Annotated in this window: 211 protein-coding genes and 8 tRNA genes (2 of these 219 cut by a window edge); 95 read left to right on the top strand and 124 right to left on the bottom strand. The window is 37.3% G+C overall.

Annotation, left to right across the window (positions count from 1 at the left end; all coding sequences use genetic code 11):
• Positions 1-150: the 5' end (the start) of a DUF502 domain-containing protein gene (locus EA772_RS13245; RefSeq protein WP_010602196.1), read on the bottom strand. Its footprint begins 441 nt before the window's first position; only the first 150 of its 591 coding nucleotides appear in the window; the start codon lies at positions 148-150; the stop codon falls past the left edge of the window.
• Between the two features lie 116 nt (positions 151-266).
• Entirely contained in the window at positions 267-2,726 is a 2,460-nt protein-coding gene (locus EA772_RS13240; RefSeq protein ID WP_124913628.1) for a bifunctional UDP-N-acetylmuramoyl-tripeptide:D-alanyl-D-alanine ligase/alanine racemase, read from the bottom strand.
• 62 nt (positions 2,727-2,788) lie between these two features.
• Here EA772_RS13240 and EA772_RS13235 point away from each other — a divergent pair, with 62 nt between their 5' ends.
• The 3 genes from EA772_RS13235 to EA772_RS13225 all read left to right on the top strand — a co-directional run bounded on the left by EA772_RS13235 (position 2,789) and on the right by EA772_RS13225 (position 3,599).
• Positions 2,789-3,277 (top strand): regulatory protein RecX, encoded by a 489-nt coding sequence (locus tag EA772_RS13235; protein ID WP_124913627.1) that lies wholly within the window; start codon positions 2,789-2,791, stop codon positions 3,275-3,277.
• A 94-nt stretch (positions 3,278-3,371) separates the two neighbouring features.
• Positions 3,372-3,447: transfer RNA gene (locus tag EA772_RS13230), tRNA-Gly, on the top strand.
• A 68-nt stretch (positions 3,448-3,515) separates the two neighbouring features.
• Positions 3,516-3,599, top strand: a tRNA-Leu gene (locus tag EA772_RS13225).
• Positions 3,600-3,728: 129 nt separating this feature from the next.
• Here the strand turns inward: EA772_RS13225 and EA772_RS13220 are convergent.
• Positions 3,729-6,170 (bottom strand): carboxypeptidase regulatory-like domain-containing protein, encoded by a 2,442-nt coding sequence (locus EA772_RS13220; protein WP_124913626.1) that lies wholly within the window; start codon positions 6,168-6,170, stop codon positions 3,729-3,731.
• Positions 6,171-6,471: 301 nt separating this feature from the next.
• Between EA772_RS13220 and EA772_RS13215 the strand changes: the two genes are divergently transcribed.
• Positions 6,472-6,544 (top strand) — tRNA-Gly (locus EA772_RS13215).
• Between the two features lie 72 nt (positions 6,545-6,616).
• A tRNA-Leu gene (locus tag EA772_RS13210) sits at positions 6,617-6,700 on the top strand.
• A 128-nt stretch (positions 6,701-6,828) separates the two neighbouring features.
• On the opposite strand, the gene EA772_RS13205 is transcribed toward EA772_RS13210, so the two are convergent.
• The 4 genes from EA772_RS13205 to EA772_RS13190 all read right to left on the bottom strand — a co-directional run bounded on the left by EA772_RS13205 (position 6,829) and on the right by EA772_RS13190 (position 10,569).
• Positions 6,829-7,077, bottom strand: a complete 249-nt coding sequence (locus tag EA772_RS13205) for a hypothetical protein (RefSeq protein ID WP_010600795.1) — start codon at positions 7,075-7,077, stop codon at positions 6,829-6,831.
• 241 nt (positions 7,078-7,318) lie between these two features.
• Positions 7,319-7,504 (bottom strand): twin-arginine translocase TatA/TatE family subunit, encoded by a 186-nt coding sequence (tatA, locus tag EA772_RS13200; protein ID WP_124913625.1) that lies wholly within the window; start codon positions 7,502-7,504, stop codon positions 7,319-7,321.
• Between the two features lie 96 nt (positions 7,505-7,600).
• A complete protein-coding gene (locus EA772_RS13195) occupies positions 7,601-7,969 on the bottom strand; it encodes a PleD family two-component system response regulator (protein WP_010600797.1) in 369 nt (122 codons plus the stop codon).
• Positions 7,970-8,121: 152 nt separating this feature from the next.
• On the bottom strand, positions 8,122-10,569 hold the full coding sequence (locus tag EA772_RS13190; RefSeq protein ID WP_124913624.1) for a glutaminase family protein: 2,448 nt from the start codon (positions 10,567-10,569) through the stop codon (positions 8,122-8,124).
• A gap of 181 nt (positions 10,570-10,750) precedes the next feature.
• On the opposite strand from EA772_RS13190, the gene EA772_RS13185 reads away from it, so the two are divergent.
• From EA772_RS13185 to EA772_RS13175, 3 genes are all read left to right on the top strand, one after another.
• A complete protein-coding gene (locus EA772_RS13185) occupies positions 10,751-11,170 on the top strand; it encodes an SRPBCC family protein (RefSeq protein ID WP_010600799.1) in 420 nt (139 codons plus the stop codon).
• Between the two features lie 148 nt (positions 11,171-11,318).
• Entirely contained in the window at positions 11,319-12,056 is a 738-nt protein-coding gene (locus EA772_RS13180) for a TlpA disulfide reductase family protein (RefSeq protein WP_168187543.1), read from the top strand.
• A gap of 142 nt (positions 12,057-12,198) precedes the next feature.
• Positions 12,199-13,062 carry a dienelactone hydrolase family protein gene (locus EA772_RS13175; protein ID WP_124913622.1) on the top strand — a complete coding sequence of 288 codons (864 nt, stop codon included), beginning with the start codon at positions 12,199-12,201 and terminating at the stop codon, positions 13,060-13,062.
• Positions 13,063-13,066: 4 nt separating this feature from the next.
• Here the strand turns inward: EA772_RS13175 and EA772_RS13170 are convergent, their stop codons facing one another.
• The 12 genes from EA772_RS13170 to EA772_RS13115 all read right to left on the bottom strand — a co-directional run bounded on the left by EA772_RS13170 (position 13,067) and on the right by EA772_RS13115 (position 21,503).
• Positions 13,067-14,029 (bottom strand): hypothetical protein, encoded by a 963-nt coding sequence (locus EA772_RS13170; protein WP_124913621.1) that lies wholly within the window; start codon positions 14,027-14,029, stop codon positions 13,067-13,069.
• Between the two features lie 8 nt (positions 14,030-14,037).
• The gene (locus EA772_RS13165) at positions 14,038-15,138 is read right to left on the bottom strand and encodes a toxic anion resistance protein (RefSeq protein ID WP_116170017.1); all 1,101 of its coding nucleotides are present in this window, start codon (positions 15,136-15,138) and stop codon (positions 14,038-14,040) included.
• 21 nt (positions 15,139-15,159) lie between these two features.
• Positions 15,160-15,774: a TerD family protein gene (locus tag EA772_RS13160; protein ID WP_124913620.1), complete on the bottom strand. Its 615-nt coding sequence runs from the start codon at positions 15,772-15,774 to the stop codon at positions 15,160-15,162.
• A gap of 4 nt (positions 15,775-15,778) precedes the next feature.
• Complete coding sequence (locus EA772_RS13155; protein ID WP_010600804.1) at positions 15,779-16,333, bottom strand: TerD family protein; 555 nt, start codon at positions 16,331-16,333, stop codon at positions 15,779-15,781.
• Between the two features lie 3 nt (positions 16,334-16,336).
• Positions 16,337-17,173 carry a phosphoribosyltransferase family protein gene (locus EA772_RS13150; RefSeq protein ID WP_010600805.1) on the bottom strand — a complete coding sequence of 279 codons (837 nt, stop codon included), beginning with the start codon at positions 17,171-17,173 and terminating at the stop codon, positions 16,337-16,339.
• Positions 17,170-17,865, bottom strand: coding sequence for an HAD family hydrolase (locus EA772_RS13145; RefSeq protein WP_116170014.1), 696 nt, complete (start codon positions 17,863-17,865; stop codon positions 17,170-17,172). The genes EA772_RS13150 and EA772_RS13145 overlap by 4 nt, the downstream gene beginning before the upstream one ends.
• A gap of 210 nt (positions 17,866-18,075) precedes the next feature.
• The gene (locus EA772_RS13140; RefSeq protein WP_246833928.1) at positions 18,076-19,092 is read right to left on the bottom strand and encodes a YCF48-related protein; all 1,017 of its coding nucleotides are present in this window, start codon (positions 19,090-19,092) and stop codon (positions 18,076-18,078) included.
• An 81-nt stretch (positions 19,093-19,173) separates the two neighbouring features.
• Positions 19,174-19,605, bottom strand: coding sequence for a DUF2147 domain-containing protein (locus tag EA772_RS13135; RefSeq protein WP_124913619.1), 432 nt, complete (start codon positions 19,603-19,605; stop codon positions 19,174-19,176).
• 102 nt (positions 19,606-19,707) lie between these two features.
• Positions 19,708-20,088, bottom strand: coding sequence for a DoxX family membrane protein (locus EA772_RS13130; RefSeq protein ID WP_010600809.1), 381 nt, complete (start codon positions 20,086-20,088; stop codon positions 19,708-19,710).
• 28 nt (positions 20,089-20,116) lie between these two features.
• Positions 20,117-20,509, bottom strand: coding sequence for a DUF1801 domain-containing protein (locus EA772_RS13125; RefSeq protein ID WP_124913618.1), 393 nt, complete (start codon positions 20,507-20,509; stop codon positions 20,117-20,119).
• A 2-nt stretch (positions 20,510-20,511) separates the two neighbouring features.
• Complete coding sequence (locus tag EA772_RS13120) at positions 20,512-20,916, bottom strand: hypothetical protein (protein WP_124913617.1); 405 nt, start codon at positions 20,914-20,916, stop codon at positions 20,512-20,514.
• 92 nt (positions 20,917-21,008) lie between these two features.
• Positions 21,009-21,503: a DinB family protein gene (locus EA772_RS13115; protein WP_124913616.1), complete on the bottom strand. Its 495-nt coding sequence runs from the start codon at positions 21,501-21,503 to the stop codon at positions 21,009-21,011.
• A gap of 247 nt (positions 21,504-21,750) precedes the next feature.
• On the opposite strand from EA772_RS13115, the gene EA772_RS13110 reads away from it, so the two are divergent.
• Positions 21,751-22,398 (top strand): Crp/Fnr family transcriptional regulator, encoded by a 648-nt coding sequence (locus EA772_RS13110; protein ID WP_124913615.1) that lies wholly within the window; start codon positions 21,751-21,753, stop codon positions 22,396-22,398.
• A gap of 43 nt (positions 22,399-22,441) precedes the next feature.
• Here EA772_RS13110 and EA772_RS13105 read toward each other — a convergent pair whose 3' ends face one another.
• Genes EA772_RS13105 through EA772_RS13095 form a run of 3 tightly spaced genes read right to left on the bottom strand, consistent with a single transcriptional unit; the run spans position 22,442 to position 24,960 of the window.
• The gene (locus tag EA772_RS13105; protein WP_124913614.1) at positions 22,442-23,443 is read right to left on the bottom strand and encodes an NADP-dependent oxidoreductase; all 1,002 of its coding nucleotides are present in this window, start codon (positions 23,441-23,443) and stop codon (positions 22,442-22,444) included.
• Between the two features lie 8 nt (positions 23,444-23,451).
• Positions 23,452-24,219 (bottom strand): SDR family oxidoreductase, encoded by a 768-nt coding sequence (locus tag EA772_RS13100; protein WP_124913613.1) that lies wholly within the window; start codon positions 24,217-24,219, stop codon positions 23,452-23,454.
• 12 nt (positions 24,220-24,231) lie between these two features.
• Positions 24,232-24,960 carry an SDR family oxidoreductase gene (locus EA772_RS13095; protein WP_124913612.1) on the bottom strand — a complete coding sequence of 243 codons (729 nt, stop codon included), beginning with the start codon at positions 24,958-24,960 and terminating at the stop codon, positions 24,232-24,234.
• A gap of 103 nt (positions 24,961-25,063) precedes the next feature.
• On the opposite strand from EA772_RS13095, the gene EA772_RS13090 reads away from it, so the two are divergent.
• Positions 25,064-25,477, top strand: coding sequence for a helix-turn-helix domain-containing protein (locus EA772_RS13090; RefSeq protein WP_124913611.1), 414 nt, complete (start codon positions 25,064-25,066; stop codon positions 25,475-25,477).
• Between the two features lie 107 nt (positions 25,478-25,584).
• Here EA772_RS13090 and EA772_RS13085 read toward each other — a convergent pair.
• From EA772_RS13085 to EA772_RS13065, 5 genes are all read right to left on the bottom strand, one after another.
• Positions 25,585-25,668: transfer RNA gene (locus EA772_RS13085), tRNA-Leu, on the bottom strand.
• A gap of 47 nt (positions 25,669-25,715) precedes the next feature.
• A complete protein-coding gene (locus EA772_RS13080) occupies positions 25,716-26,480 on the bottom strand; it encodes an MBL fold metallo-hydrolase (protein ID WP_124913610.1) in 765 nt (254 codons plus the stop codon).
• Positions 26,481-26,529: 49 nt separating this feature from the next.
• Complete coding sequence (locus EA772_RS13075) at positions 26,530-26,802, bottom strand: hypothetical protein (RefSeq protein ID WP_124913609.1); 273 nt, start codon at positions 26,800-26,802, stop codon at positions 26,530-26,532.
• 260 nt (positions 26,803-27,062) lie between these two features.
• Positions 27,063-27,713 carry an outer membrane lipoprotein carrier protein LolA gene (locus EA772_RS13070; protein ID WP_010600820.1) on the bottom strand — a complete coding sequence of 217 codons (651 nt, stop codon included), beginning with the start codon at positions 27,711-27,713 and terminating at the stop codon, positions 27,063-27,065.
• Positions 27,714-27,771: 58 nt separating this feature from the next.
• Positions 27,772-30,378, bottom strand: coding sequence for a DNA translocase FtsK (locus tag EA772_RS13065; protein ID WP_124913608.1), 2,607 nt, complete (start codon positions 30,376-30,378; stop codon positions 27,772-27,774).
• Positions 30,379-30,803: 425 nt separating this feature from the next.
• Between EA772_RS13065 and EA772_RS13060 the strand changes: the two genes are divergently transcribed.
• Positions 30,804-31,457 carry an ankyrin repeat domain-containing protein gene (locus tag EA772_RS13060; RefSeq protein ID WP_124913607.1) on the top strand — a complete coding sequence of 218 codons (654 nt, stop codon included), beginning with the start codon at positions 30,804-30,806 and terminating at the stop codon, positions 31,455-31,457.
• Between the two features lie 116 nt (positions 31,458-31,573).
• On the opposite strand, the gene EA772_RS13055 is transcribed toward EA772_RS13060, so the two are convergent.
• The 6 genes from EA772_RS13055 to pyrF all read right to left on the bottom strand — a co-directional run bounded on the left by EA772_RS13055 (position 31,574) and on the right by pyrF (position 35,486).
• Positions 31,574-31,792 carry a PspC domain-containing protein gene (locus EA772_RS13055; RefSeq protein ID WP_010601800.1) on the bottom strand — a complete coding sequence of 73 codons (219 nt, stop codon included), beginning with the start codon at positions 31,790-31,792 and terminating at the stop codon, positions 31,574-31,576.
• A gap of 112 nt (positions 31,793-31,904) precedes the next feature.
• A complete protein-coding gene (locus tag EA772_RS13050) occupies positions 31,905-32,120 on the bottom strand; it encodes a hypothetical protein (RefSeq protein WP_116170001.1) in 216 nt (71 codons plus the stop codon).
• Between the two features lie 49 nt (positions 32,121-32,169).
• Positions 32,170-33,453, bottom strand: coding sequence for a DUF2851 family protein (locus EA772_RS13045; protein ID WP_124913606.1), 1,284 nt, complete (start codon positions 33,451-33,453; stop codon positions 32,170-32,172).
• A gap of 108 nt (positions 33,454-33,561) precedes the next feature.
• Entirely contained in the window at positions 33,562-33,807 is a 246-nt protein-coding gene (locus EA772_RS22300; RefSeq protein ID WP_246834100.1) for a DMT family transporter, read from the bottom strand.
• A 20-nt stretch (positions 33,808-33,827) separates the two neighbouring features.
• Entirely contained in the window at positions 33,828-34,463 is a 636-nt protein-coding gene (locus EA772_RS13040) for a DMT family transporter (RefSeq protein ID WP_246833927.1), read from the bottom strand.
• Positions 34,464-34,655: 192 nt separating this feature from the next.
• Entirely contained in the window at positions 34,656-35,486 is an 831-nt protein-coding gene (gene pyrF / locus EA772_RS13035; protein ID WP_124913605.1) for an orotidine-5'-phosphate decarboxylase, read from the bottom strand.
• A 421-nt stretch (positions 35,487-35,907) separates the two neighbouring features.
• Between pyrF and rho the strand changes: the two genes are divergently transcribed.
• Together rho and pssA are read left to right on the top strand one after the other, a co-directional pair.
• Complete coding sequence (rho, locus tag EA772_RS13030; RefSeq protein WP_124913604.1) at positions 35,908-37,629, top strand: transcription termination factor Rho; 1,722 nt, start codon at positions 35,908-35,910, stop codon at positions 37,627-37,629.
• Between the two features lie 131 nt (positions 37,630-37,760).
• Positions 37,761-38,444 (top strand): CDP-diacylglycerol--serine O-phosphatidyltransferase, encoded by a 684-nt coding sequence (gene pssA / locus EA772_RS13025; RefSeq protein ID WP_124913603.1) that lies wholly within the window; start codon positions 37,761-37,763, stop codon positions 38,442-38,444.
• A 139-nt stretch (positions 38,445-38,583) separates the two neighbouring features.
• On the opposite strand, the gene EA772_RS13020 is transcribed toward pssA, so the two are convergent.
• Both EA772_RS13020 and folK read right to left on the bottom strand, forming a co-directional pair.
• Complete coding sequence (locus tag EA772_RS13020) at positions 38,584-38,958, bottom strand: Hpt domain-containing protein (protein ID WP_124913602.1); 375 nt, start codon at positions 38,956-38,958, stop codon at positions 38,584-38,586.
• Positions 38,959-38,975: 17 nt separating this feature from the next.
• Positions 38,976-39,482 carry a 2-amino-4-hydroxy-6-hydroxymethyldihydropteridine diphosphokinase gene (gene folK / locus EA772_RS13015; protein WP_124913601.1) on the bottom strand — a complete coding sequence of 169 codons (507 nt, stop codon included), beginning with the start codon at positions 39,480-39,482 and terminating at the stop codon, positions 38,976-38,978.
• A gap of 38 nt (positions 39,483-39,520) precedes the next feature.
• Here folK and sppA point away from each other — a divergent pair, with 38 nt between their 5' ends.
• Positions 39,521-41,287, top strand: coding sequence for a signal peptide peptidase SppA (sppA, locus tag EA772_RS13010; protein WP_124913600.1), 1,767 nt, complete (start codon positions 39,521-39,523; stop codon positions 41,285-41,287).
• 84 nt (positions 41,288-41,371) lie between these two features.
• Here the strand turns inward: sppA and EA772_RS13005 are convergent, their stop codons facing one another.
• The gene (locus tag EA772_RS13005; protein WP_124913599.1) at positions 41,372-41,998 is read right to left on the bottom strand and encodes a hypothetical protein; all 627 of its coding nucleotides are present in this window, start codon (positions 41,996-41,998) and stop codon (positions 41,372-41,374) included.
• An 87-nt stretch (positions 41,999-42,085) separates the two neighbouring features.
• Between EA772_RS13005 and EA772_RS13000 the strand changes: the two genes are divergently transcribed.
• The 6 genes from EA772_RS13000 (at position 42,086) to murA (ending at position 48,595) form a co-directional block, all read left to right on the top strand.
• On the top strand, positions 42,086-43,768 hold the full coding sequence (locus EA772_RS13000; RefSeq protein ID WP_124913598.1) for a helix-hairpin-helix domain-containing protein: 1,683 nt from the start codon (positions 42,086-42,088) through the stop codon (positions 43,766-43,768).
• A gap of 128 nt (positions 43,769-43,896) precedes the next feature.
• Positions 43,897-44,499: a DUF4254 domain-containing protein gene (locus EA772_RS12995; protein ID WP_124913597.1), complete on the top strand. Its 603-nt coding sequence runs from the start codon at positions 43,897-43,899 to the stop codon at positions 44,497-44,499.
• A gap of 27 nt (positions 44,500-44,526) precedes the next feature.
• Positions 44,527-45,555 carry a glycosyltransferase family 9 protein gene (locus tag EA772_RS12990; RefSeq protein WP_124913596.1) on the top strand — a complete coding sequence of 343 codons (1,029 nt, stop codon included), beginning with the start codon at positions 44,527-44,529 and terminating at the stop codon, positions 45,553-45,555.
• Positions 45,548-46,045: a histidine phosphatase family protein gene (locus tag EA772_RS12985; RefSeq protein WP_116169989.1), complete on the top strand. Its 498-nt coding sequence runs from the start codon at positions 45,548-45,550 to the stop codon at positions 46,043-46,045. The genes EA772_RS12990 and EA772_RS12985 overlap by 8 nt, the downstream gene beginning before the upstream one ends.
• A gap of 458 nt (positions 46,046-46,503) precedes the next feature.
• Positions 46,504-47,190, top strand: coding sequence for a DUF4290 domain-containing protein (locus tag EA772_RS12980; protein WP_010601813.1), 687 nt, complete (start codon positions 46,504-46,506; stop codon positions 47,188-47,190).
• Between the two features lie 79 nt (positions 47,191-47,269).
• Positions 47,270-48,595, top strand: a complete 1,326-nt coding sequence (gene murA / locus EA772_RS12975; RefSeq protein WP_116169987.1) for a UDP-N-acetylglucosamine 1-carboxyvinyltransferase — start codon at positions 47,270-47,272, stop codon at positions 48,593-48,595.
• A gap of 300 nt (positions 48,596-48,895) precedes the next feature.
• Here murA and EA772_RS12970 read toward each other — a convergent pair whose 3' ends face one another.
• The 7 genes from EA772_RS12970 to EA772_RS12940 all read right to left on the bottom strand — a co-directional run bounded on the left by EA772_RS12970 (position 48,896) and on the right by EA772_RS12940 (position 55,554).
• A complete protein-coding gene (locus EA772_RS12970) occupies positions 48,896-50,257 on the bottom strand; it encodes a pyridoxal-phosphate dependent enzyme (RefSeq protein ID WP_124913595.1) in 1,362 nt (453 codons plus the stop codon).
• Between the two features lie 387 nt (positions 50,258-50,644).
• Positions 50,645-51,739 carry a DNA-processing protein DprA gene (dprA, locus tag EA772_RS12965; RefSeq protein ID WP_124913594.1) on the bottom strand — a complete coding sequence of 365 codons (1,095 nt, stop codon included), beginning with the start codon at positions 51,737-51,739 and terminating at the stop codon, positions 50,645-50,647.
• 54 nt (positions 51,740-51,793) lie between these two features.
• Positions 51,794-52,060 carry a hypothetical protein gene (locus EA772_RS12960; RefSeq protein WP_010603279.1) on the bottom strand — a complete coding sequence of 89 codons (267 nt, stop codon included), beginning with the start codon at positions 52,058-52,060 and terminating at the stop codon, positions 51,794-51,796.
• A gap of 130 nt (positions 52,061-52,190) precedes the next feature.
• Positions 52,191-53,690 (bottom strand): S41 family peptidase, encoded by a 1,500-nt coding sequence (locus EA772_RS12955; RefSeq protein ID WP_168187542.1) that lies wholly within the window; start codon positions 53,688-53,690, stop codon positions 52,191-52,193.
• Positions 53,691-53,710: 20 nt separating this feature from the next.
• Positions 53,711-54,319: an HAD hydrolase-like protein gene (locus EA772_RS12950; protein WP_116169983.1), complete on the bottom strand. Its 609-nt coding sequence runs from the start codon at positions 54,317-54,319 to the stop codon at positions 53,711-53,713.
• A gap of 2 nt (positions 54,320-54,321) precedes the next feature.
• Positions 54,322-54,801, bottom strand: coding sequence for a hypothetical protein (locus EA772_RS12945; protein WP_124913592.1), 480 nt, complete (start codon positions 54,799-54,801; stop codon positions 54,322-54,324).
• A 102-nt stretch (positions 54,802-54,903) separates the two neighbouring features.
• Positions 54,904-55,554, bottom strand: coding sequence for an ABC transporter ATP-binding protein (locus EA772_RS12940; protein ID WP_116169981.1), 651 nt, complete (start codon positions 55,552-55,554; stop codon positions 54,904-54,906).
• Between the two features lie 260 nt (positions 55,555-55,814).
• Here EA772_RS12940 and EA772_RS12935 point away from each other — a divergent pair, with 260 nt between their 5' ends.
• The 6 genes from EA772_RS12935 to sucC all read left to right on the top strand — a co-directional run bounded on the left by EA772_RS12935 (position 55,815) and on the right by sucC (position 61,149).
• Positions 55,815-56,450: a hypothetical protein gene (locus tag EA772_RS12935; RefSeq protein WP_168187541.1), complete on the top strand. Its 636-nt coding sequence runs from the start codon at positions 55,815-55,817 to the stop codon at positions 56,448-56,450.
• Between the two features lie 2 nt (positions 56,451-56,452).
• On the top strand, positions 56,453-56,749 hold the full coding sequence (locus EA772_RS12930) for a transcriptional regulator (RefSeq protein ID WP_116169979.1): 297 nt from the start codon (positions 56,453-56,455) through the stop codon (positions 56,747-56,749).
• A gap of 75 nt (positions 56,750-56,824) precedes the next feature.
• Positions 56,825-58,408: a DUF4173 domain-containing protein gene (locus tag EA772_RS12925; RefSeq protein ID WP_124913590.1), complete on the top strand. Its 1,584-nt coding sequence runs from the start codon at positions 56,825-56,827 to the stop codon at positions 58,406-58,408.
• Between the two features lie 123 nt (positions 58,409-58,531).
• Complete coding sequence (locus EA772_RS12920) at positions 58,532-59,308, top strand: ferritin-like domain-containing protein (RefSeq protein WP_124913589.1); 777 nt, start codon at positions 58,532-58,534, stop codon at positions 59,306-59,308.
• Positions 59,309-59,363: 55 nt separating this feature from the next.
• On the top strand, positions 59,364-59,672 hold the full coding sequence (locus tag EA772_RS12915) for a hypothetical protein (RefSeq protein ID WP_124913588.1): 309 nt from the start codon (positions 59,364-59,366) through the stop codon (positions 59,670-59,672).
• Positions 59,673-59,949: 277 nt separating this feature from the next.
• Complete coding sequence (sucC, locus tag EA772_RS12910; protein WP_010601362.1) at positions 59,950-61,149, top strand: ADP-forming succinate--CoA ligase subunit beta; 1,200 nt, start codon at positions 59,950-59,952, stop codon at positions 61,147-61,149.
• Between the two features lie 413 nt (positions 61,150-61,562).
• On the opposite strand, the gene EA772_RS12905 is transcribed toward sucC, so the two are convergent.
• Genes EA772_RS12905 through EA772_RS12895 form a run of 3 tightly spaced genes read right to left on the bottom strand, consistent with a single transcriptional unit; the run spans position 61,563 to position 62,302 of the window.
• A complete protein-coding gene (locus tag EA772_RS12905; RefSeq protein WP_124913587.1) occupies positions 61,563-61,772 on the bottom strand; it encodes a helix-turn-helix transcriptional regulator in 210 nt (69 codons plus the stop codon).
• Positions 61,773-61,792: 20 nt separating this feature from the next.
• The gene (locus EA772_RS12900; RefSeq protein WP_124913586.1) at positions 61,793-62,077 is read right to left on the bottom strand and encodes a DUF2975 domain-containing protein; all 285 of its coding nucleotides are present in this window, start codon (positions 62,075-62,077) and stop codon (positions 61,793-61,795) included.
• A 12-nt stretch (positions 62,078-62,089) separates the two neighbouring features.
• Entirely contained in the window at positions 62,090-62,302 is a 213-nt protein-coding gene (locus EA772_RS12895) for a hypothetical protein (protein WP_124913585.1), read from the bottom strand.
• 447 nt (positions 62,303-62,749) lie between these two features.
• On the opposite strand from EA772_RS12895, the gene EA772_RS12890 reads away from it, so the two are divergent.
• Positions 62,750-63,610 (top strand): RNA polymerase sigma factor RpoD/SigA, encoded by an 861-nt coding sequence (locus EA772_RS12890; protein WP_010601359.1) that lies wholly within the window; start codon positions 62,750-62,752, stop codon positions 63,608-63,610.
• 402 nt (positions 63,611-64,012) lie between these two features.
• Positions 64,013-64,672, top strand: a complete 660-nt coding sequence (locus tag EA772_RS12885; RefSeq protein WP_124913584.1) for an ATP-binding cassette domain-containing protein — start codon at positions 64,013-64,015, stop codon at positions 64,670-64,672.
• Between the two features lie 60 nt (positions 64,673-64,732).
• On the opposite strand, the gene EA772_RS12880 is transcribed toward EA772_RS12885, so the two are convergent.
• The 8 genes from EA772_RS12880 to EA772_RS12845 form a co-directional block, all read right to left on the bottom strand.
• Entirely contained in the window at positions 64,733-65,596 is an 864-nt protein-coding gene (locus EA772_RS12880; protein WP_010601357.1) for an AMP nucleosidase, read from the bottom strand.
• Between the two features lie 95 nt (positions 65,597-65,691).
• Positions 65,692-66,960, bottom strand: a complete 1,269-nt coding sequence (gene clpX / locus EA772_RS12875) for an ATP-dependent Clp protease ATP-binding subunit ClpX (protein ID WP_370878396.1) — start codon at positions 66,958-66,960, stop codon at positions 65,692-65,694.
• Positions 66,914-67,621, bottom strand: coding sequence for an ATP-dependent Clp endopeptidase proteolytic subunit ClpP (gene clpP, locus EA772_RS12870; RefSeq protein ID WP_010601355.1), 708 nt, complete (start codon positions 67,619-67,621; stop codon positions 66,914-66,916). Before clpP ends, clpX begins: the two co-directional genes overlap by 47 nt.
• Positions 67,622-67,775: 154 nt before the next feature.
• The gene (locus EA772_RS12865) at positions 67,776-68,132 is read right to left on the bottom strand and encodes a four helix bundle protein (RefSeq protein ID WP_124913583.1); all 357 of its coding nucleotides are present in this window, start codon (positions 68,130-68,132) and stop codon (positions 67,776-67,778) included.
• A gap of 73 nt (positions 68,133-68,205) precedes the next feature.
• A complete protein-coding gene (tig, locus tag EA772_RS12860; protein WP_124913582.1) occupies positions 68,206-69,555 on the bottom strand; it encodes a trigger factor in 1,350 nt (449 codons plus the stop codon).
• Positions 69,556-69,626: 71 nt separating this feature from the next.
• A tRNA-Leu gene (locus tag EA772_RS12855) sits at positions 69,627-69,708 on the bottom strand.
• Between the two features lie 288 nt (positions 69,709-69,996).
• Positions 69,997-70,302, bottom strand: coding sequence for a hypothetical protein (locus EA772_RS12850; RefSeq protein ID WP_124913581.1), 306 nt, complete (start codon positions 70,300-70,302; stop codon positions 69,997-69,999).
• 136 nt (positions 70,303-70,438) lie between these two features.
• Positions 70,439-71,236, bottom strand: coding sequence for a helical backbone metal receptor (locus EA772_RS12845; RefSeq protein WP_116169968.1), 798 nt, complete (start codon positions 71,234-71,236; stop codon positions 70,439-70,441).
• 133 nt (positions 71,237-71,369) lie between these two features.
• On the opposite strand from EA772_RS12845, the gene EA772_RS12840 reads away from it, so the two are divergent.
• A complete protein-coding gene (locus EA772_RS12840; protein WP_246833926.1) occupies positions 71,370-72,458 on the top strand; it encodes a major royal jelly family protein in 1,089 nt (362 codons plus the stop codon).
• On the opposite strand, the gene EA772_RS12835 is transcribed toward EA772_RS12840, so the two are convergent.
• The 9 genes from EA772_RS12835 to EA772_RS12795 form a co-directional block, all read right to left on the bottom strand.
• Positions 72,445-73,140 (bottom strand): ABC transporter ATP-binding protein, encoded by a 696-nt coding sequence (locus tag EA772_RS12835; protein WP_124913580.1) that lies wholly within the window; start codon positions 73,138-73,140, stop codon positions 72,445-72,447. The genes EA772_RS12840 and EA772_RS12835 overlap by 14 nt on opposite strands.
• A gap of 51 nt (positions 73,141-73,191) precedes the next feature.
• Entirely contained in the window at positions 73,192-75,615 is a 2,424-nt protein-coding gene (locus tag EA772_RS12830; protein WP_124913579.1) for an ABC transporter permease, read from the bottom strand.
• Positions 75,616-75,693: 78 nt separating this feature from the next.
• Positions 75,694-78,093 (bottom strand): ABC transporter permease, encoded by a 2,400-nt coding sequence (locus EA772_RS12825; protein ID WP_124913578.1) that lies wholly within the window; start codon positions 78,091-78,093, stop codon positions 75,694-75,696.
• Positions 78,094-78,159: 66 nt separating this feature from the next.
• The gene (locus tag EA772_RS12820) at positions 78,160-80,538 is read right to left on the bottom strand and encodes an ABC transporter permease (protein WP_124913577.1); all 2,379 of its coding nucleotides are present in this window, start codon (positions 80,536-80,538) and stop codon (positions 78,160-78,162) included.
• 67 nt (positions 80,539-80,605) lie between these two features.
• Positions 80,606-82,981, bottom strand: coding sequence for an FtsX-like permease family protein (locus tag EA772_RS12815; RefSeq protein ID WP_124913576.1), 2,376 nt, complete (start codon positions 82,979-82,981; stop codon positions 80,606-80,608).
• Positions 82,982-83,048: 67 nt separating this feature from the next.
• Positions 83,049-85,418 (bottom strand): ABC transporter permease, encoded by a 2,370-nt coding sequence (locus EA772_RS12810; RefSeq protein ID WP_124913575.1) that lies wholly within the window; start codon positions 85,416-85,418, stop codon positions 83,049-83,051.
• A 206-nt stretch (positions 85,419-85,624) separates the two neighbouring features.
• Complete coding sequence (locus EA772_RS12805) at positions 85,625-86,323, bottom strand: ABC transporter ATP-binding protein (RefSeq protein WP_010602884.1); 699 nt, start codon at positions 86,321-86,323, stop codon at positions 85,625-85,627.
• An 8-nt stretch (positions 86,324-86,331) separates the two neighbouring features.
• Complete coding sequence (locus EA772_RS12800; RefSeq protein WP_124913574.1) at positions 86,332-86,724, bottom strand: hypothetical protein; 393 nt, start codon at positions 86,722-86,724, stop codon at positions 86,332-86,334.
• Positions 86,725-86,729: 5 nt separating this feature from the next.
• Positions 86,730-88,001, bottom strand: coding sequence for an efflux RND transporter periplasmic adaptor subunit (locus tag EA772_RS12795; RefSeq protein ID WP_124913573.1), 1,272 nt, complete (start codon positions 87,999-88,001; stop codon positions 86,730-86,732).
• A gap of 168 nt (positions 88,002-88,169) precedes the next feature.
• Here EA772_RS12795 and EA772_RS12790 point away from each other — a divergent pair, with 168 nt between their 5' ends.
• From EA772_RS12790 to EA772_RS12780, 3 genes are all read left to right on the top strand, one after another.
• Complete coding sequence (locus EA772_RS12790; protein WP_246833925.1) at positions 88,170-89,762, top strand: sigma-54 dependent transcriptional regulator; 1,593 nt, start codon at positions 88,170-88,172, stop codon at positions 89,760-89,762.
• 124 nt (positions 89,763-89,886) lie between these two features.
• A complete protein-coding gene (locus EA772_RS12785) occupies positions 89,887-91,188 on the top strand; it encodes a PAS domain-containing sensor histidine kinase (protein ID WP_246833924.1) in 1,302 nt (433 codons plus the stop codon).
• A gap of 183 nt (positions 91,189-91,371) precedes the next feature.
• Positions 91,372-93,561, top strand: a complete 2,190-nt coding sequence (locus EA772_RS12780) for a bifunctional alpha,alpha-trehalose-phosphate synthase (UDP-forming)/trehalose-phosphatase (RefSeq protein ID WP_168187540.1) — start codon at positions 91,372-91,374, stop codon at positions 93,559-93,561.
• 250 nt (positions 93,562-93,811) lie between these two features.
• On the opposite strand, the gene EA772_RS12775 is transcribed toward EA772_RS12780, so the two are convergent.
• The 13 genes from EA772_RS12775 to EA772_RS12715 all read right to left on the bottom strand — a co-directional run bounded on the left by EA772_RS12775 (position 93,812) and on the right by EA772_RS12715 (position 111,374).
• Complete coding sequence (locus EA772_RS12775) at positions 93,812-95,596, bottom strand: glycoside hydrolase family 15 protein (protein ID WP_010602491.1); 1,785 nt, start codon at positions 95,594-95,596, stop codon at positions 93,812-93,814.
• Between the two features lie 460 nt (positions 95,597-96,056).
• Positions 96,057-97,325, bottom strand: coding sequence for a glucose-1-phosphate adenylyltransferase (locus EA772_RS12770; RefSeq protein WP_124913570.1), 1,269 nt, complete (start codon positions 97,323-97,325; stop codon positions 96,057-96,059).
• Positions 97,326-97,331: 6 nt separating this feature from the next.
• The gene (locus tag EA772_RS12765) at positions 97,332-98,744 is read right to left on the bottom strand and encodes a glycogen synthase (protein ID WP_116169956.1); all 1,413 of its coding nucleotides are present in this window, start codon (positions 98,742-98,744) and stop codon (positions 97,332-97,334) included.
• 377 nt (positions 98,745-99,121) lie between these two features.
• Entirely contained in the window at positions 99,122-99,913 is a 792-nt protein-coding gene (gene cobA, locus EA772_RS12760) for a uroporphyrinogen-III C-methyltransferase (RefSeq protein ID WP_124913569.1), read from the bottom strand.
• A gap of 1,200 nt (positions 99,914-101,113) precedes the next feature.
• Positions 101,114-101,578 carry a hypothetical protein gene (locus tag EA772_RS12755; RefSeq protein ID WP_124913568.1) on the bottom strand — a complete coding sequence of 155 codons (465 nt, stop codon included), beginning with the start codon at positions 101,576-101,578 and terminating at the stop codon, positions 101,114-101,116.
• An 80-nt stretch (positions 101,579-101,658) separates the two neighbouring features.
• The gene (locus tag EA772_RS12750; RefSeq protein ID WP_124913567.1) at positions 101,659-102,669 is read right to left on the bottom strand and encodes a bestrophin family protein; all 1,011 of its coding nucleotides are present in this window, start codon (positions 102,667-102,669) and stop codon (positions 101,659-101,661) included.
• A 367-nt stretch (positions 102,670-103,036) separates the two neighbouring features.
• Positions 103,037-104,287: a sulfate adenylyltransferase subunit 1 gene (locus EA772_RS12745; protein ID WP_116169952.1), complete on the bottom strand. Its 1,251-nt coding sequence runs from the start codon at positions 104,285-104,287 to the stop codon at positions 103,037-103,039.
• Between the two features lie 143 nt (positions 104,288-104,430).
• On the bottom strand, positions 104,431-105,336 hold the full coding sequence (gene cysD / locus EA772_RS12740) for a sulfate adenylyltransferase subunit CysD (protein ID WP_116169951.1): 906 nt from the start codon (positions 105,334-105,336) through the stop codon (positions 104,431-104,433).
• A 194-nt stretch (positions 105,337-105,530) separates the two neighbouring features.
• Positions 105,531-106,235: a phosphoadenylyl-sulfate reductase gene (locus EA772_RS12735; protein ID WP_124913566.1), complete on the bottom strand. Its 705-nt coding sequence runs from the start codon at positions 106,233-106,235 to the stop codon at positions 105,531-105,533.
• 2 nt (positions 106,236-106,237) lie between these two features.
• Complete coding sequence (locus tag EA772_RS12730; RefSeq protein ID WP_124913565.1) at positions 106,238-107,749, bottom strand: TSUP family transporter; 1,512 nt, start codon at positions 107,747-107,749, stop codon at positions 106,238-106,240.
• Positions 107,733-108,503 (bottom strand): uroporphyrinogen-III C-methyltransferase, encoded by a 771-nt coding sequence (gene cobA, locus EA772_RS12725; protein WP_124913564.1) that lies wholly within the window; start codon positions 108,501-108,503, stop codon positions 107,733-107,735. Before cobA (EA772_RS12725) ends, EA772_RS12730 begins: the two co-directional genes overlap by 17 nt.
• Before the next feature lie 81 nt (positions 108,504-108,584).
• Positions 108,585-110,681 (bottom strand): HEPN domain-containing protein, encoded by a 2,097-nt coding sequence (locus tag EA772_RS12720; protein WP_124913563.1) that lies wholly within the window; start codon positions 110,679-110,681, stop codon positions 108,585-108,587.
• Positions 110,682-110,927: 246 nt separating this feature from the next.
• On the bottom strand, positions 110,928-111,374 hold the full coding sequence (locus tag EA772_RS12715) for an Rrf2 family transcriptional regulator (RefSeq protein ID WP_010599447.1): 447 nt from the start codon (positions 111,372-111,374) through the stop codon (positions 110,928-110,930).
• Between the two features lie 115 nt (positions 111,375-111,489).
• On the opposite strand from EA772_RS12715, the gene EA772_RS12710 reads away from it, so the two are divergent.
• The 5 genes from EA772_RS12710 (at position 111,490) to EA772_RS12690 (ending at position 118,950) form a co-directional block, all read left to right on the top strand.
• On the top strand, positions 111,490-113,256 hold the full coding sequence (locus tag EA772_RS12710; protein WP_124913562.1) for an ATP-binding protein: 1,767 nt from the start codon (positions 111,490-111,492) through the stop codon (positions 113,254-113,256).
• 100 nt (positions 113,257-113,356) lie between these two features.
• Positions 113,357-114,580 (top strand): metallophosphoesterase, encoded by a 1,224-nt coding sequence (locus EA772_RS12705; RefSeq protein WP_168187539.1) that lies wholly within the window; start codon positions 113,357-113,359, stop codon positions 114,578-114,580.
• Positions 114,581-114,655: 75 nt separating this feature from the next.
• The gene (locus tag EA772_RS12700; RefSeq protein WP_124913561.1) at positions 114,656-115,282 is read left to right on the top strand and encodes a M23 family metallopeptidase; all 627 of its coding nucleotides are present in this window, start codon (positions 114,656-114,658) and stop codon (positions 115,280-115,282) included.
• Between the two features lie 646 nt (positions 115,283-115,928).
• Entirely contained in the window at positions 115,929-117,515 is a 1,587-nt protein-coding gene (locus tag EA772_RS12695; RefSeq protein WP_124913560.1) for a membrane dipeptidase, read from the top strand.
• Positions 117,516-117,750: 235 nt separating this feature from the next.
• Positions 117,751-118,950, top strand: a complete 1,200-nt coding sequence (locus EA772_RS12690) for a GAF domain-containing sensor histidine kinase (protein WP_124913559.1) — start codon at positions 117,751-117,753, stop codon at positions 118,948-118,950.
• A 45-nt stretch (positions 118,951-118,995) separates the two neighbouring features.
• Here EA772_RS12690 and EA772_RS12685 read toward each other — a convergent pair whose 3' ends face one another.
• From EA772_RS12685 to EA772_RS12670, 4 genes are all read right to left on the bottom strand, one after another.
• Positions 118,996-122,841, bottom strand: a complete 3,846-nt coding sequence (locus EA772_RS12685; protein ID WP_124913558.1) for a TIM-barrel domain-containing protein — start codon at positions 122,839-122,841, stop codon at positions 118,996-118,998.
• Between the two features lie 157 nt (positions 122,842-122,998).
• Positions 122,999-124,870: a RagB/SusD family nutrient uptake outer membrane protein gene (locus tag EA772_RS12680; RefSeq protein WP_124913557.1), complete on the bottom strand. Its 1,872-nt coding sequence runs from the start codon at positions 124,868-124,870 to the stop codon at positions 122,999-123,001.
• Positions 124,871-124,887: 17 nt separating this feature from the next.
• On the bottom strand, positions 124,888-128,028 hold the full coding sequence (locus EA772_RS12675) for a TonB-dependent receptor (protein ID WP_124913556.1): 3,141 nt from the start codon (positions 128,026-128,028) through the stop codon (positions 124,888-124,890).
• A 250-nt stretch (positions 128,029-128,278) separates the two neighbouring features.
• Positions 128,279-129,763: a PLP-dependent aminotransferase family protein gene (locus EA772_RS12670; RefSeq protein WP_124913555.1), complete on the bottom strand. Its 1,485-nt coding sequence runs from the start codon at positions 129,761-129,763 to the stop codon at positions 128,279-128,281.
• Between the two features lie 63 nt (positions 129,764-129,826).
• On the opposite strand from EA772_RS12670, the gene EA772_RS12665 reads away from it, so the two are divergent.
• The 4 genes from EA772_RS12665 (at position 129,827) to EA772_RS12650 (ending at position 133,613) form a co-directional block, all read left to right on the top strand.
• Positions 129,827-131,692 carry a TonB-dependent siderophore receptor gene (locus EA772_RS12665; protein ID WP_124913554.1) on the top strand — a complete coding sequence of 622 codons (1,866 nt, stop codon included), beginning with the start codon at positions 129,827-129,829 and terminating at the stop codon, positions 131,690-131,692.
• A 42-nt stretch (positions 131,693-131,734) separates the two neighbouring features.
• Positions 131,735-132,532, top strand: a complete 798-nt coding sequence (gene map / locus EA772_RS12660) for a type I methionyl aminopeptidase (protein WP_124913553.1) — start codon at positions 131,735-131,737, stop codon at positions 132,530-132,532.
• A 228-nt stretch (positions 132,533-132,760) separates the two neighbouring features.
• A complete protein-coding gene (locus EA772_RS12655; RefSeq protein ID WP_124913552.1) occupies positions 132,761-133,138 on the top strand; it encodes a VOC family protein in 378 nt (125 codons plus the stop codon).
• 34 nt (positions 133,139-133,172) lie between these two features.
• A complete protein-coding gene (locus EA772_RS12650; protein WP_124913551.1) occupies positions 133,173-133,613 on the top strand; it encodes a VOC family protein in 441 nt (146 codons plus the stop codon).
• Positions 133,614-133,844: 231 nt separating this feature from the next.
• Here EA772_RS12650 and EA772_RS12645 read toward each other — a convergent pair whose 3' ends face one another.
• Positions 133,845-135,098, bottom strand: coding sequence for an NAD(P)/FAD-dependent oxidoreductase (locus tag EA772_RS12645; RefSeq protein ID WP_124913550.1), 1,254 nt, complete (start codon positions 135,096-135,098; stop codon positions 133,845-133,847).
• A 305-nt stretch (positions 135,099-135,403) separates the two neighbouring features.
• Here EA772_RS12645 and EA772_RS12640 point away from each other — a divergent pair, with 305 nt between their 5' ends.
• The 4 genes from EA772_RS12640 to EA772_RS12630 all read left to right on the top strand — a co-directional run bounded on the left by EA772_RS12640 (position 135,404) and on the right by EA772_RS12630 (position 136,880).
• The gene (locus tag EA772_RS12640) at positions 135,404-135,586 is read left to right on the top strand and encodes a hypothetical protein (RefSeq protein ID WP_010599434.1); all 183 of its coding nucleotides are present in this window, start codon (positions 135,404-135,406) and stop codon (positions 135,584-135,586) included.
• A gap of 82 nt (positions 135,587-135,668) precedes the next feature.
• Entirely contained in the window at positions 135,669-135,914 is a 246-nt protein-coding gene (locus tag EA772_RS12635; protein ID WP_124913549.1) for a DUF3253 domain-containing protein, read from the top strand.
• Between the two features lie 110 nt (positions 135,915-136,024).
• Positions 136,025-136,189, top strand: coding sequence for a hypothetical protein (locus EA772_RS22080; protein WP_168187538.1), 165 nt, complete (start codon positions 136,025-136,027; stop codon positions 136,187-136,189).
• A 1-nt stretch (position 136,190) separates the two neighbouring features.
• A complete protein-coding gene (locus EA772_RS12630; protein WP_124913548.1) occupies positions 136,191-136,880 on the top strand; it encodes a type 1 glutamine amidotransferase domain-containing protein in 690 nt (229 codons plus the stop codon).
• A 272-nt stretch (positions 136,881-137,152) separates the two neighbouring features.
• On the opposite strand, the gene EA772_RS12625 is transcribed toward EA772_RS12630, so the two are convergent.
• The gene (locus EA772_RS12625; protein WP_116169931.1) at positions 137,153-138,046 is read right to left on the bottom strand and encodes an AraC family transcriptional regulator; all 894 of its coding nucleotides are present in this window, start codon (positions 138,044-138,046) and stop codon (positions 137,153-137,155) included.
• Positions 138,047-138,204: 158 nt separating this feature from the next.
• On the opposite strand from EA772_RS12625, the gene EA772_RS12620 reads away from it, so the two are divergent.
• From EA772_RS12620 to EA772_RS12590, 7 genes are all read left to right on the top strand, one after another.
• Positions 138,205-138,660, top strand: a complete 456-nt coding sequence (locus EA772_RS12620) for a cupin domain-containing protein (protein ID WP_010599430.1) — start codon at positions 138,205-138,207, stop codon at positions 138,658-138,660.
• A gap of 19 nt (positions 138,661-138,679) precedes the next feature.
• On the top strand, positions 138,680-139,144 hold the full coding sequence (locus tag EA772_RS12615) for a nuclear transport factor 2 family protein (protein WP_124913547.1): 465 nt from the start codon (positions 138,680-138,682) through the stop codon (positions 139,142-139,144).
• 10 nt (positions 139,145-139,154) lie between these two features.
• Complete coding sequence (locus EA772_RS12610; protein ID WP_124913546.1) at positions 139,155-140,228, top strand: alpha/beta fold hydrolase; 1,074 nt, start codon at positions 139,155-139,157, stop codon at positions 140,226-140,228.
• Positions 140,225-140,956 carry a carboxymuconolactone decarboxylase family protein gene (locus EA772_RS12605; protein WP_124913545.1) on the top strand — a complete coding sequence of 244 codons (732 nt, stop codon included), beginning with the start codon at positions 140,225-140,227 and terminating at the stop codon, positions 140,954-140,956. The genes EA772_RS12610 and EA772_RS12605 overlap by 4 nt, the downstream gene beginning before the upstream one ends.
• Positions 140,957-140,977: 21 nt before the next feature.
• Positions 140,978-141,448, top strand: coding sequence for a cupin domain-containing protein (locus tag EA772_RS12600; protein ID WP_124913544.1), 471 nt, complete (start codon positions 140,978-140,980; stop codon positions 141,446-141,448).
• Positions 141,449-141,635: 187 nt separating this feature from the next.
• Complete coding sequence (locus EA772_RS12595) at positions 141,636-141,941, top strand: DUF3817 domain-containing protein (protein WP_124913543.1); 306 nt, start codon at positions 141,636-141,638, stop codon at positions 141,939-141,941.
• Positions 141,942-142,021: 80 nt separating this feature from the next.
• A tRNA-Leu gene (locus EA772_RS12590) sits at positions 142,022-142,101 on the top strand.
• A 211-nt stretch (positions 142,102-142,312) separates the two neighbouring features.
• Here EA772_RS12590 and hscB read toward each other — a convergent pair.
• The 26 genes from hscB to EA772_RS12455 all read right to left on the bottom strand — a co-directional run bounded on the left by hscB (position 142,313) and on the right by EA772_RS12455 (position 169,046).
• The gene (gene hscB, locus EA772_RS12585; RefSeq protein ID WP_124913542.1) at positions 142,313-142,849 is read right to left on the bottom strand and encodes a Fe-S protein assembly co-chaperone HscB; all 537 of its coding nucleotides are present in this window, start codon (positions 142,847-142,849) and stop codon (positions 142,313-142,315) included.
• A gap of 82 nt (positions 142,850-142,931) precedes the next feature.
• Positions 142,932-144,320, bottom strand: coding sequence for an RIP metalloprotease RseP (gene rseP / locus EA772_RS12580; protein ID WP_124913541.1), 1,389 nt, complete (start codon positions 144,318-144,320; stop codon positions 142,932-142,934).
• Between the two features lie 29 nt (positions 144,321-144,349).
• The gene (locus tag EA772_RS12575) at positions 144,350-145,537 is read right to left on the bottom strand and encodes a 1-deoxy-D-xylulose-5-phosphate reductoisomerase (RefSeq protein ID WP_246833923.1); all 1,188 of its coding nucleotides are present in this window, start codon (positions 145,535-145,537) and stop codon (positions 144,350-144,352) included.
• Between the two features lie 192 nt (positions 145,538-145,729).
• The gene (locus EA772_RS12570; RefSeq protein WP_124913540.1) at positions 145,730-147,232 is read right to left on the bottom strand and encodes a GH3 auxin-responsive promoter family protein; all 1,503 of its coding nucleotides are present in this window, start codon (positions 147,230-147,232) and stop codon (positions 145,730-145,732) included.
• 46 nt (positions 147,233-147,278) lie between these two features.
• Entirely contained in the window at positions 147,279-148,067 is a 789-nt protein-coding gene (locus EA772_RS12565) for a hypothetical protein (RefSeq protein WP_124913539.1), read from the bottom strand.
• A gap of 99 nt (positions 148,068-148,166) precedes the next feature.
• Positions 148,167-149,144, bottom strand: a complete 978-nt coding sequence (locus EA772_RS12560) for a glycosyltransferase family 2 protein (RefSeq protein ID WP_010601218.1) — start codon at positions 149,142-149,144, stop codon at positions 148,167-148,169.
• Positions 149,145-149,217: 73 nt separating this feature from the next.
• The gene (locus tag EA772_RS12555; protein ID WP_124913538.1) at positions 149,218-150,168 is read right to left on the bottom strand and encodes a glycosyltransferase family 2 protein; all 951 of its coding nucleotides are present in this window, start codon (positions 150,166-150,168) and stop codon (positions 149,218-149,220) included.
• Between the two features lie 132 nt (positions 150,169-150,300).
• On the bottom strand, positions 150,301-150,870 hold the full coding sequence (locus EA772_RS12550) for a DUF4199 domain-containing protein (RefSeq protein WP_116169920.1): 570 nt from the start codon (positions 150,868-150,870) through the stop codon (positions 150,301-150,303).
• A 10-nt stretch (positions 150,871-150,880) separates the two neighbouring features.
• Entirely contained in the window at positions 150,881-151,549 is a 669-nt protein-coding gene (locus EA772_RS12545) for a hypothetical protein (RefSeq protein ID WP_124913537.1), read from the bottom strand.
• A gap of 121 nt (positions 151,550-151,670) precedes the next feature.
• Complete coding sequence (locus tag EA772_RS12540) at positions 151,671-152,927, bottom strand: dihydroorotase (protein WP_124913536.1); 1,257 nt, start codon at positions 152,925-152,927, stop codon at positions 151,671-151,673.
• Positions 152,924-154,963, bottom strand: a complete 2,040-nt coding sequence (locus EA772_RS12535) for a BatA and WFA domain-containing protein (RefSeq protein ID WP_124913535.1) — start codon at positions 154,961-154,963, stop codon at positions 152,924-152,926. The genes EA772_RS12540 and EA772_RS12535 overlap by 4 nt, the downstream gene beginning before the upstream one ends.
• 60 nt (positions 154,964-155,023) lie before the next feature.
• Positions 155,024-155,428: a hypothetical protein gene (locus tag EA772_RS12530; protein WP_124913534.1), complete on the bottom strand. Its 405-nt coding sequence runs from the start codon at positions 155,426-155,428 to the stop codon at positions 155,024-155,026.
• 103 nt (positions 155,429-155,531) lie between these two features.
• A complete protein-coding gene (locus EA772_RS12525) occupies positions 155,532-156,536 on the bottom strand; it encodes a hypothetical protein (RefSeq protein ID WP_124913533.1) in 1,005 nt (334 codons plus the stop codon).
• A gap of 16 nt (positions 156,537-156,552) precedes the next feature.
• Entirely contained in the window at positions 156,553-158,061 is a 1,509-nt protein-coding gene (locus EA772_RS12520; protein WP_116169914.1) for a helix-hairpin-helix domain-containing protein, read from the bottom strand.
• 9 nt (positions 158,062-158,070) lie between these two features.
• Positions 158,071-159,486: a PP2C family serine/threonine-protein phosphatase gene (locus tag EA772_RS12515; protein ID WP_124913532.1), complete on the bottom strand. Its 1,416-nt coding sequence runs from the start codon at positions 159,484-159,486 to the stop codon at positions 158,071-158,073.
• A gap of 2 nt (positions 159,487-159,488) precedes the next feature.
• Complete coding sequence (locus EA772_RS12510; RefSeq protein WP_124913531.1) at positions 159,489-160,541, bottom strand: TerY-C metal binding domain-containing protein; 1,053 nt, start codon at positions 160,539-160,541, stop codon at positions 159,489-159,491.
• A 252-nt stretch (positions 160,542-160,793) separates the two neighbouring features.
• Positions 160,794-161,282, bottom strand: a complete 489-nt coding sequence (locus EA772_RS12500; RefSeq protein WP_124913530.1) for a hypothetical protein — start codon at positions 161,280-161,282, stop codon at positions 160,794-160,796.
• Positions 161,283-161,918 (bottom strand): VWA domain-containing protein, encoded by a 636-nt coding sequence (locus EA772_RS12495; protein WP_010601231.1) that lies wholly within the window; start codon positions 161,916-161,918, stop codon positions 161,283-161,285.
• A gap of 9 nt (positions 161,919-161,927) precedes the next feature.
• Positions 161,928-162,566: a VWA domain-containing protein gene (locus tag EA772_RS12490; RefSeq protein ID WP_124913529.1), complete on the bottom strand. Its 639-nt coding sequence runs from the start codon at positions 162,564-162,566 to the stop codon at positions 161,928-161,930.
• 3 nt (positions 162,567-162,569) lie between these two features.
• Positions 162,570-162,998 carry a hypothetical protein gene (locus EA772_RS12485; RefSeq protein WP_124913528.1) on the bottom strand — a complete coding sequence of 143 codons (429 nt, stop codon included), beginning with the start codon at positions 162,996-162,998 and terminating at the stop codon, positions 162,570-162,572.
• A complete protein-coding gene (locus EA772_RS12480; RefSeq protein ID WP_124913527.1) occupies positions 162,998-163,657 on the bottom strand; it encodes a TerD family protein in 660 nt (219 codons plus the stop codon). The genes EA772_RS12485 and EA772_RS12480 overlap by 1 nt, the downstream gene beginning before the upstream one ends.
• Positions 163,658-163,671: 14 nt before the next feature.
• Positions 163,672-164,223 (bottom strand): TerD family protein, encoded by a 552-nt coding sequence (locus EA772_RS12475; protein ID WP_124913526.1) that lies wholly within the window; start codon positions 164,221-164,223, stop codon positions 163,672-163,674.
• Between the two features lie 53 nt (positions 164,224-164,276).
• On the bottom strand, positions 164,277-164,942 hold the full coding sequence (locus EA772_RS12470; protein WP_124913525.1) for a TerD family protein: 666 nt from the start codon (positions 164,940-164,942) through the stop codon (positions 164,277-164,279).
• Between the two features lie 15 nt (positions 164,943-164,957).
• Positions 164,958-165,533, bottom strand: a complete 576-nt coding sequence (locus EA772_RS12465; RefSeq protein ID WP_010601237.1) for a TerD family protein — start codon at positions 165,531-165,533, stop codon at positions 164,958-164,960.
• 287 nt (positions 165,534-165,820) lie between these two features.
• The gene (locus EA772_RS12460) at positions 165,821-167,374 is read right to left on the bottom strand and encodes a L,D-transpeptidase family protein (protein ID WP_124913524.1); all 1,554 of its coding nucleotides are present in this window, start codon (positions 167,372-167,374) and stop codon (positions 165,821-165,823) included.
• Positions 167,375-167,480: 106 nt separating this feature from the next.
• Positions 167,481-169,046 carry a L,D-transpeptidase family protein gene (locus EA772_RS12455; RefSeq protein ID WP_246833922.1) on the bottom strand — a complete coding sequence of 522 codons (1,566 nt, stop codon included), beginning with the start codon at positions 169,044-169,046 and terminating at the stop codon, positions 167,481-167,483.
• 274 nt (positions 169,047-169,320) lie between these two features.
• Here EA772_RS12455 and hisG point away from each other — a divergent pair, with 274 nt between their 5' ends.
• The 10 genes from hisG (at position 169,321) to EA772_RS12405 (ending at position 178,345) form a co-directional block, all read left to right on the top strand.
• Positions 169,321-170,172: an ATP phosphoribosyltransferase gene (gene hisG / locus EA772_RS12450; RefSeq protein WP_124913522.1), complete on the top strand. Its 852-nt coding sequence runs from the start codon at positions 169,321-169,323 to the stop codon at positions 170,170-170,172.
• A gap of 59 nt (positions 170,173-170,231) precedes the next feature.
• Complete coding sequence (gene hisD, locus EA772_RS12445) at positions 170,232-171,518, top strand: histidinol dehydrogenase (protein ID WP_124913521.1); 1,287 nt, start codon at positions 170,232-170,234, stop codon at positions 171,516-171,518.
• Positions 171,519-171,608: 90 nt separating this feature from the next.
• Entirely contained in the window at positions 171,609-172,649 is a 1,041-nt protein-coding gene (gene hisC / locus EA772_RS12440; protein WP_124913520.1) for a histidinol-phosphate transaminase, read from the top strand.
• Positions 172,650-172,652: 3 nt separating this feature from the next.
• Entirely contained in the window at positions 172,653-173,786 is a 1,134-nt protein-coding gene (gene hisB / locus EA772_RS12435) for a bifunctional histidinol-phosphatase/imidazoleglycerol-phosphate dehydratase HisB (protein WP_124913519.1), read from the top strand.
• Between the two features lie 186 nt (positions 173,787-173,972).
• Complete coding sequence (gene hisH / locus EA772_RS12430; RefSeq protein ID WP_124913518.1) at positions 173,973-174,584, top strand: imidazole glycerol phosphate synthase subunit HisH; 612 nt, start codon at positions 173,973-173,975, stop codon at positions 174,582-174,584.
• A gap of 35 nt (positions 174,585-174,619) precedes the next feature.
• Positions 174,620-175,369, top strand: coding sequence for a 1-(5-phosphoribosyl)-5-[(5-phosphoribosylamino)methylideneamino]imidazole-4-carboxamide isomerase (hisA, locus tag EA772_RS12425; RefSeq protein WP_116169900.1), 750 nt, complete (start codon positions 174,620-174,622; stop codon positions 175,367-175,369).
• A gap of 84 nt (positions 175,370-175,453) precedes the next feature.
• Positions 175,454-176,209: an imidazole glycerol phosphate synthase subunit HisF gene (gene hisF, locus EA772_RS12420; RefSeq protein ID WP_124913517.1), complete on the top strand. Its 756-nt coding sequence runs from the start codon at positions 175,454-175,456 to the stop codon at positions 176,207-176,209.
• A gap of 112 nt (positions 176,210-176,321) precedes the next feature.
• Positions 176,322-176,909, top strand: coding sequence for a bifunctional phosphoribosyl-AMP cyclohydrolase/phosphoribosyl-ATP diphosphatase HisIE (hisIE, locus tag EA772_RS12415; protein ID WP_124913516.1), 588 nt, complete (start codon positions 176,322-176,324; stop codon positions 176,907-176,909).
• Between the two features lie 9 nt (positions 176,910-176,918).
• On the top strand, positions 176,919-177,440 hold the full coding sequence (locus EA772_RS12410; RefSeq protein ID WP_124913515.1) for a hypothetical protein: 522 nt from the start codon (positions 176,919-176,921) through the stop codon (positions 177,438-177,440).
• A 5-nt stretch (positions 177,441-177,445) separates the two neighbouring features.
• Positions 177,446-178,345: a WD40 repeat domain-containing protein gene (locus EA772_RS12405; protein WP_124913514.1), complete on the top strand. Its 900-nt coding sequence runs from the start codon at positions 177,446-177,448 to the stop codon at positions 178,343-178,345.
• Positions 178,346-178,596: 251 nt separating this feature from the next.
• On the opposite strand, the gene EA772_RS12400 is transcribed toward EA772_RS12405, so the two are convergent.
• Positions 178,597-184,455, bottom strand: coding sequence for an alpha-2-macroglobulin family protein (locus tag EA772_RS12400; RefSeq protein ID WP_124913513.1), 5,859 nt, complete (start codon positions 184,453-184,455; stop codon positions 178,597-178,599).
• Between the two features lie 355 nt (positions 184,456-184,810).
• On the bottom strand, positions 184,811-185,596 hold the full coding sequence (locus tag EA772_RS12395) for a C40 family peptidase (protein ID WP_124913512.1): 786 nt from the start codon (positions 185,594-185,596) through the stop codon (positions 184,811-184,813).
• 109 nt (positions 185,597-185,705) lie between these two features.
• On the opposite strand from EA772_RS12395, the gene EA772_RS12390 reads away from it, so the two are divergent.
• Positions 185,706-186,155 (top strand): universal stress protein, encoded by a 450-nt coding sequence (locus tag EA772_RS12390; RefSeq protein ID WP_010601640.1) that lies wholly within the window; start codon positions 185,706-185,708, stop codon positions 186,153-186,155.
• A gap of 16 nt (positions 186,156-186,171) precedes the next feature.
• Entirely contained in the window at positions 186,172-187,425 is a 1,254-nt protein-coding gene (locus EA772_RS12385; protein WP_124913511.1) for a serine hydrolase, read from the top strand.
• Between the two features lie 70 nt (positions 187,426-187,495).
• On the opposite strand, the gene EA772_RS12380 is transcribed toward EA772_RS12385, so the two are convergent.
• Positions 187,496-187,846: a 4Fe-4S dicluster domain-containing protein gene (locus EA772_RS12380; protein WP_010601642.1), complete on the bottom strand. Its 351-nt coding sequence runs from the start codon at positions 187,844-187,846 to the stop codon at positions 187,496-187,498.
• A 78-nt stretch (positions 187,847-187,924) separates the two neighbouring features.
• Here EA772_RS12380 and EA772_RS12375 point away from each other — a divergent pair, with 78 nt between their 5' ends.
• The 5 genes from EA772_RS12375 (at position 187,925) to dnaJ (ending at position 191,985) form a co-directional block, all read left to right on the top strand.
• Positions 187,925-188,941 (top strand): acyl-CoA reductase, encoded by a 1,017-nt coding sequence (locus EA772_RS12375; protein WP_124913510.1) that lies wholly within the window; start codon positions 187,925-187,927, stop codon positions 188,939-188,941.
• A 90-nt stretch (positions 188,942-189,031) separates the two neighbouring features.
• Positions 189,032-189,235, top strand: a complete 204-nt coding sequence (locus EA772_RS12370) for a hypothetical protein (protein WP_010601644.1) — start codon at positions 189,032-189,034, stop codon at positions 189,233-189,235.
• Position 189,236: 1 nt separating this feature from the next.
• A complete protein-coding gene (locus EA772_RS12365; protein ID WP_010601645.1) occupies positions 189,237-189,920 on the top strand; it encodes a cell division ATP-binding protein FtsE in 684 nt (227 codons plus the stop codon).
• Between the two features lie 227 nt (positions 189,921-190,147).
• Positions 190,148-190,729 carry a nucleotide exchange factor GrpE gene (locus EA772_RS12360; protein WP_116169892.1) on the top strand — a complete coding sequence of 194 codons (582 nt, stop codon included), beginning with the start codon at positions 190,148-190,150 and terminating at the stop codon, positions 190,727-190,729.
• A gap of 89 nt (positions 190,730-190,818) precedes the next feature.
• Positions 190,819-191,985 carry a molecular chaperone DnaJ gene (gene dnaJ, locus EA772_RS12355; protein WP_124913509.1) on the top strand — a complete coding sequence of 389 codons (1,167 nt, stop codon included), beginning with the start codon at positions 190,819-190,821 and terminating at the stop codon, positions 191,983-191,985.
• 68 nt (positions 191,986-192,053) lie between these two features.
• On the opposite strand, the gene EA772_RS12350 is transcribed toward dnaJ, so the two are convergent.
• Entirely contained in the window at positions 192,054-193,004 is a 951-nt protein-coding gene (locus EA772_RS12350; RefSeq protein WP_124913508.1) for a DUF3829 domain-containing protein, read from the bottom strand.
• 215 nt (positions 193,005-193,219) lie between these two features.
• Here EA772_RS12350 and EA772_RS12345 point away from each other — a divergent pair, with 215 nt between their 5' ends.
• The gene (locus EA772_RS12345) at positions 193,220-193,792 is read left to right on the top strand and encodes a 2'-5' RNA ligase family protein (RefSeq protein WP_168187537.1); all 573 of its coding nucleotides are present in this window, start codon (positions 193,220-193,222) and stop codon (positions 193,790-193,792) included.
• A 1-nt stretch (position 193,793) separates the two neighbouring features.
• Here EA772_RS12345 and EA772_RS12340 read toward each other — a convergent pair whose 3' ends face one another.
• On the bottom strand, positions 193,794-196,208 hold the full coding sequence (locus EA772_RS12340; protein WP_124913506.1) for a BamA/TamA family outer membrane protein: 2,415 nt from the start codon (positions 196,206-196,208) through the stop codon (positions 193,794-193,796).
• Between EA772_RS12340 and EA772_RS12335 the strand changes: the two genes are divergently transcribed.
• The 3 genes from EA772_RS12335 to EA772_RS12325 all read left to right on the top strand — a co-directional run bounded on the left by EA772_RS12335 (position 196,199) and on the right by EA772_RS12325 (position 197,293).
• Entirely contained in the window at positions 196,199-196,945 is a 747-nt protein-coding gene (locus EA772_RS12335) for an RNA methyltransferase (RefSeq protein WP_124913505.1), read from the top strand. The genes EA772_RS12340 and EA772_RS12335 overlap by 10 nt on opposite strands.
• Before the next feature lie 69 nt (positions 196,946-197,014).
• A tRNA-Cys gene (locus EA772_RS12330) sits at positions 197,015-197,088 on the top strand.
• 34 nt (positions 197,089-197,122) lie between these two features.
• Complete coding sequence (locus tag EA772_RS12325) at positions 197,123-197,293, top strand: hypothetical protein (RefSeq protein ID WP_010602219.1); 171 nt, start codon at positions 197,123-197,125, stop codon at positions 197,291-197,293.
• A 374-nt stretch (positions 197,294-197,667) separates the two neighbouring features.
• Here the strand turns inward: EA772_RS12325 and EA772_RS12320 are convergent, their stop codons facing one another.
• Entirely contained in the window at positions 197,668-198,198 is a 531-nt protein-coding gene (locus tag EA772_RS12320; protein WP_168187536.1) for a tyrosine-type recombinase/integrase, read from the bottom strand.
• A gap of 510 nt (positions 198,199-198,708) precedes the next feature.
• Here EA772_RS12320 and EA772_RS12315 point away from each other — a divergent pair.
• From EA772_RS12315 to EA772_RS12300, 4 genes are all read left to right on the top strand, one after another.
• Positions 198,709-199,368 (top strand): Imm19 family immunity protein, encoded by a 660-nt coding sequence (locus tag EA772_RS12315; protein WP_124913503.1) that lies wholly within the window; start codon positions 198,709-198,711, stop codon positions 199,366-199,368.
• A 195-nt stretch (positions 199,369-199,563) separates the two neighbouring features.
• Entirely contained in the window at positions 199,564-200,394 is an 831-nt protein-coding gene (locus EA772_RS12310) for an ankyrin repeat domain-containing protein (protein ID WP_124913502.1), read from the top strand.
• 226 nt (positions 200,395-200,620) lie between these two features.
• Entirely contained in the window at positions 200,621-200,818 is a 198-nt protein-coding gene (locus EA772_RS12305; protein ID WP_210405028.1) for a hypothetical protein, read from the top strand.
• A 447-nt stretch (positions 200,819-201,265) separates the two neighbouring features.
• A complete protein-coding gene (locus tag EA772_RS12300; RefSeq protein WP_124913500.1) occupies positions 201,266-201,655 on the top strand; it encodes a DUF1398 domain-containing protein in 390 nt (129 codons plus the stop codon).
• Positions 201,656-201,695: 40 nt separating this feature from the next.
• Here EA772_RS12300 and EA772_RS12295 read toward each other — a convergent pair whose 3' ends face one another.
• From EA772_RS12295 to EA772_RS22250, 5 genes are all read right to left on the bottom strand, one after another.
• The gene (locus EA772_RS12295) at positions 201,696-202,727 is read right to left on the bottom strand and encodes a quinone-dependent dihydroorotate dehydrogenase (RefSeq protein ID WP_010602213.1); all 1,032 of its coding nucleotides are present in this window, start codon (positions 202,725-202,727) and stop codon (positions 201,696-201,698) included.
• 166 nt (positions 202,728-202,893) lie between these two features.
• Positions 202,894-203,544 (bottom strand): NAD(P)-dependent oxidoreductase, encoded by a 651-nt coding sequence (locus EA772_RS12290; protein WP_124913499.1) that lies wholly within the window; start codon positions 203,542-203,544, stop codon positions 202,894-202,896.
• A 71-nt stretch (positions 203,545-203,615) separates the two neighbouring features.
• Positions 203,616-204,026, bottom strand: coding sequence for an Rrf2 family transcriptional regulator (locus tag EA772_RS12285; RefSeq protein WP_124913498.1), 411 nt, complete (start codon positions 204,024-204,026; stop codon positions 203,616-203,618).
• A gap of 131 nt (positions 204,027-204,157) precedes the next feature.
• Positions 204,158-204,745: a GDP-mannose pyrophosphatase NudK gene (gene nudK, locus EA772_RS12280; RefSeq protein ID WP_116169881.1), complete on the bottom strand. Its 588-nt coding sequence runs from the start codon at positions 204,743-204,745 to the stop codon at positions 204,158-204,160.
• A gap of 104 nt (positions 204,746-204,849) precedes the next feature.
• Positions 204,850-205,059, bottom strand: coding sequence for a hypothetical protein (locus EA772_RS22250; protein WP_210405027.1), 210 nt, complete (start codon positions 205,057-205,059; stop codon positions 204,850-204,852).
• Between the two features lie 88 nt (positions 205,060-205,147).
• On the opposite strand from EA772_RS22250, the gene EA772_RS12275 reads away from it, so the two are divergent.
• From EA772_RS12275 to EA772_RS12250, 6 genes are all read left to right on the top strand, one after another.
• A complete protein-coding gene (locus tag EA772_RS12275) occupies positions 205,148-207,055 on the top strand; it encodes an ABC-F family ATP-binding cassette domain-containing protein (RefSeq protein ID WP_124915031.1) in 1,908 nt (635 codons plus the stop codon).
• 236 nt (positions 207,056-207,291) lie between these two features.
• Positions 207,292-208,566, top strand: coding sequence for a DUF5103 domain-containing protein (locus EA772_RS12270; RefSeq protein ID WP_124913497.1), 1,275 nt, complete (start codon positions 207,292-207,294; stop codon positions 208,564-208,566).
• 124 nt (positions 208,567-208,690) lie between these two features.
• Positions 208,691-209,656: an SUMF1/EgtB/PvdO family nonheme iron enzyme gene (locus EA772_RS12265; protein ID WP_124913496.1), complete on the top strand. Its 966-nt coding sequence runs from the start codon at positions 208,691-208,693 to the stop codon at positions 209,654-209,656.
• Between the two features lie 29 nt (positions 209,657-209,685).
• Complete coding sequence (locus EA772_RS12260) at positions 209,686-211,005, top strand: Gfo/Idh/MocA family oxidoreductase (protein ID WP_124913495.1); 1,320 nt, start codon at positions 209,686-209,688, stop codon at positions 211,003-211,005.
• 6 nt (positions 211,006-211,011) lie between these two features.
• Positions 211,012-212,007 carry an FAD:protein FMN transferase gene (locus EA772_RS12255; protein ID WP_124913494.1) on the top strand — a complete coding sequence of 332 codons (996 nt, stop codon included), beginning with the start codon at positions 211,012-211,014 and terminating at the stop codon, positions 212,005-212,007.
• A gap of 27 nt (positions 212,008-212,034) precedes the next feature.
• The gene (locus EA772_RS12250; protein ID WP_124913493.1) at positions 212,035-212,961 is read left to right on the top strand and encodes a hydroxypyruvate isomerase family protein; all 927 of its coding nucleotides are present in this window, start codon (positions 212,035-212,037) and stop codon (positions 212,959-212,961) included.
• 103 nt (positions 212,962-213,064) lie between these two features.
• Here EA772_RS12250 and EA772_RS12245 read toward each other — a convergent pair whose 3' ends face one another.
• The gene (locus EA772_RS12245) at positions 213,065-214,555 is read right to left on the bottom strand and encodes an alpha-amylase (protein ID WP_168187535.1); all 1,491 of its coding nucleotides are present in this window, start codon (positions 214,553-214,555) and stop codon (positions 213,065-213,067) included.
• Positions 214,556-215,001: 446 nt separating this feature from the next.
• A complete protein-coding gene (locus EA772_RS12240) occupies positions 215,002-216,969 on the bottom strand; it encodes a heavy metal translocating P-type ATPase (RefSeq protein ID WP_168187534.1) in 1,968 nt (655 codons plus the stop codon).
• A 522-nt stretch (positions 216,970-217,491) separates the two neighbouring features.
• On the opposite strand from EA772_RS12240, the gene EA772_RS12235 reads away from it, so the two are divergent.
• Positions 217,492-219,528, top strand: a complete 2,037-nt coding sequence (locus tag EA772_RS12235; RefSeq protein ID WP_010602502.1) for a M13 family metallopeptidase — start codon at positions 217,492-217,494, stop codon at positions 219,526-219,528.
• 208 nt (positions 219,529-219,736) lie between these two features.
• Positions 219,737-220,513: a DUF2625 family protein gene (locus EA772_RS12230; RefSeq protein WP_010602503.1), complete on the top strand. Its 777-nt coding sequence runs from the start codon at positions 219,737-219,739 to the stop codon at positions 220,511-220,513.
• A gap of 35 nt (positions 220,514-220,548) precedes the next feature.
• Here EA772_RS12230 and EA772_RS12225 read toward each other — a convergent pair whose 3' ends face one another.
• Positions 220,549-220,887: an MmcQ/YjbR family DNA-binding protein gene (locus tag EA772_RS12225; RefSeq protein ID WP_010602504.1), complete on the bottom strand. Its 339-nt coding sequence runs from the start codon at positions 220,885-220,887 to the stop codon at positions 220,549-220,551.
• A 160-nt stretch (positions 220,888-221,047) separates the two neighbouring features.
• Between EA772_RS12225 and mnmD the strand changes: the two genes are divergently transcribed.
• The 7 genes from mnmD to EA772_RS12190 all read left to right on the top strand — a co-directional run bounded on the left by mnmD (position 221,048) and on the right by EA772_RS12190 (position 226,140).
• Positions 221,048-221,716, top strand: a complete 669-nt coding sequence (mnmD, locus tag EA772_RS12220) for a tRNA (5-methylaminomethyl-2-thiouridine)(34)-methyltransferase MnmD (RefSeq protein WP_124913491.1) — start codon at positions 221,048-221,050, stop codon at positions 221,714-221,716.
• A gap of 273 nt (positions 221,717-221,989) precedes the next feature.
• Positions 221,990-222,937 carry an aldo/keto reductase gene (locus EA772_RS12215; protein WP_124913490.1) on the top strand — a complete coding sequence of 316 codons (948 nt, stop codon included), beginning with the start codon at positions 221,990-221,992 and terminating at the stop codon, positions 222,935-222,937.
• A gap of 78 nt (positions 222,938-223,015) precedes the next feature.
• Positions 223,016-224,125, top strand: coding sequence for an AI-2E family transporter (locus EA772_RS12210; RefSeq protein ID WP_116169869.1), 1,110 nt, complete (start codon positions 223,016-223,018; stop codon positions 224,123-224,125).
• A 3-nt stretch (positions 224,126-224,128) separates the two neighbouring features.
• Positions 224,129-224,425 (top strand): hypothetical protein, encoded by a 297-nt coding sequence (locus EA772_RS12205; protein WP_010602874.1) that lies wholly within the window; start codon positions 224,129-224,131, stop codon positions 224,423-224,425.
• Positions 224,426-224,463: 38 nt separating this feature from the next.
• Positions 224,464-224,913 carry a hypothetical protein gene (locus EA772_RS12200; protein WP_124913489.1) on the top strand — a complete coding sequence of 150 codons (450 nt, stop codon included), beginning with the start codon at positions 224,464-224,466 and terminating at the stop codon, positions 224,911-224,913.
• 10 nt (positions 224,914-224,923) lie between these two features.
• Positions 224,924-225,730, top strand: coding sequence for a nucleoside triphosphate pyrophosphohydrolase (gene mazG, locus EA772_RS12195; RefSeq protein WP_124913488.1), 807 nt, complete (start codon positions 224,924-224,926; stop codon positions 225,728-225,730).
• Between the two features lie 2 nt (positions 225,731-225,732).
• Positions 225,733-226,140, top strand: a complete 408-nt coding sequence (locus tag EA772_RS12190) for a hypothetical protein (protein WP_124913487.1) — start codon at positions 225,733-225,735, stop codon at positions 226,138-226,140.
• On the opposite strand, the gene EA772_RS12185 is transcribed toward EA772_RS12190, so the two are convergent.
• Entirely contained in the window at positions 226,137-226,508 is a 372-nt protein-coding gene (locus EA772_RS12185; RefSeq protein ID WP_124913486.1) for a YchJ family protein, read from the bottom strand. The two genes, EA772_RS12190 and EA772_RS12185, sit on opposite strands and share 4 nt — an antisense overlap.
• A 79-nt stretch (positions 226,509-226,587) precedes the next feature.
• Here EA772_RS12185 and truA point away from each other — a divergent pair, with 79 nt between their 5' ends.
• Together truA and EA772_RS12175 are read left to right on the top strand one after the other, a co-directional pair.
• Positions 226,588-227,394, top strand: coding sequence for a tRNA pseudouridine(38-40) synthase TruA (truA, locus tag EA772_RS12180; RefSeq protein ID WP_039843013.1), 807 nt, complete (start codon positions 226,588-226,590; stop codon positions 227,392-227,394).
• Positions 227,395-227,436: 42 nt separating this feature from the next.
• Positions 227,437-227,853, top strand: coding sequence for a hypothetical protein (locus EA772_RS12175; RefSeq protein ID WP_124913485.1), 417 nt, complete (start codon positions 227,437-227,439; stop codon positions 227,851-227,853).
• Positions 227,854-227,932: 79 nt separating this feature from the next.
• Here the strand turns inward: EA772_RS12175 and gyrB are convergent, their stop codons facing one another.
• A complete protein-coding gene (gene gyrB / locus EA772_RS12170) occupies positions 227,933-229,891 on the bottom strand; it encodes a DNA topoisomerase (ATP-hydrolyzing) subunit B (protein ID WP_124913484.1) in 1,959 nt (652 codons plus the stop codon).
• Positions 229,892-230,622: 731 nt separating this feature from the next.
• Here gyrB and EA772_RS12165 point away from each other — a divergent pair.
• Positions 230,623-230,686: the beginning of an OmpH family outer membrane protein gene (locus tag EA772_RS12165; protein ID WP_124913483.1), read on the top strand. 536 nt of this gene lie beyond the right edge of the window; only the first 64 of its 600 coding nucleotides appear in the window; it begins with the start codon at positions 230,623-230,625; its stop codon lies beyond the right edge, outside the window.

Genomic DNA, 230,686 nt, shown 5'->3' with positions numbered 1-230,686 from the left:
CGGGTTTACGCCTAAAATATTATTTATGTTCAACCAGCTATCTACTGTAGTAACTGCCCAAACAACAATGAAAATACTCACTGCAATGGGTACAACAATTAATAAACCTTTAATCAGATAGTTTAAAATAGCTTTCCCGACTTTATTCATGCTGCAAACTTAGCTAAAATTCGGCAAATCGGTTGATTGTTAAATTGCGTAATCATTCAAAATATCGATTTAAAAGCATCTTAAACATTTCAGCGATATCACAACTGATTACTGTATTATTCATAAAAATAAACCCGCTTTACCCGCTGAGAGATATTGGTAAGTATTTCGTATGGAATGGTGCCAACGTCTTCGGCGAGTTGCATGATGGTATGATCCTGATTAAATACAATTGCCTCATCACCTGGCTTTACATCAATGCCGGTAATATCAAGCATAGTCATATCCATACAAATGGAACCAATTGTAGGCACGAGCTGACCATTGATCAACATTTTCCCGACACCATTTCCAAATGCCCGGTTATAGCCATCCGCATAACCAATTTTTACGGTTGCGATTTTCCCGCCGTAAGGCATTACGCCTCTCCTGCTATACCCTACTGTTTCGCCTGCTTTTAAATTCTTTACTTGCGTCACGGTAGTTTTGAGTGTCATTACGGTTTGTAGTCCGCGGTTGTTAGTTAACGCGGCATCAAAGCCGTACAAACCTATGCCCAAACGCACCATATCCATTTGGTTGTTAGGCCAGCGACTGATGCCCGAAGTGTTCGCAATATGTAGCAATGGCTTGTAGCCCAAAGCAGCAATTAACTGACTGGCGATAAGACTAAATTTTTCAATCTGTTGTTGAGTAAATCCATCGTGTTCAGCTTCTCCACTGGCAACAAGATGCGAAAAGATGCTTTTCACATTTAACCGCTGAGAATCGCTCAATAACAATAATAGTTTTTCTATTTCATCAGAATCAAAGCCGAGCCTGTGCATACCACTATCAATCTTGATATGAATCGGGTAATCGAATTCGTAATCTGACAATGCATTTAAAAAACTATTTAAAATTTCCAGGCTGTAAATTTCGGGTTCTAAACGATATTTGATAAGGGCTTCGAAAGCAGATTCTTCTGGGCTCATAACCATAATGGGCAACGTAATCCCGGCTTTCCGCAAAGCGATACCTTCATCTGCGTAAGCAACTGCCAAATAATCAACTTTATGAAATTGCAACAAATTTGCAATTTCGAAGCTACCACTACCGTAGGAAAACGCTTTTACCATAGCCATAATTTTAACACCCGGCTTTATTTTCGAGCGATAAAACTGCAAATTACCTACCATCGCATTCAAATCGATCTCCAAGACAGTATCGTGAATTTTCTGGGTAAGAAGTTTGCTTATCCTTCCAAAATCGAAACGCCGGGCACCTTTAACCAATACCGTTTCATGGCTAAATTGTAAACCTGGAAAAGCATCTACAAAAGCGTTTGTATTATCAAAAAATTGCGTTTCAAACTTGAAAAGTTCGCCATATTTAGAAATATGCGGTCCAATACCAATTAACCTAGAAACTTTTTTCTGCGCCAATAAATCCGCAATTTCAGTATATAAATCCAAGTCATCCCGGCCGGTTTCAAACAATTCAGAAAGAATTACCGTTTTCTTTGGATGCTGATTTTGTTGATTTAAAAAGTCCAGCGCTATCGCCAGTGAGGAAATATCTGCGCTATAGGAATCATCGATAATAGAACATTGGTTAATACCGTTCTTCAGTTCCAAGCGCATACTTACGTGACTCAGTTTTTCTAAACGTTGGTCAGCCTGTTCAGGCGAATATCCCAAAGCAAGCAAAGTTGCCCAGCATATCATACCATTTTCTATGGATGCTTTATCTTTAAAAGGCAGCATGCATTCTATCTCGCGGTCTTGGTAGATGGCTTGCAGATAACAATTTCCCTCAATTGGTTCAACAGCAATAATGCGCAAATCTGCAGCTTGAGAAGTACTCCAGCTAAAATGTTTTTTTCCTGGCAAATCTTTAAAACTGATGTCTGACACATATTCAGGAGAATAAATCAATAGATCAGCAGCTTTGAATAATTTAAGTTTTTCTACTAATTTTTCTTTTTTAGAATTGAAACCTTCAGCATGTGCTTCGCGGATATTGGTCAAAATCCCAATTTCAGGTCTGATTATATCCGCCAATGTTTCCATTTCATCAACGGCAGAAATTCCAGCTTCGAAAATACCAAGGTCATGATCTACATCAATCTGCCATACAGAAAGCGGCACACCAATTTGTGAATTGAAACTTTTGGGACTTCGAACAATATTATAATCTGCAGCCAGAAGCTGATACAACCATTCCTTCACAATCGTTTTCCCATTGCTTCCCGTAATGCCGATGGTTTTTAAATTAAAATGGTTTCTATGAGCAGTGGCCAGTTTTTGTAATGCCTCCAAAACATCATTTACAATTATGAAATTGCAATCTGGATATTCGCTGAGATATTTTTCTTCGGTAATGACGAAATTTCTGATGCCTCTATGATAAGCATCAGGAATAAACTCATGTCCGTTTCGATGCGAAGCTAAAGCAAAAAACAACGAATTTTCCGGCACTAAAACCGATCGGCTATCAATTACCAGATACTGTATAAAGGCTTGTTCATCAATTAATTTAGCATCGGCATTTAAAATTTCGGCAATTCTGGAAATGGTATAAATCGGTTTTAGCATTTTAATTATATTCAGAAAAATACGTTAATCGTGTTTACTTTTACGAAGTTCAATAAATAATTATGAAAAGCGGTAAACAAGAAGCAGCAATATTAGATAAAAAACAGGCATTAGCCAAAGCTGAAAGCTTTTGTGTTTACCAGGAGCGTTCGCAAAAGGAAGTTCGGTATAAATTGGTTGAGTGGGGAATCAGAGGCGATGAACTCGAAGAAATTTTGTCTGAACTTATTGTTGATAATTTTTTGAATGAAGAGCGTTTTGCAAAACAGTATGCCTCCGGTAAGTTCAACATCAAAAAGTGGGGTCGTGTTAAAATTAAACAGGGCTTAAAACTAAAAGGTATACCCGACAGACTTCTGCAAAAAGCGCTATATAGTATAGATGAAGATGATTATCTGAATACCCTAACTGCATTGGCTGAAAAGAAAGCAGAATTTCTACATGAATCAAACCCTTTGAAAAGAAAAATGAAGTTGATGAGCTACCTCCAGGGGCGTGGATTTGAAAATGAATTAATTTTAGTGGTACTGAAAGCCAGCAATTTAAATTAAATATTAAACTTTTAATAAAAAATCCCTTGACAGAAATAGAAATCTGTCTATATTTGCATCACCAAAACGAAACAGCATATCGGTTTTGTTTCATGCGAAAGTAGCTCAGTTGGTAGAGCACGACCTTGCCAAGGTCGGGGTCGCGAGTTCGAATCTCGTCTTTCGCTCCAAATGCCTTCCGGACGGAAGGCATTTATTTTAAGACATTAATCACTTCCTTTTTTAGGGTTTGACTAATGCTCGGGTGGTGGAACTGGTAGACACGCAGGACTTAAAATCCTGTGCTTTCAAAGGCGTGCGGGTTCGATTCCCGCCCCGAGTACAATAAACAAATCGAAACTAAAGCCATCTTAACCGATGGCTTTTTTGTTTGATTCAAATTCGGCTATGGACACATCAGCATATCTCGCGGTAATTAAGCTTCGCGGATCTTGAATAAGGACGATATAAATTATTCCACGGTAAAAAAAGCTACTTCCCGGGTAATCTGCCCATTCACGCCTATCCCTTCCAATGTAACCTGGTATTTCCCTTTTTCATCAGAAGTAAAGAAATCTATTTCCGCTATTCCATCTTTTCCAGTGATGATATTGGGGTTCCAGTATAAGGGATTGCGACGATCTGGTATTGAATTGTTTGTGTTATTTAGATAATCTGGCGCAGAGAAGTTTTTTGGAGCAGAAAATCCCATGATCCTTTTTTTGATGATACCCGTAGTTTGCTCAGGATTCCGGTTAAAATTTGGATTATGGTGATTGGAGGTCAGAAATATAATACCGTTCTTGACGTGTTGACCATAAACATTCACTTCGCTGGGATCCGCCCCATGCGGTTGATGTACTGAATTTGCCATATTTTTCGCTATAAGTCCACCCCTAACTATTTGCACCCCTGTTAACGATCTGGGATCTACAAAAGATAAATCCTCAATGTTTAACCCGTTAAGTAAAAGTAGCAACTGCCCTCCACCAGGACTCACAACTTTATTATTAATTACCGTTACTCCTATTAGTCTGCTTCTTAAGTAATCAATCAAATTTATAATCTTATGAAGTTCTTCCGCTTCAATGGTATAATCAGGCGGTGGAGCAGCAAATGGATACGCTGAACCAGGAATTACTGGTCGGCGTTTTGCCGCAATTTCTACAGTTTTTAATTCATTTATCTTTTCTTTTTTACGGCCTGGTGAAATCATTGTATCCTGACCTTTTACCTGCGTCGGATTGATTCCAGAAGAATCTGGAACAATGTGCTCATCTACTGTGTTTTTTGAAGGACATGTCGCATCATCCAATAGGATCTTCACATTTTTTTCTGCACCAATGTTGATTACTCTGATTACCACATCGGCACTATCTAAAATCGCGAAATTTTGAAACAAAAACCTGCCCTGATCGTCAGCTATTGTATCAATGAGGATCATATCCTTGACAGAAAATAGGTTTACTTTTGCTCCGGCCATAGGCTCACCATTCGTTTTCATGACCTTTCCGCCTATTGACAAAGTTTTTTCCGGCGTCAGTTGAGGTAAATTTTGGTTCCCTGTTAGCCCGCCCTGCAAAGTGGACATGCTTGATTGCTGGCTAAGCAACTTCATATCCAGTTCTGCTCTTCCGGTATCACTTAGCGGATCAAAATTTAAAAAATTACGATCATCAAACTGATCGGTATTCGAAGCTAAAATAAGGCTTGACCATATCGTCGGCCTGTTTTGATTTTCGCCCGTTTGCTCGCCTACTTTAGCCACGGCGATGGAATAGCCTCCGGAGACGCCTGTGCCCGTAGCATCGGTGATTTTAAGATTTATTTTAACCTGTGCTCTGCTGGCATATTGGTTTGGTGTTAACGACAACGAGTTTTTGGATGGCTTCACCTCTGGTAAAAAGAATGATCGGCTGGCAAGCAACTTGTTGTATTTTGAAAATAGCAAAACCTCATTTAAGCCTACTGGAAAAGATGCTGTAGGAACTTTTACTATTGCCGTGTTAGATGATGATATTGGTACAGCTACTGCGTTTAATATACTTCCTTTGGAATAAAAAACTAACTGAGCCTCAGGTTCACTTACTACAGACCTGGAAACTCTGACCAATAATGTATCTTGAAAAATAGAATTTACGGACAGTACATAACCACTGTCGCTAACTTTTGGTAAGGAAAAATGTTTTTGCACATTAAATTGCTCCACTATGGCGGTATATTTAGCTCCACTTCTAGGTGAGATTGCAAACATTCCCATTCCTGATTTTCCTGTGTTAAACTCAGCAACTCTTTTATTCTGGTCATCCACAATATAGCCGCTTAAAACCAGTGGACGACCGTGTAAACCTGCAGTGCTAACTACAAACTTCGAGCGCAAACCAGCAACAAACGTTCCGCCTTCCGGATAAAATAGCACATTCGCTACTTCACTGCTGCCCGGCAAAACCTTAACATCTTTTCCAATATTTAAGTTGAATGCATAATTTTTCGCTGAATCATCCGCCATGAGTCGCGTATAGACATTGAATTTGTATGCTCCTTCCTTAAACATTTGATTTGATAAATATAGCTGACCATTTGCCATTCCGGCGTTTACAGGATGAAGTTTCTTCTGGATAATTCCATCACCATTGATGATTTCAACATGAACAACACCACTTAAGGCTGATAGCTGATGGTTAAAGCTATTTACTACATATATTTTATACCAAACAGTGTCACCTAGATTGTAACTTACCTTGTCGAAATGGACATGTACACGCTCTTGAGGATGATGTTGAATGTACTCATCAAAAGTTGAGCTTAAATCTGCAGCACTAATCTTAAGTATATCAGTACTTTCAATTTTCTGAGCAAATACCGTTTCAACGATTAAGAAAATAAGCAGGAATAAGCTTAGGAGTTTATTCATTTTTTTAGTTTAACATGCAGTTTGCGAGAAATCAAAAAAAGGCGATGAAGGCGTTCATCAAATAATAAGGTGATTATCATTTGAGAAATTATAGAATCGCTAAGTTTCGATGATTTACAAGGACAAAGGCTTCATGAGATAGAATGTTAATTTCATCCAATATAATATTTATTTAGGTAGGCTACAAATTGATGAAATCTACAGCCAGCACGCTATCATTTTTTTTAAAATATTTTTGATAGTGAAATTTATATTTCTATATTTGCAACCCCAAAGGGAATACAGCGATTGTATTAAAAATGCGAAAGTAGCTCAGTTGGTAGAGCACGACCTTGCCAAGGTCGGGGTCGCGAGTTCGAATCTCGTCTTTCGCTCTAAATGCCTTTCCTACCGGAAGGCATTTATTTTAAAACATTAATCACCTCGATTTATCGGGTCTGACTAATGCTCGGGTGGTGGAACTGGTAGACACGCAGGACTTAAAATCCTGTGCTTTCAAAGGCGTGCGGGTTCGATTCCCGCCCCGAGTACAATAAACAAATCGAAACTAAAGCCATCTTAACCGATGGCTTTTTTTTTGTCTTGAAATTTAAGAAACAATCCTACAATCTTTATAACAAAAAAGGCCTTCAAATTTTGAAGACCTTAATAAGTTGTGTTATATAATCTGATAATTTACATTAACCCGTTTTGGATAATTACTTTCCGCCTCATTGAGAGAGATAAAAGAGGCCTGATCATGAACCTCGTTTTTTAAGGCATGCTCATAATGAAATTGAAAAGTTTCCTGATAGTTTTCTGGTAAGTTTTTTGTCGCTTCGATTAAAAGATTTCGGTCATTTAAATTCTCTGGCAATAAAGTGATGTCGCAATTTCCTTCACTTATTTCTTTAACTAGATATTTCATTTGTTTTTTAACATTCGGTTCTTGTGTTAAGTTGTTTTCAAGAACAGTCCAAAAATAGCTTTAGTGACTATTTTCTATGTAATCTAAAAGTTAATTTTACAACCAAATTTCTCAACAAGATGATGGTCAATACGTTAAATAATATCTAGTTATGATAAATTGATAATAAAAAAAGCTTCAGATGGTGGTCTGAAGCTTTTATGTTTTTCGGTAAATGTGTGTAATTCTAGGTAAATATCTTTTAAACTTCCTTTTGTACCTTTTGTTCATCAGTACCTTCTTGTCCGTTCTTAAATTCTTTAATCCCTTTTCCAAGGCCTTTCATCAATTCCGGAATTTTTTTTCCGCCAAATAATAAAAGGATGGCAATGCCTAAAATGATCATTTCTGGCCCGCCTAAAATGGCTGTGATGGTTGTGTTTAACATTTCTTCAGGTTTATATTTAGGTTATCCGCTAGCGAATACATCATTATATACGATTGATATATATCGCCGGTTTTTATTAATTAAAATAAATTCAGTTTAAGATGGCAAATTCAATTGATGATCTACCCGCTTGAGTAAATCATAGATATCAAAAGGCTTTGAAATAAAACCTTGCGCATTGCAACTTCTGTTTATTTCACCAATTTTTGCATGTGCACTCATCATTAGCACAGGAATGTTTTTGGTAGTTTCTGAGGTTTTCAAGCCACTACAAATATCTATTCCACTGCCATCAGGCAGCATCACATCCAGTAAAAATAAGTCGGGTGTAAGGTTTTTTGCATTTAAGTTAAAATCTTCAATACTTGAAAATCCCATTACATCATAATTTTCTTCTCTTAAAAGCAGAATAATTACATCCCTAATTCCCTCGTCGTCTTCTAGCACACACACACTTTTTCCCATCTCGTTAATTTTATTCTAATCCGTTCCCAATTCAATTATTTAAAAACCAATTAATTAACCCCCGATAAATTAAATTGTTTTGTTTATTTAGCATCTATTAAAATAAGATAAGAAAAAGGCAGGCGCTCAACATCAAGACCTTACTGAATACATCATTTTTTCCCTTTGAGTTTATCTTCAAACATTTTAATGAAAAAGCCACCAATAACACTTCTGGCCGTAAAATTTTGTCTTCTCGCATCTTTCGTTTCGTGCCAGTCGCTCAAGGGAACGCGATCTGGCGTTTCTACTGCATAAGTATAAACTGGTTCAATAAGGGTTTCAAAATCCTTCCTTTCGGATGCCAGCGCAGCGGTCCATGTAATCCAATCAGATTTTGTATAGGTTTTTCTGCTATCTAAAGGCAATCCGTATTTGGTTTGTTTGGTTAGATAAAACTTGATTTCCTTATCGTATACCGATTGAGGAAATAATTCCAAACCCAATACCTTATCCCAAACAAGGTTATATTTTTGGCTCCAGGTATTTTTATCATTAAACGTTAATGCATAATGATCTCCGGCATCTGCCAGAGTCATCCATTTTTTCGCCATTTCCTTGGCCATTGCAGTGTATTTTGCAGCGGCTACCCTGTCTCCGATTTTTTCAGCCAACATGCCATAGCCACCTAAAGCCACAATTGCTTTCACAGAGAGATTAGCGTTCCTGGCCAGGTGCCCAGCGAAATCGTCTGTTGACAACTGATTCGCAGGATCAAGACCTTCTTTACTTAAATATTCTGCCCAGATAGTTAAGGTTTTCCAATGTTTTTTGGCGTAGGATGCATTCCCTTCAGTTTTTGCAATTGCAGCCATTAAAATCAACATATTTCCCGATTCTTCAATGGGCATATCTTCACCATAGGTTTGACCATTAGCCAAGGGGTAGGTACCTAAATCATGAGCTGAATAAGGTTTAGTCCATTTTCCGCTTTCACTAAAATAAAATATCCCGTTCATCATACCTTTAACTAAATCCGGATTGTAGATTAAAAACAATGGTGCAGATGGGTATGTGATATCAACTGTGCCAATAGAACCGTTGCTAAAATTCTCTTTCGATAAGAATAACAATTCCCCTTCCGGACTTTTCACTAATTTGTGTGCAGAAACAGCTTGCCTGTAAGCCAATATACACAACTTGGCGTATTTCTCCCCTCCGCTTTTAACAGCATCAGCATATAACTTTCGGTCAAATGCAGCAGCTCTTTCCATTACGCTAGCATACTGTTTGCTAGCTAACTGCAGTTGATTTTCAATGGTTTCTTTACCACTACTATTCCACCATGGCCTTAAATTAGTTTTAAAATATTGTAAAGAATAAATATCATCGTATCCAAGTAACACATAATTTTCCTGCGTGGCAGTACCAACCTTACCTAACGGGATAATAGTATTTAACACCAGCTGCTCTCCTGTCATCGTTGTTTGTTGAATTGACTTTCCGGTCAAAAAACCTGTTAGCGCCTCACCTGCTGTAGAAATGCTTTGAACACTTTTATAAGCGGAAGGTGCAGCAACATACATATATCCCCAATCAATTCTCACATCATCACCAGCTCGCTTAAGTAACGGTTGTTCTGTAGTTCCAGCTTTTAGTATAGAGAGCTGTTCTGCTGCATATTTTCGAGCTTCAACAGGTTGGAAAGGCGTATGTGTTGCGATATTTGTTGATGCGCCGTAATATAGTTTTACATCATGCTGTTTCCCATCGTTTGATTTAACTTTTGTAGCAATATAAGATACCGGACGTGAAAGCAAATCAAGGTCATCCATTAAAAGCGGCGAAGTGAAGGTTAGTGTTAAATCAACTGATCCGCAAACAAATGTGTAAATGGTTTGCAGGGCATTAAACGATAACGTTTTTTGCCTGGCTTCTGCAATTTTTACAGCTGCAGCACCAGTGGGTTCTTGTACCAAACCGAAATCAAGAAATGAAGGTCCACCCGTATTTTTGGCATAAACAGCCAGTACATTTTTGCCTGTTCTTAAAAGCTTTTTATCTAATTCGATGTAAACAAATTTTCCTTCCAGTTTTGGCACATTGTAAACCTCCTTGCCATTTAAATAAGCAATGGCGTTATCATCATGCCTGATTTTTAAAAAGATGGCATTATTGCTTATCTTGTTGATGTCAAAACTCCTTCTGGCCCAGATTTCATCCTTTTTCCATAAAGTTTTCACTTGCGATTGCTCGCTTCCTGCAGGTCCTAATCCTGTTTTCCAATCGCTACCTTTGAAATCGATATCCGTCCAATTTGTAACAGGTTTATTTTCGGTATAGCTAATTTCCATGGGTTTTTCATCAGCAGTTGGCAGAATGGATTGATAAACCTTCTCCGATTGCCCTAAGAAACTGTAAACCGTTCCATCAACACTGATTAATCCGGTTAGCGATTGATTGGCTCCTGTCCAGTGTTTTGTAGTGCTTTTATGTAATGAATCTGATGACGACCAGATGCTAAAATATGGGTCGTGAGTAATTAAAGGATAAGCAGGTGCAGTTCGCTGGGCAAAAACAGCAGTATAGCCGATTAGTAACAGCACAAAAATTGTTCTCATATTATATTTGGTAAAACGTTTAACTAACCTCCAAAGTAAGGAATCAATTGAGAAATATCGATTTGTTTTCGATTTGTTACGCAACACCCTTCGGCGAAACGCAATGCAAATTTGTCGCATATGCCCTTGCACAAATGCAAAACGTTCTACTAATTTTATATCATTAATTAATCTTAAAAAAATGGAAACGAAAACACCAATTACAGTTGAAGCGACAATAAATGAACCAGTGGAAAAGGTTTGGCAATACTGGGCAGCGCCTGAGCACATTACGAAATGGACATTTGCTTCAAGCGACTGGCATGCTCCCTATGCAGAAAATGACTTGCAAACTGGCGGGAAATTTAAAACCAGAATGGAAGCTAAAGATGGAAGTTTTGGATTCGATTTCGAAGGCACTTATAGTGAGGTGAAGACTCATGAACTCATTGCATACGGATTGGAAGACGGCAGACAGGTAAAAATCACGTTTGAAGAAGTAGGTGGAAAAACTAAACTAACAGAAACCTTCGATCCGGAAAATCAAAATCCATTGGAGATGCAGAAAAGCGGATGGCAGTCGATCTTAGATAATTTTAAAAAATACACTGAAGAAAATTAGTACACACGCGCTTCCAGAAACGGAAGCGCTTTCCATTTATTTTTAGCGTGTCGTTGCTACTCATTTTCCAACTTACATTTAAACACATCATCATCGAATACTGGCGGATGCCATTAGTTCAAATAATTAAATGTATTTTGTTGGCGCTATGAAAACTACTTTAACACTCTTCATCTTGGGATTTTTCACCTCACTTGCGCAGGCACAGCAAGGTAAACCAGCTGCTGCTACGCTGATTAAAAATGAAATTGGACGAAGCACTTTAGACACTAATGAAATTGTTTTTGATGAATCGGGCAAAGCCTTACGCTATTATCAGTATCAAAAGCTTTTAAATTCTGGAAATTATACGATAAGTAGAAACTTGAATGATCCTGGTGCACAAAAAATTGTTAAGAAAATTTCTGCCGATGAGAAAGAAAGAATGTATGGCTTAATTAAAAATTTAATGGTGATCAAAAGTCCGCTACTACAAGAAAACATGAAGTTAGACTTAAAACCATTTGAAAATTTTTTCCCTGAAGAACAATTGAGAGATAAAGTTATTTTGATGGTATTCTGGAATGTAGATTGTCCGCCATGCACAGAAAGTTTTAGCGACCTGGATGATATGGCTAAAGAACTGGATTCACCAAAGGATTTATTGATCCTGGCCATTACATCAAATGCTAAAAAGGTTGCTTCGGCTAAGCTCAAAGAAAAGCCGCTAATCTATGGTCAGGTAATTTCTGATGCAAGAAAAATGATTACAGGTTATGAACTTAATTCCTTTCCATCCTATGTAGTGGCAGATAAAAACGGTATCATCAGATTTGCAATAAGTGGAATGTCGCAAATTACCATTCCAGGCGTAAAAAGGGCTATTGTAGCATCATTGGCAAAATAATTTGAAAAGGAAAGTATTTCCTTGATTCGACATTTTGCTTTGTTCTCGTTTTTCTTAGCTAAAAAACTTGTATTGTAATTTTAAATAAAAAGCAGAAATCTCACATTGCTTGTTTATCTTGTATTTCAAAAAATCAAAACCTATGGATCAGAAAATTATCAATCTTTACGATGAATATACCCACAGCCAGTTAAGCAGAAAAGATTTCATGAAGAAACTTGCTGTGATTGCTGGTAGCACCGCACTGGCCATGACTATTTTGCCAATGCTAGAGAATAATTATGCTGCGGCTGCTGATTTCACCAGCGATGATATCGACGTAGAAAATATAACCTACCCAGGTGTTGATGGCGACATGAAAGCTGTTTTGGCAAAACCTAAAGGCAAGAAGAAGCTGGGTAGCGTACTGGTTATTCACGAAAACCGTGGATTAAACCCGCATATAATTGATGTAACCAAACGAATGGCTGCAGAAGGCTTCATTGCTTTAGGTGTTGATGCGCTTTCTCCTTTAGGTGGAACACCAGCTGATGAAGATAAAGGACGTGAGTTAATTGGCAAGCTCGATCCGGAGAAAAACCTGCAAAACTATTTGAAAGGATTGGAATATCTACGCAACAGAAAAGATGGTAATGGCAAAGTAGGTTGCGTTGGTTTTTGCTGGGGAGGTGGAATGGCAAATAAACTTGCCGTAAACGATCCAAATTTACAGGCTGCCGTAGCATATTATGGCGCACAGGCTAATGTTGCTGACGTATCTAAGATCAAAGCGAGTTTACTGTTACATTATGGCGGTTTGGATGAACGTATAAACGCTGGTATTCCAGCTTACGAACAAGCTTTAAAAGAGAACAAAGTTGATTATAAAATTTATATCTACGACGGCGTAAACCACGCTTTTAACAATAACACCTCACCTACCAGATATAATGAGGCTGCAGCAAAACTGGCCTGGCAACGAACAATCGATTTATTTAAAAGGAAACTTTCAATTTTAACCAGATAAATCCTTAAAACAAATCTGTTTTGAGCATATCTTTTAAAATATTAGATTGGACATCAAAATTGTTTAGATGATTTAGAAAGCTGATATCGGATATTTTCTGATAACTGCTTTCTAACAAATCCTGCACCTCTTTAGACATTGCCGTTTTTAAAACAGCAGCATTACCTTTAAGTTTATCGTTTTTAAATTCGAGTTCCTGAACAATGCGTTCCCGCTCAGAAAGATTATTTGTGGTGTCCAGATCTTTAAATTGTGATAAATCGCAAAATAAAAATAAGTTTCTGGCCGGAAAGAAAAGGAAATAGTTTTGGCTATCCAGAAATTTATAAACCTCAATAATCATCTCTCCGGATTTTAGGCCAAGGTAAAATTCGGTTCTAAAATCATACTTACATAACCGGCCCATCAGCTTTTTTTCAATGGTTGCGTAGGCATTTGAGTAAATATTTTTCCCCTGGAAATCTATCAACTTGGCTAATTGATCGGCTGTTAAATCGAAGTAATAATCGTTGGCGTATTTAGCACTAAATACATTAATATTTTTGGAAAAAGGAAAATCGGTACTTAAATCCGAAAGGTTGTTATACAGCCTCCTGAGTGATTGGTTTACCTTCAGCGATTGTTTTTGTTTATCCTGAACAAAACCTTGTTGACCATTAAGCGTTCCGGCCATTTTATCAATGAGTGCCTCATTCAAGTTGATTTCATCATAGATTAAAGCAACGTTTTTTTCATTGCTTTTTTTGATTTTTCGGAGCAAAGCGATGACGCTATCGGTAAACTGCAAATGGAACAAATCGAGTTTTTCAATCTCCAAATCTTCATTATTCGAAAATAACTGATGGATAACCTGAGTTCTCAAGAATATTTTATAGATAATCTCATCATCAAAAAACACAGAGAGCAACTGTAAACGGTTGATCTCTGCGTTTGATTTTTTTAAAATATTTGAACGGTATTCATCCATAGTTTAGCTTAACTCACCCGCGTCACATTCTTTTTCAACTCGGCTTCTAATGTTTTCAATTCACCATCAAGCACTTTTCTACTTTGTGCACCAGCTTCATGAATTTGTTTTACTTCATTCAACGTTTCTATCAATGAAGAGGTCGTCATTTTTAACGTCTCCAAAGAAACAACAGTTTTTTCGTTTTCTTTAGCAACATCGATACTATTTTGCTTCAGCATTTCTGCATTTTTCTGCAAAATGGTATTGGTTGTATCAGAAATTTTCTTTTGCATTTCTACATTGGCTTTCTGCCTTTGCAATGCCACCGCAATGGTTAACTGATTTTTCCAAACCGGAATCGTAGTTGATACGATTGATTGCGCTTTTTCTGCAATTGACGTATTATTATTTTGAACCACCCTGATTTGAGCCAATGATTGCAGCATGATAAAACGGACAATTTTCATATCAGCCAGTCGCTTATCCAGCCGGCTTGTAAAGTCACGCAAATCAGCAATTTCATAATCCTGGTAATCAGCTGGTCGCCCTTCCATCTCTGCCAGTTTAATTTGCAGTTCGTTAAATTTCAGCTGACCGGAAATAATTAAATCCTCCATCTGATGGATATAACTTACATTGCTATCAAACATGGTTTGCAAAGCAGAATTATCCTTTATCGAATTCAATCGTCCTGCTTTAATTTTATTGGTAATCTTATCGATGTTATTTACTACCACATCGTATTTCTGAAATAGTTTCTTCACATCCACCACCAGATTTTTCAAGAACGGAATGCGGGAAATGAAACTTTTGAAGCCACTTTGCTCTAATTCCGAAACATCGATATAGTTCAATTCAGTAAGCAATTCATTAATCAAACCGCCAACTTCACCGCTGTTGTAAGTTCTTACAGAGGCCAGGAAATCGTTACTGTATTTCTCCATTGAATTTTGGGCCTCGCTTCCATAATTCAAAATGGAATTGACATCAGATGGCTCTAAAGATTTGGCGATCTCGCGATATTTTGCCGTTTCCTCAGTTGTAATCGCCTCCAGGTTTACGTTGCCGTCTTTATCCAGTTTTACTGGCGTTAGGCTTGGCAGGGCAGCATTTGGGTTGGTTTCCATAGTTTAATGTTAAGCTTTCAACTATAAATAATTTTGCGTTACGGTTTTAACCGTCTCTTCTAACTTTTTATCTCGTGTTGGTTCTCCAATAGCGTTAAATTTCCACTCTCCGTTTTTCTTATAAAAAACACCCATCACCATCGATACCGATCCTTTAAACGCGGCATCATTGGCAATATCATAAGTAGCGAAAACTTCATTTACACGTTTGCTTGTTCCTTCGTAAATGCGGATAGATGCAAATGGAATGGTACCAAAATCATGACCTCTGAAACTGTTTAATACAAATGCAACATAGTTAACGCTGGCGTCTAACTGAGATAAATCCAAGGTAATCACCTCATTATCCAGGCCATCATCACCGCCCACATCACCGGTTAAGTCATCTCCACTGTGCTTAACCGAACCGTTTTTAGATTTCAGGTTACCAAAATACACAACCTCTAAAAGCTGTTTATTATCATTATATAAAGCGCAGCTGGCATCTAAATCTACCGCTTCTTTCGATGAACCGAAACCGAACAAGCCCTTTTTTTCAATAGCGCCCCAGTTAATGCCTACACAAACGTTTTGAAGCTTGTTGCCATTTGTTTTTTCTAAGCTTATCCGCTGTCCTTTTTGAAGATTGATTGCCATAATATTATTGATATTTATTTAAATAATCCTGTAAACCACCCTTCATGCCCATTCCAACTGCTTCGAATTTCCATTTTCCTTCGCGTTTGTAAATCCTGCCAAATTCAACAGCAGTTTCGATAGAAAAGTCTTCCTCTAACTCATATTTTAAAATTACCTCATTGGTTGTTGCATCAAATATGCGGACGAATGAATTTCTCACCTGTCCAAAATTTTGCCTTCTGCTTTCCGCTTCGTGAATGGTAACTACAACGCAAATCTCATTTACCTTAGCATCAATTTTTGTTAAATCAACCTTAATTTGTTCATCGTCGCCATCACCATCTCCAGTTAAATTATCTCCGGTATGTTCAACTGCCCCATCAGGAGAAACCAGATTGTTGTAGAATACAAAATTTTCGTCAGAAACCAGTTTTTTCTGATCATTCAAAATAAAAATTGAAGCATCTAAATCAAATGCGGCACCGGTTGTTGAACTATTGGTATCCCAACCTAAACCTATTGTAAATTTAGGAGCATCAATATTTTCTCTTTGCCCCTTTTGCAAATTAATAGCCATATTTTAAATTAATTTATAATTGTTATTTTTAATATAATCTTTTATTTGATGTAAATTCTTCGCGTAAGCATCGATTAAGTGATAGCCATTTCCCAGCGATAAATCGTAAAGTTCGTTGATAAAATCATTTGACCTGCGTTCCAGAAAAATTTTAAAACTTTCTGCATCGGTATTAAGGATATACTTCACTATTCTGGTATTGAAGCAAAAATCGCCCCCGTCAATAATTTCCTCCAGATCGAAAATTGACTTCACCTGGTGGTAATTTAGAAAATTCTCTACGTTTGGATGAATGTTTTTATTAACCAGTTCGGCAAAGTACAACATATGCATCTCGTTTGAAAGTCCATATGCTTTCGCCATTTTCAAAATCATTCGTTCATGGCTTCCTGTGATTTTGATATCATCTAAAAACAACAGCGTTTTCCCAACCAGGAAATCTTTATCAATATGAAATGAATCATTGCCGATTAAGCTTAAGCGCTCTTCGGCACTTAACTCGCCGTAATCTTCTTTGTAGGTTACCGTTCTATGCACCTTAGTTTCCTGCACCTGCAAACCGCCATTTTCTACCAACCAACGGTTCAGTTGAGAAACAAAATAATTTTTCATCGCAAAGGTTGCGGTAGGAATAAAACTGTAAGGGCTTGAAATAACAACAATTTGATTGGTAATCAGGTTATTGGCCAGGTAGTATTTAATGAAGCCATCGGCAAGGTCTTTCCCAAAACACTTCGCGATTAAATTATCGCCAAATTTAAATCTACTGTAGTGATCTGGGTTGAAGCCAAAATCTGTGGTATTATCGATTTTATGGAGAGCGTATGTGTAAGGTATCATGAAAGTAATGTTAAGATAGATTTATTGTTGGAATTGATGAGCATGCTGTTTATTCCTATTGCCTGAGCGCCACCAACGTCAGCATGCGGATTATCTCCAACGTGAATAATATTATTTAAATTAATTTCGGGATGTTTTTTCTTGTCGATTGTATTTAACATCAATTCAAAAAATTCGGGATTTGGCTTCGACAATCTCACTTCATCCGAGTATAATTGAAAATCAATAAACTGATCGATTTGTAAATGCCGGAGCACCTGCTTTAAAGTTTCGCCTTTGATGAAACCTGTATTGCTTAAAATATTTGTTGAGCTTAAACCATTCTCTTTAATCTGAGAAAGCACCGGAATACATTGATCACAGTACAACAATGGCATATGTTCAAAAAGTAAATTTTCCATTTCCTGGTACAACTGTGTCAAATCTAATTCCTGAAACTGAAAGTTATAATCATTGATGATGCTAATCACCATCAGATACATTTCATCAGCATCAACATTCTTCCCTGTTTTTTCATTGATGGCATTAACCATTAAATCAACCTGCCGGAAAATAAGCGCTACCTCTTCAATACTTTTATTTTTAGTATTAAATTTTTCATAGAAGTAACTTGTTCTTTCTTGCTTAAATCTTGGGTTTGATTTAATTAATGTTAACCAAAGATCGAATGAATAATGTTTGTAAAAAGCCATTGCACTTATTTCCTGATCTGCGTTATAAAATTCTAATATTACAAAATTGATTGTAGAATGAGAAATATTTGAATGTAAGTTTTACGACAGATAAGGTTGTAATTAAAAAAATGAATTAAATATCAAAACAACCTCTGCATCAAAAAGCTGAACAGATTGTTCCATTATTTAGAATTAAAAAAAGTATGTTCGTTACAGCTTAACACAAATTTAATTTAGGTTTAATTGATAAATGGCTCCCTTTTCGCCCGCAAGAATAACTGAATTGCCTTTTTTTGCTTTTTGTACAGCATTGAAACTTTTATCGGAAATATGTCTCCAGTTTTGGCCGCCATCAGTTGATATGTCAGTGCCCGACGTTCCTGTGGCAACAAGTATATTTTCGCTAACATAGGTTACACCTGAACGGTAGCCTAAAACTGGCGTAATTGGTTTTGCCCAGGTTTTACCGCCATCTTTAGTTAATAAAACATTGTTGGTATTGATTTTATCCTGAACATAATTGCCACCTACAACCACTCCGGTTTTTGCATTAAAAAAATCCATCGAAAACGGCCCGGTGGTTTCCTGCCCTTGCCAAATCGGACATTTAAAAACATTCCAGCTTTGGCCATAATCGGCAGAATAGTAGATATTAGAAACCATGCCGCCTGTAGAAATCCAGACTTTTCCACCCGGAAAGGTTTTGATGGTTGTTCCGCTGGCTGCAAACCCGGCCTCTCCCTTGGCCAGAGGTAGCTTTAAGTTTGAAGAAATATCCATCCAGCTTTTGCCTGCATCAACAGTTTTAAGCAACTGCATTTTATCATTTATCGGATCACCGAATATAATGCCCCTGGTTTTATCCCAAAAACCCAGTCCATCAAGAAAAATGGCTGAGTCGACATTTTTATAATGCGCTGTCCAGGTTTCACCACCATCGTTGGTTTTTAAAATATAAGCCGGCGATCCCGCATTTACGATAATGGCTTTCTTATCATCAAAGGCTTCAATATCCCTGAAATCAAGTTTCTCATAGCCTTTTGGATTAATCCACTGCCAGGTGCTGCCGCCATCAACCGACTTACCCACCGTTCCACCGCTCCCACTTACCCATATAATCTGATCCGTTACTACATTCAAACCCCGCAAACTTGTTTTTGCACCCTCATTAAGCGGTTTGAAAGAATATGTTTGCGCAACGCAAAAAAAAGGTACCATTAAAAGGCACCATAGTATTTTTTTCATTAGTGTTTATTGCTAGAGGTAAAAGGATGGCTTAATCTTCACTCAGTTTTTTAAGATTAAGCATCACGCTGCTTTATTTTACTATTTAACCCTTCTGAATGTTTCTGAACGGCCAAGTAATGAAATACCAACATATCCGCGAACATTTAGCACATCATTACCTTTCAAGGTCATATTACAGCTGTAATTCTTACCACTTTTCGGATCATAAATTGTTCCGTCAGTCCATTTTCCATCTTCATAAACAAAATCTTTCAGGATTTCCAGATTGAGAAGTGGTCTTTTTTGCAAGGCCTCATTCGGATTTTTAGCATCTAACTTTGGTTTCCCGTTTAAGTTAGGTTCCTTCATCCATGCCAGTTTACCAAAATACTTATCACCTTTTTTGTAAATCTCAATTTGTCCTTCGCCAGATGGATTTAGCCACTTACCGATAATGGCATCCTTACTTTGTGCAATGGCTGAAAACGAAACAGCTACAAATAGCAGCATCAGGGATGGGATCTTTCTCATATTTTTTATTTCTAGTTAGTTTTTAAAGATAGTTAATCATCTTTTATAGTGAAACAATAAATAAAGCAAAAAAGTATGAGAAAGTTTTAAAATCGAGAAAAATTACCTGGAGATAATGGGTAGGTATTTTTGACGATAGGCATAAAACAGGAAAAGATTAAAAATCAACATTACGGCAACCAGTGGCAATTCTTTTGGGCCGAGAAATGCGTGGTACAAGAAAATATTTAACGTCACCGGAAAAATGATGATGGCTGCAAGTGGTGCCGTTCTACCAATTAAAAGCATTAAACCTGCAATTAATTCTGTTACTTTAATCAATGGAAACAAATATTTAGTTACCATAATACCTGTCATAAAAGTAGTTTGGTCGGCAGTCATTTTAGGCATCTCCCCCATCTGAATATTAAAAAGAACAGGTACAGAAGCAAAAATGTACATGCCCCCTAATAATACACGGATAATAATGATTGCAATTTTCATATTTATAAGTTTTAGTTTCTTTACTATTTTAATTTGTTTCCCCCTCTATTAATTCAATCCATTTATTGATAAATTGTTCCAATGCTGGCTTTTTGCCTTCAATGTCATCAAGGTTATAAAAACGAGCTTCTCTCCTATCTTTCCATTCGCCTTGCAAAATAGATGGCTCATGTAACATGTTGCCATCATAAAAAATGAAGATTATTTGAACGTAACCTTTAGCACGAAGATTAAAAGCGGCCATATCTTTTTGATAAAAAAAACTTGGCGCATTCCATTTTATCCTTTCTTCCAATTTACTGTTAGCATCGATAATGATGGAGCGTAGAAGCGCTATTTCTGTTTTATGAGGATGCACCAGCTGACTCATATAATGATCAACTTCTGCATTCCCGCTTAGCTTTGTCTTTTTCACAGCCATGATTATTTAATTAATTCAATTTTCATCCATGGCTGCCATTCATTATTAACAAAACGTTCCCAAACGCCCTTGATGCGGCTACCCTTAAAATTTCCCTGAAATCTTTCGTTATCACCAAATATGAGGATGATATCATCCATAATTTTCATTGATGAAATGGTAATTGAGCCATCGTTTCCAAATGATTGCGTTCTAAAAATATCATCCATATCATCATAATGAATAATGTCGAGAGCACTGACTTTCTGATCATCGATTTGTACACTCACCTTATGCATCAAGAAAAATTCACCTTCTACCCATTCATAAATATCCGTACCCTCAACCAAATTTCCATCTACGGTGTTACCCGATGTACGCCAGTGACCAATAAATGGTTCTAATAGCTTCAGTTTTTCGTTCCTCATTACTGAGATGTTTTACTACTAATTTATCAAAAAATATCATTAATGTGCACTTAAAACACATGTAGCTTGTGCTAAGGCATTTTTTATAAGTGCTACATATAGCTCATGCCAGGATAACCTAGCAATCGTCGCCATAATGCAATTTGCCCGATACAATTTGCTTCCCGATAACTGGTAAAACTAAGCATATCAAAAAGTGTCATCTCCATACCCGGCATTTCGATCTGCTCGTTCAGTTTTTCTTCAGAGGCATTGATTAATGCATCATATAACAAGGGCGAAATTTTCTCCCAATCTGCTTTAAATTCTGCTAATGTGGGATAATTGGCGTCATCTATAATTCCTTGATTATCTTTGAACAACTCACCTGTTGATGATTTTTCGTTGATACCGAAAGATTTCGCTAAGAAATAACGGCCAGAAATCACACTACCTGTAATCCATGCGATATGGTTTGCCTTGGTGTTTAAACGCGTTTGTGCATCTTTTTCTTCTATTCCCTCTAATGCCCTTAACAAAAAATCTGTTTGCATTTCATAAAGAACCAATATTCCAGATAATTTGCTGCTGCTAGATTGTGCTTTCATAACAATAGGTTTTATTAAATAAAGATATTCGATTCTCGATACAAAACCGATTGCTGTTGAAGTCAATATTAGGGGGGATTTAAGACAATTGCGAACAGCAGAAAAAATGTTTGTCTAAAATTTCTAGCATATCTGTCAGGACGATTTTAATACAACACAGAAAGAATTCCAAGGAAGGATAAATAAGTATGATTCATGCTTTTATGTGTTGCATTATCGCTTTCCAATTGCGAAATTTGCGCCATAAATGAACTTAGAAAACGAATTTGGAGAGCGGAAGTGGGACGAGTTTGGTGGAATTTCTCCACTAATAGCTTTGTTTAAGTCATATCATCCCTTAAATCCCGAGATTGAAAAAATCATCAACGAACAAACATTTCCTGTCAGATTTGATAAAAATAAACATATTGCCTCGCCGTTAAAGCGCAACAGATATATTTATTTGATTCTTCAGGGATCAGTACATGGTTACATTAAAATGGGAACTGAAAAGGTAACCACCTGGATTGCCATTGAAAATGAACTTGCAGGAACCATACGCAATTTATGGACCGAGGAAGCATCAGAAGAATATATTGAATCGATAGACCCGGTGTTGGCGATAGCGATACCCCATGCGATGTCTCGACAGCTTTATCAACAATTCCCCATCGCAAACTATGTGGGACGGAAAATGACCGAGATATATTTTAAGAGTGCTTCAGAAAGAGCTTTTATAAGCAGATTGCCAACAGCTAAAAAGCGTTATGAGCGATATTTAATTACCTATTCCTACTTAGTCGACCGAGTCCCATTAAAATATATTGCCTCGTTTTTAAACATGCGATTAGAAACACTGAGCCGAATCAGGGCTACGATAGCTAAAGAAACTGAGAAAATGCTCACTGAACGTTAATAAAAATGGCTTGCATTGAACAGGCAAGCCATTTTTATGTTCTTTATTTCACTTTCACCACAACTTTTCCTTTGGCTCGTCCGCTCTCAACATAAGCCAAGGCTTCGTTGATTTGTTCAAAAGGAAAAACTTTGTCAACGATCGGTTTGATGGTACCAGACTCAATTAGTGCGGTAATTTTATTTAACTGCTCGCCCTCTGCCCTCATAAATAAAAAAGTATAGTTAACATTGTGCTTTTTTGCTTTCTTCCGGATTCCGCTGCTGATCAGTGAAAGAATGATTTTGACAAACCACGGCACGCCTGCCTCTTTTGCAAAAGCTGGTGTTGGCGGACCAGAAATGGAAACTGCCTTTCCTCCAGGCTTTAGGATACGGATTGATTTTTCAAGTGTTTTCGTGTCCTGACTATTCAAAACAACATCATAGTCTTTTAATATATCTTCAAAATTCTGTGTTTTATAATCAATCAGAACATCTGAACCCAGTTGCTTTAGCATGGTGAAACTTTTTTCACTTGCAGTGGTTGCAACTGTAGCACCCAAGTATTTTGCCAATTGTATCGCAATAGTTCCCACACCACCAGAACCTGCCTGAATGAAAACCTTTTGCCCTTTATAGAGGTTCGCTTTCTCCACCAACGCCTGCCAAGCGGTCAATGCCACCAATGGAATAGATGCAGCTTCCTCCATAGTCAAGTTTTTGGGTTTAAAGGCCACATCATTTTCGTCAATGGCAATAAATTCTGCAAATGTACCGATGTGAAAATCAGCAGGACGTGAATAAACTTCATCCCCAACCCTAAATTTTCTTACATTTTTACCGACCTTCATTACCACACCTGCAACATCATGGCCCAACACCAGCGGAAGCTTATAGGGTAAAATCTGCTTAAATTCCCCTGATTTTATTTTAGCGTCCAACAGGTTTAAGCCCGCTGCATGAACTTCTATCAACACCTCATTATCTTTAACCTGTGGAACAGATACATCGTTAAGGTGTAAGGTTTCTTTTTTTCCGTATTTATTAATGGTATATGCTTTCATCCTGATGGTTATGATTTTATTGCTGCTACTGATTTCTTTGGATTGATTAATCCAAATGCCAATTTAGGGAAAAGTCGGTTGAACAAATAGATCAACTTTGTATCGCCAACACGGATGGTATATTGGTCTTTCTCCAATCCCCTTATCAGTGCCTTCACCAATTTTTCCGGACTAATTTTTTTATCATGGCGGTCTGCAACCATTTCCGTATCTACTAATGGTGGCAACAGTTCGAAAACCTTTATGTTAGTCTTCAAGATTTGTAAATGTCTTCTTAAAGATTTGGTATAGAAGGCCAATGCAGATTTTGATGCCGAATAGGTCGCTTCTAACATTGATGGCACAATACTTAAGATGGAAGTGGTATTGATGATTGCCGCATCTTTTCTTGATTTGAGCATTTCGATAAAAAGATTGTTCAGGCGGATAACGCCAAGGTAATTGACCTCCATTTCATAAATAGCACCTTTGACATGCTTGTCGTTTGCTACACCTAAGTTGGCAGGAGGAATACCAACACCGGCATTATTGTACAGTATATCAATTCCGCCAAGTTCTTTAACCTTGTCAAAAAGCAATTGGGCATCTGCTTCATTACCTGCATCACTTTTTATAGCGATTAAACTAGGGTACAGTTTCTTTGCGGCATTCAATTTGTCCTGATTTCTGCCTGTAACAATAACCTTTACGCCAATTTCCAAAAATTGCTTTGCCGCTTCCAGTCCTATACCCGAACCACCGCCTGTAATCAGGATTGTTTTTCCTTTTAAATCCATTACCTGCTGAAATTAGTGAGGAACATTTTCTGTAATTGGAACAACTAATTCGTGGATTTTCCTGGTGTCGCCAACCGGAATCTCAAATTGATTTCTTTCTAACGCCACAAACAATTCATCTGCCACCTGGGATGCTGGAATTCCATTTGCCCCACCGATTTCTGCAGAAAATTCGGTATTTACCAACGGTGGATATAGTTCATATACGTTGAGCTTTTTATTTTCTGAAAAAGTATCTCTCAGGCCTTGTGTATAGCTGTGTAATGCCGCTTTACTCGCAGAATAAGTAGGTAAATATTTATTCGACCTAAATACTGCTATAGAGGAAACGTTTACAATAGCCGCATCTTCTTGTTGTAAAAGCAACGGCAAAGTCAGGGCTGTAAAATCAATAACACTGATGTAATTGGTATTGATCTCCTCGAAAGCTTTTTCTGCGGAGTTATTATTTACATCACTTAAATCATTCATAAAAGCTGCACCAGCATTATTGATGATAATATTTAATTTCGGGTGCTTAGTTTTTAATTCTTCAGCAATTTTTAACCTATCTGCCTTCACGGATAAATCGCCCTGTATGGCAACAGCATTATTAAGTTCTTTCAATGCCTTGCGAAGTCGCTCTTCGCTGCGTCCGTTGATGATGATCTTGTTGCCTGATGCGCTCATTTTTTTAGCTATGGCTAGCCCTATTCCGGCGCTTCCACCACTGATGAATACTGTATTTCCTGTTGTTTTCATTGCAACTGTAATTTAAATTTTATAAATTTGCTTGCGTTTTGCAAGTACAAACATACAAACAACTTTTAATTTGCAAGTGTTTTTTTTTAAAAAAAATTAGTTTATGGTAAATGTTAAAAAAAGATCTGATTGCCCTATTAGCAATTCATTGGATATTTGGGGAGACAAATGGTCATTGCTTATTATTAGAGACCTCATGTTTGCTAAACAATGTACGTATGGCGGTTTCCTAAAATCGGATGAAAAAATAGCGACCAATATTCTAGCTTCCAGATTGCTAACCCTCGAAACAAATGGAATAATCACGAAGCATGACCACCCCGATAGCAAAGCCAAAGTTTTATATAAACTAACCCCAAAAGGCGTTGACTTACTTCCCCTAATGATGGAAATCAACTTATGGGCTGATAAATATTTTACACTTACAGAAGAAAGAAAAGCAATGCTCGAAGAATTAAAAAAAGACAAGGAAGCATTTATTAGAACCCAAACAGTTGCGCTATTAAACAATAGCTAGGTAACGCTTTTCATCCATTAGTTTTAAGAACCTAAACTAAGAATATTGGAAACTCAAACCGAATTGACATAAAAAAACCGGACTTTGATTTTGTCAAAGCCCGGTTGTACTCGAGAGGAGATTCGAACTCCCACACCCGTACGGGCGCCAGCCCCTCAAGCTGGTGCGTCTACCAATTTCGCCACCCGAGTAAGTGGAGTGCAAATATAATTTAATTTTGGATTTAGCGAACAGTGATTTACAATTCTATTTTCAGCCCATCGTAAGCCAAGCGAATATTTGAAGGTAAATCGTTCTCAACCACATCATGTAATCCTAAATTATGACTGATGTGTGTAAGATAAGTAGTTTCTGCACCAACCTTTTCAGCAAATGTGACAGCCTCGTCTAGCGTAAAATGTGAAATATGCGGTTCTTTCTGCAAGGCGTTGATTACGAGTATTTTTGTGCCTTTAATTTTATCAAAACTTGCTTCAGGAATGGTCTTTGCATCAGTAATGTAGGTAAAGTCACCTATTCTGTATCCGGTTATTGGCAATAAATGATGCATCACTTCCAACGGGATTATTTCTGTTTCACCTATTTTAAAATTTTCTCCGTTATTAACCGTATGAAGTTTAATCTGTGGCAATCCGTGGTATTTAGTTTCAGCAAAAATGTAATAAAATTCTCTCTTCAACGCTGTTTGAACCCGTTCTGTGGCGTAAACATCTATTACCTTACCTAACAGATAATTAAATGGGCGTATATCATCTAAACCGGCAATATGATCTTTATGTTCATGAGTAAACAATACCGCATCTAAATCTTCAACTTTTTCACGCAGCAATTGGTAACGAAAATCCGGACCACTGTCTACAACGATGGTTTTATCGTTGGTTTCTATCAAAACGGAGGTTCTTAGCCTGTTATTTTTCTTATCATTTGATTGACAAACTTCGCATTTACAAGCGATTACTGGAACCCCTTGCGATGTACCTGTGCCCAAAAAAGTTACGATCATTTTAAATAACTTTCCTTTCTATCTGTGCGGTCTGCTGTTTGTATCTGTATCAAAATAACGCTGTTTGCTGTAAAGAATGAAAAAATTGTCTCTGCTTCTCATCTAGTAAATTTTCATCTGGACGGGTTTGCTTCACCAAAGTTACCAAGGCTGCAATTCTCGCTTCCAAATTGGAAAATTTATTTACCACTACGATTTTATTATGTTCTAACAAACAAGAACCGGTTTTAAAATTTCCTTTCTCGTAACGAACTTTAAAACCCATTGCGAAAAGCAACTGCTCCAGTTTTTCTAAAGTATGATTTGTTAGCGGCAATGACATTGGAACAAACTTAGAGAAATCTAAGCAGCATTCAAATTATCTTTTACCATATCAGAAATTTTGAGGTTTACAATTAATCGATATATGATTTATTTCAAATACCTAGAAGATTCTGAATTAACAGATCTGTTTACGTTATAATGGAACGCTTTATATAAATTCAACATCTTGCGTGTATTCCGTGTTTGTTAGCGAAATCTTTAAATAAAAAAGGTTCAGCTGTTTCCAACTGAACCTTCAATACCGCAAGGCGGATAAAACTATCTTAAATCTACTACTTCAACACCTGGATATTTCTTGGCATCAAAAGCAAATGTAGTTTCCGGAACATTTACATTTGGTGAAAAAGTTTTCACATTGTAAGTGTATTTATTTCCATTTTTATCGAACAGTACAACATTAGCAATTTGCTTAGCAGCTTTATCGATGCTTAAACGAACTTTAAAGATTGATTTTTTGGTATCAACCGGAGTTAGGTCGATCATCTGATAAGTTTTAGAACCAACTTTCTCGTCGCCTGTGTAAATGTACTTGAAACCTTTTTCGTACACGGTGAAAATTTTCGCCGGATTTATGGCATCACTATTTGGATCAATGCTACTTACCTGAACTTCTTTATCTTTTTTAAGGTAAGTCCATTGGCTTTTACCATCGCTAAACAATTCCTGGTTAGTCATTGCAACTTTATATTTATTGGAGTTGGCTTTAACATACAGCGTACCTTGCTGCGTTTCTTTAACCTTCGCTTTTGGGTTATCTAAAGTAAAAGTAAAATCGGTTTTTACGATATTATACGATTTGTATTTTTTGCTTACCTCCGCTAAAATTGCCTTAGCTTTCGCGTCAGTTTGAGCATAAGTTGATGTTGTAAAAGCAACTACAACCATTAATGCTGAAATTAATTTCTTCATCTTGTGTATTTAAATTTTCTTTGAAACGTTTGAGTAAATTTTAAACCATTGGTTTAATCTACCCCTTGTCGTCCATGCTATTCAAGAATTGTTCCAAAGAATATTCATCAGGGTATAAAACTTCACGGGCTTTGCTCCCTTCAAACGGCCCTACAATACCCGCAGCTTCTAATTGATCGATAATTCTTCCCGCACGGTTATAACCTAACTTTAGTTTACGTTGAATTAATGATGTTGAACCTTGCTGATGCATTACGATAAGCCTCGCAGCATCTTCAAAAAACTTATCACGTTCATTTGGATCAAAATCGGCTTTACTGCCCTCGCCGGCTTCGTCGATGTACTCTGGCAACTGATATGCATCAGCATAGCCGCGTTGATTACCGATAAATTCAGAAATTCGATCTACCTCTGGTGTATCAACAAAAGCACACTGTAGCCTGATTAAGTCGCTACCTGTAGATAAAAGCATATCTCCACGACCAATCAGCTGGTCGGCACCGCCGCTATCTAAAATTGTTCTTGAATCGATTTTAGATAAAACCCTAAATGCTAACCTCGCCGGGAAATTGGCTTTAATTGTACCCGTAATAATGTTTACCGAAGGACGTTGCGTGGCCAAAACCAAATGGATACCGATAGCACGTGCTAACTGAGCTAAACGGGCAATCGGGGCCTCAACTTCTTTACCCGCAGTCATCATTAAATCGGCAAACTCATCTACCACCAATACAATAAATGGTAAAAATCTATGCCCGTTATTTGGGTTAAGCTTACGCTTGATAAATTTATCGTTATACTCTTTTAGATTTCTAACCTGCGCATCTTTCAATAAATCGTAACGCTGATCCATTTCGATACATAAAGAGTTTAATGTATTTACTACTTTCTTTGTATCGGTAATAATGGCATCCGCCTCACCAGGAAGCTTTGCCAAAAAGTGACGCTCAATCCGGTTAAATAAAGTTAACTCTACTTTTTTTGGATCGACCAAAACAAACTTCAACTGGGCGGGATGTTTCTTGAACAGCAGCGAAACCAGAATAGAGTTGATACCCACCGATTTACCTTGACCGGTAGCACCGGCAACGAGTAAGTGAGGCATTTTCGCCAAATCGGCAATAAATACCTCGTTGCTAATTGTTTTACCCAAAGCAATCGGCAAATCCATCGTATTGGAAGTCCACTTTTCAGTATTTAGAATGCTGCGCATGGGTACCATTTCCGGATGTTGGTTTGGTACCTCGATACCAATGGTTCCCTTACCAGGCATTGGTGCAATGATACGTATTCCTAAAGCCGCTAATGAAAGGGCAATATCATCTTCCAAGTTTTTAATCTTCGAAATCCTTACTCCAGGAGCAGGAATAATTTCATATAAAGTTACTGTTGGACCAATGGTAGCCTTAATCTTATCAATTTCGATATTATAATGATTCAGCGTTTCTACAATTTTATTTTTATTGGCTTCTAACTCTTCGGCGTTAACTGAAATCTTATTGGTACCGTAGTTTTCCAGCAAATCAACAGTTGGATATTTGTACCCTGATAAATCCAGTTTTTCATCATAGTTACCAAACTGTTCTACCAAATCATCAGATTTTTTCTCCTCCTCAGTCTTCTCAATAGTAAAAGCTGGTTCTTTTTCTTCTTCTTCAACAGCTGGCTCTACCGTTAAAGGCATAGCTGATGCAGCTGCTGCAGAGGTAGTTAAATGTAAGTTAGTGGTTAGGGGCGACAATGTTACCGGCGTAACAACTTCTTCCTCCGGCGCCTTTTCTTCATAACGGTTTGGCTGTATGACTACATTTTGCTGCTTTCTTTCTTGATTAAGAACTGGTTTTTCGCGTACCGGGAATTCAATCGGTTCAGCAACTTGTTCAACCTCCCTGTTCTGCGCAAATTTCTCGCGAACTTCGTTCACATAGTCAGGTGTTTCGTTATCCAGATAAACCTCCTTTTCCTTACGTTCGGGAAATTTAAAATCGATGTTATACGCGATGATTAAGATTGTTAAACCCGCAAAAGCGATTAAACCTGCAACACCCGCAGCGCCAATTTGTGCTGCAAGCAATTTGTTACTCCAATAGCCAAATTCACCTTCAACATAATGTGGCGATTCTGACCAAAAACTGTGGGCAAAGCCCAAGGTTAACGAAATAAACAACAGAAAGAAAAAGCTGTATCCTAAGGTTTTTGAAATTGATAGAATTTTAACCTTGAACAATAGCCTGTAACCAATAATAAAAAATGCCAGAACGAATAAAAACGAGGCAATGCCGAACCATTCGTAAATAAACTGGTGAGACAATAACGCTCCAAACTTGCCAAGCCAGTTTTGCACTACAGGAATGACAACACCCGAATCCTTTAGTTCTTCAGCAGTTTTGAAAAGGTTTCCCCAACCTCCATTTGCATCAATTACATAGCTTTGATCATCCTGCCAGGTAAATAAATAAGAAGTAAAAGCAATTAAAAAGTAAAGTGAAAGTATTACAAAAAATAAGCCTACAATTTTAATTGCACGTCCATCCTGCAAGTCGAAGCTAGGTAGATATTCTCTTTTTTCTTTTGGCTGGCGACCAGATGATGGCCTGCCTGATGCATTTTCAGCACCTTTATCTCTGAATGTATTGGTTTTAAACTGGTTTCCCCTTACCGCCATTTTCTGTACTAGTATTAATAATGAACAAATATAAAATATATAGTTGTATCTATTGAGTTTTTATAAACCGCTTTAAATAAAATTATTTAATACCTATTAAACCTTAACCAGCAAATATTGTCTATTACTATACAACACACAAGTTGTACGTTTTGTCAAATGAAACGGATTTTGTTTTAGGTTTTAGTCCCGTTTTACCTGGAGAGGTTAAACGGGATTTTTTTTCCGATAATCTAACGCTCACATTGAATTGAGCTATTCGCTATGATCTTTCGAAGCTTACAAATTCTCCGTACACTAAAATCAAAACATTCATCGAATGGGCTCCGCACATTTTTTAATGACTCCAGAATATTTCAGTAAAATTTCTAATCACTATTAATTTTTTGTTAATTTAAATCGATAAATTGAAATAAATCAAACATATGAGTATAGCGCAACTCGAAGAGCAGATTGAATCAGGAAATTTAGCGGCTGTAAAAGAACTTTTATTGGAAAACCCGATGTTGGCTAATATTAGTACTTCGCATAATATCTCACCCTTGCTTCTGGCGTGTTATTATAAGAAACAAGATATCGCTAACGTAATTGTAGAATTCACAGATAATTTAACATTGTTTGAAGCCTGTGCGGTTGGTAAGTTTGATGCTGCAACATTGTTAATTTTTCAACACCCAAATAGTATCAATGAATTCTCTGAAGATGGCTTTACCCCATTGGGCCTAGCCTGTTATTTCGGACACGAAGACCTTGCGAAATTTTTAATGTTGAAAGGAGCTGATGTCAATTTAGCATCTAAAAATGGATTTAACGTTTTCCCGATACATTCTGCAGTTGCCGCAAACAATATTAATATTACAAAAATGCTTCTGGATGCAGGCGCTTACCCAAACGTTTGTCAGAAAGCAGGTTTGGCACCTTTACACACCGCAGCACAGCTGGGAAACATCGAACTCATTATTCTGCTCTTAGAACATGGCGCAGAGGTTGGATTACGGATGGAAGGCGGTAAATTACCTGCAGATTTAGCTGCAGAAAAAGGCTTTAATGAAATTGCTGAAATTTTGAGAGAAGATTAATCCATATCCCTTTACAGGGGAAATAAAAGCATGTTTATGTTCGAAGTATGATGTTAATTTCTTTCAAACAAACATCTACAGGGCGACAGCACGAAGCTCACTTTAGGGATGGGGATTTACTCCCAAATCCTCAATCTCATTTTTTTCATGTACGTTCTGATATCCAAAACTACTGCTGCCAGAAAGTAAAATAGTATTGGAAAACCAACGGCCAAAAAAGAAGAATAAATAAAAAACAAACGAACTTTCGCTGTACTCATATTTAGTTTATTGGCCAAATAGGTAGAAACACCAAAACTCTGTTGTTCGAAATAGGTGATAATTCTCTGGAACATTTTTAGCTTGTTTAAATATTACCGCAATACAAATAAAAAAAGCGCAATGATGAGGTGTTATATAAATCTAATTTAGTAAAAATATTTCGTTAAATGATCAACTGAAGTTGCCTTAGTCTAGAATCAGTTTTTCGAAATCTTGCCTGTTTTCATGTTTGATAAATAAAGTTTGTTGTTCTTCCAAACCTGAATATTTTTTCTTGAGTTCATTTTTGAATTTCTCAATGTCAACCCCTTCATTTAAAATCACAGTTAATGCATCGGCATTGCCTCTTACTTCGATAATTTTATCGCGATAAAGTTCTTTAAGTTCATGTGGGAATTCCATATTGACTAAACCGATTAAAAGATAGAAAGTTTGATAAATTTTATAGGTTTTAGGCCTGTTTTAAAATCTTTATTCCAATACCACAAAAAAGGCATTTCTTTTGGTCGCAATAATGTTTTTTTAGCTGGAGAATTCCTTGTGATGCGAAGGCATTATCCATCACCACACCCGCTGAAGTAAATTTATCGGTAATTGCATTTTGTTCAGTTGGCAGGCTTTCTAACAGTTTTACCGCCCGACTAATATAAAGCTGAGTTCCAGTATGCTTGCCATAAGCAAATAAAAACAACGCTACCGTATTTAATAATATGTTATTTGCTGAGGTTTTGCCAATTTGAATACCTACCCCATCGGCTGGCTTTTTGAAATGATAATGGGTTTTCCAGTAATGATGAACCGGCAAATCATTTAATAATAACTGAAGTTCTACCACGTTGCTTATTTCCATCATTTTTGAAAAAAGATGATTTGCCTTTATAATTAACGCCGCAAACTGAGCGAGGCGAACGGTTGGGAAATTTTGTGGCCGCATTCGCATAAATTTCCAGATCGAAACTTCCAGAGGTTTGATAGCATATTTCTTCTGCAAAAATTGAAATTCTTTTTTTAAGCTGGCGGGATAATTGTCGTCAAACTGATCGTTTAGAAAACCAGCCGAGCCAAAAACCAGTGCTTCAATTTGTAGTGGATTATTTTTGTGCCTGCCATAAATTTGTTGCGGAACAGTTTTCGCAAGCAGCTCAAACGGTAATGCGTTTACTTTGAAACCGAAATTGCGAGCCATAAAACGGTAAAACGTTTCATCCCAATTGCCATTTAATTCATTTAGTGTGGCAATTACCAATTCGGTTTTTTGCTCAAACCGTTCAATAAGCGTTCTGGATAAAAATGAATCAATATGGATTTGATCAACAGTTCCAATTTGTGCAATGCAAGGAAAATCCGTGAGGGTGAGAAACAGGTTTTCATATTTCTCTATTAAATCTCGAGCGATTCGATCTTTTAATACTAGAACAGGTAAAACGGAACCATCAATTCTTTTTATTTCGATATCATTTTCGAAAACTACGTGGAGAATTACGTTATCATAACTTTTATCAACTTGATGATGATGATTGAGCCAATCCGAGGATTTAATATGGATTTCCACATTTCCAGCCCAAAGTGTTTCACCAATTACAATTTTGGCGTTGTTAAAATCAGGACCTGCATTTTTATTCAGGAAACCCTGATGAAGAATTTTTAATTCTTCTCCATCGGCAGTTTTTAGTTTATGATGATCAAACGAACGGAATTGCCAAACATAATGCAGAAAATCTTCCGAAAAATTCATTACTGAAGTTAATGAATATTCTTAAAAGTTTTGCAAAATCTTTACGGGCACTCAATTATTTAGATTTGGAGCGCCTCTGAAATTGATCAAACTAGTTTCTAAGGCACGTCATACCAATTCTGCCTTTTTCTTATAATTTGTAATAAAAACCCCGGCAATAATCAGAGCTGTTGCAACAATTAAATCGACATCTACCTGTTCATTTAGGATGAGCCAGCCTAAAAATATTGCGATAACCGTATTGAAGTAAGTTAAAATTGAAACTTCAGAGGCTGAAACTTTTTTCAAGGCATAGTGATAACAAAAGTATCCCAAAACCGAACCAAATATGGCAAGATAAACCGCTGCGAGAATACTTTCTGTTTTCCATGAATCTACGTCAGCTTGCCTGAGAAAATTAAGGCCAAACCAAACTGGACAATTGCCGAAAATACAAACTGATAAAAAAGATTGAGAAAGATATATTGTGGTTTCCCACTATGTTTTTTCGAGTAAATTGTTCCAATTGTCCAGCCTGAAACTGCAATAACTAATGATAAAATTCCATTCCGATAGCCTGGCTCTAATAAATCGTTTATTCCATCCCGGAAGATAAACACTATACCCAGAAAACCAATGAACACGCCAACAAATCCTTTTAAGCTTGGCTTTTGGATGCCTAAAAACACACAGCCAATAAATACTAGCAGTGGAGATGTTGCATTAATTAAAGAAGTTAGTCCGCTGGGAATAGTTTTTTCAGCAACTGTGGTCATGCCATTTGCAACCACTACCATCAAAATAGACAGTAAGATTTGTCTTTTTAAACCTGACCATCGAATCCATTTCAATTCTTTCTGTTTGATTAGAATTATCAGTATGATCAGAGAAGCGATGGTTTGGCGTATTGCCGTGACATACCAGGCCGGGATACTTGCTACTGCAACCCGAATGCCAAGGTATGTTGTACCCCAAATAATGGCAACGCCAGATAAGGCAAGGATGAGTTTTAAATCTATTTTGGGATTCATATATTTATAGAGATTAACCGCAAAGAACGCGAAGCTTTACGCTAAGAAAATGAGATTTTTGCCACGGAAACATAGATTTACACGGAATCTTTAAATGTATTTCAAGGTTTTATAGCGTTATTATTTAACACTAAGAACTTTTCTACCTTTTCTCGTGTCTTCAGTGCTTACATGGCAATTAAAATATGATAACTAAACCAAGTCTGCTCCAACTAAAATCTGCTCCATTTCCTGCTGTAATTTTAGCGCTTCTTCCCTGGCCTTTTCTGCGAAATCCTCTCCATTGCTGGCATAAATAATTCCTCTGGATGAGTTAATTAATAATCCGCACTGCGAATTCAATCCATATTTACACACTTCATGCAAATCGCCACCTTGGGCACCAACACCAGGAACCAATAAAAAATGATTCGGAGCAAGCTTACGTACTTCCGCGAAGGCGCTGCCACGCGTAGCCCCAACAACATACATCATCTGTTCGTCTGTTGCCCATGTTTGAGAAGTTTTTAATACCTTTTCAAACAGTTTATCCTCTCCTATTTCTTGCAGTTGAAAATCAGCATGACCGGAATTTGAAGTTAATGCCAGGAGGATAACCCATTTATTTTCAAAAGTTAGAAATGGCGTTACAGAATCACTGCCCATATAAGGTGCAACGGTAACAGAATCGAAACTCATTTCTGATGATTGTTCATTAAAAAATGTTTCGGCATACATTGCAGAAGTATTCCCAATATCGCCACGTTTGGCATCGGCGATGGAGAATATCTCCTGAGGAATATATTTCCAGGTTTCAATTAAAGTTTCCCAGCCCTTTTTGCCATAACACTCGTAAAAGGCAGTGTTTGGCTTATAAGCAATACACAAATCTTTAGTGGCATCAATAATTTGTTTGTTGAATTCCAAAATCGGGTTGTCGTACTTTAATAAGTGTTGAGGAATTTTATCTAATGAAGAATCTAATCCAACACATAGAAATGAACGCTTTTTCTGTATTTGCTCGAAAAGTTGTTGCTTGGTCATATCATGGCTTATTTGCTGCAAATATGAGGTTTTTTGAGTTTTACGAACGAAGAAATAATCTTCACATTAATTATTTTTATAAACATTTTAAACTTTTTCTTGCGGATTACGTTTCAAATACATACAATTGCAACATAATTTCTCAACCGTTTATCTGAATATCCCAGAAAAATTTTATCAAGACTTGTTTTTTGTTACCATTTTTAGAAACGAATAATCGTTTTTATTCAGCTCGTAAACAATTATGAAACATTTTGAGTATATCAAATAACCAACTCATTAAAGTTTTATAGCCTTAAGAATTTATACACAATGAAACCGCCGGGCTTACGCTAACACATAAATTAGGCCTGTGCAGATTTATAGCAGGAAGCATCCGTTATAAACAAATGAAAAATTTCTTGAAACATATATATTTAGAATGTTTAGCAAAACAGAATTAAATGATAAGCTCACACCAGAATTACGTGAGCTTGCCAAATCCTATGGCATTGAAGGTGCCGAATCCTTAAGAAAAATTGACCTTGTTGAAGTTCTTTTACACCAGCAAGAAATGATAAGTGCCGCTAAAGGCGGGGCAGATCCATACAGCGAAAGTGAACCTGTTGCTGTTGCACCAGCTGCAAAAACTAAAGCAGTTAAAGCTGAAAAAACTCCAAAAGTAGCGGCATCGGCGGCAACTACTGCTACTCCGGAAAAACCAGTTAAAAAAAGAGCAAGGTTAAATAAAGATGAACCTGCAGCGCCAGTTGAAAGAAGAAGAGATGCTGTTACATTGTTTGATGAACCGCAACATCAGCAACAAAATGAAAAACAACCTGACAGAATTGTAGAGGCTGAAGATGGTGGCAGCAAACCAATTTCTGCTTTAATCGAGGAATCGGCAGAAGTTATTCCGGTAGCACCGAGACAAAAACAAGAGCAAAGAGAGAAGCAAGATAAACCACAACGCGATGATAACCGCCAGCAGAAACAACCTCAAGGCGGTAACCACCATAAAAATGAAAACAGTTATTCGAACTTAGATTTCGATAATGTGATTACAAACGAGGGTGTTTTAGAAATTATGCCCGATGGTTACGGTTTCTTGCGTTCTGCGGATTACAATTACTTAACTTCTCCTGATGATATTTATGTATCACAGTCGCAAATTAAACTTTTCGGTTTAAAAACCGGTGATACTGTGAAAGGCAGCATCCGTCCTCCGAAAGAAGGCGAAAAATATTTCCCGTTGGTTCGTGTAGAAACCATAAACGGCAGAATCCCTGCTGAGGTTCGCGACCGTGTTCCTTTTGATTATTTAACACCACTCTTCCCTACTGAAAAATTAAATCTATTTACGGATAATAGTAATTACTCTACCCGTATTATGGATTTGTTTACGCCAATTGGTAAAGGTCAACGTGGTTTAATCGTTGCACAGCCTAAAACTGGTAAAACCAATTTGCTGAAGGAAGTTGCTAACGCGATTGCAAAAAACCATCCTGAAGTTTATTTAATTATCCTTTTGATAGATGAGCGCCCGGAAGAGGTTACTGATATGGCTCGTAGTGTAAGAGCAGAAGTTATTGCCTCTACTTTCGATGAGCCTGCTGAGCGTCACGTAAAAATTGCCAATATCGTGTTAGAAAAATCTAAACGTTTGGTAGAAAGCGGACATGATGTAGTTATTCTTTTAGATTCAATTACACGTTTAGCAAGAGCATACAATACTACTGCTCCAGCATCAGGTAAAATATTATCGGGTGGTGTTGATGCAAATGCATTACACAAACCAAAACGTTTCTTCGGTGCTGCCCGTAACATTGAAAACGGTGGATCACTAACAATTTTAGCTACGGCTTTAACTGATACCGGATCTAAAATGGATGAGGTAATTTTCGAAGAATTTAAAGGTACCGGTAACATGGAGTTACAGTTAGACCGTAAATTATCGAACAAACGAATCTTCCCGGCTATCGATATTACTGCTTCGAGTACCCGTAGAGATGACCTATTATTAGATAGAGATATTTTACAACGTGTTTGGATTTTACGTAACCACCTGGCAGATATGAATAGTCAGGAAGCAATGGAGTTCGTACAGGCACAAATTAAAGGCACAAAGAGCAACGAAGAATTTTTAATTTCGATGAATAGCTAGTATAGGCCTAAAGGTAAAAGATGTAAGGCTTAAGGTTTCCTGATTGGATGCTTTAAGCCTTATGTTTTTTAAAGGTTTTATATACATTTGCACTTAAACCTTATACCTTAAAAACACACACCTTAAACCTTATGAAAAGGCATATTCCCAATGCGATTACCTGTGCAAACCTATTTTCTGGTTGTATTGGAATCGTTTTTGCATTTAAAGGCGATTTACAAACAGCAGCGTATTTCGTTATTCTTTCTGGTATATTCGATTTCTTTGATGGAATGGTTGCCCGCTTGTTGAACGTAAAATCAGCAATCGGAAAAGATTTAGACTCACTGGCAGATATGGTAAGTTTTGGTTTCTTACCTGGAGTAATCATGTTTCAGCTATTAAAAGCAAGCGATTATTCGTCAGAATATTTGCCTTATCTGGGCTTTTTCATCACGGTATTTTCTGCATTGAGGTTAGCGAAATTTAATAACGATGAGCGACAAACGGAAGATTTTATCGGACTGAATACCCCGATGAATACTTTGTTTATTTGTTCTTTACCATTCATCGCAGATGATTACCCACAGATAATTGGTTCCACTATCCTACTCATTGCCATCACTGCTATAACAAGTTTTCTATTGGTAAGTGAAATTAAAATCTTTTCTTTAAAATTCAGCGACTTGAGTTGGGCAAAGAATAAAATTAAGTTTATCTTTTTGATTTTATCGGCAATTTTAATTGCTGCTTTGCAATTCGCTGCGATTCCATTTGTATTGGTGCTTTATATTGCTCTGTCGTTCTTACATTTCAGAAGTTTTAATAATCGCTAGGTTCAAGATCTAAAGTGATAGCTCTATTCCTGAGTTGATTAGGCCGTCTCAATGTTTGAAACAATTATTTCTTCTATGTAATAACGCTTAAATGAAAAGGTAGCTTAAACTTTTATCAAAAGCTTGTTCCCAAATAATTTTATAAAGTAGATTGAAGATTTCTTCTGGCAACATCGAGTTGGGCATAAATTTCTACCAGTAGCGATTTTAATCGTTCCACATCTGCTGGTATTTGCTCAACTGAAATTTGATTTCTAGCATTATTTTCAATTGACTGAACAAAATCTTTCACATCATTTCTGCCTACATAACTAAAGGTAGGCTTAATTTTGTGCGCACAATGGCCAACCCTATCCCAGTCCTTCTTGGATAGCGCATCTTCTAACTCAGCGAGATAGAATGGAGTTTGTTCTATAAATGTGTCAAAAACTTCGATCATAAACTCAGGATTATGACCAACCATTTCAGTTAGGTATGATAAATCTAGGGGATGATTATCATAATTAGTTTGCATATTTCAAATCTAGCTATTTACAATTTGTTAACCTCTAAATCATCTGTAATATTTTTAAAAATTTCAGAAATAGTTTTCCCCAAAACAGGATGAATTACCTCAGCTGCAATTTCCACCAAAGGAGCCATCACAAATTTCCTGAATTGCATTTGCGGGTGTGGCACCTGAAGTTTATTCTCAATATCAATCACAGCATTATCAAAAAGAATTAAATCGATATCGATCAGCCGTTCTCCCCACTTATCTTTTCTCACTCTCCCTAACTTCTTTTCAATATCCAATGCTTTATCTAACACTTCGATGGCAGAAAAATTTGTTTTTACCGCCAAAGCCTGATTTAAAAATGCAGGCTGATCGGTTTTGCCCCAAGCCGCAGTTTCATATATAGCGGAAACAGCGTTTATTTCGCCAATATTTTCAGTTATCAATTTTATTGCCTGATGCAAGTTTGCTTTTCTATCTCCTAAATTTCCACCGAGTAACAAATAAGCAGTTCTGTACTCTAAAGCCGTATTAAGCATCATGTATTTTTATATCTTTACGGCACAAAATTAACATTTAAATGAAAGAATTTTTTAAGTATCTATTTGCCTCAATGTTAGGGTTTTTCCTTTCAATGGTCATTATTTTCATTATTTTCTTTGTGATCATTGTGGGGGCTATTTCATCTATTGATAGCGATAAAACTGTAACCGTATCAAACAACTCAGTTCTATTTCTAAATTTAGATCAGCCCATAACTGAACGTACGCCTAAAAACCCATTCGGAAACTTGCCAATAGTTGGTGGTGATGAAAAAGATGGTATCGGGTTAAATGATCTTCTAAAATCTATCCAGAGGGCAAAAACTGATGATAACATTAAATGTATTTATTTAAACGTAAGCAGTCCGAATGCTGGTTTTGCTACTATGCGTGAGGTTAGAAATGCACTTATCGATTTTAAAAAATCACATAAAAAGATTATTGCCTATAGCGAAGTTTACACGCAGGGGGCTTATTACCTGGCTTCATCTGCAGATAAAATTTATCTAAACCCAGAAGGTGCTTTAGAATTTAAAGGTTTCAGCTCAGAGCTCACTTTCTTTAAAGGAACGCTGGAAAAAGTTGGGGTAGAAATGCAGGTTATTCGTGTTGGAAACTACAAAAGTGCTGTTGAGCCATTTATTTTAGACAAAATGAGTGATTACAACCGCAAGCAGGTGACGGCCTACGTAGGCGGTTTATATAATACTTTTTTAACAGATATTGCAAAAAGCAGAGACATCCATAAAGACAGTTTATACAAAATTGCCGACGATTTTAGAGTTCGACAACCACAAGACGCCGTAAACTTCAAAATGGTTGATGCACTAAAATATAAAGATCAGATTTTAGAAGAACTTAAAGGCTTATCAGGAAGAACCAAAGATGAAAATGTACGAACGGTATCGATTAATGATTATGCTAAAAATAACAAAGATTCAGGTTCTGGCAAAGATAAGGTTGCTGTAATTTATGCCAATGGCGAAATTAGCGGCGGTGAAGGCAATGATAACCAGATTGGTTCAGAACGTATTTCAAGAGCAATCCGTAAAGCCCGCCTGGATGATGACATTAAAGCAGTGGTGATCCGCGTAAATTCACCGGGTGGTAGTGCATTGGCATCAGACGTGATTTGGAGAGAAATTGTTCTTACTAAAAAAGAAAAACCAGTAATTGCTTCATTTGGCGATGTTGCTGCATCAGGTGGTTACTACATCGGTTGTGCTGCTGATAGTATTTTCGTACAGCCTAATACCATTACAGGATCAATTGGGGTGTTTGGCATTATCCCCAACTTCCAAAATTTGATGACCAATAAACTTGGAATTACTTTCGATGGGGTGAAAACTGGCAAATATGCTGATATCATGGCAACTAACCGACCAATGACTGAAGGTGAAAGATTTATCATTCAAAATGAATTAAATAGAATTTATAGTGGTTTTGTTAGTCGTGTGGCAGATGGAAGAAAGAAAAGCAAGGCCTATATTGATAGCATTGGCGGAGGCCACGTTTGGATTGGAACAGATGCAGTTCAAATTGGTTTAGCCGATAGAATTGGAAGTTTTAATGATGCGATTAAAGCTGCAGCTAAAAAAGCGAAAATAAAAGATTATAAAGTGGTGGAATATCCAGATGTTGTTGACCCGTTAAAATCGCTAATGGATGAAAGCACCGATAGAATCAAAACCTATTATACTAAACAAGAATTAGGTGAAAATTATTTCCTGTATCAACAAATGAAAAAGGTTATTGCAAGTTCTGGTATTCAAGCCAGGATGCCTTTTGAAGCGGTAATAAAATAAAATCAAGTGTCACATTTGAGCTTGTCGAAATGCATTCAAATAGCTTGTACTTCGATAGGCTCAGTCTGACAAAATTCATTTTCCCTATTCTATTAATTTCCACTCCGGGTGAAGGGTTAAATAAGTTCCATTAACCGATTGATTCACCGGATGAACGGTTATAGAAATGCTCTTTCCTTTCAAAAACTCAAAACCAATTCCATCTTGCCTGGAATCATAAATGGTTACGGTATCTTTATTTTGGTTTAAATAAGATGAAACCAGTTCCATCGCAGGGAATTTTGATTTCGCATCTGCTTCAGGGCCTCCGGTAGTAATACCATTCTGGGTTTTAAATTGAGCTGATGTGATGCGAATTTGCTTTACCTCTTTTACCATCATGCTTGTGTCCCGGTATGAAGAATATACCGCCAGCTCATTTTTTTGTCCATCGGTAGAATCTTTGCTATACCAAATTCCCCATGCCTTCCCCATAGCAGCATCACCCGCATCAGGTCGGCCAAGTTTCTTCCCAACTTCTGTCATGTTTTCTCCTAGTAATATCTCCCCTATTGATTTGCCCGGGACAACCAGAAAAGCAGCGTCTACATCGCTTTGCTTTCCAGATGTAATATACTCTGTGGAATCTTGTTGGTGGGCGGAATGTTCAGCAGATTGGCAGGCCGTTAAACCAATGATAAAACTTAAGAAGATGATTTTTCGAGATTTCATTTCAATAAAACAACACTACAATTATTTCTGTTTGAAAAAATAGTTCTCCCCGATGATTTAAGTCATTATTTTCTAATTTTACACCCTATGGAAAATAAAACCATCGCCCGGACTTTACGCCTGTTATCGCAATTAATGGAATTGCATGAGGAAAATCCTTTCAAAATTAAATCAGTAGCTAACGCCTATTTTAAAGTTGATAAATTGCCTTTCGCTTTAAAAGATAAACCAGTTGATGAGATTGATCAAGTTGATGGAATTGGTAAGAGTTTAGCGGCTAAAATTATTGAACTATTAGAAACCGGTGAACTCCAGGAACTCAATACTATTCTTCAGCAAACACCTGAAGGCGTAGTTGAGATGCTTGGAATCAAAGGAATTGGACCGAAAAAGATATTAATCATCTGGCGAACCCTTGGTATTGAAACTATTGGAGAACTTTATTACGCCTGTAATGAAAACCGTTTAATCGAAGCCAAAGGCTTTGGTTTAAAAACACAGGAGGAAATTAAAAACGCCATTGAATTTAAACTGGCTGCCAACGGGAGATTCTTATTTGCACAGGTTGAAGCTTTTGCAAAAAACCTGCAGGCACAAATTTCCGAATGGCTGATTGATGTAGATAATCATTCCCTACTGGGCGTTGCAGGACAATTTCGTCGTTCCTGTGAAATTATCGATGAGTTAGAATTTGTTATCGGCGCTGAGCATGTTGAAGAGGTGCAGAAAAATTTGGAATCATTTGAGCCACTTTCATTAATCGCCGGAGAAGATGCTTTTATCACAACAACAGAAACTGGATTAAGAATCAAAATCTTTGTCGTTGATAAAACTGATTTTTATTTAGAGTGGTTTAAATTAACAGGGAATCCCGAACATGTAGCAAAAGTATTGGAATTAGCCGGTGATGGTCCCTTTTCTAATGAAGAGGAAATATACCGCAAAGCTGGATTGGCGTTCATCGAACCCGAACTTCGTGAAGATTTTGATGAAATTGAATTGGCAAAAGAAAATAAATTGCCTGCGTTGATTACTTATGATGATTTAAAAGGCAGTTTACACAACCACTCTACCTGGAGCGATGGCGTTCATACGTTGGAACAAATGGCAGTTTACTGTAAAGATGTTTTGAATTTACAGTATTTAGGTATTTGCGACCACTCTAAAACTGCCGTTTATGCCAAAGGATTGAATGAACAACGCGTTTTTGGCCAACACCAGGAAATTGACGAGCTGAATAAAAAACTGGCTCCATTTAAAATATTTAAGGGAATTGAAAGCGACATTTTAAGCGATGGTTCTTTAGATTACAGTGATGATGTACTTAAAACTTTCGATTTTGTGGTCGCTTCGGTTCATAGCAATTTACGAATGGATGAGGCAAAAGCCACATCCCGTTTACTTAAGGCCATTGAAAATCCTTACACCACCATTTTGGGGCATCCAACGGGGCGCTTGTTGTTAAGCCGGGCGGGTTATCAAATCGATTATAAAAAAATTATCGATGCTTGTGCAGCAAACAACGTAGTAATTGAAATTAATGCAAATCCTTTACGTTTAGATTTGGATTGGCGTTGGCACCGCTACGCGTTAGAAAAAGGCGTTTTGCTTTCCGTAAATCCTGATGCACATAGAACTAAAGGCTTTCATGATATGAAATACGGTATTTTGGTTGCCCGCAAAGGTGGCTTAAGCGCTGATAAATGTTTAAATGCATTTTCGTTGGAAGAGATCGCTACGTTTTTCGATAATAAAAAGTTTAGGGTTTAGGGTTTAGGGTTTAGGGTTTAGGGTAAAACAATCCGAAATTTAAATCTGCAAGCCAAAGGAAAACTTCTGTAATCCATTAATCTGTGTAATCAACCGTGATGGAAAAAATCTTTTAATATCTTTGCCCCATGATAAGTGAAATTGCAAACCGCATATTTAGCCAAGTAATTGCTGATTACCACAAATTCGATAACATTGACCATCCCGTTGAAAACCCTTATGACACGGAAAGCTTAGAACACCTTTTTTATATCAAAAATTGGATAGATACCGCTCAATGGCACATGGAAGATGTGGTTCGCAACCCGCAAATAGACCCGGTTGAAGGATTAAGCTGGAAGAGGAGAATTGATGCCCAAAATCAGGTTCGTACCGATATGGTGGAGTTTATTGATGGTTATTTCTTAAATCTTTATCAGAGCATTTCGGCTTTGCCTGATGCAAAAATTAATACGGAAAGTCCGGCATGGGCAATAGACAGGCTTTCGATTTTGGCTTTAAAAATTTACCACATGCAGGAGGAAGCGGAACGTGAAAGTGCATCGCCAGAACATCGTGAACAATGCCAAACCAAACTCAATATTTTATTATCGCAACGCGATGATTTATCAACCAGTATTGATGAACTATTGGCTGATATTGAAGCGGGCAAAAAATACATGAAAGTGTACAAGCAAATGAAAATGTACAACGACCCGAGCTTAAATCCGGTTTTGTATAATAAAGCTTAAAAAGCAGAAAGCCGAAAGCTAAAAGCCATGTCAACAACCCACAAAATTATAGTTTTACGTTTTTCGGCCATGGGCGATGTGGCAATGGTAGCTTCTGTTCTAAAAGAGTTTTCTCAGCAAAATCCATCTGCGGAGATTATTATGGTTAGTCGCGAAGCTTTTAAACCATTTTTTGATGGGATTGAAAATCTCATATTCCATGCGATTCAGCCTAAAACTTCACATAAAGGCATTGATGGCCTATATAAGCTTTACCAGGAGTTACGAAAATATAAACCTACGGCAATTGCCGATTTGCATGATAATTTGCGAAGCAGAGCGATTTCAACTTTTTTCCGGCTTACTGGATTTAAAATTAAGCGAATTAATAAAGGCAGAGCAGAAAAAAATGCGTTAATACGTACTAAAAATAAAATATTTAAACCACTGCGACATACCGTAGAGCGTTATGCTGATGTATTCCGGGAACTGGGTTTTGATGTTACTTTGAGCCATAAGCTTACTAAAGCTCCACAAGCAATACCGCAAAAAGCGAAAAACTTATTTCAAAACAACAATAAAAAAGTTGGCATCTCCCCTTTTGCCCAACATATTTATAAGGTTTATCCATTAGAAAAAATGGAGAAAGTGATTTCTTCTTTGAGCCAAGAAGGTTACGAACTTTTTATTTTCGGTGGAGGAAAATCTGAACAAGCAACGGCTGAAAAGTGGGCCTACACTTATCCAATTACACATAATTTAATTGGTAATTTTAGCCTTACGGAAGAACTTTCAATAATTTCTAACCTCGACCTAATGCTGAGCATGGATTCGTCAGGTATGCATATGGCCTCATTAGTTGGCGTTCCTGTAGTTTCGGTATGGGGCCCAACACATCCTTATGCTGGTTTCTTAGGTTATGGACAATCAGAAAATGATTGCATTCAAATAAAACACCCCGCCCGGCCAAATTCGATTTATGGAAACAAACCCTGCTTGTGTGGTGTTGAGAGTTGTATGGATTTAATTAATCCTGAAACGATTGTAAATAAAATTAAAGAAAAACTAAATGGCTAAGCAATTACTTTTGGTTCGTCACGGAAAATCGGACTGGGGAAATTTAGATTTGAAAGATTTTGACAGACCTTTAAATAAACGTGGCAAAGAAAATGCACCTGAAATGGCTGAACGTTTGGTACAACGGGGTTTTAAGTTTGATTTAATCGTAAGTAGTCCGGCGAAAAGAGCAAAATCTACCGCCAAATTCTTTGCTGAAGCGTACCAGGTTGATGATATACAATACGAAGAATCTATTTATGAGGCCAATACCACTGCCCTTTTGAAAGTTATAAATGGTTTGGATGATAGTGCGGAAACTGTAATTATGTTTGGGCACAACCCAGGTTTTACCGATTTGGCTAATGAACTAAGCGATGCAGATATTTACAATATTCCAACGGCGGGAATGGTGTTAATGTCATTTCCTTTTGATTCGTGGAAAATGGTAAGCAGAGGTACAGGAGAATTGGTTTTCTTTGATTATCCGAAGAATAGTGATGAGATTTAGTTTTTGCCAAGGGAATACGGAAAATCGAAAAGTCGTCATTGCGAGGCTTCTTCAGCCGTGGCAATCTCCTTGTGGGATGGGTGTTAGTAAATACCCTTACATTTAAACCTTTAAATTGCACTTTTGCAGACTGCTTCAAATGGTAAAAGTAAAGTCCTAATGAACAAAACTTATCTAAAAGCAGCATACTTTGTTAAATAAACCTGATTGCAATGGAAAGCCCCAATTTTTCATTGGGCTTGCAATGTAAAGCAGGACTGAAATTTCAAAAGAACTACTGAAGGTTCATTTCCAAAATAAAATCCAGAATCGTAACCTTAAATCGCAAATTTAATTATCTTTGAACTATAAATAACGAAAGTCCGGCAATAGACATTTCGGTGAATTCATAACCTCATCTCCCATGGTTATTTCATAATTCGTATCGCCGGAAGATTTATCCATTAAATTATCTGTACATGAATTTTGATTATAATACTACGCGTAGCCATTTGATTTTATCGGAATATGGCCGCAACGTTCAGAATATGGTGAAGTATATTTGCGAATTACCCACTATTGAAGAACGCAATAAATATGCCCAGGCGGTTATAGACCTAATGGGATTTTTGCAACCGCATTTACGCGATGTTGCCGATTTTAAACATAAACTTTGGGACCATTTGCATATCATTTCTGGCTATCAGATTGATGTGGAAAGTCCATATCCGAAGCCTTTGCCAGAGAATGCCTTTAAAAAACCAGAGCCACTTCCCTATCCTCAACAGCGAATTACCTACAAACATTATGGTAAAACGGTTGAGAATTTGATTGAGAAAGCCATGCGTGAGGATAATCCTGAACATAAAAAAGCAATGGTTCAGGGCATCGCAAACTTTATGAAAATGGCTTATGTAACCTGGAATAAGGATAATGTAAGTGATGATACCATCATTAAAGATTTGAAATACCTTTCTGGCGGATTGTTATCTCTTGATGAAGGCGTAAATCTGGCCAAAGTGGAATTCAGAGCTCAAAATCCTCGTCAAAACAATAATAACAATAACCGGGGTAGAACAAATAATAACAACAATAACGGTAAGGGCCGTCAGAATAACAATAATAATAACCGCGGACGCAACAATAATAATAAACCTAAATATTAATAACTTTTAATTGTCATGTTGAGCCTGTCGAAACACTGTCTTCGATAAACTCAGACTGACACTTAACTTAAAAAGATATATGAACGCATTTGAAATAACAGGCGGAATTAAATTAAAAGGCGAAATTACACCTCAGGGCGCCAAAAACGAGGCTTTACAGATTCTATCAGCTGTTTTGCTTACCGAAGAAAAAGTTACCATTAGCAACATTCCGGATATTAAGGATGTAAATAAGCTGATTGAACTATTAGGTGACTTGGGCGTTGCTGTTGAACGCATTAATAAAGATACTTACACGTTTGAGGCTAAAAATATCGATTTAAATTTCTTTGAATCAGAAACTTTTAAAGCCAAAGGTGGCGGCTTACGCGGTTCAATCATGATAGTTGGTCCGTTGTTGGCTCGTTTTGGTAAAGCGGCAATTCCAAAACCTGGGGGCGATAAAATTGGTCGCAGAAGGTTAGATACACACTTTATCGGATTCGAAAAGTTAGGTGCAAAATTTGTTTACGATAGCAAAAAAGCATTCTTTAATGTTGATGCAACAAACTTACAAGGTGCTTATATTTTACTAGATGAGGCATCGGTAACGGGAACGGCGAACATCGTAATGGCTGCTGTTTTGGCAAAAGGAACAACAACCATTTATAACGCTGCTTGCGAACCTTATCTACAGCAACTTTGCAAAATGCTAAACCGCATGGGCGCAAAAATTTCCGGTATCGGTTCGAATTTATTAACCATTGAGGGGGTTAAAGTTTTAGGTGGAACAGAACACAGAATGTTGCCTGATATGATTGAAATTGGCTCGTTCATTGGTATGGCAGCTATGACGGAATCAGAAATCACCATTAAAAATGTTTGTTACGATGAACTTGGTGTAATTCCAGAAGTTTTCAAGAAATTGGGGATTAAGTTGGAGCGCAGAGGCGATGACATTTACGTACCATCTCAAAAGCATTATGAGATTGACACATTTATTGATGGTTCGATTTTAACCATTGCCGATTCTCCGTGGCCAGGTTTTACACCTGATTTATTAAGCATCGTTCTGGTTGTGGCTACTCAGGCAAAAGGAAACGTTTTAATTCACCAGAAAATGTTCGAGAGTCGTTTATTCTTCGTGGATAAATTGATTGATATGGGCGCTCAAATTATTCTTTGCGACCCACACCGTGCTACGGTTAATGGTATCGACAAAAAATACAAACTTCGTGGAATCAGCATGACTTCTCCTGATATTAGAGCTGGAGTTTCGTTGTTAATTGCAGCTTTATCTGCTGAGGGAAAATCAACCATTTACAACATCGAACAGATTGAACGTGGCTACCAGGATATCGATACGCGTTTACGTGCCCTTGGTGCGCAAATTAAGCGTGTGAACGCTGATGCGCCGAGCCATTAAAGGTTGAAGGCGGAAGGTTTAAGGCTTAAGGTTTGAAGACCAAAGCGAAAATAGCATAATGCAAAAAACGCCCGAGTAAATTTTACTAGGGCGTTTTTTTATGGCTTCTCGCCACTGTCCCGACTTTTCGGGAAAGCAATTTCTTATTAGCGGTCGCTATTTGAGTACCAAAAGCATTAGGATTGCTTCGTACCTCGCAATGACGACCGGCTTAGGAAGGATTAGATGACGACGAGACTCTCCTATTTTCTATTCTCTATTTCCCTTCATCCATCTCCCCTCTCACATCTTCCATTCTTCCTACCCCGATATCGCGTTTATAATATCGTATTGCGTGATAATTTCAATTTTACCAGATTCATCCTCAACCAATACAGCAGAGTTTTCTTTGTTAATTAATGATGAAATTTTATCAATCGATGTATTTAAATCAACGAAAGGAAAAGTCGCAGTCATGATTTCTGAAATCGGAGCTGATTTTAATCCCGGGTTTTCAAGCAAAGCCGATAAAATGTCACTCTCTGCTATTTTACCAACAATCATACCTTGTTGCGTTACCGGAATTTGAGAAATGTTCATCGATTTGATGGTGTTAATGGCTTCCAAAACAGTTTTAGTTGCATCAAGTGTTACAATTTCTGTTGCCTCTTTCTTTGCCAAGATTGATTTCGCTGTTAATTTTTCATCCTGCAAAAATCCACGTTCACGCAACCAATCTTCGTTATACATTTTACCCATGTAACGACTTCCATGGTCATGAAAAATAACCACGACCACATCTTCTGGCTTCAGTTTATCTTTCAACTGAATTAAACCACCAATTGCAGCTCCAGCCGAATTACCCACAAAAATACCTTCTTTACGGGCGATATCGCGAGTCATTAAGGCCGCATCTTTATCTGTAACTTTCTCAAATAAGTCAATCACATCAAAGTTTACATTGGCAGGTAAGAAATCTTCACCTATCCCTTCAGTGATGTATGGATAAATTTCATCTTTATCGAAAATGCCGGTTTCCTTATATTTTTTAAAAACCGAACCATAAGTATCAATGCCCCAAACCTGAATATTTGGATTTTTCTCTTTCAAGTATTTACCTGTTCCGGATATTGTACCACCAGTGCCTACGCCAACAACCAAATGGGTAATTTTTCCTTCAGTTTGTTCCCAAATTTCAGGACCAGTTTGCTCGTAGTGAGCGGCCGTATTCGCTAAATTATCGTATTGATTTGGTTTCCATGAGTTAGGAACTTCACGCTCTAAACGAGACGAAACCGAGTAATACGAACGCGGGTCTTCAGGTTCAACATTTGTCGGACAAACAATTACCTCTGCTCCAAAAGCACGCAAAGCATCAACCTTTTCTTTAGATTGTTTATCAGTTGTGGTAAAAATACATTTGTAGCCTTTTATAATAGCAGCCATGGCCAAACCCATCCCAGTATTTCCTGATGTACCTTCTATAATCGTTCCGCCTGGCTTCAGTTTACCACTTTTTTCGGCGGCTTCAATCATTTTCACCGCCATACGGTCTTTAATCGAGTTGCCCGGATTTGTTGTTTCTATTTTAGCCAGAATTGTACCTGGAACGTTCTTCGTAATTGTATTAAGTTTTACCAGCGGCGTATTGCCAATGGTTTCGAGAATATTATTATACCACATGCTACAAAATTAAGCAAAGGCATTAAGTATTTTACAAACTATATTTTATTTGAAACATAATTTCGAATAAAATAAAAAAATAAAATTTTATTGCATAATCTATAAATATCATAGGCATTATAGATTGATTATTGGGCGAAACGCAATTATCATTTTATCAGTTTGAAAAATCTGCACACCACACAAATGGCAAATTTTTTTTTTGAAAATCAAAGCTTCGGTTTTCATAGGTGCTTCAGTCCCGTTATCACCTATAGTCCTCATTTCGCTGCGCTTCATTGCGGGCTATTTGGCTCTACCGGGTTTATTATGAATGGTTGAATTTTCCATCGCAGAATAGCGCTACGCAAACCACAGTTATTCAAACCAGCAGCGGTGCCAATATCTTTAAGCCAACTTGTAAACTTTACCTGGCATGGAAATGATAATACCTTGCATTTCAAGCGTAAGTAAAATAATGGCAAGTTTACTTTGTTGTATATTTACATTTATGGCCAACTCATCTATCGAAAGCTGACTGCTTTGCAACGCATCAACAACCTTTTGCTCATTCGCAGTTAAATTAAGGTGCAGCGTTGTTTGGGTTTTTATCTTCTTATTTTTTATCTCATCATCCCAACCAAGATAATAAATTAAGTCATTGGCATTATTAATCAGTCCTGCCCTATTGGTTTTTATTAAGAAGTTGCAACCCTCAGAAAAAACATCATTTGTTCTCCCTGGGAATGCATAAACATCCTTATTGTACGAATTTGCAATTTCTGCAGTAATTAATGCTCCGCCTTTAATTGATGCTTCAACAACAATAGTTGCATCTGCAATACCGGCAATTATTCGGTTGCGTTGAGGAAAGTTCTGTCTATCAGGATTCGTTTTAGTTGGAAATTCTGAAAGCAGACCGCCGTTAAGCACCATTTTTTGAGCTACGGGTTTATGAATCTGAGGATACAATCTATCCAGACCATGACCTAAAACACCCACTGTAGCAATATTGCTTGAAACACATTCCTTATGCGTAGTTACATCTATTCCATAAGCTAAACCGCTAACAATTAAAACATCATAAGCGGATAAAACTTCGCAAAGTTGTTTACAAAGATTTCTACCGTATTCCGTTGCATTTCTGGTACCTACAACACTAATAATTCTTTGATGATTTAAATCTGCCTGGCCTTTGAAATATAATAAGATAGGTGCATCAAAACAGTTTTTTAATCTTTTTGGATAGTTTTCATCAGAAAAGAACAAAACATCAATACCATGTTTCTCTACAAATTTGAGTTCTTCTTCTGCCCTTTTCAAAGCATCAGTATTTAAAAGGGTTTCAACAGTTTTTTCACCAATTCCGGGGATTTGAAGCAGCTGCCTCTTAGTCGCAGAAAAAACTGCCTCTGCACTGCCGCAATAAGCCAACAAATTTTTTGCATTTACCGGGCCAATGGATTTTATGAAAGTTAAAGCAATTTTATGAAGCGTACTCATGACTTTTAGGTAAAGGTTAATAAATGCGGGATGATTTATTTCCTTAAAAAGCGCCTAAAAATCGATATCTATCAAACTTTTAATGGGAATATGAATGTTATTTTTAAGTTGAATATATTTCTCTGTCACTGCCCAAACGGTGGTATCTACACGTTTCGGACCAATTGTAGTATTAAAAGTAATCACTGCCTTTGATTTAAACTCGTTCCCGAGCCTTTGTGCTTCATTAAGTTTAGTTTTTAATTCAACAGTTTGGTCTTCTTGTGCATTGATGATGTTTAAATAGCCTAAATGTTCCTTTTCTACAATCTCTATTGGCATAGTTTCTCTTTAACGATTAATGATATAACAAGCTTATCAAAATTTTAGAAAAAAAACAACCCTAAAAGATGATTTTATTGAATAATTAAGATAAAAAAAAGCTCCGATGGAAATCGGAGCTTGATATAATTTATTGTTTAAGCTTTAATTTTCGGGTTTCAATCATCCCTTTAAACTCATGGTCTAATTGTTCATTATTGCTATCGATTACTTGTCTCGATACACCCGAAGTGCTACTTAATGCATTATCTTTCAAATACGAAGTGAAAGCACCAGTGGCAGAATAATTTAATGCTTGTGCTAATAACTTTTCAGAGGTATCGCCAAAATCTTTTGTTAAATCGTCGACTACGTCTTTATCCACAGTTAATCCATCAAAATAATCACCAAAATCAGCTTGGTTTTTAGTTTGAAATTGAGGAATGTACAAATCTTTTTTATCGATCCGGATAGAGAAGAAACCTACTGGCTTGCCATATGTTTTTCTACCAATTAACTTCACATCCATCACAGGTTTTAAGTTATTGATCAACAGCTCACTGGCAGAAGCGGTACCACCTGCTACCAGAAAATAAACTCGTGTTAATCCATTTAAGCTTCCACGTTTGGCGAAAACCTCCTGATTACCCGCAGCAGCTGTTGGCTTATACGAATAATCAAAAAATGAATACAATCTGGTTACGCCATCATTTCCCTTAGCATAAAACTTTTGGTTTTGAAGAATGGTTGCTTGGGCATCCTGCATTGTTTTTGTCCAATAAGTGGTATACATCACCTTTCCATTCTGTGAAGATGGAGCGATTAAATTTGTGAAAGCTTCTGCTGTAGCAACTGAGCCACCACCATTGTAACGTAAATCAACAATTAATTCTGTAACCCCGTCAGTGCTAAATTTGGAAAATGCCGCATCAAGTAATGGAACAGAATTGGTAGTAAAACTGTTAAAAACAATATAACCTACTTTTTTCGCCCCAACAGTATAACTATTCGAATACAAAATTGGGTTGATGTTGTAACTTCCTCTGTTGATGACTAGATCTTGCGAAGTTCCATCTGGCTTAACTACGGTTAATGATATGCTTGGGTTGCTACCAAAAATACCATCATTTAAATTATCAATATCGCTCTGACTGGTTCTTAATGTAGTTCTGCCATTCACGCGTGTGATTTGGTATCCTCTTCTCAAACCTGCTAATCCTGCAGGAGAGGTAGCATAAACCGACTTTACGCGTAATAAATTAGAAGCATCATAATTTGCAGAGAAACCATAATCGCCACTTACCCCACCCAACTGACCAGCAACAGTACCATCATCAATGAAAGAATACTTGTCTTTTCCACCAGTACTTGGTAAAGCTGCTAAAGCTGCCAGCACCTGATTATCGCTTGAATATTTTCTCGGATTAAAGGTATCGTAATCCGGCATACCTACATTCCAGAAATAAGTTTGCTTTGCATACAGGAATATGGAATCCCTGGTCAAGTAATCGCGGTTGGCTGTTGGTGTTTGAAGTGTATTTTTCTCAGCAACCGGGATACTATTGTCTGCATCTGGCTCAGCGCTATTTTTTTTACAAGAAGCTAAAAACCCGCTTACACTAATCATCAAGAACACAATGCTCTTGCTCACGTTAACTTTTTTAAACATATTTATTTGTAAATTTCTAGTGACACAATATACGGCAAATTAATTAATTTGGATTGTTGTGCATCAAAATTATTTGCACCAACAACTAACGCATCCTTTGTAGATAAATTGTTGTCATTTAATATGTTCTGAAAAATTTCTGACTTCTGCTGTTTAAGTTCATCAGCGAAGAATACAGTTAGGTATTGCTCCAGCCCATTCCATTCTGTTTGCTTAATTTTATTAAGTTGTTGTTCAGGATTGCCGGCAGTAACAATAAATATCTTTTTCCGGTCTACAACCAATCCTTGCATAAATTCGAGCATGTTTTTGAACAGTAAAAGCTTTAACGGCAAACGGGCATTAAGGTGTAGCAAATCGAAGTTATGTTGATACTTCAAATCGATATCGAAAGCTGCAGCTGTTTTTTCAAACAAATTCCCAGGTCCGTTTTGCTCAAATTCATTTTTCATAAACCCAAGTATTGCCTGAGCATTTTTCAGTTCACTATACTCTATAAATTGCGCAAAAAGATAATAAACCTGAAGCAGGTAATCCTTTTCAGGGTACAGCACATCGTCTAATTCGAAAATCACGGCTTGCTTATCCGCCACAAGTTGGTAGGCATCCATAGCTAAATTGTAAATAATTTTAAATCGTCACTCGGCTCATTGTAGCCAAAAACACCATTCAGCTCCTCTTCCTGTTTGATAAAGATTTCACCACCACTGGCAAAAATGCACTCGCCTTTAATGAAAACTGCAAAATTTTTGAAACTACTCAGCTCTACCCGCAGATATTTCGATATGGCTTCTGCTGGTGGAGTTAATACTTCAATATTATATTCGCTAAACAAAACTGCTGCTTTAGCCAATGGATCAACTTCATATTGATGAAGTGGGACTATACAATCAATGGCTTCCGTGATACAGAAATTCAGTAATATATGTGCAATACTATCCTGATTTAGCGCACCAAGAGATGTAAAGGCATAATTTTCTGTCAAGATTCCTGGCACTTCGCCATAATCAGCTAAAAGTACAAAGTGAGTTGGAAAAGCCTTTAATAATTTTAAAGCTTTGGCGTTATTTCCTCCTGTAATGAGTATTTTCAATGTTTAAATGTTGTAATATGAAACGCTACTATTTTTTGGTTGTTGAATTGCTAAATTGACTTCGCCAACGCTTTGATAAATGCGTTAAGCGACACCTGGAAGTTATACAATCAATCCATCCTTCATCGTCACTACCCGATCACTGGTTTTAGCCAAATGCTCATTATGCGTAACGATAACAAAAGTTTGCTGAAAGTTATCGCGAAGGGTAACAAAAAGCTGGTGTAATGCTGAAGCGTTCTCAGAATCTAAATTCCCTGAAGGTTCGTCTGCCAGGATGATAGACGGGTTGTTAATCAGCGCTCTGGCAATAGCCACCCTTTGCTGCTCGCCGCCCGATAATTGATTAGGTTTGTGATGAGCCCTGTCTTTCAACCCGAAAAGATCAAGTAACTCCAAACCCCTTATTTCAGCCTGCTTTTTATTTGTTTTAGCAATAAAAGCTGGAATACAAATATTTTCCAAAGCGCTAAATTCAGGTAATAAATGATGAAATTGAAAAACGAAGCCAATATTTTGATTTCGGAATGCACTTAACAATTCTCCACTAAGCTTGCTGATTATTGTTCCTTTCAGCTCTACCTCACCCTCATCCGGTTTATCAAGTGTTCCTAAAATATGCAACAAGGTACTTTTGCCTGCTCCCGAAGGCCCAATAATGCTGACGATTTCTCCCTTCTGCACCTCGAAATTTACACCCTTTAATATTTGTAAATTTCCATAAGATTTTCTGATTCCAGTGGCTTTAAGCATGGGGGTAAAATTAGTTAAAAGTTTAAGATAAAAGGTAAAAGACTATAGCAAAATGCTTAAAGCTGAAAGCTAACTTGCGGAATTACACATTATATCTTATCGGCTTGAAAGAATAGACGAAAACAGGAACAAAAAATACGTCAATCTTTGCGATCCCTCTCGCTGCAATCATCCTGATGGAAAAATCTACAAATCATTTTCACAAAAAATTTGCAGTTACCAAATTCTTATTTAACTTTGAAAAACAAAGCACTTTCAAAATGAGTAATTCAGAGGAACAACTAAATGCGTTAAAAGACATCAGACAGATGATGGATAGGTCTTCGAGGTTCATATCTTTAAGCGGCTTATCAGGTGTTTTCGCAGGTGTTATTGCCCTTATGGGTGCTTATTTCGCAAATGATGAAATAGAAAAATTCATAGCCAAAAGAGGCTACAGTTATGGTGTAGAAGGCGAAATGGACTTAGAATATAACCTGATTAAGCTAGGGGTTTTTGTATTGATTATTGCCCTGGCAGGTGGAATTTTGTTTACCTACAGAAAAAGTCAGCGAAATAATCTTCCTATCTGGGATAAAACTTCAAAATCATTGTTGGTTAACTTAGCTATTCCATTGGTAGCAGGCGGATTATTTATTATTGCATTGCTGATGAACCACGCACATACTTACGCCATCATCGCTCCTTCTTGTTTAATTTTCTATGGTTTATCATTAATAAATGCAAGCAAATATACCTTCAGCGATATCCGATATTTAGGCTTCCTAGAAGTTATTTTAGGTTTGGTTTGCATGTTTTTTGCGGGATATGGATTAATATTCTGGGCATTTGGATTTGGCATCCTTCACATTATTTATGGATTAGTGATGTATTTTAAATATGAGCGAGGTCAATAGAAATGAAGAACCCAATTGCAGATCTTAATAAAATTTTCGACAGCCGCATTCGACTGGGTGTAATGTCTATGCTCGTAGTGAATGATGAAATTAGTTTCAATGATTTGAAGCAAATGCTGGAATTAACTGATGGAAATTTGGCATCACACCTGAATACGCTGGAGCAAGCTGAATTTATTAAAGTGTACAAAGGGTTCATTGGGCGCAAAACCAGCACCACCTACTCGATTACGCCATTAGGAAAACAGGCATTTAAAGCGCATTTGGATGCACTGGAAAAAATGATAAACAAATTGTAAATATTTTTTTTAAAAATTCACTTTGAAAATCAAAGCACTTTCAAAATAACTTATGAATTTCAAATTATAACAAAAATGAAAACGAACGCCAACTATCTCCTACTCTCAACCTTAATCGGAGGGATAATCTTCAATTTGATCTTCTGGGCAGAGAGACTTGCAATTAACCTATTGATCTATAGTCTTTTTGTAGTTACGGTAACTTTTTTTAACAAAGAAGTTATTAAATCTGCAAAATTTAAATGGTATGCTTTAGGGCACCTGGCAGCTGCCATTCTTGTAGTGATCAATAATTCCAACTTATCGCTTGCGAGTTATTATATCAGTTTACTTTTGTTTGTTGGATTTTCTCACTATCAGCGTATTCGGTCGGTCTGGGTAGCCATCATGGCAACAACTCTTCAAGTATTTGCCATACCGGCCACTATGTTCAAGCGTTTATCCGAACTTGAAATTGGAAATTTTAAAATCAGACCTGTACTCAGACCATTGAAATACATTATTTTTCCAATAATTATCGTCTTTATTTTTATCGGCATTTACAGCGGCGCCAACAAAATTTTCGAAAAATATGCTGCTGAACTTGGAGATCACATTGCAAATGTATTAACACAGTTTTTTGGCTTTTTATTTAATGATTTAAGCCTGGAACGCTTTATCCATTTCTGCCTGGGTTTAGCCTTAACTGGTGGATTATTAATCACTTTCTACGAGCACGTTTTTGAAAAAATAGAAGCGAGCTTGAGCGATGACTTGCTTCGTAAAAAAAATAAAAATCGACTCAAATCGATTTGGAGCGAGATTACTCATGCATTTATAGGACGAGTGATCTCTAAAAAAATGGCTTTAAAAACTGAATACGTTATCGCCATAATTTCATTTGTTGGATTAAATTTTCTGTTGCTTTTATTAAATGGAATTGATATCTGGTGGCTGTGGCTGGGAAAAGGAAAAAACTTTGCAGAAACCAATTACTCGGCAGAATTACATGACGGAACAAATGCATTGATTTTCAGTATAGTGCTAGCCATGGCCATTATTGTCTATTTCTTCCGTGGAAACCTGAATTTTTACTCAAAAAGCAAAACGCTTAAAACACTAGCTGTTATCTGGATGATACAGAATTGTGTTTTGGTTATCTCAGTTTTAATCCGCGATGCACACTACATAGAAGTTTACGGTTTAACCTATAAACGAATAGGTGTAATTGTTTTCGCCCTGCTTTGTATTATCGGTTTAACTACTGTTTATATCAAAGTAGCCAAACATAAAACCTTCTTTTACCTGCTCAGAGTTAACGGCAACATCTGGTACATCCTATTATTGGCTTCTGCAACAATTAACTGGGATGTTACCATTGTAAAATACAATTTAACTCATAAAGGGCTTATCGCTTTCGATGCTGATTATTTGCTATCGCTTTCTGACAAAACTTTACCAGTTATCCACCAGAACAGAGAAGAGTTGAATATGAGCGCAAGCAGTTATGGCAGCCTTGTGCCTAAGGGCGAAATTTTGGTCAGCTCTACTGATGAACAACTTCAAAAAAGACTCGATCAAAGAATTGCTTTTTTTAAAGAACGCTATGAAAAGGTTAGCTGGCTTTCGTGGAATTTGCAGGATTGGAATACGGCAAAATACTTTGGAATTAAGAAATGAAAAGGAACTATAACCTCACAGCCATGATTTTCGCCATTGCAGCATTGGCATGGTTTGCTTTATGCAACATGATAAATCGAATTTTCGAAAACAGATTAATGAACCACTTATAAAATGAAGATTATGCAAACCCATTCATCTCTTTACTGGAAAAAATATTTTACCAGAAATGCGTCTGTAAAACGAATAGACTGGCAATTAAAGCCACAGCTCACTAAGTTTGAAAAAGGCGAGATCATCAAGTCTCTACAAGCCTGGCAATTAGGTGAAACTTCGGAAGGTGAAAACTTACTACAGGCCGCAAAAAAATATGCACTAAAAACAAATGACAACGAATACCCGGAGGCGGTAAAATTATTTATAAAAGAAGAACAGAAACATGGAAATAATCTGGGAAAATACCTCGATTTAATTGATGAGCCCAGAATTACTAAAGACTGGGGTGATACCATGTTCCGGAAAATCAGATATTATAATACCAACATGGAACTGTGGACCATTGCTGTGATCACCGTAGAAAGTGCAGCACAAATTTTCTACCAGGCATTGAAAGATGCGTCGAATTGTACTTTATTAAAACAGATCTGTACAGATATTTTGATTGACGAAGCTGCTCACATTACGTTCCAAAAGGAAAGGTTGTATATTATTTTCAGTGGAAAAAATTCTATCTCGAAATTTATCGCCTACCATGCTTATACCTGTTTTTTCATTTGCACAAGCTTAGTGATCTGGTTTGCTCATCAAAAACTGTTCAAGGCAGGTAGACTTAACTTTTTTAAATATTTCCAGAAGATGATGAGAAAACTTGACAAAGTTGCCGGCACTGCAGTTTTATATCACACCGAAAACAAAACATCTTCAGTTTATGATTCATCTAAAATCGTCCAATCAATATAATCCTGCCAGGCTGTAAATATCAATTTTATTCATAACTTAATTTATTCAAAACATCATGAAAACTGAACAAACATTAATTACTTCAAAACAGAGAATTACAATCATTTTAGCCGTAATTGTAGCCATTTTATGCGTTCCATTAATTGCGATGCAATTTACCAACGAAGTCAAATGGACCACGGAAGATTTTGTAGCGGCTGGCATTTTGCTGCTGAGCACAGGCTTAGCCATCGAGCTGGTCATCAGAAATATAAAAACAGGCACCTCAAGAACAATAACATTGATTATTATATTAATCGCTTTGTTTTTAATCTGGGCAGAAATGGCCGTAGGCATCTTTGGATCACCAATTGCAGGAAGTTAACTGTTACCATAACTGCAGGAGCAGGCTTTGCCAAGAACCATCTCCATTTCTAAAATAAACCTGATAAAAGTGGAAATCCTTTTGATTTGTTTTTCAGGAGTTGACAAGTTTCTTTCCAATTGGCGATTAATTTGTCAACGCTACAAATCAAAAGATTGCGGCGTTAGCGGGGCTGCCTGAACCGATTCACATAAAACGTTCATTTTCTCGAAAAAATCGGAAATTGCTATTTGTTTAAAGGGTTTGAAATTGTAGCTTTGGGCAAATTTTGTAGCAAATGAATATTCACGAATACCAGGGTAAACAAATATTAAAAAGTTTCGGTGTTAACGTTCAAGAAGGAATCGTTGCCGATACGCCTGAGCAAGCTGTTGAGGCTGCTAAGCAATTAAAAATCGATTACAATTCTGACTGGGTTGTAATTAAAGCGCAAATCCACGCTGGTGGTCGCGGTAAAGGTGGTGGTGTTAAACTAGCCAAAAACCTTGATGAAGTGAAACAACGTGCTACCGATATTATTGGTATGCAATTGGTTACACCTCAAACCGGTCCGGAAGGAAAATTAGTGAACAAAATTTTAGTTGCTCAGGATGTTTATTATCCAGGTGCTTCTGAAACTAAAGAATTCTATATTTCTGTATTGTTAGATCGTGCGGCTGGCCGTAATATTATTATGTACAGTACTGAAGGTGGTATGGATATCGAGGAAGTTGCTGAGCATACACCACATTTAATTTTTAAAGAAGAAATTGATCCAAAAGTTGGTTTACAAGGTTTTCAGGCTCGTAAAATTGCGTTCAACTTAGGTGTGAGCGGCAATGCTTTTAAAGAGATGGTTAAGTTTGTAACTGCGTTATACAAAGCTTACGAAGCAACTGATTCTTCAATGTTTGAAATCAATCCGGTATTGAAAACATCAGATGATAAAGTTATTGCGGTTGATGCTAAAGTTAATTTAGATGAAAACGGTTTATTCCGTCACGCAGATTATGCAGCGATGCGTGATGTTACGGAAGAAGATCCGATGGAAGTTGAAGCAAGTGCAAGTAACCTAAACTTCGTTAACCTTGATGGTAACGTAGGTTGTATGGTTAATGGTGCTGGTTTAGCGATGGCAACTATGGATATCATCAAATTAGCTGGTGGTGAGCCTGCTAACTTCTTGGACGTGGGTGGAACTGCAAACGCTCAAACAGTAAAAGCGGCTTTCAATATTATTTTGAAAGACCCAAATGTTAAAGCTATTTTAATTAACATTTTCGGTGGTATTGTTCGTTGCGACCGTGTTGCGCAGGGTGTTATCGATGCTTATAAAGAAATCGGTGATATTCCGGTGCCAATTATCTGCCGTTTACAAGGCACAAACGCTGAAGAGGCTAAGAAATTAATTGATGAGTCTGGCCTTCAGGTTTATTCTGCAATCGCTTTAAAAGAAGCTGCTGATTTAGTAACTAAAGTTTTGGCTGAACAAGCATAATAAGTTTAAAGCAGAAAGACTAAAGCTTAAAGCGGCAGTCATAAAATATAGAAACCTTTCAGTGCAAGCTGAAAGGTTTTTTCGTTTTGTGAAATGCCGTCATTGCGAGGTACGAGGCAATCTTATTACACTTAATTGTAGATGCTTTAGGATTGTTTCGTACCTCGCAATGACGGGATGGTTAGCCTAAGCAAAAAATAAATCAAAATCATATAATTAGAAAAGCAGGTTCCTATTATCTTCGGTTATGAAAGTCCTGCTATTCGTTTCAATCTTTTTGAATCCGCTGTCATCTGGTTTATTACTGCAGATGCTTCAAACCTTAACATGAAAGCACATTTTACGGCTCGTGATACTCAAAAAGTATTTTCACTACGATCAGGTTTAGATTGGTTAAATTGTTTCTTCTTCGGTTACGTTTCCGGGCGAAACTCCAGAATATCGCCGGGCTGGCATTCTAAAACTTTACAAATGGCCTCTAAGGTTTCCAGCCGGACGGCCTTCGCTTTGCCTGTTTTTAATATAGACAAATTAGACATCGTAATACCCACCCGTTCACTCAACTCTGTGAGCGACATTTTGCGACGGGCAAGCATTACGTCTAAATTTATTATGATTGGCATGCGGTAGTATCGGGATAAATTTAAATTGTTAAATCGTTTTCTTGTTTAAGTTCAATTCCTTTTTTAAATACCAGTGCTATAGCTAACAATGTTAAACCGAATACAAACAACCAAAAATTAAAATCTACATTTCGTAAAGTATCAATTTTTAAAGCATCATGCTTAACATAAAACTTAATTAAATTATAAAAATAAACCAAAAATGATGTTATAATAGAGTTTATACCCATCCACAAAAGCCTTGAATAATTTTTAACATTAAAAACATCATCACTCTTTGCTGAATTAATAAATGCATATAGCATTGCAATAATTCTTTATCCTAAGTAAGCACTAACTAACATCAATATTCCCGACAAAAGCTCTAGAAAAGCATTAGGGTTTAAATTATTATTAGATTTTTCATTGGTAACACCTTGCCATCCATCCATAAATCCTCTGGAGGCCTCTTTTAAACTTACAAGAATTACTACCGCTAACAATAAAATGTAAGCTGCTTTGATAATGGTTATTTGATTAATTATTTTCATTTTCATATCGTTAAATCGTTTTCTTGTTTTAAATCTCTATTTCTCTTTAAGATAGCAGCGGCATAAAAAATTAGACGGGTAATAGACGTATACTTAACTTGGTGAATAAAATCATATAATTATTAGCAGACATTTGCTTTATCTTCCAAAAAAGAAATTTAATAATCGTCATATATTTTTAATAATTACCAAACAAACATAAATAATAAATTATTACAAATCAAAATATATTTATTGATTTACAATAAATAATAAACGGATTTCAATTAAATTAGAACAATATTAATAAATACAGACAAAAACTTTCTTGGAATGATTTTTGTTGTAAGTAAAACTGTAAAAAACATGTGCAAACGGCAACATTTTCAGCATTTTATCCTTTCGGATTGCTATACAATTTCGTAACTTTGCACACTTCAACAATTAAAGAGCACACAAAACGTATAAATGAGACAACTCAAGATAACGCAATCCATTACCAACCGTGAAAGTCAATCGTTAGATAAGTACCTACACGAAATTGGTAAAGTAGATTTAATAACAGCAGAGGAAGAGGTAATTTTAGCAAGAAAGATTCGTGAAGGCGATCAAGCTGCATTAGAGCGATTAACTAAAACCAACTTACGTTTCGTTGTATCTGTTGCAAAGCAATATCAAAATCAGGGTTTAACTTTAGGTGATTTAATTAACGAAGGTAACTTGGGTTTGATCAAAGCGGCAAAACGTTTTGATGAAACAAAGGGTTTCAAATTCATTTCTTACGCTGTTTGGTGGATTCGTCAGTCGATTTTGCAGGCTATTGCTGAACAAAGCCGTATTGTTCGTTTACCTTTAAACCAGGTAGGTTCATTAAGTAAAATCAGTAAAGCTTTTTCTAAGCTAGAGCAGGAATATGAGCGTGAGCCATCGCCGGAAGAATTAGCAGATATCCTAGAAACCACAGTTGACAAGATTTCTGACACACTAAGTAACTCTGGCCGTCACGTATCTATGGATGCGCCATTTGTTCAGGGTGAAGAAAATACATTATTAGATGTATTGGAAAACCACGAACCTAATACGGATAGTTCATTAATCAATGAATCATTATCAGAAGAAATTAAACGTTCTTTATCTACCTTAACGGAGAGAGAAAGAGAAATCATCGTTTTATTTTTTGGTTTAGGATCAAATCATCCACTTTCATTAGAAGAAATTGGGGAAAAATTTAACCTTACCCGCGAACGTGTGAGACAAATTAAGGATAAAGCTTTACAACGTTTACGTCATACTTCTAGAAGTAAAATCTTAAAATCTTATTTAGGATAATTATTCCATTTGGAATATTCACAATACTTAAAAGATCGACAAAATTGTCGGTCTTTTTTTGTTTAGCATGCTTCTGAGTTTTTATTTATATTTAAACATGTCTGTAGCACTATTTAAAAAATCCATGCTGGTATACAAACCTATTGTGTTTTGGAACATTTTAGTTAGTCTCATGATTGGTCTATTTTTTATAATTGATGGTTACAGAAACCCCGGGCCTTATGTTATGATCATAATCATGAAACCCATTGGATGGATATTTTCAATTATTATCGAACGCTTTTTTTTGAGCAAATATTCATACTTCTATAAAAATCAGGGATTAAGATTTCGCAGAATTTTCAGCAACATCATTATTTATGATATCGCTATGCTGTTTACCATTATCATAACATTTCTTTTATGCAGGGACTTTTTATTGACAGTGTTACCCAAAGCTTTAATCAACAAGCAATATTAAATGGCGTTTTTATAAATTGTAAAATTGGGGAAACTGTTGGCTTGTTAGGCAGAAATGGCAGTGGTAAATCAACCTTACTTAAAATAATATTTGGCAGCCTGAAAGCCGATTTCAAATTCTTAAAAATTAACGATACAATAACTGACAAAGGGTATCTTTCTCAAAACCTCTCCTATCTTCCGCAGGATAATTTTATACCTTCAAAACTTACAGTTAAAAAAGCGATTGAGATATTCTGCAATACGCATAAAAATGAATTGCTGAAAATTGAATCGATTGCAAGTAATCTTAATTATAAGTTTAGGGAACTTTCTGGCGGAAACCGAAGATTTATCGAAGCCTTAACAATCATTTATAGTGATGCTGATTTTGTGCTCTTGGACGAACCATTTTCTCAACTAGCGCCACTTATGGTTGAGGAATTAAAACGACACATCAATCGTATAAAAATACACAAAGGCTTTATTGTAACCGACCATTATTACAATTCTATAATTAACATTGCTGACAGGATAGTATTGCTACACAATGGCTGTAATTATCATATAAAAGATTCCAAGGATTTAATTCTTCATGGCTATCTACCAGAGCCGAAAGATTAAAATTTTAGGCAAAAAAAAAGACCGGCTAACCGATCTCACATAAATAACAACAACACTTACTTAAAACAATAAGTGTTTAACCGTTAATCCATTATTAATCAATTGCTTTAAAGAGTCGATACCAATTCTCAAATGTGTTTCTACATACTTTTCTGTAACCGTACTATCGCTTTCTGCAGTTTTAACACCTTCAGGAATCATCGGCTGATCTGACACTAGTAATATTGCACCAGCTGGAATTTTGTTAGCAAATGCAGTGGTAAATATTGTTGCAGTTTCCATATCAACAGCCATCGCCCTCAAGGTTTTCAGGTATTTTTTAAATTCCTTGTCATGCTCCCAAACCCTTCTGTTCGTAGTATAACAGGTTCCCGTCCAGTAATCTCTACCGTGATCGCGAATGGTAGTGGAGATCGCTTTCTGTAAAGCAAAGGCTGGCAATGCAGGAACCTCAGCAGGCAAGTAATCGTTTGATGTTCCTTCTCCCCTAATGGCTGCAATAGGCAGAATCAAATCACCTAATTGATTTTTCTTTTTCAGTCCGCCACATTTACCTAAAAACAAAACAGCTTTAGGTTTAATCGCCGTTAACAAATCCATCATAGTTGCCGCCAACGGGCTACCCATACCGAAGTTGATAATGGTAATGCCATTCGCAGTAACACTTTGCATTGGCTTATCTAAACCCATGATAGGTGCATTGTCATTCCATTCAGAAAACATGCTTACATATTTACTAAAGTTGGTTAGCAGAATATAGTCACCAAATTGATCTAACGGTCGGCCTGTATAACGAGGCAACCAGTTTTTAACTATTTCATCTTTTGATTTCAAGCCAGATTTAACCGGACTTTCTACTTCTTTTACTCGTTTTGATTTTCCTACAATCGTTTCATCTTTTTTTACGTCTTTTTCTTCATTCATATTTTAATAGCATTGAGCATAGCGCTGGGCGCATAGCGTTAACAAATATTATATTAAAAAAAATCCCCCCGCTTTCGCGAGAGGATTTGATTTTTTTATGCAGCTTGTAACTTTTTAAAGTCGGCCTTTTCAAATTTTTCTATCGCATAATCGAGATTGATGTGCAATTCCTTGACATCCGTCTGCGTAGGTGTATCAAACATCGCGTCAAGCATAATCGCTTCGCAAATCGATCTTAGACCACGAGCGCCCAACTTATATTCCATTGCTTTATCAACAATAAAATCTAAAACATCATCTTCAAAAACTAAGTTAACATCTTCGTAAGCAAAAAGCTTGATGTATTGTTTAATTAATGAGTTTTTCGGCGCCGTCAATATATTACGTAAAGATTCTTTATCCAGCGGATTTAAGTGCGACAGCACCGGAATACGACCAATCAATTCAGGAATTAATCCAAACGATTTTAAATCCTGCGGCGTGATGTATTTGTAAAGGTTTTTAAGATCTAAAACAGCTTCGTCTTTCTTCACCTTATAACCCACTGCCTGCGTACGTAAACGGTTCGCAATTTTACGTTCTATACCATCAAAAGCACCACCGCAAATGAATAAAATATTATTGGTGTTTACAGGAATCATTTTTTGGTCTGGATGTTTACGCCCGCCTTGAGGTGGAACGTTTACCACAGTACCTTCCAAAATCTTCAATAACGCTTGCTGAACGCCTTCGCCTGATACATCACGGGTAATGGACGGGTTATCGCTTTTACGGGCAACCTTATCCACTTCGTCGATATATACGATGCCACGCTCTGCAGCAGCAACATCATAATCAGCAGCTTGAAGTAAACGTGTTAAAATACTCTCCACGTCCTCTCCTACGTAACCTGCTTCAGTTAAAACTGTTGCATCGCAGATGCAGAATGGTACGTGTAATATTTTAGCAATGGTTTTAGCTAAAAGTGTTTTACCTGTTCCCGTTTCGCCAACCAACATGATGTTAGATTTTTCAATCTCAATCTCGTCTTTATCAATTTTTTGATTCAAACGTTTGTAATGGTTGTAAACTGCTACAGATAACACTTTTTTCGCATCATCCTGACCAATCACATATTGATCCAAGTGTTGTTTAATTTCTAAGGGTTTAAGCAGAGAAATTGCAGCCTGAATATTTTTTGTGTTTTTGGTACCTAATTCCTGAGCAAGCAATTGATTGGCCTGGGTTACACACTTATCACAGATAAATGCATCCATACCTTCAATTAACATTAAAGTTTCATGCTTGCCAGAATGGCAGAATGAGCAACGGGATTCTTTATTTTGTTTCGCCATCTTTTTTCGCGTTTCTCGATAAAACTTCATCAACCATACCAAATCCTTTTGCCTCATCGGCAGTCATCCAGTAATCGCGATCTGAAGCTCTCTCTACCCAGTCATAAGTTTGGCCAGAGTGCTCTGAAATAATATCGTATAATTCTTTCTTCAATTTTAACATCTCTCTCAAGTTGATCTCCATATCTGAAGCCACACCTTGTGCACCTCCTGATGGTTGGTGAATCATTACTCTTGAGTGAGGTAAAGCAGCACGTTTTCCTTTGGCACCAGCAACCAATAATACAGCACCCATTGAAGCAGCCATACCGGTACAAATTGTGGCCACATCTGGCTGAATATATTGCATGGTATCATAAATACCTAAACCAGCGTAAACAGAACCACCCGGAGAGTTAATATAAATCTGAATGTCTCTATCTGCATCGGTTGATTGTAAAAACAATAACTGTGCTTGGATGATATTTGCATTCTGATCATAAATCGCATCACCTAAAAAGATGATACGGTCCATCATTAACCTCGAGAAAACATCCATTTGCGCAACATTAAGCTGGCGCTCCTCAATAATATAAGGCGTCATGCTTTGAGGATTCATGTTCGCCTGTGCTATAAATTTATCTACGTGTAAACTGCCAATCCCTTGATGTTTAACGGCAAATTTTCTAAATTCTTGTGGATCTATGTTCATTTTAATGAGTTTTTTTAGCAGAGGGCATAGAGTTTGATGTTCCTGTCCCCATAGGTTCGTGAATAATAAAAAACCAAAATATAAATAATATTTTAATTATAGTTGGTTAGTCAAAGAGTATACCATACCAAATTTGCTGACAATATAGCACTCATTATTTCAAGCTTTTTGAAAAACTAGAAATCATCCTGGCTAAAACATCTAAATCCTCCAACAAATCTGCCAGCTCCTTGTCAGAAACCAACAACCTTTTATTCAGAACTAGAATGATATTGGCATTTTCAAATATAGATCGATGTGCGTAGTTCAAAAACCTTTTAAAGTCGAGATTAGAATTTGATCCCGATCCTTCTGCAATATTATTAGATACGCTAAGAGCAGCTCCTCGAAGCTGCTCTGCGAATCTAAACTTTTTTATTTCTTCTAATTTCTCAGAAATATCAATCAATCTATTACCTACAATAATAGCTCGCTGCCAAATTAATAGGTCTTGAAATCTAAATTTTGCCATTAAGCAAAATAAGATTTTTAATTGTTATTCAAACATGGCATTCAAAGCTTTTCCGCTCCATGCACCATGCCAATTACTTCTTATCTAATTCAACAAATTTATCGTAATCAATATCTTTTTGATCTAAAGTAACGATGGTTTTAATTTGTTCGAAAGTTTTAGCAGCTTTTACTTCTTCAAATGTGCGGTTTGCATTTTCTTTATCCTGCAAGAATTGAACTGCATATTGCGCCAATTGATCTTCTGGAAGTGGGCTTGGGCTATACATTCTAAATTGTGCATCTAATTTAGCTTTAGCAGCAGCAACAACATCCTCATATTTAATTTCGATGCTATTATCTTTAATGATTTTATTTTCGATCAAAGTCCATTTAAGGTTTTTAGCGAAATCATCATAACCTTCTGCCAATTCTTCATCAGTTAACTTTTCGTTTGTTGCTTTTAACCAACGACGTAAAAATTCATCTGGCAAATCAAAAGAATGTTTTTCTAAAAGCGCTTCGTAAATATCGTTTGATAATTTACGTTCAGCATCTTGTGTAAACATACTTTCTACTTCTTCCTGAATTTTAGTTCTGAAACCAGCCTCATCAGTTACAGTACCTTCACCAAATAATTTATCAAAAAATTCCTGGTTTAAATCTGATTCCTCTAAGCGATTTACGTTTTTAACCGTTAACTGGAAGTTAGATTTTAAATCGGCTGCATCTTCTTCAGAAATGTTTAATGCTTTAGCAATCGCCGCAGTATCTTCAAAAACTGTCTGAATATCAACAGTTACAACATCATCTTTCTTTAAACCAACCAATGATTTCAATACTTTCTTATCCTTAATTAAATCTAAACGGATAGTTGCAGTATTAGAAATTCCACCTTCGAAAACAGAGCCATCAGTACCTAACTGTACCAACTCAGCATACAAAACATCACCTTCGGCAGCAACCTCAGGGTTAGTCATTTTACCATAGCTGCGACGGATGTTTTTGATACGACTTTCTAGAGTTTCCTGATCCGCTTTAACTACATATTGAGTAAACTTATCTTTTGAAGAAATATTTACATCAAACGCAGGTGCTAAACCCAACTCGTAATCAAATTCAAATTCATCTGTATTATCCCACTTAAATTCGCGGGCATCATCCATTTGAGGAAGTGGTTGACCTAAAATTTCTAATTTTTGCTCCGTAATGTAATTAGATAAAGTATCGTTTAACAAGTTATTAACTTCTTCTACCAAGATACTTTTGCCATACATTTTCTTAATGTGAGCAGCAGGAACCATTCCTTTACGGAAACCTGGTAATTGTGCTTTTTTAGCTTGGTCTTTTATTGCCTTTTCTACTTTTGCACTATAATCAGCAGGTGCGATTTTGATTTTTACAACAGCATTTAAGTTGCCGGTTTTTTCCTGTGTAATATTCATTTCTTTCTGAATCTTGTTTTTAAAAACAAAACCGTTCCGATGTTTAAATCGAAACGGCCTTTATCTTGTTGTGCGGAAGAAGGGACTCGAACCCCCACGCCGTGAAGCGCCAGATCCTAAGTCTGGTGCGGCTACCAATTACGCCACTTCCGCAGTTAGGATGTTGTAAGGACTGCAAAGATAGAAACTAGATTGAATAATCAAAAGGTATCTATCATAATTTATTAAATATTTTCACGTAAAAAAGCTAAGTGGTTAATTTTGAACGAGAATAGTTTGTAAAAAATATTCAGAAAAGCAATTGTTGTACTATTATTTCACTCCTGTCCTGCTTTTTGCTTCAAGGCCCGATGAAAAAATCGGGCGCTTTTCGCGTCAATCAGGTTTAGCTAACCCAAAACCATGCAACTATTTATGATTATCTTCGACAGGCTTAATAACCTACTTCATCACCACTTCCGATACTTCAATCAATTCCGGTCCACCTTCTAACGGATAACCTTCCACCTTAGTGCCTCTCAAAGTAACCTGCCTGTCTACATAAGTATCTAAATTTAGACTACTGCTTCTTAAGGCGTACGGTTTTCCACCATAAGTAATGCTATGCGTGCCGTATTGAAAGGTTGTCATTCCAAGCTTTGTAATTCTTCCTTCAATTGAAACCGTTTCGCCACTGGAAGCCGACCTCATAGAACCGCAGCCAAACATCATCACGACAAATAATGATAGTAAAAGTATTTTTTTCATAATGGGTTAATCTGGTAAGTTAAACTTATTAATTATTAAACATAAATTGATTGATAAAGTTCTTGAATTGGATTATAAATGCAATACTGGGAGGATATTACAAATCGCGTATAACTAATATCCAGACTAGCTCAACTCAATAAAGTTCCTTTTGAAACTCAAAAAAATACTGAACAGCTTTCACCAATCTGCTGCCATACCAGCTAAACATTTCACCATCCACCAATTTGATCGACACATTTGGGATGGCTTTTTGTATTTCTTCAATATGTTTTTCGGCAAAAGGGTAAGGCTCAGAAGAGAGTAGAATTAACTGAGGATTTAAATATTTTAGTTTTTCAAGCGTAATTGTCGGGTAGCGCTCATGATTGATCACATTTGTCATCCCATTTGCAATTAAAACATCGTTGATGAAAGTATTTTTACCCGCCGCCATATACGGTTTCCGCCAAATGAGGTAGGCAACTTTTTTATCGATTTGATTTTGCAAGGCCAGTGTTTTCAGATCATTGAAACCAGCAGAAATTAAATGGTTCAAGTAGGCTGCTTCAGGCTCACGATCTACCAACTCCCCTATTTGAGTGATGGTTTTCATCGCATCATTTAATGTGAAAATATCGCTCATCCAAACCGGAAAGTGTTCTGCAAGTTCTTCTATATCACTTTGCGTATTTTCTTCCTTGTTACCGATAATCAAATCGGGCTTCAAATCTTTGATAAGATCGATGTTCAGCTTTTTCGTTCCGCCAACTTTTGTGCGTTCAGCAAATTTCTCTATTGGATGAATGCAAAATTTAGTTAAACCAATAATTTCATGATCTAAACCTAAATCAAATAGGAGTTCAGTTTGAGAGGGCACAATGGAGACAATCCTTTTGGGAGGAAAATTAATCAGGATTTCATTCCCCATCTGATCAGTAAAAGACTTCTGCATAAACAAAGGTAAGGATAGAACGGAGATTACATGACTAAATCTAAAGGCTTATTGAAATACTTAAGTTAATGAGATGAAACTTGCAAACATTAAATTTAAAATCAGGTTAATCTTATAATAAATTGCACCCACAATGAAAAAAATTATCCTGCTTTTAACTGTAATTATTAATATCTGCATGAAAAGTAATGCACAAGAGCTGCTTGAAGTTGCATCCTTTGAAAAAAACCAGCCCATTGGCGTAACAGTCTCCCCGGTTTCAAATCGATTATTTGTTTCATTTCCAAAACATGAACCTTATTTATACGGCTTAACTGAAATTGTAAGTGGGAAGCGGAAAGCATTTCCTGACCTGGAATGGAATAAAATCGACAGTATTAATACTCAAAACCATTTTGTAAATGTTCAGGATTTATATGCTGATCAAAATAATTTTCTTTGGGTATTGGATTCAAAACCCTCCGGTGGTTCATCAGTATTTGGAGATTCTGGTAAAAGCAAAACAGGTCAATTTAAACTTTTAAAAATTGATTTAAAGACAGATAAAGTGATTAGAATTTACGAATTCGATGATTTGCCAAAAGATAAAAGCGGTTTAAACGATCTGGTAGTTGACACTGATAAAGACCTTGCCTATCTATCAGATCCTGGTTTGAGTGCCGTAGTGGTGTTGAATTTGAAGTCAGGAAAATCGAGAATAGTGCTCGAGAAAGATCAATCGACAATTTCGCAGCCCAATTTCGTTTTGAAACTTGATGGTATCAACGTGGTAGATGACAAAGGGAAGCCTTTTAATTCTAATGTTAATGGTATTGCACTGACCAAAGACAATAAATACTTTTATTTCAGAGCAATTAACCAGACTAAACTTTACCGAATTGCTACAACATTTCTCGCAGACGATAAATTAAGCAAGGAAGAGCTCTCTAAAAAAGTAGAACTGGTGGCAGAAACCGGCGTATGCCATGGTATGATTGCCGACCAAAAAGGAAACATCTACCTGAGTTCGTCTCCAGATTATTCAATTAAATATGTTTCGCCCGATGGCAAATTGCATACTTTGGTAAGCGATAAAAGGTTAAGCTGGCCAGATTCTTTTGGAATTGGTACTGATGGTTTTCTTTACCTTAGTTGCTCACAATTAAACCGGTTACCAAAATATAATAAGGGAAATGACAGAACAGCATATCCTTACCGAGTGTATAAGGTTAAATTGCCTTAGCACTGGATAATTGCACATCATCTTTAATTACGCCATCGGCTATGTGCAAAATGCGGTTACCGTAGGTAGCGTTTTTCTCGGAATGTGTAACCTGTATAATGGTTATTCCATCTTCCTGATTCAACTTTTGAAACAATTGCATAATTTCTTCAGCCTGTGCAGATTGCAAATTACCTGTTGGCTCATCGGCCAGAATGACGCTTGGCTGGGCGGCTAAAGCCCGGGCAATTCCCACTAATTGTTGTTGTCCGCCGGAAAGCTGATTTGGAAACAAGTCTTTTTTGGCTACAATATTAAAGCGATCCAATAAATTAGCAATTCTACTTGCCCGTTCGGAGCCTCCAATCTTTTTATAAAGTAAAGGTGCTTCTATATTTTCGTAAACCGTCATTTCATCAATTAAATGATATGCCTGAAATACAAAACCAATATGGTTTCGATACAATTCAATACGTTTTCGCTCATTTAAAGTGGTTACATCTTCGCCAAGAAATTCGTAGGTACCATAAGTTGGCTCTTCCAGCATGCCTAAAATATTAAGCAACGTAGATTTTCCGGCACCAGATGGTCCCATGATTGAAACAAATTCCCCTTTTTTAATTGTTGTACTAACATGGCGCAGTACATAATTCTTAACGCCCTTGTTAGAATAGTATTTTTCTATATTTTTTAGTTCTATCATTTTAGTCAGTATCAAGTGTTTAGTATCAAGTATTAGGATATGGCTTTAGCTTTATTCATATTTCAATGCGTTCACGGGATCTGTTACGGCAGCTTTTCTCGCCTGAATGCTAACTGTTAAAACCGCAATCACTATCGAAACAAGTGTGGCAAGCAAAAAAGGGATAACCGGCATATCTATCCGGTAGGCAAAACCATCCAGCCATTTTTTGATAAGAATGTAGGCAATTGGCCAGCTGATTAAATTTGCCACAACAATCAGTATCAAAAATGATTTATTTAGCAGATTTACAATCTGGATATTTGATGCGCCAAGCACTTTTCTAACCGCGATTTCTCTTGTTCTGCGTTTTGCAACAAAGGTAGAAAGCGCAAACAGCCCTAATAATGATAATGAAACCGACACCAGGCTGAACAAGACAATCATATTTACGAACCTATTGTTATCTTCTAGGATTTTATCGAAAGCATCATTCATGCTCATATAAGTCATCGGATAATCCGGATACAACAATCTCCATTCTGCCTCTATTTTTTTAATGATTTCGCCACTGTTGGCTGCATCTAAACGAACCAGCATGTTATTAGTCGTCGACGTCCCTCCCAAATGCGTCACTTTGTAAATCGTTGGCATCACTGCCTTATCGAACCCTTCATTGTGATAATCTTTAATTACGCCAACAATTTGAAATGTATATTTCCGATCATCACGTAGTAAGTCATAAGTTTTCCCAACCGGATTTTTATCAATTAATTTCGCAGCGCTCGCATTGATAACCACACTATTGGCAGTATCCTGTTTGTAGTCCTTCGAAAACAATCGACCCTGCATCACTTGAACACCCAAAGCTTGCAGAGCATCCATCGTTACCGTAACCGAATTCACCGGAATTTTATTCTCTTTATAAGTAATTACTTCGGGCGTATTGAATACATTTCCCATCACCTGTGTGCTTGTAGCAATATATTTTACTCCAGGAACTGTCCTCAACCGCTCAGCAAATTTTTCTTCGTAATTTGATTTGATGTTAATGAGATTCCCTTTTTCAAAACCTAAATCCTTATTGCTAACATATTTTGTTTGCTGATACATTACCCCAATGGCAATGATGAAAGTTACCGAAATCACAAATTGAAAAACGACCAGTATATTCCTTAAGGCAATGCCTTTTAGCCCATTCTCATAATTGCCTTTTAAAACCGAAACGGGATTATAATTTGATAAAATCCATGATGGATAAAAACCAGCAAGAAGGGTGACTAAAACAAACAAAGTAAGCAATTGCACAATCATTATGAATAATTGAGGATTATACCAAAAGCTCAGCGAGACGTTAAAATTTTGATTAAACGCTGGTAGAACCATTTCAACCAGAACTACACAAAGAAAAAGAGATACCATACTTTGCATGGCAGATTCAAGTAAAAACTGCGTTAACAACTGACCTTTGTAGGAGCCTAAAACCTTTTTAACGCCAACTTCTTTCGCTCTTTGGACAGATTGTGCCGTTGCCAAATTCACGAAATTAATCACTGATACCAAAAGAAGGAAAATGGAAATTCCAACTATAGGCTTCAACTTATCTTTCCAACTCAACTTTAAGGTCGGATTAGCATGAACATCGGAAATTTTCAAGGCACTAAGTCCGGGGGTGTTGCCGTTCTTGTAAATATCCTTGTAATTTTTCTTTTCCTTGGCAAAGGCTGCTTTCTTGAAATTTACATATACACTTTGCAGCGTTTTATTCAAGGCCGTACTATCCACAGGACCATTCATTTTAGCATATACCTGACAAAAGTGCCTGTTACTGATGTTTTCAGGATCATGATCTTGCTCTCCGGTCCTGATGATGGCATTGAAACTAACGGATTGCGGAGTTTTAGGTTCTTTGACAACACCAGTTATGGTAAACATTTGCCCAGGATCGCTCCTCCAGATTAATAGTTTTACCGTTTTGCCTAATACTTTATCTGTACCAAATAATTTTAATGCAATGCTTTCCTTTACCACAATTGATTTTGGGGTACTTAATGCAGCCTCTGCACTTCCATGCAAAAACTGATAGTTAAAAACACTGAAAAAACTACTGTCAGCATCTTTTATCTGTTTAACTAAAATTGGATCTGCCCCATCAACTTTTACGGAATAACCTGCACTCCATTCCCAATCCTGATCTACTTTTGTTACTGCAACAGCTTGTGGAATATTTTCTCTGACCAAAGAGGCCATTCTGCTGTCGGTTGCTTCCTGCCAATGCTCTTTATTGTCTGGCGTAAAAAAATCATGTTTTTCACGGATTTGAAAAACATTTTCAAGGTCTGGAGTCCAGCTATCATAACTTTCCTCATGGTTAATGTACAAAAGCATTAACACAAAAGCAGTTAAGCCCAATGCTAAACCACCAATATTAATGGCTGCATAAACTTTGTTTTTCCAAAGGTTGCGCCAGGCGATTTTTAAATTTAATTTGAACATTTTTAGCGTTTTACGTGGTGAGTTTTAAGTTGCACGTACCAAAACCTACAACCTAAACGTATTACTTATTACTTGGATTTACTCATATTTAAGTGCATCAATTGTGTTTGCCCTAGCGGCTTTGAACGAACGTAAGCTCACAGTTATTAAAGTAATCAGCATAGAAATTACCATAGCCAACACAAAAGGCCAGATGCTCAAATCTATCCGATAGGTAAATGTTGAAAGCCACTTTGAAACAAATAAATAAGCCAAAGGCCAGGCTACTAAGTTTGCAATAAAAACCATTAGTAGAAATGAGCCATTTAACATTTTGACCAATTCGAAGGTGGAAGCACCTAAAACTTTTCTAACAGCAACCTCTTTGGTTCTTTGAGTGGCTACAAAAGAAATTAACCCAAACAAACCGATAAAGGAAATGAAAATAATAATGCCTGCAAAAACCTTGAATAAAACCCCCATCACCCTTTCTGTTTCATAATACTGACTAATATCATCATCAACAAAAGAGGCTCGGTAATAATTTTCCGGAAAGGTATTATTCCATATTCTTTCTATTTGAGGCATGATGGATTTTATTTGTTTGCTATCCATTTTCACAGCTAAATTTTGATAGTTATCTTTAATTGTGGTAATGATAATTGGTGATATGGGTTCGTGTAGGCTCAAATTATTAAAATCTTTAACCACCCCCACTAAAGTTCCTTCTTTGCCAAAAATTCTAATTTTTTTACCTAATGCGTCATTAAAATTAACCACATTTAATTTTCTTAAAGTAGTTTCATTAACCACAACTTCTTTTATGGTATCGCTTTTAGAAAATGCTTTACCGGCAACAAAAGTTAATCCGAAAGTTTTGAAGTAATTTTCATCGGCAATTTTTGTATTAGCCTGAAAATTGGCTTTTTCCGTGCCATTATATTTAAAATTAGTTTCATTATTATTGCTGGATGATGGTGGATTTCTACAAAAACTAGTCGTTAAAACACCAGGTATTTTGGAAATTCGATCTTGTAAAATTTGATATTTTATTAAGCTTAAGCTATCGTTCCGAACATTAACCAAAGCAATTGCCGAAGGGTTGAAACCTAATGGTTTCTCCCTCATATAATTCATTTGTTTCAAAACCACAAGTGTACCAATAATTAATACTACAGTGATCGAAAATTGAACCACAACTAAAACCTTTCGTAAGCTTAAACCGCCAGCATTTGCAGTAATCTTATTTTTTATGGCCAAAGCAGGACTAAAACCAGACATGACCATTGCTGGATAGAACCCTGCAAGAAAACTCACCACGATTACCAATCCAATCATAAAAACAAAAATGATTGGGTGCTGAATTATACTAAATGAAATCTCCTCCTGAAATAAACCTCTCATTCCTGGTAAGGCAACTTCGGTTAGAACACAAGCTACGAGCATTGCAAACACGCTAATGGTTAAGGTTTCGGTAAGAAATTGAAATACCAATTGCTTTCTTAAACTTCCCATCACTTTACGAACGCCAACTTCTTTGCTTCTGCTTACCGCCTGTGCAGTAGCGAGATTAATGAAGTTTATACAGGCCGTAAGCATCAAAAACGCACCAATGACACCTAAACCATAAAGTTCTTTTTTCGACATTGTTTTGCTTGAGAAATTCCCCAGGTTTTCGTTGTAATGTATATCACCCAGGGATTGAGCACTAATTTCCTGTTTAGAAATGTTATCCCTTTTAAAATATTTGTCAGAAAACTTTGGTAAAGCACCCCGAACTTCATCAATTGATACACCATCTTTTAAAAGAAAATAACATTCATCATTTGAAGATACGTTGCCCCAGTTATCGAATCTTTCATTAGGGTGTTTTCTAAAGGTTTCGTAAGAAACAACTATATTAAGTGGAAAAGAACTGTTTTGGGGCATCTCCTGTAAAATGCCCGTAACCATAAAATCATCTCGATTCTGATAATTAATAATTTTACCTACGGCCTTATTCCAGTCGCCAAAAAGTCGGGCAGCCATGTCTTTCGATAAAACCACAGAATTAGGCTGACTTAACGACTGCATGGGATTTCCTTGTAACCATTCAAAACTCATGATTTGAAAGAATTCCGGCTCTGCATAAAAAATATCTTCTAAAGTTTTAATTTTTTCCTTCCCGGCATCATCTTTTACTTTGATAATTCCACCATCTTGACAAATGGCTCCAACTTTTTCAATTTGATTTTTGAAATCATTTCGCAATGCAGCAGGTGCTGGTTTTGGCACCCCTTGAGATTCTTCAAAACCATCTGGAGAAGTCCAATTTGTTGTGATCCGAAAAATTCTATCTTCATTTTTAAAACCCTCATCAAAACTCATTTCATAACGGATAAAAATAAAAATGAGAATACAACTGGCCATCCCGATCGAAAGACCAAGAACATTAATAAAAGTATATCCCTTGTTTTTCCAAAGGTTTCGCCAGGCGATTTTTAAATTTAATTTGAACATATTAGTATCAAGTATATAGTATCAAGTAGCACGACTATCTTCGCTTTAACTTTTAATCTTTTAGCTTTATTCGTATTTCAAAGCATCAACTGGGTTTGATTTTGCCGTTTTATAAGCTTGAAAACTTACTGTGATTATAGCCATTGATAATGTAGCAATTGCTGCCACCGGCACAATCCACCAAGTAAATTCAGTGTGGAATTCAAAATTACTCAGCCATTTATTCATGGCGAAATAGCTTATTGGCACAGCGATAATGATAGCTGCAATAATCATTTTGATAAAGGAAAGTGATAACAATTGCATAAGATTGGCTACCGATGCGCCAAGTACTTTGCGTACACCAAATTCTTTAGTGCGTTGTTCTGCACTGTATGCAACCAAGCCGAATAAACCCAAACACGAAACGAAAATCGCCAATCCGCCGAAGAGATTAGAAAGTATTCCCAATGTTTTTTCAGACTTATATTTCTCCTGATATAATGAATTTATAAACTTAATTTCAGTTGGGTAAGCAGGATTAAAAGCCTTTGTAATCTTATTAATCGTTTTGATATTGCTTTGCAAGTTGTTAGCATTGTTCAATCGCATTGTAATTGTACCCGTTTGAGCAGGGTTTAGAAAAACCACCTGTGGGTTATTTGATTTATAGGGTGAATCCCAAACATAATCATCAAAAACTCCAATAATATATGCGGTAGAACCAAAAAGCATCACTTTTTTACCAATTGGATTTTTGTAGCCGAATACTTTAACGGCAGAAGCACTTACCATAAGTGCACTGGTATCTGAAGCAAAATTTTTCGAAAAATCTCTTCCCTGCAATAATTTGATTCCATTTGTTTTGATAAAATCATATGTCGTAGCCACTTGATTAAACATTACCGTATTTGCTGGCTTCGTCATTCCCTCCCACTTGATATCCATAAAATTTCGACCACGATGAGATAAACTAACGGATGATTGGTACATGGAAGTAACCGCACCAGATTTTAGTATCTCTGATTTGAATAAATCAAATTTGCCTTTTAGCGCTCCATCCTGAGGAATTTCAACTAAAGCATTTACATCAAAACCAACCGGTTTATTTTTGATGTACTGAATTTGGCGATAGATAACCAATGTGGATATAATGAGGATAATGGCAAAGCAGAACTGCCCAACAACCAACACCTGTCTTAAGCTTATATTCAAAAACCCTTTTGCGGAGATTTTCCTTTTTAAGGTTTGAATGGGGTTAAAAGCCGATAAATAAAATGCCGGATAACTTCCTGCGATTAAACCTGTGGCCATAACAATTCCTAAAATACCAATCCAGCTCGCTGTGTTGAAATAAGAAATACCTAAATTTATGTTTAATAATTGGTTAAAGGCTGGCAAACACAATTCCAACAAAGCAATGGCTACAACAACAGCAACCACAGTTAGCACCATTGATTCTGTTAAAAACTGAAAAATTAATGATGTGCGATTTGCACCGATTGTTTTCTTGATCCCAACCTCTTTGGCCCGCTTTTCTGATTTAGCCGTAGCCATATTCATAAAATTAATGCAGGCAATGAGTAAAATACCAAATGCTAAACCTATAAAGAGATAAACTTGCTCGATATCTCCTCCAACAGGTTTGCCATTTTCAAACTTCCCAAATAAATGTAGTTTGCTGGCTCGATAGAGAAAGTGTGGCTGTGATTGTGGATTTTGTGGGCTATTGGCTTTTACCAAAGTCTCAACTTTACGATTTACCAAATCAATATTTGCATCAGCATTAAGGGTAACCATGGTTACAAAACTGTAATTATTCCAATTCAGATCTTTAGCACTTTCGTCAACAATTTCGTAAAACGACCAAGGCATTAAAAAATCAAACCGGTTGGAGCTATTTTCTGGCAAATCTTTAATTACTCCAGTAATCGTTAGGTTTTCTTGATCTTGATAACGTATAGATTTATTCAAAACGTCAGTGGTTCCGAACAACGTTTTTGCTGTACTTTCTGTCAAAATAACTGAGAGTGGATTTTTGAGTGCAGTTTTTGCATCGCCTGCAACAAACTCATAATCATACATTTTAAGGATATCTGGCTCAGCAAATTTCGAATCTTTTTTATAGCTGTTTTGTCCGTTGGCAATTAAACTTTTTTTGCCATAATCCATTCGGGCCACATATTTTACTTCGGGTAAATTTTGCTTTAAAAGCGGACCAAGTGCTGTTGTTGTACCATTAAAAGTTCCGGCAATTTTATTTCCCTCGCCCGGAACATTCGTCATCGCAACAAAAACATTGGCTGAATTTTTAGCCTGCTTATCAAAATTCCATTCGTAAGAAACATACAACAACAACATTAAACAAGCCGCAAGGCCAATAGCCAAACCAATAATATTAATGAAAGAAGAGGTTTTGTTCTTCCAAAGATTCCGCAATGCGATTTTTAAGTTTAATCTAAACATATTAGTATCAAGTATTTAGTATCAGGTATCAAGGTGAATTATCGCTTTAAGCTTTCGTCTTTTAGCTTTATTCATATTTCAAAGCATCAACAGGATTAGCTTTAACTGCTCTTTTTGCCTGAATGCTTACTGTAATGATTGTTAATAGGATCGTAATTAAAGCACTGCTGATAAATGGCAGTACTGGCAAATCAATTCGGTAAGCAAAGGTTTCCAGCCACTTTTTGGTAAGAATGTAGGCAACTGGCCAGGAAATAACATTAGCCACTAGCACCATTATAAAAAATGAACTGTTAATGAGTTTGAAAATTTGAATATCACTTGCGCCTAAAATTTTACGAACCGCTATTTCTTTAATTCTACCATTCGTAATGTATTTTGCAAAGGCAAACAACCCTAATATTGCGATGAAAATGGTTAATAAAGCCGCAGCAAAAAACACAGATTGCAATTGTTCTTGCTTTTTAAAAAGTTTGCCATAAAGCTCATCTAAAAACTCGTACCTGAAATCTTCTCCATCTTTAGGATTTATTCGAGGCCATTGAGATTTCAAAGTGGCTAAAGCCGAAGCCATTTTGTTTTCTTCAATCTTCAGCATAATCTGCAGTTTCGGATTTCCACAAGGATTTTTGATTGAATAAATAGTGGGTTGAACAATGCTTTCAAATCCCTGCGCCTTAAAATCTTTAATTACGCCTACAATTTTATAATCGGTATTACAACCTCTGATTGTTTTCCCAACTGGATTTTTCATTCCATATTTGGCCACCGCACTTTCATTAATCACTGCAGAGTTTACGGTATCAGTACTAAATGATGGGGAGAAAAAACGACCTTGTTTCAGCTTAATATCCAGCGTTTCGAAGTAATCAAAATCTACATCAACAAAATCAATACTGGCTTGTATACCCTCAAAAGTGTAACCATTAGATCCATTCTCTGCACCATCTGGTACATCGGTTGCCACAGTTGCAGCTTTTATTCCATCAATTTTTAAAATGTTATCTCGAAGTGGCGCAAAATTCTCAGGTTTATTGAAATAGGTGATATTTTTGATGTAAACCACTTGATTTGCAGTAAAGCCTAAATCTTGAGTGCGCATGTATTTTAATTGCGAATTAATAATCAGTAATCCAATAATAAAAATTACGGCAATACTAAACTGAAAAACCAGTAAGCCATTTCGTAACCATGAGCTTTGTTTGCTGGTAGCAAAATTACCTTTGAGTACTAAAGCAGGCTTAAATCCTGATAGAACCAATGATGGATAGGTACCAGCGATTAAGGTTATCAAACATAAAACGAGTGGTAACTGCCAAAACAGATTGTTTTCAATTGTCCAGATCGATAGGTTAATTTGGAAAAGGTTATTGAAATACGGCAGAGCTAATTCAGCTAAAATTAGGGCAAAAATAGTTGCGGCAAAGCATTGTAGAAATATCTCTGTTAGAAATTGTGTAGTGAGCTGAAAACGATATGCACCCATCACTTTTTTAACGCCAACTTCTTTTGCTCTTTTTGTCGCTTGGGCAATGCTCAGATTTGTAAAGTTTATACAAGCAATAATGAGAATCAAAACACCCAGTACGGAAAGGGCAAGTAAAATTTTATATGGTGCATCATTACCGGCTTTAGGTCTTAGATGTAAGTTTGACAGCGGATCTAAAAATGTGGAAATACTTTTTATTTCTTCAATCGTTTTCTGGTCGGTTTCGCCTTTTAAAAGCTCTTTTCGGTATAAGTCAGTTATTTTTTGCTCCAGGTTAGCCACATCAGTTCCCGGTTTAACCTGAATGTATGTGTTATAGTTATTATAGCCATAGTTTTCGCCTTTACCCAATTCACTTGCTACGGATAAGGCATCAAAATTTATATTCGAATGCAAGTCATTTACAATCGAACCAGTTATCATTCCTGTATGACCAAGAGTACTACTTCCCATGCTTACCATTTCTGGTTTTTCATCTCTCTTATTTGGAAAAAGCGCCCTCATACTTTCTTTATTTAGATAAAAAAAGAACTCACTCTCTCCTTTTGGTTTTTGCAAACCTGTACTCGGATTTAGATTGAGGATTCTAGCCGCCTCATAATCCGAATACATAAAGCTTTTAATAAACGTTGTTCTACCCTCGTTTTTTAAAGCCAACTCAAAAGTTCCATTTTTGGTTATACCAGCCCGCACAACTTCGGGAAAGTTCTGCTTAATGGCTTTTACCAAAGGTGGAGACGTATAATTTGTCCTAAAATCAGGATAAATTCTTCCCACCACATAAATGTTTTTATAGTTAGGGTTTGATTTATCGAAACTGGTTTCATAAGTAAAATACATCACAACCAAAATAAAGGCAGCCAATGCAATAGCTAAACCACCAACATTAATTGATGTAATACCTCTATTTCTCCATAGGTTTCGTAACGCGATTTTTAAGTTAAGTTTGAACATTGTAGTATCAGGTATTTAGTATCCAGATTGGGGTTTACTTTAAACTTTTAGCTTTAATCTTTTAGCCTTATTCGTATTTCAGTGCATCAACTGGGTTGGCTTTTGCCACTTTTATGGATTGAATGCTAACCGTTAAAATGGCAATGATAACGGATAGAGAAATCGCAATCAGAAATGGCAGAACAGATATTGATATCCTATATTCAAAAGCAGACAACCATTTATTGATAATGATGTATGCTAATGGAAAAGCGATTAAGTTTGCAATAGCAACCAGCTTAATAAAATCTTTATTCAGCAGTGTTAAAATGCTTGCAGTATTTGCACCTAAAACTTTACGGATGCTGATTTCCTTTTTGCGCTGCTCTGCCATGAAAAGCGCTAAACCTAATAAACCTAAACAAGATATGAAGATTGCAAAGCCACCGAACCAGTTTGAAAGCGTTCCTAAAAGTTTTTCATTTTGGAATTTAATTTCAAATCCCTCATCTACAAATTTTCTGTTTACAGGATATTCGGGTTCTATTTGCTTAACCAATTCATCAATTTTTGAAATAGAAGTGCTAATATTTTGATTGGCATTTAGACGGACGATAATAACCTGTACATCATCCATATAACTTGGATAGAAAATCATTGGCGCAACTTTCTGATAAGCGCTTTCTACAACAAAATCTTTCACCACAGCAACATTGGTTTTTTCTGTTCCCCAATACCTGATTTTCGCTCCTATTGGATTTTTTAGCCCCATCATTTTAACCGCCGCTTCATTAAGCATAATGTTGTTGCTATCACTTTTAGATGTTGAAGAAATCTCCCTTCCAGCCACTAAGTCTGTACCTATGGTTTTAATAAAATCATCGCCAACTCCCCTATTGTTAAATAAAATCGATTCTCCTTCGGTTTTACCTTCCCAATGAACATCAGTTGTGTTGTTCCCGCTCTCGGTGATGTCTTTACTAAATGTGGTTACGTTGCTTGCTGCCCCAGATTTTAACAATTGTGTTTTAAGCAATTCCAGTTTGCTTTTTTCACCAACCTTGCCCCTCACCGCTATCTGAACCAGATTAGATTTATCATATCCGATTGGCTTGTTTTTAACATAATTAAGTTGCTGATAAATAACTGAGGTACATACAATTAAACATGCTGCAAAAACAAACTGAACCACCACTAAAACTTTTCTTATAGATACAGAAGAATCAGTTTTGATTTTTAACCCTTTTAATACTTTTATCGGTTCAAATGATGATAAATAAAGTGCCGGATAGCTTCCAGCCATAAAGCCGGTAAAAACCATTAAGCCTAAAAGCGTTGCCCAAAAAGTTAAACTTTTATAATCAATTTGTAATTCGATGTTTAGCAAATTATTAAAGTAAGGCAAGCTCACTTCAACCAAAATAAACGCCATCACACCCGAAATGATGGTTACAAAAACCGACTCGAGCAGGAACTGCCCTACCAAAGATTTTCTTGTTGAGCCTATTGCCTTGCGAATACCTACTTCCTTCGCTCGGCGCTCAGACCGGGCCGTAGATAAGTTCATGAAATTTACGCAGGCAATCAACAAAATACAGAAAGCCAATAGTAGAAATATTTTAAGTTGCTCAATTTTCCCGCCAACTGATTTCCCATTTTGAAAATCATCGTACAAGTGCCATTTGGTGTAAGGATGCAATAAAGCTTCTGCTGTATTTCCTTGCTGGTTTCGTTTGTAAATATTTTTTATGCTTGCATTTGCAACGTCAAAAAACTGGTTATCTTCCAACTGAGCCACAGTTAAACACATATTATTACCCCAATTTTTATCTTTTGCCCAAGGCTCTCTTTGAATAAAAAGCGACCATGGCATTAAACATTCAAAAATCATGGAGTTGTTGGCAGGGATGTCTTCGATTATGGCTTCAACTTTTAAAACATCTTGATTATCAAGCTTAACCGTTTTATTGATTGGCTCTTCATTACCAAACAATTTCTTTGCGAAAGATTCTGTTAAAATAATAGAATTAACATTTTTTAATGCCTCTTCCGGATTACCTTTTATAAATTTATAATCGAATATTTTAATGAAAGAACGGTCGGCAAAATTTACCCTCGAGTTGATTCTTTTTTCACCAACGGAAATTAATTTTGTAGATGGATAAGTAGTGTGTGAGGCATATTTAACTCCCGGAATTTTAGCAGCAACTTCTTCCGCCATTGCATTTGGTGTCCACGCCCAACTAAAAATTTTGCCATTTGCAGGAGCATTCTGATAAACAACATAGGTTTTATCGCTATTGGCAAAATCTTTATCAAAACTCCATTCGTAGGCTACATAAAGCAGCAATATCATGCAGCTTGCCAGTCCAATGGCCAATCCTCCAATATTAATCAGAGAGAATCCTTTATTCTTCCAAAGGTTCCGCAAAGCGATTTTTAAATTTAATTTGAACATCTTTTGAGTTTTACGTGGTAAGTTTTAAGTTATAAGCACAGCACGTAAAACCTAAAACGTATGACTTTTAACCTTTGAGCGCCTTATCCGAATCTTCCCATCCAGGAAGATTTCGGTGGCTTATCATTAAACTAAAACTATTTTTAAAGGTGAAAGGCTCAACCGTGTAGGGTCTAAGGCACTTACATATTAATCTTAAACATTTCTTATATCAATTCCTCGTTCCTGCTTTTATTTATCTTTTCAGAAATTACATGACCATCTTTCAGGTTGATAATTCTGTTTGAGAAACTGGCGTCGTGGCTCGAATGCGTAACCATTACGATGGTGGTTCCGGTTTCGTTTAATTCGCAAAGCAATTCCATTACTTCATTACCGTGCGAACTATCGAGGTTACCGGTTGGCTCATCGGCTAAAACCAACTTCGGTTTGGTAACCAAAGCCCTTGCAACCGCTACACGTTGCTGCTGACCACCAGAAAGTTGTTGTGGAAAGTGACCGCTACGGTTTACGATGTTCATTCTTTCGATGATTTCATTCACCAATTTCTTGCGTTCACCTGCTGGTATTTTATTGTAGATAAGTGGCAATTCGATGTTTTCGAAAACGGTTAACTCATCAATGAGGTTAAAATTCTGGAAAACGAAACCCATATTTCTTTTTCGGAAATTAGAACGTTCTCTATCATTTAAGGTTAAAAGTTCGGTGTCAATAAATTTGTAGCTGCCGCTTTCAGGTTTATCTAACAAACCCATTACATTCAATAAGGTCGATTTTCCACAGCCAGATGGTCCCATGATGGAAACAAATTCACCTTCTTTTACATGAAGATTAATACCGTTTAGTGCTGTAGTTTCTACTTCTTCAGTTTTGTAAACTTTTTCCAGATTTTCTATTTTAATCATGAGGCAACTTATTTGATGGTTAGTTTAACATTGTTTTTTTGTGCATTTTTCAATTCTACCTCAAAATCCTTTTCTCCAAGTTTTTTGTGATAAATTTTAAATGTATATAATCCAGGTTGTAATTGTAATTCGTTAGTTTCTGCCTTTAATGCTAAATTAAATTTGACTTTACCATCCCGTATCAATTCAACTTTTTCGAGCAAAGCTAAATCTCCGATTATTGTGAAATCAGCTTTAGCAATCTTCGCATTAGCATCTTTTCCCGATTTACTGTAAATATTCATTTCATAACTTATACCGTCCTTATTATCAATCCAGTTGGCTTCCTTTTTAAAGATGCTTTGCGCACTCGCTAAATAAGAAAAGCAAGCTAAAATCATCGTCATCAAAAATTTATTCATGTTATTTATTTATTAATTTCTACCTGATCATATTGGTTAAATTGGTCGTAAGACGATGTAATTACTTCATCACCTTTGGCTAAACCTTCTAATATTTCGTAATACAGGTAGTTTTTCCTGCCAATTTTCACATTTTTCTTAGTTGATTTACCATTGTTTACCACAAATACCCACGAACCGCCAGTACTTTGAAAAAACTGACCTTGAGCTAGTAATAATGATTTACTGTTATCAGATAAAGTTAATTTTGTTTGTAGCGATAAACCACGACGCAGACCTTCTGGGGCAGCACCTTTGAAAATCATTTCGACCTGGAATTGTCCGGCCGTTACCTCTGGAATTACCTTGCTCACGGTTAGGTTGTATGTTTTGCCATTAAATTCGCAAGTAGCGGTTTGTCCTTCTTTAACACGGTTAATGTAATATTCATCAACACCAGCCTGAAGTTTATATCCTTGCAAAACATCAATTTTTCCAATCATTTCATTTGAGTTATACGATTTACCAATCACCGGGTCGTAAGATGATAATTTACCTGAGACGGGAGCTTTAATTGTCATATTTTCGATGTTACGGCGAATCATTTCCAAGCTCTCATTCATCTGCCCCATCGATTGGTCGATTTGAGAAAGCTGCATTTTACGGCTTTGATTTTCCTGTTTAATCGCCTGACGAACGATTTTAAGTTTGCCTTGATAATATTCGTAATCCTGACTCGATTTATTAAATTCTTGCTGTGTGATCACCTTTTTTGCAAACAAAGCACTGTCGATTCTGTACTGACGGATTGCTGTACGCAGATTATTTTCAACATCTAAAACATCCTGATTTAGAATCCTTTGATTTTGCTCTAAGTCTAATCTAGATTTACGCAACTGATTAATTTGTTCGGTAGCCGCTGTTTGTTGAGAGGTATAGCCCATCATGGCGTTAGAGTTTTCTATTCTTAAAAGCGGCGTTCCTTTTACCACAGATGCACCATTTTCGGTAAAAATCTGCGCAACTGTACCTCCTTCTGATGAACTTACAATTACAGATGTTAATGGAACAACACTTGCATTAAGTAAAACTACATCTTCAAAATCGCCGTATTCTACTTTGCTGATGGTTAGTTTATCGGCATCAGCACTGTAGGTTTTTTTTAATGATAAAGTGTAGCCATAAATTACAACTGCTACAAAAGCAATTGCGCCACCTATCATTATTAATGTTTTGGTGCTAAATCTTTTCTTCTCTATCTTTTTGTCCATTGTTCGGTTGTACTGTTCGATTGCCATTATGCCAAGCTTGTGCCAAACCCGAAAAACATATTTAAAGCACTAATTATCAGATAATTAAAAGTTTTTATAATTTTAAGCTGTTCATTTTCGAACAGTTTATGTGCGAGAGCGGACAGTTTGAGTAAATTTGCCCCCCTGCCCCCTGAAGGGGGAGTTAAAAGCGAGATGGAAAAGCAAAACGAGTATACGAGTTATAAAAAGCAATATTTAAAAAACTTAATACGTCTTGATTTGAATGGTAAATTTACCCACCTGCCCCCTAAAGGGGGAGTTACGGGCGAGATGGAAAAGCAAACCGGCTATACGAGTTATAAAAAGCAATATTTAAAAAACTTAATACGTCTTGATATGAACGATAGAAAGGAAAGCTCCCCCTTAGGGGCTGGGGGTTTAAACACCACAGTTTTAATCATCGACGATGACGAGGACATTCTTTTAAGTGCTCGTTTATTTTTGAAGCAACAAGTTAAACAGGTCATTACCTGCAAATCGCCTAAAGAGATCAATGTTTTATTAAGCAAAAATGAAGTTGATATCATTCTGCTTGATATGAACTACCAAAAAGGTGCAAGCGATGGACGAGAGGGTTTATATTGGTTGGAACATATTTTATCTATTGATAAAGATTATGTTGTGATCCTCATGACGGCCTTTGGCAATGTAGAACTTGCCGTTAAAGCCATTAAAAAAGGTGCCACAGATTTTATTCTTAAACCCTGGGAAAACGAAAAATTGTTTGCTACCATCTCCGCTGCGTCAAAACTGCGTGAATCAAACAGAAAGGTAAAGAAACTGGAGAAAATTCATACATCCTTACAAAAGGATATGACGAGAGGTTTCGAACACATTGTTGGTGAGGCTGATGTAATCAGAAACTTGCAAAACACCTTATTAAAAGTTGCACCTACTGATGCCAATGTTTTAATATTAGGCGAAAATGGAACTGGAAAACAGGTTTTTGCCTACGAAATTCATGGCAACTCGCAACGCAAAAACCAGGTATTCATGCATGTCGATTTAGGTTCACTGAACGAAAATCTATTTGAAAGTGAGTTGTTTGGTTATGCTAAAGGCGCTTTCACCGATGCCAAAGAAGATAAACCCGGCCGATTTGAATTGGCTGATGGCGGCACTATCTTTTTAGATGAAATTGGAAATCTAACCTTGCCCCTCCAGGCAAAATTATTAAGTGTTTTACAGAATAGAACTGTAACACGACTCGGAGAAAGCAAAGAACGCAAAGTAAATGTTCGTTTAATAACGGCGACCAATATGCCTTTGAATGAAATGGTCTCGAAAAATACCTTTCGGCAGGATTTACTTTTCAGAATAAACACTGTTGAACTGCTATTGCCGCCGTTACGCAAACGCGGGACCGATATTTTGCTTTTGGCCAATCATTTTATGCAGGTTTTCAGTTCCAAATACCATAAGGAATTACGAAGTTTAAGCACGCAAGCAAAAAATGTATTGTTAAATTACAGCTGGCCGGGAAATGTGCGGGAGTTGCAACATGTGTTGGAGCGGGCAGTAATTATGAGCGATGGAAATGAAATTACCGAGCAAGATTTGCAATTAAGTCCACAACGTTTTGCGCAAAATAATGCTATACCTGATGAAATGGCTTTAGGCGATATGGAAAAATTGATGGTGCAAAAAGCCATAGATAAACATAAAGGCAATATTTCAAAAGCCGCAGCAGATTTGGGTTTAACCAGAGCAGCTTTGTACAGGAGAATAGAAAAATTTGGAATATAAGTTCAAAGCTGAAAGACCAAAGCTGAAAGCTTTAGACTTTTCGCTTTAAGCTTTTAGCTTAAAAGACATGTTTTATAAACGTTTCACTTTTCGTTTACTATCTAGGTTAGTCCTCATTAACTTGTTGGGTTACTTATTATTTTACCTTATTAAAAACACCCGGCTTTGGTTTACCATTATTGGCGTGGGTTTAATTTTACTAGGTGCAGTGATCTCGCTATACTTCTACATTAATGAAATCCGTTCTGATATCAAGCGTTTCATCTTAGCGGTAAAAACCCGAGACCATACGCTAAATTTTAAGAACAAAGCTACAAAAGGAAGTTTTCCAGAATTATATGAATCGTTTGGAGAAATCCTCCAGGTACACAAACAAATCCGTTTGGAACAAGAGGCCATGTTTCAATTAATTAAAACTATTTTAGAGCAGGTACCTGTGGGTGTGATTGTGGTAAACAACACAAAAACAGAACAAAATAATGAAGAAATTGCCTTTTTTAACCAGGCGGCCTCAAACCTGTTAGGTGTTCCTGCCTATAAATATTGGCATCGGTTAAAACAGCATCTTCCAAATTTTACCACCGAAGTAGAACAAATTTCATCCGGAGGAAAACGCTTCCTAGAGCTTAAAATACAAGAAAAGTTAATTCAGCTATCAACAGAAGTGATTCCACTAAATCTCTATGGAAAAAACTATACGATTATCAGTTTTCAAAACATCAAAGATGAAATCGAACAGAAAGAAACTGAAGCATGGAACAGGTTAATTGGTGTGATATCTCACGAAATTTTAAATTCCATAACACCAATAAGTTCGCTTTCTGATACAATTAATAGTATGGTCACTGATAGGGAAAATCTGGACACCGATGAAATGGAAGATTTGAAAACTGCACTGCAAACTATTAAACGCCGTTCATCAGGATTATTAGATTTTGTGAAAGACTATCGATTAATAGCAGAGTTGCCAACGCCAAACCTGGAATCGCACACCATTGGTGAAATTTTAAAACACATCAAAATACTTATGCAGCCTTTCGCTAAGGCTAAAAATACGATCTTAAATGTAGAACAAACTTCATCGAAAATTACAGTTCAATTAGATTTAAAATTGATTGAACAAGTGCTTATTAACCTGATAACAAATAGTATTTATGCAGTCGAGGAAAATGAAAACCCTTATATTTCTGTTAAATACCGTTTAGAAAATACCAAACTATACATTGATGTTACAGATAATGGAAAAGGTATAGAAAGTGATGATTTAGAGAAAATTTTCGTTCCGTTTTACACCACCCGTAAAAATGGTTCAGGTATTGGCCTAACCATCAGCCGCAATATTATGAAAATGCACCGCGGCAGCATTGAAGTGGTTTCTGCCCCAACAGAACAAACAACTTTCTCATTGGTATTTAATTATTTATAGCTGGATTGTTTAGGAACTTTTCTCCTAAAAATTCATCTTTTTAACGTAAAAGCAATCTAAATTAAGCTTCATATCTAATGGTTTGTTAAAACTTTTTGATCATTTGAATGTTTTTTTAACCCCAAAATTCAAACAAAAAAACATTTAGCCGCTTTTATTTATGTGAATACATTAGATACAAGCATGAAGACAGTTATAATATCGAATAGACTACCCGTTAAAATCATTGAAGAAAACAACGAGTATACGTTTATTCCAAGCGAAGGTGGTTTAGCTACCGGACTGGGAGACGTGTACAAAAATGGCAATTCCATTTGGATTGGCTGGCCGGGAATCGAAGTTCCCGAAGATCGACAGGAAGAGGTGATACAAAAATTAGGAGCACTTAACCTCTACCCTGTTTTCCTTACACAGGAAGAAATTAATTTATATTACGAAGGCTTTTCAAACGAAGTGCTGTGGCCAGTTTTCCATTATTTGGTTACCTATGCACATTACGAACAAAATTATTGGGATTGCTATAAATCAGTAAACGAAAAGTTTGCTAAAAGCGCCATGCAGGTGCTAAATAGAACCGATAAAATATGGATTCAAGATTATCAATTACTTTTATTGCCGGGGATTTTAAGAGAAAAGCTTCCCGGTTCAACGATAGGCTTTTTTCAGCACATCCCCTTTCCGTCTTACGAAATTTTTAGGTTAATTCCCTGGCGGGAAGAATTGCTGAATGGTTTAATTGGTGCCGATTTAATTGGTTTCCATACTTACGATGATGTTCGGCATTTTATCAGTACTGCAACCCGTTTGCTGCCAGTAAATTCATCATCAAATGTATTGAACAGCAACGAAAGGCAAATTGTTATCGAAGCATTTCCGATGGGGATCGATTTTGATAAATTTTCTTCATTGACTTCTACACAAGAAGTAATCGAAGAAATAGACCATTTCAAATATGGAAAAGACGAAATCAAAATTATTCTTTCTATTGATCGGTTGGATTACAGCAAAGGTATTTTAGAGCGGTTAAAGGCGCTTGAATTGCTTCTACAAATTCATCCGGAGTATATCGGGAAAATTGAATTATTTATGATCGTGGTTCCATCAAGAGATAATGTTCCTCAGTATAGCGAATTAAGAGACCAGATCGACCAATTTGTGGGCAATTTAAATGCCCGTTACCGTTCAATGGATTGGATTCCGGTGAATTATTTCTACCGTTCTTTTCCGATTGAGGTTTTGTCAGCGCTTTATTCATCGGCCGATATTTGTCTGGTTACCCCTATGCGAGATGGGATGAACCTGGTGAGTAAAGAATATGTGGCCAGCAGAAACGATAATGATGGCGTACTGATATTAAGTGAAATGGCCGGTGCATCGAAAGAACTCACAGACGCACTCGTTGTTAACCCAAACAATCTTGGCGATATCATGGAAGCGATCGTCACCGCATTAAAGATGCCTCTGGAAGAACAACAGCAACGCATGAAAGCCATGCGGGCAATTGTAGAAAAATTCAATGTAAAACATTGGGTTAATAATTTTATTTTAAGACTAAACGAAGTGAAAGATTCTCAAAAATCATTACAAACCAAACATGCAGTAAATTCAGTAAACGAAATTATTGCAGCTAAATATGCAACTACAACTAATCGAGTTTTATTTTTAGACTACGATGGAACATTAGTTGATTTCACCGGAAATATCGATGATGCGTCACCTGATGATGAATTATACGACTTGATTGAAAACCTGACACTGGATGCAGCAAATAAGGTGGTAATTATTAGTGGTAGAAGAAATGAAACACTAGAAAACTGGTTCGGGCATTTAAAAGTTGATCTAATTGCCGAGCATGGCGCCTGGCAAAAAACCTATGGCGATAAATGGAATTCCCTTCCACTCCTTACCGACCAATGGAAAAGCGAAATCAGAACACTTTTAGAAACTTATACCGATAGAACCCCTGGCTCATTTATTGAAGAGAAAAGTTATTCTTTAGTATGGCACTACCGCAAAGCAGAAGAAGGTTTAGGTGAGCTTCGAGCCAATGAAATTGTAAGCCACATGAAAATTTTAGCTGCTGATAAGGGTTTGCAGCTGATGCCTGGAAATAAGGTTATTGAATTTAAAAATATTGAAGTAAATAAAGGAAAAGCTGCACTGAATTGGCTGTATGACAAACATCCAGATTTTATCATGGCGCTTGGAGATGATCATACAGATGAAGATATTTTTAAAGCACTACCCGATGATGCGATTACGGTAAAGGTTGGCAATAATTTATCTGAAGCAAAATACTATCTGAATGATTTTAAGGAAGTTAGAAAACTGCTTTGGAGTTTGGTTAAAGAAGAATTTGTAGAGAGAAGTTAGGTTATTAACTCTTGGGAAGGTTGTCATTGTGAGGAAATACTCCATCACTGTGGCAACCTTTTCATTTGGAATCAGATTGCGTCTTAACTCGCAAGATGACCACTATAACACCAATTTAAAACATTTAAAGCGTGAAATCACGTCGGGGTTTGTAACTCCACAGACCTTTTGAATCAAAAAAAATCCCGCGGATTTAAGAGGATCTACGCTGATTATTTTGCGTGTATCTTCTTCATCCGCGGGTATAATATTATAAAAATACTGGTCTATCTAATTTAATCGCAATGCGATAAGCAGCATTCATTAAACCAACATGACTATATGCCTGAGGAAAATTCCCCCACTGACTGCCGGTTTTAGCATCCACGTCTTCACTAAAAAGTAATAAGTGATTGCAGTATTTGATGATATTTTCAAATTCTTCAATTGCTTCATCTACCCTGCCCACACAAGCAAGCGCTTCTACATACCAGAAAGCACAAATCAAGAAAGTGGTTTTTGGCTTACCAAAATCATCAGCATGTAAATAGCGGTAAAATAACCCATCTTCAGTTTTAAGCTCTTTTTCTAAAGCGATTAAATGATTTTTTGCCTTATCTGATGCCGGGTCTAAATAACCCATCATAATTAATTGCAAAGTACTTGCATCTAAATGTGTGCTGCCGACGGCGTTGGTATAAACTTTTCTTTCAGGATCGTAGCAAGCCTCAATGTGTGCCGCAGCTTTATCAATTAAAATATTTGCCCGCTCCTCAAAATCCTTATTTCCAATCGTTTTAGCCATTTTTAAAGCAGCATGGGCACCCGCCCACTGAAATAAGTTACTATAACAATGCATGTTCGCAATATTCCTGAACTCCCAAATACCGGCATCCTTTTCATCAATTGTTCTTTCAATTTTTGATAGAACGCTTTCAATCCATTTCACCGAATCACTACGTTCTGAAAATACAAAACGATGGTCGGTGTAGAGTGGTAACATAGAAGTTAAAACCTGTCCATAAATATCATTTTGGATGTGCTCGTAAGCCTGGTTTCCAATTCTGATTGGTTGCTCACCTTTATATCCTTCCAAATGATCTAGCGTAGTTTCAATAATTTCTCGTTCACCAGCTATACCATATAAAGGTTGATAACGTTCATCTTCAGCCTGAGAAATGTCGGATAGGTAATTGAAATATTTCTCCATCTCCTCAAAATGGCCGATGTGATTTAGAGATGTAAGCACATAGTGAGAATCTCTTAACCAGCAATAACGATAATCCCAGTTTCTTGTACTGCCTGGAGACTCAGGCAAGCTGGTTGTACTTGCAGCAATGATTGCTCCGGTATCCTCGTACTGATGTATTTTTAAAACCAGGGCAGAACGAATGACGAAAGGTTGGTAGAAACCTGCAATCGAAGAATGTTTGATCCACAATCGCCAATAAGCAACAGTTTCACGAAGGAAATTTTCTGCAGTGCTTACAATTGGTGCTTCCAGGTTTTCGCCATAAGTCATGATCAGATATTTCGACTCATTTAAAACGAAAGCCTTTTCGTCCAATATATAGGTTAAAGAAACATTGGTGCTCAACCGGATATTTTCATCGCAACCATGATAATCGATGTGGTTGCTGCCTCGACTTGCACGCATTTTATTCTTTCCATAGTCGCAAACCGGCTCACATTTAATGGTTACCCGGGGGTTTCCCTTTAACGGCTCGATTTTTCGGATAAACATCAATGGCTTGAAATATCTTTCGTATAGATGAAATCGTGGAGCAAAATCAGTTACACGATATTTTCCGTCTTCTGCCGTAATTTCTGTTCTTAGAACATTGGTGTTTTCGATGTAATATTGGGTGGAGGTATATTCACCTTGCGGCAAAATTGAAAATTCACCGCCTTTCTTTTTATCTAATAAACTTCCAAATACAAATGGACTATCGAAACGTGGCCAGCAAAGCCAAGATATATCGGTATTTTTATTAACATGTGCCATAAAAGCACAGTTTCCTATTATTCCTGTTTGATAAAGGTGCTGTTCAGCCATAAGCAATTTTGTGTGTGTTTATAACCTAACAGGTTAAAAAGGTAAATTGTTGGCAGGAATGTGAAAAAGCTTATTTTGTATAAAGACTCGAGCATTTTTGAGGAGAGCAATCTTTGTTAAATAAGCCTGATTGGAGTGGAAATATTTTTTTCAGCAACTTCGAATATGCTGTCATGCTGAGGCACGAAGCATCTGTAACCGATGACACAGATTCCTCGTTCCTCGGAATGACAGAAGTAAAAATATTGCAACGGAAAGCAGGACTGAAATCGGCAATGAAATGCTGAGCTTCCACTTCTAAAAAACTATCTCTGTCAAAAAAGGTGATTTGGCTAATAACTACTCTTTCAGTAGACGAAAAGTATAGAAGAATTTATTGCCCTGACCTTTCATAAGGAGTGGTAAAGCAAAAAAGCCAGTCTGAACGAATCAAACTGGCTTAATAAAAATATAAATGACTTTAAATCACCGTGCCACTTGGTAAAACAGCACCTTTTTTAACCACTACAATTCCATCTTTAACGGCGTAAAGCTCAAAATCGCCATCTTCAAGGTGAGCACCGCCGTTAATTTTAACATCATTGCCAATGCGACAGTTTTTATCAATGATCGCATTGTTGATATAACACCGGTCTCCAATTCCAATAAGCGAATTACCCTTCTGGTTTTCTAATTCAATTTCTTCTAATGTCTGGTATCGGTCGCTACCCATCACATAAGTATTGGTAACCACAGTATGTTTTCCGATACGGGCCCTGATACCTAAAACCGCATGTTCAATTCTACTGGCCTGAATAATACAGCCCTCTGCAATAATTGCTTTTTCTAAGGTCGTTCCTGAGATTTTGGATGGAGGTAACATCCTGGCTCTTGTAAAAATAGTGTGATTACTATCAAACATATTGAATTTCGGTATTTCATCCGTTAAGCCTAAGTTGGCCTCAAAGAATGATGAAATATTACCAATATCTGTCCAGTAACCTTCATATTGATAGCTTAATACACGACTTTCTGTAATGGCTCTTGGCAAAATCTCTTTACCGAAATCTTTTTCCTCTTCGTTTTCATTAAGAATATTAATCAGATATTCTCGATTGAAAACATAAATACCCATTGAAGCTAAGAAATTACGTCCTTCGCTTTGCATTTCTGCACCAGTATCAGAAACCCAATCCTCTAAACCTGTTTTTGGCTTTTCGATAAACGAAGTAATCATATTCTCTTCGTCAGCTTTTAAAATACCAAAATCGGTAGCATCTTTTGCCGTTACGGGGATCGTAGCAATGGTAATTTCAGCGTTAGCTTCGATATGTTTCTCAATCATATCCTTAAAGTCCATTTGGTACAGTTGATCTCCAGATAAAATTAGAATGTAATCGAACTCATGCGAAACAATGTGGTGCATACACTGGCGTACTGCATCTGCAGTACCCTGAAACCAACCGGCATTTTGAACGGTTTGTTCAGCAGCAAGAATATCAACAAAAGCCGTACTAAAATGGCTGAAGTGATAAGTGTTTTTTATGTGTTTATTAAGGGATGCCGAATTAAACTGTGTCAGCACAAACATACGGTGGATGCCAGAATTAAGGCAATTAGAAATTGGGATGTCTACCAACCGATACTTCCCTGCAATTGGAACTGCAGGTTTAGAACGTGTTTGTGTGAGCGGCGATAATCTAGACCCCTGGCCACCGCCAAGGATTACGCCTAAAACTTTGTCAGTCATGTTAAGCTATTTTAATATTTGGTATAATTCTATGTAATTCAGCGCTGCCCTATCCCACGAATGGTCGATTTTCATCATGGTTTTACGTACCGCCTTAAAAGTTTTTTTATCGTTATAAATATCTACTGCCCTATTGATCGAGTGGGTTACATCCCAAATACTGGTTTGATCATGGCACAAACCAAAACCACCATCGCCAATATCAGTCACTGTATCTCTTAATCCTCCAACCCTGCGAACTATTGGAACTGTTCCATATCGTAAAGCATAAAGTTGATTTAAACCGCAAGGCTCAACCCTAGAGGGCATTAAAAGATAATCTGCTCCGGCATACATCTGGTGCGAAACCTGTTCGTTGTAGCCAATGTAAACATTATACTTGCCGCCAAAAATATCCTTCAGCTGGTTTAACCTTCCTTCCACCCAGTTGTCGCCAGAGCCCAGCACGAGCACATTAATATTGTCGCCATGCTGCTGTAGTGCATTGTAAAATATGTCAGGTAATAAATCCGCACCCTTTTCATCAACCAGCCTTCCGATAAAAGTAAAAAGCGGCTTAGATGCGTCTAGTTGAAAAACATCACATAAAGCTTTTTTGTTTGCCAGTTTTCCAGCCTCAACCGTTTTTAAATTGTAACTTTTTGATAGCATCGGATCGGTTTCCGGATTCCAAACCTCTGTATCAATTCCATTTAAAATCCCGACAGATTTCCATCGCTCCTGCCTCAGTAAACTTTCCAGTCCACGGGCGTTGTTCATCATTTCTTCTAAATAACTTGGTGAAACTGTGGTAACTCTCCAGGCACATTTTATAGCTGAAGCCAGCGGATTGATGGCATCTTCCCAACCCAGCAACCCACCTTTCCACAAATCGAAAGCTGGCAAATAGTATAATTTATCCCATCCAAACTGACCCTGATACTGGGCGTTATGAATCGTTAAAATAGTTGGAACATTATTCAGACGCTGATATTTTAAGCAGTTTGAAGCCATAAAAGGAATCAATCCGGTATGATGGTCATGGCAATGGATTACATCAGGTTGATGTTCCCATTGTGCCATCCAATCGAGCGTAGCAATTTGAAATGCAATAAAACGTTCTGTATCATCAGCATAACCGTAAACATTTGGTCTGTCGGTTAATCCCTGAATGTGAACGATATATAAATCGAAACCGAGTTTATTGGTTTTCTCTCTTAAAATGCGGTAAGAAAAATGATGGTTTCCGTAGTTTGACCATGCATCATAAGCCACTTCGAATTCACTCTCGCGAATAAATTTAGTTTCATAGGCGGGCACAACCACTTTAGCAATGTGGCCAATTTTATTTTGGTATTTAGGTAAGGCCCCAACAACGTCTGCTAAACCTCCAACTTTAGCAACTGGGTAACACTCGGCGCTGATATGTATAATTTCCATCAAATATTTGGTGTAGATAACTTCGTTAAGTTAGTAATTGTTTTCTGATTTGAAAATAATTCAAAATTAATTTTTAGGCAGTGGTTTTCATACAAATGATCTTAATTATCCCGCCAAAACAAATAGACTGACAGACATTTTTTTGGAAGTGAATGTTCCAGTTCTTTTGGCACATGCAGCCCTGCTTTCCGTTTCTCCCGATGAAAAATCGGCATTCACTTCAATCAGGCTTATTTAACAATGGTCTGTTGAAAACCCAAACGTATTTTTTTTAAGATTCAACCTCGTCTGCAGGGAACTATTTAAGCAAAAAAAACCGCTAAGCTTTCGCCAGCGGTTTTTAACAACAAAACAAATATATGATTCTATTACCCTTATTACGCTTCGGCAAGAATTTCGTAAAAATCTCTAATCGGTTGAAATTGCGGATGTAAAGAAACTACATCTCCAAACACAAGCAAAGCAGGTGCTTCTATTTTCTTATCTTCTACTACTTCGGCAATGGTATCTACAATGCCTACCGCAATTTTTTCATCAGGCGTAGAGCCATTTTGAATCACAGCTACAGGCAATAAACCCTTATTCTCAGCCTGGAAGATTGCAGCAATTTCTTTTACTTTTTCAATGCCATTCAAAACTACAATCGTTGCTTTAGTTTTGGCAGCGATATATAAATCTTCAGAGATTTCGCCTTTAGAATTTGTACCAGTTACCGCCCAGAAGCTCTCACTTAAGTCTTTATAAATCATTGGTATTTTCTGCAAGCTTGGCGCACCCGTTGCACTTGAGATACCTGGGATAATTTCTGTTGGAATGCTATACGACTCTGCTGCATCTATTTCTTCGTAACCTTTAGCGAAGAAAAATGGGTCGCCGCTTTTTAAACGAACCACATGGCCGTAGTTTAGAGCGTAATCAATAATTAGTTTATTTACGGCATCCTGCGAAAAATCTTCATCATCCGTACGTTTGCCTACATAAACCTTCGGAATACCATCTGGTGCATGACACAGTAAAGCTTCGTTCACATTTGCATCATACAAAACAACATCAGCTGTTTTTAATGCTTTAACACCTTTTAAACTAAATAAATCCGGATCGCCAGGACCAGCACCTATTAATGTAATTTTTGGTTCAATGTTCGCTTTTTCTACTTTACTTAAAATCATGACAGAAAATATTAGCTCGTGATTATTTATTAATTATACAAATATATAAAGTCTATAGAAATAGTAGTAATTTATTTTAAAATAATTTATTAACGATAAAACCGACGTTACCAAGTATCATTCATACTTCGTCATTGCGAGGTACCACTCCTATTTTCGTTATTGCGAGGTACCACTCCCATTTACGTCATTGCGAGGCACGAAGCAATCTTATTCTTGGGTGAATTGCTAAGGGTTTTTGGATTGCTTCGTACCTCGCAATGACGACCGCCAAGAATCAAGGCGCTAAAAAATTGCGTAAAGGGTCTTAGCAGTGTTTAAAACTATTCAAAATTTTCCATTCCTATTTTCGCCATTGCGAGGCACGAAGCAATCTCAACACTTGGATCAATAGCGATGATTTTGGATTGCTTCGTACCTCGCAATGACGACCGCCTAGAATTAAGGCGCTTAAAAATTGAGTAAAAGTTCTTAGCAAGTGGTTAAACTATCCAAAATTTTCATTCCCCTTTTCGTCATTGCGAGGTACGAAGCAATCTTAATGCTTTTGTTAGGGTGAATAGCGATGGTTTTTGGATTACTTCGTACCTCGCAATGACGACCGCCTAGAATTAAGGCGCTTAAAAAATTGAGTAAAAGGTCTTAACAAGTGGTTAAAACTATTCAAAACTTTCCATTCCCATTTTTGTCATTGCGAGGCACAAAGCAATCTTATACTAGGGTGAATTGCTAGGGTTTTAGATTGCTTCGTACCTCGCAATGACGACCGCCTAGAATTAAGGCGCTTAAAAAATTGAGTAAAAGGTCTTAGCAAGTGGTTAAAACTATTCAAAACTTTCCACTCCTATTTTCGTCATTGCGAGGCACGAAGCAATCTCAATACCTGGATTAATAGCGATGATTCTTGGATTGCTTCGTACCTCGCAATGACAACCGCCTAGAATTAAGGCGCTTAAAAAATTGAGTAAAAAAGTCTTCGCGTGGCTTTAAAACTATTCAAAATTTTCTATTCCTATTTTCGCCATTGCGAGGCACGAAGCAATCTCAATACTTGGATCAATAGCGATGATTGTTGGATTGCTTCGTACCTCGCAATGACGACCGCCAAAGATTAGCGCTTATATAAAAATTAATAAAACAAAAAAAGTCTTAGCAGTATGCTAAGACTATATAACAAAATTTCTTTTTAACATCCGAACCTTACTTACAAGGCACTTCTACAAAAGTAAATTTACCTGCTTCGTAATTTATGGGTTTACCTTTAACAAAATAAGAACGCCCTAAAGTGGTTTCAATTTGAGCAACCCCCATGATCAACTTTCCATCTTTCTTTAAAAATGCCAACGGATTGGTAAATGCCTTTGTAGTATCGCTACCTGTGTTGAAACGGTAATCAACCAATAGTGTATCACCATTAAACTTACCGTTTATTTTTCCGTTATTCTGAGGTTTTTCACCGTATTTTATTAATAACGAACCAGTAACTTTACCGGAAGACATTGTTTTTAAAATCATTGCAGCACTATCCTTTTCGAAAGAGGAGGCATAACAAGTTTCATTAATCAGCGAATCGGCTTTTGCAGAATCAGCTTTTTGATCTGAAGAGCCGCAGGCAAAAACAAATGGGATCGCACTAAATAGCAGGTAAATAATTTTATTCTTCATCTTTTAATTTTTAAGATTAACACTTATCTAAATATAAAAAGATGATGAAATGTTTTTCGCATTTCCATAATAGAAATAGATCACATTAAAATATTATTTTCAGGCGTAAGGGCTGGTGGTAAATTAGTTTCATCTAACATATCCCTCATGTCAATTTCAATTGTTCTGGAAATATTGGTAATCGGAACATCGTTTGCGCTGCCTTCGAATGGATTGGTAGAACTCTCCCCTACTACATCTAAGGTGTTGAAAACCCAGGTTAATAAGATAGCGAAAGGAATATTTAGCCAAATCGAATAGCCCTCTATTAAAGTTCCGCTACCCAATTTATTAAAATCGTTTAATAAACCATAAGGCACCAGAAAAACAAAAAGATTAAGCATAATGCTCGCTATTGATGAAAAATGACGAGGATAGGGAAAGTTTTTGATTCGTTCGGCTTTGCCCTGATTATCGTAGAAAGTAGCAATGCCGGCCTGCAAGGATTGTAGCTGCAAATCAGAAAAGCTTCCTGTAGTTGCCAGTTTATTAATATGATTAGATTGCAAAGCCATGATTTGCGTTGCTTTATTTTTCTTCGTTAAGATGTAGGCCAACTCTTCCGCTGAAAGGTATTGAGCTAAAATATCTTCCAGTTTATCTGTTTTTTCTGCAGTGTGATAATTTTGGGCATATTCAATATTTCTCAAATCATTCATATTTTCCCAAACGCGATTTTCCCTCAATTGAAAACGGAGTGCAGTTAACCAGGCAAAGTGACGGTAAAATATGATCTGCACATCTTGCTGTTTGTTTTTTGACCATAAGAAATCTCTTACCATTACACCAAAAGAACGACTTACATTGATGATTCCACCATAAATTTGGCGGGCTTCCCATAACCTGGCGTAGCTGGCGTTATTTTTAAAACCAATAATAAACGAAACTGCAGTACCCAATAATGCCACCGGAACCCATGAAATGGAGAGAAACGTAAATCCACAAAAGTGATAAAGTACGGTAGGGATTACAGCAAGTATTGTTAAGCGATAAATATCGCGACGAGTCCAAAGGATAAACTCTTTTAAAGAATATTTCTTTCCGGCATGCATAAAAGTAGGTTTTATTTTGGGATATTATCTGAGGGATGGGCGAAGATAGAGAAATTTGTAAAATTCGATTGGGAGTTTCTGGAGAAACTTTAATCGCACCGTTAACCTGCGTAAAATAAACCCGGTTGAAGTGGAAATACTTTTTGTTGCAGCAACATCAATCAAAGCTATCTTATTGAGGCACGAAGCAGATGCGTCGTTTCTTTGGACGACAAAAGTTTACAAAAAGATTGAAACGAAAAACGGGGCTGTCGTAACCGATGCCCCGCTGAAATTGCTTTCCTCTAAATTTAAAATCTAGAGTTTCCATATAATATTTGGTTATGGTTCTATTGGATAATAAAAATCTCCATCACGAATCTTAATGCTATTCTACCGCTGCTCTAAACATTAAAGCACCCACTGTTAAATTTGTACGACTGTCAATCAAAATAGCTGAACCATTTGCCCGGTTATCATCATATAAATCGAAAGCCAAAGCATCGGCTGTTTTCACAATGACACGGCCAATATCATTCAGTTTGAACTCATCAGCAGCATGTTTTTCTAATGTATTGATATCAACTTTATGCAGAATCTCGCTGATTTTACATTTCGTTACTTTGCTATTATGTTGAATTAAATACATTATCGAAGTATCCAAAGCTCGGCCGTCCATCCAGCACAAATCGGCCTCAATTAATTTAGATTCCTGAGGCAAAGCTGTTGCATTAACAATCGTATCGCCACGGCTAATGTCCACATCATCTTTTAAATGAATGGTTACTGACTGACCTGCATGTGCTGCATCAGGTGCTTGGTCAAAAAATTCGATTCTCTCAATGGTAGAACTTGCGCCTGAGGGTAAAATCGTAACCTTATCATTCAGGTTAAAAGTGCCGCTTAACACCCGACCAGCATAACCACGGTAATCATGTAATTCATCTGTTTGCGGACGAATAACCCACTGAACCGGCATACGGGCCAATTGGGATTTATCGAGATTATCCGTATCAACTTTCTCCAAAAAGTGCAATAAGCTTTCTCCATCGTACCAATCCATACGATCAGAATTTTGAACAATATTATCGCCTTTTAATGCACTTACCGGAATATAATTTACATCGGCGAGCTTAAGCTGTTGCGCCAAAACTTTGTATTTATCGATAATTGACTGGTAAACAGCTTCGCTATAATCAACCATATCCATTTTATTGATACAAACCACAATATGTTTGATGCCTAATAAAGAAACCAGATATGAATGGCGAATGGTTTGTTCTACCACACCGTTTCTAGCGTCGATTAAAATGATTGCTAAATTAGCCGTTGAAGCGCCTGTAACCATGTTTCTGGTGTACTGTATATGCCCTGGCGTATCAGCGATAATGAATTTACGTTTATCGGTTTGGAAATATTTGTAAGCCACATCAATGGTAATTCCCTGCTCACGCTCTGCCCTTAAACCATCTGTTAAAATGGCTAAATCTATTGTTCCATCATCGTTTTTGCGGTTTGAGCTTTGTAAAGCTTCTAACTGGTCGGCTAAAATGGAATCTGTATCGTATAACAAACGGCCGATTAAGGTGCTTTTACCATCATCTACGCTGCCTGCTGTGAAAAATTTTAATATGTTCATGTTTTTAGTATTAAGCTATTAGTATCAAGTATCAAGACTAATAGCAGTCTACGATTTTGATACTCGTACTTAGTTTATTTAAAGGTTAAGTTTTTCAGTTTGTATCCAATCTTGATACTTGATACATACTACTTGCTACTCCTTTAAAAATATCCTCCCTTTTTCCTGTCTTCCATGGCTGCTTCAGAAACTTTATCGTCCATACGGGCGCCACGTTCTGAAATTTTTGAGGAACTGATTTCAGAAATAATATCATCAATTAAAACCGCTTCTGATTCTACCGCAGCTGTGCAAGACATATCGCCTACTGTACGGAAACGTACTTGTTTGCGAAAAACGGTATCTTCATCATCCATATTTAAAAATGGTGAGGCAGCCATTAACTGGCCATTTCTGGTAATGACTTCACGTTCGTGAGCGAAATAAATACTCGGCAATTCAATATTTTCTCTGCGGATGTAATTCCAAACGTCTAACTCCGTCCAGTTACTGATGGGAAAAACACGGACATTTTCTCCTTTGTGGATTTTGCCGTTGTAAATGTTCCAAAGTTCAGGGCGTTGGCGTTTTGGGTCCCATTGTCCAAACTCGTCGCGAACAGAGAAAATACGTTCTTTCGCTCTGGCTTTTTCTTCATCTCTACGGGCTCCGCCAATACAGGCATCAAACTGGTATTTAGCAATGGTATCTAACAAGGTAACGGTTTGTAAAGCATTTCTACTGGCATTTTTACCAGTTTGTTCTACCACCTTACCCTGGTCGATAGATTCCTGAACTGAGCCAACGATTAGTCTTTCACCAATCCTTTCAATCATTTTATCGCGATAATCTATCGTTTCCTGAAAGTTATGACCCGTATCAATATGCACTAAAGGAAATGGAAATTTTCCCGGACGAAAAGCTTTTTCTGCCAAACGAACTAAAGTAATGGAATCTTTTCCGCCAGAAAATAATAAGGCAGGTTTCTCAAATTGCCCTGCAACTTCACGTAAAATGTGAATCGCCTCGGCCTCCAGTTCATCTAAGTAATCGAAATTATATGTACTCATTTGTTAATGTTGTAAAGTTTGGCTGTTGAATGTTGGAATGCTCCTTATTCAACTTATTTGTTGTTGATGTCGTTAATGTGAATAATTAAATCCTCCCCCTGCCCCCTCCAAAGGGAGAAACCCGTCATAGCTTGTTATTCACGTTGCAAAGCTTAGTCTCATGGCTTTAATCTTTTCGCTTTAATCTTTCAGCTCTATGCTTTCTCCGTAGCATGCAAACCACATTCCTTTTTACTTTGGTCTTCCCACCACCATCTTCCGGCTCTAAAATCTTCGCCGGGTTGTACTGCTCGTGTACAAGGTGCGCAGCCGATGCTTGGAAAACCTTTATCGTGTAAGGTGTTGTAGACGATGTTATTTTCCTTGATGTAGGTTTTCACATCCGCTAAAGTCCACTCGAAAATAGGATGAAATTTTATCAATTGATTGCCCTCATCCCACTCTAAATCATGCATATCTTCACGGTTAGCGCTCTGCTCAGCCCTGATTCCCGTAACCCAAATTTCGTTGCCTGTTAATGCTCTTTTTAAGGGTTCAATTTTACGGATGTAGCAACACTCTTTTCTGTTTTCAACTGATTCATAAAAGCTGTTTGGTCCTTTGGTGTTTACCATATCCTGCAAAAGTTCATTCTTTGGGTAATAAGCGTGAATTGGCTTGTTGTAAACTTCTAACGTACGGTTCCAAACGTAATAGGTTTCAGGAAATAATCGTCCGGTTTCTAAAGTGAAAACTTTTATTGGAATATTATTCGCAAAAATTAAATGCGTTATGGCTTGGTCTTCCCAACCGAAACTGGTCGAAAAAATAATTCTATCTGCATACTTTTTTGCCAGATAGTTTAATTTATCTATTGTGTTTAATCCCTGAAGTTCTGTTTTTAACTCCTCTACGCTCATCACTAAATTAATTTTAAAATAAATAGTATCACGCTACGCAAGCTTACCAGCATGACAATAATTCCTACAGCCACCATGATGGTTTTTGCTGAAATCTTGTTTGATACTCTTGCTGCTATTGGCGATGCTATGGCGCTACCAATAATTAAACCAACCACAGCTTCCCAGTATTTACCGCCTAACATCGTAAAAAAAGTTAGGGAACTCAAAGTAGCGATGAAAAATCTGCTGATTTTTACCGTTCCAAGAGAAAATAGAGGATGACGACCGCCTGCAATTAAACTTGAAAGCACGATTGAACCCCAACCGCCACCAAAGGCCGCATCGATAAACCCGCCAACGAAGCCTAAAAACCCGATTTTCTTAATCTTTTTGTCGCCTCTTTTTCTTTTGATATTAAAGGCTTTCATTAAAATTATCCCGCCCAAAATTAAAGTATAAACGCCAACTACAGGTTTAACATAAGCACTATAATGCTCTAGCGATGATAAAATGTATGCGCCCAAAACGGCACCAATCACAGCTGGAATAATGAGTATTTTAAACAGTTTCCAGTTAACGTTTCCCATCCTGTAGTGCATCCAGCCGGCAATGCCGTTACTTAACACTTCAGAAATGTGGATGGCCATACTTGCTGAGGCTGGCGGCAAACCCATAGCCAACGAGAATGAGGCTGTAGTGACGCCATACGACATTCCGATGGCGCCATCAATTAAGGCGAACACAAATCCTGCACCCAAAAACCAATAAAATAAAGGGTCGATATTGATTAAGAAAGTTTGAAATTCTGGCTCAGTATTCCAAAGGGTAAAACCAATTGAACCGATTAACAGAATTGCAGCAGCCCAAATTAGCCACTTTATATTTCTTTCAGCGAAGCTTTTGCGTGGGTTAATTAAACTCTGTGTAACCTTGTTTAGTTTTTTAACTTTTGCCGAGAAATCGCCATTTAAGGTTTGGCGCAAGGCACTCATATTTTGTAAAGTTTCATCCAGCTCTGCTGGAATCCCCTCATTTAAAATCTGTTTTAATCGCTTTGCTATGGTTGGCGATTTACCGTTTGTAGAGATGGCAATTTTTAAATCACCTTTTTGTACAATAGAACCTAAGTAGAAATCGCATAAATCGGGTTTATCGGCTACATTGATGAGCAAACCTTTTTCATGCGTTACGGCTCTAATTTCTTCATTTAAAATATTATTATTTGTGGCCGCGAAAACGATATCAATGTTTTCCAAATCAGAAACATCGAAACTTTTCTGTTTCACTTTTATTTGTGGATAATCTGCAATAAGTGCATAAACCTCGGGTGATACCATTTCTGCTACAATCGTAATCTTAGCCTGATGACTATTATTTACAATTGCTGTTAATTTTTCAAGACCAATATTTCCTGCACCAATTAATAATGTACGCAGTTTGTTCAGCTTAATAAAAACCGGAAAAAGCTGATTTCCTTTCTCTTCTTCAGAGAAAACCGCTGCATTATAGGGTTGATTAGGCAATACTTGCATATTGTTTTACTAAGGTTTTGAACGATGGATGTAGCGAAACCACTTCGCCGAAAATTAAAAGTGCAGGTGCCTTAACATTTTCTTGTTTGGCCAAATTTTCGATGGTATCTACCACACCAACAACTAACTTTTCATCTGCTGCTGAACCATTTTGTACTACAGCTGCCGGCAAGTTATGTCTTCCTGCAGCTTTGAAAATTTCGACAATTTTAGCTAGTTTTTTTAGTCCCATTAAAACTAAAACAGTGGCATTTGATTCCGCAGCCTGATAAATATCATTAGAAACCTCACCTGAAGTAGTTGTACCCGTAATTACCCAAAAGCTTTCGCTCAACCCGCGGTGCGTAACCGGAATTTGCTGCAAACCCGGAACACCAATAGAACTCGAAATACCTGGAATTACATCAACCGGAATGCTGTAAGATGCAGCGTAATCCAACTCCTCATATCCTCTGCCAAAAACAAACGGGTCGCCGCCTTTTAAACGTACCACATGACCATAATTTAAGGCATAATCAATCATTAATTTATTGATGGTTTCTTGCGGGTATGAATGTTCTCCAGAACGTTTACCCACATAAACTTTTATGGCTTCAGCCGGAGCGTGTTCTAGTAATGCCTCATTTGTTAAAGCATCATATAATACCACATCAGCAGTTTGTAAAGCTTTTACCCCTTTTAAAGTTAATAAATCCGGGTCACCCGGACCAGCACCTAAAAGCGTAATTTTTGATTCTTTATATTGATTAACCATATCCTTTTAATTTTGAATAAGAGAATTTTGAATGAGTGATTGTTTATACTAGCGATTTCACAACTCGCAGATTCAATCAGTCTACACTTCAATAGTTCTCTCATTCCTTTTCACCTTAATTTGATTTAAAAATGCTTCAGCTTCGCTAAAATACTTCGCTGCGAATTCAGCTGTTGGTTCATTTTTGTTGATTTGTAAAACTAAATCTGAAAAATTGGTCGATAAATTAAATTCGCCTGTTTCCACATAGTGATTATCAAACTCTCTGATGACGCCAACCTGAGTACTGCTGTTGATGCCCTTATCTAAAAGCAATGATTTTGCAGCGCTAACGAAAGTGCTGTAGGTATGATAAATCGCATCAGCGTAAGCGCCTTTATCTAAATTTTGTTTAGCCCAGCCAAATTTCTCATCAGCCTCTAAAAGTAAAGTGGCGACCAAATCGATAACAACGCCAGCACATTCTCCAACCCCAATTGCGGTCACAAACTGCTCTACATGCCCCCAGTCTACAAATTCTTCCCGCTGAAGATTGGTTAAATCGGCCAGTGGTTTCAATAACTGATAAAAATGGTCCTTGCCTTTTCTATCATAATATTGATGGAAATTTTCGTCTGCTTCGTTATTGGCTTTAAAATCATTTAAAATGAAATGTAAAACACTGGTTGCTCTTTTCGATGGCACCTTAATTACGCGTTCAGCCACCCGGCCAACGCCGTTGCCAACCGTTCCACCACCAAGCATGACCTGAACAGCCGGAACAACTTTTCCTTCTGCCTTAACCGAACTGCCATGGAAACCAATTTCGGCCAAACCATGCTGCCCGCAAGAATTCATGCAGCCGCTGATTTTAATTTTGATGTTCTTCTCGTAAATAAATTCAGGGAAATCAGTGTAAATTACTTCTTCCAGCACTTCTGCCAATGTCATGGAGTTTGAAATCCCCAGGTTGCAAGTATCTGTACCCGGACAAGTCGTGATATCAGCCAAACTATCAAAACCAGCAGTGGTAAAACCAATTTTATTTAAAGCAGTGTATAGTGATGGCAATGCCTCTTTACGAACAAATTTTAATAGTAAGCCTTGATTTTGAGACACTCTGATTTCATCCGCCACATAAGGCTTAATGGCATCAACGAAAGCACGGGCTTTATCCGTTTTGATATCTCCAACCTGAACTTTCACATAAACAGCATAAAAACCTTCTTGCTTTTGCTCCACTACATTTGTTGCCGACCAATGTTTATAATGTGCTTCATTCAGAATTTCGACTGCGGCGTACTCTTGTTCCAACGGCAAAGCCGGTTGAGGAACAGCATCTCGATCAATTGCGAAAGTTTTTACTTTGTTTGCAATTCGTTCTTCAGCAACCAAGCGTAAAACTTCTTCTAAACCCAGCTTTTGAACTAAATATTTCAAACGGGCTTTATTTCTATTGCTGCGCTCTCCGTAACGGTCGAAAACACGAAGAACCGATTCTGTGAAAGGAATTAATTGGTCTTCAGGTAAAAACTCATGAACAGCACTTGCCAAAAACGGCTGTGCACCTAAACCACCGGCAAATAAAACCTTGAAGCCACGTTCGCCATTTTCATTGATTTTTGGAATAAAACCTAAATCGTGGATGTAGCTGAAAGCTGTATCCTTATCGCTCGATGAGAAAGAGATTTTAATCTTCCTGCCCATTTCCTGGCAAATCGGATTACGTAAAAAATATTTGAAAACCGCATGTGCATAAGGAGAAACATCAAAAGGTTCGTCTTTATCAATTCCCGAATTTGGCGATGCGGTAACATTTCTAACCGTATTTCCGCAAGCCTCACGAAGCGTGATATCATCTTGTTCGAGTTTCGCCCAAAGCTCCGGTGTTTTATCTAAACTCACGTAGTGCAATTGAATATCCTGACGCGTGGTTAAGTGTAAATTTCCACTGCCATACTCATCAGCGATATCAGCAATACGCAATAGCTGCTTAAAAGTTACTTTCCCAAACGGCAGCTTAATGCGAATCATCTGTACGCCTGGCTGCCTTTGTCCGTAAACACCGCGGGCTAAGCGTAAGCTTCTAAACTTTTCATCATGGATGGTTCCATCGCGAAAAGCCTTGATTTTATTCTCTAAATCTATGATGTCCTGCTCGACAATAGGATTTTCGAGTTCTGTTCTGAAACTTTGCATAGTGTGTTGTTAGCTTTATTCAAAAAATGCCTCTCTTATACTGAGAAGCATCTTCATATTTTATACTTAATAAATTATTCGTATAGCCTCTGTTACAATGTTTTACAACAACAGCGCATCATTTTGAATGATATCGAATTCAGTATAAAATTAATGTTCATCTGTCAAATATATAAAGTATATAGGAATAGTCGTAATTTTTCTTAAAAAAATTGCTTATCCTTTGAGAAATAAGCAAATAAATCTTTAAATATTGTCTATACCAAGCTTTAAGGTATCTTCTCTTCCGATTACGTCAGCAATGCTGGTTTCACTTAAAACCTTAAGTGTAGCATCTCTTACATCGATAAATGCACTTCTAATGCCGCAGGTTTTTTCATCTACGCATTCATCGCATTTATGATAGAAATTCAAACTGGCACACGGAACCATCGCAATTGGACCATCGGTTACCCTCATCACCTGAACTAAAAGAATTTCTTCAGGTTTCTTGTTTAAACTGTAACCGCCGCCAGCACCTTTTTTACTATACAAAAAGCCGGCGTTGCGTAAATCTAGCAGGATTTGTTCTAAAAACTTTTTAGGGATATGCTCCTCCTCAGCAATCTTTGAGATTTGCATAGGTGGTTTTTCTACATTTTTGCCAAGTGCAACTAGTGCTTTTATGGCGTATTTAGTCTTTTTTGATAGCATATTTGTACAAAGCTAATAAAAGAAAGTAAAATATGAAACATCGGGTATTGATCCAATAAACCATTTATCATCATTTACCAAAAAAGTTTATCTTTGCGCACATACATTATAGTTAATGCTGAAAAACATTGATTTTTTAAACATCAGAGATCGCAAAATAAGCATTGAATCTAAATTGTTTGCTGTATTGTGTTTATGTCTTATTATCGTTTCGATAATCAGTATCATCTCAAATTTTATTATTGGATTATCCTGGACAGTAAATCTTTCCATCACGTTTAATCTTATTATCCATTTTTCATTTTACTACTACGCGTTAAAAGATAGGGTTTCAGAAAGCGGCCGCTTCTGGTATTTTATGTTTAACTGTGCTACCATGTTCCCCGCCTGGTTCTTAAACGGTGGATCGCTGGGTTCTACACCGGTATTCTTAATATTTTACCTCAGCGTGGGCATTCTTTCATTGTCGAAAAGATATACAGGTTGGTTTATTTTGATATTTTCTGCGACAGCAATGCTTTGTCTGGTTTTCGAAAATATTTTTCCTTCGCTAATTACACCCTACCCTAATGAAGCAACAAGAAGTTTCGATTTAATCTGTGCGTTTTTCAATATCTCATTTATGATGATTCTGATGCTTGTTTTTTATAGAAAAGTGGCAGAGTTTGATCAGTTTTTGCTTCTAAAAAACAAAGAACGATTAGAAGCTTCCCAACAAAATTTAATTCTCGCCAAAGAAGCGGCTGAGTCAGCAACAATTGCCAAGTCAACTTTTTTGACCAACATGAGCCATGAGATCAGAACGCCACTTAATGGGATCATTGGCGCTTCCGAACTTTTAAAATTAACCAAACTGGATGACGAACAATCGGAGCTGCTTAATACATTGCAGGCCAGTAATAGCATCATGATTGATATTGTGAATGATTTGCTTGACATTTCGAAAATTGAAGCCAATAAAATGGAAATCCATAACCATCCCTTTAACTTTCGAAATTGTATAAAGGACGCAGAAAATATCATCAGGCCACTATTCAATAGCAAAAACGTACAATTATTAATCGAAGTAGCCAAAGATGTACCTGATATCGTTATCGCTGATGAAATTCGATACAAACAAATCATCATCAACCTGCTTAGCAATGCGATAAAGTTCACAGAGGTTGGCTACGTGAGGTTGAACGTCATATTTTCTTCAGAAAGTAACACGCTGATTTCATCTATTAAAGATACAGGAATAGGAATTGATCAGGAAGACATGGAAAAGCTTTTTCGACCATTTTCTCAGATTAATCCATCGCTTACCAGAAAATTTGGTGGAGCTGGCTTAGGCCTGGCCATTTGCAGAAAACTTGCAGAAATGATGGGTGGCAATATTTCAGCGGTCAGCGAACCTCGCATGGGTTCAGAATTTACGTTCAAAGCCTTGATTGAGCAACATTACAACAATAAAATATCAAAACCGCATCATCCAAAAACGAATAACAATTCGTTGCCTATTGCGGGCATACACATTCTTATTGCGGAAGACAACATTTTTAACCAGATGATTACCTCAAAAATGCTTGAAAAAGCTGGCTATAAATTTAGTATTGCCAGTGATGGTATTCAGGCCTTAGAGATGGCGAAAGATGTTCACTACAACATTGTTTTGATGGATATGCAAATGCCACACATGGATGGCGTAGCCGCAACAATTGAAATTTTAGAACTTTACAAAAACAAAGATATTACCCCACCGGTAATAATTGGGTGCAGCGCCAATGCTATGCAGGAAGATAAATACAAATGCCTGAATGCTGGAATGAAAGATTTCCTACCTAAACCATTTACTCTAGATGATATTCGTTCCGTAATGATTAAATGGACAAAAGTTGATTAGTAACTTAATCAAACTATCGTAAAAATATTTTAACGGATTAGTTTTGATCGAATTAATCGTAGTTTAAAATCTATTTTTACGGCCATTTAGCTTATTATTTATGAAAAGAAAGATTAACATCTTCCCTATACTCGTCATTATTTTAGTTTTTTTTGCCCTGAATGCCTACGTGCTTTCGGGTTTTGGCACCTTTAGCCCGTCTGCTTCTTTCGCTCCGTTTTTTTGGGTATTTGTAATATCATTAACAGTAGCGCTGTTTTTTGCAATTAGCCAGATGCGGGCGCACGGCATGAGTAAATTTTTTCAAATCATTACACATGTATTTTTAATTATGCTCACTGCCGAGGTGGTTTTCGCATTTTTTCTGCTCATTGGCGATGTATTTGGCTTTTTATTATCGATACCTTCCAGCTTCGAACCGCAAGGTTATCAGGCTTTAGGCAGAAATGTTTACTGGGTAGATTTTGCCTTCATCATGTTTTGCTTAACCGTGGTGTTATTTATCTTCGGAATAATAAGAGGTAAATACGCCTACAGAGTTATCAAACACACTTTATATTTCGATGACTTGCCTAAAAGTTTCGACGGTTTTACTATCACTCAAATTTCTGATGTGCATGCAGGAAGCTTTACCAAGCCCAAACAAGTTCAGAAGGGAATAGATCTTATTAATGCACAAAAAAGCGATTTATTTGTCTTTACCGGAGATCTGGTTAATAATGCCGCATCTGAAATTGTTCCCTACATTGGCCACTTTTCTCAAATTAAAGCACCTTTCGGTCAGTTTTCAGTTTTAGGAAATCACGATTATGGCGACTACGTGAAATGGCCATCAGAAACTGATAAAACAAATAATTTGCAGCAGTTAAAAGCTCACCATGCAGCACTTGGATTTAGACTTTTACTTGATGAACATGTTGAATTGACCAAAGATGGAGAGAAAATAATCCTCGCTGGAATTGAAAACTGGGGACTTGGGTTTGGGGAACGTGGAGATTTGCAAAAGGCATTGGCAGGTACCTCGGCAACAGATTTTAAAGTATTACTGTCTCACGATCCTTCTCACTGGGAAGCACAGGTAAAGAATAATCCTTCTAAAATTCAACTGGCTTTGGCTGGGCACACCCATGGCATGCAATTTGGCATTGAAGCTTTTGGCATAAAATGGAGTCCGGTTAAATACCGCTACAAGCATTGGGCGGGAATTAAATCTGAAAATGGTCGATATCTAAATGTAAACAGAGGTTTTGGTTTCATTGGCTTTTCGGGCAGAGTTGGTATCTGGCCAGAAATTACGGTGATAGAATTGAAAAGAAAAGTTTAATTACCACAGCTGTAACTAAAAGTATAGTAGATAATTTAATCGATAAATGGTATCTTGTTCTGAAATTATGACCAGATGAAATTTGTTTTACTTCTTCTATGCTCATTATCAGTTTTAGAGGCACCAAGCATTGAAAAGGACCGGGATCGTTGGAAACCTTATTATTCGGATGTTGCACCACAGAAAACTGCCGATAAATGGTTTCTTCCATTTGATGTAGCTGACCGCATCAACACACGAAATATCAGCATCATTAGTATTTTTGGCGATCATAGAGATAGCTACTACAAGGGTCATATCCATACCGCTATAGATATTAACCCTGTAAAACCAAAGGCTAAATTAATACCAGTTTATGCGATGGCGAATGGAGTGGTTTGTTCGGTTCACCTGGGCGAAAATCAAAAAACGGTTGTTGTTCGTCATACTATGAAAGACGGCAAAACTATGTTTACCAGTTACAAACACTTAAAAGAAGTTTATGTAAGTAATGGAAAACAAGTTGACCAGAACACCAAACTGGCCCGTTTATTTACTAAAGAAGAAAGCAAGATATATGGGGGCGATTATCATCATCTCCATCTGGAAATCAGGAAAAAATTTGATGATTATGGCTGTGCCAGTTGGTTAACCTTTAACAATGCTCAGCTCAATGAACGATTTTATAATCCTCAGGATTTTCTAAAACAAAATATCAAATGAATTAATGAGTTGGTAACATTTACATCAACTTAAAACCTTTTACACACAAAAAATTTATAATGGAAATTGCTACAGGCATAAACCTAATCAACCAATTTCCATGTTTTACTCAGAATTTGCGGGTAAATGAAATAGATATATATTCGTTTAAGAAGCGTTAATTTAGAATCGGGGAATAACCTAAGGGTTAGTCCCTGTTCTTGTTTTGGCCCTTTTTTGTCCTCCGTTTGCTTATCACCTTGCCAGCTGGGGATAATCATTTACCGTAACAGCTATAAATATTTTTGTTTCATAAGATTGGCCGAGGTTCACATTTTATTGGTACAATTTATACAGTTGTGGCGCATAAATCGCTGATTAAAGTAAAATGTAAAAACTACTCAATTAATCTTGAGACATCAAAAACAGATAGATTCGATTTTCCGCGAAGGGAACACGCATAAACATTTACAGGAGTGTTATTATTTAGACAGACAAATAAAATCAGACATAAATACTTAAAAACCAGTATTGTAATAAAATTTATTTGTAGATAAATTAGTGCGTTTTTTAAAATCCTTGAGGGGAAAATAACATTTTCGGAACGAACTAATGAAATGGAATAAGGATTAACCGATGGTTTAATTATTGACGGATTGATTTAATTATGGCCTTTTTTGATCTACACAGCCACCCAGGATTGAAAACATTGTTTCTTCCTCAAAATGGAAATCAGCTTTCAGCATGGCGAACACTTTCTCCAAAAGATGGAATACTCGGCAATATTTTAGAATCTCAGGCATCACTTAAATTATTGTTTGAGAAAGGGAATATCAATTTGATTTGTTTAACGCTCCATCCGCCTGAAATTGGAATGATAGATCAGGTACTCCTAAAAATTGCTGCAAAATTTTTGTTTCCAACGCTAATTAACGCTGATCGCCTGAGAGAGATGTACACATTAACTGCTTCCTATCAGGAAACTTTTCATCAGGAATTTTTGAATATTACTGCTGCCCCACGAGCGGAGGATGACATCAACCCAACTAAAAAATTAAAATTGCTAACAAGCATACACGATTATAACCCAGAAGATTTCGATACCCTTCACATTGTTTTAAACATAGAAGGCGGACATACGTTTTATGATTTAAATAACCGCGTAAAGGATATTGAAAAAGTAATAGATAATTTCAATGCGTTTGTTGCAAAAGGATATAAAATCTTATACTTTACTCCTACTCATTTAACACCAAATGAATTTATCACCCATGCTTATGGCAATAAAATTTTAACCAAGGGGCCGCTTCTGCCAAAAGGAATTGGGTTTAGCCCTTATGGAAAAAGAATAGTTGAAAATGCCTATCAGAACGGCGTACTCATTGATATTAAACACATGAGTTTGGTATCAAGAAGGATTTTCTATCAACTCCGAAAAAGAGGTTACCTTCTCCGGAAACCTATTATTGCAAGCCACGTTGGTTTAGTTGGTAACTCATGGAATTTCTTTAACCAGGATGTCATCAACCCAATAAAAAAAAGCTATGGATATAAAGTTCACTGGCTAAAAAATGCCGGTATTTTTGACGATACATATTTTTACCCTCTTTCTATTAATTTATACAATGAAGATGTGAGAGAGATTTTGGAAAGCGATGGATTGATCGGCCTATCACTTGATGTTAGGATTTTAGGTGGGAAAGATAAACCCGGCAGCATACAGAAAGATTTCTACAGCCACGAAGAATTTGAACTGTTAATGTCGGAAAATGCTGATCAGCAAATTGAACTGCTCTGCAAAAATTTGCAAGAAGGCATAATTAACAATGGAGATACTAAAATCAATGCCAATAATCCCGAGCCAGAAGACCTTGAAGATTTGAAAGAAGGAGAAGATGAATTAAATGATATCATTTCGCAAAGAACAACTGATGGTCCTTTTAGAAAAAACTATAATTACCATTTGCGCTTAATTGTCAACCACTTGCTCAGAATATATCAAATTACCGAATGGGAAGACATGCAGATGCCATGGAATAATATATGTATTGGTTCTGACTTCGATGGACTGGTCGAAGCCATTGACTGCTGTAGAAATGTTACAGAGTTTGATAGTTTCGCACTGGCACTGACTAAAGCGCTGGATACCGGTGCCAAACAAAAACAAATTGATTTAGGCTTAAGCACTGAGAAAATTGTAGCCAAGCTGATGTACGAAAACGCCGTAAACTTTATGCAGAAAAACCTGACCTAACAAACTTGAGAAACTCTTACTTTCTCAATAGCTTAAAACTGATAGGCAGCAACTAATTTCCTTTTCGATAGGTAGTTATAAACCCGCTTCATAAAAAGCTGTGATTGATCTACCGTCTCTGTTAGATGCATTTCTAAAACTTTAAGGGGTTCTTTTGTGAATTTAAGAAAGTTTGGCTAAAACAAATCTTCGGTTATTTAGTTTACCTTTAAGCGCAATAATTTTAAAGCACTCTATGATCATCTATCCCTTGCCACCAAACGAAAATGAACGACTTTCTGCATTGGGGGCTTACAACATTTTAGGTAGTGGAAAAGATTGTGACTTTGATGATCTAACGCGTTTGGCAGCTGAAATTTGCCAAACACCTATTGCTTTAGTCACAATTTTAGGGGAAGATACGCAATGGTTCAAATCTGGCTTCGGTACTGATATTAAACAGACGGCGAGAGAAGTTGCCTTTTGTTCGCATTCAATTGCCGGCAATGGCGATATTATGATTGTAAATAATGCAACGCAAGATCATCGCTTTGTTGAAAACCCATTGGTTACCGGCCACCCGGATATTGTTTTTTATGCCGGCGTTCCTTTAATAAACCCCGAAGGCTATGCCCTGGGCACCTTATGTGTAATTGATCATGAAGAAAAAGGATTAAGTGAAAGCCAGATCAATGCACTTAAAATTTTGGCCCGACAAGCACAGCATCAGCTGGAGTTGCGAAGAAAAGTCAGCGAATTGGAAAAAGTTAATACAGCCCTAAGTGAATCAAATCTGTTTATTGAAAAGTTTGCACAACGGGTAGCACACGATATTAAAAATCCGCTGGCGAGCATTATTCTTTCTGCTGAATCATTACGTAAGCGCTTTGATGCCGAAGGAGATGAAAAAGCTGTGAGATTGATTCAGATTGCTTTACGCTCTGCCAAAAACCTTGTTAATTATGTGGATGATATGCTTGATTATTCAAAAGCACCATCAACATTACTCGAAAAACAAGAAACAATTGATTTCAGGTTATTGCTCGAAAATTTAATCCCGATGCTGAACGTACCAAAAGATTTTAACATCAGCATGCCTGAACGGATCAACATTCATACATCGAAAATTGCGATTGAACAAATTATGTTGAATTTGCTCACCAACGCCATTCGCTACAATGATAAAGATAAACCGGAAATTCAGGTTTCCTGTGCTTTAGCTGAAGACCAATATGTACTTCAGGTGAAAGATAATGGCAGAGGCATCTCTGAAGAGAATCTTGAAAAGATATTTTTCGAAGGTTTTACAGTGCAGGAGCACGATCGGTTTAACCGCAAAGGAAACGGTTTGGGTTTAGATGCTGTAAGCAGCTTAGTTGGTAAAATGAGAGGAAGCATTAAGGTAGATTCTGTACTGAAGCAAGGTACAACCGTTTCCATTTGCCTTCCCAAATAAGTGATATAAAAGCGCCTTCACTTACTAATGAAGACGCTTTCTTTACTACATCTTCATTGATGAAAGCGATTGATCAACCAATATTCCTTTATTCATTTTTACACTGAAGGTAACCCTCCGTTTGGCCTTAAATTTAACTACAAATAAATCTTCATTACCTTTTAACGTGGCTTTGTTTCCAATATTTACAAACGTTGGATAAAGTACTTTACTGCCATCTGCATGCAAACGATCATAAGTTAGGTTTTCCATTGATTTTGTAGCGATCGTATCAACACCCACATATTCATAATCTTTGCTATCGTATGGCAAAGCAAAGCTCAAAGCATTTACATCTTTTAAGCCAATGCCCTTTACTTTAATTTCTACGATCTCATCCTTTTGAAAAACTGATTTCGACACATTTAAAACAACTTTTCCATCTAATTCAGCTTTCGCAGATATCCTTACGCCACCATCGAGCTGCGTCGCAACATTCGAAATATCAAAGGCATCAATTAATCCATTTTTATTAATATCACCCTTGCTGATGTAACCTTCGAAATCAGCATCACCTTTTCTCAATCCTGTATAATTGCTGTATGATGTAAGGTCATTACGATCGATGATTTTATCATTATTAATATCGCCGGCGATTGAAGCCTCACTTCCAGGAACCCTGAAAATGTACAATTCCCGTCCGGAGCCAAAACCTCCCGCTCCTTTTTCCACTGCGATTTTCAGATAACGGGCTGCCGGATTTCCGTTGAAGGAGATAATTTTCGGGTCACCATTGTTTTTCCAGTCAAAGTCGTTAACCTTTGTCCAGGCGGTTTTATCTTCGCTATAAAACACGCTGCCTTTCATTAATGTTCCGTTTCCTCCACCCTGACGCGGTAAATAGCTTAAACGATCCAACTTGTTCACGCCTTTTAAATCTATAATCATTTCGAAAGGATCTGATTTTACACCCCATTTCGTATGCCAGATATTTGATTCATCGAAATCAAAAAGTTTTGAAATCCCCTCTCCACCCTGATTTTCAGCAGTGGTTTTTGCATTGATACCTTTGATTGCGTATTGCAAGGGATTGGCAGCAGTGGTAACATCCAATTCCGTCCATTTCGAAACCCCATCTTTATTCACAGCCCTTAATTTGAGTAAGTATTTTGTTTCCGGAATCAAACCCTCGAACAAAAGCGTGGTATCTTTTACCGTAGAATAGAGCATTTCCTGGAAAAGAATTTCATAATAATCAGCATTCTGAACTTTATCCCATCCTGGTTTAAAGCTAAATGCTGTCCGAGAACTCTCATTAACTTTGAAATTTTGTGGAGCATTAAGCGATCCTTTTGAAACCAGAAGCTGATCACTCGACTCAGATTTAAATCCTTTAATCTCCAGAACAATATCATTCTTTAGAATATTTGTGGCAGCAAGTTTCACTAATACCAGTGGATTTTTTATGATTTGAACTTTTTCAAAATCTGATCCCTTACTACTAAACTGATTTAGATTTGGCTTCTCTTCATAAAAAAACACATTTTCGTTTTTAAGAAATTCTTCTTTGGATAATACCTCGGTTAATTTTATTTTGCTTTTCCCAACTTTTACAGCTATACGGCTTGGCTTTGCCGTTACATTAACACGCACTTCAGTTGTTTTATCGGCAACAAAACCATCGAAATTACCCTTCGTGACATTGATATGGATCAGGTTTACCGCATTGTTTACATCAGATTCAATTAGGGTAGTTGCCGCTTTTCCTGATTGATAAGCCTCGGTTGTTCCATCATCATCATATTCTAAAAAGGAGCTTTTTTCAAACGGATAAACTTCGTAGATACGGGTATTGCTTTTGATTTGCTTGACATTGTTATTCGCCGCAGTTACTGGAATAATGGAACCTGCCTTCACAAAAACGGGCAATTTCCACAATGGTGCATCGAAATTGTTAATCACACGGTCTCCCAGATATTGATTGCCGGAAAAATAGTCAATCCAGATTCCTTTTGGCAGATAAATCCCATTTCTGATGTCATTACCATCTTTATCCATTTTAGTTTCCTGATAAATCGGCGCAACTAAAAAGCTCGGGCCATACATAAACTGATACTGGGAAGCAGTACCATGCGTATAGGCATTAGGATCGGCCAAAAACATTGCCCTGATGATTGGGAGTCCATCCACTGCTTCTCTGGCAATACTATAACTGTAAGGCAAAAGTGATGATTTCAGCTTCAGATAATTTCGGTTGATGGAAGTAACTGGCTCGCCTAAAGCCTGCGGATACTTCTCATTTGAACCCCATCCATCCATGTTTAGCTGCATGGGTGTAAATGTTTTCCATTGAAAATCGCGGGTATTTACTGGTAGATTTTTGCCTCCGAAAATTCCGTCCATATCTGAAGTGATATTGGGCTGACCAGAAAGGCCCGACCCAATATAAGTTGGAATGTGAAAACGAATATATTCCCATAAGCCACCGGTTTGGTCGCCCGACCAGATGGTGGCATAACGCTGTGTTCCTGCCCAGCCATCAAGCGAAATAATAAATGGCCGATCATTGTTCCCGTAGTAAGGCATTGTTCTCGCTACATCGGCTACGCCATTTAAGCCGAAAGAATAGCCTGCGCCTACCCAGGCGACATCAGTTTTCAAAACCCTAACACCTGCATCTCTTACCTCACGAACAATATCGCGTTGCAACAATGGACTAATCCCTTCTTTCGGGTGTAAATCAGACTGTGTCCAGAGACCAATTTCTACGCCCTTGTTTCGGGCATAATCGCCTAAATCTTTTAAATTCTGGACATTCCCCTCCAAACTTTGTGTTTGTCCGTAACCTGCACCATAGCCATCGTTAGGTAAAATCCAACCGAATGGCATATCATGTTTCTCATATCGATCAATAACTGCCCGGGCAGAAAACTGGTAATTATTTTTTTCTCCATTTAGCGATTCGCGAATACCGCCATTAGCTTTCTGACTTTCTTTATATCTTTTACCATCTTCAAACAAAATTCCTTTTTCATCTTCTTTCCAGAAATCACGGTTATAAGCGTTAAGATGTCCTTCATAGAAACCAAACTTTGGAATCAATACCGGATTTCCGGTAAGTTGATAATAATCATTCAAAAGTTCCTTTGCTCCAGCATCAACCATGATAAATAGATCTAAATAGCTCGTTTCGTGAGCAAGATGCACCACGCCTTTTTCTTTTAAACCAAAATCATATCTCCCTTTTGAAAAGGTATACCACATGATTCCGTAACCTTTTGTAGACCAATAAAATGGCGTTGGAGAAGCTACGCCGCCATCTGTCCAGCTGTTCTGATTTTCAATTGAAATCGCTTTTCCTTTATGGGAGAACCGACCATTTTGAACACCTCCACCATAGAAAAATTCGCCGGTATCTTCTTTCAAAGCAATGCTTGCTGAATTTTTATCGAGTATAATTGGTGAGCTTTGTTCAAGCACCACGGCTTTATTTTCTAAGTTCAAAATCTTAATCAAACTGCTTTTTTTATCAATTTGAACTTCAATTTTTGAGGTTTTGATATTAATTGTGCCATTCTCGTCTTGAAGCGAAAGTTTAGCAATACGCTTCCTTGGATTTTCGACCAGTATCTCAGCGGCAGGCTTTGCTTCAGGACTGCGGATAAAACCACCATCTTCATCCTGGAATACCCTGAAAATATTTTCACCGTAGAAATCAATGGTTAATCGTTGTTTGTTAGATAGCTGCAGTTCAATAGTGGTTCCGTTAATTTGTTTAACAGTAAGCACCTCTCCGGCCAAATGATCCATCATTAACGTCTGAAGCGTTACACCTGCAGCGGCTTCATTTGATTGGAAAACGAAAAATAAGATTGCGGCAATTAAAATGGCCTTAAAGAATTTTAGTTTCATAAACAGAATAAACTTATCATAAAAGTAATGCTCTGGATCATAAAAGCAGACACCTATTTTTGCGCAAACGGTTGACTATGGAAATTTGTTACAAAATAAAAGCCGTAGCAATCTCAATCGCTACGGCTTAATCTGGTACTTAACCTAAATAAATTAACTAATAACCATTATTCCCAAATTCATCAGCATTGGTAATGGCATCCAAAAAGTATTGTGGAATTGGCCTAACGGTATGTTTTTTTGGATCAAAGTTTGGCGCAATGATTGGATTAGTTTGCTGAAAATATGCAGTTGATAAATTTCCTGTTCTTTTCAAATCAATCCAACGGGTATGCTCACCAGCCAGTTCGCGACCTCGCTCCTTTAAAATATAAGCAACGTTCATTTCAGCTGGTGTAGCCAACATTTCGTTCTCACGGCTGGTGATGGCAGCACGTTTACGGATTACGTTGACATAGTTTGATGCTTTCAGAAGATCGTTGTTCGCCAGGATGGCTGCTTCAGCTGCAATTAAGTAAACCTCGCCTAAGCGGATAATTGGAATATCGCCTAACCAGTTCTGATTAGATTGCGCATACATCTTACCTGAGAATTTTTTAAACGCCGGGAATATATTTATTAAACTCGGCTCATTCGGAAACGATGCTGGCAACTTATAGTTATTTGTTGCCGGATCGAAAAGATCATTAGGATCGGCAACCAGCGCCGGAATTTTTCTCTTATCAGCAGTGGGAATAGTCCAGTTCGGTGTAAAAACTGAAAGACCTACATCGTTGGCCATGTTTTTCTCCTCCTCAAAAGTACCGCCTGAAGCCAGAAAATAATCGGGTCCGGTGTAAGCCTGCCTGGTACTCAAAATGGTTTTACCAACAATAGATGGATCTTTTTGATAAGCCGTGGCCAGTGCAGCAGTAATTACTTTATCGGCACTTGCATAAAACTTGTATGTGAACGTATTTGCAAACCTGGTATCCGGTGTATTTTCCCTAGGATCGAAAATATTTGTTAACAGGTATTTTGTCGGCTTATATTGTTTTGAATTTGATCGGCCGTAAAGCACAGTAGTTTCAATTGTTCCCCATTCTGCACCCCTACCGCCTAAATCAGGTAAATAGTATTGGCGGGTACGACCTCTGTTGAATCCTTCAGGATTTAAACCAGAAACATCAATTGCCTGTAGGAAAAGGAATTCGGTGTTACTTTTATTGTTTTTCAAATCAAACGCTTTGGCAAAGCCAGAACGCGTAGCATCGCTGAGGTACAATGCTGCATTATATTTTGCAGGGTTGTTTATCAATTCTTCAGCTGTTGTTAAGGCTAATTGCGCATATTGCTCCTTTTCGCCTAAACGTGTGCGCTGCAAATATACTTTTGCCAGCATCGCATAGGCAGCCTTTCTAGCAATACGCCCTCTTAAAGCACCCTGGGTAATTGGCAATTTCTCGCAGGCAAACTTCAAATCAGAGATGATTACATCGTAAATCTCCTTTTCAGTACTTCTTTTTGGCTGGATGTTATTTCCCTCAGTTGCAGCTGATTTTGTAGTGAGGTAAACTGGACCAAACTGCTCTACCAGATTGAAATAAGCCCAGGCTCTCCAGAAATAAGCTTCAGCAACTTTTGCATCAATATCGGCTTGTGAGCTATAACCTTTAACTTTTGAACTAAATTCAATGGCTGTATTTGCAAGGCCGATGGCCGAGTAACAACCACCCCAAACAGTTTTAAGCGTACCTAAATTTGTATTTAAGGTATTATCATAAGTGGTGATACCGATATCAGAACCAGCATAGTTGATCCATAAGTCTGTACCCATTTCTGATGGACCAATAAAATCTACCTTCCCGTAGAAGAAATAATTATCAACGTAAATGGTATTGATTAATCCTTCCCATCCAGATTTGTTGGTATAGGCAGTCTCTAAAGTAGTCGCTCCAGGATTTACTTCATCAAGGTATTTTTTGCATGAAGTGGTGCTAAGCGAAAATACAACGATTAAGCCTAACGAATATTTATATAATGTTTTCATTTCCTTTTTATTTAAAATTAAAATGAGGCGTTTAATCCAAAAACCATTTGTCTGTATAATGGAAAACTGTCGTTTCCAGCTGTTTCAGGATCAATATTTTTAAGTAAATCGCTTTTAGCAAATACGAAGCTATTGTAAGCAGTGCCGTAGAATCTAATGCGGCTAAATCCAGCTTTGCTGCTAATTTTTCCAGGCAAGGTGTATCCCAGGGTAATGTTTTTTACCTTGAAATACGATCCATCTACAATTGATAAAGCACTGATGAAGGTGTTACTTAAACTCGTTCCGGTAGTTGGTCTTGGAAAATCGTTCGTAGGGTTTGAGGGTGTCCAGTAATTGTAAGTTTCAGGTTGTGCAACTGTATTCCAATAACCCAATAATTGTGCATTAATGGTTTGTCCGTAACGCATGGTCATAAATACGGTTAAGTCAAATCCTTTGTAAGCAAAAGTATTTTGTAAGCCCAAACTAAAATCTGGGGTGTTATGCCCAAGAATCATTCGATCAGAAGCTGAGTAAGGGTGTACACCATTATCGCTAACACCAGAAGCATCTGTTCTAGGTACTGTTGCTAATTTAATGTCACCAGGTTTGGCACCATATTTAGCTGCTTCAGTCTCTTCTCCTAACTGCCAGATCCCTAATTTTTTATACCCATAAATTACCGTTTGAGGCAGTTGACTTCCAACAAAAAGGTTATTGGTAATTAATGCGGTAGTGGCAACTGAATTGCCTAAATCAAGTTTGGTTAGTTCTTCTGTGGCTCTGGTAAAAGTAAATGCTGAATTCCACCTGAAATCTTTGGTATCAATATTTCGGCTATTGATGGTTAACTCAATACCTTGATTTTTTGTTTCTCCGATATTGGCATAGATAAAATATTGATTTTTCGCATCATAACCGCCATCTGTTGGTGGAAGATTTCTGGGATATAAAACCCCTTTTGATTTGGTGTGGAAATATTCTCCGGCAAAATCAACCCTTCCGTTAAACAAAGTAAAATCTAAGCCCAGGTTGAAATTGTAAGAACGTTCCCAGGTTAAGGCTTCGTTGCCTAAAGCACGATTGGTTGAATATAGCGGTAATGCTGTTGAACCGCCTAAGGTAAGCGGAAAATCTCCTGATCTGGAAGCCACCAAAGTACTGTTATTGTAAGCAGGGATGTTTGGATTTCCGGCCACACCATAACCTGCTCTCAACTTAAGATTGGTTACGTAAGCTTTGCTAAACTCCATAAATTTCTCATCACTGATGCGCCATGCAGCAGAAACAGATGGAAAAGTCGACCATTTATCGATCAGCTGAGAAACGCCATCCCAACGGTTTGAAGCCTGAAAGAGGTATTTGCCTTTGTAGCTGTAGTTAATTCTTCCGGCAAACGACATTCTATTTTGTTGCGTGTAACCCGTTGCCTTGGTGGTAGATAACGTAGCGGCAGCCAGATTATAGAATTCGTAATCATCAAATTCCAGTCCGGTACCAAAAATGAAAGAACGTTCTCCTCTTCTATCTTCGAACGAGGTAATTCCGGTTACAGTAAATTGATGGTCGTTGGCAAGCGTTAAGTTATAGTTGATGACGTTTTCCCACAAATAGTTGTAAGCGATATTGTTTTCGTAACTGGCCTCTTTTGCGGTCCTGCCTTCTGAAAGAATGTTATATGATCGCTCGTTCGCGAAAGTACCCTGTCGGTTAGCAGAAAGAGTTAAACCAAGGTTTGAACGAATAGAAAGATTTTTAACAGGCGTAAATTCTACATAAGGGTTTACGGCCAGGAAAAGGCTTTTCGTATTGTTGATGAACACACCGTCAGCATAATTGGCTATCGGACTTACTGCTGAAACACCTGTAAGTGGCAATGCATTTACTGACCCATCCGCATTGTAAGCAGCACCTAAGGGATAAACTCCGAATGCTTTATTGATACGGCTATTGGTTTGATCACCATTTCTCAGGTTTACAGTAGTTTGCAATCCGGCTTTAAAATATTTGTTAAAATTAACGTCAACACCACCACGAACATTATAGAATTTGGATTCATCACCCTGATAAATACCTTTTTCCTGAATGTAACCCAAAGACATGTAGCCTTGAACTTTTTCTGAACCCCCTCGAATTGAAATGTGGTGGTTTTGTTGTGACCCATTGCGTAAGGTTTCATCTACCCAGTCGATCCACTGATTATTATTGATGGCAGTAATTCCGGCAGCGGGTACGCCTGCATCAGTTAAGCTGGCAGGGTAACGGTTGTTGGCGGTAAAGTAACGCTCATTAACATAAGTTAACCAGGCATCACCCATCAACGCTTTTGGAAACTCTGCCCGGCCGTTAGTACCATAATAAGTATCCACATCAACCTGAACCTTTCCGGCTTTTGCCTTTTTGGTGGTAATCATAATTACCCCATTGGCACCTGCCACACCATAAATTGCGGTAGATGATGCATCTTTTAACACGTCAATGGTCTCAATATCATTTGGATTTAAGCTGTTGATATTTCCAATAATCCCATCAATCACATATAAAGGATTTTGTGAAGCGCCAGGAATTGAACCGACGGTAATTGAGCGGTTACCCCTTAATAAAACGTTCGGCGATTGACCAGATTGGCCGCTTGTACGCTGAATATCCAAACCGGCTACCCGGCCCTGTAATGCCTCCATTGGGCTACTTACCGGATTTAAAGTGATGTCTTCGCTTTTCACACTCGAAACAGCACCAGTTAAATCCTTCTTCTTCACGGTGCCATAACCTACCACCACTACATCATCAAGGTTGGCGATGTCTTCATTCATTACTATTTTAACCTCACTTTTTCCATTAACAGGAAATTCGGCTGATTTAAAACCAACCAAACTCAAAACCAACGTTTCATTACCGGTTTCAAGATTAAGGGTAAAATTTCCGTTTGCATCTGTAGCTACTGCTGCACCACCACCTTTAACTTTAACAACCACACCAGGAAGTGGACCGCCTTTCGAATCTACTACGGTTCCTTTTACCGGAAATACCTTTGTTCGTTTAATTTTCGACAAGGAAGTGGTTAGTTTTGGCGATTCCACAGCGAGAGATAAGAACGGTAGCAATGCTATCCCTCCTGCTAAGCCGAGAACTCCAAATGTCTTGAACAGACGATTGTCATGTAAATTTTTGCTCATGATTTATAATATTGGTTAGGTTTGGTTAAAAAACTTTAAAAAAACTATAACCGTTGAAAGTACAGTTATAATTTCAATCCAAAAAAAACGCATCACTTTTTTTACAAATGAAAATCGTATTCTCTGGTAAAGTTATTGACCAAACAAATCTAACTTCGGAAGGAATGTAAAGACTATATAATCTTTACAATAAGATATAGGATATTATCATAATAATAACATCCAAAATACTGATAATAAAACAATTGACTTAAGTTAGCCGCAATAAGTCATCTAATGAATCCGACAAAACGGATAGAGCTTTTTCCATTTCTTTTAAATCCATACTCCCAAAACCTAAACGACTGGCAGTTAAATTTTTATCTTGATATAATATCGTTTTAGGTAGTAACAATCCATTCTCCATGCATTTCTTACGCAGTTTGATTAAGTTAAATTGCCCAAGCCAATGCACCCATACGGCTAATCCGCGGTGCGGAATGTGAAAGTTTATCTTACCCCTAAATTTTTCGTCCAGTAGTTTTACAAAGTAATCCCGTCGTTCTTTATAATTTTTCTTATTTTTTTTTGATAGGCGGTGCACCTCTCCTTCCTGAATCCAATCGGCAAGCACTTGTTCCTTAATTACATCTACGCCCGAAGATAAAATACGCTGATGTTTTTCCAGTTCTTCAATAAAATTTGCTGGCGCTGAAACAAAACCATAACCAAAACCTGATGGCAGGGATTTTGCAAACGAACCAATATAAACCACTACATCGTTTGAATCAATTGCTGCTAATGGAAGTATCGTATTGTTATCAAAATGAAAATCAAAATCATAGTCATCTTCAACAATGATAAATCCGAAATGGCGGGCCATTTCCAGTAGCTCAATTCGTCGTTTCGCACTTAGCGCAATTGTGGTAGGATAATGAAAAACAGAAGTAAGGTAAAGTAGCCTGATGGTGTTTGATTCGCATATTTTTCTGAGCCGGACAGTATCAATACCATCCTGATCAACAGGAACTGAGATAATTTCAGCACCGCTATCCAAAATATTCATATTGGATTGGTAGTAACCTGGCGAGGCAATCACCACTTTATCGCCAGCAGAAATCAATAACTTTAGTACCAGATATAAGCCAATTTCATGATTGGTTGTGGTTAGTAAATTTGCTTCGGCAATCTTCAGTCCCCTGGTTACATTTAAATAGTTGGAAAATTGCTTTTTAAAATTCTGACGGGTTAGTTGCTGCACCTGCCCCCATACCTTCTTGTTTTTGTTCCGCTTAAGTTTAGATACATACAAACTGGCCAGCACGTCGGTATGTACCAGCCTTGCATCTGGTAAGCCATCGTTAAATTGAAGCGGCAGTTCGCTTACTTCAATCGGATCCTCAAGAATTGTAGATCGTTTGAAATTAAAATGGCTAGCAGTTGAAGCTCGAGATGCAGCTCCAATTTCCTTTTGATGCGCTTGCTTTTGACTAGACAAAATAAAAGTGCCTTTACTCGGCGAAATAGCAATAAAGCCTTGTGATTCTAAATCTTGAAAAGCTTTAATCAGCGTATTCCGGTTCACCACCAAAAGTTTACAGAGAATTCGGGTACCTGGAAGCTTTGTGCCTTCGGGTAACAAACCGAGTTGTATGGATTTAATAAATTCAAATACAATTTGTAGATATATTGGTGTTGAGGCACTTGAATCAAGTTGAATAAAACTTTTGAAGGGAATTTGAACCGGACTATCCATTATATTTAAACTGGTATACTTTAGTGGTACGGCAAGATACTACTTTTGCAAAAAAATTAACAAGTGAGAAAATTTTATTTTGCCATGATGATGTTTTTGAGCGCTAATTTATATGCGCAGCAGAAACAAGATACAGTAATTAAGATCAATGATGTGGTGATCACCGAAAACGGTTTCAAAACACCAATCTCCAAACAAAACAGAAATGTTTACATCATTGATAGGGAAATGATCGCCAAATTGCCTGCCCGCAGCATTCAGGAATTATTGCAATATGCAAACGGGGTTGATTTAAGGCAAAGAGGCCCGTTTGGCGCACAGGCCGACATTAGTATTGATGGTGGAAGTTTTGAGCAAACCGTGGTACTGTTAAACGGAACCAAAATAATCGATAGCCAGACAGCACACAATATGTTAAACCTCCCGATTCCGATTGAAGCGATTGAAAGAATCGAAGTGGTACGCGGGCCGGCAGCAAGAATATATGGTATTAATAGTTTAACAGGCGCCATCAATATCATCACCAAAAGACCAGCTAAATCAGGTGTACTGGTTGATGCACATACAGGCTCCAACTTTGAAAAAGATACAGAAGGAACAGGAAAAACCTTTTATAATGGTGGTGTTCAGTTAGGCGGAGTGCTTGCCAAAGAAAAACAGCAACATTCGCTTTTTGGTTCGCATGATCAGAGCAATGGTTATCGCTTCAACACACAGTTTGAAAACACCAAATTGCTTTATCAGGGAAATTTTCAGTTTGATGATTTGAACGAGCTAAATGCTTCTTTTGGTTATACCAAAAACGAATTCGGAGCCAATGGATTTTACGCCGCTCCGGGAGACAAAAATTCTATTGAAACTGTACAAACTACCTTGGCTGCTATTCAATCCAAACATATTTTATCAAATCGCTGGACATTGTTGCCACGTTTAAGTTACCGATATAATTTTGATAACTACCGTTACTTTGGCAACGTAAATCCGAATGCCGGTGTAAGCAAACATAGTACAAATTCATTAGCGGCCGAAGTAACCAGCACTTATAAAACCAACGATGGTGAATTAGGCTTTGGTGCCGAAATTAGAAGTGAAGACATCAATTCATCAAATATTGGCAATCATCGCCGTGAAAACGCTGGTTTCTATGCTCAATACCGCACAAGTTTTTTTGAGAAATTAAATGTAAATGCTGGCGCCTACCTCAATTACAACTCTTCATATAAATGGCAAATTTATCCGGGTATCGATGCCAGTTATGCGCTTACAGATGAATTTAAGTTGATCGGTAGCCTCGGAACCAGCCAGCGTATTCCTTCATTTACCGATTTGTACCTCAACCAACGCCCCGGGAATATTGGCAACCCTGATGTGAAGCCAGAAAATGCTTTCCAAAGTGAAATTGGCTTAAAGTTTATGCAACGACAACTAACATTCAACACCAGCTTTTTTTATAGAAGCATTGACAACTTTATTGATTGGACCAGACTGGTGGCCACCGAACCTTTCCAGGCAAACAACGTAGGTTCGATGATTACCCCGGGAATAAATTTCCGTTCAAACTATGGCGTTGATATCAATGATTACGCGAAGTTCAATATTAATTTAGCTTACTCCTACCTCGATTCGAGATTTAAAAACATGACGCAGGTATTGGCGTCAAAGTATCAGCTTTCTGCGTTGAAACACCAGGTGACCAATACCCTTGATTTTAAATATCACAATTTTTCTGTGTTACTGGCAACCCGGTTTAACCAGCGTATGACCAGTAAATCTTACTGGATCAATGATTTTAGATTAAGCCAGGCTATCGATAAATTCACTATTTATTTAGATGCACAAAATATTTTCGATACGCAATATTTCGAAATCGGTGCCATTCCGCTTCCTTCGCGTTGGTTTAGTTTGGGTGTAAAATTTGTAACGCTTTAAATGCACTAAGCAATTAAAAAACTAATTCGTAATTTTGCGGCAATGATTTTCTACAAAACTGACGAACAAGTGGAACTGATGCGAATCAGTGCACTTTTGGTAAGCGAAACCCTATCTGAAATCGCTAAAATATTACGCCCAGGTTTGGCCACCATTGAAATTGACAAACTTGCCAATGAATTTATTTTAGATCATGGCGCCGTGCCATCTTTCTACAATTATAGTGGTTTCCCTCATCATATCATTACCTCAGTAAACGATGTAGTGGTTCACGGTTTTCCTGGTAAAGAAATATTGAAAGATGGCGATATCATTTCTGTGGATGTGGGTGTGATTAAAAATGAATACCATGGCGACCATGCTTATACATTTATCATCGGCGAAGCAAGCAAAGAAATTGTTGATTTGGTTAGAACTACTAAAGAATCGCTTTTTGTGGGCATAAACGAAGCGGTGGTTGGAAAAAGACTAGGCGATATCGGTTTTGCCATTCAAAATCATAATGAAAAGCAAGGTTATGGCGTGGTACGTGATTTTGTTGGTCATGGCTTGGGTAAAAGCATGCACGAAGATCCGCAAGTGCCTAACTATGGAAAAAGAGGTTCTGGTTTGATGCTTAAAGAAAACCTGGTTTTAGCCATCGAACCAATGATTAATATGGGTAAAAAAGATGTTTATATCGAAAAAGATGGATGGACGGTAAGAACTAAGGATGGCAAACCTTCTGTTCATTTTGAACATGATGTCTGTGTGAAGAAGGGCAAAGCATTAATTTTATCTGATTATACACCCATTGAGGCCGCAGAAAAAAGCAATCCAAATCTGAAATCAGATTACTAGAATTATAAAAGATAACTGTTAAATCGAAGCGCTAACCCAGATAGGTTGGCGCTTTTGTTTTTGATTCACTTGCGTTTATTCACATTGTAGTTTTAGCATCAATAATTCTAAACCTGGAATCTGCTGGCGCTTACTTGTGCTAACCCTTGCTTGCTCATTCAAACAAAAATTGGAATACAAACACTAATTTGTTAATTTGGCTTTGAAACCAAATCCTGAAAACTATTTATGAGTAATTTAAATTTAGGCGCATTTTGCATGAGCCTTACAGTGAAAGACATCCACGCTTCCAAAGCATTTTACGAAAAACTGGGCTTTGTTGAAACTGGGGGCAACATCAATCAGAACTGGATTGTGTTAAGAAATGAGGATAAGGTAATCGGCCTTTTTCAGGGTATGTTCGATAAAAATATGCTCACGTTTAATCCTGGCTGGGATCAGCAGGCACAGCCCACAGCAGAATTTACAGATGTTCGTGAGATCGCCAAGCAACTCAAGGCTAATGGTCTGGAACTAAATGAAACCCCTAAAGGTGAAAGTGGACCAGCTTATATTACCTTAACTGATCCGGATGGAAACCCAGTATTAATCGATCAACACCGTTAGACTTAACTGAAACTTAAATTAACAACAAACAATAATGGCAACAACAAACACTTACTTAAATTTCAATGGAAATTGTGAGGAAGCATTCAATTTCTATAAATCGGTATTCGGAGGGGAATTCACTTACATTGGTCGCTTTGGTGATGTACCTGAAAGTGATGACTATAAAGTTCCGGAAGGCGACAAAAATAAAGTAATGCATGTTTCACTACCTACTGGCGCTTCAGTGTTAATGGGCAGCGACAATAGCGAACAATATGAATCATCATTTGTAAAAGGCAATAATTTTTCGGTTTCTATTGATGCTGAAAGTAAAGATGAAGCAGATAAACTATTTAGTGGCCTTTCAGCCGGAGGACAGGTAACCATGCCTCTGGCCGATACCTTCTGGGGTGCATACTTTGGCATGTTCACAGATAAATTCGGTATCAATTGGATGGTAAATTACGATGATCCCGCTAAAATGCAACACTAGAATTTGACACGTAGAGAGGCTGTGAATTCATTGACAGCCTCTCAACTTAAAGTAGAAACGTTTTCTGGTTTAATGAAACCATCATTGTAATTATTTCAACGCAAACGTTTGATCTCGTGATAGATTTGCCTTTTACGATCAGTTGAATAGCTAACCTTAAGGCGTAGTTAGTAAAATTTCAACTATCTTCTCGTGATGATCTATTACAAGTAGCACATTCATAAAAAAAAATTAATCTTTCTTATCCGGTCGGATGATCAATCTCAATGTTGGATCATTTGTGATAAAACTCCAAAGCCAGTTAAATGCTAATTTTGCCTTATTTCTGAAGCCCGCAATCGGGATAATGTGAATAAATAACCAAACCAGCCAGGCAAAAAAACCTTTAAAAAAGCCTTTCGGCAAATCGACAACGGCCTTAAATTTTGCAATAATAGCCATAGAACCTTTATCGTTATATTTAAAAGGCTCCATCATTTTGCCTAGAGCTACATTAATTAGGTTTTCGCCCAACAAATCACCTTGTTGAATTGCAACCTGCGCCAGTTGAGGATGTCCATTTGCAAACTTTACATCGCTAAGCTGCAAACACTGATCGCCAATGGCATACACATCATCTAGTCCGTTCACTTTATTATGAGCATCTACTAAAATCCTTCGCCCCTTTCCAACAGCATCTTTTGGAACCCCTTCTACTGCCCTTGCCATTACACCCGAAGCCCATATTAAAGTTGCTGCTTCAATTTTTGATCCGTCAGACAATGAAACTTCTTTTCCATCATAACCCTGAACCAGCCGATCCAGCAATATCTCTACACCTAAATTTTTCAATACTTTAATCGCTTCATTCTGGCTTTTTTGGCTCATCGGTGCAAGCAGCGTTTTCAAACCATCTACCAGGTAAATTTTACCCAATCTGAAATTAGCTTCCGGATAATCTTTGGTTAAAATATTTCTACCCATTTCGGCCATCATGCCGGCAAGCTCTACGCCTGTCGGTCCACCACCAGCGATTACAATATTTGAAAGTCTTGTTTTCTCTGCCGCACTTTCAGCACGAACAGCTTTTTCCAGTTGAAGCAGGATGTGGTTACGCATTTCTACAGCATCCTCTATGCTCTTCATCGGCAAGGCATTTTTACTAATCTCCTCATTACCAAAGTAATTGGTTTCAGCACCCATAGCCAATACCAATACATCATAATCCAGCGAACCACTGCTCGTCACAATTTTTTTCTGCTCCGGAAGAAGTTCCTGAAATTCTCCCATAAAAAAACGTATCCCTTTTTCCTGAAATAACTTTCGAAAAGGATAGCTGATATTGGATGGTTCGATAAATGCAGTAGCCACCTGATAAAGTAATGGCGGAAAAAAATGGTAATTATGCTGATCAACCAGGGTAACCTGATGGGATGATGATTTGGAAAGTTTTTTAGCAATGTTGAGGCCTGCAAATCCGCCTCCTATAATCACAACTTTTTTCATTTTATCTACTATTGATGAGTCTGGAAGATCTAAAATTCTTCTTACTGTTTGTTCAGTACATTATCAACCCCTTCCACAAGAGAATGTTTTATCGGTCGACTTATTAATTACAATTCAGACATCGAAATTACTTTTCAAGCAAAAAAATGTTTGAATGATTAAAGTTTAGTGCGAAAGAACAGTGGTCATCATCCTAACGTACAGAAATAGTAACAGGTTTATAAATTTTTCGATAGATGTCTCCAACTTCTATCGCAATCAGTTTTATTTCAATTAACTGGCTTGTCTTTTGCTAAACGTTTGCTATGAAAGTATTAATTGAAGCAACCATCGAAAATTTTAACGATTTGATCACCGCAATCGAATCCAATTCAAACCTGGCCGACGTGAAAAATCAGCTGGAAACTGCAATAGCCATGCAGGATCATGATCCCTCAAAAGAAGTTCCTAAGGAAGGTGACCATCCAATCATTGACCGTTTCGAATAATTGAACAACTGTTTTTGCATTAATCAACAAAAGCTGAATCGTTTCCTGTACGATACTAACATTGAATTCCCTGTTCAACTATATGCAGAACAATACCGCTATCACCGCAAAAATCCTTTCAGTCGCTACCCAACGTGGTACTGAAAAGACGACTTGTCCTTCTGAAATTGCCAGGATGCTGTTCCCTGAAAACTGGCGTGCTCACATGGGAGAAGTTGTAGAGGCATCTATTGGCTTGCATCATCAGGGAAAGGTGCTGATCACCCAAAAAGGATTACCCGTCGACGTCAATCACATCAAGGGGCCCATTCGCATTAAAATCGTTTGAGATAAAACAATAGCTTTTATTGGTTTACTTTAATATCTGATCCAAATCTCAGGCGTAATTACATCGAACCTTTATCATTATCTGATGTTGTGTGTTAAATGATATACACCATGAAAGATCCAAAAGACAAAGAACAAAAAGATCAGGCAGATTCGAAAGAACAGGAGAAAACTTCGACCCAGGAGAATTATGCTGATAATAATGCCAATCATTGGGATCCGCATCAGTCGGTAGATGAGGAAGGCAATGAACTAAGTGCTGATGATGTAAAATAATATGGCGGATAAAAATATTTTAATGGTACTAACTTCTCATAGTGAGATGGAAAATACCGATAGCAAAACCGGAGTATGGCTAGGTGAGTTTACCGACCCCTATTATGAGTTTATTGATGCAGGTTATACCGTTACCCTTAGTAGCCCTAAAGGTGGCAGGCCACCGGTCGACCCCATGAGTGAACTTACGGAACATATTACAGGTGCCAACCGCAGGTTTGGCGACGACGAAATAGCCAAACATGCATTTTCGCACACTATTCCGCTCAACCAGCTTGCAGCTGAGGTTTATGATGCCGTTTTTTATCCGGGTGGACATGGCCCAATCTGGGATCTCGCAAAAGATAACAACAGCGGACTTTTGATTCTGGAGTTTCTGGATTCAGGCAAGCCTGTTGCTTTGGTTTGTCATGGACCTGCTGCCTTAATCAGTGTAGAAAATCAACGTCAGGGGTGGTTACAGAACAAACGTATTGCTGCTTTTAGCAATACTGAAGAAACTTTGGTGGGCCGTAGCGGAAATGTACCTTATTTATTGCAAACCAAATTAGAGGAACTGGGCGCTGAAGTAAAAACAGCATTGGTTCCTTTTCTTTCACATATTGAAGTTGATGGTTTGCTGGTTACCGGACAAAATCCTCTATCAGCTGGCCCGGCAGCGAAGGCACTAATACAATTGTTGCAAGCTTAAGCTTTCAGTAAACTTAAACGATGAGCAAAGCCGTCTGCTGTTTGTGCGGGGCTCGACAATTATACTGAACATTTACTACGCAAGTATATGCTAAATATACTTGCCAGCTATTCAAAACCCTCACCGCATCATTGTGGTGAGGGTTTTGAATGACGACGCTGCTACTAAAGTTGGAAAATAATGGTCTATCGCTCAAATTAAGGGGCATTCAATCTGACTTGACTGATGAATCACATAAAACAGTAATGGGAATATCAGATGCACTTAAGTTACTAGTTTATACTTCTATATTCTTTTGGAGTATGCCCTACCCGTTTTTTAAAAAGCCTGATGAAATGTTGTGGATATTTAAATCCCAGTTCATAGGCAATCTCGCTAACGGTTTTGCTATGATCGAAGATTTTCTTTTTGGCTACATCGATAATTTTGTTTTGGATATACTCTTGTGCAGATTTACCGGTTTCCTTTTTAATCAAGTCTCCAAAGTAATTCGCTGAAAGATGCATTTCATCAGCGCAATAGGCAACTGAGGGCAATCCAATGGTATAAGGCTTCTCTGAGGTAAAATAGCCATTTAAAAAATTCTCAAAGCGTTCTAAAATCCCCTTATTAAGATCATCTCTGGTGATAAACTGCCTGTCGTAGAAACGATCGCAATAGTTCAGGAACAATTCAACGTTTGAGGTAATCAGCTTTTTACTGTGCTTATCAATCGGTCGTTTTAGCTCATATTCTATTTTATCAAAACAATCCATGATAATTTTTCGCTCCTGATCTGATAAATGCAAGGCTTCGTTTACGGCATAAGAAAAGAAATGATAATCGTCTATATTTCTCGCCAACGACGTACCATTTAGCAAATCGGGATGAAAAACAAGCGCCGTTCCCTGAGGCTGATAATACTCATCTTTATGGTCGCCAATTACCTGCCCAGGTGCTAAAAATATCAATGTACCTTGTTCATAATCATAGTTATTTAAACCATATCTTAGATCACCACATTTAATTTGCTTTAAAAAAATTGTGTAAAAATCATATTGCAACCGCCTGAATTGACGGGGGGCTGCATTTTCAAGATGTACAACACTAATTAGAGGATGTAAAGTCTCCTGATTATTAAAATCATTGTACTCACTTATTTTCTTGAAGTTTACAATTTGTTCCATGTGCTCGTTTCTTACTCAAAAATAAACAATCGGACTCCACTTTTTTCATATCTATCATCCAATCAGTAATATTGGTTATAAATACAGGAATCCATCTACCCTCATCATGGTTAGGTATGCTGAAATTTGGAACATCACTAACATTATATAATAAATTTATGAAAAATGTATTTTATCTGTTTCTTTTAATGATGTTGGCCAAAAGTGGCCTGGCTCAGGAAACTCCGATATTCCCACGAGGAGAAATTTCAAAAACGAACAATCATACCGGCGATGTATGGCTTACCGAACTGAATAAAGCGGATAGTGTAATTGATTGTGCTTTGGCAACTGCAACCTTTGCGCCGGGAGCAAAGCTGGATTGGCACATCCACCCGGCCGGACAGATTTTAATAATTACGGAAGGAACAGGATACTACCAGGAAAAAGGAAAAGCTATTCAGGTGGTGCACAAAGGAGATATAATCAAATGTGTTCCAGGCGTACCGCATTGGCATGGAGCTTCGCCTAAAAGCATCTTTAGTTACATTGCTGCAAGTACAAACGGCGCAAAAAATAAAACCGTTTGGCTACAAAGGGTAAGCGATGCAGAATACAACAATTTAAAACAATAATCACCTAACACCTAAACTCATGAAAACTTTAATTTTTGGATTACTACTCATCGGCTTAACTCAAATATCAACAGCGCAAACGCAAAGCCAACCGATTAAAACGCCTACAACGACAGAACAGGAAATCTTAAATCTTTCAAAAGAGAAATGGGTTTGGATGGCTGACAAAAATGTAACTGCTTTAGAAAAACTATTTGACGAACAATCGGTATTTGTGCACATGGGTGGAAGCTGGGGAAAAGACCGCGAAATAAGTGTAATTAAAGGTGGAGGCATCTGGTACAAAAAAGCAGAAGTACATGAGGCTTCTGTAAAAATAATCGAAAACACCGCGATACTTTTGAATAGAATTACCTTACTTGCAGTGGTTGGCGGCAATGAGGTTACCAATCCGTTCATTGTAACCGAAGTTTATGTTAAAAAAGGTGGGAGCTGGAAAATGGGTTCACTTTCCTTCACCAAGATTAACCAGCCTGCAAGATAGCTGATCAATTATGAAAAAACCATTTAAAATTTATTTTAGCTCAATTTGCTTGCTGATCATGGGTTATACCTCATCGTATGCCCAGAAGAAATTTAATCAAAAACCACTGGTAATTGTTGATCAGGGTGCCTTTTCTTCCGGTGGTTCGGTTATAAAAAGTGATGGTGTATTTGATGCACTTAAACCGTGGAACGTACCGCAAGGCGGACAAACCCGACATGGTGATCATGCCGACGTGTTCTACCAGATTCCTCAAAGAGCAAAAAAAAATGCAATGGTTTTTCTTCACGGTTATGGGCAAAGCAGGCGAAGCTGGCAAACTACTGCCGATGGAAGAGAAGGATTTTCTGATTTATTTTTAAGAAAGGGCTATAGTACCTACCTCGTTGATCAGCCTGGACGCGGTGCCGCGGGCCAGACCACAAAACCCGCACAAGTTACAGCCGTTCCTGACGATCAAACCTGGTACACGCAGTTTCGCATTGGTCTTTATCCGGCATTTAATGCTGGAATTCAATTCCCTAAAGATAGTTTATCAATGGATAAATTTTTTCGTATGATGACTCCGAATACTGGCAGTGTAGATGAATCAATGGTGGTAAATGCAATGTCATCAGTTTTTGATCAGTCTGGAGACGGGATTTTGTTCACGCATTCTGCAGGTGGTGCTCCCGGCTGGAAAACGGCAATCAAAAATGAACATGTAAAGGCGATTGTTGCAATTGAGCCGGGTGGATTTGCCTTTCCTGAAGGTGAAGTACCCGAAGGAAATAGAGGTGGCAAAGGATTGCCGCTAAACGAGTTTATGAAGTTGACCAAAATCCCTATTGTAGTTTATTTTGGTGATTTCATCCCCAAAGAGAATACCAATGCAGCGTCATTAAATTTTTGGCGAGGAGTTCTGGCTACCGGACGACAATGGGCTAAAGTTGTCAACGCACACGGCGGCGATGTAACTATTGTCCATTTACCCGAAATTGGAATTAAAGGCAATACCCACTTTATTATGTCTGATTTAAACAACAAGGAAATAGCGGAGGTAATTGCAAAATGGTTGCACGACAAAAAACTTGATCAAAAATGAAAAAATTAATCATCGTAATATTTTTTTTAATGGGTTTTATGGGCTTTAGCCCTGCAAAGGAGAAACCGTTAAGCAAAACATTAACCATCAAGCAACAAAAACTTATTATCATCTCAGCGTTGACAGCAAAGGGAGATTTGATACCTCTTAAAAAACAACTTGCCGCCGGGCTTCAGGCCGGATTAACTGTAAATGAAATTAAGGAAACACTTGTTCACCTTTATGCCTATTGTGGATTTCCGAGAAGCATCCGCGGATTGCAAACTTTTATGGTGGTGCTTGACGAGCGCAAAAAACAAGGTATCAAAGAGAACCTGGGCAAACAGGCTACTCCTATTCATGATGATAGGAGTAAATTTGAAAGAGGTAAATCAGTATTGGAGACACTTACGGGTGCATCGCAAGACGGGCCAAAAGCCGGATACGCTGCTTTTTCCCCTGAAATTGAAATCTTTCTTAAAGAACATCTCTTCGCTGATATTTTTGAAAGAGATATACTGAGTTTTGCAGACCGGGAATTGATCACCGTATCCGTTTTAAGCAGTATTGGAGGTGTGGAACCTATGCTAAATTCGCATTTCGGAATCTGTTTAAATCTGGGGATCACTCCCGAGCAGTTGCGTCAGTTTATTACCATCATTGGAAATGAAATAGGCAGAAAAGACGCAGAGAAAGCTAATGTTGTTTTAACGGCGATCTTGAACAGCAAAAAGCAAATACCTAACTAATAACAATTGCTTCATATTATCATGATTAAAAATAATCTAAAAAACCTGGCAGTTTTACTATTCATGTTTACAGCAGCCTGTAAAGAGGGTGAACAAACAAAATATACGAGTAATTTACTTTTCCCTCAGGGAGATAAAAATACCAATAGCAATTTTAAAGGCGATGTTTGGGTGAAATCTCTGGTAGATCCGGATAGTTTAAATGAAAACGCAGTAGGCAATGTAACTTTTGCCGCCGGAGCGAGGAGCAACTGGCATACGCATCCTGCGGGGCAAATTTTACTTGTAACTGAGGGTGTTGGCTATTACCAGGAAAAGGGAAAAGCTAAAATAGTATTGCGCAAAGGAGATAGCATAAAGTGCCCGCCAAATCTGGCGCATTGGCACGGAGCCAGTCCGGATACATCATTTGTCCAAATTGCCATCACTGGTAGACAGCACGGGCCAACAAAATGGCTGGAGCCGGTATCGGATGCGGATTACAGGAATTAATACTGTTCATCCTGCTCAAAAAAGATTTCGCTAACGTAGTTATCCAGCTCATCAAAAAGAAAATAAATAGCGCATGATTAATTGGGGATTATTGAAATCTACTGATGCAACACCCAATTGTAAAATCATTTTTTAGTTTTTGAAGGCTATTCGTTTTCTATTACTTTCGGAAAAAAAAATCAGATACATGAGTTCACTAGCTATATTCCGCAAAGTTGCAGTTGCAGAAGGAGTTTCTTATTTGCTGCTTCTCTTTGTAGCCATGCCTTTAAAATATTTTGCCGATATGCCATTATATGTGAAATATACGGGTTGGTCGCATGGTTTACTATTTGTGCTATATGCTGCAACTCTGGTATTGGCATGGCAGGAACAAAAATGGAAATTTGGCAAAGCGGTATTGATTTTCTTAGCCTCACTTTTACCTTTTGCACCCTTCATTGTCGATAAAAAATTGAAGGATGAGCGTCCTGAAAATGCAAAATCCATATAATAAATGGGTTACGAATTATTTTAAAATAATTTTGTGATTTTGCCAAGTGTTACATACATTTGCAACCCCGTCCAACAGATGCCCGGATGGCGGAATTGGTAGACGCGCTGGTCTCAAACACCTGTGGGAAACCGTGCCGGTTCGACTCCGGCTCCGGGTACGAAGCCTCATTACGTAAGTAGTGAGGCTTTTTTTATTCCTTTCTCCATTACTTTCGTACTTATACCCGATGAAGATGGTATCACAATAGTTCGCCTAATTCTTATGGCATCCCTATCCGAGTTCTATTGCATCTCCAAGGCATGATGATTGCATTTTAAGGCATATTTTAAAACACGATCATGCAACTGCGGCTACGCTGCGAATTTTAGCTAAGCTTTTGGCAAACGTTCTCTGATTCGGGCAATATATTTTTGGCGATAGAACAGATCTTTGATAACAGGAAATAATTCTTCCGATGCATCTGGATGTTGATCATGCTGCAATTGTAAATCCCTTAGTTCATCTTCGAGCTGTTTTTCAATCGCATCAACCTCATTTTTTACCTGAGCTAATTTTTGCGCATCGGGTTCAAATTCCAAATCCATCAAAGCCTCGTTTACATCCATCATCTCCATTAAAAATGATTGCGGCAATTGGTAACCTTCATCTGTTGCAACAATACCTTTTAGCTCCAGTACATATTTTAAGCGCTTGTTTGCGTTGCTTAAGGTTTGGTAAGCCTTATTGTTAAGTGTAGACAAGTGTAAAACCTCCTCCTGCTTCTCTTCACTTTCATTGGCATAAAAATCAGGATGAAACTTTTTGCTCAAGGCATAAAATTTTGCTTTAATAGCATTTTGATCTGGATTGAACTGAACCGGTAATTCGTAAAACTCGAAATAGTTTGCTTGTTTCTCTTCACTCATGAGGGATATCAATTAAAAAGCCGCAGCTGCAAAGATTGAAATAGCCAATCTATACAGCTGCGGCAATATTATAAATTTGGTTTTACTTACCGAAAGATTTTAAAATATCATTACCAAAAGCAAACACCATCAGGCAAATCAAGATCACAAAACCTACAATTTGAGCCTTCTCCAGCACTTTTTCGCTTACCGGCTTACGTTGCACCATTTCGATTAATAGAAACACTACGTGGCCTCCATCTAAGCCTGGAATTGGCAACAAGTTCATAAAAGCCAGTGCCATTGAGATTAATCCGGTCAAAGTCCAGAATTTAACCCAGTCGAATGTCGATCCATAAACTTTTGCAATACCTATCGGGCTACTGATGTTACGGGCACTTAGCTTTCCTGTTATCATTTTACCGATGCCCTTAGCATTATCTAAAAACGTGCTCCAGGCCATCGTTGCACCAATTGGCAACGATTCTGCAAAACCAAATTCAACATGAGCGGTCTCCGGCATTTTAAAATTAGGGGCAATTCCAATCGTTCCTTCCTTGCCTACCAGCACATCAAAATTAATTTCCTTTCCTTTACGCAGTGCATTAATGGTAATTTGCCTGTTTTTATTTTGCGATACTTCTTCTTTAAACTGATCGAAGAAAGTAACCGGTTTTCCATTTACAGCCAAAATGCTATCCCCTGGTTTTATTCCTGCAGCATAGGCTGGATAAACAGGTTTAACATACGGTCTTCCAAATATTTTATCAAAGAATGATTGCTGATCAGTCTTTTCATCGGGCGCCAAAACAGTGGCTACACTGGCCATCCGGTAACGCGGAGCAATGAAATTTTCCTTATCATTTTTTGATAGTTTGTTTAAGATCGTATCCGGAACCGAAATATAAAGCGTTTGGTTCCCTCTTAAAATGGTTAGTTGGGCACCATCAAACAAAACCTTACTTGAAATGGCATCCTCAAATTTGATTAACTTACTTCCATTAATGGCTAAAATACGATCTCCGTTTTTAAGTCCGATCTCTTTACCAATATTACCTACGGAGATTCCATCAGTTAATTTTCCATTTACAGTATAATTCTGACCATATTTAAATGTAAGCATCCAGAAAATAATGATACCTACAATTACGTTGACGATAATACCGCCAAGCATAACAATTAAACGCTGCCAGGCTGGTTTTGAACGAAATTCCCAGGGTTGTGCCGGTTGTGCCATTTGCTCGGTATCCATACTTTCATCAATCATCCCGGCAATTTTAACGTAACCACCCAGCGGCAGCCATCCCACACCATATTCAACATCTCCTTTTTTAAAACTAAATAGTTTAAATCCCCAGGCATCAAAGAATAAATAAAACTTCTCTACTTTAATCCCAAATGCCCTGGCTGCCAAGAAATGCCCTAATTCGTGTAATATTACCAATAAAGACAATCCGAGCAACAGCTGCCCCGCCATAATCAATCCATTCATATGCTATTCTAAAATTTTTATGTTAGATGTTAAACTTTACTTTTTGTTACTAATTCGCCGGCTAAGATACGGCTATGTTTGTCAGTTTCTAAATAATCGGTCAATTGTGGTTTTTCAATGAAACTGATTTCTTCCATGCACTGCTCGATCACGTCGCTCATTTGCAGGAAACCAATCTTATCTTTCAGAAAAGCTTCCACCACTACTTCATTCGCTGCATTTAAAATGCAAGGCATGTTTCCACCTTTCCTCAATGATTGAAAAGCAAGATCCAAATTTTTAAAGGTATCCAGATCTGCTTGTTGAAAGCTGAAAGTTGGATAGTCCAGGAAATTAAAACGTTTGAAATCGTTTTTTAGCCTATCGGGATAATTTAAGGCATATTGAATAGGCAATTTCATATCCGGAACGCCCATTTGTGCTTTCATCGATCCATCGGTAAACTGAACAATGGAATGAATAATTGATTGTGGATGAACAATGACATCAATTTGGTCTACATTGAGATCAAACAGCCACTTTGCTTCAATCACCTCTAAACCTTTATTCATCAGCGAGGCTGAATCAATGGTGATTTTAGCGCCCATCACCCAGTTGGGATGCTTCAAAGCCTGCTCTTTTTTTACAGAAGCAAGAAAACTTTTATCCTTTGATAAAAAAGGCCCGCCAGAAGCCGTAAGGTAAATTTTTTCAATCTCGTTCTGTTCCTCTCCTACCAGACATTGAAATATGGCAGAATGCTCAGAATCTACCGGAAGAATTTTAACCTGATGTTGCCTGGCCAGTTCGGTAATATATTCTCCGGCAACTACCAAAGTTTCTTTATTGGCTAAAGCGATGTTCTTGCCCGCTTTGATGGCGGCAATAGTTGGCTTTAATCCAACTGAGCCCATTAACGCAGTAAGCACAATATCACTTTGCGGATAAGCGGCGACCTCCGTTAATGCGGCTTCTCCAGCCAACACCTGGATATCGAAAGATGACAAAGCATCTTTCACATATCGATATTGAGTTTCATCACAAATTACCACTGTTTCAGGTTTAAATTCCTTTGCCTGTTGAATAAGCAACTCTGAATTTTTTAGCGCAGATAAAACAGAAACCTTAAAAATTGCAGGATTATCCCGAACCACTTCAAGGGCTTGCGTACCAATGCTTCCTGTGGAACCTAATATGGTGATGTTTTTAGGTAATTGTTGTATTGTTGTATTGTTCAATTGTTTTTTTTCATTTGTTAAAGACTATCGCCTATATTAGATTGCTGTCATGTTCAGCAATGATGCATCCCGGCCTATCACAGGCTGATTTTTTAGCGACTGCAGATACTTTGTTTCTCAACATGACATCGACAGTTGAAGTCGCCGCAAATCGCAAATCCTTAATTGATGCGCCTACATTAATTTAAAAATTTACGCAACAATAAAGCGCTCTAGCCCATCTGCCAATTTCCTGTCGTTACTCAACCTCGGCACTTTATTTTGTCCACCCAGTTTTCCTTCACTCTTCATATAATTCACAAAGGCATCTTTCTGCAAGGTACGAATAACTAAAGGCTGCAAGATATTTCCCTCAATCAGGTCAAAGTAGTAAATATTTTTCTTTTGCAAAGCCTGATCTACCTTTTTGCTAAACGCGGCTAGATCTTTTGGTGCTGAATAAAATTCTACAAACCACTCATGATAAGGAAGTTCCCCATCCTGAGGATTGACTTGCGGCGCAACGGTAAACTCCGTAATTTCTACATTTTCTTGATTCGCTACCGATAATAAAGCATGCTCTACTTCCTCACCAATAACGTGTTCGCCGAAAGCCGAAATAAAGTGTTTAATTCGGCCTGTCACTACGATCTTATATGGACTTTTAGAGACAAATTTAATGGTATCGCCAATGCTGTAACCCCATAAACCTGCATTGGTATTTAAAATTAGTGCATAATTCGTATCTAATTCAATCTCGCCAAGCGATAGTCGTGTTGCATTTTCATTGTAATACTCATCTGCTGGAATAAATTCGTAAAAAATACCGGCGTCAGCCAAAAGCAATAGACCTTTATTTTTTTGACTATCTTGATAAGCGATAAATCCTTCTGATGCCGGATAAGTTTCGATAGCGTCGATTCTCTTACCAATGCTTTGTTCAATTTTTGCCCTGTACGGCTCAAAATTTACGCCTCCGTAAATAAAAAGGCTAAAATTTCTAAATATTTCAGAGATCTTCTTCCCGCCGGTCTTTTCAGAAAGTTTATCAAAATACATTTGCACCCATGGTGGAATACCCGATATCAAGGTCATATCCTCATTGATGGTTTCCTCCACAATAGCATCAACTTTCTGCTCCCAATCTTCAATAATATTTGTCTCATAAGACGGCAGCCTGTTTTTCTGCAGATAAGCCGGAACATGATGTGCAACTATACCCGATAAACGGCCAACGTTAATGCCATTTTTTACGCTTAACACCGGGCTGCCTTGCAGAAAGATCATCTTTCCATTTACAAAATCGGCTTTGCCCGTTTCATTGATATAAGTTAAAATAGCATTTCGGGCAGCTTTAATGTGCTCCGGCATAGATTCTTTAGAAAGTGGAATATATTTTACGCCAGAAGTGGTTCCCGAAGTTTTAGCAAAATAAAGTGGTTTGCCTGTCCATAGTACATTGGCTTCACCAGCTACCACGCGGTCTACATAAGGCTTTAATCCTTCATAATCCTGAATCGGAACATGTTTTCTGAAATCATCGTAGTTTTTAATTTCCGAAAACTGATGATCTTTCCCGAATGCAGTTTGTTGAGCAGTACGAACGAGATTAGTAAGTATTCTATGTTGAGCATTAACAGCATTGTTCTTCCATTTATTGATGTTCCAAACCGCGAATGCTGCAAAAGGTTTACTTAACCATGCTTTTAATCCCATATTAAATGATTGAATTTTGGATGATTAAATGATAGAATGCTTTCCGCTAGACGATATTATGAAGAATATCTGGATGCTCATCTCCCTTATACTCGCCTGCAATTTTACGATAAGCTACCGTTAAAGCTACGCTTGATAAGGGCACAATAATAAACGAGCTCAAAATATTTACAATGAAAGCCACAAACGGCCAATGTAAGAGATTGAATAATAAATAGATTAAATACCCGCCTCCAAGCACCAATAGTAACAATAAAATCTTGGTAAAGTTTCCTTTTGTTATCGCAAGGCTTAATTTAATTGATTCAAACGGAGCAGAATTTCTATCGATAATAAAAAACGGAAAAAAAGAAATGCGCAACCAGGTAATAAATATTGCTATAATGCCGACAGAGATAGCCACATTTTTAACAACATCAATATTAATTCCGGTATAAATAAATGGAAAGGCCACGAGAATTACAACCAGGTAAACCCCGAAAACACATGCAACAAAATATAACGTTGCAATAAGGAAACGAATAATTTGTTGTCTTGTTGGTAAGGTATCTACAATTTTCACATCATTGTCCTCATCATCCATCAAATGAAAGATGTATTTAAACAACGAGAGGTTGATGGTGAAGTAGAGAAAAACGAAAATAACGGCCATTACTACACTAAGGATTTTGCTTACATCCTTAATAAAGAAAGCCATTAAACTTGACGCACTGGCAGTGATGAACATTAAAAAGCACAGCGTAGCAATAGAAAAATAATGCTTTCTGGTAATGCCCCATGCCTTTTGGATCACATCGTTGACGGCAAATGTACTTTCTTTTAAATAATTAATCATTTAGTTTTTAATTGGTTAGTAATTGGTTTTAGTTCTTTACACAAGTTTGGATTTATTCCACTCGTTCAAACTCATTGCCAATTTTTTACTGATCCTTTTCTATTTTCCATTGCCTCCATTAAACACTACTCTTTTAAACAGGTCCTGAATAAAGCCTAAACCATAAGCGGTGAGTTGGATGAACGAAGATATAATGCTCAAAAATGCAACTTTTAACGATTTATTTACAGCCCAGGAATGAAAAAATATCAACAAAAAGTAAATCAATACCAGAAAGTTACAAACATAAGCCAATGGCGGGTATATTAAATTGCACAATATCGTGAAGCCAACAAATAAGGTAAAGGCTGCAGGGAAAAAGTGAACCAACTTTAATTCTTTGGGAAAGTGTTTGTAAATGTTAATTCTTGCCCGACCGAAAAAATGTAATTGCTTGTAAAACTGGCTGAAGCTGGTACGGCGTTTATGATAAACCTTTGCTTCCGGAATTAATCCGATTTTAAACCCGGCTTCATGGATTCGGATGCTGTACTCGATATCTTCACCTAACCTTGTCAGGATAAAGCCCCCAACTTTCTCCCAGGCCTGACGGGAAACGCCCATGTTAAAGCTACGTGGATGAAACTGCCCGACATGCTTTTTGTTGCCGCGAATTCCACCTGTAGTAAAAGGAGAAGTCATAGCGTAGCTGATTGCTTTCTGAACCGGCGTAAAACTATCATGTGCTGCATCCGGACCACCATACGCATCCAGATGATGTTCATAAAGATAGTTTTTTACGATTTCCAAATAATCTGGCGGTACGAGAATATCTGAATCGAAAATGATGAAATAGTCGCCATTTGCCCTTTCAAAGGCATAATTTCGGGCGAATCCTTGTCCTGCATTTTCCTTGAAATAATATTTAATATCAAGTTGATCCTGATAAGAATCTACGATCGCTTTTGCATCATTTTTTGAACCATCTTCTATAACCAAAACTTCAAACTGTAGATACGTTTGCTTGGTTAATGTATACAAAAGTTCGTCAATTTCCTGCGGACGATTATAAAGTGGAATAATGATAGAGAAAAACATTTTTAAAAGGTTGAAGGTTGCGGGTATAGAGGTTGAGGGTAATGGCGGCAATTACCTTCCGCCTTCTTAACATCTACCTTAGTTCCTTTTCTATCAGGTATTGATTTCTTTCTGGCGCATTACGTGATAGTAACTCCGCAATAAAGCCTGCGAGGAACATTTGTGATCCGACTACGATGGCTACTAAAGACAAATAGAACAACGGTTGCTGTGTAACATCTCGATAAGCTAAACCTTTCCAGATAAGCACCTGCTTTTCTACAAGCACATATAGCGACATGATGATACCTAAAAAGAAGCTTAACACACCCAGTGAGCCGAAAAAGTGCATTGGGCGTTTACCGAATTTTCCTACGAAAAAGATGGATAGTAAATCTAAGAAACCATTGATAAATCTGCTGAAACCAAACTTGGTTGTGCCGTATTTACGGGCCCTGTGTTCTACAACCTGCTCAGCAATTTTATTAAAACCTGCCCATTTTGCAATTACAGGAATATAACGGTGCATTTCTCCATAAACTTCGATGGTTTTAACCACATCGCTACGGTATGCTTTTAAACCACAGTTGAAATCGTTAAGCTCGATTCCGCTCATTTTGCGGGTGGCTGCGTTGAACAGTTTTGTAGGTACGGTTTTCGTAATCGGATCGTAACGTTTCTTTTTCCAGCCTGAAATCAGGTCTAACTTCTCCTCCTTAATGCGACGATACAGTTCTGGAATCTCATCTGGACTATCCTGTAAATCAGCATCCATGGTAATTACCACATCGCCCTGAGTGGCCTCGAAGCCAACATTTAAGGCTGCAGATTTACCATAATTTCTTCTGAATTTGATACCTTTTATTGCTGGATTTTGTAATCTTAATGACTCAATAACTGCCCAAGATTGATCTGTACTTCCATCATCAACTAAAACAATTTCATAACTGAAATTATTTTCAACCATCACTTTATCAATCCATGCCGTTAACTCGGGCAGCGATTCATCTTCGTTAAATAAGGGTACTACAACTGATATATCCATTTATGAGTATCAAGATTTGAGTATCAAGTATCAAGACTTAAAATCTATCAACAAACTCTTTTAAAATAAAACGTGCAAATTTCATCAAATTAAATGATAAAACCTGCACGTTCGAAATTTTATAAAAACAGATTAACCTTCTTTAGGAAAAGTGTTAAAAGTAGTGGGTTCTTTTTTCTTTAAAATCGCGGCAAGGATTAATGATAAAACCCCATACATGGCCAAAGATACTCCGAAACTGGTAAACGAATTTTTGAATGTGGGAGCAAGTTTTTCTTCCATATTACCAGCTTTTTCTAATGCTTCGTCAATTTGTTCAGATGCCATTCCAAATTTTTCCATCATAGCCCGCTGAGAATCGGCAATTGCAGCAGCCGCTTTTGAAGGCAAATCAGGATCGATTACAGTCATTAGTAATACATTGTACAAAACAGAAACAAGAGCCAAGATTAACGCAATAATTAAATAGGATTTAAAAGCCTCTCCAAATGTCCAAAAACCACCTATCTCTTTTCGAATGGTAATGCCGACAAAAACCAGCAGCACAATAAACACAATTAGAATAATGAACGGCAAGGCAAAGTTAGTATAAAGCATTACCGGATTAATAAAATGAAGTGTAAGGGATATTATCACCGATACAGCTGCAAGTATGAAACCATACTTTAGAGATAGTTTGGAAATTAGAGCACTTTTGTCCATCGTTTTTAATTTAGTTATTGATTGTTGTAATTAATATATAAGTAGCAGAATCGAACGATTTGTTACTGCTAAACTGGATTATTTCTTTTGTCGTGGTTGCACTCCCCTCTACATCAAGGAAAAATACCATAAAAGGAACAAATAATTCCTGCATCTCTTCGCTGATGTTTAAGCTTGGAGCTGTTTTACAAATCTCTTCTACACTACTTTCAGCAAGTTGTTGATTGCTGATCATCTCTTCATAAATTTCAAACTCATCTTGAAATTCATCATCTTCAACCAATAAAAACTCTTTTAAGAAATCGCCTAATTCCGGTTCAATATCTTCATCTTTACACTCCTTGATGTACAAGAGCAGGTTAAGAAGTTCTGTACCTCTATCAATCGTTTCTTCTTCGATGTTTGCCCATTCATCACTTTCGAGATAATCATCTTCCAGTTTTTGAACATCACTACTAAAAAAGTTAACCATCAATAAATCAAAGAATACTTCACGTAGTTCTTCAAATTTGGAATGCGAATCAAAAACGGCATCAAAAGCAGTTGCTTTATCCAAAAAGTTAGCATCATGTTCAAAAGCTGCAATTAACTCTGTTTCAAAACTATCGACATTTATTGCCGAAACTTCGGCGTATTTATTTAGCGAAGTGACAAGCGCTTTTTTTACTCTGTTATCCATATTTTAAAATTTGAAGGAGCAAAAACGAAAGAACAAAGATTAAAGAACATTGGCATAATTACAATTCTCGTATGGTTGTTTATCTTTTCTGCTACTTATTATTGATTTTGTTCTTTGATCTTTAATCTTGAAAAATTTGACTATTATTATAAACTAACGTTACTTTTCCGGTAAGTTCTGTTCCTAACAGCGGACTGTTAGCCGATTTAGATTTATTGCTCGCTGAATTGTACAACCATTTTTCATTCGGATTGTAAACTGTAAAATTTGCTTCAGCATCCGCTGCAATTACCGGAACATTTAAATTTAGCAATTTACGTGGGTTAATCGCCAATTTTTCTGCGATTAAACTAGCATCTAACCCGGCTTTTAACAGCAAAGGAAGCACGGTTTGTAATGCAATGATGCCGTAATGTGCAATTTCAAACTCCACATTCTTAAATTCTATTTCCTCCGGACGATGTTGCGAAGTAATGGCGTCAATCGTTCCGTCTTTTAAACCTGCAATAAGTGCTTTTACATCAGCTTTGCTACGCAACGGTGGTTTCACTTTATAATTACTGTCAAAATCAGCCAGCAACTCTTCCGTAAAAACCAAATGGTGTGCAGTCACATCACAGGAAACCTGAACACCATCTTTTTTCGCCTTACGGATTAGTGCCACCGAGCCTGCTGTAGAAATATTGCTGATGTGGATTTTCGTTTCATTGTACTGCGCTAAAAAAATATCTCGGGCAATATGCATTTCCTCTGCCAGGGCTGGTAAACCTTTCATCCCTAGAAGCACAGAGTTTTTACTTTCGTTAATCTGCGATTTTCCTGCAATGGATTTATTCTCCGGATACACCATAAGCAAAGCATCAAAACCTTTCGCATATTGAAGCGCCCTACTCATAAAGCCATCATCCTGCAAAGACTTATCGCCATCAGAAAACGCTACAGCGCCTGCCTGCTTCATATCAAAAAGTTCAGCAAGTTCTTTGGCTTCCCGATTTTGACTGATAGCGCCAACCGGATAAACATCAACCAGGTTATTTTTTGCTTTATTGATAATGTACTCCACCTGCGATTTCGATTGAACAACCGGACTGGTTTGCGGTAAAAGTGCTAAACCTGTAAAACCTCCGGCTTTTGCCGTTGCTGTTAGAGTCTGAATATCTTCTTTGGTTTCAAAACCAGGATCGCCGGCTACGCAATTTAGATCGAAAAAACCAGGCGATAGAAATGAGCCCTGACCATCGAATACAGTTTCGTCTTTTTCAGCAGATAATTTACCTATGTTTTGAATTTTACCATCAACTACCCTTACATCGCATTGTTGCTTATTGAAATTACTTTGCGGATCGGCAATGGTTACATTTTTAACTAGGAGATTCATATTGTTTTTTTAGGGTTGTTAAAAAATCGGATGAGCAGGATTTCTGCTGCAATAAAAATCAGCGACAAAATTAGACAAAGTTTCCATAAAGTTTGACCGATTTTATTGGCGCCTGCCATTAATTTTACCGCATCTTTATCGGCATCAAATATTTTGAGATTGCGCTTTCCTGCTAGATTATTTAATTCTGTTTTACTCAAGTAATGCATGTCAGACTCTGATCTTCCAGTATTGAAAGCGTAAACAGACATTAGAGAATCGGCTAACTTGAGGTCGTAAAAACCGCCGTTTCTAATCTGATCTGCAACATAAATTAAAGTTTTACCTTCGGCCTGCCTAATTTCGGGAATGGCCTCGAAACTTTTAGCACTCAACTTTAAGGTTTGATTTTTACCCAGGCTAATTTTTTTACTGGCCAAAGCGTTATCAGTTCCAAGTTGGTAATAAAGTGTGCTTTCGTCTCCTGAGTTTAATGCCAAACGGTACATTAACGGCACAAAAACCGGATGTCGTGCTAAATTTCCATCCGCTGTATTTAAACCTGTAGCAGACAAGTAAACTGAGCCATTTCCCACACCATATTTAGCAAAAAAAAGTTTTCTTCCGGGCAGCGTGAGAATATTTTCTTTGTTGGCCGAACTATTTTCTATAAAAGAGAAGTAGCGATTGGCTACAGGCAGATCGAGATTTTTAGGGATTTCCTCAAAAACGGTTTTGAAAATGGGGTTCTGCAGATCAATTTGATCAACTTTGGTTTCCGTTTTAGTTAAGCCTTGAATAATCGGCAATGATAAGCCGCTCAAAAAAGCATTATAGACTTGAATGTCGGCATCCAGATCAGGGAAAATGGCAATTGTGCCTCCAGCTTTTAAATAAGTTTTTAACTGCTGTGCCAAACCGCTTGATGGATTTTTCAATCCATTTAGAACAATTAAACCATAATTGCCAAACCCGCTATAGTTAATATTGGATTCTGCATTTTCGGTGAGTTTATAATAAGTATCTGCCGCAAATAAGGCTTTGATGTAATTTCCTGCACTTGCACCGTTAATACTTAGCACTGGCAAGCTTTGATCAACTTTGAAACTGAATGATAAGGTATCATCAAAAGTTACCGGAAAATCTTTAATACTAACCACACCTTTTTGCCAACCCGCACGAAGCCCTGAGAAGTTCAAAGTATCTTTTATCGTTTTCCCGGCTGGAATATTGGCCGAGCTTAAACCTTTTTGTTGATTATTTACGGTCAGTTTTAAAGGAATGTTTTTCGCCTCTTCCTCAGAATAATTTTTTAACTGAACCACCAGTTTCTCACTTGCACCTGGCTGATGACTAGGAGAAAGCATCCAAACACTATCTACAGCCACATTTGGCAACGTAGTAGCATTTAATTTAAGGAAAGCATATTGGATATCGTTTTTCGTTTCAAGTTTATTCCCATTGGAAACATTCTTTTGAAAATCGGAAATGATAAAACTGTATTTATTGGCCGAAGCTGTTAATATGTTTTCCTGCCGATTTAAGATTTGCTGAAGGTTTCTGTTGGCAGAAGAAATTTTAACATCATCTAATGCTTTCAAAAATTCATCTTCATTTAATAATCGCTGGTATTTTCCTTCAAAATCGTTGGTTAATAGCTGAAAACGGTCGTTCATTCCAAAACCCTTCACTAACTCTTTCGCTCGTCTTTTCGCTTCATCAAGCAAACTACCATCTTTATTAATGGCTTCCATACTGTAAGAATTATCAATATAAATACTTACCGCGTTGTTTAATGTTGCGTTTTTTTGATCAGCAATGGGAATATAAGGTTGTGCAAAAGCCAGTACCAGAAAAATGATTGCTAATATTCGGGAAAGTAAAATCAGCAGGTTTTTGATTTTCTCTTTCGATGAATTTTGCTGCTCTACCTCTTTTAAAAGCTGAACATTTGAGAAATAAACCTTTTTAAATTTTCGGAAATTAAATAAATGAATGATAACCGGAATTGCAACCGATAATAGTGCGAAAAGAAAGCCCGGGTAAAGGAAATTCATTAAAAACCAAAGATAGAAAAATTATGGAAAGCGACGAATTCCAATTGTAATAAACTCGTTCTAATAAGCAAAACCGGGAAACTCGATATTTACGATTTTCCAGCTTTCATTATGCAAAGCGAAATACAATTTAAACGGTCCACTCACAATTTTTGATTGTTTTCCGACCACCTCGCGATAACCTGCAACGCCTTCTACAAAGCCCATCCCTTTCCCATCATTCAGCATTTCAAAGTTAACATCGATGATATCAAACCGGCCACCTACATATTCGTCAGACTTGCCGAAAATACCTTTTAGCCTCCCTATGATTACATCTTTACCCAGGAGCTTATTTCCTGGAAGAATGAAAAAATCATTCAGCTCATTGGTAATACTTTTAGATTGTTTAAACCAAGAGTTTATAAATCTGATGGCACTATTTACAATATCAGCTTGATGGTTAAATTCTGGAGTTTCCTGCATGGTGTTCTTTCAAAAAAATAATCGACCAGTTTTTAGCTGATCGATTAAAACTTTCCAAAGTTAATTATTCTTTGGCCTTTCTATAATGTCGTTCTGACAATAATTATTCAGCCACTTTCTCCTCTTCTTTTTCAGGAAACATAATCGATAAAATAACCGACAGGATTAATACACCTCCAATTACAATTAATGAATAAACTGAATCGATATGGAAAAATGGAGCGATAATCATTTTGATACCGATAAACGATAAGATGATGGCCAATCCGTATTTGAGTTTACTGAATAAGTGGATGAAGTTATCTAATAAGAAAAATAAAGCACGTAAGCCTAAAATGGCGAAGATATTCGAGGTATAAAGAATGAATGGATCTTTAGAAATCGCAAATATTGCCGGGATTGAATCGACAGCAAAAAGTAAATCGGTAAATTCTATAACAGCTACCACAACCAGCAACGGCGTGGCTAATTTTACACCATTTTCAATTGTGAAGAACTTGTCGCCGTCGTATTTATCGCTCACCCTAAAAAACTTTCTCACCAATCTCGCTCCCCGGGTATTGTTGTAGTCCTCATCTTCATCATCGTCATCAGCCGACCATGATTTAATTCCTGCGTAAACCAGAAACAAACCGAAAAGCGTCATGATGATGTTGATATCGTACTTAAAACCGGCAACGCCGAATAAGCTTAAAATTTTATTTAGATACGTTAATTCGATAAAGAAGGCACCCGAAAAGATAAAAATAGCCCTTAATACCAATGCACCGATGATACCCCAGAAAAGCACTTTGTGCTTGTTTTCATTGGCTACATCGAAAAATTTAAACACCAAAATAAATACAAATAGATTATCTACAGAAAGTGCTTTTTCGATCCAATAAGCCGACTGAAATTGTGTAAATTTATCAAAACCAAGCACATAATAAACGGCACCACTAAAAATCATCGACAGCGAAATCCATACAATAGACCATGTGATAGCTTCTTTATTAGAAATGGTATGGCTTTTCTTGTTGAACAGACCTAAGTCAATGATCAGCATTATAACAACCACTATTGCAAAGCCTGCAATTAACAGTGGATGATCAAACATGTTATTATTCATTATTAAGAGTTTTGATTTATTGATTTGCAAGCGTTACTAAAATTACTCTTCCGCCATCTTCTTTAGATAACAAAAGTTTTTTTCCATGAGTTAATTCAACCATTGATCCAATCGGGATTTCCTTTTCTTCGGTTTTATCAACCAAAGATGTGAGTTTTTGGTTAACTAACACCCATTTTCCTTCATGAAAAGTAAAATAACCTACCGGTACTTTTTGTTCAGCGGTTAATTTCTCATTTCTTATGACATTCCTATCTACATGCCATTGAAAAAGATATTGATTATTATAAACCATTAGGCGATGATTTTCTGGTTTCCAAACAGATGGCTGAAATTGGTAATACAGATCCAGTATTGGCAAAGTTCCTTTATGACTGGTACCACAAAACGGACATTTTGGGATGGAAGTATTATCAAAAACGTACCACTTCTGCTCACAGTAGATATTGCTACACTGCTGCATCAAATCAGTTGTTTTAAGCAATGCAATTTCCCATTCTTCCGCAGTTGGTCGTTGCATGGGATGATGCAACCCATCAATAAAGGCTTTATCAAACAAAGCTTTTAGATACGGGCCGGTTATGGTATAGGGGATTTTATTTACGTCAGCCCAATAGGTATCCCACTTAGATACCTGATTCAACTTTGGTCGGTTTGATAAATCTGTAGGATGCTCGATGAACAAAGCTTTTTCACCCATACTTAATAAATCATCTTTTTCCGTATCTAAATCATGTACTTTTCCACCTTTTAAAGGATGGCGATGAAGCAGATACATATAAATTAAACAGGCTAAAGCATGTAAGTCGGTTAAACGATTGGGCAATTTCCTTGCGGGATCAGTTTTGTCTAAATGTTTGGTGGCGAGTACTTCTGGCGCAATGAAATCGGCGGTACCAATTACTTCGGCTTGAAAAATGCCTGGGACAACCAAACCATCTAAATCGATCATGCAGGCAGAGCCGGTTGAAGGGTCAATTAATACATTATTGTAAGATAGGTCGGAATGTGAAAGACCCATTTGGTGCATTTTCTTTACTCCTCTGGCCAGGTTAACCCCAATTTGAAAATAATTTAGCCACCTGCCCAGTTCCGTTTGATCTAAACTTAAAGGAAACTGCCGGTTTCTAAATTTAGCGGCGGCAAACCATTTCCCGTTTTTTTCTTCTCCTTTAATTAAATCACTTGATGAATAACCTTTGGAGAAAAAAAATTTCGAGTTATAAATCGGAACAATAATTCCGACTTTATTATTGCTTTCAATAATATCTGTCGGCCAGCGATAAATTTCATCGAGGTAATATTTTCCTGCTTCCTTATTTTCGATTTGATGAAGATATTTGGTTACGATTTTAGTTAACCGTTCTTTTTGATTAAAGTCTTGTTTCTCTTTGAAAATCGCTACAACATACTTTCGATCGGGGCTAAAATAAACATCTTTAGCGGTTCCGCTTTTGGGGTCGCCATTGTCAACATATTGGTAGGAATTACCCGTTAATGAAGATTTTACTGTAATTATAGACATCGTTTCGTGCTAAAAGATTATCGCTAAAGTTCTATCATCGTGATTACCAGGACTCCAAAAATCCATCCATGCTGATAACTGATTGGCAATTTCTCGGTTGGACGAGTCAAAAGAAACCGCAGCTTGATCTTCATTATTCCCTTTTAAATCATCAATAAAGGCTTTCCAGTTTTCTAATTTTTCGAGATTGGCTTCCACAATAAACTTCGCATCGTAAATACCATCAGTCATGAGCATAAGATAAGAGAAATCTTCGATTAATGTGAAGCCGAATCTAGAAGAGAATTTTTCGCTGTTAAAAATCTCAGGCATGGTTATAAATCTGGTACCACCGCCAAATTCGCCTACATCAAGCCAGTTCATGAGTTTAACATTACTCATATCTTTATTCAACAAACCTATCGGACAATCGCCAACACCAAATGTTAACACCGCATAGCCAAAATTGTATCTTTTAAACAGTGCGAAGATCAGTGTACTGTGAAAATCCTTTATTGGGTTTTCGCTTTGAGCTGCAAATTTTTCAATATTATGATGTGCAAACTGAGCTGCTTTCGAGAGATTATTGTAAACAAAATGGCTTAGCTTTTGTGAAGCATCTTCACCAACTTTATCGTGGTAATTGGAAATTATTTCGTCAAACTCATTCAGTTTTTCCTCATGAAGATTTTCAGAAAAATATTCAATTACTGCATCACAGGCAATTTTTGAGCCCTGCCGTGCTAACTTAGCACTACCGGCACCATCTGCTACGCAAACCACGCTCCAGCCATTATCCTCAAAGTGTTTGAAGCCATAATCATCTTCTCTGAATGAGCCCACATTGGCATGGCTTCTTCCACGTTTAGATGAAACAACGATGTGTTTATCTCCTAATGGTTGAAAATCTGATATTTGATCGTCTTTCCAAAAATTTTCTATTTTCCATTCCGCATCTCTGCCATTGGCGCTCGGAATGTTTTTCCAGAGGGATTTTGGATTGGCATTAATCACCAGCGAAAGTGTTTTAACATGTGGCTCAACGTCATCCTCTTCACCCAAAACATTAAATTTCATTTTGATTTTGAAATCACCGCTTTGGCTTGGGTCGCCTTCAATTGTCTTTGATTCAAAGTTGAAGCTTAAGCCATACTGCTTTAGATTATCAAATTCCACAAAAATCAGGTCTTCAAAATCTAAAGTAGCGTGGTACGCTTTACCAACAGTTGCATTTGGAATGACTATCTGTTTTGCTAGAACATCTTCAATTTTATTTTTCAAAAGCCACTTATCCATCATTATCTTTTGCTTTTCTTTTATCAGTTTTACGGTCTCAACGTTAAATTCTTCGTTTGCAAATTGCTCAAAAAGAACTTGCCTGCGGGAAGAAACTTCGATATTTTTGCTTTTAAGCAAATTTTCCAGGTATTGCTTAGTTTCAAACATGCTTAACCTCGCGCTCTTCCAACATCAAAGCCACCTTCTCCATAGCCGTAACTTCCGAAATTACCGCACCACGGACAAGTACTCATGGGTTCATTTCCTATACAATGGATTTTTTGACAAACACATACCGCCAAACCAAACTGGTTGCCACAACAAGGACAGGCTGGCGCACCAATCAGTTCTTCACTATTTACTTTTTGTTGTATGCCGTTTTCATCACAAAATTCGTAGTATGATTGATCAACCTGAAAACCACCAACCAAACGATAAGCCTGCGTTTGCAGATTCAGCCCTTCAAAACCCGATTCGTTCATCACCTTTCGGTATTTCATTAAATATGGTCGTTTGGTATTTTGGCATTTTGCCGCCAATACTACATAGTTGTTGTCGATATATTGCGTATTTGCCGGTGCTTTGGAGATATCGATTTTTGTGATTGTATCTCCGTCTAGCTTAGCCAGTTCGAAGCCCGATTCGTTGTTTTCAACACTAATGCTACTTGTTTTGATGGAATCAGTTACCCATTTGAAGAATTTGTTATAATCTTCTGTTGTGGCATTTTTAAATTGGAGCACATTTTCTGTCAGTTCAGATAGCACCCGTGTGTCCGTGCTATCGCCGAAGGAAATAGCCACCATGTTTGCTGTACGCTGCCAGTTTTGCTTCCATTCTGCAATCGCTGTTTTGGTATCATCAGTTGGAACGCCATCAGTAAATAAAAATACGATTGGCTTCCAATCTCCTTTTTGCTCCATGATTGTTTTAACAATATCTTTACGCATCTGAAACATCAAATGCCCCAACCCTTTACTCAGTGAAGTACCACCACCAATCGGGAATTTTGGCGGATAAAAACTCACCACTTCCTGTAATGGAACAAGGGTTTTAGCTTGTCCGGCAAAAACGATAATTGAAATCCAAACCGTTTCAATGGCATAAGGATCAGTTTTGATGGCTTTTATAATAGTTGCCATGCCCTCTTCAACCTGCTGGATTTGATCTCCAACCATTGATTCAGAAATATCTATTAAAAAGTAAATGGGTAATCTTCTCATATTAAAAATAGTTGTTTAATAGCAATAGCACGATCAGTAATACAATCTGTGTCATATCAACTGCCAAGCCTTGCCCTACTTGAAAAGGTTTTATTAATGTTTTAAGGAAATGAAGAACAGGTTGAAAAATGCTTTGAAACAGGTTGAAAGCACTTTTGTATTGGTTATCTAGTTTATCGTGATGCGGCAATAGTTTCGAATAAATAAATAATCCCACAATCAAAATATTCAATAAAATTTTAAAGGCTAAAATCATTTAGAGATTGTATTACGAATTTCGCTGGCAATCTCTTTATAACGCTCTACCAATCTTTGATTGTAGTTGGAGCAACCATAAATCATTACATTTTGAATATCTGCCAAATAATTTACCGAAAAGTAAGTGGTGACATGATTGCGAAATTCTCTCGTTTCACCATTTTTACCTTTTTTATCGAACACATCCAAAAACTGAATTTTTAAGTTAAGGCAGTTACCTTTCAATCTAGTTGCCTGTAAAGTAAACATGGCATGATTTGCATTTGTCAAATCGAACGCCAAATGATTAACATTAAAATTTGACAACCTGAAAGATTCGTAGCAATTCACCACTGCATCTAAAGTGCCTTCCTGAAAAGGATCTGTCGGATCGAAACTTTGTTGTTCATATGCATGATCATGATTTGTTTCTTCGCCAGAAGCCATTTTAACTATAAAGCCAATAATGGTTATTGCTATACTGATTACGCTGAGTACATCCATTTATATGACCATTGTAATTTCACTTGGTGGCGGTGGCAATGTTACGCTTTCTCCGGTTCCCTGGCTTTTGTTACCTTGCTCGATGGTTTCTGAAACCCACTTAAAGAATTGTTTCAAAGTAGTGCTATCGGCTGTATCCAAATGCACCACATCGGGTGTAAGTTCTTTTAAAAGGGCATCATTAGCCGAGTGACCAGCAGCACAGCCTACGATAGCACCAAAGTTTAACGACTTAATCTTAGGTACCATCTCCCGGTATAATTGTAAATCACTCGGTTTTCCATCCGTAAATAGAAACAATAATGGTTTCCAATCTCCCTTTTGCTGCGCATTTCCTTTGATTACATCGGTTTGAACTTTTTCGTGCAACATGTGTAGCGCTTGCCCTGTATGCGTGGGTCCGCTTTGCGGGCAAGTGATTTCCGGAAGCTGAAAAGATGCCAATTCGGTTAGCGAAACGATTTCATTCACTTCACGATCAAACGTAATCATGGAAATCCACAATGAATCCAATGCCTGTGCATCAGCCCGTAAGGTATTGACCATTCCACTTAATGCATTGTTTAGTGCCTGAATAGGCTCCCCATACATTGATCCGGAAGTATCTATTAAAAAGTAAACAGGTAATCTTCTCATAAAATTAGATTAAACAACAATATTTAATTCAGATGGTGGCGGAGGAAGTTCCTTTAATAAGCTTATTTCCTTCCCTGCATCTTCTACTTTTGTTGAGGTAACGCCAATGGATGCGGTAACCCATTGGAAAAATTTTCCTATGCTGGCCGAATCTGCTGTATCTAAACTTACTACATTTTCAGTAATTTGTTTCAGAACGGTAGTATCTGCGCCAGAACCTGCGGCACAAGCTACAGTAAAGGCTACCTTTTGTTTCTTAAATTCAGCAAGCCCCGGTAACCAGTCATCGGTAGGTACGCCATCGGTCATGATAAAAACCAATGGCTTCCAATCGCCCTTTTGCTCCGTTGTAGTTTTAGCTACCTCATTTTCAATCCTGTTCGAAACTAGTTTTAAAGCCCCTCCCAATGCGGTTACGCCAGTTGCTCTCAAATCTACCATTTGGAATGATGCCAAATCGGTTAGGGGAATAATTTGCTGTGCAGCGCTATCAAATGTGATTACACTTAAAAAAGCGGTTTCAATGGCCTGCGGATTTTGCCTCAGGGAGCTAATCATTACCTGAACACCATTTTTAACAGCTTCTATTGGCTCTCCACTCATGGAGCCTGAAGTATCCAGCAATAGGTAAACGGGTAATCTTCTCATAATTTATTGAGGGATATTGTAGGTGTTAGCAGTTTCATTGTTATTTGGAATATTATAAGTGCTGCCTCCGTTATTTTGTCCGGGGATATTATAACCGGTACCTGTTCCATAAGTCGGATCATTCTGGTTAATGTGCGATAGGATTTCAGCGGTGTAATCTTTACCCCCTTTTAATATGGTAGCAATGTTTCCGATCGTATATACAGGGCCCCAGGGAATTCCCCACCAACCTAAAAATAAATTGGTAAATAAATGGCCTAAACCCGGGGTAATTCTACTTTTTCCCGGATGGATAAAATGGAAATCTGATGCGTTGTTAAATGTCATCACCACAACAGAAATGCAGTATTTGTACATCACAAATTTTCCGCCTTGCGCCACCAAACTTCTGATTTGATCGCCTGATAATCCTTCGATGTTTTTAATATTCATTACAAGTAAGATTTAATAATTAAGTGAATGGTTTGGCCCAAAAAAGTATCTGGTGTCGGATCGCCGATGGCATCGAACTTCCATTCGTCGTTACGTTTATAAAGCTTGCCCAAAATCAATGCTTTTTTACCTGAATAACTTGACTCTGCCGATACGTTGTAGGAAGCGAACACCTCTTTTACCTGAGTAGGTGTACCTTCATACATTCTGATTTTTGAGTATGGGATTTGCGAAAAATCCTCTTGACCAACGTTATTTAGGAAGAAGAAAATTTTCGAAATCTTCGGATCTATTTTCGATAAATCAACTGTTAGAATCTCATTATCTAAGCCATCGTCACCTCCGGAATCGCCTTGTAAATCATCGCCAGTGTGCCTTAACGCACCATCTAAAGAAACAAGCTTTCCTTTTGGCAAACCAAATTGCTGTAAGAAATCGATATTATACAGTGGTGAATAAATATGATCGCATAAATTATTGTTTTCATCGATTAGGATACAGCTCAAATCCAAATCAACACTTTGTTTATTGGTTGATAAACCTAAAAAACCTTTAGTTTCAATTGCGCCCCAGTTAACGCCGACACAGAAACTGGTCAATTTCGCTCCAGTTTCCTTACGCAGATCAATCTTTTGTCCTTTTGTTAAATTAATAGCCATTTGTTTGTCTAATTTTAGTTATACTTATTCAGGAAAAATTCAAGTCCGTCCTTCATTCCTGCACCAACTGCTTCAAATTTCCATTCGTTATTTCGTTTGTAAATTCTTCCAAATTCTACCGCTGTTTCTATCGAGAAATCTTCTTCCAGCTCATATTTTAGAATTTCAGTTTTTGTTCCATCAAATATTCTGATGTAAGAGTTTCTGATTTGTCCGAAGTTCTGTCTCCTGTTTTCGGCATCGTGTATAGTTACTACAATACAGATCTCAGACGCATCTCCCCCAATTTTAGACAGATCGACCTTGATTTGTTCGTCATCTCCATCGCCATCGCCTGTTAAATTATCGCCGGTGTGTTCTACCGCACCATCAGGTGTTTTTAAGTTGTTGTAGAACACAAAATGCGCATCAGAAAGCAGTCGCTTATTTTCGCCTAAAACAAATATTGAAGTATCTAAATCGAAACTACTTCCGGTTGATGAACTATTGGTATCCCAACCTAGTCCTACTGTAAATTGTGGCGCACTAATCGCCTCTCGTTGTCCTTTTTGCAGGTTAATTGCCATATTTGGTTATTTGAATGTATTTATATTTGAAAGCTTGTAGGGGTTTGAATAATTTAACTGACGTATTTTTTCAAAATCTCTAAAAAACTATCTGTTTGATGCGGCTCGCCAATGGCCCGGAATTTCCAACCGCCATCTTTTCGGTAGGCCTCGGCAAATACCATTGTGCACATACCGTTTAGGCTTGCATCGCCAGAAAGTGTGTATCGGGTAATTTCCTTTCCTTTTGCATCAACCGCTCGAATGAAGGCATTTTCAACCATACTGAAATGCTGATTATTTTGTCTTCCCTGATAGATAGACACTACAAAAATTATTTTTTGATAGATGCTGTCCAGTGAGTCGAGTTTTACGATAATCTGTTCATCATCTCCGTCACCGGCACCGGTTCTATTATCACCCGTAAGCCAAATGTTACCAGAAGGATGTCTCATCGAATTGAAGAAAATCACATCACCCTCAAAAAGCCCGACCTGCCGGCCGTTTTGATTGATGGTTCTACCTAGATTTAAAACTTTATCGTTACCATCTAAAAGGAAAGCAATGGCATCTAAATCAAATTCCTCTTCTTTAGGACCAAAAAGTTTGCCTAAGAAGCCGGTATTTTTCTGCCTTACATCCCAGCCTAAACCCATGGTTACTTTTGATAGGTCAAAAGCTTCGCCCTTATCATTTTTATGAAGATCAATAGTTTGACCTTTAACTAAATTTATAGCCATACAGAGCGTTGAATTTTATTTTATGATTTGACCTTTGAAATATTTAGATAGGAAGAAAGACAAATCTTCACGATAACCAATGCCTGAAGCTTCGAATTTCCATTGCCCGTCACGTTTATATAAGCGGCCAAATTCAACACCTGTTTCAATAGAAAAATCCTCCCCTAACTCATATTTGGCTACTTCTTCTCCAGTGCTATCGTCAACAATTCGGATATATGAATTTCTGACTTGTCCATAATTTTGCTTACGGGTAACCGCATCGTGGATGGTAACCACAAAAAGAATTTCCTGAATACTATCGTCAACTTTTGATAAATCAACCTGGATGCTTTCATCATCGCCTGTAGCACTGTTTCCCCCGGTCGGGTCATCGCCGGTATGGTGTAAAGCCTGATCAGGAGAATCTGTATTTCCGTAAAAAACAAAGTATTCTTCTGCTGGAATCAGGCGATTGGCATCAATCATAAAAGCTGATGCATCCAGGTCAAAATCATAGCCGGTGCCCTCGTTCGGATCCCAACCTAAGCCGACTGTGATTTTTGATAATCCAATATTAATTTTTTGTCCTTTTTGTAAATTGATTGCCATTGCTAATTTAAATTTTTGTGTATAAAAAAAATGAGATGTACGACATCAATGTCGCATTGAAAAATGCAACGAGATGCGAAAAAAGAGCTTTTTTAAATTAATAAAGCAGCTACGAATTTTCTAAATAATAGGGATAGGATTAGTTACAGCGACGTAGGTTGAGCGTTAATTTTTTTGTCCTGTAATTTGATTTCTATAGTTTAAATGTTTGATAACAAATATATTATTTTGGATTTCAAATCCAAATTCGGCTGTTAAAATCCTGCCTTTTTTTTATAACATTTGAGTTATAATCTATATTTTTTCATTGCCGCCCAAAGCTTTTCATCCAATTTATAAATGTCAGGGCGGTATTCGATTTTATTATTTTCCGACCACGCAGTGAAATAAGTGACGAGAATGGGTGTTTCAGCTTTAGGGCTAAACCTTACCGGAGCTAAATCTTTTTGAGGTATCTGTCCCGCTTTAAATCTGGAAACCGGTTGGCCTGCGTAATTACGTATAGGTTTTAGCCTCAATTCCTTTCTTATCGAATCATATTTTGCCGTATCTACAACTAAAAGTTCTGCAAGTTTCAATGGATTTTCCACCCTGATACAACCATGGCTTATCGCCCTGTTTTTCAATTTAAATCCTTGTTTAAAGTTAGTATCATGCAGATAAACGCTACTGCTGTTTGGAAAAATAAATTTAAGCCGACCTAAAGAATTGTCACTGCTTGGCTGCTGTACAAACAAAAAAGGGAAGTTACTCCTATCGTATTTATACCACCTAATGGTAGAAGGGTTTTCGATCTTTTTATTTTTGTAATAAACGGCTATATTTTTTCGCTTTAAATAATTCGAACTTCTTCCGATCATGGTATATACTTCCGTTTGGGCAATACTTTCAGGAATATTCCAAACTGGATTTGTATATAATTTTTTAATGTTGCTAAATAACATTGGGGTTTCTCTATTTTCAGGTCTATCTTTTATATCACCCGTTTTTTCAAACACCTTATATTGCGCATCGTAATCTAAATCTTTGGGACCTCCTACACAAACTTTCATAGCGGTTAAGGTATCTTTACCGTCAAAAAAGACCAATCTAAAATCAGGAATATTAACTTGTATAAACTGCTTGCCAACATCGGGCAGCACCCACCTTAAGCGTTCCATATTGATTAGCAATACCTTTTTTATCGAATCATTCTTAGAATTGAGATATTTTTCTTGTAAAGCCTTGTATTGAGCAGACTTACCTTGCAAGCTTGAAAGTGTATCAACAATATTGACAGCATTTAGGAGATTTGGTATGAAAAAGCTATCTGCCCGCTTCACGTCGATGAAATACCTGCTAAAGATTTCTTTCGGATTAATTACCCCATATTTTAAATAACTGGTATATCGAACCAAAGCATCGGCCGATAAGATTTCTAATCTTGAAATTGTAGGATAACTGTCTTTAACTGAACTGAAGTCATTCTCTCTTAGCTTGTTAATGAGTTGTTCAATTTCGGAAGTATGAAATATATTTGGGTTAAAGCCATGATCACCGCTTGTTTTAAGATAGCTCAACAGGGTATCAATACCAATGTTTGATAAGTACTTATTGATCAGGATTGGCTGGTTACCGGTGGAGACATAATACGCTTTAAGTTTATGAATATTTACGTATTTGGCAGACAAGTTTTTTAATTCCGCTGAGAACACTGAATCAAATGCAATGGAATCAAATGATAAATACTTCTCATCATGCAAGCTTTCAGCCAATAGTTCACCAGTTGAAGGTTTAGGCTTATGAGCGATAACAAAATAAATTAAAAGTGCAGGAAAAAAGAAGGCAATAAAAGTTTTCAAAATATAAATCCACTAAAAAAAAAAACACAAATCAATTCGGGATGTATACATTAATAAAAGGTTAGAATATAGTAGGGAAACCAATTCTAACCAGCAGTAATAATAGTTATCTAAATTTTTTCATGGCTGTCCATAGTTTCTCATCCATTTGATAAACATCAGGGCGATATTCAATTTTACCATTTTGAGCCCATGCAGTGAAATAAGTAATAATAAGCGGAACTGCTTTTTTTGGACCAAACCAAGCTGGTTTTAGTTGAAATGATTTCGTTGTATCTGCTTTTGCCGCCATACGTTTTTTGTACCATTTATTATGGGTGCTGTCAACAGGTGGCAAATCAACTTCAGCTCTTAATTTATCGTAGGTATAGCTATCGCCAACCAGTTTCTCTGCAAATTCAAGCGGTTTTTCAACTCGCACACAACCGTGACTAATTGCCCTGTTGGCTAAGTTGAAACCATTTTTATTATTGGTATCATGCAAGTAGATGCTTGAGCTGTTATCAAAAATAAATTTAAACTTACCCAGTGCATTCCCGCCGCCGGAACCTTGTTTAAATTTAAATGGCAGCTTATCTCTCGAATATCTACTCCAGTTTATGGTATCAGGCTCTCCGATTAATTTGTCTTTGTAATAAACATTAATGTTACTGTTGGATAGATAATACCGATCCTTTCTCGCCATCCAGTAAATTTCACTTTGGGCAATACTAACCGGAATATTCCAAACTGGATTTGCTTGTATAGAGTTAATTTTGCTGAATAACATCGGGGTTTCATGGTTCTTCGGCTTATCATCCAGATTACCTGATTTTGCAAAAGCTTTTAATTTTTCTTCGTAACCATTTTCACGCTTGCCCCCTACGCAAACCTTCATCGAAATCACAGTATCTTGTTCATCGAACCATGTAAGTTTAAAATCGGGGATATTTACCTGCACAAAGTTGCTTCCGGTTTCAGGCATCGCCCAGCGGAAACGCTCCATATTTAGCAGCAAAATACGCTTTTCATCGGCACTGCTGGCTGATAAATATGCGGCTTGTAAAGCTTTATATTGGGCTGATTTTGGCTGAACATTCCTCAGTTCTTCCACAAGGCTTTCAGATCCCAAAAGCTTGATCATACCCGCACTATCCGGCCGCTTTACCTTAATGTAATACCTGGAAAATATGTTTCTGGGATTTACTACTCCGTATTTTAAAAAATTGTTATAGTTGAGGTAGGCATTTGCTGACAGTAACTCCAGCTTTGCAATAAGAGGATAACTCTGTTCTACCTTTTTGATCTTATTGGCAGACAGCTCAGCCAATAACGTTTTAATTTCTTCAATTTTAAAAATTTTAGGATTAAAACCATGAGCACCACTCGTATTAAGAAATTCCACAAGGGAATCTAATTCCCCACTGATGTAGAATTTTGTAACCATTTTTGGCTCATTCTTATTTGCGGCGTAAAAAGCATTAATTGTTTTCGGATTAGTAAAAGATTCTGACAAACTATCCAAAGTTTTCACGAAAACGCTGTCGTAAGCAATCGTATCAAAATCTTTATAAATCTTATTATTAAAATGTTCTGCAAGTACTTTCCCAATTTCAGGTGGTTGTTTAAACCACCCACAGGCCGAAACAAGTAAAATAACCAGTATTATTAGAAAGCGAAAGTTTTTCAACACGTAAGTATTTATTGTGAAATAGAGATATAGCAATTTTAAAAAATCAATTAAGACAAATTAAGTGCCATTATTTTTTGATTTCCCATTTCAAACACTATATTTGCCAGCGCTAATCAGCTAAAGCATTGATATTGGCAGAAATAAATATATGAAATTAACTTTGAACCATCACTTACATTTGCATCATCGCCGTTAGGCGATATGATATGTTTGTTTTGTACTTCAAAACTTTTTTTCCGTAGAATAATTTCTTGCACACTCTATATTCAATACTTTGAAAACACTTAAAATTGCTATCCAGAAATCGGGTAGGTTAAACGAAAAATCTGTAGAAATATTAAAAAACTGTGGTCTCTCTTTCGAAAACTACAAGAGTTCTTTGATTGCTACTGTTGCAAATTTCCCATTAGAAATTCTTTTTCTTCGCGATGATGATATCCCGGAATACGTTCAGGATGGTATTGCCGATTTAGGAATTGTTGGCGAAAATGTAATCACCGAAACCAAAGCAAACGTTGAATATTTACAACGTTTGGGCTTTGGAAAATGCACCCTAAAAATCGCCGTTCAAACCGGGAGCGAAATCCAAAAATTAGAAGACCTAAACGGTAAAGCAATTGCCACTTCATACCCTGTAATTCTCGAAAAATTTTTAACAGAAAAAGGAATAAAATCAGACATCAGAACCATATCCGGTTCGGTAGAAATCGGACCAGGTTTAGGCTTAAGTGATGCGATTTTTGATATCGTTTCTACAGGCGGAACCTTGAAAAGTAACGGACTAAAACCGTTTGCCGACGTAATGAATTCTGAAGCAGTTTTAATCGGAAATCAATCGATAATTGACAATCCGGAAGTTGCAGAATTGCTGCAAAGAATCCGCTCAGTTTTAAGCGCAAAATCGAACAAGTATGTGGTGCTAAATGTTTCGAAAGATAACCTACAAAAAGTTGTTGATTTGCTACCGGGTGTTAAAAGTCCGACAGTAGTTCCGTTGTTTGAACCGAACTGGGTAGCCGTTCATTCTGTAATTGCTGAGGAAGATTTTTGGGATAAAATTAACAGCTTAAAAACTGCAGGTGCAGAAGGGATTCTAGTGATGCCAATTGAGAAAATAATCACCTAAAAAGAGCTAAAAAGCCGAAAAAAGACATTAACTATTAGTTAATTTAAAACTATAACACATTGAAAGTCTATAATTATACAGATTTATCTCAATCAAAAATTCAAGAACTCTGTTCGCGACAAATTGAAGACGATAAACTAGTTGAAGAACGTGTTGCAGACATCATCAAAACGGTAAAAAATGATGGAGATAAAGCACTGTTTAATTTTGCAAAAGCGTTTGATAAAGTAGCGTTAGAAAAACTCTATCTGGATGCTGATGAATTAAAACAGATTGCATCAAGTATTCCTACTGATGCAAAAAAAGCAATCGAAATTGCCTATCAGAACATCAAAACATTTCATCAATCTCAGTTAAAAGCTGAAGAAAAGATAGAGACCATGCCAGGCGTGGTTTGCTGGCGAGAATCGAGGGCAATCGAAAAGGTTGGTCTTTATATTCCTGGTGGTACCGCAGTTTTACCCAGCACTTTTCTAATGTTAGCTACACCTGCAATTATTGCCGGTTGTAGAGAAATTGTAGTTTGTTCTCCCCCACAAAATGATGGTAAAACAAATTGTTATTTGGCTTACTGCGCTGTGCTTTTAGGTATAGAAAGAATCTACCTAACTGGAGGTGCACAAGCGATTGCAGCAATGGCTTTCGGAACGGAAACCGTACCACAGGTTTATAAGATATTCGGCCCGGGCAATCGTTATGTTACTTGCGCCAAGACAATAGTTCAAAACAAGGTAGCCATAGATATGCCGGCAGGTCCATCAGAGGTTTTAGTGATCGCTGATGATACTGCAAACCCATCATTTGTAGCTGCCGATTTACTTGCACAAGCAGAACATGGAACTGATAGCCAGTCAGTTTTAGTAGCTACATCAAAAGAAATGATAGAAAAGACTATATTAGAAATTGAAAATCAGCTTCCTATACTTCCAAGAAAAGAAATTGCAGCAAAGGCAATCGAAAATTCTTATGCTATATTGGCTGAAAATACCGGGATAGCGATGAGTTTTTCTAATGAATACGCACCAGAACACTTGATTCTGGCGACAGACAAGTTCGAAAATATTATCCCGCTGATAATCAATGCAGGTTCAGTATTCTTAGGAAACCTTACTCCAGAAAGCGCAGGAGATTATGCTTCAGGAACGAACCATACTTTACCTACAAGTGGCTTTGCTAAAGCCTATTCAGGTGTTTCAACTGATGCTTTTCTTAAGAAGATAACCTTTCAGCATCTTTCATCGAAAGGATTAAATAACATTGGTACTACCGTTGAAACGCTTGCATCAGCCGAAGGATTGGAGGCACACAAGAATGCAATTTCAATTAGATTAAGGAACAATGATTAAAGAACAAAGATAAATTAGCTGAACATTAGATATGGCTAGGTGCAAGTCTTTCATCTTTGCTCCTTGTTCCTTCATCACAAAACTTATAAAATGGACATTAACGATTTAGTTAGAGAAAATATAAAAAACCTTAAACCATACTCTACCGCCAGAGATGAATTTAAAGGTCAGGCATCAGTATTTTTAGATGCGAACGAAAATAGCTACGGCTCTCCCCTACCTGCAAATTATAACCGCTACCCAGACCCATTGCAGTTAGATTTAAAGGATGCGATTAGCAAAATTAAAGGTGTGCCTATTGAAAACACCTTTTTAGGCAATGGTAGCGATGAGGCAATTGATTTATTATTTCGGGCATTTTGTAATCCTGGAAAGGATAATGTAATTGTACTCCCTCCAACTTATGGAATGTATGAAGTTTCTGCCAATATTAATGATGTAGAAATTCGTAAAGTAAGCTTGCTGCCAAACTTCCAGTTAGACATGGAAAAGATTGCAGAAACGATTGATAAAAACACGAAATTAATCTTCATTTGTTCGCCAAATAATCCAACAGGAAACTCAATAAATCGTGAAGATATTGAAACCATTTTGACCAACTTTAAAGGCATTGTTGTAGTGGATGAAGCTTACATCAATTACGCCCGACAAAAGACATTTATTCAAGAGTTAACGGAGTACGCAAACCTGGTAGTTTTGCAAACATTTTCTAAGGCTTGGGGACTTGCGGCATTGCGTTTAGGCATGGCATTTTCTTCTCGAAAAGTGATTGATGTTTTGAACAAAATTAAGCCACCTTACAACATCAATCAAGCCACTCAGGATTTAGCTTTCGAAGCACTAAAAAACATTGCTCAAGTGAACGATTGGATTAGAGAATCTGTTGCCGAAAGACAGCGACTTTTTAGCGAATTAAACAACCTGAATATCGTAACAAAAGTTTATCCCTCGGATGCAAATTTTATCTTAACCGAAGTAACGGATGCGACTAAAATTTATGATACTTTAGTTGATGAAGGAATCATTGTTCGCGACCGTTCGAAAGTTATCTTGTGCGAAGGCTGTTTAAGAATTACAGTGGGCACAAAAGATGAAAATGATAAACTGTTAACTATTCTGAAAAATTTTTAAAAGATGAAGAAAGTATTATTTATAGATAGAGACGGAACTTTGAACATTGAGCCTGATGATGAACAAGTCGATAGTTTCTCGAAATTAAAATTTTATCCTCGTTCCTTATATTACCTTTCTAAAATAGCTGCAGAAATGGATTACGAATTGGTAATGGTTACGAATCAGGACGGATTGGGAACAGCTTCAAATCCTGAAGAAAATTTTTGGCCGATTCACAATTTCATGCTGGATACTTTCGCTGGCGAAGGTGTAAATTTCAGTGAAATTATTATCGACAGAACTTTTGCGAAAGACAATGCCCCTACCCGCAAACCTGGAACTGCGTTACTGACTAAATATTTTAGCGGAGATTACGATTTAAAAAATTCGTATGTAATTGGCGACAGGTTAAATGATGTTGTGCTGGCTAAAAACTTAGGTGCAAAAGCAATTTTTCTTCGTCAGAATGATGCACTAGGCTCTACCGAAGCGTTAGATAAACACGAAACCTTATTAGATATCATCATTCTGGAAACCCAGAAATGGGAAGACATTTACAACTTGCTTAAAGCTGGAAGTAGAAAAATTAACCATGTGCGTAAAACCAATGAAACTGATATTACCATTAATTTAGACCTTGATGGTACTGGAAAAGCTAAAATTGAAACTGGATTAAACTTTTTCGACCACATGCTCGACCAGATTGCTAGGCATGGGAGTGTTGACTTAGAAGTAGTTGCCAAAGGAGATTTACATATAGATGAACACCACACCATTGAAGATACGGGAATTGCACTCGGTGAGGCTTTTGCAAAAGGTTTAGGCAATAAATTAGGGATAGAGCGTTATGGTTTTTGTTTACCAATGGATGATTGTTTAGCACAAGTTGCCATCGATTTTGGTGGTCGCAACTGGATAGTTTGGGATGCAGAATTTAAACGTGAGAAAGTTGGCGATATGCCTACGGAAATGTTTTATCATTTCTTTAAATCGTTTAGCGATGCAGCAAAATGCAATTTGAACATTAAAGCGGAAGGCGATAACGAACATCATAAAATTGAAGCTATCTTTAAAGCTTTCGCAAAAGCGATTAAAATGGCGGTGAAACGTGATGCAGAGAAAATGGTTTTGCCGAGCACTAAAGGCTTGTTGTAAAGTAGAGGGCTGAAGGGTGGAAGGTTGAAGGTCTTGATGCACAAACTTTAAATCCTAAACCTGATAACAGTGAAAATATTTTTATGTCAGTCTGAGCTTGTCGAAGACCAATAAAAATATTGGAACGAATAGCAGGACTACAGTACCAATGAAAAACTGACATTCATTTTCTAATGATTAATTGAAATGGAAGAAAATAAGATGAACACAATTGGCATCATAAACTACGGAGCGGGAAATATTTTCTCCTTAACCGCAGCTTTAGAAAGACAAAACATACCATACGGAATGGTAAATACTGCTGCTGATTTAGAGAATTACAGCCATATTATCATCCCGGGCGTAGGCCATGCAGGTGCAGCGATGGAGAAATTAAAACATACCGGATTAGTAAGCGCAATAAAAGCGCTAGAAAAACCTGTGTTGGGCATTTGTGTAGGTATGCAATTAATCACAGCGCATTCGGAAGAAGGCGACGCAGCTTTGCTAGATATTGTACCGGTTAAGACAAAAAAATTCGATAAGTTACTGAATATCAAAATCCCACACATGGGATGGAATGCTATTGAGCACAAAAACAATTCTCTATTTGAGGGTGTTGAAGATAATGCACAATTTTACTTCGTTCATTCGTACTTTATTGAATATAACCCTACTTTTGACATCGCCTCTGCTCAATATGGACTAAAGTTCTCGGCAGCAGTGCAAAAAGATAATTTTTATGGCGTTCAGTTTCATCCCGAGAAATCAGGTAAGGCTGGCGAACAGATATTAAAAAACTTTTTAAACCTCGGTTGAGATTAGACTTTCAACCTTAAATTATAACTCGAGAAATGTACATAATTCCTGCTATTGATATTTTGGATGGAAAAGTAGTTCGTCTGCGTGAAGGCGATTACAACCAAAAAACTGAATATGACGTTTCTATCGCGGAAATGATAGAAAAATACCGTTCAAATGGAACAGATTTCATCCACATTATTGATTTAAATGGTGCCAAAGGTGATTTTAGTAACCAGAAATCTCTTTTTGAAATCATTAAAAAAACCGAGATGAAGGTGCAGTACGGAGGCGGAATCCGTACAATTGAGCAGGTAACTAATTTACTTGACGCCGGGATTCACCGTGTGATTGTAGGCACACAAGCCATTACCAACCCAGATTTCTTACAACAGCTAAGCGAGGCATTTGCAAAAAAAGACAACTACGCAAACCGTATAGTTATTGCCATCGATGTTTTAGATGAGGTAATTAAATATTCAGGCTGGATGGAAAGTTCGCCAATTAAACTAATGGACTACGTGGATAAATGTCTGGCCTTAGGATTTTTCCGTTTCTTGTGTACGGATATTAGCAAAGATGGAAAATTAGGTGGCGCTGCAATAGAACTTTATCAAAAACTGCTAGAACACTCGCCAATGATTAAATTAATCGCATCTGGTGGCGTAAGCTCAATGGATGATATTTATGAGTTGGCCAAATACCCGATTAGAAGTGTGGTGGTGGGAAAAGCGATTTACGAAGATAGAATTACCATTGAACAAATTAAAGAGTGGAATTTGAAAGCTTTGAGTTCGATTTAAATTAAACCGTCATTGCGAGGCACGAAGCAATCTATATTGCGAGAAAGATTGCTTCGTGCCTCGCAATGACGAAAACCCAAACAAATGCTGAGCAAAAGAATAATCCCCTGCCTAGATGTTAAAGATGGTCGTACCGTAAAAGGTGTAAACTTTGTTGATTTACGTGATGCTGGCGATCCTGTAGAATTGGCCGCACAATATGCACAACAAGGAGCAGATGAGTTGGTTTTTCTTGATATAACCGCTACTCACGAACGTAGAAAAACCATGATTGAAATGGTAAAATCCGTTGCCCGACAATTAAATATCCCATTTACCATTGGCGGTGGCATTACAGAAATTGCCGATGCGGAGGCTTTGTTAAATGCTGGCGCCGATAAAATCAGCATCAATTCGGCAGCTGTTCGTAATCCTAAGCTGATTGAAGAATTAGCAAAAACATTTGGGGTGCAATTTGTGGTTTTAGCGGTCGATACTAAATTTATTGATGGCAAAAATAGGGTTCACTTAAACGGTGGAAGATTAATAACCGAACTCGAAACCGAAACCTGGATTAAACAAGCTGAAGATTTTGGGGCAGGAGAAATCTTGCTAACCTCTATGGACCATGATGGCACTAAAGCTGGTTTTGATTGTGGCTTATTGAGTAAGGTAAACCAAATGATTAACATCCCGATAATTGCTTCGGGTGGAGCAGGTAGCATGCAACATTTTACCGAGGTTTTTCAAAAGGCTAATGTAGATGCTGCTTTAGCGGCATCGGTTTTTCATTACGGTGAAATCCTGATACCTGATTTGAAACAAGAATTAAATAGAAATAATATTCCAGTAAGGATATAAAATACATTCTTCATTACAAGCACGAAGCAATCTTACTACTATAGCGAGCAAATAAAACCTCATCACTTTAGGATTGCTTCGTTCCTCGCAATGACGAAATCAAATAAAAACAATGAATATAGATTTTAATAAAAGTGATGGTTTGGTTCCTGTAGTAATACAAGATGAGCAAACTTTAGAGGTTTTAATGCTGGGCTACATGAATGCTGAAGCATTTGATAAGACAAAAGCTGAAGGTAAAGTAACCTTCTTTTCTCGCTCTAAAAACCGCTTATGGACTAAAGGCGAAGAAAGTGGTAATTTTGTTTTCGTAAAATCTATTCATATCGATTGTGATAACGACACAATATTAATTAAATCAAATCCTGTTGGGCCAACTTGCCACACCGGTAGCCGCAGCTGTTTCCAAACTGAATACAACCAAAATTTCATTTTCGAGTTAGAAAACATTATTACCGATAGATACGAAAATCCTGTTGAGGGTTCATACATCAATAAAATGAGAGCCAAAGGCTTAAACAAAATCGCTCAAAAAGTTGGCGAAGAGGGTGTAGAAACGGTAATTGCCGCATTGGCAGAAACTGAAGAAGAATTCATCGGTGAGGCATCTGATTTACTATTTCATTTGATGTTTTTATTAAAAGAAAAAGGTTTATCAATTCAAGATATTGCGAAGAACTTAGAGAAAAGACATAAGTAAGTTACCATAGTGAAAACTGAAATAACCTTTGACCACTTAAACATATATGTTAGGAAAAAAATTCCTACTAATATATTTTTAAAAATATTCTTAGTTATTTTTAATCTAGGAACAATAATTGGTTTATTTTATTTCGTTTTCCTTTTGCAAGAAAATAAACCAAATCCATTGCCATTATTATTACCAATAGCCTACGGATTTACAATCGGAAAGTACTTTCTTTGGAACACCTTTGGCGAAGAGTTTTATATTATTAGCACTTCTTATATATCATACCAGCATGATTACGGTTTTTGGAAAACTACGCTCAAAACTTTGAAGTATGACTTTATCTCAACCAATAGCATTAATCAGGAAGAACTAACCCTTATTTTCATCCGTTATAACGATGAGAAATTGCAAGAAGAAATATTTCGTACATCATTAGCGATTTCGATTGTTGATTCAGAATTAATCTTTAATAAATTAAATGAAATTAAACTAGATGAATTTGGTCATGAAGTAAATTTCCCAATAATTTTTCCGAACTAAATCACATGCTCAAACACCTAAAAACCCTTTCTGGCCATCAAAACCCAATTTATGCTTTAGCTAATTCGGCAGATAAGGAAGTATTTTTTAGTGCCGGAAACGATAAAGGAGTTGTAGAATGGTCGCTTGAAACCATGGCTTTTGTGAAAGTTAAATTGCCAGTGCAAAGTTCTGTTTATTACCTCCACTATTACAATTACCAACTTTTTGTAGGCGAGCGAAGTGGAGCATTTAGCGTTTATGATTTTAAAGAAGACAAGGTAATTGGAAGAGTTAATGCCCATACCAAGCCCATTTTCAATATTCAAGTTGTAAAAAGCAAAAACGAACTTTTAACTACTGGCGAAGATGGTTCTGTTGCCGTTTGGTCGCTCAATGATTTTTCAGAAATCTATCGGTTTCAGGCGGCCTACGATACCGTTAGAGCCATTGCCATTTCCCCTGATGAAACTGAAATCGCCTTTGGCTGTAAAGACCATTTAATAAAAATTTATAATCTGGCTGATTATAGCATCAGGCAAAATCTTGATAGCCATTCCCTACCTGTAACCTCATTGGCCTATCATCCCACTGGGAAATACTTGATTACAGGCAGCAGAGATGCACAGTTAAAAGTTTGGAATTTACCGAATTATGAACTACTTCAAACCATCCCTGCGCACATGTTTACCGTTTACGATATTGCTTTTCATCCTACCCTGCCCTATTTCGCAACTTGCAGTCAAGATAAAAGCATCAAACTTTGGGATGCAGAAAACTTTAAGCTTTACAAAATTCTAAGTTTAGAAAAAGGAGAGTTTGGGCATACACATTCCATCAATAAAATGATTTGGAATAAGGATGGAAAATATCTCATTTCTACCGGAGATGATAGAAAAGTAATGATTTGGGAGATGGAGCGCTAATTTTTTTCTTCGAAAATGAAAGTTCAATAGTTCCTGGAAGCCATCAGTCCCGCTATCGCCTATAGTCCTCGTTCGTACCTCACTCCGGGCTATTTGGCTCTATCGGGTTTAGTTACAAAGGGCTGTATTGCCAAAACCGACAAAAACCCAACATTTTCTTTTCCATAACAGTCATGGTAAGGACAGAGCAATCTGCACAATAAGATAACTTCGTCCCTTGCAATGACGAAATAATTAAAGGGATAGGTTAATTAATTTATATTGACCTTTTTCATTCCTTCTCTACCATAAAAAACCGGAAAATACATCATTTCTGCTCTTGCAGGATTTAAAACGTAAGAACCAGAATATCTTGGCATTAGATCTATTTCGAAAGTGTATTTACCTTGTTTTAGTTTTGTACAAAAGATGGAGGTTTTATTTTTAAAATATTCGCGGTGTGTTTCAACTCCCCAAAAATTCTGGATTTTGTTCTCATAACTGCAACCAGCCGGGATAGGGATTTCGATCATCACATAATCGGCATCTGCCTTTACTTCAACCTCCACCTTTAATTTCGCCAGGGTTCCCGCTTTTAGCTTGGTTACTATTCCTCCATTTTGCAAAATACTAGAAGTAACCTTAAAATCTTTATCTACCTTTTTAGGTGTTGCATTTTGAAATTGCTGATAAGCCGTAAAGTAAACTGCTGATCTGCCTTTCTTTTCTACCTTTAAATCAGTAGGATTTGCGATTACGCTATCGAAAGGAAACTGAGTGATTACCTGCTCATTTACTTTAATGGATGCGGGTTCTCTTTTATCGTTCGTAGAAATAAAAGCGGGCAGAATAGTCTCTAAAATTAATGATGCTTCATAGGTATTTCGCCATTGGCCATCTTTACGTTGCTCCAAAAAGTAAAGTGCTATCTTCTCCAATTCATTATCATAACCGCCTGCATTTTTTAAAATTCTATAAGCTAATAATGTATTCTGAATGCTATTATCCCAAAAACGAATGCTCTCCTCTCCCCAATAAATACTACCAAACATGGTTTGTTTTTTAAGCTTGGTTAGCACACTTAAATCTATTTTCAAACCTGCCATTTGCTTCAATTCCATCATTTCTAACAAGCTAAAGGTAGATACTTTGATTTCTCTCTGTTTCAACGCTAAAACCTCTGCAGAAAGGCCCGCATCACGTTTTCTTTCCTTTTCTTCAAATGCCAAAACCCAATCTTTAATGTAATTTTTGCGATCCAGCAAGTGCAATAGTTTAATTACTTGTATATCGTTATGATTGGGCTCATCAGTTAGTTTCGTAACTAAATAGCGTTGTAATAAGGGCTTGTTTAAGTCGACTGCATAACCTTCTCTTTCAGCTTGCAATAGCGCTTCAACTACGTGCAAGCTAATCCACATTTGCTCCTCAGTATTTTGCCACCAACCCCAGGTTCCTTGTGGTTTTCTGTTCTGTTGCAGTTTTTTAAGGATGAAAGTAATGTCTTTTTCGTGGTTAAACTTTTGATCTAAGTATTTACGTACCCTTTTCTCTAACAATAGTGATTTCAATTTAGACGCCAATTGCTCGTTACACAAATATTCGTAATTGCGCAGTTTGCTTATCTCATCCAACAAAGTCGGAAAAACTGAAGCTTCTGCCCTGAGCGTTATTTTGCCTAAGTTTTTATCAAAGGCATAGTTTACTGTTGTATCTCTTAGCAAAGCTGAAAAATAGCCTTTGGTTTCTTTCACGCCCGCTTCAAATACAGGGATTTTTCTACGCTCGCCATCAAAGTAGCCGTTTTCTTGCGCCAAGGTATATTCAAAATTTAAGCTGTCTTTTGATTTTACCACAATTCCCAAAGTATCAATTAATGAATTTTTAAACTTCACGGTGGAGTTTCGAAGTTCTTTACCGTTGTACGAGAACTTACGATTGCCCGTTTCCTCCATCGGCGTGTAGTTCATTAACTTACCTAAAACATTAATACTATCGCCAACAGTAGCAAAAAGTGGTGATACGAAATTAGCACTTAGTGACTTAAATGATTTGATAGTTCCTTCTGTGTAACCGGTTTGCTTATTGCCGTTCATTGCCATTACACGTGTTTTCCACTTCGTAATATCATCTGGAAATTTTACCGTAAACTTAGCCACACCATTTTCATCTGTAGTTAATTTAGGTTGCCAAAAGCCTTCATCGTTAAAGTTTGTGCGCATTGTTTGTTGCTGTGCAACTGCTTCTCCGGCTAGATTTCTTGCCAAATTGCCTTTTTTACTTTTTACGATAATTACCCCATTAACTGCTTGCGAACCGTAAATAGCTGTAGCACTGGCATCTTTTAAAACGGTAACATCTTTTACCAAATCCTTGTCTAAACTGCTGATATCGCCATCAAAAGGTACGCCATCTAAAATAATCAAGGGTTTTTTGTTGGCAGATAGCGTTGACGAACCTCTTAACATTACAACTTCTTCAAGTAACAATCCTGGAGCTGAACCTACTAATGCATTGGTTAACTCATTACTGACAGACATCGTTGCGCTTGCAGTCATGTTTTGTTTTCTCACTGCGCCATATCCTACTACCTCAATTTCCTTTAAATTGTTGTCAATTGTATCTATTAGAATATCTCCAACTGAGCCATTTGCTATATCAAATATTTTATCATAAAATCTTCTCGCAGATATCTTTAAGGCTCCCTTTTCTGGTGTTTTAAAGCTAAATAATCCTTTAGCATCACTGATGGTTTGCAGATCTAAGCCAACAACTCTTACCACAATCCCTTGCAACGGCTTTTTGGTTTGGCTTGATAAAATTCTTCCCTGCACTTTGTTTTTCAACTCATTTTTATCGAATAAGTGGCTGTTAAAAAATTGCTGATGCTTTTCTGAAATAGGCTGAAGGCCAAAACTCGGAACAGACTTAATCATACTATCCAGTTTCTGGCTAAATACATCCGCTTCTGAAATCTTAAAACTGCTCCATTGGTAATAGTTTGCGCCGTTTGCTTTTACGTTTATGCTATCGGTAATAAAATAGCTGTTATCTTTCAACAAAAACATCAATCTATATTTTCCGCTTTCGTAAATATCTGTATTGATATCGCCCTTGTAAATGCGTAAAAAATTTGCCTGATTAGGTTTAAAAGCAATAATGTTTTTGATGTATGGAATATGATTGGTAAAAGCAGTATCAATATCATACCTCAATTTTCCGGTAGATTTTAAGCCTACATAATCGATATCCAAAAGCTGTGTAGTACGACTGCGCAAATCCATAAAGTCTAACCAAATTTTATCAATTTCTTTCTTTTTTAAGGCGTACTCGTTGGCGAAGTTTGTATTTCCGTTATCGGCACCTCTATTTAGTTTGGTATCAAAGGCATAGGTTGTTTTGTTTGATTTTTGCTTGATTAAACCCGGCTCAAAAGTGTAGGTATATCCTGCTTCTTTTGTAAAATTCTGACGCCATTTTTCATTATCAAAAATCAATAGGTTTTCTCGTATCGGGCCAACTAAAAGCTCTTTCTCAATACGATTGTTGGGATTTATCAATAAACGAGTATCAGAATTTAGGGCAGAAACAGTAGTTTTATTAAGATCAGAATGATTGGCAACTCTTATCATGTAATGATCCAATTGCTGGCTTTCTTCTGTTGTAAGCGTTGTAGGCTTGTTTACCGTTACCAGTTTATTTGTAGTATCTGCCAGAATGCTTAAAATGGTTTTCTTGCCAGCTGTGATGTTATGATTAACAGTTATTAATTTATCCGCTGTGCGTATTTTAAATTGGTGAATACCTGGCTTTACAACAAAAGAATAACGTTGCAATTGCTGTGCTTTGCTAAAATAAACCGGTTCATTATCGATATAGACTATAGTGGCAGGCAAAATTGCGCCATCAAGAACCACAAATGGGGCAACCTGGGTGGTGGTATCGTTTGTAGTTTCTGTGGTATGATAAATCGGATTTGGGTGTGTAAACTTGTAATACTCTATGGTATCTAAGCCTAAACTTTTACTCCATTTGGTCCAGGTGAGTTGATCTAACTTTGTGCTCACGCTACCGTAAGCTTCATCGGCCTCTATTTTAATTTTGTTGGTTTTGTGCGCTAGATATTTTCGACCCAAATAAGGTAACCTCACATCCGGAACGTCTGTAAATTTTGCAGTGAAGGCTTGTGCAGTAACATCCGTTTCGGCTACGGGTTTATGGTTTAGATCTGCAACCTGCACCAACATATTTACTTTTTGGCCAGGGTAAACCATATCTGGCGCAATCAGTTTTAAGTTTAATTGGTAAGGGTTATAGAATGCACTTACTTCGCTGGTTTCTTCATCTCCATCCCAAAAATAATTAATGCGTATATGACTAGCTTTTCGGCTATCATTTTTAATCAATGTATCAAGTTGATTGGTATAACCTCTTAAAATAACTTTGTTATCAGCAAAAACGGTATACCAAAAAGGCACTTTATGCTCATTGATGACCACTACACGCAAACTGTCTTTATTTTGCAGGGCGTTAATTTGCAGTTCAGGTTTTAGTTTTGTGATGTCAATGGTAGCAGTATCTTTCGGCGTTTCTATCTCGTAATATTCTGCTCGGTAATCAATTTTAGTAACATAAGGCAAAGTAATGTTTTGCGAATTGATCACTACATCATCTTCGATAAAACTCGTCATCTTGGCCTGCTGACTTTCACTTTTATTGTTTACCAAATAAGTGATAGCCAAACTATCCTTTCTAAATTCAGACTTTATCTCGACAGGTTTAACAGCTTTTTTTGTGCTCTTCCAATCGTTGTAAGTTAAAGATTTTGATGCCGTTCTTACTTCGTTATTGCTGTTCAAAAATTTGGCACTCACGTCAAAATTAAGGTTAGCTCTTGGAAAAATATCTGCTGGTAGAACAAGTTTGGTCTCACCAACAGGCTCTAACGAAATGTTCTTTTGCCAAAGTGTATCAGGTACGAAAACTTTTTTATCTGCATAATAATTTACATGACTGGTGGTCAGCGTAAGTTCTACCCTACCGTCAGGAACTGCCAATTCATTTTCATCTGTCGCTTTAAAATAAACGGTAATTAAACTGTCTTTTGTCTGCTCATTCCGATCAGTTCGAAGCACAAAATCAAGCGATTTCAATTCATAATCTTCGTAACGGAAATTGTTGCTGATGCGAAATGCTTTCTTCGGCTTTTTAGATTTTTCTTCCAAACTAATTCCATAATTCCTATCAAGCTTTAAGTTTAAACTATCTGCAAGCAGGAAACTATATTCGTAACCCCCATTCTTATAAGGATTAATTGTAGCTAAGTTCTTTCGAGCGCCATCAATCTGCAAAATTACTTCTGCCGATTTGTTTTTTAGGTTTCCGCCTTTGGCATTAATGATAAAAGATTTGAATTTTACCGTGTCGTTTGGTTTGTACATCGGCTTGCTAAAAACCATATAACCTGCATACAAAGGTCTGTTACTGCTTTTCTTTTTAAAAATGGTTTTAATTGGTTGCCAAAAATATTTGATGGGAAAAGAATAGGCTACTTTTTTAAAGAACGACCAATCTTCCCTGTCATCATCATAGTAATTATCATCGTCAACATCGTATTCAAAAAAATTACTTACACCTTCATGCACCACTTTTATAATACCTTCTTCTTTCGGCTTGCCATTTTCCTTACTATGCTTGCTCCTATACAATTTTGCTTTTACATTGTAAATTACCCTTTTTCTGCCATCAATTTCTACGGATGCATTGGCAATTAAATTGCCTTTAATATCTGTTACGTAAAACTGAAAATCATTCTCGTTATTAATAAACTGTAATAAAACGTTGTTTTCGCTTAACAAACTTGTATTGAGATTACCTCCGCTAGCACTTACCATCAGGTAATTTCCGTAAGGTAAATCGCTTTTCTTGTAATCGCGATAATAGTCTGAACTAATTAATGTATGATAGAAATCATTGTTAACCTTGTTATCTTTGAGTAAGCTAACAACCTCTTTATCAGTTATTTTATAAACAAATGTTACATTACTGGCTAGTTTGCTTTTAGACAGTTTATTTTGGGCTAAGGCGCTGAAAGTAAAGAATAGGGAAAGGAAAAGTAAGCGTAATTTCATAAGCAATTAATTTATTAACTGATGTTTTTTTCATCAGTAATCCATAAACTAATAGAGGTGATGCTCAAAAATAATTTTATTGGCGGATATACATTCCGCTATCTATTATTTGAATTAGATTTTACGCGGATTTGCCTGCTTCGCTTTACTATTTGCGATTTTATATCAACTAATATTTGAATCTCACCGTTCCGCCCTGAAATTGAGATCTAATAAATCTAGATTTTAAACTTAAGTTTAAATAAGGCAAGGATTATCTAACGATTCCTTTATATAAAAAAAGTGAAGCACAGAATGAAAATTTGGATTCCTGCTGATAAGAAAGTGCTTTGAATGTGTAAATGATTGGAATTGGTTATTCGACAAAACGTTTAATAATTCTGAGCTTATGGCTGTAAATACCCAGCTCCCTGTTAAAAATTCCCTGATCGTCAATTGGGTCGATTTTAACTTTTGCCGATGAGTGGATAATTTCATTGGGGCTCAACATAATGCCTACATGGGTAATTTTACCCTCTGCGTTGTCAAAAAAAGCAACATCACCAGGTTTAACTTCTGATAAAAAGCCTACTAAATCTCCTTGCTCAGCTTGCTGCGAGGCATCTCTGTTTAATTTAATGTTGAGCATTTTAAAAACGGTTTGAACAAAGCCTGAACAATCTAAGCCAAACAAATGCCTTCCTCCCCACAGGTAAGGAATATTTTGAAAAAACTTCGCTGTCGCTTCAATATCTGATTTGAAATCTGCTGTCGTTTTATCGTAAGGTTCAAAACCCAACTTAAATTTTTCAGTACCGGCATAACAGTATCCATCTGCCACATAAGGCAGGTTACTTGCCGGACTTAAATGATAAACGCTTCCGTCTTCAGCTGTTAGCACATTATTAAAATCTAAAGGGGCAAGTAATTTATGATCATGCATTTCAGCAAATTGTGCCTGGGAAATAGATGCCAACTGCCGAAAATCCATCCAGCCTTCATAACCGTCGTAACCGTTCTTCACCAGCCACCACCGGTCATCTTTACTTACAATTTCCACATGTTCACCAAATAACAACTGCGAAACAATTTCTGCCCGATCTGATGGTTCAGCCCGTAAAGGTGCTACTGCTATTCTGCAAATACCGTATTGATTTTCCATTTAATATGTACGTGAAAGATTCAGTAAAACTAACAAATTCCATTCATTGCCTAACATTTTGCCTCCGAATTTGTTATTTTTATGATGTTCACATTTAAATCTGCTCGTTATGAATTTTAAAAAAATATTAATCGCTGTTGATAACAGTACCTGTTCTGAAAAAGCTGCAAAAGCTGGTTATGACATGGCAGAAAAATTTGGGGCTGAGGTTGCGCTCGTCAATATCATTGAGCCGGTGCCGGCAAACGTAAATCCTGATTTAACTTTGGCTCCTGTATTTTTGGAAACCTACGATAATAGTGAGGAAAATAGTCATATCCTGCTAAAGGAAATGGAGACAAAATTTGGCAACGGAACAAAAACTACCTATCTAAGCATTGTTGATACAGCAGCCCATGGAATTATACAGCAATCTGATGAGTGGGGCTCTGATTTAATTGTGATTGGCACCTATGGCCGAAGCGGCTTGTACCATTTTTTAATGGGCAGTGTAGCTGAACATGTGGCCAGAAAATCGGCTTGCCCGGTGCTCATTATTCCAAATAAATATGAATTATAACTCTTAATTTGCTGTAATGAAGAAGCTATTTTGCTATAATATTTTGTGCCTTGTATTTGCATTTAATGTCTCCTTTGCACAAAATAAAGATGCAAATATAGTTATTGCAGAAAGTCAACTTCACAAAATTGATAGTCTATTTAAGCAATATTTAGATAACGGATGGATAAAGGGTATTACGGCAAATATATCTGTTGAGGGAAAGACAGTTTATAACAAGGCGTTTGGAAATCAGCTAAATCGCCCATTCGAAACTAATGATATTCTTAGAATTGCTTCGCAAACCAAAGCAGTAACTTGTGTTGCGGTAATGATGGAGTTTGATCAGGGCAAATTTGCACTCGATGATCCAATATCTAAGTTTATTCCCTCATTTAAAAATCCAAGAGTTTTAGACAAGTTTAATAAAAAAGACTTCACTTATACCACCAAACCTGCCAACAGGGAGATAACCATCCGAGATTTGCTTACCCATACTTCCGGATTAGGTTATGCCCAAATCGGCGCTCCTGAAATGAATGCCATTTATGCCAAAGCCGGAATTGAAGCCGGTTTTGTAATAAAAAAGAAGTCGTTGGCAACAGATATGAATAAACTTGGGAAACTACCACTTGCGTTACAGCCCGGCCAAAGATGGTTGTACAGCTTGAGTATCGACGTTTTAGGGCGCTTAGTAGAAATTACTTCGGGTTTAACTCTGGATGAATACTTTAGAAACAAAATTTTTAGCCCTTTGGCAATGAACGACACCTATTTTGCCCTACCTAAGAATAAGCAGAACCGACTCGCAACTGTTTATACAGAAGACCCAACTACAAAAACCGTTAAACCGTGGAAAGATGGCACCTTTCCGGGCGCAACAATTAATTACCCAATAAACGGCAACGGCTATTTTGCAGGTGGATCAGGATTGGTTTCAACATCAAAAGATTATGGAACTTTTTTGTCGATGCTGTTAAACAAGGGTGAATTGAACGGGAAAAGAATATTATCAGCGCACAGCGTAGAATTGATGACAACTAATCAAATTGGTGATATCCCTTTTGGCGATAACTATTTTGGTTTGGGCTTCGAAATAATTTCAGAGAAAGGGAGCAAAAAACTGGGGCAGAGTGCAGGCTCTTTTGGTTGGGGAGGTTTCTTTGGTTCCACTTATTGGGTCGATCCGCAAAGGAAAATCATCGCACAAATCTATATTCAGCAATGGCCTTTTTCTCACGGCCAATTAGGCGACCAGTTTAAATCGATCATTTATCAGACTACTAAATAATTTTGAGCAAAAAAAAGTCCTGATTTTCATCAGGACCTATATGATTAAGCTAAATTGTAAATTAACAATCTTAATTCTCCTGGTGCAACCAAGCTTTTTTAGCTAATAACTCTTCTTCAGTTTCACGAATATCTTCGTCATCTACGCAACAATCTACCGGACAAACTGCCGCACATTGAGGTTCATCATGAAAGCCTTTACATTCTGTACATTTATCTGAAACGATATAATACACTTCATCAGAAACTGCCTCCTGAGTAGCATCTGCTTCTATTTGTTGATTGCCAAAATCGATTACGCCCTCTAAATTTGTTCCGTCAGAAAAACGCCATGCAGTTCCGGCATCGTAGATTGCGTTGTTTGGGCATTCAGGTTCGCAGGCCCCGCAATTTATACACTCATCTGTTATTTTAATCGCCATGTCTTCGTCTAATTCTTTTGCTTAGTTTACCTTTGCGTTGCAAATATAAGATATAATCAATTAATAATAATTCTAAATATGTCAGCATTAACTCAGGAAAAAGCAATAACTGCCTTTAAGCAACTAGGCAATAAGCTTAGTAACCCCACTGATATACTAGGAAATGCAATTTATAGTGCGCAAAATAGCAATGCTTGGTTTACGGAAGATAATGTAAAAAAATCCATCTTATCTTTTGCTGAGATGTTAAATGATGAGGATATTAATCATTGGTTCGAAGATATCCATTTTACTTCCTCTCCAAAAAAGATTGGATTAATCCTTGCCGGAAACATCCCAATGGTTGGTTTTCATGATGTACTTTGTGTACTGGCTACCGGAAATATTGCGCTCATTAAACTTTCATCATCTGATGATCAACTGATTAAAGCTGTAATTGCAGCGCTGATTAAAATAGAACCTGAATTTTCAGAAAAAGTTGAATATGTAGAAAGGCTGAAGGATTTTGATGCTGTGATCGCTACGGGAAGCAACAATTCATCCAGATATTTTGATTATTATTTTAGCAAAGTTCCAAATATCATCAGGAAAAACAGAAATAGTGTTGCAGTTTTAGATGGAACAGAAACAAAAAATGACATTGAAAATTTAGGACATGACATTTTTGATTATTTCGGTTTAGGTTGTAGAAATGTTTCGAAATTATACTTCCCAAAAGGATATGATATTGCTAATTTTTATGAAGGCATAGAACCATTTCAGCCGATTATCAATCATTTTAAATACAATAACAATTACGATTATAATAAATCTATTTATCTGGTAAATGCGGCAAAACATTTCGATAATGGTTTCTTGTTACTTAAAGAAGATGAGCATTTAACCTCACCCCTGGCTGTTCTTTTTTACGAGGAATATGAAAATCTGGAGCTTTTAGATGAAAAATTGCAGATTCAGGCAGAAAACATTCAATGCATTGTAACCAAAGCCAATCTTAACTTAACCAGTTTTGGATTCGGACAAAGCCAACATCCTAAACTTTGGGATTATGCCGACAACGTAAATACCGTTGAATTTTTGAATAAGCTGGTATGATAAAATAGATAAACCTATCGGAATCTGCTTTCAATGGCGTTTCATCTTTTACCTTTCAGCTTTCAGCATAAATAGCTATTTTTGGGCACAATGTATATCGTTAAAGTTAAAGGCATCGCCAAAATTCCAGATTACGTACAGTTGAGAGACGAAAAATTCACGCTTTTGGCTTATTTTCGGGTAGATAGGCCTGATAAATCTTTGGAAAAATTGGGGTTAGGCGATAAACAGGATTACATTATGGAATTGGTTAAAGGTTTGCCTTTTGGGCAGATAGCGAAATTAGAAATATAAAATGGCAGGACACGCAGTAATTCATTTAAGCAATGTTGATGTATTTCAACAAAAACACTTAGTGCTTTCAAACGTAAATTTACACATCGAAAAAGACGAATTTATCTTTTTAATCGGTCAAACAGGTTCGGGTAAAAGTAGCTTATTGAAAATTTTGTATGGCGATTTACATATTGGTAATGGCGAAGGAAATATTGCAGGATTTGACTTAAAAAACCTGAAAGAAAGTCAGGTGCCGTTTTTGCGTCGTAAATTGGGCGTTGTGTTTCAAGATTTCCAATTACTGACTGACAGAACCATTGAAAAAAATCTTGAATTCGTGTTAAAAGCTACCGGTTGGAGCGACCAAAAGTTAATTAACGAACGGATTAAAGATGTTTTAGATAAGGTTGGTTTACGCTCAAAAATCAAGAAAATGCCTCACGAAATTTCTGGCGGTGAGCAGCAGCGTATTGTAATTGCAAGAGCTTTATTAAATGATCCGGAAATTATTCTGGCTGATGAACCTACAGGGAATTTAGATCCGGAAACTTCAGAAGAAATTGTAACCTTATTAAAGCAAATCAGCCAGGCAGGTACTGCAGTGTTAATGGCTACGCATGATTATCATATTATCCGCACCTTCCCATCACGTATTATTAAATGCGAAAATGGTGCGGTGCTTGAAGGCGCACAAATAGCCTAATAAGTTGAGATTTTTGATTTACGATTTTAGCTTTTAACGGCTAAAATCGTAAATCACAATTAATCAACCCCGCCTCCCCTTACTGCCAAAATCGTAAATCAAAAATCTACAATCTTGCATTCGCTGTCAATCTGTTCAGATAAACACAAAGAATTCTGACAGCTTGGCTGATTTCCGTTAATGGCAAAATTGTTGAGATCAATACAAAAAAATTCAGCCTTAGTATTATGTTTAATAAGAAGAAAAATAACGATAAAGAAGAAAATATAATGAATCCTGAAAATACATCAGAAAATGCTGCTGAAAATGTAGAAAATACTGATGCCGAAGTGAATGAGACTGAAAAAGCTCCTGAATTATCAGCTGAAGAAAAATTACAAGCAGAGGTTCAACAGCTTAACGATAAATATTTACGGTTATATGCCGAGTTCGATAACTATAAACGTCGTACCCAAAAAGAACGTGTTGAGCTTTTACAAACTGCTGGTAAAGATGTAATTGTATCATTATTGCCAGTTTTAGATGATTTTGATCGTGCCTTGAAAGCAATGGAAACCGCAGCAGATGTGGCTCCGGTTAAAGAAGGTATACTTTTGGTAAGTACCAAATTAAAAAATACACTGGCTCAGAAAGGTTTGAAAGATGTAGAAAGCATTAATCAACCATTTGATACTGATTTCCACGAAGCCATTACCAACATCCCTGCTCCTAGCGATGATTTGAAAGGCAAGGTGATTGATGAAGTTGAAAAAGGCTATACATTAAATGATAATGTAATCCGCTTTGCTAAAGTTGTAGTTGGAGCGTAAATTAATTATTGAATTTTGAATGTTGAATTAGAGAATGTATAATCATTCCGTTATCCACTTATTCAAAATTCAATCATTTCATAAAGAAGATGAGTAAAAGAGATTATTACGACGTATTGGGCGTTAGCAAGGGTTCTGCAGCTGATGAAATAAAAAAAGCCTATCGCAAGATGGCAATTAAATATCACCCGGATAAAAACCCTGGAGATAAAGCGGCGGAGGATAAATTTAAGGAAGCTGCTGAAGCTTACGAGGTTTTAAGCAGCCCGGAGAAAAAACAACGCTATGATCAGTTTGGTCATGCTGGTGTTGGCAGCAGTGCTTCTGGCGGCTATGGTGGCGGTAATATGAATATGGATGATATCTTCAGCAATTTTGGAGATATTTTTGGTGGACATAATCCGTTCGAGAGCTTTTTTGGTGGTGGCGGTGGTGGTGGCCAGCAACGTGGCGGACGCCGTGTAGCTAAAGGTACGAACTTACGCATCAAAGTTAAATTAACACTCGAAGAAATTGCCCACGGTGCAGAGAAAAAAATTAAGGTTAATAAATTAATCGTTTGTAAAACCTGCGATGGCTCAGGTGCTAAAGATAAATCATCAGTAAGCACTTGCGGTACCTGTAGCGGTAGCGGACAGGTGCGCAGAGTAACCAATACCATTTTAGGGCAGATGCAAACTGCATCTACCTGCCCTACCTGTAATGGTAGCGGCCAGCAGATTACGGCTAAATGTAATGTTTGCCATGGTGATGGCGTGGTTCGTGGAGAGGAAACCATTACCATTAATATTCCTGCAGGTGTAAGTGAAGGCATGCAATTGAGCATGAGTGGAAAAGGAAACGCAGCACCAAATGGTGGTATACCGGGCGATTTAATCATATTAATTGAAGAAACGCCACACGAAACTTTAAAACGCGAAGGCAACAACATCGTTTATGATTTGCATTTGAGTTTTGTTGATGCAGCACTAGGTATGAGCATCGAAGTACCAACCATTGATGGCAAAGCAAAAATCAAAATCGAACCTGGAACGCAAAGCGGAAAATTACTTCGCTTAAAAGGTAAAGGTTTACCTGAAGTAAACTCTTACCACAGAGGTGATGAAATTATTCACATTAACATCTGGACGCCCAAAGCTTTAAGTAGCGATGAAAGAAATGCGCTTGAAAAATTACGTGAATCTCCTAACTTTAAACCTCAACCAGGTAAAAATGATAAGAGCTTCTTCGAAAGAATGAAGGAATATTTTGAATAATTAATTTCAATATAAATTTAAAAACCGATGGCTTTCACCATCGGTTTTTTTTATGGGTTTTTAAACCGCTAATCAACAAAGTTATTGTAAGTGGTACGCATGAAATCATATTTTCTAATCAGGTCTTCAGCATTGTCTACTGACAGTTTACCTGAAGCCCCCGCATCTCTCATAACTTTTCTGCTTTCTACCAAATAATCGTTAAAGCTGTCGTTAAAGCGTTTGAAAGCAGCTTCTTTGCCGGGAAATTTTGAGGTACTTGGCATATCCATTTCAGTATGCTTTTTGTATTGAGCTTCCAGTGCAGTATAAGCGGCTTTGATTTTTGGTTCATCTGTTTTATAGTGCTTAGATCCCAGCATCATTCTATTAAAATCACCCACTGCTTTACGGTCATCCTTCATGGCAAAAATATAATCTTTTAGTGGGTGGGTTTTTAAGATGATTCTTTCCGCATCATCTCCAATTACTTCTAGTTTAGCTAAAACATTTTCATCGTATTTGTAATATGCTTTAGTCATGGTGTAGATGGAATCAATAAAGCCTTTTCCCTTTACGCCTTTATCATCCTTCCAATCTTCTGCTTTCAGGTAATCATTTAATGATTTATAAGTATCTTTTATTTTAGTTAATGTTTCATTTAAACCATTAACATTATCTTTAAAAAATTTCTGATCACTGCTGCTTAATACCGCTGGCGGGTTTTCGGGTTTTATTCTAGAGTGATTAAAACTTGGTGTATAAAAGGGTGATATTATTCCAATAAATGCAAACTGATTGCTGGGATTTTGCAAACCTTTAGAAATCTTCTCTAAATTTTCATCAACTCTTTTTAAGTACTCATTATTTTTATCTGTAAAACTTACCAAAACATTGTTGTATTCCACAATTTGGTTTGCATCCTCATTACTCGCTTCACCGTATTCAGTTTTGGCATCTTTGTCTTTTTTATCGCCGCTTTTGCATGCAGAAAATGATATCGCAGCTGCGACAATTAATAGTTTGATAGATAGTTTCATCTTTTAGTTTTTATATCTGATAAATTGTTTAAGCAAGCGAATTGAAAAAGAAAACTTAACAAAAATAACTATGGGATGTTTTGATGGTTAGCGAATGCTATCCTTAAGAATGATTTACCAAACCTAAATTTTATTCGTTAAAAAACAAAATCAAATTTATCAATAAAAAATCGAATTTGATTATTAAAATGCTAAATATTTTAGTATTTTTAAAGATGGAAAATTTGTTTTTGGTTTGTTTAATACCACCAGCTCATCTTGTAGAGGAGATTGATGAGCTGAGGAAGTTTATTTCGGAGGAGTTCAAGGTTCATCAGTCACTCAAGCGTCCGGCGCATATTACGTTATATGAACCGGTAAAATTAACTTCTGAAACACAAGAGGAAACTTTTTTTAGGGCGTTACAAGATGCCGCTTACTTGGAACCGTTTGAACAGATTTTAGCAAATTTTGGATCCTTTCCGGAACATACCTTTTATATTAATGTAGTGCAAAACAACGACATAATGTTATTGAAATCGCAGATCGATGATGCACTCAGGCCTATGCATTTGTTTGAGAAGAACAGGCCTAAATTTACGCCACATGTTACGCTTGCTTTCAGAGATGTGCAACCGCCAGTATGCAGAGCAATTGTTGCGGCATTTAAAGACCGAAAGTTTAAGCGCTCATTTATCGTATCCGGGTTTTCAGTATACAAACATGATGGCAAAATATGGCAACCTTACCAAGAAATACCGTTCAAATCTCCGGCCGATAAAGCGAAACCGCTAAGTCTTTTTCCTTAACCTAAAAAGGCATCCCGATACCGAAATTATATTGAACAAAACGGTAAGTATCCGGTGCATGGGTAGCGTTATATTGATTTTTGAAATCTCTACCACCAGAAAACAATTTACTGATTACCCACTGTTCATCGCCAATAAATTGCGGATCTTTCAATTTTATACCAACATCGAACCTGAAAACAAAATACTGAACATCGTAGCGCAAGCCAAAACCTGTACCAACAGCAACCCGGCTTGCGAGCTTACTCAGTTTGAACACTGTTAATTCGTCTAATTCAGAAAATTCCTGGCTAATTGATTCCCCCATACGCACATTCCAAATGTTTCCGGCATCAACAAATGCTGCTCCTTTTAAAGTTGCGCCGAAAAACTTTTTCGCCAGCGTAAAACGATATTCAAAATTGGTTTCCAATCGCATAGTGCCTAGCTGATCTAATCCGAAGAAGGCTTTTCTTAATGCTTCTGTACTAATAATTTCTCTGTTATAATTACCAGGTCCAATTGTTCTGGCTTGCCAGGCCCTTAATCCGTTAGATCCGCCTGCAAAAAACTGCTTTTCGAAAGGTATGCCAGTTAAAATTGAATTTCCATACGAATATGCTACACCTGTGTTTAAACGAGCAATAAATTGTCTTTCACCACCTAAATGCTTATACCATCTTAAATCAAGCTCTGGCCTTACGTATTGATTAAACGGCAGGCCCAATATTCTGGCCGGATTACCAGCTGCCGGATCACTTTTTGAACCTCCAAGGTTTGAAATGCCCTGCAGCAGGTTTCCAGCTATATCAATATTTGCTCTCAAATAAACAAATGTTCTCAACTGGTTTAGTTTATCAGCATTTAAAGTATAACTGTATTTCATGCCTAATGTTAAGTCTTTACGATCTAGCAAGGTGGCATAATACAGGTTATTTGAAACTGTGGCAGAATCTACCCCATCTTCTAAAGTTCCTAAACGATATTCAAAATTTAATGGCGTAAATGAATGGACTTTTGATTTTGTCTCAAACCAATCATAAGTAACCGAGTTAATGAACACCCGGCGTACAGATACATCCTTTTGCAGGGCATAAATGTAACTTGAAGAAAAAGTGGTGTGCGGCATCCCATTTCCGCCTAGAATCGGTTTATAAAATGGAATTAATAATCTTGGTACAGAAATACTTGCACTGATTGAAAAATCCCGCTGATAAATATCTCTAAATGGTTTAGCGTTGTTTCCAATTCTCGATTGTAATCCTCCCTTTAATTGCAATTCGAAACGCTCTGCACCTCTAAATAAGTTATTGTTGGTGTAGGTATTACTTAAATTAAAACCAATGGTACCTCCGTTAAAGGGCACCTCGCCTTCTACCCTATTGCTCATTACTTTTTGCGGGGTGAGCAAAATGATCGGATTAATTTTATTGCCTGTGCTGTCTCTGTTGAAGTAATCGATTTTAACATTTTTAAACACGTTCAATTCATAAAGGCGATCATAAGTCAGGTTTTCATTCCTGATATCATAAACTTCGCCTTGTTTTAAAAAATCGTAGCGGAGAATCGGGTTTCTTCTGTACCTTTTTGATAAATCAGTAAACGACACCCCTCGGGTGGTATCTCTGTTCACATAGTTTCGCAGCGAATCGGGAAAACCATCCGGACTTGGTGCAATAATCATGTAGGTGGTACCTATATTGTATTGTTTATGAGGACCTGAGGGTGGGTTAGTAATGTTCAACCTCAAATCTACCTTTTGCGGCTGATTTGTTTCTATCACATCAAAATTCACATATGGCCGAAGGAAGTAAAAATAACCGTTCTCTTTCATCACCCTGTAAATCTGCTCTCTTTCGTATGTTAACGAATCCACATCATATCTCATACCTGGATGTAAGCGGGTAAAGGTGGCTTTAGTACTGTCATACACTTTCTTTACATTTTGGCTAAAGATAGAATCCGTTAGTTTACCAACGTTAGATACCTTACCCTGATTGGCCACGAAATCAATTTGGGCTTTTTTATTTTTGACTTTGATATCGGCAGCTACTTTAGCATCAAAATAACCTTTACCATTCAGAAATTTTTGAATCTGATTGCGGGAGATTTCTACAAGAGCACTATCTAAAATTGCCGGTGGTGTACCAAAAGGCTTGATGTTGCTGGTTTTATACCTTCCATCTTTGGTATTGAATAAGTTATAAAGTGGCACATTGATGCTAAAAGCGGATGGCGGGCGAATATCTTTCTGAACGTAATTGTAAGCTTGTTCTTCAAATTCTGTGTCAACACTATCAATGGTTACCTTCTTCACTATAGCCTGATAGTCGGGAATATATTTTGTGGAGGAACAGCTCTGAATTAAAACAATAATAAATAGTAATATTGCAGTGCTTTTCAGTTTAATATTTATTAAGTATTGGTATGCTTTCAAAGTCTCAGATTAGTTTTATAAAGTCATTACATCAAAAAAAATATCGTAAAGAACATGGTTTATTTCTGGTTGAAGGTATAAAATCTATCAAAGAATTTTTTCAATCAAACTACAGCATCCACAGCATATTTTACAACAATGAGCAATCCAATTTGTTACCCAAATTGCCTGCAAATATAAACTTATTTGAAGTAAACAACGTTGAATTAGGGAAGATTAGTACTTTACAAACACCGCAGGGTTTTCTGGCCGTGGTACACCTTCCAAAAACTGAAAAAATTAACGAAAGTGCTTTGAAAAATCAATTTACACTGGTGCTTGATGGTGTTCAGGACCCAGGTAACCTGGGTACCATTATCCGAACTGCAGATTGGTTCGGGTTTAAAAAAATCATTTGTTCTGAAGATACCGTTGAGGCTTTTAATCCCAAAACGGTGCAAGCCACCATGGGTTCATTGGCGAGAGTATCAATACATTATGAAAATCTGACATCCTTTTTAGATAGAAACAGCTTACCTGTTTTCGGCGCATTGCTTGAGGGTGCATCTATTTATGAAACCAACTGGGGCAATGAAGGATTGATTATTTTAGGTAACGAAGGAAAAGGAATATCCGAAGAAATCATAAAAAAAGTAAATAAACCCGTAACTATTCCTAGATTTGGCGAAGCAGAATCGCTTAATGTTGCAGTTAGTGCAGCGATTTTTTGCGCTGAATTAGTGAGAGTTAAAAATTAGAAAGATATTATTTGAGATATTATTTGCGCACTAATTAATAATTGCTATTTTTGCAACCTTGAATTTCAAGGTCGAGTGGCCGAGTGGCTAGGCAGAGGTCTGCAAAACCTTCTACAGCGGTTCGAATCCGCTCTCGACCTCCATTTGTACAAATAAAATAATTAAAAGGTTATTACCATGGCAGTTACCAGATTAAAAAGAAAAGACAGAAGAAATAAAAATACAGCTCACCAAGAGGTAGCATTTTTAAAAAGAGCAACTAACATCGAGTTAGGAAGTCGCTCTGCTCAACCTAAAAACGATCAATTAGCTAAAAACAACGCTGTTTTAGCTGGTTTAGCAAAATAGTTTTTAGAGTATCTTCTTAAAAATTTAAAGCATCCTTCTGATCAAAGGATGCTTTTTTTATGCAGCAGACATCTAAGGAAATTGCATCGCTTCCAGGGGCTTCGATCGATCATTTGAAAACTTTACAACATCTCCAACATTATTTTAAACAGAGAGATCTAAGCGTTGCGTTTTTGTATTATAACTTTGCGAAGCTGAAGCATTGTGAATGATCAAAGCGCATCAATATTAGTTGCTATAGAACATTCGGTATCTGAAGTAAGTGGAGAGGGTATCGGCACAGCGCTGGAACCTTTAAAAACCATCTAACATTACGCCTCACCTATCGCTTCAATGTAAACGGAAGCTATGTTTAGCAGGCATAATGTTCATTCCTAAAAATCTAAAGGACTTAAAACTTTACTTTTAGCTACATCGGTAACATGCGTATAAATTTGCGTAGTGGTTAAGCTGTTATGCCCCAAAAGTTTCTGAATATAACGGATATCCGCTCCGTTTTCTAATAAATGAGTGGCAAAGCTATGCCTTAACATGTGTGGCGAAACAACTTTATTTATATTAGCCAAAACTGCAGCCTGTTGCAATATACTTTGCACACTTCTGGGCGAATATTGCGCTTGCGATTGCCCCTCGAACAAATAAATTTTAGGTAAATGGATTTCAAAATATTCTCTAAGTAGCGGAAGCAGTGATTTTGGCAGCATCACTTGCCGGTCTTTTTTCCCTTTTGCCTGCCTAATTGTAATCACTTCGTTTTTTGAATCCACATCCTCAATTTTCAGGTTAATCAATTCGCTTAAGCGAAGGCCGCAACCATATAAGATGCTTAAAATAGCTTTATGTTTTGAGTTGGTAACCACCGATAATATTCTTTTTACCTCCTCTTTATTGAGGTATTTAGGCAAGGTGTGTGCAGTACGTTTGGGAAACAACTGATCAATTTACAAAACCCTGCTAAACACCATTTTATAAAACAACTTTACACTGCCAATAAGGTGTTTTTGATATGCGGCCGAGATGTTCTTTTCGCGAATAATTTTGCCGAGATAACTTTCAATAATTTGTTCATTGATCTCGGTGATCGGGAATTGGTTGTTCTCTTTAAAAAAACAGCCAAAGCTGCCGTATACGATTTGATGGTAGAATGGCCGTAACGGGCGATTTCCATTTTCTGCCTGAAAATTTCTAAGTATTTCACACTTAAATCTTTTGGTAAACATTCGTAAATCCAAAAGAATGCAATGCATAACAATAGCGATAAAGTGCTGAATTTAAATAGGATAATTCATTTTTTAAAAAAATATCAAATTGGATTTACAAATGTTTTTTAGTTTGAATTTACGCAAATGCGTAAATTTAGATGTTAGCGGTAATTTTAACTGACCGAAACTAAAGATGAAAGACAACACAAAAATATGAATAGACAAATCACGATAGATGACTTAACATACAATACATTTTTTTGGTGTTCTTACATTAGTTGGTTTAGAGGTTGTGATGACATAAACGAAATTAACATTGACGAAGCACTCGAAGTTATTGAAATTGACAGAGAAAAAGTACTTGAATGGGAAAAGCAATTTTTTCCACAAAATGAAAATGAAGAATTTATAAGATTTATTGGAGGAAAATTAAATGAAAATGTAACTTTCTCAATTGAATTTGAAGACAGGGAAATTGTGTTTTTTCTTAACGACATTTACATAGGAAACTTGGGCGGACATTTTGAAGCCTGGTTTTTAACTTGGAATGAACTTTTAGCGTTTCAAAAATTTGACTATATATTTCTACTTCTCTTACCAATGACTGCAATTGAAAAACACCAAACTGACGAAGCAAAACAAATAATACAAAAGCATTTAAAAACTATTCCAAAGTTTGAAAATCATATTGAATATATAACGCAATGTATTTTGAACGGACTTACAATTGAAGAACCTTTTTTTGTACAAAATGAAATTGGAATTGTGAATAATCAAAATCATAGTGTCAGAAATACAGAAAAATATCCGAGATACAAGGAAGACGTTATTGAACTAAATAAAATTTTGCAAAAAATAACCGAAGAAAAATAAAAACTACCGCTAACAAGGCTTTTGCAATAGTGGGGCGAAACTGCAAAGTTCAATCCCGTACGTACGGGATTCTTCGGTTCAACTTTTGTGCAAAATTGAAGATTTGTGCTTCGATTGCCCCACCATCGCAAAGCCCCGAAACGTTGTGCGATATGCTAAATAACACTATTAAAAAATGAAACTGCAGAATAACAGATGAAAAAAACATTTACAATTTTAATAGCTTCTCTTGCTTTGCTGTCTTGTCAAAACAAAGCACAAGATGCGACTCAAGTATCAAATAAAATAGCCGAAAAGCAAGAACTAGCCCAAACACAAAATATACAGGACACTATAAAAATCCCAAAACCCACAGATGAAATTGCAGGTGAGTTTTACAAAGCTATTTTTGATAATGATAGTATAAAAGTAAGGCAAATGTTGGAAACTGTATTTCCTGCAAACTATGAACCTAAAAATAAGATATCACCACTGCAAGCATTAATTTGGTCATCAGACAATTTATATCTAACCAAACTTTTTGTAGAGGGTGGAGCAAAAATCAACAATAAGGAAAATCCATTAACCGTTGTTGCATCTGAGTATGGCAGATTGGAAATATTGAAGTACCTGATAGAAAAAGGTTGTGATATTAAAAACAATAAAGCTTTCAATACTGCAGGTTTTCATAGGTTTTACGATGGTGCAAAATTTTTATTGTTAAATGGTGCAAATCAGGAAAAAGGTGATGTGAGGGGGAAAATTTGGCTTTTTGAACAAGCTGTAATCAAATCTGACTATGAAGTACTTAATAAACTAAACCTCACAAATGAAGAACTTAATAACAACAATTGTGATGGAGAAACAGCATTAATTATCGCAGTAAAACAAAATAATTTTCAGATGGTAAAATATCTATTAAACAAAAATGTAGACAAAAAGAAACCTGAAACTTTTGACTGCGGAGATAATGTGAATTACGGAAAAACACCTATTCAAATTGCAAAAAAAGCTAATTATCAAGAAATCATATCCTTACTCAAATAAATTAACTAAAAACACAATCGCATAACAAGGGTTCAGACATGCTGAGGTCGCTTTGGATCGGTTACCTCCGGCCTAATCACGTCCGAAATTACCGCACTACCGTAAAGCTCCGAAATGTGAGCGAAATTTTAACCAACTAAAACAAATAAACAATTATATTTAAACCAATGAAGCAAACGAATATACCCAAATGACAGAGCAAGAATTGATAGGTGAACCAAAAAAAATGAAATCTTTTTCTATTATATACGCCTTATTAATTGGTTTTTTAGCAGGCATTATAATCTACAGTTTTTTCAAAAACAGCTGGGGATTATTAACATTAATACCGCTATATTTTATTTACAAAATGGTTAACGACCCGAAAAACAGGAGAGTAAAAGAATTACAAGGTTTATTTAAGGAGCGTAACTTAAAATGGTAACTATTGAAAAGTTTCATTCCATAAGTGCGGGATGGAACCTTTACAGAAAATAGAGATTTCCCGATGTACAATCGGGAAAAGTAGTGCTTCCTTGCCTATTGAAAAGCAGGGATTGCTGAAGCATCGCAAGGCTCGAAATCCCCCCCGCCGTGTAAAACCTTTAACCAAATAGCGAAGAATGAAAAACTGTTATTTTATTTTTCACCATACTTATATTTATGGCAAAGGAGGAAATTAATGCGATCTACTTCACGATATGATAATAACGGTGAACAAAAAAAAGTGTTTGACTTTTCTGGAACTATAATTTTGTACTTTTGCTGGTCTCTTTGGCTTCAATTCTGTTTGAAAAATGCAGAATGCAAAAGGATAAAATTAAATTCCAAATCTTCCCTGTTGTAAAATAGCAGTTCCTTAATGATGCAAAAAATCATTAATTATTAAACAATGTTCACAGTAAAACAAATTGCCTTTGCGCACAGCAAAGTTAAATCAGGCGCCGATTTTCCTTCCTACATTCAGGAAATAAAAAATTTAGGCGTAGATTCTTATGAGGTTTGGGTTAAAAATGGCCAAACAGAATATTTTGGAGCGGATGATTTTAGCACAAAATCCAGTCCGAAATATGACGAGCTGATCATCGCAAACCTCAGTGATCAGGAGAGGTTCATGGGTTATTTAAAATCGCACCAAAACGGTGAAACCAATTATTTGGAATTCTGCAAGCATTGCGCTGAAACCGGAGTCGAAAAGTGGCTTGTATCATTAGATACGATGCTTTGTACTTATTTTGATCAGGCTGGCCAGGAGGTTTTAATGGAAAAGATTCCAGGATAAAACTGACTGAAGAAAGCTGGAGAATTTATCTTCAGCTTTGCTATTTAACCAAAGATTTGCAAATCGATTTGATCAAGCCCGGGCCTTCATAAATAAAGCCAGTGTACAATTGAACAAGACTTGCGCCGGCCTCTAATTTCTCCTGGGCATCCTGAGCAGAATGAATTCCGCCTACACCTATAATTGGGAAAGCTTTATTTGATTTTTCTGAAAGATACTTAATAACCTCTGTAGAACGTTCTCTAACTGGCTTACCACTTAAGCCACCCGTTTCTCCGGCCAATACTTTTTCGGTGGCTAAATTTTCTCTACTAATTGTTGTATTGGTTGCTATAATTCCCGCAATTTTTGTTTCCGCTACAATTTCGATAATATCATCCAATTGTGCATCGGTTAAATCAGGTGCAATTTTCAATAAAATCGGACGAGAAATATCGTTCTTGCGGTTGCGCTGCTGCAGTGTATGGAGGATATTTTTTAGGGGTTCTTTTTCTTGCAATTCGCGTAAACCAGGTGTGTTTGGCGAACTAACATTAACCACAAAATAATCCACAACATCAAATAACCGATCGAAACATTTAATGTAATCGCTTACGGCATCTTCGTTAGGCGTGGCTTTATTCTTACCAATATTTCCGCCAACCACAATATCAGGATGTTTATCTTTCAGCATACGCAAACGCTCTGCCATCACATCAACGCCTTTATTATTGAAACCCATCCGGTTAATTAAGGCTTCATCATTGGGTAAGCGAAACATACGTGGCTTATCATTACCGGGTTGCGGCATTGGGGTTACCGTTCCAACTTCAATAAAGCCAAAACCAAGATTACTCAAAGATTCTACATACTCGCCATTTTTGTCAAAACCTGCAGCTAAACCTACCGGATTTCTAAATTTTATTCCAAATACTTCTTTCTCCAGACCTCTGATGTGAAAATCAAAGCTGCTGCGAATAATGGTTTTGCCCAATGGGAATTTATCATTAAACCATTTCAACCGTTTTACAACGAAATAATGTACGTTTTCTGGGTCAAACTTGAAAAATATTGGTTTAATAAGGCGATACATGCCACGAAGATAAATAAAATATAGAAAAAAATGGAAGCTGGAAAAGGTAAGATGGAAACTGGAAATATAGAAAATCCACCTACTATCTTAAATACCTCTCATAATATCTTCTGCCGCTCAAATCTTACCCCCTCCATCTCACATCATCCATCTTACATCATCCCTGCTAGTATGCTGCCGTAAACTGCTCCTGGTGGTGTGCATTGTTCTCCAATTCATCGGCAAGAACAATTGATAAATCTTCTACCGATAGAATTGAACGACCTTCTTCATTAAAAACTGGAGAGGTTTTGCCCAAACGGTATTTACCTGTGCGGCCAATGGTGATGCCTGGGTGCATTTCAATCGCTGGACTAAAAAACAACCAATCCAGTTCTTTTTCTTCTTTCAACTTATTAAAGTAGTCTCTTACAGCTGATGCACCAGGATAAATTTCTTTCGGAAACTGCGGCCCATCTACCAGCTGGTTTCCATCAATTTGCAAAGTACCAGCACCGCCGATGAAAATATAACGTTTTACACCCGACGCCTTAACTGCTTTCTGAATGGCTTCTGCACCTGCAACTGTATCGTTATACAGGTTTGGGTTCGTCCAGCCTGCGTTAAAAGCACTGATCACCGCATCAGCACCTTTCAGATTTTCTGCCAGTTTATCGGTATCCAAAACATCAACCGCCACTTTGCTAACTTTTTCATCTGTATTTTCAATTTTATCGGTATCACGGGCAATTGCAATTACCTCGTTACCACGACTTACCAACTCGTTTAAAAGGGCTTTACCTACAAAGCCAGATGCGCCTATTAATGCTACTTTCATGTTATTTATTTTTTAAATGTTTCTAAATGTTTATTGTAATAAATTTTGTTACAGTTTTGAATAAAAATTTTTTATTTGAATCTCAATGCAAAATCTGCCAGAGTTTGATTTGATAAATTCTCGATTAAAGCTTTTTCAGCATCACTGTAAAGTGTATTCAAATGTTGGTTTATTTGTTTCCCAATCGGACATTTTGGGTTCGGTTGATTTTTACTTTGCCCTAAAATATTGTTGTTGTTAACAGCCTTATAAACCTCTCCCAAATTAATATCTTGTGCATTTTTTGCTAGAAAAGAACCGCCACCCTTTCCCTCTTTACTATCTACAAAGCCATGTTTCCTCAAATTCATAATTTCTTTACGAACCAGCACAGGGTTGATATTGATGCTTCCTGCCAAATATTCCGAACTCACAAGCATACCTTTTGCGTCATCGAGCAAGGTAAGTATGTGTAAAGAAATCGAAAATCTGCTGCTGTTCATTCTGTAATATTTTTTATTACAGTACAAATGTAAGGACTTTTATTTAAGATCAAAATTCTTGATGATTTTTTTAATGATTTGTTAGTGGTTTGAATGAATAAGAATAATTTAAGCAGTAGAAATATTTTGAATTATAAGTTTACAAGCCCGTTGATTTGCGCATACTGCAAAAGCATAATGGTTTTACCGTCTTTAATTTCGCCAGTTTTTATCATTTCTAAGGCACTTTGAAATGGCAATTCTAAAACCTCAATATTTTCTTGTTCTTCGTGATGACCGCCACCTTCGCTCACTTTCATATCTTTTGAATATTCTGCAGTGAAAAAATAAAGGATTTCGGTTACGGAACCAGGCGACATATAGGCTTCAAAAACCTTCTGAACATCCTTAATTTTATAGCCGGTTTCTTCTTCTGTCTCACGTTTAATAGCCGTTTCAGGATTATCTTTATCTAACAAGCCGGCACAGGTTTCGATTAACATACCGCTTGCATTGCCATTGAGGTAAGTAGGCAAGCGAAACTGACGGGTAAGAATTACGGTTTGATTTTCTTTGTTGTAAAGCAGAATAGTGGCGCCATTTCCCCTATCATAGGCTTCGCGATTTTGAGTTTCTACAGTACCATCTTTTTTATGATATTCGAATGTAATTTTGTTTAAGGTGTACCAATTATCTGAAAGGATTTCTGTGCTTAAAATTTTAATGTTTTCGTTGTTCATTCGTGATTAGCTTTAAATTCAAATGTATTAATTTTTTAACCGTTGACTGAAGTCAACGGCAATGAAGTGCGTTGTGATAAAATAGGATGCTAATGCTATCGTTATTAAATCTCATTGCCGTCGTGCTTTAGCACACGGATTTTAGTTTGCACTCTTGCCGTTTTGCAACCGCCAATACAAGGCACAATTTTTTGTGTATAAACCTCATAGTAGCGAAAATATTTTTTGGCGCAGGTCTTCGACAGGCTCAGACTGACATGAACAAAAAGATTGCAGCGAATAGCAGGAACAAAATTACCAATAGCTGCTGCCATTGCTTTCCAAATATTAAAAAACCGAACATTTGTCTATTTCGCTTTCAGAAGGGAATTAGCTTTTAAAATTCGTACTTTTGCAGCCGAAATGATTTCAATAAATAACTTAACATTCCTCATTGGCTCAAGAGCCTTATACGACGAAGCGAACTGGCACATTAAACCGGGTGATCGAGCTGGCCTGATTGGCGCTAACGGAACGGGAAAATCGACACTATTAAAGATAATTGTAGGCGAATATGCGCCAACTTCGGGTACGGTTTCCATGTCTAAAGACTTGAAAATTGGCTATTTGAACCAGGATTTGCTTTCTTACGAATCGCATCACAGCATTTTGCATGTGGCAATGGAGGCTTTTGAGCGTCAAAACCAACTGCATGATGAAATTGAGGAATTGCTTAAAAAAATAGAAACGGATTATAGTGAAGAGGTTTTATACAAATTAAGCGATAAACAGCAGGAATTCGAGGCACTTGATGGTTATAACATTGAATACAGAGCCAACGAAATTTTAGCAGGTTTAGGTTTCAGCACTGCAGACCAACACCGTCCGCTAAATACTTTTTCCGGAGGTTGGCGCATGCGGGTAATGTTGGCAAAAATTCTTTTGCAAACGCCCGATATTCTGTTGCTGGATGAGCCGACCAACCACATGGATTTACCGTCTATTAAATGGTTGGAAAATTATTTACAAAGTTTTGAAGGTGCCATCGTAATTGTTTCTCACGATAGGTATTTCTTAGATAAAATTGTAAATAGAACGGTTGAATCGCGTAAAGGAAAATTAACGGTTTATGCCGGAAATTATAGCTTTTATGTAGAAGAAAAGGCCTTGCGTGGCGAAATTCAAAAAGGTGAATTTAAAAATCAACAAGCAAAAATCAAACAGGAAGAGCGTTTAATCGAGCGTTTTAAAGCGAAAGCATCGAAAGCAAAAATGGCGCAATCGCGGATGAAAGCTTTAGATAAAATGGAGCGTATTGATGATGTTGATGATGATAACCCGACGGTAAATTTCAGCTTTAAATTCACCAAACCATCTGGCCGACACGTGGTTCGTATTGAGCATGCAACCAAGCATTACCCAAATGTTCATATTTTGGAAGATGCAGAAGCCGTGATTGAAAAAGGCGATAAAATTGCATTGATTGGAGCGAATGGTAAAGGTAAATCGACTTTATTAAGAATGATTGCCGGTACTGAAAAATTTGAAGGTTTTTGCGAAACAGGTCATAATGTAACCACTACCTTTTTTGCGCAGCACCAGCTGGAATCTTTACACCTCGACAATGCAATTCTAGAAGAGTTACAGGCCTTTGCACCTAAACATACGGATACCGAATTGCGGAGTATTTTGGGCTGCTTTCTGTTTACCGGGGATGACGTTTTCAAAAAAATCAAGGTATTATCCGGAGGAGAAAAATCTCGTGTGGCTTTGGCAAAATCTTTAACAACAGATTCAAACTTCCTGATTCTGGATGAGCCAACCAACCACCTGGATATCCAATCAGTTAACATTTTAATTCAGGCGTTACAACAATTTGAAGGTACTTTTATCGCAGTTTCTCACGATAGGTATTTCTTAGATAATGTGGCCAATAAAATCTGGTTTATTGAAGGCGAAAAGATTAAACAATATCCAGGAACGTATGCAGAATACGAGGAATGGAATAGCAAACGCGAAATTCCGGTTGCTAAACCGATTCCGGTTAAAATGCCGGAGAAAGTAAAAGAAGCTCCGAAAGTTGCTACGCCTAATGCTGTAAATCAGTTGAAAAAACTGAACGATGAATTGAAGAAAATCGAAACCTCGATTACAGAACAGGAAGCAACGGTAAAAAATATCGAAGCAGAATTAGCTGATGAGAATGTTTACAGCAAAGCTGATAAACTGGCTGAGGCGAACAAGCGTTATTTAACTGCTAAACAAGAATTAGATAACAGCCAGGCTAAATGGGAAGCTTTAGCTGGAGAAATTATGGAACTGGAGGGTTAATCTTTCCGTTATTACGAAGTCGATTTTCATCGGCTATGGCAATTTTATAATATCGAAGCCGCAGATTTTCTGCGGCTTTTTTATTTGCCACGGAGATGCAAAAGACCTGGAAAGAAGATTGAAGAATAAATATTAATCGGACGTGAAGAAGCGAACCATAGCTTAAAAAATTTCCGGGTAACTCCACGTTTCGGTGCAAATCTTTTAAAATTGGCTAATACTCTGTACTTTTAGCCATGCACAAACTAATCGCAATACTTTTATTTTTCATACCCTCGCTCCTCTTTGCTCAAACCAATAGCTTTACTTACGAAAACAAAATTTATCAGCCGAATATAAAAACAGTACTTTGCTACAATACCAGCCGAGAGCAGAGTTTGCCGGTTATCCAGCTAAATTCAGCAGAAACAATTACATTTTCATTTGATGACTTACTTGGCGGAACGAAAAATTACTGGTATTCTATTGAGCATTGCACTTCAGACTGGCAACCCTCAAGAATATCGACCATCGATTATTTGGGTAGTTTTAACGATGATCGGATGATCAATTATCGTTATTCGTCAAACACCACCAGAAAATACACCCATTACGAACAAACTTTCCCAAATAGTCAAATACAGCCAAAAATTGGTGGAAATTATCTTTTAAAGATTTACCTGGATGGAGATAAAAATCAGCCGGTAATTTCACAACGTTTTTATATTGTAGATAATCAGGTAGCGGTTACGGCTGAAATTACCAATTCGATGCAGGTTGCTGATCGGAATTCGAAACAGAAAGTGAATTTTACGATCAATCATTCTATACCAATCCCCAACCCCTATCAGGATTTGAAAGCAGTTGTGATGCAAAACTTCAATTCCAACACCGCAACAGTAAATACACGTCCGTTTTTCGTTCGCCCAAACCAACTGGTTTACAATGATTTAACCACAAATGATTTTTGGGGCGACAATGAGTTTAGAAAATTCGACACGAGAAGTCTGCGTTATAAAGCAGATAATGTGAAGGATATTTATCGTGACAGCGAATCAGTAAATGTGATGCTTTTTCAGGATGTACCTAGAAATACCGGAGCATTTGCCAATCAATTTGATGAAAACGGCAACTTTTTTATCAAAAATACTGATGGAAGAGATGACAGAACTGAAGCTGAGTATATGAGTGTGCTGTTTACGCTCAATGCCAAAGCACCAAGCGCAAATGGCGATGCATATGTAGTAGGTAGGTTTAACAATTATACGTTAGGAAAAGAAAATAAACTGCTTTACGATGCAAGCAGAAAGCAATTTTATGCAAGTATGATGCTGAAGCAAGGCCTATATGATTATGAGTATGCCTGGTTTAATTATGATACTAAGACATTAGAAACATTTCCTTTCGAAGGTTCGTTTTTCCAGACAGAAAATACCTATCAGATTTTCGTATATTACCGTCGCCCGGGCGCTCGTTGGGAAACCTTGGTTGGCTATGCCAATTTCAGCAACCGGGTTAACGACAGGCGATAGCATAATTACTAACCATCCCCTTATTGTTACATAAATTTTCTCGAATTTGATAGCGGTTATTTACTTTAGTAATCAGATTATTAAGTAACCGAAATGCTCTAAAAGAGTATACTAACCATTTATTATGTTCAAGAAAGTTTTTGCTGCTGCATTAATTCTACTTATCCATGAGCAAAATTTTGCTCAAACTCCCCTTAAATCCTATACTCAAAATATTGACGGCACAAAACTTACCTTCGATATGCAAGCTATCCCCGCCGGAAAATTTCAGATGGGAAACAAGGCAGGCAAAACAGATGAACAACCGATTCATGAAGTAAAGCTAGATGCTTTTTGGATAGGAAAATATGAAGTAACCTGGAATATCTTCGAACCCTTTTTATACCGTGATTTTGAAAAGCAGGCAAGTGTAACAGCCATCCCGTCAGAGGTAGATGCAGTAACCCGGCCCACGAAACCCTATCTGGATATGACCTTCGGAATGGGTAAAGAAAATCAACCCGCTGTGGCCATGACGCAGTATAATGCCATTCAATTTTGCAAATGGTTATATGTAAGAACGGGCATCTTCTATCGGTTACCTACTGAAGCCGAATGGGAATATGCCTGCAGGGCAGGTAGCAATACTAATTATTCTTTCGGAGATGCGGTAACAACATTAAAAGATTACGCCTGGTATGCTGATAATAGCGACAATAAGACGCATCAGGTTGGCCAGAAGAAACCCAATGCATGGGGTTTGTATGACATGCATGGCAATGTGAGTGAGTGGACATACGATCAATATCTCCCTGATTTTTATCAAAAGGGGAAAGACAAAGTTTCAGAAAATCCGGTTGCCATCCCAGACAAACTTTATCCGAATACGGTGCGTGGCGGATCTTTTGATGAAACGCCAGAAAATTTAACCTCCTCAGCCAGGCTGGCTTCTGATCCATCATGGAAACAGTTAGATCCTCAAATACCGAAAAGCAATTGGTGGTTTCCCGAAGCACCATTTGTGGGCATGCGCCTGGTTCGGCCAGCTAAAACACCAGCTAAAGCCGAGATTGAGGCTTACTACAACAAACAACCAATTAAAGATTTATAACTAAACTGATCTAAACCTATACTTCAGAAATGAAAAAAGAACCAAACACACAGGAAAGACGAAATTTTTTGAAAGCCTCTGCCCTATTGGCTGGAGGAGCGATGTTAAGCAGCATCCCACTCGCAGGCGCTTATGCATCAGGCAATGACACCATAAAAATTGCCTTAATTGGTTGCGGAGATAGAGGAACCGGCGCAGCTTTTCAGGCATTAAGTACAAAATTCAATATCAAACTGGTAGCCATGGCAGATGCTTTTCAAGATCGTCTGGATAGCAGCTTCCAATCGCTTAATACAAAGTTCGCAGCAAAAATGGATGTTCCGAAAGAGCGCCAGTTTGTAGGTTTTGATGCTTACCTAAAAGCTATCCCACTCGCTGATGTTGTACTGCTGGTAACCCCTCCAGGTTTCAGACCCATCCACTTTGAAGAAGCCATTAAACAGGGTAAACACGTATTTATGGAAAAACCCGTTGCCGTTGATGCGCCGGGAATTAGAAAAGTTTTGGCTGCAGCAGAAATTGCAAAAAGTAAAAAACTTAATGTGGTTGTGGGTTTGCAGCGACGTTATCAGGCCAATTATCGGGAAGCGATGAAGCGGGTTCAGGAAGGCGCCATTGGCGATATCGTATCGGGCCAGGTTTACTGGAACAGTGGCGGGGTTTGGGTACGGCCACGAGTTGCCAACCAAACCGAAATGGAATACCAAATGCGTAACTGGTATTATTTCAACTGGTTGTGTGGCGATCATATTGTAGAACAACATGTTCATAACATCGATATTGCCAACTGGATTAAAGGAACCCACCCGATTTCCGTTCAGGGAACAGGAAGCAGAGCCTGGAGAACCGGGAAAGATTACGGTGAAATTTATGATAACCATGCCGTAGAATTAACCTACGCCGATGGGTCAGTAATCTACAGTCAGTGTAAACATTTTGAAGGTGTTCCGAACCGTGTTGATGAAACTTTCCAGGGTACAAAAGGTAAAATTTATTTATCTGCTGGCAACCAGGCCAAACTTTGGGATTGGAAAGGCAATGTAATCTATAATCACAACACCAAGGGAAACGCCAACCCTTATCAAACTGAGCACGATGAACTTTTCGATGCCATTTCAAAGGGCGAATATAAATTTGACAATGCAGAATATGGCGCACACAGCACCCTGACCGGAATTATTGGTCGCTATGCCACCTATTCCGGACAAACCATCAAATGGGATGAAGCGTTGGCCGCCAATAATAGTTTAATGCCGGAGCGCTTCGCCTGGGATGCCAATCCGAAATTGATGCCAGATGCGAATGGACTTTATCCGATTGCGATGCCTGGGAAAACTAAAGTTTTGTAAGTTAACATGATGGTTAAAACCTGGTTTCTTTGTCTGCCATTCTTTTACTATTTGTTTCTGATAAACGATCAAAAGCAATATAAAATCCATGGATTTGCGCAGGGAACCGATTATACCATCATGTACTACGCAACAGATAGTGTGATTACCAGAACTAGTATTGATAGTTTACTTGGTAAAATTGATCAGTCGATGTCTTTATACAAAAAAAACTCACTCATTACCCAGTTCAATTCTGCAGAACATGAAATAGAAACGGATTTGTTTCTAAATGATGTTTTAAAGAGAAGCTTTGAAATCAACAAAGACACAAAGGGCATTTTCGATATCACGGTTGCTCCTTTAGTTCAAGCCTGGGGCTTCGGCCCAACGGAGAGTAAGATAGTTCCTAGTGATCAAAAGATAAAATCGATATTGACATGCATTGGAATGAAAAACCTGAAGCTGAATAAAGGCAAACTAACCAAAACGAAACCTTGTGTCCAAATCGACTTAAATGGAATTGCGCAGGGGTACAGCGTAGATTTAATAGCAGATTACCTGACCAAAAAAGGTATTAAAAGTTATGTGGCGGAGTTAGGCGGAGAGATTAGGATATTAGGTCCGAAACCAGATGGAACGCCAATGAAAATCGGCATTGAAGGCCCTGACCAAAATGGATTTCCGGTAATCAGACACATTGCGACACTTAACGCCGGAGCAATTACCACATCAGGTAACTACAGAAAGTACCATCAAAACGGAAACAAAAAATTCTCTCATTTGATTGATACCAAAACAGGTTATCCTATTGAAAATGAAATGATCAGTGTAACTGTTTATGCCAAAAATGCCATCACTGCCGATGGGTATGACAACGCTTTGATGGGTATGCACTTAACGGAAGCGTTAAGTTTTGTAGCGGAACGAAAAGATTTGGAAGCATATTTTGTTTACCATAAAAAAGACGGTTCTGTTGCAGATACTTTATCAAGCGGATTTAAGAAATTAATAAAAAATTAGCGACCCGTACACCTAATAAAGCAACAAATGAAAAGGAGTGAATTTATAAAAAATAGTCTGCTCACAGCATCTGCAATAGCCTCAGGCATTGGCATCACAGATTCTTTTGCAGCTGAAAAAGCTGGCGTAAAAATAGCTGACAAGCCTTTTAACATGGATTACGCCCCACACCAGGGAATGTTTGCAAACCATGCCGGAAAAAATTTTCTCGATCAGATCCAGTTTATGTATGATAAAGGTTTTCGCTCTATTGAAGATAATGGATATTTGGCCAGGCCAATTGATGAGCAGGAAAAAATTGGAAATTTATTAGCTAAGCTTGGTATGCGGATGGGTGTTTTTGTGGTTGATGGAGGAGACAACTGGAAAACATCATTAACGACCGGAAAAAAGGAGTTTAAAGATAAGTTTGTAGAAACCTGTAAAAAGTCAGTTGAAGCTGCTAAACGTTGTAATGCCAAATGGTTAACGGTTGTACCTGGGTTTTATGAGAGGAATTTACCCTACGGAAATCAGTTTGCAAATGTGATTGATGCAATGCGTGCAGGGGCTGAAATTTTCGAACCTCACGGTTTAATAATGGTTTTAGAAACGTTAAGCGATACTCCAGAATTATTTCTCCAGAAAACCAATGAGACTTATGCAGTTTGCAAAGCGGTAAAAAGTCCTTCCTGCAAAATTCTTTACGATATCTACCATATGCAACGCACCGAAGGCGATTTAATTAAAACCATTGATCGCTGTTGGGACGAAATTGCCTACGTGCAAATTGGAGATAACCCTGGCAGAAAAGAACCAACAACTGGCGAAATTAATTATAAAAATATATTTAAGCATTTACACAACAAAGGCTACAAAGGTGTAATGGGCATGGAACACGGAAATTCAAAACCAGATAAAGCTGGAGAATTAGCGGTTATTCAGGCTTACAGACAGGAAGATAATTTCTTGTAATATTCGAAGGTCGAGATTTGTAATCTCGACCTTCGTTTTATTAAACAGTTAGCCGGAATTTGTAACCCGAAGGCTAAACGAAATTTATTGTAACGATTAAAAATTAATCGTTTTTTAAAATCCAAACCGAAACACTTCCTGCATCACAATGAAATTCTGCCCAGCCACTTTCATCGATGACAACTTCTTGTTCTCTATGACCTAAAGCATCTATAAAAGTTTTTCCAGCTAAATTTTGTCCCACTTCCATCTTTTTAAATCCTTCATCGCCTGTACTTAACAATACAGCAATTCCGCTATTTTCATGTTCCTCATCTCCTCCCCTGGTCCAACCCACACAGTTTGAATGATCGAAATAGTCGCGTTGTTCACCATAAGAAAGGTTAGCCCTCACTTTACTCATAATTTCCAGCCCTGGTAAAATCGCTAAATCAACGTGTGTATCTTCTCCTTCTGGATTTTTATCATCATAAATCCCGCCATATAAATCGGGAAAAAACAGACATGGAATTCCTTGTTCTCTTAATAAGATAATGGAATATGCTATCGGCCTGAACCAAAATTCGACATAACTTTCTAAAGCCTGTAGCGGCTGCGAATCATGATTATCAACAAAAGTAACTGCCAATTCGGGAGAAATAGAAATCAGGGTATTATCGAAAATGGTACGCATATCAAACCCATTCCCATCTTTACTGGCCAGGAAGAAGTTATGGTGAAGTAAAGAATCGAAAATTTGAGTTTTTCCCTCCATCAGTCTAAGGTACTCTTCCTGCGATTCGGTATTTTCTACATTCCAGTCTTCGGCAACAATAAAAAACTTGCGTTGATATTTTTCTTCCAGGTGGTCAATCCACTCTTTGATAAAATCAGGATTGATGTGTTTAACCGCATCTAACCTGAATCCATCAATATTGGTGGTTTCTACCAACCATTCTCCCCAATATTTCAGTTCCTCCACTACAGCACGGTTTCTGTAATCGATATCGCTAAACATTAAGTAATCGTAATTGCCAAGTTCAGTTGAGGGGACCTCTTCAAAACCTTCTCCCACATGATTTTGGATAGAATAAATGGCAGTTTCCTTCAAATCTTCAGCCCAGTCAACACCGCTGAAACATTGATGATCCCAGATAAAGGTTGAATATTTACCTGCCCTGTTTGGAAAGGTAAATTTAGTCCAGGCTTCAATTTCAAATACATCACTCGTAAATTCATTCCTGTTATCAGGATTTACTGTTCTAACTGGGACTTTTTCCAGCTCATCGCCACCTGCTTTATGATTAAAAACAATATCAGCTAAGGCTGAGATTCCTTGATCTTGCAAAGCTTTAATCGCGTCGATATATTCTTGCTTTGTACCATAGCGTGTGTTTACACTTCCCTTTTGGTCAAATTCGCCTAAATCAAATAAATCGTAAACATCGTAACCAACAGAATATCCACCTGTGCTTGCTTTATAAGCGGGCGGTAACCACACTCCTGTTACTCCAATTTCGTTAAGATGCGCAGCCTCTTGTGCTACTTTAGTCCATAAATTTTGTTCTTCGTTATAATACCAATGGAAATATTGAATAATCGTCTGATTTTGCATTAATCTAAATTTTAAGTTAAGATAACATGGATTTAGATTAATTGTTTTGTGATAGCACGCTTGTCGGAAATAGACCAATGCTTTGACATTTAAAGTTTTCATGCCAGAGCCATTTTTGGAATTTTTCACTGCCATGCAGCAACTAATCGTTCGGAAAATATGATATGTAACCGCTAAAAAAAAAACTGGCTAAGATGTTTTTACACAGCTGGCTTTGCAAAAAGTTACCTGCTTTGATCAAAATATCCTGATGCATACGCGAAGTTTCAGGATTCATTTGAAGAATTTTCCCTTAGATTAAGCTCTACCTGATCATTATAAGCCAATTCAGACAAACATAACTTTAAGTTAAGAGGCATTAATATCATTGAGTTCTCGATGGGGTTCATTCTTTAGGGCAAGATATGGGATCGGATCCGCTATAAACAAATTACTAATCTGTAGATTTAGAATTTCATTTTTTGAATTCTAACGGCATTTAAAATAGCCAACAATGCCACACCAACATCTGCAAAAACAGCTTCCCACATAGTGGCCAAACCTCCGGCACCCAAAATTAACACCAATGCTTTTACCGCGAAAGCCAGCACAATATTTTGAATCACAACATTTTTTGTAGCCTTGCCGATTTTAATAGCAGTAGCAATTTTTGAGGGTTGATCTGTTTGAATCACTACATCTGCGGTTTCAATTGCAGCATCGCTACCCATCGCACCCATTGCCATGCCTATATCGCTAATGGCCAACACTGGTGTATCATTAATGCCGTCACCAACAAAAGCAACTACCCTGGTTTTATCCTGCTTAATCTCTTCTAACTTTGCAACTTTATCTTCCGGCAATAAATCACCAAAGTAAGTATCTATGCCTAAAATGCCGGCAACTTTTTTAACAATGGATGTTTTATCACCACTCAGCATCACCACCTGTTTTACGCCATTGGCATGCAATTGTTTAATCGCTTCCGCAGCATCTTCTTTTATTTCATCGGCAATTAAAATGTAACCTGCGTATTGTCCATCAACTGCAACCATAACAATACTTTCTTCAATTGCTGCAACTTCAGGATCAAAACTGATGTTAAATTTCTCCAGAAGTTTCGCATTACCAGCAAGCACAACTTTACCATTTACATTTCCTTTCAACCCCATTCCTGCTATCTCTTCAATATTTTCAGCAGGATGAATTTTATTGTTTCCGGTATATTCTACAATTGCTTTTGCAATCGGATGCGTAGATTTCGCTTCGACAGCGGCCAACAGACTCAAAAATTCCTCTTCAATGATCTTACTTTCTACTTTTTGAAGCTTGAAAACACCTTTGGTAAGTGTTCCGGTTTTATCCATTACAACGGTATTCAGTTTAGTAATCAGATCTAAAAAGTTAGAGCCTTTAAATAAAATTCCTTGCGCAGATGCTGCCCCTATTCCACCAAAATACCCTAACGGAATAGAAATCACCAAAGCGCAGGGGCAGGAAATAACCAAAAAAACCAGCGAGCGGTATAGCCAGGTTTGGAAATGATAGTTGCTTCCCAAAAACAAAAAAGGTATGGTAACTAAAGCAAGTGCCAGAAAAAAAACAATTGGTGTGTAAACCTTCGCAAATTTCCGTATAAATAATTCAGTTTTGGCTTTCCTGGTAGTGGCATTTTGAACCATTTCCAGGATGCGGGACAGCGCACTATCGGCAAAAGCTTTCGTCACCTTTATTTCGATCACTTTATCCAAATTCAGCATACCGGCCAAAACACTTTCGCCTTTATTAATGGTTTTGGGTTTGCTTTCTCCCGTTAAGGCTGAGGTATTAAAACTGCTTTTTTCTGATAACATTTCCCCATCCAGCGGAATTTTTTCACCTGCTTTTATTTGAATGGTTTCGCCAATCGCTACTTTTTCGGGGTTAACACTTTCGTATTTTTCGTTTCTTAAAACATGGGCCACATCAGCCCGAACATCGAGCAGGGCAGATATATTTCTCTTCGCCCGGTTTACAGCAGCCATTTGAAACAATTCGCCTATGGTATAGAAAAGCATTACCGTTACGCCCTCCGGATATTCGCCTATTGCAAAAGCTCCGATGGTAGCAATAGACATCAACGAAAACTCTGTAAAAAAGTCTTTCGCTTTAAATGTTTCCCAAACTTCTTTTAAAACTGGAACTCCTACAGGCAGATAAGCCACAATATACCAATATGGCCTAATGATTTTAAAAGCCTCAACTTTAAAAATATTATCGAAGGCAATGCCAATAAGCAGCATTGCTAAAGTAATTATTGCAGGTAAATAAGTTTTAAATGCTGATGGATCTCCACCATGATCATGGTCATGCTCATCGCCGTCTTCGTGGCGGTGTTCGTGTTGGTGTGCCTTGCTGCTACAACAGCTATCTTCGTTATCGTGTGAATGACTCATTTATTTGCGTTTTGAAAAGCAGTTTTTTGGTACTTCTCGGTTTATTTTTTTTGCTATCATTTTACCGTGATTTAACATTGGAACCACTTTCTCGGATTAGATCGCAAAATAGGTGCATTGTTTTAAGTTTAATAAACCCGATTGCCGCGAAAACCAAAAGCTTTTTCTGCTTTTGTTGTAGCAAAAAGCGGGACTAAAAATGCGATGAAACAACAAACGTTCGTTTTCAAGGCTTATAAAGATATCAGCCTTCTCCCAAAATTAACGCTTTATTCTGAATCATTCTTAATAATCAAAATTTTTACAAGCACACAATAAAAGATGTTAAAAAATGTTAATACTGTAATAAGATTCAAAAACCATGAAATCCTTAAAATTCCATTTCTCGCCTGCTGAATTCATTAGACGCCTAGGTTTAGCAAAAATTTACTACTGGTTTAACAAGTAATATTCTTAATATATTGTTTCAGTATTAATTAGTATTTCATAAATTTCGCTGTTATAACTAACTTAATTAAGCGAATGAAATACCAAAACTTGAAAAGATACTTTGCGGCACTGGGTATAGTCGCTGCTGGCTTTTCTGCAAATGCACAAACTACCAAAAAATTTATCGACCCTGCAAACATGGATTTATCCGTTAAGCCTGGCGATGATTTCTACACCTATGCAAGTGGTACATGGGTAAAAAACAATCCTGTTCCGGCAAAAGAGACACGCTGGGGCTCATTCAATGAACTACGTGATTTTAATATTAATGCGGTTAAATCGCTGGTAGAAGAAGCTGCAGCTGATAAATCTGCACCTGCCGGATCGGTAAAACGCCGTGTTGGCGATTTCTTTGCTGCAGCAATGGATACCGTTGCCATAGAAAAATTAGGCTACACGCCCATCAAAGCCGATTTAGAAAAAATTAAACAAATTAAAGATGTTCAGGGCGTTTTAGATCAGGTTGCTTACATGCGTGTGAGTGGCATTGGCAGCCCAATGTTCGGCCTTGGTGTGGGCCAGGATCGTAAAAACGTTAATAAATACATGGTTAACATTGGCCAGGGTGGCACTACTTTGCCAGATCGTGATTATTATTTAAAAGACGATGCCCGAAGCGTAAAAATCCGTGAAGCTTACGATACTTACATTACCACTTTATTTTCGCTAACAGGAAGTACGCCTGAAGAAGCAAAACAAAAGGCTGCAACGGTTTTCAAAATTGAAAAACAGTTTGCTGAAGCGCAAATGAGCCGCTTGGAAATGCGTGATCCTTATGCAACTTATAATAAATTAACAGTTACAGAACTGAACAGTAAAACGCCAGGAATAAACTGGTCAACTTATTTAACCAAGTTTAAAATTAAAGGTCAGGACACTTTATTAGTTTCATCACCGAAATTTATGACTAGCCTTGATGGTATGTTAAAATCAGTTTCTGTTGCTGATTGGAAAACTTACTTAGCATGGAATGTATTAAAAAGTTCTGCAGGTAGTTTAAGCTCGCCATTCGTTAAAGCAAGTTTCGCATTTACACAGGCACAAACCGGTCAAAAAGTTCAAACCCCACGCTGGCAACGCATGTCATCATTAACTGATGGCACGATTGGCGAATTATTAGGTCAGCTTTATGTGGCTAAATATTTCAAACCTGAAGCGAAAGCACGTATGGATGCCATGATTGTAAACCTACGTAAGGCTTTCGAAATCAGAATTAAAGGTTTAGAGTGGATGAGCGATGAAACCAAGAAAAAAGCGCTTGAAAAACTTGCAGCTTTCGAGCCAAAAGTAGGTTATACCACAAAGTGGGAAACTTATACTGGCTTGAATATTAACAGAGCTACTTATTTTCAAAACCTACGTAATGCGAGTGTTTGGGGTTACAATGAGAACGTGAGCAGATTGGGTAAACCAGTTGACCGCACCCGTTTCGGTATGACGCCGCCAACGGTAAATGCCTCTTATAGCCCAACAATGAATTCAATTACTTTCCCTGCCGGAATTTTACAATTTCCATTCTTCGATCCAAATGCGGATGATGCTTTGAATTATGGCGGCATTGGTGCAGTAATCGGCCATGAAATGAGCCATGGTTTTGATGATAGCGGAAGCCAGTATGATGCAAAAGGAAACCTGAAAAACTGGTGGACTGCTGAAGACCGCAAAAAGTTTGAGGAGAAAACCAAAGCTTTAGGTGAGCAATTTGATGCTTATACTGTTTTAGACACCATTCATGTTATTGGTAAATTAACAATGGGCGAAAACATTGGCGATTTAGGTGGTTTAAATGCTGCATACACTGCCTTCAAGATGACTAAACAAGGTCAGAGCAACGAGAAAATTGACGGTTTTACCCCAGATCAACGTTTCTTCTTAGCATGGGCACAAGTTTGGAGAGGTAATATTTTACCAGAAAGTGCTGCTCAGTTAATTAAAACCGACCCACACTCTCCTGGACCATACCGTACCATTGGTGCACCAGTAAATATGGATGCGTGGTACAATGCATTTGATGTGAAACCTGGTGATAAATTATACAAGAAACCAGAAGACAGAATTAGAATGTGGTAGTTTCAAGGCTTTGGGTTTAAAGGTTAAGGGTGAAAAGGGTTCATCGTAAATCCTTTAACACCTCAAAAGTTTTTCATCCCAGAGAGGAATATCAAACCTATAATGCAAACGTCCCGATTATTCGGGACGTTTTTGCGTTAATTAATAGCCGTCAATTCTGAATTTATTAATTATCATTCTATCTTTGAGAAATTTAAGTTCCCTTCGCATGAAATCTATTGTCAAATCATTCTTTATCATAGCCTTATCTTTCATCTCATTCTCAGGCTTCGCTCAGAATAACTTAATAAGTTTAGATGCGCTGATTAATAAGACCGATCCGGCCTGGCCCTTGGTTAAAAAATGGATTGAGTCTGCTAAAAATAAAGTAGAAGTTCTGCCTGTTGATTCAGCGAAAGCAAAAGAAACTTTATACAATGCCCAGGTATCTACCTACGCAACTTTAGGCTCAGTAATTTACAATACTGGCGGAATTATGGTTGATAATGGCTGGATCAGGATTTTAGGATCGGGCAGTGAGCGGCTGAGCAGGGATATAGCAAGCTGGAACAAGGAGAAAACAATAAAAGAATATGGCGATAAAATTCCTTATTTGTTAATTGCAGACGACGCCATTGGTGGCTTTTTCGCAATTAATTACGGGGGCTTAGGACCAGACGTAAAAAATGTTTATTATCTCGAACCTAACACTTTAACATGGCAACCGCTTGGTGCAGGTTATGGAGAATTTTTAGTTTTTTGTTTTGACAGCGATTTAAATAAGTTTTACAAAGGTTTGCGTTGGAGTACCTGGGATCAATTTATTGCTAACCTCGATGGAACTAAAACTTACAGTTTCCGTCCGTATTTATGGCAAAAAGATACTGATATAGAAAAAAGCAGCAGGAAGCTTGTCGGTATAGAGGAAATGTACCGTTTCAATATTTTAAAATCCAAAGAGCTTAATGCCGATGCCGGGATAAAAAAAGATGATTCAAAACAGTAAGTGAACGGATTTAGCGCTGTGCAACTGAAAGAAAATTAGGCGTATTTAGCCTGGGTTTTCTTTGGTAGCTTCGCTAAAACTAATGCTCTCGAATCTGCTACTCTAGCTTTTAGCTCTTTATCATTTAAAACATCAAGATTTTCAACCTGAATCCATTGCCGCTTGGCTAAGTGATATGCCTGGGCAATTCCATCCCTGGCGGTCAATGCGTCGAAATCATCCGGATTACACTTGATAGAAAAGCTGCTTCCAGTATCAATATCTGCAATAACAAATATTTTTTCCTCTATCATAAAACACAAATGATCCCACTTCATGCCTTCTGTTGTGCCCGGCAGACTTAAACAATATTCTCTGAAAGATTCGATATCCATTTAGGGTTTAGGGTTTAGGGTTTAGGGTTTAGGGTTTAGGGTAAACAAGCACGAATTTTACTATGTTTGCACCAACTGTAATGCTAAAACGAAAGTAGTAATTCTTCACAAGAATTTTAAAATATCATCATTATCTAAGTCCTGATCAAAATCTTTGCAAATGAATATTATTACCCCAACTGCCGACGGTTCAAATACACTTTATAACGAAACCATTGGCGAACATTATCATAGCAAACACGGCGCTCTGCAAGAAAGTAAACATGTTTTTATTGATGCAGGTTTAAAATTTGCTTCGGCAGGAAAATCAGACATTTCGATTTTGGAGGTTGGTTTTGGAACAGGCTTAAATTTTATATTAAGTTTCGAATATTGCACTCAAAATAAGATCAAACTGGATTATAACAGCATTGAAGCGTTTCCTTTAACGCTGGATGTAATTAACCAAACCGGTTACGCAGAATATGTTGCTCCTGCAATCTGGAATGACTTTACAGCAAACTATGACCAGGCTTTAATAAAAGCGCAAAACATATCACCGTTATGCATTTTAGAAATTCCACATACTACATTAGCAGAATTTAAGGCTGATAGAAAGTTCGATGTGATTTATTATGATGCTTTTTCGGTGCAGCATCAACCCGAAATGTGGAGCGACGAAATGATAGCCCATGCCTGCAGTTTCTTAAAGCCGGGCGGCACTTTTGTTACCTATGCCATTACCGGAAAACTTAAACGTGCTGTGAAAGCAAATGGCTTTACCATTGAAAAGTTACCCGGGGCACCTGGAAAAAGAGAAATGTTAAGAGCTGTGAAAGCACTGGTTTAACACCAAGGATTTTTACTGTACGCCAAAGCCGAAAAACTTACATCATCGCACAAGCCTGTGTATTTAAACCCGGATGTAGCGGCACCCTTTTAACTATGATCCTGGGCTTCAGCGAAAGATAGTTAAAAGGTATAGCGGAAAACGGGACTGACGCAAAAATGGAACGGTAAGTTGCTTTCCAAGCTTTTTTAAATTATTTCTGACAAAAAACAGACTACTCAAAGAAAACCAGGCTTCGTTTCGAATTGTTAAGTCATCAATAAATTGCATATCATGGAAAAACGAATTTTAGGTAAAACAGATTTAAATATAGCGCCCATTGTATTTGGAGGAAACGTTTTCGGCTGGACAATTGATGAACAAAAATCATTTGAAATATTAGACCATTTTATTGAAAGCGGCTTCAACTTTATAGACACGGCCGATGTTTATTCGCGTTGGGTGCCAGGAAATAAAGGTGGCGAATCGGAAACAATTATTGGTAACTGGCTAAAAAAGAACAATAAGCGCCAGGAAGTAGTTATTGCAACCAAAGTTGGTTCAGATATGGGAAGTGGTAAGTCATTACGAAAAGACTATATCATTAATGCTGTTGAACATTCGTTATCACGTTTACAAACCGATTATATCGATTTATATTTTTCACATTTTGATGATGAAACTACTCCTGTTGAAGAAACTTTAAGTGCTTATGAAACGCTGATTAAAGATGGCAAAATCAGATGGATTGGTGCTTCAAACTTTTCAGCAGATAGATTGAAAGAATCTTTATTGGCCTCAGCAAATCATAACTTACCGCGTTACGAGGTTTATCAACCAGGCTATAATTTGTTTGACCGTGAAGAATTTGAACGAGATCACGAAAAGATTTGCCTGGAACATGGTTTAGGTGTAATCACCTACTATTCTTTAGCCAGTGGCTTTTTAACCGGAAAGTACCGCAGCGATGATGATTTAAAGAAAAGTCAGCGAGGTGGTGGCGTGAAGAAATTTTTAACAGAACGAGGTTTTAAGATTTTAGGTGTTTTGGATGAAGTGGCGGCTAAACACCAGGTAGAGCAAGCTTCAGTAGCATTAGCTTGGTTAATTTATCATCCATCCATTACGGCCCCCATTGCCAGCGTAACGGATCTAACACAGCTAAAATCATTTACCGAGGCTGCCAATTTAAAATTAACCGCTGAAGATATTTCACTTTTAGATAAAGCTAGTATCTATTAGAAATAATCCATTATATTTAAATGCCCGATTAATAAAACAATTAATCGGGCATTTTGTATTAAACAGGATTAAAATACCATGAGAGAAAAACTGACCTTCCTACCCAAGTTAGCACTTGTACTTTTTTGTTTAATTAGCCTAACTTACATCGCAATTTTAGGTCAGACACTACTGGCACCACTCCTGTTTTCATTTTTGATGGCAATTTTATTGCTCCCAGTTGGTAACTTTCTAGAGCAGCGATTTAGATTTAAACGCAGTTTATCTACTATTTTAGCTGTAATATTAATGATTGCAGTAATTAGCGGCATTATCTATTTCTTTGGAAATCAATTGAGTGATTTATGGGCAGATTGGCCGCTATTGAAGGAAAAGGCAAATGTTTCTTACCATGAATTGCAGCAATGGATATCGAAAACATTCCACGTAAATTCCGAAAAACAACTTGCTTATCTAAACGATAGCACTGAAAAAGCATTAGCTACGAGTGCAGCCATTGTAGCCACTACATTGGCAACATTGTCTTCAACTTTGTTATTTTTAGGATTCACACTGTTATTCACCTTTTTCATTTTAAACTACAGAAGGGTGCTTTTTACCTTTTTAACTTCGGTTTTTAAAGAAGAGCACAAAGAAAAAGTAACCGAGATTGTTAGTCAGATTCAATATATCATTAAAAAATACATCATCGGTTTATTTTTACAAATGCTAATTGTAACGGTTCTAATGATCGCCGTTTTAAGTTTATTAGGTGTTAAATATGCTGTTTTGTTAGGCTTAGTTGCTGGCATTTTCAATGTGGTTCCATATCTGGGAATATTTTTTGCCTTATTGGTAAGTTGCTTAATCACTTTTGCTACTGCTGGTGCCGGCAAAGTGCTGCTGGTTTTGATTGCTTTTATTGGTGTGCATGCGATAGATGGAAATATCCTGATGCCGCTGGTAGTAGGTTCAAAAGTCAAAATAAATGCTTTGTTTGCTTTTATTGGCATTGTAGTTGGCGAAATGATTTGGGGCATTTCGGGTATGTTTTTATGCATTCCTTACCTGGCGATGCTAAAAATTATTTTTGATCGTGTGGATACACTAAAGCCATGGGGCATTTTAATGGGTGAAGAACATAAACCGGAGAAAAAGAAACGCGTTTACCGCATCACAAAAAAGATTAAATTAGAGGAAAAAGATTAATTGATGCCTGAAAATAGGTCGCCTCATATTTTAAGTACATCTGCCAATTTGCTTGGGATATGTTTCATCGTGCTTACATCTTTAAAAAAGCTAAACCTGGTAGATGATTCTCTGATTGATGAATTTGCTGTTGCGGCAGTGATGTGTTTTATGACAAGTTGTATCTTATCTTTCATCTCCATGCGAAGAGAAAGAAATAAAAGCCAGAAGCTGGAGAAAATTGCTGATTTTGTGTTTTTATCGGGATTGATAATTCTTTTCGTAGCGACAATTTTAATTGCTTTCAACCTGATATCGTAATTTTACAATCAGGCGCCTAAGTATTTTGAATCACAATTATGAAGCCCCTATTCGTTTTACTCATTGTTTATGTGGCATTGTTAGCTTTCGGCAGCCATAGCACCTTTGATAAAGGTAATGTATTTGCCGGTAACATTGCCATGAGCGTGATGTTGATCTTTACAGCCATTGGCCACTTTAAGTTCAAAACTTCAATGGCGGCCATGATTCCACTATTTATACCCAAAAAAGTAGAAATTGTAATTCTGACAGGTGTTATTGAGCTTCTTTTTGCTTTGGGTTTAGCTTTAGAAGATACACGTTACTACACCGGCATTGCACTAATTATGTTCCTTTTAATCATTCTTCCCGCAAACATTTATGCCGCAAAACATAAAATCAACTACGAAAATTTATATAAAGCCGGCCCGGGTTTAAAATATTTATGGTTCAGAATCCCTTTTCAGCTTTTCTTAATGGCTTGGGTTTGGTACTTTAGCGTTCGATAAATACTACAATATGCCTAATAACCCAATTCCTGCAACTGCCAATAATCCTGCTGATGCCTTTAACCGCCTGCTGACTGTTTTAGATACTTTGCGTACACAATGCCCATGGGATAAAAAGCAAACGATGGAAACTTTGCGACATCTTACCATTGAGGAAACCTATGAGTTAAGCGATGCGATTTTAGATGGTGATTTAGATGAAATAAAAAAGGAACTAGGCGACGTGATGATGCATCTGGTATTTTATTCACGAATTGCATCAGAAACAGATGATTTTAACATTGTTGATGTTTTAAATGGCGTTTGTGATAAACTAGTTAATCGTCACCCTCATATTTATGGAGATGTTGAGGTGCAAAATGAGGAAGATGTAAAACGTAATTGGGAGCAAATTAAGTTAAAAGAGGGCAATAAATCTGTTCTGGCAGGAGTTCCGGCTTCATTACCAGCATTGGTAAAAGCATCACGCATTCAGGAAAAAGCCCGCGGTGTTGGTTTTGATTGGGAAGATAAGAATCAGGTTTGGGAAAAGGTTGAGGAAGAATTACAAGAGTTTAAGGCAGAATTTAATGTTGCAGATAACAGTGCTATTGATGTAGAAAAGGCAGAGGCGGAGTTTGGCGATGTACTTTTCTCTTTAATTAACTATGCTAGGTTCATCAATATTAATCCTGAAAATGCCCTGGAAAAAACAAATAGAAAGTTCATCAAACGTTTTCAGTACTTGGAAAGCAAAGCTCAGGAAAACGGGAAAGCTCTAGCAGATATGACCTTAAGTGAAATGGATATTTATTGGAACGAGGCGAAAAAATTATAAACATGGCTATTACCGAAAACGAAAATCAGCTTCCGAAAAACTTAAAAAACATTATTACTTTCAATGTTACCGCCACGCATTCTTTTGATGGCGGAATTATTCCATGGGTAAATATTGGCAAGGCCAATGAGGATATATTAAATTTGTTAGATGCTGATGAAATTGTGATTCCGGAACATGAAATTACCGTTTCAATTGATCATCTTTTAACAACACCAACCTCATTTAGTTTATACTCTTCGATAGGATTTTCAAGAAAGCTGTTGCTTATTGAAATCAGGGAGAAATTTTTAGCCTTATCGAAAGTAGGCGAAGAGTCTTTTGATATTTTTGTTTTGGATTTGGTTGCGCTAGATGTTTATCAAACCAGTTCAGGTAAAATAGAAATTACTTTGGATATCGATTTTTAATAGAAAACTCCGTCAATATAATACCATTTACCGTCTTCGAGTTTGAAATTAGATTTCTCGTGCAACACCTCTGCCTGTAATTTTTTGTTTAGATAATAGGCCTTGAATTCTACCTGATCAAAAAACGCACAAATAATTTCAAGCTTAAGCCACCTGGTATTTTTTGCACTCTTCAAATAAGCATCTTTAGTATTCCCTTTGCGTTTGCTTGCATGAGTTGTTTCAAAAAGATATTCGCCATCTGCCATTACAAATGCCGAATATCTCGATCGCATCAAGGCTTCAGCTGTTGGTGCAATACTCGCTCTTAAATGGTATGGTTGACAACAATGCTCATAAGGCAATCCGGTTCCGCAAGGACAAATCATTATTCTATTTTCAAGTGTCAACAAAATTAGGATTAAATATTTGCTCTGCTAAAATTTACGTAAAATTGCAGCTAAAACCATGAGATATTTCTTCCACATCGCCTATCAGGGGCAACACTATAATGGATGGCAAAAGCAGCCAGGGGCAATAAGTGTGCAGGAAGTTATCGAAAAAGCACTCTTCAAAATCTTAAAAACCAATATCCCGATTGTCGGCTGTGGAAGGACAGACGCTCACGTACATGCCAGTCAGTTTTTTTTTCATGCAGATATTGAAACAAAATTTGATTTCGATTTACTCTACCGGTTAAATAAAACTTTACCGCAGAACATCGCCATTTTCGACATCATTCAAATGGATGGCTTGCCTCATGCCCGCTTCGATGCAGTTCAACGCAAGTATGATTATTTTCTCCATACCTACAAAGATCCGTTTCTGGCCAATCAAAGTTCGTTTTATTTGGAAACCGAATTCAATCTGAATAACATGAAAAAAGCTGTCGATCTTTTACCAAAATATAAAGACTATCGGGCTTTTTGTACACAGCCAAACAAATACGAGCATACAATCTGTAATGTGATGGAAGCCGATCTGTTTGTAAATGCAAAAGCCGACAGGATACGTTTTCATATTGCGAGCAATCGTTTTTTAAGTAAGATGATCCGAATTTTAATGGGGAAACTGATCAAAATTGGGCAAGGCGAATTGTCGCTGGATGAATTTGAAAACCTTCTTATTAATTTGGAAACCCCAAAAACGCTTGATCCGGCACATCCTACCGGCCTTTATCTTTCGAAGGTGACTTACCCTTATTTAAACTTAGAACCAAGAACTGAATTTTTAACAGCAACACAAGGAACTGATTGGATCTCGGTTAGCGTGTAGCGATTGAGACCTAATTTTCGTTTTAATGTTAAACTAATCAAAATGAAAAATTACCTACCAATATTGACGCTATTGTTGCTTTTTTCAAGCAGCTGCAAGAAAAATAACAGTTTATTACAAATTTCCGAGGGAAACTACTCGGGCATATTACAAGTAACGTCCAGCACTTATCAAATACCAGTCACCTACCCTATTGCGATATTATTTGAGAAAGGAAAGTACAAAATAAGTCCTGATCCAGCCAGACCCGGTGGTGGTTCAGGAATTTATAATGTTAATGGAGATATCGGCTATTTTGAAGATCAAAATTTCTGGACAGCAGATTTTGATTGGAGTTTAATTTTAAGCGGTGAGTATCAAATTCAAACCGATGGTGATAATTTGGTATTGATCAAACAGCTCCGTTCAAATACTCCAGCAGGAACCTCTTATAAATATCTTCTTAAGAAAACGAATTAGCTTTGTAAACAAAAAACCTCTTCAAACTAATAGCTTGAAGAGGTTTGTAAAAATAGCCTTATCCTAAGCTTTAGCTCAATTAGGCATCAATTTTAGCATATTTAGCATTACGCTCAATAAATTCGCGGCGTGGAGCAACCTCATCACCCATTAACATTGAGAAAGTATGGTCGCATTCTGCTGCACTTTCGATAGTTGCCTGCAATAAAGTACGGGTAGCAGGATTTAATGTTGTATCCCAAAGTTGCTCTGCGTTCATCTCACCCAAACCTTTATAACGTTGAATGTGTACGCTATCTTCTTTACCGGCTCCTTTTAAACGTTGTACAGCCGCATCGCGTTGTACATCGTTCCAGCAATATTCGAACTCTTTTCCTTTTTTAACCTGATAAAGTGGTGGCGAAGCAATATAAACATATCCAGCTTCAATCAGCGCCCTCATATAACGGTAGAAGAATGTTAAAATCAAGGTTGTGATGTGCGAACCGTCGATATCAGCATCCGTCATGATTACGATTTTGTGATAACGCAGTTTAGTTAAGTTTAATGCCTTATCATCTTCTGGTGTACCAATGCTCACACCAATAGCTGTAAACATGTTTTTAATCTCATCATTTTCGTAAATTTTGTGCTCCATCGCTTTTTCAACATTCAAAATTTTACCTTTCAAAGGTAAAATAGCCTGAATATTTCTATCACGACCTTGTTTAGCGGTACCACCCGCCGAGTCACCCTCTACTAAATAAATTTCACATTTTTCAGGATCACTGTCAGAGCAATCGGCAAGTTTGCCTGGCAAACCAGAACCGCCCATCACACTCTTACGCTGAACCATTTCGCGGGCTTTACGAGCCGCAGCACGGGCCGTAGCTGCCAAAATTACCTTATTGATAATCATCTTGGCCTCTTTCGGATTTTCTTCCAGGTAAATCCCCAAAGCCTCACCTACTGCAACGTCAACGGCGCCCATTACTTCACTGTTACCCAGTTTAGTTTTGGTTTGCCCTTCAAATTGAGGCTCCTGAACTTTTACTGAAACTACTGCCGTTAAACCCTCTCTAAAGTCATCACCAGTGATTTCCATTTTCAGGTTTTTCAACAAACCAGACTTATCAGCATAAGCTTTTAAAGTACGTGTTAAACCCCTACGGAAACCAGCAATGTGTGTTCCACCTTCGTGGGTATTAATGTTGTTTACGTATGAGTGAACATTTTCAGAATAACTATCGTTGTATTGGAAAGCCAGTTCAACCGGAATACCGTTTTTGATTCCTTCAATATACACAGGATCAGGAAGGAAAGATGCTCTCGTACCATCTAAAAACTTCACAAATTCTCTTAAGCCACCTTCTGAATGAAATACTTCAGATAGAAATGATCCATCTTCCAACACTTCACGTTCATCAGTTAATGTTAAGGTGATGCCTTTATTCAGGAATGCTAATTCACGCAAACGACTTGCTAACGTATCGTACTTATATTCAGTTGTTTGCGTAAAAATAGTAGCGTCAGGACTGAAAGTTACAATGGTACCACGTTTATCAGTAACACCAGTTTCCTTAACATCGTATAATGGTTTACCAATGTTGTATTCCTGCATCCAGATTTTACCTTCACGGTGAACTTCCGCTTTTAAATGCGTGGATAATGCATTTACGCAACTTACCCCCACACCATGTAAACCACCAGAAACCTTATAGGTATCTTTATCAAATTTACCACCTGCGTGTAAAACCGTCATTACGATTTCAAGCGCCGATTTATTTTCTTTTTTATTAATACCGGTTGGAATACCACGACCGTTATCTTCTACTCTTATTGAGTTTCCTTCTAAAATCCGAACATCAATCGTATCTGCATGACCAGCTAAGGCCTCATCAATTGAGTTATCTACAACCTCGTAAACCAAATGGTGTAAACCTTTCACACCGGTATCACCTATATACATCGAAGGGCGCTTACGCACCGCTTCTAAACCTTCTAAAACCTGTATATTATCTGCCGAATAATTTGACTTTAAATCTTGTTCTTCGCTCATATATTAATTAAAAACTATAAGTATCAAAAATACGGAAATTTTGGCATATACACTAATATGTGGATAAGTTTTGACCTGTTGATAGATTAGAGAATAGCTGCCTTTCGGCTCATTAAAGGAGGTTTGAAAAGCAAAAGCTGCCTTTAAATTATGGCTTACTCCTGCTTTCCATAAATCCCAAGAAATCGGGATTGATTTCAATAGGATTGCGGTAGCAATAAGATTGCTAAAATGGGTGACATCAACTGATCAAAGATTCCTATAGAAAGCCCAGATTAAATATCTGGGCTATTAAATGAAGCCTCCAGATGAGAAGCAGCAAAGCTTTTAATCTGGAGATGAACAACAACTGCATGTTCGACGAACCCCTGCATTTATAAAACGGCCGATCGGAACGTTTCCTCAGTTGAAAAATAATTGTTTTTTCATTTCGCAAGAATTTTTGATGTATTTGCATCATTGCGACTGCAAATAGGAGCACCAGCTGAGCCATTTAAACCCGATAAAAGCGAACACGGAGCAGACAGCTTTTTTCCAGCTGTTTGTGTAGTAAAGCGATTAGCGGGATTTACAGTTGAAATAAATTACTGCATTTGCTTTCCAAATAATAATATGCAGCTAAACTCCGTTAAGGAAACGGTAAACGATTATTATTGAAAAGTTTATGCATCAAAAGTATTATTGCATACTTAATTATCATTTTTATCTTTGCTAAAATTTATTAAACAATAATGGAAAGAAGAACCTTTAAAACCTTTGGTTTATTTGCTACAGCTGCATTGATTACAGCATTTT

This window comes from Pedobacter sp. G11 (assembly GCF_003860265.1).
GTDB classification, from domain to species: Bacteria; Bacteroidota; Bacteroidia; order Sphingobacteriales; family Sphingobacteriaceae; genus Pedobacter; species Pedobacter agri.
The sequence above is the reverse complement of the archived record's forward strand: the minus strand, read 5'-3'. Positions and strand labels throughout refer to the sequence as shown.

Coding starts and splice junctions, on each gene's coding strand:
- EA772_RS13240 (WP_124913628.1), bottom strand. CDS start 2,726: ATGCTAAAACCGATTTATACCATTTCCAGAATTGCCGAAATTTTAAAT.
- EA772_RS13235 (WP_124913627.1), top strand. CDS start 2,789: ATGAAAAGCGGTAAACAAGAAGCAGCAATATTAGATAAAAAACAGGCA.
- EA772_RS13220 (WP_124913626.1), bottom strand. CDS start 6,170: ATGAATAAACTCCTAAGCTTATTCCTGCTTATTTTCTTAATCGTTGAA.
- EA772_RS13205 (WP_010600795.1), bottom strand. CDS start 7,077: ATGAAATATCTAGTTAAAGAAATAAGTGAAGGAAATTGCGACATCACT.
- tatA (WP_124913625.1), bottom strand. CDS start 7,504: ATGTTAAACACAACCATCACAGCCATTTTAGGCGGGCCAGAAATGATC.
- EA772_RS13195 (WP_010600797.1), bottom strand. CDS start 7,969: ATGGGAAAAAGTGTGTGTGTGCTAGAAGACGACGAGGGAATTAGGGAT.
- EA772_RS13190 (WP_124913624.1), bottom strand. CDS start 10,569: ATGAGAACAATTTTTGTGCTGTTACTAATCGGCTATACTGCTGTTTTT.
- EA772_RS13185 (WP_010600799.1), top strand. CDS start 10,751: ATGGAAACGAAAACACCAATTACAGTTGAAGCGACAATAAATGAACCA.
- EA772_RS13180 (WP_168187543.1), top strand. CDS start 11,319: ATGAAAACTACTTTAACACTCTTCATCTTGGGATTTTTCACCTCACTT.
- EA772_RS13175 (WP_124913622.1), top strand. CDS start 12,199: ATGGATCAGAAAATTATCAATCTTTACGATGAATATACCCACAGCCAG.
- EA772_RS13170 (WP_124913621.1), bottom strand. CDS start 14,029: ATGGATGAATACCGTTCAAATATTTTAAAAAAATCAAACGCAGAGATC.
- EA772_RS13165 (WP_116170017.1), bottom strand. CDS start 15,138: ATGGAAACCAACCCAAATGCTGCCCTGCCAAGCCTAACGCCAGTAAAA.
- EA772_RS13160 (WP_124913620.1), bottom strand. CDS start 15,774: ATGGCAATCAATCTTCAAAAAGGACAGCGGATAAGCTTAGAAAAAACA.
- EA772_RS13155 (WP_010600804.1), bottom strand. CDS start 16,333: ATGGCTATTAATTTGCAAAAGGGGCAAAGAGAAAATATTGATGCTCCT.
- EA772_RS13150 (WP_010600805.1), bottom strand. CDS start 17,173: ATGATACCTTACACATACGCTCTCCATAAAATCGATAATACCACAGAT.
- EA772_RS13145 (WP_116170014.1), bottom strand. CDS start 17,865: ATGGCTTTTTACAAACATTATTCATTCGATCTTTGGTTAACATTAATT.
- EA772_RS13140 (WP_246833928.1), bottom strand. CDS start 19,092: ATGAAAAAAATACTATGGTGCCTTTTAATGGTACCTTTTTTTTGCGTT.
- EA772_RS13135 (WP_124913619.1), bottom strand. CDS start 19,605: ATGAGAAAGATCCCATCCCTGATGCTGCTATTTGTAGCTGTTTCGTTT.
- EA772_RS13130 (WP_010600809.1), bottom strand. CDS start 20,088: ATGAAAATTGCAATCATTATTATCCGTGTATTATTAGGGGGCATGTAC.
- EA772_RS13125 (WP_124913618.1), bottom strand. CDS start 20,509: ATGGCTGTGAAAAAGACAAAGCTAAGCGGGAATGCAGAAGTTGATCAT.
- EA772_RS13120 (WP_124913617.1), bottom strand. CDS start 20,916: ATGAGGAACGAAAAACTGAAGCTATTAGAACCATTTATTGGTCACTGG.
- EA772_RS13115 (WP_124913616.1), bottom strand. CDS start 21,503: ATGAAAGCACAATCTAGCAGCAGCAAATTATCTGGAATATTGGTTCTT.
- EA772_RS13110 (WP_124913615.1), top strand. CDS start 21,751: ATGAACTTAGAAAACGAATTTGGAGAGCGGAAGTGGGACGAGTTTGGT.
- EA772_RS13105 (WP_124913614.1), bottom strand. CDS start 23,443: ATGAAAGCATATACCATTAATAAATACGGAAAAAAAGAAACCTTACAC.
- EA772_RS13100 (WP_124913613.1), bottom strand. CDS start 24,219: ATGGATTTAAAAGGAAAAACAATCCTGATTACAGGCGGTGGTTCGGGT.
- EA772_RS13095 (WP_124913612.1), bottom strand. CDS start 24,960: ATGAAAACAACAGGAAATACAGTATTCATCAGTGGTGGAAGCGCCGGA.
- EA772_RS13090 (WP_124913611.1), top strand. CDS start 25,064: ATGGTAAATGTTAAAAAAAGATCTGATTGCCCTATTAGCAATTCATTG.
- EA772_RS13080 (WP_124913610.1), bottom strand. CDS start 26,480: ATGATCGTAACTTTTTTGGGCACAGGTACATCGCAAGGGGTTCCAGTA.
- EA772_RS13075 (WP_124913609.1), bottom strand. CDS start 26,802: ATGTCATTGCCGCTAACAAATCATACTTTAGAAAAACTGGAGCAGTTG.
- EA772_RS13070 (WP_010600820.1), bottom strand. CDS start 27,713: ATGAAGAAATTAATTTCAGCATTAATGGTTGTAGTTGCTTTTACAACA.
- EA772_RS13065 (WP_124913608.1), bottom strand. CDS start 30,378: ATGGCGGTAAGGGGAAACCAGTTTAAAACCAATACATTCAGAGATAAA.
- EA772_RS13060 (WP_124913607.1), top strand. CDS start 30,804: ATGAGTATAGCGCAACTCGAAGAGCAGATTGAATCAGGAAATTTAGCG.
- EA772_RS13055 (WP_010601800.1), bottom strand. CDS start 31,792: ATGTTCCAGAGAATTATCACCTATTTCGAACAACAGAGTTTTGGTGTT.
- EA772_RS13050 (WP_116170001.1), bottom strand. CDS start 32,120: ATGGAATTCCCACATGAACTTAAAGAACTTTATCGCGATAAAATTATC.
- EA772_RS13045 (WP_124913606.1), bottom strand. CDS start 33,453: ATGAATTTTTCGGAAGATTTTCTGCATTATGTTTGGCAATTCCGTTCG.
- EA772_RS13040 (WP_246833927.1), bottom strand. CDS start 34,463: ATGAATCCCAAAATAGATTTAAAACTCATCCTTGCCTTATCTGGCGTT.
- pyrF (WP_124913605.1), bottom strand. CDS start 35,486: ATGACCAAGCAACAACTTTTCGAGCAAATACAGAAAAAGCGTTCATTT.
- rho (WP_124913604.1), top strand. CDS start 35,908: ATGTTTAGCAAAACAGAATTAAATGATAAGCTCACACCAGAATTACGT.
- pssA (WP_124913603.1), top strand. CDS start 37,761: ATGAAAAGGCATATTCCCAATGCGATTACCTGTGCAAACCTATTTTCT.
- EA772_RS13020 (WP_124913602.1), bottom strand. CDS start 38,958: ATGCAAACTAATTATGATAATCATCCCCTAGATTTATCATACCTAACT.
- folK (WP_124913601.1), bottom strand. CDS start 39,482: ATGATGCTTAATACGGCTTTAGAGTACAGAACTGCTTATTTGTTACTC.
- sppA (WP_124913600.1), top strand. CDS start 39,521: ATGAAAGAATTTTTTAAGTATCTATTTGCCTCAATGTTAGGGTTTTTC.
- EA772_RS13005 (WP_124913599.1), bottom strand. CDS start 41,998: ATGAAATCTCGAAAAATCATCTTCTTAAGTTTTATCATTGGTTTAACG.
- EA772_RS13000 (WP_124913598.1), top strand. CDS start 42,086: ATGGAAAATAAAACCATCGCCCGGACTTTACGCCTGTTATCGCAATTA.
- EA772_RS12995 (WP_124913597.1), top strand. CDS start 43,897: ATGATAAGTGAAATTGCAAACCGCATATTTAGCCAAGTAATTGCTGAT.
- EA772_RS12990 (WP_124913596.1), top strand. CDS start 44,527: ATGTCAACAACCCACAAAATTATAGTTTTACGTTTTTCGGCCATGGGC.
- EA772_RS12985 (WP_116169989.1), top strand. CDS start 45,548: ATGGCTAAGCAATTACTTTTGGTTCGTCACGGAAAATCGGACTGGGGA.
- EA772_RS12980 (WP_010601813.1), top strand. CDS start 46,504: ATGAATTTTGATTATAATACTACGCGTAGCCATTTGATTTTATCGGAA.
- murA (WP_116169987.1), top strand. CDS start 47,270: ATGAACGCATTTGAAATAACAGGCGGAATTAAATTAAAAGGCGAAATT.
- EA772_RS12970 (WP_124913595.1), bottom strand. CDS start 50,257: ATGTGGTATAATAATATTCTCGAAACCATTGGCAATACGCCGCTGGTA.
- dprA (WP_124913594.1), bottom strand. CDS start 51,739: ATGAGTACGCTTCATAAAATTGCTTTAACTTTCATAAAATCCATTGGC.
- EA772_RS12960 (WP_010603279.1), bottom strand. CDS start 52,060: ATGCCAATAGAGATTGTAGAAAAGGAACATTTAGGCTATTTAAACATC.
- EA772_RS12950 (WP_116169983.1), bottom strand. CDS start 54,319: ATGGATGCCTACCAACTTGTGGCGGATAAGCAAGCCGTGATTTTCGAA.
- EA772_RS12940 (WP_116169981.1), bottom strand. CDS start 55,554: ATGCTTAAAGCCACTGGAATCAGAAAATCTTATGGAAATTTACAAATA.
- EA772_RS12935 (WP_168187541.1), top strand. CDS start 55,815: ATGAGTAATTCAGAGGAACAACTAAATGCGTTAAAAGACATCAGACAG.
- EA772_RS12930 (WP_116169979.1), top strand. CDS start 56,453: ATGAAGAACCCAATTGCAGATCTTAATAAAATTTTCGACAGCCGCATT.
- EA772_RS12925 (WP_124913590.1), top strand. CDS start 56,825: ATGAAAACGAACGCCAACTATCTCCTACTCTCAACCTTAATCGGAGGG.
- EA772_RS12920 (WP_124913589.1), top strand. CDS start 58,532: ATGCAAACCCATTCATCTCTTTACTGGAAAAAATATTTTACCAGAAAT.
- EA772_RS12915 (WP_124913588.1), top strand. CDS start 59,364: ATGAAAACTGAACAAACATTAATTACTTCAAAACAGAGAATTACAATC.
- sucC (WP_010601362.1), top strand. CDS start 59,950: ATGAATATTCACGAATACCAGGGTAAACAAATATTAAAAAGTTTCGGT.
- EA772_RS12905 (WP_124913587.1), bottom strand. CDS start 61,772: ATGCCAATCATAATAAATTTAGACGTAATGCTTGCCCGTCGCAAAATG.
- EA772_RS12900 (WP_124913586.1), bottom strand. CDS start 62,077: ATGCTATATGCATTTATTAATTCAGCAAAGAGTGATGATGTTTTTAAT.
- EA772_RS12895 (WP_124913585.1), bottom strand. CDS start 62,302: ATGAAAATAATTAATCAAATAACCATTATCAAAGCAGCTTACATTTTA.
- EA772_RS12890 (WP_010601359.1), top strand. CDS start 62,750: ATGAGACAACTCAAGATAACGCAATCCATTACCAACCGTGAAAGTCAA.
- EA772_RS12885 (WP_124913584.1), top strand. CDS start 64,013: ATGCAGGGACTTTTTATTGACAGTGTTACCCAAAGCTTTAATCAACAA.
- EA772_RS12880 (WP_010601357.1), bottom strand. CDS start 65,596: ATGAATGAAGAAAAAGACGTAAAAAAAGATGAAACGATTGTAGGAAAA.
- clpX (WP_370878396.1), bottom strand. CDS start 66,960: ATGAAGTTTTATCGAGAAACGCGAAAAAAGATGGCGAAACAAAATAAA.
- clpP (WP_010601355.1), bottom strand. CDS start 67,621: ATGAACATAGATCCACAAGAATTTAGAAAATTTGCCGTTAAACATCAA.
- EA772_RS12865 (WP_124913583.1), bottom strand. CDS start 68,132: ATGGCAAAATTTAGATTTCAAGACCTATTAATTTGGCAGCGAGCTATT.
- tig (WP_124913582.1), bottom strand. CDS start 69,555: ATGAATATTACACAGGAAAAAACCGGCAACTTAAATGCTGTTGTAAAA.
- EA772_RS12850 (WP_124913581.1), bottom strand. CDS start 70,302: ATGAAAAAAATACTTTTACTATCATTATTTGTCGTGATGATGTTTGGC.
- EA772_RS12845 (WP_116169968.1), bottom strand. CDS start 71,236: ATGCAGAAGTCTTTTACTGATCAGATGGGGAATGAAATCCTGATTAAT.
- EA772_RS12840 (WP_246833926.1), top strand. CDS start 71,370: ATGAAAAAAATTATCCTGCTTTTAACTGTAATTATTAATATCTGCATG.
- EA772_RS12835 (WP_124913580.1), bottom strand. CDS start 73,140: ATGATAGAACTAAAAAATATAGAAAAATACTATTCTAACAAGGGCGTT.
- EA772_RS12830 (WP_124913579.1), bottom strand. CDS start 75,615: ATGTTCAAATTAAATTTAAAAATCGCCTGGCGCAACCTTTGGAAAAAC.
- EA772_RS12825 (WP_124913578.1), bottom strand. CDS start 78,093: ATGTTCAAATTAAATTTAAAAATCGCCTGGCGAAACCTTTGGAAAAAC.
- EA772_RS12820 (WP_124913577.1), bottom strand. CDS start 80,538: ATGTTTAGATTAAACTTAAAAATCGCATTGCGGAATCTTTGGAAGAAC.
- EA772_RS12815 (WP_124913576.1), bottom strand. CDS start 82,981: ATGTTCAAACTTAACTTAAAAATCGCGTTACGAAACCTATGGAGAAAT.
- EA772_RS12810 (WP_124913575.1), bottom strand. CDS start 85,418: ATGTTCAAATTAAATTTAAAAATCGCTTTGCGGAACCTTTGGAAGAAT.
- EA772_RS12805 (WP_010602884.1), bottom strand. CDS start 86,323: ATGATTAAAATAGAAAATCTGGAAAAAGTTTACAAAACTGAAGAAGTA.
- EA772_RS12800 (WP_124913574.1), bottom strand. CDS start 86,724: ATGAATAAATTTTTGATGACGATGATTTTAGCTTGCTTTTCTTATTTA.
- EA772_RS12795 (WP_124913573.1), bottom strand. CDS start 88,001: ATGGCAATCGAACAGTACAACCGAACAATGGACAAAAAGATAGAGAAG.
- EA772_RS12790 (WP_246833925.1), top strand. CDS start 88,170: ATGGAAAAGCAAAACGAGTATACGAGTTATAAAAAGCAATATTTAAAA.
- EA772_RS12780 (WP_168187540.1), top strand. CDS start 91,372: ATGAAGACAGTTATAATATCGAATAGACTACCCGTTAAAATCATTGAA.
- EA772_RS12775 (WP_010602491.1), bottom strand. CDS start 95,596: ATGGCTGAACAGCACCTTTATCAAACAGGAATAATAGGAAACTGTGCT.
- EA772_RS12770 (WP_124913570.1), bottom strand. CDS start 97,325: ATGACTGACAAAGTTTTAGGCGTAATCCTTGGCGGTGGCCAGGGGTCT.
- EA772_RS12765 (WP_116169956.1), bottom strand. CDS start 98,744: ATGGAAATTATACATATCAGCGCCGAGTGTTACCCAGTTGCTAAAGTT.
- cobA (WP_124913569.1), bottom strand. CDS start 99,913: ATGATTTTAAGTAAAGTAGAAAAAGCGAACATTGAACCAAAAATTACA.
- EA772_RS12755 (WP_124913568.1), bottom strand. CDS start 101,578: ATGAAGAATAAAATTATTTACCTGCTATTTAGTGCGATCCCATTTGTT.
- EA772_RS12750 (WP_124913567.1), bottom strand. CDS start 102,669: ATGCATGCCGGAAAGAAATATTCTTTAAAAGAGTTTATCCTTTGGACT.
- EA772_RS12745 (WP_116169952.1), bottom strand. CDS start 104,287: ATGAACATATTAAAATTTTTCACAGCAGGCAGCGTAGATGATGGTAAA.
- cysD (WP_116169951.1), bottom strand. CDS start 105,336: ATGAGTACATATAATTTCGATTACTTAGATGAACTGGAGGCCGAGGCG.
- EA772_RS12735 (WP_124913566.1), bottom strand. CDS start 106,235: ATGAGCGTAGAGGAGTTAAAAACAGAACTTCAGGGATTAAACACAATA.
- EA772_RS12730 (WP_124913565.1), bottom strand. CDS start 107,749: ATGCAAGTATTGCCTAATCAACCCTATAATGCAGCGGTTTTCTCTGAA.
- cobA (WP_124913564.1), bottom strand. CDS start 108,503: ATGGTTAATCAATATAAAGAATCAAAAATTACGCTTTTAGGTGCTGGT.
- EA772_RS12720 (WP_124913563.1), bottom strand. CDS start 110,681: ATGCAAAGTTTCAGAACAGAACTCGAAAATCCTATTGTCGAGCAGGAC.
- EA772_RS12715 (WP_010599447.1), bottom strand. CDS start 111,374: ATGCTATCAAAAAAGACTAAATACGCCATAAAAGCACTAGTTGCACTT.
- EA772_RS12710 (WP_124913562.1), top strand. CDS start 111,490: ATGCTGAAAAACATTGATTTTTTAAACATCAGAGATCGCAAAATAAGC.
- EA772_RS12705 (WP_168187539.1), top strand. CDS start 113,357: ATGAAAAGAAAGATTAACATCTTCCCTATACTCGTCATTATTTTAGTT.
- EA772_RS12700 (WP_124913561.1), top strand. CDS start 114,656: ATGAAATTTGTTTTACTTCTTCTATGCTCATTATCAGTTTTAGAGGCA.
- EA772_RS12695 (WP_124913560.1), top strand. CDS start 115,929: ATGGCCTTTTTTGATCTACACAGCCACCCAGGATTGAAAACATTGTTT.
- EA772_RS12690 (WP_124913559.1), top strand. CDS start 117,751: ATGATCATCTATCCCTTGCCACCAAACGAAAATGAACGACTTTCTGCA.
- EA772_RS12685 (WP_124913558.1), bottom strand. CDS start 122,841: ATGAAACTAAAATTCTTTAAGGCCATTTTAATTGCCGCAATCTTATTT.
- EA772_RS12680 (WP_124913557.1), bottom strand. CDS start 124,870: ATGAAAACATTATATAAATATTCGTTAGGCTTAATCGTTGTATTTTCG.
- EA772_RS12675 (WP_124913556.1), bottom strand. CDS start 128,028: ATGAGCAAAAATTTACATGACAATCGTCTGTTCAAGACATTTGGAGTT.
- EA772_RS12670 (WP_124913555.1), bottom strand. CDS start 129,763: ATGGATAGTCCGGTTCAAATTCCCTTCAAAAGTTTTATTCAACTTGAT.
- map (WP_124913553.1), top strand. CDS start 131,735: ATGATTTTCTACAAAACTGACGAACAAGTGGAACTGATGCGAATCAGT.
- EA772_RS12655 (WP_124913552.1), top strand. CDS start 132,761: ATGAGTAATTTAAATTTAGGCGCATTTTGCATGAGCCTTACAGTGAAA.
- EA772_RS12650 (WP_124913551.1), top strand. CDS start 133,173: ATGGCAACAACAAACACTTACTTAAATTTCAATGGAAATTGTGAGGAA.
- EA772_RS12645 (WP_124913550.1), bottom strand. CDS start 135,098: ATGAAAAAAGTTGTGATTATAGGAGGCGGATTTGCAGGCCTCAACATT.
- EA772_RS12640 (WP_010599434.1), top strand. CDS start 135,404: ATGAAAGTATTAATTGAAGCAACCATCGAAAATTTTAACGATTTGATC.
- EA772_RS12635 (WP_124913549.1), top strand. CDS start 135,669: ATGCAGAACAATACCGCTATCACCGCAAAAATCCTTTCAGTCGCTACC.
- EA772_RS22080 (WP_168187538.1), top strand. CDS start 136,025: ATGAAAGATCCAAAAGACAAAGAACAAAAAGATCAGGCAGATTCGAAA.
- EA772_RS12630 (WP_124913548.1), top strand. CDS start 136,191: ATGGCGGATAAAAATATTTTAATGGTACTAACTTCTCATAGTGAGATG.
- EA772_RS12625 (WP_116169931.1), bottom strand. CDS start 138,046: ATGGAACAAATTGTAAACTTCAAGAAAATAAGTGAGTACAATGATTTT.
- EA772_RS12620 (WP_010599430.1), top strand. CDS start 138,205: ATGAAAAATGTATTTTATCTGTTTCTTTTAATGATGTTGGCCAAAAGT.
- EA772_RS12615 (WP_124913547.1), top strand. CDS start 138,680: ATGAAAACTTTAATTTTTGGATTACTACTCATCGGCTTAACTCAAATA.
- EA772_RS12610 (WP_124913546.1), top strand. CDS start 139,155: ATGAAAAAACCATTTAAAATTTATTTTAGCTCAATTTGCTTGCTGATC.
- EA772_RS12605 (WP_124913545.1), top strand. CDS start 140,225: ATGAAAAAATTAATCATCGTAATATTTTTTTTAATGGGTTTTATGGGC.
- EA772_RS12600 (WP_124913544.1), top strand. CDS start 140,978: ATGATTAAAAATAATCTAAAAAACCTGGCAGTTTTACTATTCATGTTT.
- EA772_RS12595 (WP_124913543.1), top strand. CDS start 141,636: ATGAGTTCACTAGCTATATTCCGCAAAGTTGCAGTTGCAGAAGGAGTT.
- hscB (WP_124913542.1), bottom strand. CDS start 142,849: ATGAGTGAAGAGAAACAAGCAAACTATTTCGAGTTTTACGAATTACCG.
- rseP (WP_124913541.1), bottom strand. CDS start 144,320: ATGAATGGATTGATTATGGCGGGGCAGCTGTTGCTCGGATTGTCTTTA.
- EA772_RS12570 (WP_124913540.1), bottom strand. CDS start 147,232: ATGGGATTAAAAGCATGGTTAAGTAAACCTTTTGCAGCATTCGCGGTT.
- EA772_RS12565 (WP_124913539.1), bottom strand. CDS start 148,067: ATGATTAATTATTTAAAAGAAAGTACATTTGCCGTCAACGATGTGATC.
- EA772_RS12560 (WP_010601218.1), bottom strand. CDS start 149,144: ATGTTTTTCTCTATCATTATTCCACTTTATAATCGTCCGCAGGAAATT.
- EA772_RS12555 (WP_124913538.1), bottom strand. CDS start 150,168: ATGGATATATCAGTTGTAGTACCCTTATTTAACGAAGATGAATCGCTG.
- EA772_RS12550 (WP_116169920.1), bottom strand. CDS start 150,870: ATGGACAAAAGTGCTCTAATTTCCAAACTATCTCTAAAGTATGGTTTC.
- EA772_RS12545 (WP_124913537.1), bottom strand. CDS start 151,549: ATGGATAACAGAGTAAAAAAAGCGCTTGTCACTTCGCTAAATAAATAC.
- EA772_RS12540 (WP_124913536.1), bottom strand. CDS start 152,927: ATGAATCTCCTAGTTAAAAATGTAACCATTGCCGATCCGCAAAGTAAT.
- EA772_RS12535 (WP_124913535.1), bottom strand. CDS start 154,963: ATGAATTTCCTTTACCCGGGCTTTCTTTTCGCACTATTATCGGTTGCA.
- EA772_RS12530 (WP_124913534.1), bottom strand. CDS start 155,428: ATGCAGGAAACTCCAGAATTTAACCATCAAGCTGATATTGTAAATAGT.
- EA772_RS12525 (WP_124913533.1), bottom strand. CDS start 156,536: ATGAATAATAACATGTTTGATCATCCACTGTTAATTGCAGGCTTTGCA.
- EA772_RS12520 (WP_116169914.1), bottom strand. CDS start 158,061: ATGTCTATAATTACAGTAAAATCTTCATTAACGGGTAATTCCTACCAA.
- EA772_RS12515 (WP_124913532.1), bottom strand. CDS start 159,486: ATGTTTGAAACTAAGCAATACCTGGAAAATTTGCTTAAAAGCAAAAAT.
- EA772_RS12510 (WP_124913531.1), bottom strand. CDS start 160,541: ATGAGAAGATTACCCATTTACTTTTTAATAGATATTTCTGAATCAATG.
- EA772_RS12500 (WP_124913530.1), bottom strand. CDS start 161,282: ATGGATGTACTCAGCGTAATCAGTATAGCAATAACCATTATTGGCTTT.
- EA772_RS12495 (WP_010601231.1), bottom strand. CDS start 161,918: ATGAGAAGATTACCTGTTTACTTTTTAATAGATACTTCCGGATCAATG.
- EA772_RS12490 (WP_124913529.1), bottom strand. CDS start 162,566: ATGAGAAGATTACCCGTTTACCTATTGCTGGATACTTCAGGCTCCATG.
- EA772_RS12485 (WP_124913528.1), bottom strand. CDS start 162,998: ATGAATATTAAAAACATCGAAGGATTATCAGGCGATCAAATCAGAAGT.
- EA772_RS12480 (WP_124913527.1), bottom strand. CDS start 163,657: ATGGCTATTAATTTAACAAAAGGACAAAAGATTGATCTGCGTAAGGAA.
- EA772_RS12475 (WP_124913526.1), bottom strand. CDS start 164,223: ATGGCAATTAACCTGCAAAAAGGACAACGAGAGGCGATTAGTGCGCCA.
- EA772_RS12470 (WP_124913525.1), bottom strand. CDS start 164,942: ATGGCTATAAATTTAGTTAAAGGTCAAACTATTGATCTTCATAAAAAT.
- EA772_RS12465 (WP_010601237.1), bottom strand. CDS start 165,533: ATGGCAATCAATTTACAAAAAGGACAAAAAATTAATATTGGATTATCA.
- hisC (WP_124913520.1), top strand. CDS start 171,609: ATGGACATTAACGATTTAGTTAGAGAAAATATAAAAAACCTTAAACCA.
- hisB (WP_124913519.1), top strand. CDS start 172,653: ATGAAGAAAGTATTATTTATAGATAGAGACGGAACTTTGAACATTGAG.
- hisH (WP_124913518.1), top strand. CDS start 173,973: ATGGAAGAAAATAAGATGAACACAATTGGCATCATAAACTACGGAGCG.
- hisA (WP_116169900.1), top strand. CDS start 174,620: ATGTACATAATTCCTGCTATTGATATTTTGGATGGAAAAGTAGTTCGT.
- hisF (WP_124913517.1), top strand. CDS start 175,454: ATGCTGAGCAAAAGAATAATCCCCTGCCTAGATGTTAAAGATGGTCGT.
- hisIE (WP_124913516.1), top strand. CDS start 176,322: ATGAATATAGATTTTAATAAAAGTGATGGTTTGGTTCCTGTAGTAATA.
- EA772_RS12405 (WP_124913514.1), top strand. CDS start 177,446: ATGCTCAAACACCTAAAAACCCTTTCTGGCCATCAAAACCCAATTTAT.
- EA772_RS12400 (WP_124913513.1), bottom strand. CDS start 184,455: ATGAAATTACGCTTACTTTTCCTTTCCCTATTCTTTACTTTCAGCGCC.
- EA772_RS12395 (WP_124913512.1), bottom strand. CDS start 185,596: ATGGAAAATCAATACGGTATTTGCAGAATAGCAGTAGCACCTTTACGG.
- EA772_RS12390 (WP_010601640.1), top strand. CDS start 185,706: ATGAATTTTAAAAAAATATTAATCGCTGTTGATAACAGTACCTGTTCT.
- EA772_RS12385 (WP_124913511.1), top strand. CDS start 186,172: ATGAAGAAGCTATTTTGCTATAATATTTTGTGCCTTGTATTTGCATTT.
- EA772_RS12380 (WP_010601642.1), bottom strand. CDS start 187,846: ATGGCGATTAAAATAACAGATGAGTGTATAAATTGCGGGGCCTGCGAA.
- EA772_RS12375 (WP_124913510.1), top strand. CDS start 187,925: ATGTCAGCATTAACTCAGGAAAAAGCAATAACTGCCTTTAAGCAACTA.
- EA772_RS12370 (WP_010601644.1), top strand. CDS start 189,032: ATGTATATCGTTAAAGTTAAAGGCATCGCCAAAATTCCAGATTACGTA.
- EA772_RS12365 (WP_010601645.1), top strand. CDS start 189,237: ATGGCAGGACACGCAGTAATTCATTTAAGCAATGTTGATGTATTTCAA.
- EA772_RS12360 (WP_116169892.1), top strand. CDS start 190,148: ATGTTTAATAAGAAGAAAAATAACGATAAAGAAGAAAATATAATGAAT.
- dnaJ (WP_124913509.1), top strand. CDS start 190,819: ATGAGTAAAAGAGATTATTACGACGTATTGGGCGTTAGCAAGGGTTCT.
- EA772_RS12350 (WP_124913508.1), bottom strand. CDS start 193,004: ATGAAACTATCTATCAAACTATTAATTGTCGCAGCTGCGATATCATTT.
- EA772_RS12345 (WP_168187537.1), top strand. CDS start 193,220: ATGGAAAATTTGTTTTTGGTTTGTTTAATACCACCAGCTCATCTTGTA.
- EA772_RS12335 (WP_124913505.1), top strand. CDS start 196,199: ATGCTTTCAAAGTCTCAGATTAGTTTTATAAAGTCATTACATCAAAAA.
- EA772_RS12325 (WP_010602219.1), top strand. CDS start 197,123: ATGGCAGTTACCAGATTAAAAAGAAAAGACAGAAGAAATAAAAATACA.
- EA772_RS12315 (WP_124913503.1), top strand. CDS start 198,709: ATGAATAGACAAATCACGATAGATGACTTAACATACAATACATTTTTT.
- EA772_RS12310 (WP_124913502.1), top strand. CDS start 199,564: ATGAAAAAAACATTTACAATTTTAATAGCTTCTCTTGCTTTGCTGTCT.
- EA772_RS12305 (WP_210405028.1), top strand. CDS start 200,621: ATGAAATCTTTTTCTATTATATACGCCTTATTAATTGGTTTTTTAGCA.
- EA772_RS12300 (WP_124913500.1), top strand. CDS start 201,266: ATGTTCACAGTAAAACAAATTGCCTTTGCGCACAGCAAAGTTAAATCA.
- EA772_RS12295 (WP_010602213.1), bottom strand. CDS start 202,727: ATGTATCGCCTTATTAAACCAATATTTTTCAAGTTTGACCCAGAAAAC.
- EA772_RS12290 (WP_124913499.1), bottom strand. CDS start 203,544: ATGAAAGTAGCATTAATAGGCGCATCTGGCTTTGTAGGTAAAGCCCTT.
- EA772_RS12285 (WP_124913498.1), bottom strand. CDS start 204,026: ATGAACAGCAGCAGATTTTCGATTTCTTTACACATACTTACCTTGCTC.
- nudK (WP_116169881.1), bottom strand. CDS start 204,745: ATGAACAACGAAAACATTAAAATTTTAAGCACAGAAATCCTTTCAGAT.
- EA772_RS22250 (WP_210405027.1), bottom strand. CDS start 205,059: ATGGCAGCAGCTATTGGTAATTTTGTTCCTGCTATTCGCTGCAATCTT.
- EA772_RS12275 (WP_124915031.1), top strand. CDS start 205,148: ATGATTTCAATAAATAACTTAACATTCCTCATTGGCTCAAGAGCCTTA.
- EA772_RS12270 (WP_124913497.1), top strand. CDS start 207,292: ATGCACAAACTAATCGCAATACTTTTATTTTTCATACCCTCGCTCCTC.
- EA772_RS12265 (WP_124913496.1), top strand. CDS start 208,691: ATGTTCAAGAAAGTTTTTGCTGCTGCATTAATTCTACTTATCCATGAG.
- EA772_RS12260 (WP_124913495.1), top strand. CDS start 209,686: ATGAAAAAAGAACCAAACACACAGGAAAGACGAAATTTTTTGAAAGCC.
- EA772_RS12255 (WP_124913494.1), top strand. CDS start 211,012: ATGATGGTTAAAACCTGGTTTCTTTGTCTGCCATTCTTTTACTATTTG.
- EA772_RS12250 (WP_124913493.1), top strand. CDS start 212,035: ATGAAAAGGAGTGAATTTATAAAAAATAGTCTGCTCACAGCATCTGCA.
- EA772_RS12245 (WP_168187535.1), bottom strand. CDS start 214,555: ATGCAAAATCAGACGATTATTCAATATTTCCATTGGTATTATAACGAA.
- EA772_RS12240 (WP_168187534.1), bottom strand. CDS start 216,969: ATGAGTCATTCACACGATAACGAAGATAGCTGTTGTAGCAGCAAGGCA.
- EA772_RS12235 (WP_010602502.1), top strand. CDS start 217,492: ATGAAATACCAAAACTTGAAAAGATACTTTGCGGCACTGGGTATAGTC.
- EA772_RS12230 (WP_010602503.1), top strand. CDS start 219,737: ATGAAATCTATTGTCAAATCATTCTTTATCATAGCCTTATCTTTCATC.
- EA772_RS12225 (WP_010602504.1), bottom strand. CDS start 220,887: ATGGATATCGAATCTTTCAGAGAATATTGTTTAAGTCTGCCGGGCACA.
- mnmD (WP_124913491.1), top strand. CDS start 221,048: ATGAATATTATTACCCCAACTGCCGACGGTTCAAATACACTTTATAAC.
- EA772_RS12215 (WP_124913490.1), top strand. CDS start 221,990: ATGGAAAAACGAATTTTAGGTAAAACAGATTTAAATATAGCGCCCATT.
- EA772_RS12210 (WP_116169869.1), top strand. CDS start 223,016: ATGAGAGAAAAACTGACCTTCCTACCCAAGTTAGCACTTGTACTTTTT.
- EA772_RS12205 (WP_010602874.1), top strand. CDS start 224,129: ATGCCTGAAAATAGGTCGCCTCATATTTTAAGTACATCTGCCAATTTG.
- EA772_RS12200 (WP_124913489.1), top strand. CDS start 224,464: ATGAAGCCCCTATTCGTTTTACTCATTGTTTATGTGGCATTGTTAGCT.
- mazG (WP_124913488.1), top strand. CDS start 224,924: ATGCCTAATAACCCAATTCCTGCAACTGCCAATAATCCTGCTGATGCC.
- EA772_RS12190 (WP_124913487.1), top strand. CDS start 225,733: ATGGCTATTACCGAAAACGAAAATCAGCTTCCGAAAAACTTAAAAAAC.
- EA772_RS12185 (WP_124913486.1), bottom strand. CDS start 226,508: ATGATTTGTCCTTGCGGAACCGGATTGCCTTATGAGCATTGTTGTCAA.
- truA (WP_039843013.1), top strand. CDS start 226,588: ATGAGATATTTCTTCCACATCGCCTATCAGGGGCAACACTATAATGGA.
- EA772_RS12175 (WP_124913485.1), top strand. CDS start 227,437: ATGAAAAATTACCTACCAATATTGACGCTATTGTTGCTTTTTTCAAGC.
- gyrB (WP_124913484.1), bottom strand. CDS start 229,891: ATGAGCGAAGAACAAGATTTAAAGTCAAATTATTCGGCAGATAATATA.